General features: G+C 70.5%; 192 protein-coding genes, 5 tRNA genes and 2 riboswitches (1 of these 199 cut by a window edge). Of the genes, 63 read left to right on the top strand and 134 right to left on the bottom strand.

Annotated elements, in window-relative coordinates:
* The 11 genes from lepB (ACWD5F_RS34380) to proS form a co-directional block, all read right to left on the bottom strand.
* Positions 1-482: the 5' portion of a signal peptidase I gene (gene lepB / locus ACWD5F_RS34380; protein ID WP_451260251.1), read on the bottom strand. It extends 298 nt beyond the left edge of the window; only the first 482 of its 780 coding nucleotides appear in the window; its start codon is at positions 480-482; the stop codon falls past the left edge of the window.
* Between the two features lie 114 nt (positions 483-596).
* A complete protein-coding gene (lepB, locus tag ACWD5F_RS34375; RefSeq protein ID WP_451260250.1) occupies positions 597-1,607 on the bottom strand; it encodes a signal peptidase I in 1,011 nt (336 codons plus the stop codon).
* Entirely contained in the window at positions 1,495-2,601 is a 1,107-nt protein-coding gene (gene lepB / locus ACWD5F_RS34370) for a signal peptidase I (protein ID WP_451260249.1), read from the bottom strand. Before lepB (ACWD5F_RS34370) ends, lepB (ACWD5F_RS34375) begins: the two co-directional genes overlap by 113 nt.
* Positions 2,594-3,346, bottom strand: a complete 753-nt coding sequence (lepB, locus tag ACWD5F_RS34365; RefSeq protein ID WP_401722802.1) for a signal peptidase I — start codon at positions 3,344-3,346, stop codon at positions 2,594-2,596. Before lepB (ACWD5F_RS34365) ends, lepB (ACWD5F_RS34370) begins: the two co-directional genes overlap by 8 nt.
* Before the next feature lie 45 nt (positions 3,347-3,391).
* Positions 3,392-3,742 carry a 50S ribosomal protein L19 gene (gene rplS / locus ACWD5F_RS34360; protein WP_123997467.1) on the bottom strand — a complete coding sequence of 117 codons (351 nt, stop codon included), beginning with the start codon at positions 3,740-3,742 and terminating at the stop codon, positions 3,392-3,394.
* 132 nt (positions 3,743-3,874) lie between these two features.
* The gene (gene trmD / locus ACWD5F_RS34355; RefSeq protein WP_451260248.1) at positions 3,875-4,708 is read right to left on the bottom strand and encodes a tRNA (guanosine(37)-N1)-methyltransferase TrmD; all 834 of its coding nucleotides are present in this window, start codon (positions 4,706-4,708) and stop codon (positions 3,875-3,877) included.
* The gene (gene rimM, locus ACWD5F_RS34350) at positions 4,708-5,253 is read right to left on the bottom strand and encodes a ribosome maturation factor RimM (protein WP_451260247.1); all 546 of its coding nucleotides are present in this window, start codon (positions 5,251-5,253) and stop codon (positions 4,708-4,710) included. The genes trmD and rimM overlap by 1 nt, the downstream gene beginning before the upstream one ends.
* A 116-nt stretch (positions 5,254-5,369) precedes the next feature.
* On the bottom strand, positions 5,370-5,609 hold the full coding sequence (locus ACWD5F_RS34345; RefSeq protein WP_007384965.1) for an RNA-binding protein: 240 nt from the start codon (positions 5,607-5,609) through the stop codon (positions 5,370-5,372).
* A gap of 2 nt (positions 5,610-5,611) precedes the next feature.
* Positions 5,612-6,040, bottom strand: a complete 429-nt coding sequence (gene rpsP / locus ACWD5F_RS34340) for a 30S ribosomal protein S16 (RefSeq protein ID WP_401722793.1) — start codon at positions 6,038-6,040, stop codon at positions 5,612-5,614.
* Positions 6,041-6,314: 274 nt separating this feature from the next.
* Positions 6,315-6,917, bottom strand: a complete 603-nt coding sequence (locus ACWD5F_RS34335) for a hypothetical protein (RefSeq protein ID WP_123997471.1) — start codon at positions 6,915-6,917, stop codon at positions 6,315-6,317.
* 260 nt (positions 6,918-7,177) lie between these two features.
* The gene (proS, locus tag ACWD5F_RS34330) at positions 7,178-8,593 is read right to left on the bottom strand and encodes a proline--tRNA ligase (RefSeq protein ID WP_451260246.1); all 1,416 of its coding nucleotides are present in this window, start codon (positions 8,591-8,593) and stop codon (positions 7,178-7,180) included.
* A 200-nt stretch (positions 8,594-8,793) separates the two neighbouring features.
* Between proS and ACWD5F_RS34325 the strand changes: the two genes are divergently transcribed.
* Positions 8,794-9,648, top strand: a complete 855-nt coding sequence (locus ACWD5F_RS34325; RefSeq protein ID WP_451260245.1) for a methyltransferase domain-containing protein — start codon at positions 8,794-8,796, stop codon at positions 9,646-9,648.
* A gap of 6 nt (positions 9,649-9,654) precedes the next feature.
* On the opposite strand, the gene ftsH is transcribed toward ACWD5F_RS34325, so the two are convergent.
* The 6 genes from ftsH to nsdA all read right to left on the bottom strand — a co-directional run bounded on the left by ftsH (position 9,655) and on the right by nsdA (position 19,406).
* Positions 9,655-11,592: an ATP-dependent zinc metalloprotease FtsH gene (gene ftsH, locus ACWD5F_RS34320; protein WP_401722785.1), complete on the bottom strand. Its 1,938-nt coding sequence runs from the start codon at positions 11,590-11,592 to the stop codon at positions 9,655-9,657.
* A gap of 189 nt (positions 11,593-11,781) precedes the next feature.
* On the bottom strand, positions 11,782-13,323 hold the full coding sequence (gene ffh, locus ACWD5F_RS34315) for a signal recognition particle protein (protein WP_401722782.1): 1,542 nt from the start codon (positions 13,321-13,323) through the stop codon (positions 11,782-11,784).
* A 138-nt stretch (positions 13,324-13,461) separates the two neighbouring features.
* Positions 13,462-15,912 (bottom strand): [protein-PII] uridylyltransferase, encoded by a 2,451-nt coding sequence (locus ACWD5F_RS34310; protein WP_451260244.1) that lies wholly within the window; start codon positions 15,910-15,912, stop codon positions 13,462-13,464.
* 24 nt (positions 15,913-15,936) lie between these two features.
* The gene (locus ACWD5F_RS34305) at positions 15,937-16,275 is read right to left on the bottom strand and encodes a P-II family nitrogen regulator (RefSeq protein WP_123997477.1); all 339 of its coding nucleotides are present in this window, start codon (positions 16,273-16,275) and stop codon (positions 15,937-15,939) included.
* Positions 16,272-17,594 (bottom strand): ammonium transporter, encoded by a 1,323-nt coding sequence (locus ACWD5F_RS34300; RefSeq protein WP_401722776.1) that lies wholly within the window; start codon positions 17,592-17,594, stop codon positions 16,272-16,274. Before ACWD5F_RS34300 ends, ACWD5F_RS34305 begins: the two co-directional genes overlap by 4 nt.
* A 324-nt stretch (positions 17,595-17,918) precedes the next feature.
* A complete protein-coding gene (gene nsdA / locus ACWD5F_RS34295) occupies positions 17,919-19,406 on the bottom strand; it encodes a transcriptional repressor NsdA (protein ID WP_451260243.1) in 1,488 nt (495 codons plus the stop codon).
* Positions 19,407-19,861: 455 nt separating this feature from the next.
* Between nsdA and ACWD5F_RS34290 the strand changes: the two genes are divergently transcribed.
* On the top strand, positions 19,862-20,518 hold the full coding sequence (locus ACWD5F_RS34290; RefSeq protein ID WP_401722772.1) for a bifunctional DNA primase/polymerase: 657 nt from the start codon (positions 19,862-19,864) through the stop codon (positions 20,516-20,518).
* Positions 20,519-20,755: 237 nt separating this feature from the next.
* On the opposite strand, the gene ftsY is transcribed toward ACWD5F_RS34290, so the two are convergent.
* Entirely contained in the window at positions 20,756-21,967 is a 1,212-nt protein-coding gene (gene ftsY / locus ACWD5F_RS34285; protein WP_401722769.1) for a signal recognition particle-docking protein FtsY, read from the bottom strand.
* Positions 21,968-22,125: 158 nt separating this feature from the next.
* Here ftsY and ACWD5F_RS34280 point away from each other — a divergent pair, with 158 nt between their 5' ends.
* Positions 22,126-23,094: an LLM class flavin-dependent oxidoreductase gene (locus ACWD5F_RS34280; protein ID WP_401722767.1), complete on the top strand. Its 969-nt coding sequence runs from the start codon at positions 22,126-22,128 to the stop codon at positions 23,092-23,094.
* A gap of 6 nt (positions 23,095-23,100) precedes the next feature.
* Here the strand turns inward: ACWD5F_RS34280 and ACWD5F_RS34275 are convergent, their stop codons facing one another.
* The 4 genes from ACWD5F_RS34275 to ACWD5F_RS34260 form a co-directional block, all read right to left on the bottom strand.
* The gene (locus ACWD5F_RS34275) at positions 23,101-24,522 is read right to left on the bottom strand and encodes a sugar porter family MFS transporter (protein ID WP_451260242.1); all 1,422 of its coding nucleotides are present in this window, start codon (positions 24,520-24,522) and stop codon (positions 23,101-23,103) included.
* Positions 24,523-24,701: 179 nt separating this feature from the next.
* Complete coding sequence (gene smc / locus ACWD5F_RS34270; RefSeq protein WP_451260241.1) at positions 24,702-28,316, bottom strand: chromosome segregation protein SMC; 3,615 nt, start codon at positions 28,314-28,316, stop codon at positions 24,702-24,704.
* 215 nt (positions 28,317-28,531) lie between these two features.
* Entirely contained in the window at positions 28,532-28,735 is a 204-nt protein-coding gene (locus ACWD5F_RS34265; RefSeq protein WP_079659246.1) for a hypothetical protein, read from the bottom strand.
* Between the two features lie 378 nt (positions 28,736-29,113).
* On the bottom strand, positions 29,114-29,395 hold the full coding sequence (locus tag ACWD5F_RS34260) for an acylphosphatase (protein WP_123997486.1): 282 nt from the start codon (positions 29,393-29,395) through the stop codon (positions 29,114-29,116).
* Positions 29,396-29,605: 210 nt separating this feature from the next.
* Between ACWD5F_RS34260 and ACWD5F_RS34255 the strand changes: the two genes are divergently transcribed.
* A complete protein-coding gene (locus ACWD5F_RS34255; protein ID WP_451260240.1) occupies positions 29,606-30,718 on the top strand; it encodes a CAP domain-containing protein in 1,113 nt (370 codons plus the stop codon).
* 80 nt (positions 30,719-30,798) lie between these two features.
* The gene (locus ACWD5F_RS34250; protein WP_451260239.1) at positions 30,799-31,200 is read left to right on the top strand and encodes a winged helix-turn-helix transcriptional regulator; all 402 of its coding nucleotides are present in this window, start codon (positions 30,799-30,801) and stop codon (positions 31,198-31,200) included.
* On the opposite strand, the gene mutM is transcribed toward ACWD5F_RS34250, so the two are convergent.
* From mutM to recG, 8 genes are all read right to left on the bottom strand, one after another.
* Complete coding sequence (gene mutM / locus ACWD5F_RS34245; protein WP_451260238.1) at positions 31,173-32,033, bottom strand: bifunctional DNA-formamidopyrimidine glycosylase/DNA-(apurinic or apyrimidinic site) lyase; 861 nt, start codon at positions 32,031-32,033, stop codon at positions 31,173-31,175. The two genes, ACWD5F_RS34250 and mutM, sit on opposite strands and share 28 nt — an antisense overlap.
* Positions 32,034-32,118: 85 nt before the next feature.
* Positions 32,119-33,039, bottom strand: coding sequence for a ribonuclease III (gene rnc, locus ACWD5F_RS34240; RefSeq protein WP_451260237.1), 921 nt, complete (start codon positions 33,037-33,039; stop codon positions 32,119-32,121).
* Between the two features lie 7 nt (positions 33,040-33,046).
* Complete coding sequence (gene rpmF, locus ACWD5F_RS34235; protein WP_073491177.1) at positions 33,047-33,220, bottom strand: 50S ribosomal protein L32; 174 nt, start codon at positions 33,218-33,220, stop codon at positions 33,047-33,049.
* Between the two features lie 2 nt (positions 33,221-33,222).
* On the bottom strand, positions 33,223-33,876 hold the full coding sequence (locus ACWD5F_RS34230; protein ID WP_401722748.1) for a YceD family protein: 654 nt from the start codon (positions 33,874-33,876) through the stop codon (positions 33,223-33,225).
* A gap of 133 nt (positions 33,877-34,009) precedes the next feature.
* A complete protein-coding gene (locus ACWD5F_RS34225) occupies positions 34,010-35,071 on the bottom strand; it encodes a DivIVA domain-containing protein (protein ID WP_451260350.1) in 1,062 nt (353 codons plus the stop codon).
* 69 nt (positions 35,072-35,140) lie between these two features.
* Positions 35,141-35,620: a pantetheine-phosphate adenylyltransferase gene (gene coaD, locus ACWD5F_RS34220; RefSeq protein WP_280880318.1), complete on the bottom strand. Its 480-nt coding sequence runs from the start codon at positions 35,618-35,620 to the stop codon at positions 35,141-35,143.
* Positions 35,621-35,646: 26 nt separating this feature from the next.
* The gene (rsmD, locus tag ACWD5F_RS34215) at positions 35,647-36,234 is read right to left on the bottom strand and encodes a 16S rRNA (guanine(966)-N(2))-methyltransferase RsmD (protein ID WP_451260236.1); all 588 of its coding nucleotides are present in this window, start codon (positions 36,232-36,234) and stop codon (positions 35,647-35,649) included.
* Positions 36,235-36,314: 80 nt separating this feature from the next.
* Positions 36,315-38,552 (bottom strand): ATP-dependent DNA helicase RecG, encoded by a 2,238-nt coding sequence (gene recG / locus ACWD5F_RS34210; RefSeq protein ID WP_451260235.1) that lies wholly within the window; start codon positions 38,550-38,552, stop codon positions 36,315-36,317.
* A 169-nt stretch (positions 38,553-38,721) separates the two neighbouring features.
* On the opposite strand from recG, the gene ACWD5F_RS34205 reads away from it, so the two are divergent.
* On the top strand, positions 38,722-40,587 hold the full coding sequence (locus tag ACWD5F_RS34205) for an HSP90 family protein (RefSeq protein WP_451260234.1): 1,866 nt from the start codon (positions 38,722-38,724) through the stop codon (positions 40,585-40,587).
* Positions 40,587-43,535, top strand: coding sequence for a tetratricopeptide repeat protein (locus tag ACWD5F_RS34200; protein ID WP_451260233.1), 2,949 nt, complete (start codon positions 40,587-40,589; stop codon positions 43,533-43,535). The genes ACWD5F_RS34205 and ACWD5F_RS34200 overlap by 1 nt, the downstream gene beginning before the upstream one ends.
* A 144-nt stretch (positions 43,536-43,679) precedes the next feature.
* Here the strand turns inward: ACWD5F_RS34200 and ACWD5F_RS34195 are convergent, their stop codons facing one another.
* The gene (locus ACWD5F_RS34195) at positions 43,680-45,383 is read right to left on the bottom strand and encodes a DAK2 domain-containing protein (protein WP_451260232.1); all 1,704 of its coding nucleotides are present in this window, start codon (positions 45,381-45,383) and stop codon (positions 43,680-43,682) included.
* A 210-nt stretch (positions 45,384-45,593) separates the two neighbouring features.
* Between ACWD5F_RS34195 and rpmB the strand changes: the two genes are divergently transcribed.
* The 3 genes from rpmB to ACWD5F_RS34180 all read left to right on the top strand — a co-directional run bounded on the left by rpmB (position 45,594) and on the right by ACWD5F_RS34180 (position 50,339).
* Positions 45,594-45,779, top strand: coding sequence for a 50S ribosomal protein L28 (gene rpmB / locus ACWD5F_RS34190; protein ID WP_004924906.1), 186 nt, complete (start codon positions 45,594-45,596; stop codon positions 45,777-45,779).
* A gap of 143 nt (positions 45,780-45,922) precedes the next feature.
* Positions 45,923-49,000, top strand: a complete 3,078-nt coding sequence (locus ACWD5F_RS34185; RefSeq protein WP_451260231.1) for a BTAD domain-containing putative transcriptional regulator — start codon at positions 45,923-45,925, stop codon at positions 48,998-49,000.
* A 34-nt stretch (positions 49,001-49,034) separates the two neighbouring features.
* Entirely contained in the window at positions 49,035-50,339 is a 1,305-nt protein-coding gene (locus tag ACWD5F_RS34180) for an FAD-dependent monooxygenase (protein ID WP_451260230.1), read from the top strand.
* Here the strand turns inward: ACWD5F_RS34180 and thiD are convergent.
* Complete coding sequence (gene thiD, locus ACWD5F_RS34175) at positions 50,302-51,150, bottom strand: bifunctional hydroxymethylpyrimidine kinase/phosphomethylpyrimidine kinase (RefSeq protein WP_451260229.1); 849 nt, start codon at positions 51,148-51,150, stop codon at positions 50,302-50,304. The two genes, ACWD5F_RS34180 and thiD, sit on opposite strands and share 38 nt — an antisense overlap.
* Positions 51,147-52,112 (bottom strand): thiamine-phosphate kinase, encoded by a 966-nt coding sequence (locus tag ACWD5F_RS34170; protein ID WP_451260228.1) that lies wholly within the window; start codon positions 52,110-52,112, stop codon positions 51,147-51,149. The genes thiD and ACWD5F_RS34170 overlap by 4 nt, the downstream gene beginning before the upstream one ends.
* A gap of 206 nt (positions 52,113-52,318) precedes the next feature.
* Between ACWD5F_RS34170 and ACWD5F_RS34165 the strand changes: the two genes are divergently transcribed.
* Entirely contained in the window at positions 52,319-52,552 is a 234-nt protein-coding gene (locus ACWD5F_RS34165) for an Lrp/AsnC family transcriptional regulator (protein WP_003997603.1), read from the top strand.
* A gap of 20 nt (positions 52,553-52,572) precedes the next feature.
* Positions 52,573-53,064 carry a DUF3515 domain-containing protein gene (locus ACWD5F_RS34160; protein ID WP_401722725.1) on the top strand — a complete coding sequence of 164 codons (492 nt, stop codon included), beginning with the start codon at positions 52,573-52,575 and terminating at the stop codon, positions 53,062-53,064.
* A 12-nt stretch (positions 53,065-53,076) separates the two neighbouring features.
* Here the strand turns inward: ACWD5F_RS34160 and ACWD5F_RS34155 are convergent, their stop codons facing one another.
* Genes ACWD5F_RS34155 through ACWD5F_RS34145 form a run of 3 tightly spaced genes read right to left on the bottom strand, consistent with a single transcriptional unit; the run spans position 53,077 to position 56,194 of the window.
* The gene (locus ACWD5F_RS34155) at positions 53,077-54,234 is read right to left on the bottom strand and encodes a D-alanine--D-alanine ligase family protein (RefSeq protein WP_451260227.1); all 1,158 of its coding nucleotides are present in this window, start codon (positions 54,232-54,234) and stop codon (positions 53,077-53,079) included.
* 59 nt (positions 54,235-54,293) lie between these two features.
* Positions 54,294-55,304 carry an NAD(P)H-dependent glycerol-3-phosphate dehydrogenase gene (locus tag ACWD5F_RS34150; protein ID WP_451260226.1) on the bottom strand — a complete coding sequence of 337 codons (1,011 nt, stop codon included), beginning with the start codon at positions 55,302-55,304 and terminating at the stop codon, positions 54,294-54,296.
* On the bottom strand, positions 55,301-56,194 hold the full coding sequence (locus tag ACWD5F_RS34145; RefSeq protein WP_451260225.1) for a lysophospholipid acyltransferase family protein: 894 nt from the start codon (positions 56,192-56,194) through the stop codon (positions 55,301-55,303). Before ACWD5F_RS34145 ends, ACWD5F_RS34150 begins: the two co-directional genes overlap by 4 nt.
* Positions 56,195-56,349: 155 nt before the next feature.
* Here ACWD5F_RS34145 and cofC point away from each other — a divergent pair, with 155 nt between their 5' ends.
* Positions 56,350-56,988 (top strand): 2-phospho-L-lactate guanylyltransferase, encoded by a 639-nt coding sequence (gene cofC, locus ACWD5F_RS34140; RefSeq protein WP_451260224.1) that lies wholly within the window; start codon positions 56,350-56,352, stop codon positions 56,986-56,988.
* Positions 56,989-57,071: 83 nt separating this feature from the next.
* Positions 57,072-57,275, top strand: a complete 204-nt coding sequence (locus ACWD5F_RS34135) for a hypothetical protein (protein ID WP_123997504.1) — start codon at positions 57,072-57,074, stop codon at positions 57,273-57,275.
* 150 nt (positions 57,276-57,425) lie between these two features.
* Here ACWD5F_RS34135 and ACWD5F_RS34130 read toward each other — a convergent pair whose 3' ends face one another.
* The 4 genes from ACWD5F_RS34130 to leuC all read right to left on the bottom strand — a co-directional run bounded on the left by ACWD5F_RS34130 (position 57,426) and on the right by leuC (position 60,735).
* Positions 57,426-58,079 (bottom strand): HU family DNA-binding protein, encoded by a 654-nt coding sequence (locus ACWD5F_RS34130; RefSeq protein ID WP_401722711.1) that lies wholly within the window; start codon positions 58,077-58,079, stop codon positions 57,426-57,428.
* A gap of 137 nt (positions 58,080-58,216) precedes the next feature.
* Complete coding sequence (locus ACWD5F_RS34125) at positions 58,217-58,447, bottom strand: SCO5555 family protein (protein ID WP_123997506.1); 231 nt, start codon at positions 58,445-58,447, stop codon at positions 58,217-58,219.
* Between the two features lie 264 nt (positions 58,448-58,711).
* Positions 58,712-59,305 (bottom strand): 3-isopropylmalate dehydratase small subunit, encoded by a 594-nt coding sequence (leuD, locus tag ACWD5F_RS34120; RefSeq protein WP_450352696.1) that lies wholly within the window; start codon positions 59,303-59,305, stop codon positions 58,712-58,714.
* A gap of 5 nt (positions 59,306-59,310) precedes the next feature.
* Positions 59,311-60,735 carry a 3-isopropylmalate dehydratase large subunit gene (gene leuC, locus ACWD5F_RS34115; protein WP_401722706.1) on the bottom strand — a complete coding sequence of 475 codons (1,425 nt, stop codon included), beginning with the start codon at positions 60,733-60,735 and terminating at the stop codon, positions 59,311-59,313.
* A gap of 186 nt (positions 60,736-60,921) precedes the next feature.
* On the opposite strand from leuC, the gene ndgR reads away from it, so the two are divergent.
* A complete protein-coding gene (gene ndgR, locus ACWD5F_RS34110) occupies positions 60,922-61,638 on the top strand; it encodes an IclR family transcriptional regulator NdgR (RefSeq protein ID WP_123997509.1) in 717 nt (238 codons plus the stop codon).
* A gap of 196 nt (positions 61,639-61,834) precedes the next feature.
* Here ndgR and ACWD5F_RS34105 read toward each other — a convergent pair.
* From ACWD5F_RS34105 to ACWD5F_RS34060, 10 genes are all read right to left on the bottom strand, one after another.
* A tRNA-Glu gene (locus ACWD5F_RS34105) sits at positions 61,835-61,907 on the bottom strand.
* Positions 61,908-61,935: 28 nt separating this feature from the next.
* Positions 61,936-62,007: transfer RNA gene (locus ACWD5F_RS34100), tRNA-Gln, on the bottom strand.
* A 19-nt stretch (positions 62,008-62,026) separates the two neighbouring features.
* Positions 62,027-62,099 (bottom strand) — tRNA-Glu (locus ACWD5F_RS34095).
* Positions 62,100-62,161: 62 nt separating this feature from the next.
* Positions 62,162-62,234: transfer RNA gene (locus tag ACWD5F_RS34090), tRNA-Glu, on the bottom strand.
* 42 nt (positions 62,235-62,276) lie between these two features.
* Positions 62,277-62,348: transfer RNA gene (locus tag ACWD5F_RS34085), tRNA-Gln, on the bottom strand.
* 91 nt (positions 62,349-62,439) lie between these two features.
* Complete coding sequence (locus ACWD5F_RS34080; RefSeq protein ID WP_451260223.1) at positions 62,440-63,171, bottom strand: HAD family hydrolase; 732 nt, start codon at positions 63,169-63,171, stop codon at positions 62,440-62,442.
* Between the two features lie 22 nt (positions 63,172-63,193).
* A complete protein-coding gene (locus tag ACWD5F_RS34075; protein WP_451260222.1) occupies positions 63,194-63,694 on the bottom strand; it encodes a hypothetical protein in 501 nt (166 codons plus the stop codon).
* Positions 63,695-63,831: 137 nt separating this feature from the next.
* Positions 63,832-65,316 carry a glutamate--tRNA ligase gene (gltX, locus tag ACWD5F_RS34070; protein WP_451260221.1) on the bottom strand — a complete coding sequence of 495 codons (1,485 nt, stop codon included), beginning with the start codon at positions 65,314-65,316 and terminating at the stop codon, positions 63,832-63,834.
* On the bottom strand, positions 65,309-66,094 hold the full coding sequence (locus ACWD5F_RS34065; protein WP_451260220.1) for a fumarylacetoacetate hydrolase family protein: 786 nt from the start codon (positions 66,092-66,094) through the stop codon (positions 65,309-65,311). The genes gltX and ACWD5F_RS34065 overlap by 8 nt, the downstream gene beginning before the upstream one ends.
* Positions 66,095-66,228: 134 nt before the next feature.
* Positions 66,229-66,417: a hypothetical protein gene (locus tag ACWD5F_RS34060; RefSeq protein WP_451260219.1), complete on the bottom strand. Its 189-nt coding sequence runs from the start codon at positions 66,415-66,417 to the stop codon at positions 66,229-66,231.
* Positions 66,418-67,022: 605 nt separating this feature from the next.
* Here ACWD5F_RS34060 and ACWD5F_RS34055 point away from each other — a divergent pair.
* The 9 genes from ACWD5F_RS34055 (at position 67,023) to ACWD5F_RS34015 (ending at position 80,964) form a co-directional block, all read left to right on the top strand.
* Positions 67,023-70,928, top strand: a complete 3,906-nt coding sequence (locus tag ACWD5F_RS34055) for a sensor histidine kinase (RefSeq protein WP_451260218.1) — start codon at positions 67,023-67,025, stop codon at positions 70,926-70,928.
* A 9-nt stretch (positions 70,929-70,937) separates the two neighbouring features.
* Positions 70,938-71,351, top strand: a complete 414-nt coding sequence (locus ACWD5F_RS34050; RefSeq protein ID WP_030667329.1) for a roadblock/LC7 domain-containing protein — start codon at positions 70,938-70,940, stop codon at positions 71,349-71,351.
* Positions 71,352-71,462: 111 nt separating this feature from the next.
* Complete coding sequence (locus ACWD5F_RS34045; protein ID WP_016432454.1) at positions 71,463-71,858, top strand: DUF742 domain-containing protein; 396 nt, start codon at positions 71,463-71,465, stop codon at positions 71,856-71,858.
* A complete protein-coding gene (locus ACWD5F_RS34040; RefSeq protein WP_015657619.1) occupies positions 71,839-72,414 on the top strand; it encodes a GTP-binding protein in 576 nt (191 codons plus the stop codon). The genes ACWD5F_RS34045 and ACWD5F_RS34040 overlap by 20 nt, the downstream gene beginning before the upstream one ends.
* A 391-nt stretch (positions 72,415-72,805) precedes the next feature.
* Entirely contained in the window at positions 72,806-76,111 is a 3,306-nt protein-coding gene (locus tag ACWD5F_RS34035; RefSeq protein ID WP_451260217.1) for a nitrate- and nitrite sensing domain-containing protein, read from the top strand.
* A 10-nt stretch (positions 76,112-76,121) separates the two neighbouring features.
* Positions 76,122-76,535 carry a roadblock/LC7 domain-containing protein gene (locus tag ACWD5F_RS34030; RefSeq protein ID WP_005479603.1) on the top strand — a complete coding sequence of 138 codons (414 nt, stop codon included), beginning with the start codon at positions 76,122-76,124 and terminating at the stop codon, positions 76,533-76,535.
* 95 nt (positions 76,536-76,630) lie between these two features.
* Positions 76,631-77,212, top strand: a complete 582-nt coding sequence (locus ACWD5F_RS34025; protein ID WP_123997516.1) for a DUF742 domain-containing protein — start codon at positions 76,631-76,633, stop codon at positions 77,210-77,212.
* Positions 77,193-77,774 (top strand): GTP-binding protein, encoded by a 582-nt coding sequence (locus tag ACWD5F_RS34020; protein WP_026248371.1) that lies wholly within the window; start codon positions 77,193-77,195, stop codon positions 77,772-77,774. Before ACWD5F_RS34025 ends, ACWD5F_RS34020 begins: the two co-directional genes overlap by 20 nt.
* Positions 77,775-77,868: 94 nt before the next feature.
* Complete coding sequence (locus ACWD5F_RS34015) at positions 77,869-80,964, top strand: NACHT domain-containing protein (protein WP_451260216.1); 3,096 nt, start codon at positions 77,869-77,871, stop codon at positions 80,962-80,964.
* A 10-nt stretch (positions 80,965-80,974) separates the two neighbouring features.
* On the opposite strand, the gene ACWD5F_RS34010 is transcribed toward ACWD5F_RS34015, so the two are convergent.
* From ACWD5F_RS34010 to ACWD5F_RS34000, 3 genes are all read right to left on the bottom strand, one after another.
* Entirely contained in the window at positions 80,975-81,172 is a 198-nt protein-coding gene (locus tag ACWD5F_RS34010; RefSeq protein ID WP_451260215.1) for an acyl-CoA carboxylase subunit epsilon, read from the bottom strand.
* Positions 81,173-81,229: 57 nt separating this feature from the next.
* Positions 81,230-82,822 carry an acyl-CoA carboxylase subunit beta gene (locus ACWD5F_RS34005; RefSeq protein ID WP_451260214.1) on the bottom strand — a complete coding sequence of 531 codons (1,593 nt, stop codon included), beginning with the start codon at positions 82,820-82,822 and terminating at the stop codon, positions 81,230-81,232.
* Positions 82,823-82,976: 154 nt separating this feature from the next.
* Positions 82,977-85,223: a polysaccharide lyase 8 family protein gene (locus tag ACWD5F_RS34000; RefSeq protein WP_451260213.1), complete on the bottom strand. Its 2,247-nt coding sequence runs from the start codon at positions 85,221-85,223 to the stop codon at positions 82,977-82,979.
* Between the two features lie 158 nt (positions 85,224-85,381).
* Here ACWD5F_RS34000 and ACWD5F_RS33995 point away from each other — a divergent pair, with 158 nt between their 5' ends.
* Complete coding sequence (locus ACWD5F_RS33995) at positions 85,382-85,990, top strand: YceI family protein (protein ID WP_401722670.1); 609 nt, start codon at positions 85,382-85,384, stop codon at positions 85,988-85,990.
* Positions 85,991-86,054: 64 nt separating this feature from the next.
* On the opposite strand, the gene ACWD5F_RS33990 is transcribed toward ACWD5F_RS33995, so the two are convergent.
* The 3 genes from ACWD5F_RS33990 to ACWD5F_RS33980 are packed head-to-tail and all read right to left on the bottom strand — an operon-like array spanning position 86,055 to position 89,310.
* A complete protein-coding gene (locus ACWD5F_RS33990) occupies positions 86,055-86,801 on the bottom strand; it encodes an ABC transporter permease (RefSeq protein ID WP_451260212.1) in 747 nt (248 codons plus the stop codon).
* The gene (locus tag ACWD5F_RS33985; RefSeq protein WP_451260211.1) at positions 86,798-88,363 is read right to left on the bottom strand and encodes an ABC transporter permease subunit; all 1,566 of its coding nucleotides are present in this window, start codon (positions 88,361-88,363) and stop codon (positions 86,798-86,800) included. The genes ACWD5F_RS33990 and ACWD5F_RS33985 overlap by 4 nt, the downstream gene beginning before the upstream one ends.
* Complete coding sequence (locus ACWD5F_RS33980; RefSeq protein WP_451260210.1) at positions 88,360-89,310, bottom strand: ABC transporter ATP-binding protein; 951 nt, start codon at positions 89,308-89,310, stop codon at positions 88,360-88,362. The genes ACWD5F_RS33985 and ACWD5F_RS33980 overlap by 4 nt, the downstream gene beginning before the upstream one ends.
* A gap of 185 nt (positions 89,311-89,495) precedes the next feature.
* On the opposite strand from ACWD5F_RS33980, the gene ACWD5F_RS33975 reads away from it, so the two are divergent.
* On the top strand, positions 89,496-90,623 hold the full coding sequence (locus tag ACWD5F_RS33975) for a sensor histidine kinase (protein ID WP_451260349.1): 1,128 nt from the start codon (positions 89,496-89,498) through the stop codon (positions 90,621-90,623).
* Positions 90,620-91,279, top strand: coding sequence for a response regulator transcription factor (locus ACWD5F_RS33970; RefSeq protein ID WP_123997527.1), 660 nt, complete (start codon positions 90,620-90,622; stop codon positions 91,277-91,279). Before ACWD5F_RS33975 ends, ACWD5F_RS33970 begins: the two co-directional genes overlap by 4 nt.
* A gap of 6 nt (positions 91,280-91,285) precedes the next feature.
* Here the strand turns inward: ACWD5F_RS33970 and ACWD5F_RS33965 are convergent, their stop codons facing one another.
* From ACWD5F_RS33965 to ACWD5F_RS33955, 3 genes are all read right to left on the bottom strand, one after another.
* Positions 91,286-91,849 carry a hypothetical protein gene (locus ACWD5F_RS33965; RefSeq protein WP_451260209.1) on the bottom strand — a complete coding sequence of 188 codons (564 nt, stop codon included), beginning with the start codon at positions 91,847-91,849 and terminating at the stop codon, positions 91,286-91,288.
* A gap of 97 nt (positions 91,850-91,946) precedes the next feature.
* Positions 91,947-93,314, bottom strand: coding sequence for a hypothetical protein (locus tag ACWD5F_RS33960; RefSeq protein ID WP_451260208.1), 1,368 nt, complete (start codon positions 93,312-93,314; stop codon positions 91,947-91,949).
* A 60-nt stretch (positions 93,315-93,374) separates the two neighbouring features.
* Positions 93,375-96,389, bottom strand: a complete 3,015-nt coding sequence (locus ACWD5F_RS33955) for a glycoside hydrolase family 3 protein (RefSeq protein ID WP_451260207.1) — start codon at positions 96,387-96,389, stop codon at positions 93,375-93,377.
* A gap of 114 nt (positions 96,390-96,503) precedes the next feature.
* Between ACWD5F_RS33955 and ACWD5F_RS33950 the strand changes: the two genes are divergently transcribed.
* The gene (locus ACWD5F_RS33950) at positions 96,504-98,369 is read left to right on the top strand and encodes a ricin-type beta-trefoil lectin domain protein (protein ID WP_451260206.1); all 1,866 of its coding nucleotides are present in this window, start codon (positions 96,504-96,506) and stop codon (positions 98,367-98,369) included.
* Between the two features lie 38 nt (positions 98,370-98,407).
* Complete coding sequence (locus tag ACWD5F_RS33945; protein ID WP_451260205.1) at positions 98,408-98,896, top strand: hypothetical protein; 489 nt, start codon at positions 98,408-98,410, stop codon at positions 98,894-98,896.
* Between the two features lie 7 nt (positions 98,897-98,903).
* Here ACWD5F_RS33945 and cimA read toward each other — a convergent pair whose 3' ends face one another.
* From cimA to ureA, 7 genes are all read right to left on the bottom strand, one after another.
* A complete protein-coding gene (gene cimA, locus ACWD5F_RS33940) occupies positions 98,904-100,508 on the bottom strand; it encodes a citramalate synthase (RefSeq protein WP_451260204.1) in 1,605 nt (534 codons plus the stop codon).
* A gap of 312 nt (positions 100,509-100,820) precedes the next feature.
* Positions 100,821-102,071, bottom strand: coding sequence for a TolB family protein (locus ACWD5F_RS33935; protein WP_451260203.1), 1,251 nt, complete (start codon positions 102,069-102,071; stop codon positions 100,821-100,823).
* 47 nt (positions 102,072-102,118) lie between these two features.
* Positions 102,119-104,185, bottom strand: coding sequence for a TolB family protein (locus ACWD5F_RS33930; RefSeq protein WP_451260202.1), 2,067 nt, complete (start codon positions 104,183-104,185; stop codon positions 102,119-102,121).
* Between the two features lie 123 nt (positions 104,186-104,308).
* A complete protein-coding gene (locus ACWD5F_RS33925) occupies positions 104,309-104,908 on the bottom strand; it encodes a TetR/AcrR family transcriptional regulator (protein ID WP_451260201.1) in 600 nt (199 codons plus the stop codon).
* 25 nt (positions 104,909-104,933) lie between these two features.
* Positions 104,934-105,953, bottom strand: a complete 1,020-nt coding sequence (locus ACWD5F_RS33920; protein WP_451260200.1) for an agmatine deiminase family protein — start codon at positions 105,951-105,953, stop codon at positions 104,934-104,936.
* A gap of 49 nt (positions 105,954-106,002) precedes the next feature.
* Positions 106,003-107,688: an urease subunit alpha gene (locus ACWD5F_RS33915; RefSeq protein WP_451260199.1), complete on the bottom strand. Its 1,686-nt coding sequence runs from the start codon at positions 107,686-107,688 to the stop codon at positions 106,003-106,005.
* Entirely contained in the window at positions 107,685-108,365 is a 681-nt protein-coding gene (gene ureA, locus ACWD5F_RS33910; protein WP_451260198.1) for an urease subunit gamma, read from the bottom strand. The genes ACWD5F_RS33915 and ureA overlap by 4 nt, the downstream gene beginning before the upstream one ends.
* 138 nt (positions 108,366-108,503) lie before the next feature.
* Here ureA and ACWD5F_RS33905 point away from each other — a divergent pair, with 138 nt between their 5' ends.
* Positions 108,504-109,931, top strand: a complete 1,428-nt coding sequence (locus ACWD5F_RS33905; protein ID WP_451260197.1) for a cytosine permease — start codon at positions 108,504-108,506, stop codon at positions 109,929-109,931.
* Between the two features lie 6 nt (positions 109,932-109,937).
* Here the strand turns inward: ACWD5F_RS33905 and ACWD5F_RS33900 are convergent, their stop codons facing one another.
* Both ACWD5F_RS33900 and ACWD5F_RS33895 read right to left on the bottom strand, forming a co-directional pair.
* The gene (locus tag ACWD5F_RS33900) at positions 109,938-111,026 is read right to left on the bottom strand and encodes a branched-chain amino acid aminotransferase (RefSeq protein WP_401722620.1); all 1,089 of its coding nucleotides are present in this window, start codon (positions 111,024-111,026) and stop codon (positions 109,938-109,940) included.
* A gap of 263 nt (positions 111,027-111,289) precedes the next feature.
* Positions 111,290-112,333 carry a 3-isopropylmalate dehydrogenase gene (locus ACWD5F_RS33895; RefSeq protein ID WP_123997541.1) on the bottom strand — a complete coding sequence of 348 codons (1,044 nt, stop codon included), beginning with the start codon at positions 112,331-112,333 and terminating at the stop codon, positions 111,290-111,292.
* Between the two features lie 164 nt (positions 112,334-112,497).
* Between ACWD5F_RS33895 and ACWD5F_RS33890 the strand changes: the two genes are divergently transcribed.
* A complete protein-coding gene (locus ACWD5F_RS33890) occupies positions 112,498-114,084 on the top strand; it encodes a purple acid phosphatase family protein (protein WP_451260196.1) in 1,587 nt (528 codons plus the stop codon).
* Between the two features lie 79 nt (positions 114,085-114,163).
* Here ACWD5F_RS33890 and ACWD5F_RS33885 read toward each other — a convergent pair whose 3' ends face one another.
* Together ACWD5F_RS33885 and ACWD5F_RS33880 are read right to left on the bottom strand one after the other, a co-directional pair.
* A complete protein-coding gene (locus ACWD5F_RS33885; RefSeq protein ID WP_123997543.1) occupies positions 114,164-114,295 on the bottom strand; it encodes a hypothetical protein in 132 nt (43 codons plus the stop codon).
* Between the two features lie 245 nt (positions 114,296-114,540).
* Positions 114,541-115,452: a LysR family transcriptional regulator gene (locus ACWD5F_RS33880; RefSeq protein ID WP_451260195.1), complete on the bottom strand. Its 912-nt coding sequence runs from the start codon at positions 115,450-115,452 to the stop codon at positions 114,541-114,543.
* 101 nt (positions 115,453-115,553) lie between these two features.
* Here ACWD5F_RS33880 and ACWD5F_RS33875 point away from each other — a divergent pair, with 101 nt between their 5' ends.
* Complete coding sequence (locus ACWD5F_RS33875; RefSeq protein WP_451260194.1) at positions 115,554-116,543, top strand: NADP-dependent oxidoreductase; 990 nt, start codon at positions 115,554-115,556, stop codon at positions 116,541-116,543.
* 30 nt (positions 116,544-116,573) lie between these two features.
* On the opposite strand, the gene pruA is transcribed toward ACWD5F_RS33875, so the two are convergent.
* Together pruA and ACWD5F_RS33865 are read right to left on the bottom strand one after the other, a co-directional pair.
* Positions 116,574-118,205 carry an L-glutamate gamma-semialdehyde dehydrogenase gene (gene pruA / locus ACWD5F_RS33870; protein ID WP_451260193.1) on the bottom strand — a complete coding sequence of 544 codons (1,632 nt, stop codon included), beginning with the start codon at positions 118,203-118,205 and terminating at the stop codon, positions 116,574-116,576.
* Between the two features lie 38 nt (positions 118,206-118,243).
* Complete coding sequence (locus tag ACWD5F_RS33865) at positions 118,244-119,170, bottom strand: proline dehydrogenase family protein (protein WP_451260192.1); 927 nt, start codon at positions 119,168-119,170, stop codon at positions 118,244-118,246.
* Between the two features lie 140 nt (positions 119,171-119,310).
* On the opposite strand from ACWD5F_RS33865, the gene ACWD5F_RS33860 reads away from it, so the two are divergent.
* Positions 119,311-120,495, top strand: coding sequence for a PucR family transcriptional regulator (locus tag ACWD5F_RS33860; protein WP_451260191.1), 1,185 nt, complete (start codon positions 119,311-119,313; stop codon positions 120,493-120,495).
* Between the two features lie 2 nt (positions 120,496-120,497).
* Positions 120,498-121,169 (top strand): HAD family hydrolase, encoded by a 672-nt coding sequence (locus tag ACWD5F_RS33855; RefSeq protein WP_451260190.1) that lies wholly within the window; start codon positions 120,498-120,500, stop codon positions 121,167-121,169.
* Positions 121,170-121,178: 9 nt separating this feature from the next.
* On the opposite strand, the gene pdxR is transcribed toward ACWD5F_RS33855, so the two are convergent.
* The gene (pdxR, locus tag ACWD5F_RS33850) at positions 121,179-122,594 is read right to left on the bottom strand and encodes a MocR-like pyridoxine biosynthesis transcription factor PdxR (RefSeq protein WP_451260189.1); all 1,416 of its coding nucleotides are present in this window, start codon (positions 122,592-122,594) and stop codon (positions 121,179-121,181) included.
* Between the two features lie 47 nt (positions 122,595-122,641).
* On the opposite strand from pdxR, the gene ACWD5F_RS33845 reads away from it, so the two are divergent.
* Positions 122,642-123,901, top strand: a complete 1,260-nt coding sequence (locus ACWD5F_RS33845; protein ID WP_451260188.1) for an MFS transporter — start codon at positions 122,642-122,644, stop codon at positions 123,899-123,901.
* Here the strand turns inward: ACWD5F_RS33845 and ACWD5F_RS33840 are convergent.
* Positions 123,858-124,439, bottom strand: coding sequence for a TetR/AcrR family transcriptional regulator (locus ACWD5F_RS33840; protein WP_451260187.1), 582 nt, complete (start codon positions 124,437-124,439; stop codon positions 123,858-123,860). The two genes, ACWD5F_RS33845 and ACWD5F_RS33840, sit on opposite strands and share 44 nt — an antisense overlap.
* Positions 124,440-124,536: 97 nt before the next feature.
* Here ACWD5F_RS33840 and ACWD5F_RS33835 point away from each other — a divergent pair, with 97 nt between their 5' ends.
* Positions 124,537-126,042 carry an MFS transporter gene (locus ACWD5F_RS33835; protein WP_451260186.1) on the top strand — a complete coding sequence of 502 codons (1,506 nt, stop codon included), beginning with the start codon at positions 124,537-124,539 and terminating at the stop codon, positions 126,040-126,042.
* 119 nt (positions 126,043-126,161) lie between these two features.
* Here ACWD5F_RS33835 and serA read toward each other — a convergent pair whose 3' ends face one another.
* The 6 genes from serA to ACWD5F_RS33805 all read right to left on the bottom strand — a co-directional run bounded on the left by serA (position 126,162) and on the right by ACWD5F_RS33805 (position 136,193).
* A complete protein-coding gene (serA, locus tag ACWD5F_RS33830) occupies positions 126,162-127,751 on the bottom strand; it encodes a phosphoglycerate dehydrogenase (RefSeq protein WP_401722588.1) in 1,590 nt (529 codons plus the stop codon).
* 233 nt (positions 127,752-127,984) lie between these two features.
* On the bottom strand, positions 127,985-128,983 hold the full coding sequence (gene ilvC, locus ACWD5F_RS33825; protein ID WP_401722585.1) for a ketol-acid reductoisomerase: 999 nt from the start codon (positions 128,981-128,983) through the stop codon (positions 127,985-127,987).
* A gap of 109 nt (positions 128,984-129,092) precedes the next feature.
* On the bottom strand, positions 129,093-129,620 hold the full coding sequence (ilvN, locus tag ACWD5F_RS33820) for an acetolactate synthase small subunit (protein ID WP_123997556.1): 528 nt from the start codon (positions 129,618-129,620) through the stop codon (positions 129,093-129,095).
* A gap of 20 nt (positions 129,621-129,640) precedes the next feature.
* Positions 129,641-131,497 (bottom strand): acetolactate synthase large subunit, encoded by a 1,857-nt coding sequence (locus ACWD5F_RS33815; RefSeq protein ID WP_401722583.1) that lies wholly within the window; start codon positions 131,495-131,497, stop codon positions 129,641-129,643.
* A 238-nt stretch (positions 131,498-131,735) separates the two neighbouring features.
* On the bottom strand, positions 131,736-134,789 hold the full coding sequence (locus ACWD5F_RS33810; RefSeq protein ID WP_451260185.1) for a putative bifunctional diguanylate cyclase/phosphodiesterase: 3,054 nt from the start codon (positions 134,787-134,789) through the stop codon (positions 131,736-131,738).
* Positions 134,790-135,242: 453 nt separating this feature from the next.
* Positions 135,243-136,193 (bottom strand): 2-hydroxyacid dehydrogenase, encoded by a 951-nt coding sequence (locus ACWD5F_RS33805; RefSeq protein WP_451260184.1) that lies wholly within the window; start codon positions 136,191-136,193, stop codon positions 135,243-135,245.
* Positions 136,194-136,268: 75 nt separating this feature from the next.
* Here ACWD5F_RS33805 and ACWD5F_RS33800 point away from each other — a divergent pair, with 75 nt between their 5' ends.
* Positions 136,269-137,267, top strand: a complete 999-nt coding sequence (locus tag ACWD5F_RS33800) for an aldo/keto reductase (protein WP_451260183.1) — start codon at positions 136,269-136,271, stop codon at positions 137,265-137,267.
* Between the two features lie 123 nt (positions 137,268-137,390).
* Entirely contained in the window at positions 137,391-138,560 is a 1,170-nt protein-coding gene (locus ACWD5F_RS33795; protein ID WP_451260182.1) for a PQQ-dependent sugar dehydrogenase, read from the top strand.
* Between the two features lie 21 nt (positions 138,561-138,581).
* On the opposite strand, the gene ACWD5F_RS33790 is transcribed toward ACWD5F_RS33795, so the two are convergent.
* From ACWD5F_RS33790 to ACWD5F_RS33760, 7 genes are all read right to left on the bottom strand, one after another.
* Positions 138,582-138,842, bottom strand: coding sequence for a DUF6191 domain-containing protein (locus ACWD5F_RS33790; RefSeq protein ID WP_451260348.1), 261 nt, complete (start codon positions 138,840-138,842; stop codon positions 138,582-138,584).
* A 30-nt stretch (positions 138,843-138,872) separates the two neighbouring features.
* On the bottom strand, positions 138,873-142,007 hold the full coding sequence (locus ACWD5F_RS33785) for a helix-turn-helix transcriptional regulator (protein ID WP_451260347.1): 3,135 nt from the start codon (positions 142,005-142,007) through the stop codon (positions 138,873-138,875).
* Between the two features lie 185 nt (positions 142,008-142,192).
* The gene (locus tag ACWD5F_RS33780; protein ID WP_401722570.1) at positions 142,193-142,366 is read right to left on the bottom strand and encodes a hypothetical protein; all 174 of its coding nucleotides are present in this window, start codon (positions 142,364-142,366) and stop codon (positions 142,193-142,195) included.
* 197 nt (positions 142,367-142,563) lie between these two features.
* A complete protein-coding gene (locus ACWD5F_RS33775) occupies positions 142,564-143,190 on the bottom strand; it encodes a hypothetical protein (protein WP_401722569.1) in 627 nt (208 codons plus the stop codon).
* Positions 143,191-143,264: 74 nt separating this feature from the next.
* Entirely contained in the window at positions 143,265-143,834 is a 570-nt protein-coding gene (locus ACWD5F_RS33770; RefSeq protein WP_451260181.1) for a GNAT family N-acetyltransferase, read from the bottom strand.
* Entirely contained in the window at positions 143,812-146,055 is a 2,244-nt protein-coding gene (locus ACWD5F_RS33765; RefSeq protein WP_451260180.1) for an MMPL family transporter, read from the bottom strand. The genes ACWD5F_RS33770 and ACWD5F_RS33765 overlap by 23 nt, the downstream gene beginning before the upstream one ends.
* Before the next feature lie 193 nt (positions 146,056-146,248).
* The gene (locus ACWD5F_RS33760) at positions 146,249-146,551 is read right to left on the bottom strand and encodes a hypothetical protein (protein ID WP_451260179.1); all 303 of its coding nucleotides are present in this window, start codon (positions 146,549-146,551) and stop codon (positions 146,249-146,251) included.
* Between the two features lie 186 nt (positions 146,552-146,737).
* Between ACWD5F_RS33760 and ACWD5F_RS33755 the strand changes: the two genes are divergently transcribed.
* Positions 146,738-147,541: a methyltransferase domain-containing protein gene (locus ACWD5F_RS33755; protein WP_451260178.1), complete on the top strand. Its 804-nt coding sequence runs from the start codon at positions 146,738-146,740 to the stop codon at positions 147,539-147,541.
* 54 nt (positions 147,542-147,595) lie between these two features.
* Here the strand turns inward: ACWD5F_RS33755 and gatB are convergent, their stop codons facing one another.
* From gatB to ACWD5F_RS33710, 9 genes are all read right to left on the bottom strand, one after another.
* Positions 147,596-149,113 carry an Asp-tRNA(Asn)/Glu-tRNA(Gln) amidotransferase subunit GatB gene (gene gatB, locus ACWD5F_RS33750; protein ID WP_401722554.1) on the bottom strand — a complete coding sequence of 506 codons (1,518 nt, stop codon included), beginning with the start codon at positions 149,111-149,113 and terminating at the stop codon, positions 147,596-147,598.
* Positions 149,114-149,128: 15 nt separating this feature from the next.
* Entirely contained in the window at positions 149,129-149,362 is a 234-nt protein-coding gene (locus ACWD5F_RS33745) for a hypothetical protein (RefSeq protein WP_401723097.1), read from the bottom strand.
* A gap of 5 nt (positions 149,363-149,367) precedes the next feature.
* The gene (gene gatA / locus ACWD5F_RS33740) at positions 149,368-150,870 is read right to left on the bottom strand and encodes an Asp-tRNA(Asn)/Glu-tRNA(Gln) amidotransferase subunit GatA (RefSeq protein WP_451260177.1); all 1,503 of its coding nucleotides are present in this window, start codon (positions 150,868-150,870) and stop codon (positions 149,368-149,370) included.
* Positions 150,871-150,875: 5 nt separating this feature from the next.
* On the bottom strand, positions 150,876-151,172 hold the full coding sequence (gatC, locus tag ACWD5F_RS33735) for an Asp-tRNA(Asn)/Glu-tRNA(Gln) amidotransferase subunit GatC (RefSeq protein WP_018531282.1): 297 nt from the start codon (positions 151,170-151,172) through the stop codon (positions 150,876-150,878).
* Between the two features lie 238 nt (positions 151,173-151,410).
* Positions 151,411-153,645, bottom strand: coding sequence for a putative bifunctional diguanylate cyclase/phosphodiesterase (locus ACWD5F_RS33730; RefSeq protein WP_451260176.1), 2,235 nt, complete (start codon positions 153,643-153,645; stop codon positions 151,411-151,413).
* 259 nt (positions 153,646-153,904) lie between these two features.
* The gene (gene ligA / locus ACWD5F_RS33725; RefSeq protein WP_451260175.1) at positions 153,905-156,097 is read right to left on the bottom strand and encodes an NAD-dependent DNA ligase LigA; all 2,193 of its coding nucleotides are present in this window, start codon (positions 156,095-156,097) and stop codon (positions 153,905-153,907) included.
* A gap of 15 nt (positions 156,098-156,112) precedes the next feature.
* Positions 156,113-157,120, bottom strand: a complete 1,008-nt coding sequence (locus tag ACWD5F_RS33720) for a methionine synthase (RefSeq protein WP_451260174.1) — start codon at positions 157,118-157,120, stop codon at positions 156,113-156,115.
* 50 nt (positions 157,121-157,170) lie between these two features.
* A complete protein-coding gene (locus tag ACWD5F_RS33715) occupies positions 157,171-157,869 on the bottom strand; it encodes an SDR family oxidoreductase (RefSeq protein WP_451260173.1) in 699 nt (232 codons plus the stop codon).
* A 7-nt stretch (positions 157,870-157,876) separates the two neighbouring features.
* Positions 157,877-158,416 (bottom strand): LOG family protein, encoded by a 540-nt coding sequence (locus ACWD5F_RS33710; RefSeq protein WP_401722538.1) that lies wholly within the window; start codon positions 158,414-158,416, stop codon positions 157,877-157,879.
* A gap of 50 nt (positions 158,417-158,466) precedes the next feature.
* Here ACWD5F_RS33710 and ACWD5F_RS33705 point away from each other — a divergent pair, with 50 nt between their 5' ends.
* On the top strand, positions 158,467-158,793 hold the full coding sequence (locus ACWD5F_RS33705) for a DUF427 domain-containing protein (protein WP_451260172.1): 327 nt from the start codon (positions 158,467-158,469) through the stop codon (positions 158,791-158,793).
* Here the strand turns inward: ACWD5F_RS33705 and mnmA are convergent.
* Entirely contained in the window at positions 158,783-159,916 is a 1,134-nt protein-coding gene (gene mnmA / locus ACWD5F_RS33700) for a tRNA 2-thiouridine(34) synthase MnmA (protein ID WP_451260171.1), read from the bottom strand. The two genes, ACWD5F_RS33705 and mnmA, sit on opposite strands and share 11 nt — an antisense overlap.
* Before the next feature lie 60 nt (positions 159,917-159,976).
* Between mnmA and ACWD5F_RS33695 the strand changes: the two genes are divergently transcribed.
* Both ACWD5F_RS33695 and ACWD5F_RS33690 read left to right on the top strand, forming a co-directional pair.
* Entirely contained in the window at positions 159,977-160,630 is a 654-nt protein-coding gene (locus ACWD5F_RS33695) for an N-acetylmuramoyl-L-alanine amidase (protein WP_451260170.1), read from the top strand.
* 223 nt (positions 160,631-160,853) lie between these two features.
* Positions 160,854-162,431, top strand: a complete 1,578-nt coding sequence (locus tag ACWD5F_RS33690; RefSeq protein WP_451260169.1) for a multicopper oxidase family protein — start codon at positions 160,854-160,856, stop codon at positions 162,429-162,431.
* A 14-nt stretch (positions 162,432-162,445) separates the two neighbouring features.
* On the opposite strand, the gene ACWD5F_RS33685 is transcribed toward ACWD5F_RS33690, so the two are convergent.
* The 3 genes from ACWD5F_RS33685 to ACWD5F_RS33675 form a co-directional block, all read right to left on the bottom strand.
* A complete protein-coding gene (locus tag ACWD5F_RS33685; RefSeq protein ID WP_451260168.1) occupies positions 162,446-163,609 on the bottom strand; it encodes a cysteine desulfurase family protein in 1,164 nt (387 codons plus the stop codon).
* A 108-nt stretch (positions 163,610-163,717) separates the two neighbouring features.
* Positions 163,718-163,999 carry a DUF4190 domain-containing protein gene (locus ACWD5F_RS33680; RefSeq protein ID WP_451260167.1) on the bottom strand — a complete coding sequence of 94 codons (282 nt, stop codon included), beginning with the start codon at positions 163,997-163,999 and terminating at the stop codon, positions 163,718-163,720.
* A gap of 32 nt (positions 164,000-164,031) precedes the next feature.
* Positions 164,032-164,196 carry a hypothetical protein gene (locus ACWD5F_RS33675; RefSeq protein ID WP_401722521.1) on the bottom strand — a complete coding sequence of 55 codons (165 nt, stop codon included), beginning with the start codon at positions 164,194-164,196 and terminating at the stop codon, positions 164,032-164,034.
* Positions 164,197-164,339: 143 nt separating this feature from the next.
* On the opposite strand from ACWD5F_RS33675, the gene ACWD5F_RS33670 reads away from it, so the two are divergent.
* Complete coding sequence (locus tag ACWD5F_RS33670) at positions 164,340-164,972, top strand: TetR family transcriptional regulator (RefSeq protein ID WP_401722519.1); 633 nt, start codon at positions 164,340-164,342, stop codon at positions 164,970-164,972.
* Positions 164,973-165,073: 101 nt separating this feature from the next.
* On the opposite strand, the gene ACWD5F_RS33665 is transcribed toward ACWD5F_RS33670, so the two are convergent.
* Both ACWD5F_RS33665 and ACWD5F_RS33660 read right to left on the bottom strand, forming a co-directional pair.
* Complete coding sequence (locus ACWD5F_RS33665; RefSeq protein WP_451260166.1) at positions 165,074-165,457, bottom strand: hypothetical protein; 384 nt, start codon at positions 165,455-165,457, stop codon at positions 165,074-165,076.
* A 203-nt stretch (positions 165,458-165,660) separates the two neighbouring features.
* The gene (locus ACWD5F_RS33660) at positions 165,661-166,521 is read right to left on the bottom strand and encodes a thioesterase family protein (protein WP_451260165.1); all 861 of its coding nucleotides are present in this window, start codon (positions 166,519-166,521) and stop codon (positions 165,661-165,663) included.
* Positions 166,522-166,700: 179 nt separating this feature from the next.
* Between ACWD5F_RS33660 and ACWD5F_RS33655 the strand changes: the two genes are divergently transcribed.
* Positions 166,701-167,921, top strand: coding sequence for an alpha/beta hydrolase (locus tag ACWD5F_RS33655; RefSeq protein WP_451260164.1), 1,221 nt, complete (start codon positions 166,701-166,703; stop codon positions 167,919-167,921).
* On the opposite strand, the gene ACWD5F_RS33650 is transcribed toward ACWD5F_RS33655, so the two are convergent.
* From ACWD5F_RS33650 to ACWD5F_RS33605, 10 genes are all read right to left on the bottom strand, one after another.
* Positions 167,830-168,486: a trimeric intracellular cation channel family protein gene (locus ACWD5F_RS33650; protein WP_401722508.1), complete on the bottom strand. Its 657-nt coding sequence runs from the start codon at positions 168,484-168,486 to the stop codon at positions 167,830-167,832. The two genes, ACWD5F_RS33655 and ACWD5F_RS33650, sit on opposite strands and share 92 nt — an antisense overlap.
* 46 nt (positions 168,487-168,532) lie before the next feature.
* Positions 168,533-169,924, bottom strand: a complete 1,392-nt coding sequence (locus ACWD5F_RS33645) for a M1 family metallopeptidase (RefSeq protein ID WP_401722507.1) — start codon at positions 169,922-169,924, stop codon at positions 168,533-168,535.
* A gap of 97 nt (positions 169,925-170,021) precedes the next feature.
* Positions 170,022-171,308: an ABC transporter ATP-binding protein gene (locus ACWD5F_RS33640; protein ID WP_451260163.1), complete on the bottom strand. Its 1,287-nt coding sequence runs from the start codon at positions 171,306-171,308 to the stop codon at positions 170,022-170,024.
* Positions 171,309-171,322: 14 nt separating this feature from the next.
* The gene (locus ACWD5F_RS33635) at positions 171,323-172,420 is read right to left on the bottom strand and encodes an ABC transporter ATP-binding protein (RefSeq protein ID WP_401722502.1); all 1,098 of its coding nucleotides are present in this window, start codon (positions 172,418-172,420) and stop codon (positions 171,323-171,325) included.
* Positions 172,417-173,415: an ABC transporter permease gene (locus tag ACWD5F_RS33630; RefSeq protein WP_401722501.1), complete on the bottom strand. Its 999-nt coding sequence runs from the start codon at positions 173,413-173,415 to the stop codon at positions 172,417-172,419. Before ACWD5F_RS33630 ends, ACWD5F_RS33635 begins: the two co-directional genes overlap by 4 nt.
* Before the next feature lie 111 nt (positions 173,416-173,526).
* Positions 173,527-175,326 carry an ABC transporter substrate-binding protein gene (locus ACWD5F_RS33625; RefSeq protein ID WP_451260162.1) on the bottom strand — a complete coding sequence of 600 codons (1,800 nt, stop codon included), beginning with the start codon at positions 175,324-175,326 and terminating at the stop codon, positions 173,527-173,529.
* A gap of 70 nt (positions 175,327-175,396) precedes the next feature.
* Positions 175,397-176,404 carry an ABC transporter permease gene (locus tag ACWD5F_RS33620; protein WP_401722495.1) on the bottom strand — a complete coding sequence of 336 codons (1,008 nt, stop codon included), beginning with the start codon at positions 176,402-176,404 and terminating at the stop codon, positions 175,397-175,399.
* Between the two features lie 334 nt (positions 176,405-176,738).
* A complete protein-coding gene (locus tag ACWD5F_RS33615; RefSeq protein ID WP_401723094.1) occupies positions 176,739-177,494 on the bottom strand; it encodes an enhanced serine sensitivity protein SseB C-terminal domain-containing protein in 756 nt (251 codons plus the stop codon).
* Between the two features lie 184 nt (positions 177,495-177,678).
* A complete protein-coding gene (locus ACWD5F_RS33610) occupies positions 177,679-178,470 on the bottom strand; it encodes an enhanced serine sensitivity protein SseB (RefSeq protein ID WP_451260161.1) in 792 nt (263 codons plus the stop codon).
* Between the two features lie 265 nt (positions 178,471-178,735).
* A complete protein-coding gene (locus ACWD5F_RS33605; RefSeq protein WP_401723091.1) occupies positions 178,736-179,410 on the bottom strand; it encodes an AAA family ATPase in 675 nt (224 codons plus the stop codon).
* 148 nt (positions 179,411-179,558) lie between these two features.
* Positions 179,559-179,651: riboswitch (glycine riboswitch) on the top strand.
* Positions 179,652-179,762: riboswitch (glycine riboswitch) on the top strand.
* 37 nt (positions 179,763-179,799) lie between these two features.
* Here ACWD5F_RS33605 and gcvT point away from each other — a divergent pair.
* From gcvT to ACWD5F_RS33585, 4 genes are all read left to right on the top strand, one after another.
* On the top strand, positions 179,800-180,918 hold the full coding sequence (gene gcvT, locus ACWD5F_RS33600) for a glycine cleavage system aminomethyltransferase GcvT (protein ID WP_451260160.1): 1,119 nt from the start codon (positions 179,800-179,802) through the stop codon (positions 180,916-180,918).
* Between the two features lie 73 nt (positions 180,919-180,991).
* A complete protein-coding gene (gene gcvH, locus ACWD5F_RS33595; RefSeq protein WP_123997595.1) occupies positions 180,992-181,369 on the top strand; it encodes a glycine cleavage system protein GcvH in 378 nt (125 codons plus the stop codon).
* Between the two features lie 14 nt (positions 181,370-181,383).
* A complete protein-coding gene (gene glyA, locus ACWD5F_RS33590) occupies positions 181,384-182,643 on the top strand; it encodes a serine hydroxymethyltransferase (protein ID WP_451260159.1) in 1,260 nt (419 codons plus the stop codon).
* An 81-nt stretch (positions 182,644-182,724) separates the two neighbouring features.
* The gene (locus ACWD5F_RS33585; protein WP_451260158.1) at positions 182,725-184,092 is read left to right on the top strand and encodes an L-serine ammonia-lyase; all 1,368 of its coding nucleotides are present in this window, start codon (positions 182,725-182,727) and stop codon (positions 184,090-184,092) included.
* A gap of 58 nt (positions 184,093-184,150) precedes the next feature.
* Here ACWD5F_RS33585 and ACWD5F_RS33580 read toward each other — a convergent pair whose 3' ends face one another.
* From ACWD5F_RS33580 to ACWD5F_RS33570, 3 genes are all read right to left on the bottom strand, one after another.
* Entirely contained in the window at positions 184,151-185,173 is a 1,023-nt protein-coding gene (locus ACWD5F_RS33580; protein ID WP_451260157.1) for an LLM class flavin-dependent oxidoreductase, read from the bottom strand.
* A 203-nt stretch (positions 185,174-185,376) separates the two neighbouring features.
* Entirely contained in the window at positions 185,377-187,302 is a 1,926-nt protein-coding gene (locus ACWD5F_RS33575) for a family 2A encapsulin nanocompartment cargo protein cysteine desulfurase (protein WP_451260156.1), read from the bottom strand.
* A 2-nt stretch (positions 187,303-187,304) separates the two neighbouring features.
* Positions 187,305-188,243 (bottom strand): family 2A encapsulin nanocompartment shell protein, encoded by a 939-nt coding sequence (locus ACWD5F_RS33570; RefSeq protein WP_451260155.1) that lies wholly within the window; start codon positions 188,241-188,243, stop codon positions 187,305-187,307.
* A 180-nt stretch (positions 188,244-188,423) separates the two neighbouring features.
* Here ACWD5F_RS33570 and ACWD5F_RS33565 point away from each other — a divergent pair, with 180 nt between their 5' ends.
* Positions 188,424-189,326: a LysR family transcriptional regulator gene (locus ACWD5F_RS33565; RefSeq protein WP_451260154.1), complete on the top strand. Its 903-nt coding sequence runs from the start codon at positions 188,424-188,426 to the stop codon at positions 189,324-189,326.
* Between the two features lie 4 nt (positions 189,327-189,330).
* On the opposite strand, the gene ACWD5F_RS33560 is transcribed toward ACWD5F_RS33565, so the two are convergent.
* The gene (locus ACWD5F_RS33560) at positions 189,331-190,332 is read right to left on the bottom strand and encodes a hypothetical protein (RefSeq protein WP_451260153.1); all 1,002 of its coding nucleotides are present in this window, start codon (positions 190,330-190,332) and stop codon (positions 189,331-189,333) included.
* Positions 190,333-190,716: 384 nt separating this feature from the next.
* Here ACWD5F_RS33560 and ACWD5F_RS33555 point away from each other — a divergent pair, with 384 nt between their 5' ends.
* Complete coding sequence (locus ACWD5F_RS33555) at positions 190,717-191,076, top strand: STAS domain-containing protein (RefSeq protein WP_451260152.1); 360 nt, start codon at positions 190,717-190,719, stop codon at positions 191,074-191,076.
* A 68-nt stretch (positions 191,077-191,144) separates the two neighbouring features.
* Here the strand turns inward: ACWD5F_RS33555 and ACWD5F_RS33550 are convergent, their stop codons facing one another.
* The 4 genes from ACWD5F_RS33550 to ACWD5F_RS33535 form a co-directional block, all read right to left on the bottom strand.
* Positions 191,145-191,501, bottom strand: a complete 357-nt coding sequence (locus tag ACWD5F_RS33550) for a PRC-barrel domain-containing protein (protein ID WP_401722461.1) — start codon at positions 191,499-191,501, stop codon at positions 191,145-191,147.
* Positions 191,498-191,842 (bottom strand): ANTAR domain-containing protein, encoded by a 345-nt coding sequence (locus ACWD5F_RS33545; protein ID WP_451260151.1) that lies wholly within the window; start codon positions 191,840-191,842, stop codon positions 191,498-191,500. Before ACWD5F_RS33545 ends, ACWD5F_RS33550 begins: the two co-directional genes overlap by 4 nt.
* Before the next feature lie 130 nt (positions 191,843-191,972).
* Positions 191,973-192,839, bottom strand: coding sequence for a hypothetical protein (locus tag ACWD5F_RS33540; protein ID WP_451260150.1), 867 nt, complete (start codon positions 192,837-192,839; stop codon positions 191,973-191,975).
* A 120-nt stretch (positions 192,840-192,959) separates the two neighbouring features.
* A complete protein-coding gene (locus ACWD5F_RS33535) occupies positions 192,960-194,222 on the bottom strand; it encodes a cation:proton antiporter (RefSeq protein ID WP_451260149.1) in 1,263 nt (420 codons plus the stop codon).
* Between the two features lie 198 nt (positions 194,223-194,420).
* On the opposite strand from ACWD5F_RS33535, the gene ACWD5F_RS33530 reads away from it, so the two are divergent.
* Positions 194,421-194,978: a glycoside hydrolase family 25 protein gene (locus tag ACWD5F_RS33530; protein ID WP_451260148.1), complete on the top strand. Its 558-nt coding sequence runs from the start codon at positions 194,421-194,423 to the stop codon at positions 194,976-194,978.
* Between the two features lie 10 nt (positions 194,979-194,988).
* Here ACWD5F_RS33530 and ACWD5F_RS33525 read toward each other — a convergent pair whose 3' ends face one another.
* The 3 genes from ACWD5F_RS33525 to ACWD5F_RS33515 are packed head-to-tail and all read right to left on the bottom strand — an operon-like array spanning position 194,989 to position 197,037.
* Positions 194,989-195,798 (bottom strand): NADPH-dependent F420 reductase, encoded by an 810-nt coding sequence (locus ACWD5F_RS33525; protein WP_451260346.1) that lies wholly within the window; start codon positions 195,796-195,798, stop codon positions 194,989-194,991.
* Positions 195,799-195,825: 27 nt separating this feature from the next.
* Positions 195,826-196,038, bottom strand: coding sequence for an EF-hand domain-containing protein (locus ACWD5F_RS33520; protein ID WP_123997625.1), 213 nt, complete (start codon positions 196,036-196,038; stop codon positions 195,826-195,828).
* Between the two features lie 48 nt (positions 196,039-196,086).
* Positions 196,087-197,037 carry a helix-turn-helix domain-containing protein gene (locus ACWD5F_RS33515; protein ID WP_451260147.1) on the bottom strand — a complete coding sequence of 317 codons (951 nt, stop codon included), beginning with the start codon at positions 197,035-197,037 and terminating at the stop codon, positions 196,087-196,089.
* Between the two features lie 49 nt (positions 197,038-197,086).
* Between ACWD5F_RS33515 and ACWD5F_RS33510 the strand changes: the two genes are divergently transcribed.
* Positions 197,087-197,728 (top strand): GNAT family N-acetyltransferase, encoded by a 642-nt coding sequence (locus ACWD5F_RS33510; protein WP_451260146.1) that lies wholly within the window; start codon positions 197,087-197,089, stop codon positions 197,726-197,728.
* Between the two features lie 7 nt (positions 197,729-197,735).
* Here ACWD5F_RS33510 and ACWD5F_RS33505 read toward each other — a convergent pair whose 3' ends face one another.
* The 6 genes from ACWD5F_RS33505 to ACWD5F_RS33480 all read right to left on the bottom strand — a co-directional run bounded on the left by ACWD5F_RS33505 (position 197,736) and on the right by ACWD5F_RS33480 (position 204,068).
* Positions 197,736-198,950, bottom strand: coding sequence for a YVTN family beta-propeller repeat protein (locus tag ACWD5F_RS33505; protein WP_451260145.1), 1,215 nt, complete (start codon positions 198,948-198,950; stop codon positions 197,736-197,738).
* Complete coding sequence (locus ACWD5F_RS33500) at positions 198,950-199,702, bottom strand: polysaccharide deacetylase family protein (protein ID WP_401722434.1); 753 nt, start codon at positions 199,700-199,702, stop codon at positions 198,950-198,952. Before ACWD5F_RS33500 ends, ACWD5F_RS33505 begins: the two co-directional genes overlap by 1 nt.
* A 75-nt stretch (positions 199,703-199,777) precedes the next feature.
* Complete coding sequence (locus ACWD5F_RS33495) at positions 199,778-200,281, bottom strand: ATP-binding protein (protein ID WP_401722431.1); 504 nt, start codon at positions 200,279-200,281, stop codon at positions 199,778-199,780.
* A gap of 262 nt (positions 200,282-200,543) precedes the next feature.
* Positions 200,544-201,311: an enoyl-CoA hydratase/isomerase family protein gene (locus tag ACWD5F_RS33490; protein ID WP_451260144.1), complete on the bottom strand. Its 768-nt coding sequence runs from the start codon at positions 201,309-201,311 to the stop codon at positions 200,544-200,546.
* Between the two features lie 97 nt (positions 201,312-201,408).
* A complete protein-coding gene (locus tag ACWD5F_RS33485) occupies positions 201,409-202,656 on the bottom strand; it encodes a L,D-transpeptidase (protein ID WP_451260143.1) in 1,248 nt (415 codons plus the stop codon).
* A 179-nt stretch (positions 202,657-202,835) separates the two neighbouring features.
* The gene (locus ACWD5F_RS33480) at positions 202,836-204,068 is read right to left on the bottom strand and encodes an Ig-like domain-containing protein (protein ID WP_451260142.1); all 1,233 of its coding nucleotides are present in this window, start codon (positions 204,066-204,068) and stop codon (positions 202,836-202,838) included.
* Positions 204,069-204,219: 151 nt separating this feature from the next.
* Here ACWD5F_RS33480 and glgX point away from each other — a divergent pair, with 151 nt between their 5' ends.
* A complete protein-coding gene (glgX, locus tag ACWD5F_RS33475; protein ID WP_451260141.1) occupies positions 204,220-206,451 on the top strand; it encodes a glycogen debranching protein GlgX in 2,232 nt (743 codons plus the stop codon).
* Between the two features lie 84 nt (positions 206,452-206,535).
* Complete coding sequence (locus ACWD5F_RS33470) at positions 206,536-207,957, top strand: sulfatase family protein (RefSeq protein WP_451260140.1); 1,422 nt, start codon at positions 206,536-206,538, stop codon at positions 207,955-207,957.
* Positions 207,958-207,978: 21 nt separating this feature from the next.
* Here ACWD5F_RS33470 and ACWD5F_RS33465 read toward each other — a convergent pair whose 3' ends face one another.
* The 4 genes from ACWD5F_RS33465 to ACWD5F_RS33450 are packed head-to-tail and all read right to left on the bottom strand — an operon-like array spanning position 207,979 to position 211,559.
* Positions 207,979-208,644 carry a response regulator gene (locus ACWD5F_RS33465; RefSeq protein ID WP_451260139.1) on the bottom strand — a complete coding sequence of 222 codons (666 nt, stop codon included), beginning with the start codon at positions 208,642-208,644 and terminating at the stop codon, positions 207,979-207,981.
* On the bottom strand, positions 208,637-209,899 hold the full coding sequence (locus tag ACWD5F_RS33460; RefSeq protein ID WP_451260138.1) for a sensor histidine kinase: 1,263 nt from the start codon (positions 209,897-209,899) through the stop codon (positions 208,637-208,639). The genes ACWD5F_RS33465 and ACWD5F_RS33460 overlap by 8 nt, the downstream gene beginning before the upstream one ends.
* Positions 209,900-209,925: 26 nt before the next feature.
* Positions 209,926-210,660 (bottom strand): ABC transporter permease, encoded by a 735-nt coding sequence (locus ACWD5F_RS33455; RefSeq protein ID WP_451260137.1) that lies wholly within the window; start codon positions 210,658-210,660, stop codon positions 209,926-209,928.
* Complete coding sequence (locus ACWD5F_RS33450) at positions 210,657-211,559, bottom strand: ABC transporter ATP-binding protein (protein ID WP_401722408.1); 903 nt, start codon at positions 211,557-211,559, stop codon at positions 210,657-210,659. The genes ACWD5F_RS33455 and ACWD5F_RS33450 overlap by 4 nt, the downstream gene beginning before the upstream one ends.
* Positions 211,560-211,777: 218 nt before the next feature.
* On the opposite strand from ACWD5F_RS33450, the gene ACWD5F_RS33445 reads away from it, so the two are divergent.
* From ACWD5F_RS33445 to ACWD5F_RS33415, 7 genes are all read left to right on the top strand, one after another.
* Positions 211,778-213,595 (top strand): ABC transporter ATP-binding protein, encoded by a 1,818-nt coding sequence (locus tag ACWD5F_RS33445; RefSeq protein ID WP_451260136.1) that lies wholly within the window; start codon positions 211,778-211,780, stop codon positions 213,593-213,595.
* The gene (locus ACWD5F_RS33440; RefSeq protein WP_451260135.1) at positions 213,592-215,457 is read left to right on the top strand and encodes an ABC transporter ATP-binding protein; all 1,866 of its coding nucleotides are present in this window, start codon (positions 213,592-213,594) and stop codon (positions 215,455-215,457) included. The genes ACWD5F_RS33445 and ACWD5F_RS33440 overlap by 4 nt, the downstream gene beginning before the upstream one ends.
* Before the next feature lie 25 nt (positions 215,458-215,482).
* On the top strand, positions 215,483-217,267 hold the full coding sequence (locus tag ACWD5F_RS33435) for an ABC transporter ATP-binding protein (protein WP_451260134.1): 1,785 nt from the start codon (positions 215,483-215,485) through the stop codon (positions 217,265-217,267).
* On the top strand, positions 217,264-219,024 hold the full coding sequence (locus ACWD5F_RS33430; protein WP_451260133.1) for an ABC transporter ATP-binding protein: 1,761 nt from the start codon (positions 217,264-217,266) through the stop codon (positions 219,022-219,024). Before ACWD5F_RS33435 ends, ACWD5F_RS33430 begins: the two co-directional genes overlap by 4 nt.
* Before the next feature lie 329 nt (positions 219,025-219,353).
* Positions 219,354-221,405, top strand: a complete 2,052-nt coding sequence (locus ACWD5F_RS33425; protein WP_451260132.1) for a M4 family metallopeptidase — start codon at positions 219,354-219,356, stop codon at positions 221,403-221,405.
* A 307-nt stretch (positions 221,406-221,712) separates the two neighbouring features.
* Positions 221,713-223,377, top strand: coding sequence for a M4 family metallopeptidase (locus tag ACWD5F_RS33420; RefSeq protein ID WP_451260131.1), 1,665 nt, complete (start codon positions 221,713-221,715; stop codon positions 223,375-223,377).
* Positions 223,378-223,449: 72 nt separating this feature from the next.
* Entirely contained in the window at positions 223,450-223,968 is a 519-nt protein-coding gene (locus tag ACWD5F_RS33415) for a DUF1990 domain-containing protein (protein ID WP_451260130.1), read from the top strand.
* A gap of 43 nt (positions 223,969-224,011) precedes the next feature.
* On the opposite strand, the gene ACWD5F_RS33410 is transcribed toward ACWD5F_RS33415, so the two are convergent.
* Positions 224,012-226,630, bottom strand: a complete 2,619-nt coding sequence (locus ACWD5F_RS33410) for a glycosyltransferase family 1 protein (RefSeq protein WP_451260129.1) — start codon at positions 226,628-226,630, stop codon at positions 224,012-224,014.
* A 332-nt stretch (positions 226,631-226,962) separates the two neighbouring features.
* On the opposite strand from ACWD5F_RS33410, the gene ACWD5F_RS33405 reads away from it, so the two are divergent.
* Positions 226,963-228,177 (top strand): S8 family peptidase, encoded by a 1,215-nt coding sequence (locus tag ACWD5F_RS33405; RefSeq protein ID WP_451260128.1) that lies wholly within the window; start codon positions 226,963-226,965, stop codon positions 228,175-228,177.
* Positions 228,178-228,462: 285 nt separating this feature from the next.
* Positions 228,463-230,562 (top strand): alpha-1,4-glucan--maltose-1-phosphate maltosyltransferase, encoded by a 2,100-nt coding sequence (locus tag ACWD5F_RS33400; protein ID WP_451260127.1) that lies wholly within the window; start codon positions 228,463-228,465, stop codon positions 230,560-230,562.
* Positions 230,563-230,686 lie beyond the last annotated feature (124 nt).

Raw genomic sequence — 230,686 nt, 5'->3', positions numbered from 1 at the left:
CGCTCGTCGCCGAGCAGGAACAGCCGGCCCTCGGGGACGGTGACCGACGGGAAGTCCGTGATCTCGGCGAGGCTGCCCTTGGGCAGATACGGCTCGTCGATCTCCTTGCCGTTGACCGTCAGCTTGCCGTCCGTGCAGCAGGAGACCTTGTCGCCGCCGACCGCGACCACGCGCTTGACGACCGCCGAGCCCGTCACCCAGCTCTTGTCGTTGAAGACGACGACGTCGCCCCGGCGTATCTCGCCGCCGTCGACGCGCTGTGCCAGCACCCGGTCACCGGCGTCGATCGTCGGCGTCATCGAGCTGGTGGGCACGGTGTAGGGCCGGTAGACCACCGCTCCCCAGGCGAACCCTCCCAGGAACAGCACAATGCCCAGTGCGACCGCCAGTCCGGACAGTCGCTGTCCGGTCCGGCTGCCCACCGGGCCCGTGCCTGTGCCGCCGCTGTGCGGGGCCGTACGCGTCATGCTCTCGCCACCCATGGATCCGCACCCTACCCGGCGGTACCTGACCCGGTCAGCCCCTCAAGGGGACCGGGGTCACAGCTCCACGATGGCTTCACGAAGGGGCGGTACGAGCGCCCCCAGCGAGTCACCTCAGCGGGTCTCGGCGGGTGCGATCCGCCGCCGGCGCCACAGGGCCACCGGCACCAGCCCGGCGACGGCGATCGCGTCGGGCGCGTTCGTCAGGGCGCCGGAGGCCGAGGACTGGTCATTCAGGCCCGGCTGGTCGAAGGTGTCCGGGACCGGGAGGGTGTCCCAGCGGTTGATCGGCCAGGCGATGACGATGGCGCGGCCGACGACGTCCTTGACCGGGACCATGCCGTGGTGCGCGTCGTCCTGGTTGTAGCGGGAGTCACGGGAGTTCTGACGGTGGTCGCCCATCACCCAGAGGTAGCCCTTGGGGATCTTCACCGTGAACTGACCGCCCTGATCGTCCACACTGCACGGCGTGTTGCCGGCGTAGACGAACGAAGTGTCGTTCAGCGCCTTGCCGTTGACCTTCACCGGGCCCGTGCCCTTGCAGGAGACGGTGTCGCCGCCGACGCCGATCACGCGCTTGATGAGGTCCTTCTCCTCGGCGGACGGCATCAGGCCGATCCAGCTGAGGACCTTCTGCAGCGCGTTCGGGTCGGCCGTGGGCTCGCCCGCCAGCCAGTTGTCCGGGTCGTGGAAGACGACGACCTCGCCGCGCTCGGGCTCCGACCCGAACCACGGGGTGAGCTTGTCGACGAGGACGCGGTCGCCCTGCTGGAGGGTGTTCTGCATCGAGTCCGAGGGGATCGAGAACGCCTGCACCAGGAAGGTCTTGATCAGCAGCGCGAGTACGAGCGCGATGCCGATCAGGATCGGCAGCTCCTTCCAGAAGGAGCGGGGTTTCTTCGGTCCCGGCGTCGGTTCACCGGGACCCCGCCTCGGCGTCGGATCGCCCGGACCCTGGTCATCGGCCCGGGTCCGCTCACCGGACGCCGGGGCGTCACTGGTCGCCCCGGAGTCACTCCCGGGGGTCACGGCGCTGTCCGCGGCCGGGACAGCTGCATCCACGGGGCGTCCGCGGTGCTCCTCGCCGTCGTGTCCGGACCGTGCGCCAACCGCCACATCCCCCACGCCAACTCCTTACTCTGTGCCGCCGCCTGCCCCATGCGCGGCGCAGGCCCACCACTCCCATAACGAGCGGGAGTTCCGCAGGGGTCGGGAGTTGGATCGTTCCGTTCGGATCGTCGGAGGCAACCCTATGCGACAGCTGGGGAGCGGCGGTCGTCCCCGGCACCGAGTTGGAAACGGAGGCGAAAGTTTTAGGTTCGTTGAGGCTGGTCCAGTGCCCCATGGGCCAGGCGATGACCTTGGCGCGGCCCACCACGGAGTCCAGGGACACGGTTCCGCCGTAGTCGGTGTCCTGATGTGCCCGGGAATCGGCGGAGTTGGCGCGGTGGTCGCCCATCACCCACAGTCGCCCCTTGGGGACGGTGATGTCGAACTGCTGGATGGAGGGGGCGTTTCCGGGGTACAGGTAGTCGCTCTCGCTCAGGGGAACGCCGTTGACGGTGATCCGGCCTTGCGTGTCACAGCACTTGACGTTGTCGCCGCCGACGCCGACGACCCGCTTGATGAGGTCCTTCTCGTTGTCGGAGGGCAACAGGCCGATGAAGGTGAGCCCTTCCTTGACCTGCTTGATGACGATGGGGTCGCTCTTCTTGGTGGTGGTCTGTTCGTCGTCGAGCCAGCCGCCGGGGTCCTTGAAGACGACGACGTCCCCGCGCTTGGGCTCGGAGCCGAACCACGGGGTGAACTTGTCCACCAGGACACGGTCGCCGATCCGGATCGTCTGCTCCATGGAGCCGGACGGGATCACGAACGCCTGCACGAGGAAGGTCTTCAGGACCAGGGCTATGAGGACGGCGACGCCGACGAGGAGAGGTATCTCCTTGACCGCGCTGCGCCGTCGGCGGCGCTTGACCTTGCGCTGCAGCTTGCGCCGGTCGGCACGGGAACGGCCGTCGCCCGCGGGGGCGCTGGTGCGCCGGGAGCCGGTGGGAAGCAGGTTCTCGGTGCCGAAGGGGTTGCTGGGCACCGAGCCCCGTGGTCTGCCGCGGTTACCCATGCGCACCGTCCCCCTTCTCAGACGCGGTCGCCTCCGCGGCGGGCACGCGCGCATAAGCGCTCGGGCGGTGCAGACGGGTCCAGTGGGCGGTGGGCCAGACGATCCAGTCGGCGCGTCCGACGACGTCGGCCACGGGGATCATGCCGCCGCCGGGCGAGCCCAGATGGTCGCGGGAGTCACTGGAGTCGCTGCGGTGGTCGCCGAGGACGAAGAGGGTGCCGGCGGGCACGCGGACGTCGAAGGGAACCGTGGACGGGCCGTCGCCGGGGAACAGGAACGTCGACTCGTCGACCGACCGGCCGTTCACCTGGAGCCTCCCCTCCTTGTCGCAGCAGACCACGTGGTCTCCCCCCACACCCACTACCCGTTTGATGTAGTCACCGCTCCCGAAGTACCCGGTTCCGTCGAACACGACGACGTCACCGCGCCGCGGATCGGCACCAAAACGGTACGCCAACTTATTTACGAGAACGCGGTCGCCGATCCTCAATCCGTTTTCCATGGATCCGCTGGGAATCTGGAAGGGACGGACCACGAAAGAGTTGAGGAGCAGCAAAAACACCAGGCAGACCAGTGCGGTCAGGGTGATGAACCCACCGGGCAGCCAGTCGGTGATCCACGCCACCAACGCGAAGCGCGACCGGCCCTCCGAACCCTCTGTGTCCGAGATCTCCCCGGATGTCCCCGGGGAGTCGGAAGGGCTGGAGGAGCGGTCGCGCTCCGTCGACTGTGCTTCGGTGTCCATCGGAGCCAGATGTTATCCGGCCTCGATATGACGCCCGTAAGGCGCTCAGTTGTCGCGCTTCTCCTTGATCTTCGCGGCCTTGCCGCGGAGCTCGCGCAGGTAGTACAGCTTCGCGCGACGCACGTCACCGCGGGTGACGAGCTCGATCTTCTCGACGATCGGGGTGTGCACCGGGAAGGTGCGCTCGACGCCGACGGAGAAGGAGACCTTGCGGACCGTGAAGGTCTCGCGGACGCCGGCACCCTGGCGGCGGATCACCACACCCTTGAACTGCTGCACACGGGAGCGGTTGCCCTCGATGACGCGGACGTGCACGTTGACCGTGTCGCCCGGGCGGAAGGCGGGGATGTCGGTGCGCAGCGAGGCGCCGTCGACGATGTCGAGCAGGTTGGACATTTCATCTGCTTTCTTCGCTGATGCCACAGGTCATCACCGGTACTAGGTTCTCTGAAGGAGGTTGTGCGGGTCGGGGCGGGCGTCGTGTCCCCCTGTGGCAGGGGCGCACGCCGGACGACGCACAACAGCGGCCTATTCTTCCACGCCCTCCGGCCTGCGCCAAAATCGGCCGTGGGCCTCGCCCTCCGGGTCCGGGGCCCAGCCCAGGATGGAGAGCATCTCGCGGTCCTTCTTGTCGAAGGCCTTGGGCTCGCAGCGCTCGATGAGGTCGGGCCGGTGGGCGGCCGTACGCCTGAGCGCCTCGTCGCGGCGCCAGCGGGCGATCTTCCCGTGGTGCCCGCTGAGCAGCACGTCCGGGATGTCGCGGCCGCGCCACAGGGGCGGCTTGGTGTAGACGGGCCCCTCCAGGAGGTTCGCCATCGCGCCGGGCGCGAACGAGTCGTCCCGGTGGGACTCGGCGTTGCCCAGGACGCCGGGCAGCAGCCGGGCCACGGCCTCCGTGACGACCAGTACGGCGGCCTCGCCGCCGGCGAGCACATAGTCGCCGATGGACACCTCGTAGACCGGCATCCGGGTCGCGTACTCGTCGATCACCCGGCGGTCGATGCCCTCGTAGCGCGCGGGCGTGAAGATCAGCCAGGGGCGCTCGGAGAGCTCGACGGCGAGTTCCTGGGTGAAGGGGCGGCCGCTGGGGGTGGGGACGATGAGCGCGGGGGCGCGGGAGTCGCTCTCGTAGCCGTCGGCCAGGACCGAGTCCAGCGCGTCGCCCCAGGGCTCGGTCTTCATGACCATGCCGGGGCCGCCGCCGTAGGGGGTATCGTCGACGGTGTTGTGGCGGTCGTAGGTCCACTCACGCAGATCGTGCACATGGACGTTCAGCTGCCCACGCGCGCGTGCCTTGCCGACGAGGGAGACGTTCAGCGGTTCGAGGTACTCGGGGAAGATCGTGACGACGTCGAGCCGCATTACGCCTCCTCCTCCCTGGAGGACGCGATCTCGGCCCGGCCGTCGATCAGCCCGGGCGGCGGGTCGATGACCGCGCGCTGCTCCTCCAGGTCGATCTCGACGACGATCGACTCGACGAAGGGGATCATCACCTCGCTGCCGTCGGGCCGCTCGACGATGAAGAGGTCCTGGGAGGGCAGGTGCGAGATCTCGGTGATGCGGCCGATCTCGATGCCGTCCCGGGTGACCACGTCCAGGTCCATCAGCTGGTGGTCGTAGTACTCGTCCTCCTCCTCCGGCAGCTCCTCGGGATCGATCTCGGCGATCAGGAGGGTGTTGCGCAGGGCCTCGGCCGCGGAGCGGTCGTTGACACCCTCGAAGCGCAGGAGGAGCCGGCCGCTGTGGACGCGGCCGGTCTCGATGGTGAGCGGGCCGGTGGCGGCCGGGTCGGTGGCCAGGACGGCGCCGGGGGCGAGCCTGAGTTCCGGCTCGTCGGTGCGGACCTCGACGGTGACGTCGCCCTTGATGCCATGGGCGCGACCGATGCGGGCGACTACCAACTGCACTTCTCTGGATCTCCTGTCATGACGACGACGGGCCGGGGACGGCCCACTGGCCCTCCCCGGCCCGAGCCGGTGCTGCGTTTCGGCGTCGACGGACGTGGTGCACGCCCGTCAGTGCGTCAGCGGACGTGATCCACGTCGACGAGGTCGACGCGGACACCGCGACCGCCGATGGCGCCCACGACGGTACGCAGAGCGCGTGCGGTGCGGCCGTTGCGGCCGATCACCTTGCCGAGGTCGTCCGGGTGGACCCGGACCTCCAGCACACGCCCGCGGCGCAGGGTGCGCGAGGCGACCTGCACATCGTCAGGGTTGTCGACGATGCCCTTCACGAGGTGCTCGAGAGCCTCCTCGAGCATGCTCAGGCCTCGGTCGACTCGGACGAGGAGGACTCGGCCGGGGCCTCGTCCTTCTTGTCGGCCTTCTTCTTCTGGGTGATGGCCTCACCCTTGCCCTCGTCGTCGCCACCGAGGGCGTCGAACACCGGGCGCGCGGCCTTCGGCTCGGCCACGAGCAGCGGCGCCGGGGCCGGCAGGCCCTTGAACTTCTGCCAGTCGCCGGTCAGCTTGAGGATGGCGAGCACGGGCTCGGTCGGCTGCGCGCCGACACCCAGCCAGTACTGCGCGCGGTCCGTGTCGACCTCGATACGCGAGGGGTTCTGCACCGGGTGGTACAGACCGATCTCCTCGATGGCCCGGCCGTCACGGCGGGTACGGGAGTCGGCGACGACGATGCGGTAGTGAGGCGAACGGATCTTGCCCAGACGCTTCAGCTTGATCTTGACTGCCACGGGAGTGGGTTCTCCTGGTTTTGACGTGGTTGGGCACGGCGAGACGGCCGCGTGGGGTTGCGGTACCCGAGTGCCCGATGGACGCGTCAGCCGGAGGCGAGAGGGTTCCTGTGCGGCTGTCGAGTACAGCTAGCCATTGTGCCACACCCTGCGGGTCCCTTCGCCCCCGGGAGTGCGGGGGCATGCCTGAGGAACACCCGGCATGCCGGGTGCCCTCGGGCTGCGCACGCCACTACGCCGTCCCGAGTGCGGCCGCCACGAGCAGCCGCACCCGTCAGCCGGCCGCCGCGCCCACGACCTCCGGGATCCGGAACGGCTTCCCGCAGCCCCCGCAGACGATCGGCGCCTGGGCGAGGACGGACGGGACCACGCGCACGTTCCGGCCGCAGTCGCACACGGCCTTGACCCGCACGCCGCCCCCGGAGGAGCCGTGGCGGGCGGCCGGGCCGCGGAAGGAGCGGCCGGTGTCCGAGGACGTGGCCGCGGTGTGGGCCTTGAGGGCGCGCTGGAGCCGCTCGATGGTCGGGCGGTACCGGCGCTTGGCCTCGGGGTTGAGCGTGACCAGCGAGAAACCGCTGCTCGGGTGCGGCTCCTCCTGGTGGTCCAGGCCCAGTTCCTCGGCGATCGCGAGGAATCTCCGGTTGTGGTACCGGCCGGCACGGGACGTGTCGCGCACGCCGCGCGCGGCGGCGATGCCATGGACTGCCTCATGCAGCAGTCGCTCGAAGGAGAGCTCGTGCCCGCAGGCGGACGACGACTCTCCGATCAGGGACTCGGGCGCGGCCAGATCGGGCAGTTCGGGGTGGTACCGCTGAATGTCGGCCCACGCCTCTGCCAGCTCTGCGGCGAGAACAGGTGGTGTCTGTGTCGTGCTCACGTAATGACAACGAGCCGGAGTGCCCCTGTGTTCCTATTCCGGGCCATCCCAAATAATTTGCACGTACCCGTCAGTTGCCGCTGATGCGTCCGGACGAGGGCGGGTGCGCTGATCTGCGGAGAAGCCTCACAGCTCGTACCAAGCCGGTACGTAGTCTGACGTACGCACCAACGCGTAGATGATGTCCACACGTCGGTGCGACTGCGATCCGCGGATGCGCAAGGGGCGTTTCGGTCGCTCTCGCGACGGAGGGGCCCGCTCTAGTAAGCGCGCGCGACGACCGCGACGTTACCGGGCTGCTCGTCGCTCTCGGGCACCGACCCGTCCTCGGCGACCAGACACCGTACGGTCACGGCGTGCTCGGCCAGCCTGGCCTCGCCCTCCGTGCCCAGGTCCGCCCACGGGATGCGCGCCCAGCCACCGGCCCCGGCGACCTCCACGGCCTCCTCGACCGTCGCCACGTCGGAGGTGCGGGACTCCCGGCGCTCCCGCGACTGCGCGAGCAGCAGCGCCTGGTCCTCCGCGAACACCTTGGGCAGCAGTCCTACGAGGGAGTCGAGCGCCACCGGCTCCTTGCCACCGGGGATCCGGCGGGCCAGCATCGCGGTGCCGTTCTCCAGGTCACGGGGGCCGACCTCGATGCGCACGGGCACGCCCTTGAGCTCCCAGTCGACGGCGCGACGCCCGAACGGGACGTCCGTGCGGTCGTCGACGTGGACGCGTACGCCCGCCGCCTTCAGCTGATCGCCGATCTCGTGGACCTTGGCCAGAACCGCCTCGTCGCCCTTGATGGCGAGGACGACGGCCTGGGTCTGGGCGAGGTTGGGCGGGACGCGCAGGCCGTTGTCGTCGCCGTGCATCATCACCAGGGCGCCGATCATGCGGGTCGTGGAGCCCCAGGACGTCTGCCAGACGAGTTCCTGCTTGCCTTCCTTCGACAGGTACTGGGTGTTGAACGCCTTCGCGAAGGTCTGGCCCAGCTCGTGGCTGGTGGCCATCTGGAGGGCCTTGCCGTCGCCCATCATGCCTTCGAGGGTGAGGGTGTTGATGGCGCCGGCGAACCGCTCCTTGACGGTCTTGCGACCGGCCACGACGTCCATCGCGAGGACCTTCACCATGAAGTCCTCGTAGACCTGGCGGTGGATGTGCGCGGCGAAGTCGCGGGCGTCCTCGAAGGTCGCGTGCGCCGTGTGGCCCTCCTGCCAGAGGAACTCGGTCGTGCGCAGGAACAGGCGGGGCCGCAGCTCCCAACGGACCACGTTCGCCCACTGGTTGATCAACAGGGGCAGGTCGCGGTAGCTCTGGACCCACTTCGAGAAGTAGTCGTTGATGATCATCTCGGAGGTGGGGCGGACGACCGCGGGCTCCTCCAGCTCCTTGCCGCCGCCGTGGGTGACCACGGCCAGCTCGGGCGCGAAGCCCTCGACGTGGTCGGCCTCCCGGGCGAAGTAGGACTGCGGGATCAGCAGCGGGAAGTACGCGTTCTGCGTACCCGTCTCCTTGATCCGGGCGTCCATCTCGGCCTGCATCCGCTCCCACAGCCCGTACCCGTACGGTCGGATGACCATGGTGCCGCGCACCGGACCGTTGTCGGCCAGTTCGGCCTTGCTGATCAGATCCTGGTACCAGCGCGGAAAGTCGTCCGCCCGGGGCGTGAGTACGGGTGCCTTGGCCATGGCGAGATGGTACGGGTCCAAGTTGCCGGGATGTGAAATCTCGCCACAGACATACCGAAGCCACAAGCAGCACCCCACAAACCCTGGACGCGGCTCCTGGTGCGGAGTTACCTGGCAATGCGGGGGAAGTGCGCGCGAACGTCACGGGGGCAAAGGGATACGGGCACAGCGACAACTCTCGGCGGATTGGGGCGCTTTAGATGACACCTACGCTCGTGCGGCAGCACCATCCCCATGCGGACGAAACACCCCGCGTGGACCTGTGTGCACGCGCGCGTGACTGGTCCGAGATCCAGGAGCGGATGCTGGTACCGCTCTACGAGGCCGTCCACGAGCGAGTCGAAGTGGGCCCCGGCACCCGGCTGCTGGGCCTCGGCTGCGGCAGCGGCCTCGCCCTTCTGATGGCCGCCGCCTCGGGCGCGGCGGTCACCGGTGTCGACTCCTCCCCCGAACGACTCGCCCTCGCGCGCGAGCGGCTGTCCCCGGCGACCTGGGGCGCACGCACGCATGGGGACACCCGGATCGTCGACGGCACACCCGGGGACGCGGCCGACGCGGAGACGCCCGCGTACACCCTGGTGACCGCTTTCGAGCCCATCGGGTGTCTGGCGGGCGACTCGGAGGGACTCGGCGGGCAGTTGCGGGCGGCGACTCCGCTCGCCGAGCGCGGGGCGCCCGTGGTGCTGGCCGGCTGGGGTCCGCCGGAGCGCTGCGCCACGTCGTCCGTGTTGCGGGTGGCCACCAGACTGGCGGATCCGCTGCGCAGCGCGGGCAGTTGGCGCCCCGCCCTTCGCGACGACCTGGAGGAGGTCGCCCAGCGGGCGGGCCTCAGGCCGGACGGCTCGGGGCGGGTGTCGTGCCCGTTCGGGTACGCCGACATGGAGAGCGCCGTACGAGGGCTGCTGTCGACGGGGCTCTTCGACGCGGCGATCATCGCGACCGACCAGGCGCAGGTGGACAAGGAGTTGGCGGAGGCCCTGCATCCGTATCAGCGGCGGGACAGGACGGTGTGGATGCCGAACGTGTTCCGGTACCTGATCGCGCGGACGCCCTGAGGACGACTACGGCTCTTCCTTGAAGAGCCGTGTGACGCCCGCGATCCGATAGGCGTCCGTCTCCTCCAGCGTCTCGTTCTCCAGCAACGCCGCGGCGAGGTCGTCGAGTTGGCCCCGGTGGTCGCGCAGCTTGCGGCAGGCCTCCTCGTAGCACTCGTCGACGATGCGGCGCATCTCGTCGTCGATGACGTCGAGGGTCCGGGGCGCGGCGGCGAGGCCGTACGCCTGCTGGGCGTCGTTCGGGAGGGCCGAGAGCCGGCCCACCCGTTCGCTCATCCCCCACCGCGCGACCATGCCGCGCGCGAGGTTGGTGACCTGTTCGAGGTCGTTCTCGGCGCCGGTCGTGATCACCCCGTAGACGACCTGTTCCGCGGCCATGCCGCCGAGGGCGCCGATGATCCGGCCGCGCAGGTACTCCTCGGTGTACGCGTACTTGTCCGCGTCCGGTGTCGAGAGCGTGACGCCGAGGGCGCGGCCGCGCGGGACGATGGTGATCTTGCGGACGGGGTCGGCGCCGGGCTGGAGCATGCCGAGGAGGGCGTGGCCGCTCTCGTGGTACGCGGTGCGCCGGCGCTCCTCCTCGGGCATCACCAGCGGGCGTTCGGCGCCCAGTTGGACCTTCTCCAGGGCTTCCGAGAGGTCGGCCTGGGTGACCTGGTCCTGCTTGCGCTTGACGGCGAGGAGGGCGGCCTCGTTGGCGAGGTTGGCCAGTTCGGCGCCGGTCATGCCCGGGGTCGTACGGGCGACCTGGGCCAGGTCCACGCCGGGGGCGAGCGGGATCTGGCGGGTGTGGATCTCCAGGATCGCCTTGCGGCCGCCCCGGTCGGGCGGCGAGACCACGACCACCCGGTCGAAGCGGCCGGGGCGGGTGAGGGCCGGGTCCAGGACGTCGGCGCGGTTGGTGGCCGCGATGACGATGACGCCCTCCGAGCCGGAGAAGCCGTCCATCTCGGTGAGGATCTGGTTCAGGGTCTGTTCGCGCTCGTCGTGACCGCCCATCCCCGAACCGCCGCCGCGGGCCCGGCCGATGGTGTCGATCTCGTCGATGAAGATGATCGAGGGGGCCACCTTGCGGGCCTCCGCGAACAGTTCACGCACGCGTGAGGCGCCGACGCCGACGATCATCTCGATGAACTCGGAGGCCGAGGCCGAGAAGAACGGCACCCCCGCCTCCCCCGCGACCGCCCGCGCGAGCAGCGTCTTGCCGGTGCCGGGCGGGCCCGCGAGCAGCACGCCCCGGGGCATCTTGGCGCCCATCTTGCGGTACGCGTCGGGGTTCTTGAGGAAGTCGACGACGTCGTTCAGCTCGCCCTCGACCTCGTCGATGCCGGCCACGTCCTCGAAGGTGGTCCGCTGCTGGCCCGGCTCCAGCTCGACCGGCTTGGGCGGGGCCTTGCGGCCGAGCATGCCGCCCCCGCCGCCGAGTCCCGCGCTCATCCGCCGCGCGATGAAGATCCACAGGACGACCAGGAGCAGCATCGGGGCGAGCGAGATGAGCAGATTGGCCAGAAAGCTTCGGTGCTGTACGACCGGCTCCGCCGTGACCGTGACGTTGTGCTTGGTCAGGTCCTCCCAGAGCTGGTCGTCCGCGAAGGTCGGCCGCTCGGTGTTGAACTTGGTGTACTTGCCGTCGCCCTCGGGGTTGTCCTGGCCCTTCTTGAGCTGGCCCTGGATCGCGTCGCCCTTGGCGTAGATCTTGCTGACGTTCCCGGCGTCGACCTGCTTGCTGAACTCCGTGTACGAGATCGTCGGCTCGTCGCCCTCGTTGAAGAACGACAGGACCAGGTTGGCGATCAGGTAGACGACCAGCGCGGTCAGGATCAGGCTCCACCAGCCGCCGCGCATCTTCTTCCCGCCCGGCGACGGCTTCGGCGGCTCGTCCGGGGTGCCCTCGGTACGCCAGGGCTGATCGGGGGACTTGCGCGGCGGCGCGGGGTTGGTCATATCGGCAAGTTACGACACGGGCCAGGCGTCGGCACGCCCAGGATGCACCGAGGGCGCCCTTCCGGAGAGGGGCGCCCTCGGTGACGTGGAAGAGGGGTTGTCGGCCCATGAAGCTCCTGAGCCTAAGGAGCCCTCAGCCCGTGAACCTCGTAAGCCTCAGGAACCGTCAGCCCGTGAACCTCGTGAGCCTCAGCCCATGAACTTCTTGAACTCGTCCGGCAGCTCGAAGTCCTGCGGCGCCTGCTGGCCCGGCACGCCGCCCTGGGCACCGGCCGCGCGCCGGGCGGCCTCCTCCTGCTCCTGCTGCTTGCGCTTCATCGGGTTGCCGGAGCGCTGCTTGCCCTTGGCCTGCTTCGGCTGCTTCTTGCTGCGGCCGGGGCCGCCGCCCATGCCCGGCATACCCGGCATCCCGGGCATGCCGCCGCCCTGGGCCATGCGGGACATCATCTTGCGGGCCTCGAAGAACCGCTCGACGAGGTTCTTGACCGCGCTGACCTCGACGCCGGAGCCCTTGGCGATACGGGCGCGGCGGGAGCCGTTGATGATCGTCGCGTCCTGGCGCTCGGCCGGGGTCATCGACTTGATGATCGCGGCCGTGCGGTCGACGTCCCGCTCGTCCAGGTTGTTGATCTGGTCCTTGATCTGGCCCATGCCGGGCAGCATGCCGAGCAGCTTGGAGATGGAGCCCATCTTCCTGACCTGCTCCATCTGGGCCAGGAAGTCGTCCAGGGTGAAGTCCTGGCCCTTCTTGGACGCCAGCTTCGAGGCCATCTTCTCGGCCTCTTCCTGACTGAACGTCTTCTCCGCCTGCTCGATCAGGGTGAGCAGGTCACCCATGTCGAGGATGCGGGAGGCCATCCGGTCAGGGTGGAAGGCGTCGAAGTCCTCCAGCTTTTCGCCGTTCGACGCGAACATGATCGGCTTGCCGGTCACCGAGGCGATCGACAGGGCCGCACCACCGCGGGCGTCACCGTCGAGCTTGGAGAGCACCACGCCGTCGAAGCCGACGCCGTCCCGGAAGGACTCGGCGGTGTTGACCGCGTCCTGGCCGATCATCGCGTCGACGACGAAGAGGATCTCGTCGGGCGAGACCGCGTCGCGGATGTCCGCGGCCTGCTGCATCAGCTCCTGGTCGATACCCAGGCGGCCCGCGGTGTCCACGATCACGATGTCGTGGACCTTGGACTTGGCGAACTCGATGGAGTCCTTGGCGACCTTGACCGGGTCGCCCACGCCGTTGCCCGGCTCGGGCGCGTAGACCGCGATCCCGGCCCGCTCGGCGACGACGCTCAGCTGGTTCACGGCGTTCGGGCGCTGGAGGTCGGCGGCGACGAGCAGCGGCGAGTGCCCCTGGTCCTTGAGCCACTTGCCGAGCTTGCCCGCCAGGGTGGTCTTACCGGCACCCTGCAGACCCGCGAGCATGATCACGGTCGGCGGGTTCTTGGCGAACCGCAGCCGACGGGTCTCGCCGCCGAGGATCGTGACGAGTTCCTCGTTGACGATCTTCAGGACCTGCTGGGCCGGGTTCAGCGCCTTGTTCACCTCGGCGCCGAGGGCACGCTCCTTGACGTTCTTGATGAACGTCCGCACCACGGGCAGGGCCACGTCGGCTTCGAGGAGGGCGATGCGGATCTCACGCGCCGTGGCGTCGATGTCCGCTTCGCTCAAGCGCCCCTTGCCGCGCAAGTTCTTGAAGGTCGCTGAAAGGCGATCGGAGAGAGTATCGAACACGGCGGAGTCGGTCCTCGGAGTCGGGGGCAGTGTGGGCGTCTTCCAGGGTATCCGGCCGCGCAGGACAATCGCCCCCGCCTGCTGGGTTCAGCCGGCGGGGACGAGGCCGCGTGCTCCCCGCCTACGCGGACCGCGAGGTCACGCGCGCAGCATCTCCTCCAGTTTGCGCGCCACCGCCGCCGCTTCCTCGCCGGGCAGGGCGGCGCCCTCGGGCCCGGTCACGTAGAAGGCGTCGACCGCGTTCGCGCCCAGCGTGGAGACGTGCGCGCTGCGCATCAGGACGCCCGCGTCCTCCAGGGCCCGGCCGATCCGGAACAGCAGCCCGGGGGCGTCCTGGGCACGGACCTCGATCACGGTGGCGAAGCGGGAGGCGGCGGAGGCGACCGTCACACGGGCCGCCGGTGCCACCACGCCCCGGCGGCGCGGATAGGCCGCGTCCCGTTCGGCGAGACGGCCCGCGATGTCCAGGGAGCCGTCCAGCGCCCGGACCAGGTCGGCCCGCAGCCGCGCGGCCTGGGGCAGCGAGCCGTACTCGGCGGCAACGCGCCAGTTCAGCAGCAGCACGGAGCCCTCGACGCCGTCCGGCAGGTCCAGGGCGCGCAGTTCGGCGGTGCGCACGGTGAGCCGGTGCATCGCGAGCACGCCGGCCACCGAGGGCAGCACCCGGGGCTGGTCGGGCACGGCGATCAGCAGCTCCACGCCGAGCGGCTCGGGGTCCCCGGTCGGCTGGTCCTCCGTGGGCGGCTCGGTCTGGGCGCGCAGGGCGAGGACCGGGCTGCCGGTGGCGATCGCCTCGATGGCGAGCCGCTCCTGCTCGGCGGTGGGCGCGGCGGACTCGGGCTCTTCGGGGACGTCTCCGGCGAGCACGGCGGCGACCCGCTTCACCAGGTCGGCGACGAGGGAACCGCGCCAGGACGACCAGGCCGCGGGCCCGGTGGCCAGCGCGTCCGCCTCGGTCAGCGCGTGCAGCAGCTCCAGCGTGCTCTGCGTGCCGACCGCCTCGGCGACCGAGCGCACGGTGGCCGGGTCCTCCAGGTCGCGCCGGGTGGCGGTGTCGATGAGCAGGAGATGATGGCGTACGAGGGTGGAGAGCACCGTGACGTCCGCGCGGTCGAAGCCGATGCGGGCGGCGACGTCCTTGGCGATGATCTCGCCGGCCACCGAGTGGTCGCCCGGCCAGCCCTTGCCGATGTCGTGCAGCAGCGCGGAGACCAGCAGGAGGTCGGGGCGGCTGACCCGGCGGGTGAACTCGGAGGCGCGTACGGCGGTCTCGATCAGGTGCCGGTCGACGGTCCAGATGTGCACGGCGTTGCGCTGCGGCCGGCAGCGCACCCGCTCCCAGTCCGGCAGCAGCCGGGTGATGAGGCCCTCCGCCTCCAGCGCCTCCCAGACCTCGATGGTGGGCTGCCCGGAGCCGAGCAGGGTGACGAGCTGTTCGCGCGCCTCGGCGGGCCAGGGCGTGGGCAGCGGGCGCACGGTGGCCGCCAGACGCCGTACAGCGTGCAGGGACAGCGGCAGACCGGCCTGCGCGGCGGCGGCAGCGGCGCGCAGCGGCAGGACGGGGTCGCGCTCGGGGCGCGCGGCCCGAGCGAGCACCACCTCGCCGTCCTGCTCGACCACGCCCTCGGCGAGCGGGGAGCGTTCGGTGACGGGCTTGTTGCCGCCGCCGAGCATGGCGCGCAGCCGCGGCCGTACAGCGCGCGACCTGAGCACGCGCCCCACCTCGCGCCAGGTGACGTCACTGGCGTACGAGATGACCCGGGCCGCCTCGTACACCTGGCGCAGCAGGGTGTCGGCGTCGAGCAGGCCGAGTTCGGCGGCGACCTGGTCCTGCTCCTGGAGGGCGAGCCGGTCGGTGGCGCGGCCGGTGGCCAGGTGCAGGGCGTCGCGGACGTCGAGGAGCCGGCGCCGGGCGTCGTCGAGTCCCTCGCGCGGGGCGTCGGCCAGCCAGGAGGCGGCGACGGCACGCAGGGTGGTGGCGTCGCGCAGGCCGCCGCGGGCTTCCTTGAGGTCGGGTTCGAGGAGGTACTGCAGCTCGCCCTGGCGTTGGGCGCGCTCGGCGCAGAGTTCCTGGAGTTCGGGGAGGCGTTTGGGCGCCTGGTTGCGCCAGTCGGCGAGGACCGAGGTGCGCAGGGCGGCGGTGAGGCCGAGGTCGCCCGCGAGGTGGCGGGCGTCGAGGAGGCCGAGCTGGACCTTGAGGTCTTCGCCGGCGGTCTTGCGGGCCTCGGCCGGGGTGCGGACCGAGTGGTCCAGGGCGAGGCCGAGGTCCCAGACGGGGTACCAGATGCGGTCGGCCAGGGCGGCCACCGCGCCGGAGTCGGAGCCGTCGTGCAGGAGCAGCAGGTCCAGGTCGCTGCGTGGGGAGAGCTCGCCGCGGCCGTAGCCGCCGACGGCGACCAGGGAGACGCCCCGCAGGTCGGTGGCGCCGGCGGTGAAGAGCCCGGACAGCCAGTCGTCGGTCATTTCGGCCAGGGCGGCACGGCGCGGCGGCCCGGACCGCGCCCCCTCCTGGAGGAGGCGCAGCCGGGCCGCCGCGTAGCCGCTGGGTCCCGAATCCTCTGCTTCGTTGCGCACGTCCGTGCTCGACACCCAGCGACTCCTGTTCCTCTTCTTTTAGAGCGCGTCCGGTCCGCGCTCGCCGGTCCGGACGCGTACGGCCGTCTCGACCGGGAGGGACCAGACCTTGCCGTCACCGATCTTGCCGGTGCGGGCGGCCTTGACGATGACGTCGATCAGCTGCTCGGTGTCGTCGTCCTCGGCCAGTACCTCGATACGGATCTTCGGTACCAGGTCGACCGTGTACTCGGCACCGCGGTAGACCTCGGTGTGGCCCCGCTGACGACCGTAGCCGCTGGCCTCGGTGACCGTCAGGCCGTGGACTCCGAAGGCCTGGAGGGCTTCCTTGATCTCGTCGAGCCGGTGCGGCTTCACGACGGCGGTGATGAGCTTCATGCGTCCACCTTCTTCGTCTCCGCGGCGGCCAGCGCGCCGCTGCCGATGCCACCGCCGGCGCCGCTGAAGTCGTATGCGGTCTCGGCGTGCTCGGCCTGGTCGATGCCCGAGATCTCCTCGTCCTCGCTGACCCGCATACCGATGGTCTTGTCGATGAGGAACGCGAGGATCGCGGACGCGATCAGGGAGTAGGCCAGGACGGCGAAGACACCGGCGCACTGCTTCCAGAACTGGTCGAGGCCGCCGCCGTAGAAGAGGCCCTCGACGTCGGACTGGCCCTTGCCGCTGGCGAAGAAGCCGATGAGCAGGGAGCCGACGACACCGCCGACCATGTGGACGCCGACCACGTCGAGCGAGTCGTCGTAGTTGAAGCGGTACTTGAGGCCGACGGCCGCGGCGCAGGCGACACCGGCGATGACGCCGACCGCGATCGCGCCGAGCGGGCTGACCGCACCGCCGGACGGGGTGATGGCGACCAGACCGGCGACCGCGCCGGAGGCGGCGCCCAGGGTGGTGAACGCGCCGTGGCGGATCTTCTCGTAGGCGAGCCAGGCGAGCATGGCGGCGGCGGTGGCGATCTGCGTGTTGACGAACATCAGCGGGCCGACGCCGTCGTCGTTGCCGAGCCACGAGCCGGCGTTGAAGCCGAACCAGCCGAACCACAGGAGACCGGCGCCGAGCATGACCAGCGGGAGGCTGTGCGGGCGCATCGGGTCACGCTTGAAGCCGGTGCGCTTGCCGATGACGAGGATCACGCCGAGCGCCGCGGCACCCGCGTTGATGTGGACCGCCGTACCACCGGCGAAGTCGATCACACCGAGCTCGAAGGCCCAGCCGCCGGTGCCCCAGACCCAGTGCGCGACCGGGAAGTACACGATCGTCGCCCACAGCACGACGAAGAGCGACCAGGCGGTGAACTTCACGCGGTCGGCGATCGCGCCGCTTATCAGGGCCGGCGTGATGATCGCGAACATCATCTGGAAGACGGCGAAGACGAAGACCGGGATCGTGTACCCCGACCAGATGTCCATCTTGTCGATGCCGCTGAAGCCGACGAAGTCGGATTCCCAGCCGATCAGCGAGCCGTGGTCGGTTCCGAACGACATGGAGAAGCCGTAGAGCACCCACAGGATCGTGACGATCCCGATGCTGATGAAGCTCATCATCAGCATGTTGAGCGTGCTCTTGACGCGGACCATGCCTCCGTAGAAGAAGGCGAGGCCCGGGGTCATGATCAGCACCAGGGCGGAACAGATAAGCATGAAGCCTGTGTTGGCGGCAGACAACTTGTCTGCGGCAAGCGTGATGGCTGGTGCCATCGGCGTCTCCTCGTCGTTGGTACGGCCCCGTGCGGGCGAAGCCTGAGCGGTCATGAGGGGTGGGCCGGTTATGCGCCATGAGATTGGCGCAGCGCGGTTTCCGTCGAAGCCCCTCGATGTTTCGCTGCCGTGACGAAGGCGTCCTGCGTGTTACGCGTCGATGAACTGGCAGATGTTCGCCGGAGCGATCGTTATCGTGGCGCAACCTTCCGCGGAGGAAGGAAACCGGCCGCGGTCGGCCTTCCGATGACCTGGCATGGGGGAGCCGAGTCGGGCAGTTCGGGAGGGCCGGCCGCGGCCGGGGTTCTGGGGCTGCGCCGGTTCTCAGACCGCTTCGGCGGTCTCCGGCAGCTCGATGGCGAGCTTGTCGGTGAGGTCGATGACCTCGGCGAGGTCGCCGAAGTCGCGGACGGCCGTGTCGACCGTCTTTCGAATACGAGTGTTGACGCGCTCCGAGCGGACCTTCTTGGCTACGTGCATGGCTTCCTCGACCAGAACCGTGCTCCGCTCGGGCTCGCGCTGGAGCAGGTGCACGGTGGCCATGCCGATCAGGTTCAGTGCGTACGACCGCTGGTGCTCGCTGTCCTTGGCGAACAGGTCGACGGCCCGCCGCATCACGGGCTCGGCCAGCGAGGCGTAGGTGGGGCTGCGGCCGGCCACGTAGGCCAGGTCGCGGAAGGAGTGGCTGTTCTCGCCGTGCAGTTCGGCCTCGGAGAAGAAGCGGATCCAGTCGGACTCCGGCTCGTCCCAGTCGTGCACGTCGGCGAAGGTGTCCTCGGCCATCCGGACCGCCCGCTTGCACTTGCCGGGCTGCCCCATGTTGGCGTAGGCGCGGGCCTCCATCGCATACAGCATGGACTGGGTGCGCGGGCTCGCGCAGTCCCGGCTGCCGTACTGCGCGAGGTGGATCAGCTCCAGCGCGTCGTCGGGCCGGCCGAGGTGGATCATCTGGCGGCTCATGCTGGACAGGACGTACGAGCCGAGCGGTTTGTCGCCCGCCTCCTTGGCGGCGTGCAGGGCGAGGACGAAGTACTTCTGCGCGGTCGGCTGGAGCCCGACGTCGTACGACATCCAGCCGGCCAGCTCCGCCAGTTCGGCGGCGACCTTGAACAGCGTCCTGGTGGTGGAGTCGGGCTGGGGCTCCTGGAGCAGGTCCGTGACCTCGTGCAGCTGGCCGACGACCGCCTTGCGGCGCAGTCCGCCGCCGCACTGGGCGTCCCACTGGCGGAACATCACCGTGGTGGACTCCAGCAGCTCCAGCTCGGGCCGGGACAGCCGGCCGCCGCGCCGGCTCGCGGCGAGCGACTCGGCCTGGGCCGACTGGGGGGTGTGCTGCGAGGGCACCAGCCAGCGCTGCATCGGCTCGATGAGGGACGGGCCCGCGGACAGGGCCAGCGAGGTTCCGAGGAAGCCGCGCCGGGCCAGCATCAGGTCGCTGCGCGAGAACTCGCTGAGCAGGGCCACCGTCTGCGGGCCCGTCCAGGGCAGGTCGACACCGGTCGCGGAGGGTGACTGGCGGGCCGCGCGCAGGCCGAGGTCCTCGACGGAGACCACACAGCCGAAGCGCTCGGAGAACAGCTCGGACAGGATCCTGGGGATGGGTTCGCGGGGGTTCTCACCGTCCAGCCAGCGGCGCACGCGCGAAGTGTCCGTCGAGATGTGGTTGGCGCCCAACTGGCGTGCCCTGCGGTTGACTTGGCGGGCGAGCTCGCCCTTCGACCAGCCGCTGCGCACGAACCACGACGTGAGCAGCTCGTTGGGCAGCTTCTCCGTGCTGGTCGCGGTTGTCCCGCTTCCGCCGTTGCCGCTCACTGGAACGCCCCCATCCCTGAGACCACTTGTCGCTGAGTGCGCCAAGCCTTATCAGAATGCCGGTAAATACGGCCTTCCGTCTGCCGGTTGTCACCCTTCGAACGGAAAGCCGAGTTGCCTCCGGCATACCCACGAGTGCATGTGCCCCCAGGACCCGTGCACTCAAAGTAATCCTACGATCACCGCTCCAGCCATGGCGATCCCGGAAACGCCACCATTCGCCACCCCTTCGAATGAACCTACGGTCGCCCTCGCACGATTCACTTGACATAGGACGACCGGGAGTCGGCGGAGCGGTGCACTCAGGGGCGCGCACTGCCGAATTCACCACCTGGGGCACACCCGAGCGCCGCCTGGACCACGCGGCACAGGGAAGCGAGAAGCACGAGGGAACACAGAGTCACGTTCCGCATCCGCGTCGTAACCACCGACGCGTCGGACACGTTGGAGGGGGCATGGGCTTCACGATCGGCGGCATCCGGGAGATCCGCTCCGGCACGCGTCGGCGCGGCCGCTCCTTCGAGTGCACGGCCGTCGCCGAGTTCACCGGCCTGTGGGGCTGGGACGTGGTACGAGGCGCGCGGGCCGCGGGTGGCGCCTGCTCGTGCGGGCGCCGGGACTGTCCCGAACCGGGCGCGCATCCACTGGAGTTCGCGCCCCAGGTACCGGCCGGCGCCACGCTCGACGAAGTCACCAAGGCCTGGGCGGAGTTCCCGGGAGCGTCGGTCATGCTGGCCGTCGGCCGCGCCTTCGACGTCATCGAGGTGGCCGAACCCGCCGGGCGCCGCGCCCTGATCCGCCTGGAGCGCATGGGCCTGCCCGTCGGCCCGGTCGCCGCGACCCCCGAGGGCCGCGCCCACTTCTTCGTCGCCCCCGGCGCCGCCGCCGAACTCCCCGAGCTGCTCTACCGCATGGGCTGGGACGACCCCAGCTCGCTCGACCTGCGGGGCCTGGGCCCCGGCACGTACATCACGGCCCCGCCGTCCGACCGCGGCGGCCTCGGCCCGGTCCACTGGCTGCGCCCGCCGGCCCTGGACGCGGCGACCCGCCCCCCGCAGGCCCGCCTGCTGCTGGGCACCCTGGCGTACGTGGCCCACCGCTCGGGGGCGTAGGCCTCCGGCCAGGAGCAGGGGTCACAGCGCATCCGCGCCGTCCCGCCGACTCCTTCTCTTCACCGGTGGCGACCGCAACCATCAATTGAGGAACCACGACGGCGAGCACCCGATCCGCGAGAGCCGCGCCGGTTCAGGCGCAAAAAGGCGAAGCGCCCGTCCCTGACTGCATCTCGGGGGCGGGCGCTTCTTTGCCGTACGCATCGACTCACTGAAGCCGTATGCGGTGTGTGCGGGTCAGTCCCCGATAAGCGCATCCACGAACGCCTCCGGCTCGAAGGGCGCCAGGTCGTCCGCGCCCTCGCCCAGGCCGACCAGCTTGACCGGTACGCCCAGTTCGCGCTGGACGGCGATCACGATGCCGCCCTTGGCGGTGCCGTCGAGCTTGGTGAGGACGATGCCGGTGACGTCGACGACCTCGGCGAACACGCGGGCCTGGACGAGGCCGTTTTGCCCGGTCGTCGCGTCCAGGACGAGCAGCACCTCGTCCAGCGGCGCCTGCTTCTCGACGACCCGCTTCACCTTGCCGAGCTCGTCCATCAGGCCGGTCTTGGTGTGCAGTCGCCCGGCGGTGTCGATGAGGACGACGTCGGCCCCCATCTCCTTGCCCTCCTTGACCGCGTCGAAGGCGACGGAGGCGGGGTCGCCGCCCTCGGGCCCGCGCACGGTGTAGGCGCCGACCCGCTCGCCCCAGGTCTGCAACTGGTCGGCGGCGGCGGCCCGGAAGGTGTCGGCCGCGCCCAGCACGACGCTGTTGCCGTCGGCCACCAGGACCCGGGCGAGCTTGCCGGTGGTGGTGGTCTTGCCGGTGCCGTTGACCCCCACGACCATCACGATGCCGGGCTTGCGGTCCTCGGGCTCGGTCTTCACGACCCGGTCGACGTCGGTGCCGACCAGCTTGAGCAGCTCCTCGCGCAGCAGCGAGCGCAGCTCGTCGGGGGTGCGGGTGCCGAGCACCTTCACACGCGCCCGCAGGCCGTCGACCAGCTCCTGGGTGGGCTGCACGCCGACGTCGGCGGTGAGCAGGATGTCCTCGATCTCCTCCCAGGTGTCCTCGTCGAGGTGCTCGCGCGACAGCAGCGTGAGCAGCCCCTTGCCCAGGGCGTTCTGGGAGCGGGAGAGGCGCGAGCGCAGCCGGACGAGGCGTCCGGCGGTCGGCTCGGGGACCTCGATCTCCGGGGACGTGAGATCGGGGCCCGCGGGCGGCTCCTCGACGGCGACGGGCGCCGAGGACCCCGGCAGATCCACCTCCTCTATGGTCCGGCGCGGTTCGTCGCGCGGCGTCTCGGCCTCGTCGCCGACGTGCGGCTCGGCCGGCGGGGCGGTGATGTCGGGCACGGAGGTGGGCGGCGGGGGCAGCGGCTTCTTGCGCCGGCTGCCGACGACGAGCCCGCCGATCGCACCGAGCACGACCACGGCGATGACTACAGCAAGGATGACGGTTTCCATAACCCACCCAGTATCGGCCATGGGTCTTCGCCGTGCTCAGTGCCTGTACGGCCCGGACCGCCCACCGCACCGATCGTGACCTGAGGGCCCACGACTCTGGCTGTCTGACGCTCCGTCAGCTACCGTCCCCCGCACATCCGCCCGGCGAAGGGGATCCCATGCCCGTCACGGTCGTCCGTTTCAACCTCGTCGAACCCGACGCCACCCCCTCCTCCCTCGGCGCCCGCTACCGGGCGGCCGTGGAGATGGCCGCGTACGCGGACGAGCGCGGGGTCACCACCGTGCAGACGGAGGAGCACCACGGCGTCGCCAACAACTGGCTGCCCTCGCCGTTCGCCTTCGCGGCCACGGTGTTCGGCGCGACCCGCACGATCGCGGTCACCGTCTCCGCGATCATCGGCCCGCTGCACGACCCGCTCCGGCTGGCCGAGGACATCGCGGTGCTCGACCTGCTCAGCGGCGGCCGGCTGGTGACGGTCGCCGGCATCGGCTACCGGCCCGAGGAGTACGCCCAGTTCGACGTGGACTGGAAGCGCCGCGGCAAGCTCCAGGACGAACTCCTGGAGACCCTGCTCAAGGCCTGGACCGGCGAGGAGTTCGAGTACCGCGGCCGCACGGTACGGGTCACCCCGCGCCCGGCGACCGAGCCGCACCCGCTGCTCCTGGTGGGCGGCTCCTCGAAGGCCGCCGCCCGCCGCGCCGCCCGCCTGGGCCTGCCCTTCTTCCCCAGCGCGCACCTGCCGGAGCTGGAGGCCTACTACAAGGAACGGCTGGTCGAGTACGGCACCGAGGGCTGGACCATGATGCCGACCGCCGAGACGCCCCTGCTGCACATCGCCGAGGACCCCGACCGGGCCTGGGCCCAGTACGGCGAGCACTTCCTGCACGAGGCGCGGACGTACGCCTCCTGGCAGTCCGGCGAGATCCGGTCGGCGGTGAAGTCCGGGGCGACGGACGTCGACGGACTGCGCGCCGAGGGCGTGTACCGGATCCTCACGCCGGACGAGGTCGTCGAGCAGGGGCTCGACAACCTCGTACTGCATCCGCTGGCGGGCGGGATGCCGGTGGAGGAGGGATGGCGGAGTCTGCGGCTGTTCTGCGACGAGGTGCTGCCGCGGCTCGGCTGAGCCGGGTCAGCCCATCTCCTCCAGCTTCTTGCCCTTCGTCTCCTTGACGAACTTGAGGACGAACGGAATGGAGAGCGCGGCGAAGACCGTGTAGATCACGTAGGTCGCGGAGAGGTTCCAGTCGGCCAGGGACGGGAAGCTCGCGGTGATGGCCCAGTTGGCGATCCACTGCGCGGAGGCGGCGACACCGAGGGCCGCGGCGCGGATCCGGCTGGGGAACATCTCGCCGAGGAAGACCCAGACCACGACACCCCAGGACAGGGCGAAGAAGAGGACGAAGACGTGGGCCGCGATCAGCGCGGTCCAGCCCTGGGCGCTGGGCAGCTTGCCGTCGACGAGGTCGAAGGAGAAGGCCCAGGCCTCCAGCGCGAGGCCGACGACCATGCCGACCGAGCCGATGAGGGCCAGCGGCCTACGGCCGATGCGGTCCACGAAGATCATGGCGATCACGGTGCCGATGATGTTCACGATCGACGTGGTGAAGGAGTAGAAGAACGACTCCGTGGGGTCGACGCCGACCGACTGCCACAGCGTCGAGGAGTAGTAGAACGCGACGTTGATGCCGACGAGCTGCTGGAAGGCCGAGAGGCCGATGCCGACCCAGACGATCGGCTTGAAGAAGAAGCCGCCACCGCCGAGCAGGTCCTTGAAGGTCGACTTGTGCTCGCTCTTCATCGCGTGCTCGATCTCGGCGACGCGGGCGTCCAGGTCGATGTCGTCGCCCTCGACCTCACGCAGCACGGTGTGGGCGCGGTCGATCTTGCCGACGGAGATCAGGAAGCGCGGGGACTCGGGGATCGCGAAGGAGAGCAGGCCGTACAGGACGGCCGGGATCACCATGACGCCGAGCATGACCTGCCAGGCTTCCAGGCCCATGAGCTTGCCGCGCTGGTCGCCGTCGGCGGCGTTCAGCAGACCCCAGTTGACCAGCTGCGAGATCGCGATGCCGATGACGATCGCGGCCTGCTGGAAGGAGCCGAGCCGGCCGCGGTAGGCCGGCGGGGAGACCTCGGCGATGTAGGCGGGGCCGATCACGGAGGCCATACCGATGGCGAAGCCGCCGATGATCCGCCAGAAGGCGAGGTCCCAGAGCGCGAAGGGCAGCGCGGAGCCGACGGCGCTGATGGTGAACAGCACGGCGGAGATCTGCATACAGCGGATACGGCCGATGCGGTCGGCGATCCGGCCCGCGGTCGCCGCGCCGATGGCACAGCCGATCAGGGCGATGGCGATGACCTGCGCCAGGGCCGCGGAGCCGATGTCGTAGCGGTCCCGGATGGCCTCGACGGCGCCGTTGATCACGGAACTGTCGTAGCCGAACAGGAAACCGCCCATCGCGGCCGCCGCCGCGATGAAGATGACGTGCCCGAGATGCTCGGGGTGAGCCGGTCCGGCTCCTGACTTGGGGGCCTCAGCGGTGCTGGTCACGTGTACTCCTCGGGCCACCGGCAACACTGCCGAATGGGGACCATGCCAGATCGGTGGCATCTGCAAGTAAAAACGACGTTGCCGAGACTATGCCTTCAAGTTTCGAAGTCAATGGGCGATGAATGTGAGATATCAGCCCACCCGTGAGGGGTTTGTGTTCAAGATTTGAAGGAACGGCTTCAGCGCAGTCGCTGGCTGATGACCTTCGAGACCCCGTCGCCCTGCATGGAGACGCCGTACAGGGCATCGGCGACCTCCATCGTCCGCTTCTGGTGCGTGATCACGATGAGCTGTGACGCCTCCTGCAGCTCCTGCATGATCCGGATCAGTCGCTGGAGGTTGGTGTCGTCGAGGGCGGCCTCGACCTCGTCCATGACGTAGAAGGGGCTGGGTCGAGCTTTGAAGATCGACACCAGCAACGCTACGGCGGTGAGTGAGCGCTCGCCACCGGAGAGCAGGCTCAGCCGCTTGACCTTCTTGCCCGGCGGGCGGGCCTCCACGTCCACGCCCGTGGTCAGCATGTTGTCGGGATCGGTGAGGATCAACCGCCCCTCGCCCCCCGGGAACAGCCGGCTGAAGACGCCCTCGAACTGCAGGGCCGTGTCCCGGTATGCCTCGGTGAACACCTGCTCGACGCGCTCGTCGACCTCCTTCACCACCTGGAGCAGGTCGGCGCGGGTCTTCTTCAGGTCCTCGAGCTGCTCGCTGAGGAACTTGTGACGCTCCTCCAGCGCGGAGAACTCCTCCAGCGCGAGCGGATTCACCTTGCCGAGCTGCTGGTACGCCCGCTCGGCCGCCTTGAGCCGCTTCTCCTGCTCGGCCCGGTGAAAGGTCTTCGGCAAGTTGCGCGGATGCTCGGGGTCGTCCGGGAGCTCCTCGCCCTCGGCGGCGAGCGAGGGCGGTACGAGCTGGTGGGGGCCGTACTCCTCGACCAGCCCGGCCGGTTCGATGCCGAGCTCCTCCAGCGCCTTGGTCTCCAGCTGCTCGATCCGCATCCGCTTCTCGGCGCCGAGCACCTCGCCGCGGTGCACGGAGTCCGTCAGCTTGTCGAGCTCGCCCTTGAGGTCGCGGCCGGTGGTGCGGGCGACGGTCAGCTCCTGCTCGCGCCGCGCCTTGGCCGCGTCGGCGGCGGTCCGCTCCTGATCGGCCCGGCCGAGCGACACCTCCACGTGCAGGAGCAGCTGACGCGCACCGGAGGCGACGGCCTCGGCGACGGCGGCCTCGTGGCGCAGCCGGGCGCGGCGCTGCTCGGCACGCGCGCGGGCCTCGCGTTCGGCGCGGGCGGCGCGGTCGAGGGAGTCGGCGCGGCCGGCGAGCCCTTTCACCCGTTCTTCGTGCGTACGGACCTGGAGGCGGGCCTCCATCTCGGTCTGGCGGGCGTTGGCGCCGTCGGCGGCGAGACGGTCCCGTACGGAGGTGTCGGGTTCCTCCTCGACGGGCATCTCCTCGGCCACGGCGAGCCGTTCGGCGAGTTCTTCGGCGTCCTCGAGGGCCTTGTCTAGGGCGTCCTGTGCGCGGGCGGCTGCGGCGGTCGACCGTTCGGCCTCGCCGGCTGCTCCGCGGGCTTGGCCGGACAGGCGGCCCAGCTGTTGTGCGACGGCGGACTTCTCGCGGTCGGCGGCCCTGCGTCGCTCCCCCAGCGCCTCGACCTGGGCGGCGGCTTCTTTCCGTTGCTCGGCCGCGGCGTGCTGGGTCTCGGTCAACTCCTCGCAGCGGACTGCCAGGTCTTCCAGTTCGGCTGCTGCCTCGTCCACGGAGGCCTGTACTTCGAGGAGGCTGGGGGCGCCTGCGGAGCCGCCGTGGGCGAAGTGGGCGCCGAGCAGGTCGCCTTCGGCGGTGACGGCGGTCAACTCCGGGTGCCTGTAGACCAGTTCCTCGGCGTCCTCAAGGGTGCTGACCACGACGATGCGGTCGAGGAGGCGGCGGATGGCCGGCATGAGGTCGGAGGGGGCACGGACCAGTTCCGCCGCAGAGAGGGGGGTGTTCTGTGATGCGGCGGCTGCGGGTTCGTCGTGGCTGGTCGCGCCGTTCCCCGCGCCCCTTGGGGGCATAGGAGTTGACGTTGGCTCGTCAGGGCCCCCTGCCAGCAGCAACGCTGCCCTGCCGCCGTCCTGTTTGCGCAGCAGGCGGATCGCGTCCGCCGCCGACGACGGGGAGGTCACCGCGATCGCGTCCGCCGCCGCGCCGAACGCCGCCGCAAGCGCCACCTCGTAACCCGGTGTCACCGTGAGGAGTTCCGCCGCCGGGCCGAGCAGGCCCGTGAGGCGGTCCTTCGCGCCCAGCAGTATTCCGGTGCCGTCCTTGCGGCGCAGGCCCAGTGCGAGGGCCTCGTGGCGGGCCTGGGTCGCGGCGCGTTTGCGTTCCGCCGCCGTGGTCGCCTCGCGGGCTGCCGTCAGCGCCGATTCCGCCTCGGCCAGCCGCTGCTTGGCGGTGTTGTGCTGTTCGCCGAGTTCCGCGTCGTCGGCGTCCAGGCCGTCGACCTCCGCCTTGAGGGCCTCGTACTCCTCCTGGGCGGTGACGGCCCGTTCCTGGGCCTCGTCGCGGGCGGCGGCCAGGCGGTCGATCTCGGCCTGGGCGGAGGCGGCGCGCGAACGGGCCGCGTTGACCTGGCCGTTCAGCCGGGCGAGGCCCTCGCGGCGGTCGGCGATCGCACGGGCCACGTCCTTCAGGCGCCGTTCCTCCTGGATGAGCTCGCGCTCCAGGTCGGAGCGGTGCGCGACCGTGTCCTCCAGCGCGCGCTCGGCCGCCTCCAGGGCCGCTTCGAGCTCGGCCTCCTGCTCGCGGATCCGGGCTGCCTCGCGTTCCATGTCCTCGGGGTCGCGCCCGCGCCGCTCCTCCGGGGGCACCGAGGTGGCGCTCTTCACGCGCGCGTCGGCCAACGAGATCGTGCCGCGCACCCGCTCGGCGAGCTGCGAGAGTTCGTACCAGGTCTGCTGGGCACGCTGGAGCCGCGGGGTGAGCTGCCGGACCTCGTCCTCGAGGAGGGCTTCGCGCTGCTGGGCCTTCTTCAGCTCCGACTCGGCGGCTTCCTTGCGCTCCTTGAGCGCGGCTTCGTCGGCGACCTCGGTCTGCAGTGCGGAGCGCAGCCGTACGAGATCGTCGGCGAGCAGGCGCAGGCGGGCGTCGCGGAGGTCGGCCTGGATGACGGCGGCCCGGCGGGCGACGGCGGCCTGCCGGCCAAGTGGCTTGAGCTGGCGGCGCAGTTCGTCGGTGAGGTCCTGCACGCGCGCGAGGTTGGCCTGCATCGCGTCCAGCTTGCGCAGCGCCTTCTCCTTGCGCTTGCGGTGCTTGAGGACGCCGGCCGCCTCCTCGATGAAGGCGCGGCGGCCCATGGGATCGGCGTGCAGGACTGAGTCGAGCTGGCCCTGGCCGACGATGACGTGCATCTCGCGGCCGATGCCGGAGTCCGACAGGAGTTCCTGGATGTCGAGGAGGCGACACGTGTCGCCGTTGATCTGGTACTCGCTGCCGCCGTTGCGGAACATGATCCGCGTGATGGTGACTTCGGCGTACTCGATGGGCAGCGCGCCGTCGGAGTTGTCGATGGTCAGGGAGACCTCGGCGCGGCCCAAGGGCGGACGCCCCGTGGTGCCGGCGAAGATGACGTCCTCCATCTTGCCGCCGCGCAGCGACTTGGCGCCCTGTTCGCCCATGACCCAGCTGAGCGCGTCCACGACGTTGGACTTGCCCGAGCCGTTGGGTCCGACGACACACGTGATACCCGGCTCGAACCGGAGCGTGGTCGCCGAGGCGAACGACTTGAACCCTCGGAGGGTCAGGGCCTTGAGGTGCACGCCGCTGGACTCTACCTTCCGCCGCTATCTCACTCCATGAACGTCCGGTTCCCCGCGGTTTCGCTGTTGAACGTGCAGGGCACACCAAACGTTAAAGAGGGTGGAGGGCGACGGGGGAAAGAAAGAAGGGACGCCGAAGCGTCCCTTGCAAACTCTGACAACTTAGCGGCTGATGTGGGCCACCGAACCCCTGCTGTCGTGGTGCGATGCAGTGATCAGGTGAGCGCAGGCTCCGCCTGGCGTGCGTCGATGCTCTCGAGAAGCGAGTCGTGAGAAGCGGCAGCCGTCAGCGCGTCGTTCTCCGCCTGGATCCGTCCGAGCTCGGATTCCAGGTCCTGGACGCGCTGCTGGAGCCGTCGCATCTCGGCGAGGAGTCGCGGGTCGGAACCGCCGACGTAACCGAGAAGCGCCTTTGCCATGATGGATGGTCCTCCACACTGAGTGACCGACCGAAGCGGTGTGGGTCGTGAGGGAATCGCACCCGCAGTGCCTGGCACTGTTGAGATAGTGCTGCCGTTCTCCATGCCAAACAGCTAAGGTGCGCGGGGTTTTCAGCGTCTCACCAAAAAGTTTGACGGTCAACACGATCACGCCCTGTATTGACGGGCAACCCGCTGTCGGCGGCCTGAAGACGGCGGCGCCGCGACTCCTGCGGGGTCCTGAGGGCGTTCGATCATTCTTAGCTGCGGAGCCTCCCACGACACGGGGTTCTTGACAACCACCAGGCCATTTCTGCTCGGGGCAGCTGCCGGTGGCATGTCCCTCCGCTTCCGCCTGGGCCGCTTTACAGAACCGGCTCAACGGATGGCGAAGCCGTCGTATCCCCCACGGGGTGTGTCCCAGATCTCGGTGACACCGTCCACGCGCCCGGGCGTGTCGTCACCCTGGAGCCACCCCAGGAGCCCCTCGCACCCCTCACGGGGACCCTCGGCGACCACCTGAACCCGTCCGTCCGCCAAATTGAGAGCAAAACCACTCAGGGACCCGAGCTCCAGCGCCTTGGCCCGCGTGAACCAGCGGAAACCCACACCTTGGACCCGTCCCCGCACCCAGGCGACCAGCCGCACATCCTCGCTCATGAGTGCAACCTAACCGGCCAATGTCTCTCGGGGCACTCCCTCCTCTGGCGCCATGCGGTACCGTCCCCATCCAATGAATCTCATATGAAACTCACTCGATCGAGTGAGATCGCGTGAGTCGGGTCACAGCGAAGATTCCACGGCCCAGAGGTTCCGCGGATCCCGAGGTCCTATGGGTCCGCTCGACCGCAGAACGAGGAAGGCAAGGACATGGGACGCCACCGACGCTCCGCCGCCGGCCGCGCCGCCACGAGCCGCGCCACGGGGGTCACTACAAGGGACGGCTCGTACACGAGCGGCTACGACCCTCAGGAGTACTCGTACAGCTATGAAGGCCCGCAGTCCTACGGCGGTGGGGCCCCGGAGTCGTTCGGGACCGGCCCCGCCACGGACAGCGAGGCGCAGACCAGGGCGTCCGCGCGCAGCGCCGCCTACCTCTTCGCCAACGAGGACGACTTCGCCACGGTCTTCCCCGACGACGGGCGCTCGCCCGGCGGGGGCTCCGGGCGGGGCCGCTCGCACCGGCGGCGCAAGAAGACCGTGACGCCGGTGAAGTCCGGTCTGCTCGGGGTCTCGGCCGCGGTCGCCATCGGCACCGTCGCGGTCGCCACGGGCTCGATGCCCGGGCTCGAGAACTACAAGCTCGGCGGCGGGGGCGGCGGCGACAAGACGCAGGCCGTCGGTACGCCGAGCAACTCCGCGACCGAGCAGGGCGGCACGTCCGGCAGCGCGGAGAACCGGGACGACGGCTCCTCGACGAGCCGCGACTCCGACCGCGCGGCCTCGCCGAGCACGGTTCCCTCGACCTCGCCGTCGACGGCCGCGCCGACCAAGAAGCCGACCGAGAAGCCGGTGGAGACACCGAGCGAGAAGCCGACCACCACGCCTTCGGCGAAGGAGCCGGCCCCGCCGAAGGAGACCTCCTCCCCGATCACGGTCACCGCGGAGGCCGCGGCCGAGGCGCAGGTGCTCCAGCTGGTCAACGACGAGCGGAGCAAAGCCGGCTGCAGCCCGGTGGCCGCGAACAGCGCGCTGTCGGACCTGGCCACGGCCTTCAGCGACGCGATGGCCGCACAGGGCTTCTTCGACCACACCGACCCGAGCGGGGCCACTCCGTGGGACCGCGCGGCGGCACTGGGCATCACCGGCCTCGGCGGCGAGAACATCGCCCGCGGCCAGGCCGACGCGGCCGCGGTGATGGAGGCCTGGATGAACAGCCCCGGCCACAAGGCCAACATCCTGAACTGCGACTTCAAGACCCTGGGCGTCGGCGTGCACTTCGGCGAGGGCGGCCCCTGGTGGACGCAGGACTTCGGCTACTAGAGCCGATACGTGTCCCGGTGGACGCACATCGAAGGCAGCGCTAACTGACGGTTAGCGCTGCCTTCGAGTACGCTCACGGTATGGACATCACGCAGGAGCCCGCGGACGTACGGGACCTCCCGTTCAGCGTGTTCGCGAAGGCGTGCCCCTCGCGCACGACGCTGGAGCACGTCACGGGACGCTGGGGCGGACTGACCCTCGGGGCGCTGTACGAGGGCTCGCTGCGCTTCAACGAGCTGCGCCGACGCGTCGACGGCGTCAGCGAGAAGATGCTCTCCCAGACGCTGCACGCGCTGGAGCGCGACGGCCTGGTGCACCGCGAGGCCCAGCCGACCAACCCGCCCCGCGTGGACTACGAGCTGACCCCCCTCGGCCACGGGGTCGCCGAACGCCTCCTCGGCCTCATCCACTTCGTCGAGGGCAGCATGGACGACGTCCTCGCGGCCCGCGAGCGCTACGACGGGACGCGCGGCGCCCTCTGACACGTGGGGCAGAAGTAGCTGGACCGGTTCATCCACGGGCGCCGGCGCATCGGCGTACCGCACCTCCTGCACGGCAGACCTTCACGCCCGTACGCGTCCAGCGACCGGTCGAAGTAGCCGGACTCGCCGTTGACGTTGACGTAGAGGCTGTCGAAGCTGGTGCCGCCCACGGCGAGCGCCGCGTTCATCACATCCCTTACGTGGCCCAGGAGTTCGGCCGTGCGCGGGCGCGTGAAGCCGGCCGTGGGGCGCTCGTAGTGGACACGGGCGCGCCAAAGGGCCTCGTCCGCATAGATGTTGCCGACTCCGCTGATCAACGACTGGTCCAGCAGGGCCCGTTTGATGGTCGTGCGCTTGCGGCGCAGCGCCTGGTGGAACGCCTCGTCGTCGAACAGCGGGTCGAGGGGGTCACGGGCGATGTGCGCGATGACGTCGGGCAGTCCGTCGGGGGTGTTGTCGTGCAACGACAGTCCGCCGAAGGTGCGTTGGTCGACGAACCGGAGTTCCGTGGCAAGGTCGTCGGCGAAGCGGACGCGGATCCTGAGGTGCTTCTCGTCGGGTGCGGTGTCCGGCTGGACCAGGAGCTGGCCGCTCATGCCGAGGTGCGCCAGAACCGACTGGTGGGTGTCCTCCAGGGGCAGCCACAGGTACTTGCCGCGACGGCTGGGGACGCCCACGCGATGCCCCTTGAGGCGGTGCGTGAAGTCGTCGGCACCGGCGATGTGCCGGCGCACGGCACGCGGGTGCAGCACCTCGGCGTCGGCGACGACACGATGGGCGACCCATCGCTCCAGGCCGCGCCGGACGACCTCGACCTCGGGCAACTCGGGCATCGGGACTCCCGTACCGGAAAACCGCTGTGGATGAACCGAGCGCCCGGCCCACGGAGGGGACGGGCGCTCGGGATGGCGCTGTTCGTCAGGCGGAGACGGACGACGGGCCTTCCCCGTCCTCCTCGGCGGCTTCGCCGACTGCCGGTTCGGCAGCCTTCTCGGCCTCCTGCTCGGCAGCCTGTGCGGCCGCCAGCTCGGCAGCTTCCTCGGCGGCCTTCTCGACCGCCAACGTGGCTCGCTGGTCCGCGTCGGCCCTGATGGACCGCCATGCGGACTCGGCGGCCTGCTGCTCCGCCTCCTTCTTGCTGCGGCCGGTGCCGGTGCCGTACGAGACGCCTCCGACGCGGGCGGCAGCAGTGAAGGTCTTCTCGTGATCGGGGCCGGTCTCCGTGACCAGGTACTCGGGCACGCCGAGACTTTCGGTCGCGGTGAGCTCCTGGAGACTGGTCTTCCAGTCCAGGCCGGCTCCGAGGTTCGAGGACTTCTCGATGAGCGGATCGAACAGGCGATGCACCAGTTCGGAAGCCGCGTCGAGGCCTCGGTCGAGATAGACCGCGCCGATCACCGCTTCAAGGGTGTCGGCGAGGATGGACGCCTTGTCCCGGCCGCCCGTGCCCTCTTCACCCCGGCCGAGCCGGATGAAGGAACCCAGGTCGAGACCGCGACTGACCTCCGCCAGTGCACGAGAGTTGACCACCGCGGCCCGCAACTTGGCCAGTTGGCCTTCGGGCAGGTCGGGGTGGGTCGTGTACAGCGTGTCCGTGACCACGAGGCCGAGCACGGAGTCCCCGAGGAACTCCAGCCGTTCGTTGGTCGGCAGACCGCCGTTCTCGTACGCGTAGGAACGGTGGGTCAGCGCACGCACCAGAAGGGCGGACTCGAGCTGATAGCCGAGCCGCCCTTCCAGAAGCGTGTGGGACGAGGCCGTGTTGTCCGACTTTTTCCTGGCGGTTGGGTCCGCCTTGGCGTCATCCGCCTTCTTGGCAGTGGACACGGTGCCTCTCACCAGCCGCTCAGACCTCGAGGACCTGGCGCTTGTTGTAAGTGCCGCAAGACGGGCACGCGATGTGCTGCAGCTTGGGCTCGTGGCAGCGCTCGCACGCAACCAGGTTGGGGACCGCAGCCTTCCACTGCGACCGGCGGTGGCGCGTGTTGCTGCGCGACATCTTCCGCTTCGGAACAGCCACGGCTACTTCTCCTGCTTCTCGGCGGCACGGGCTGAACGAGGCTCGTCGCCGCTCATCTTGTCCTTCTCGCCGTCTTCGAGTGAACCGGCGAGTCCCTGCAGTGCCGCCCAACGGATGTCGACGGCGTCGTGGTGGTGGTCCGGGTCGTCCGTGAGCCGTTCTCCGCACTCGGAGCACAGGCCCAGACAGTCGTCCTGGCACACCGGCTGCATCGGCAGTGCGAGCACCACCGCATCCCGCAGCACGGGTTCGAGGTCGAACAGGCCGTCCTCGATGAAGAGTCTGTCCTCGTCTTCCTCGGCGTCGTCGACCGGCTCCGCCTTGGGGCGGCCCCGGTCATCGGCGTCGGGGTAGGAGAACATCTCCTGGAATTCCGCCACGAGCGCCAGCTCGAGCGGCTCCAGACACCTTACGCACTCCCCCTCGGCCTGTGCACGGGCGGTGCCTGTGACAAGCACCCCTTCCATGACCGACTCGAGGCGGAGGTCGAGCTCCACCGGGGCGCCTTCCGGCACTCCGATGACCCCCTGGAGACCGAGGTCCTTCGGGGCGTCGATCGTGCGGGACAGCCGCTGCAGCGCGCCGGGCCGCCGCCCGAGCTCGTGAGTGTCGAACACGAGCGGGTTGCGGTGGTCTAGGCGTGCGTTGGAGGTCATTCCTGCTTTCGATCTTCAGAACTCAGAGGGACGCCGCCCATCGGTGACTCCGGGCAGCGCAGATCGCGGACGTACACGCGACCGAAGAGCCAGGATACTGGACCTTTCGCTCTCGGCCCAATCCGGATGTCCGTTACTGGCCGCGACCCTGTTCATAGGCCCGCAGCTGCTCCGGAGTGATCATGCCGGTGTCGAAGAGGCTGGTCTCGTCCAGGGCGTAGGACTGCTGGTCCTGCTGCGCCTGCTGGGCCTGGTTCGGGTCGTACGCCTGCTGCTGGGCGTCGTAGCCCTGTCCCTGGTATGCGTAGGGGTCGGCCTGCTGCTGATAGCCGTACGCGTCCTGCTGGCCGTAGCCCTGCTGCTGGTACTGGCCGGCGTAGGGGTCGGCCTGCTGCTGGTAGCCGTACGCCGGCTGCGGCTCGGCGTAGCCCTGCTGCTGGGCGGGCTGCTGAGGCGCCGCCGCGGCGTTCTCCTGCTCGGTGAGGGCGGTGAGGTCGGCCAGGTAGTCGGCGTCGCTGGAGTGCTGGAAGGTCGTCTGGTCGTCGGCCAGGGCGCCGAGGTCGTCGGTGGCGATCCGGCCGTGCAGCTTCTGCCGGCCGCGGCCGACCGCCTCCAGGGTCTTGGCGAGCACCGCCTCGAAGGCGCCCAGCTTGACGTCCACGTAGGAGTCGGCGTCCTTGCGCAGGGTCTCCGGGTCGTGGCTGCGCTCGGGAGCGTCCTCGTCCTCGTAGCCCTGCTCGTCCAGGCCGGGGCCGGTGCCGAGCAGCTTCTCGCGGCCGCGGCCGACCGAGCCGAGGGTCTTGGTGAGGACGACCTCGAAGTTGGCGAGTTTGGAGTCGACGTAGTCGTCGGCCTCCGCGCGCACGTCCTCGGCCTCCTTGCGGGCCTCGTTGAGGATGCGGTCGGCCTCCGCCTGGGAGCGCCGGGCGATCTCGGTGTCGGAGATCAGGGAGCCACGCTGAACGTGCGCGTGCTGGATGATCTGCTCCGCCTCCTGGCGGGCCGACTCGACCATGTGGTCGCGGTCGCCGATCAGCTCCTGGGCCTGGGCGAGCGAGCCGGGCAGGGCCTGGCGCAACTCCTCGAGCTGCGCGAGCAGTTCGGCGCGGTTGACCACGCACGACGCCGACATGGGCATGGACCGGGCGCCCGAGACCGAGGCCACGATCTCGTCGAGCTTCTTCTGCACGTCCACCTGTACGTCCACCGGTGCTCGCCACTCTCTACAGCTGGGTTGGAGACGGACGGGAAGACTGTAGCCCCATCAGCCCTTGCGCAGGCGCTTGTCCAGAGCCTCCAGGACCAACGGCGGCACCAGGTGCGAGACATCACCGCCCCAGGTCGCCACCTCCTTGACCAGCGAGGAGGAGAGGAAGCTGTAGGTGGGGTTGGTCGGCACGAAGAGGGTCTCCACGCCGGACAGGCCGTTGTTCATCTGCGCCATCTGCAACTCGTAGTCGAAGTCGCTGACGGCGCGCAGTCCCTTGACGATCGCCGGGATGTCGCGCTGCTTGCAGAAGTCGACGAGGAGGCCGTGAAAAGCCTCGACGCGTACGTTGCCGTAGTCGGCGGTGACCTCGCGGATCAGGTCGATCCGCTCCTCGATCTCGAACAGGCCCTTCTTGGACTTGTTGATCATCACCGCGACGTAGACCTCGTCGTAGAGGCGGGAGGCGCGGGAGATGATGTCGAGGTGTCCATTGGTGATCGGGTCGAACGACCCGGGACAGACGGCACGGCGCACTTGTGGTCCCTCGCTCTCCGGTCCGGTCATCGTGCGTCTTCGCACGTAGAGGCGGCGCGACCGTACCAAAACGTCCCCTCGCCGTAGCGACGGGCCCTGATCGCTTCGAATCCGTCCGGCCACCGGAATTCGCCGCCTCTGGTGCTGCGCTCAACGGTGACCAGTGCGTCCGGCGCGAGCCAGCCCCCGGTGCGGAGTGTGAGGAGAATCTCCCGAAGATCGGCGTCCGTGACGGCGTACGGCGGGTCCAGGAAGACCAGGTCGTACGGGTCTGCCGGCGCCGGTGACTGGATGATCTGTTCGGCCTTGCCCGCGCGGACCTCTGCGCCGGGGAGACCGAGGTTCTTGACGTTCTCCTTGATGGTGCGGGCGGCTCTGGCGTCCGCCTCGACCAGGAGGGTGTGGCCGGCGCCACGAGACAGGGCTTCCAGGCCCACGGCGCCCGAGCCGGCGTAGAGATCAAGGACTCGTTCGCCCTCCAGGGGGGCGCCGAGGAGGGACTGCCAGGTCGAGAAGAGGCCTTCTTTGGCGCGGTCGGAGGTGGGGCGGGTACCGGTCCCTGGCGGGACGGCCAGGCGGCGTCCGCCGGCTTCGCCTGCGATCACGCGGGTCATCTTCGGTCCTTGGTCGTGGACGGCTTCAGGTTCAGTGTGGCTGGTCGCGCAGTTCCCCGCGCCCCTGGGGTGGTGTGCCTCTAGCCCTTTTCCAGGTACTGCTCCCTTTCCTCGTCCAGAAGGGCGTCCAGGGCCGTGCGCAGGCCTGGGTAGTCGGTCAGCTCGGGGTCGGCCTCCACGACCGCCGTCGCTTCCTCTCTCGCCTCGGCGATGATCTCCTCGTCCTCGATGACCGCCAGGACGCGCAGGCTGGTACGGGCGCCGGACTGAGCCTGGCCGAGGACGTCGCCTTCTCGGCGCTGTTCCAGGTCGATGCGGGAGAGTTCGAAGCCGTCGGTGGTGGAGGCGACCGCGGTCAGGCGCTGGCGGGCGGGGCTGGCCTCGGGCATCTCGGTGACCAGGAGGCAGAGGCCGGGGGCGGAGCCTCGGCCGACCCGGCCGCGGAGCTGGTGGAGCTGGGAGACGCCGAAGCGGTCGGCGTCCATGATCACCATCGCCGTGGCGTTCGGGACGTTCACGCCGACCTCGATGACCGTCGTGGCGACCAGGACGTCGGTGTCGCCCGCGGCGAAGCGGCGCATGACCGCGTCCTTGTCGTCGGGGTGCATCCGGCCGTGCAGGACCTCGACCGAGAGACCCTGGAGGGGGCCCTTGGCGAGCTGGTCGGCCACGTCCAGGACGGCCAGGGGCGGGCGCTTCTCGGCCTCGTCCTCGGGGGACTTCTTCTTGGCGGCCTTCTTCGGGTCGCCCTTTTCGTCGGCGTCATCACCGATGCGGGGGCAGACGACGTACGCCTGATGGCCGTTCTCCACCTCCTCGCGCACGCGCTCCCACGCGCGCGCCAGGAAGTGGGGTTTGTCGGCGGCCGGGACGACGTGGGTGGCGATGGGTGAGCGGCCGGCGGGGAGCTGGTCGAGGACCGAGGTCTCCAGGTCGCCGAAGACGGTCATGGCGACCGTGCGCGGGATGGGGGTGGCCGTCATGACGAGCAGGTGCGGGGGCTGCTTGCCCTTGCCGCGCAGGGCGTCGCGCTGCTCGACGCCGAAGCGGTGCTGTTCGTCCACCACGACCAGACCGAGGTCGTGGAACTGGACCTTGTCCTCGATCAACGCGTGCGTGCCGATCACGATGCCCGCCTCACCAGTGACGAGATCGAGCAGGGCCTGCCGGCGACCGGCCATACCCATGGACCCGGTGAGCAGCACCACCTTGGTGGCCGTCTCGGCACCGCCCAGCATGCCGCCCTCGGCCAACTCCCCCATCATCTCGACGATGGACCGATGATGCTGCTGAGCGAGCACCTCGGTGGGCGCGAGCATCGCGGCCTGTCCGCCTGCGTCGACGACGGCGAGCATGGCGCGGAGGGCCACCATCGTTTTCCCGCTTCCGACCTCCCCTTGCAGCAACCGGTGCATCGGGTGGTCCGTCGCCAGGTCGTCGAAGATCTCCTTCGAGACCTTCTGCTGGCCCTCGGTGAGGGTGAAGGGGAGGCGGTCGTCGAAGGACGTGAGGAGGCCGTCGGGGGACGGTTTGCGGGGGACCGCCGGGAGTTGGGCGTCGGCGTGGCGGCGGCGGGCGAGGGCCACCTGGAGGACGAAGGCCTCGTCCCACTTGAGGCGGGCGCGGGCGTCGGCGATGTCGGCCTGGGTGCGGGGGCGGTGGATCTTGAGGAGGGCCTCGGGCAGGGAGACCAGGCCGCGGCCCTCGCGCAGGGTGTCCGGGAGGGGGTCGATGGCCTCCTGGGCGCTGGGCAGCACCGTCTGGATCGCCTTGCCGATCTTCCAGGACTCCATCTTGGCGGTGGCGGGGTAGAGCGGGATGAGGGCGCCGGCCCAGGTCTCGACCGGTTCGTCGGCCTCGTCGGGGTCTCCGTGCAGCAACTCGTAGGCGGGGTGCGCCAGTTGAAGGCGGCGGTTGAAGACGGAGACCTTGCCCGCGAACATCGCGCGCGTGCCCGGCAGGAGGTCCTTGTGGGGCTTGTGCACGCCGTTGCCGAAGAAGACCAGTTGGATCCGGCCGCTGCCGTCGGTGATCGTGACTTCCAGGCGCTGGCCCTTGCCGCGCGGCGCCCTGGACGAGGCGAAGGTGTGCAGGCGGGCGTCGGCGACCTGGGCGACCACTGTCACGTGCTCGTCCATGGGGAGTTCGGCCAGGTGTGTGAGCTGGCCCCGCTCCTCGTATCTGCGCGGGTAGTGGTGCAGGAGGTCGCCTACGGTGTGCAGGCCGAGATGCTCGGCCATCACCTTCGCGGTGGCGGGGCCGAGCACCGATTTCAGTGGCTGGTGCAGCGGTTCTTTCAGTGCGGGCACGAGATCCATTGCACACCACGTCACTGACATTGCCGTATACGTCTGGGGAAACCCCTGGTCAGACGGCTCGTTCGGGCTCTAGGATGGCGCGCTCCGGCCATCCCCCGCGGTCACCACCCCAACCAGGGACCGCCCGACCCCGCGCCGTGCGTAAGTTCCCCCCAGCGGCGCTGTGACGATGGACTCCCAGACCTCACAGTCATCCCAGCCGTCCCAGCCACCTCATACGTTCCAGGTCGACCTGCGTGGCCTGGTGGACCTGCTCTCGCACCACCTCTACTCCAGCCCCAAGGTCTACCTCCGCGAGCTGCTGCAGAACGCGGTGGACGCCATCACCGCCCGGCGCGCGGAGCAGCCCGACGCCCCGGCGCGGGTACGGCTGTTCGCCGAGGCGGGCGTCCTGCGGGTCGAGGACACCGGTGTGGGGCTCACCGAGGCGGACGTGCACAACCTGCTCGCGACCATCGGGCGCAGTTCCAAGCGCGCCGAAGGGCTCGAAGCGGCCCGCTCCGACTTCCTCGGGCAGTTCGGCATCGGCCTGCTGGCCTGTTTCGTCGTCGCCGAGCGGATCCGGGTGGTCAGCCGCAGCGCGCGGACGCCGGGCGCGGCCCCCGTGGAGTGGACGGCGAGCGACGACGGTTCGTACACCGTGCGGACGCTGCCGCACGAGGCGCGGCCCGAACCGGGCACCACCGTGCACCTGGTGGCACGGGCGGGCGCCGCCGAGTGGCTCGCCCCCGCGCGCGTGCTCACGCTGGCCCGGGACTTCGGGGCGCTGCTGCCGTACGACGTCCGGGTCGGCGACGAGGCGGTCACCGATCTGCCGGCGCCCTGGGACCGCTCCTACCCCTCCCCCGCCAACCGCAGGGTGGCCCTGGCCCGGCACTGTCACGACCTGTTCGGCTTCACGCCGCTCGACTCGATCGAGCTGGCCGTGCCGCTGGCCGGCATCCGCGGGGTGGCGTACGTGCTGCCGTCGGCGGTGAGTCCGGCGCAGCGGGCGAGTCACCGGGTGCACCTGAAGGGCATGTTGCTGACCGAGCGGGCCGAACAGCTGCTGCCCGACTGGGCGTTCTTCGTGCGCTGCGTGCTGGACACGGACAGTCTGCGGCCCACGGCCTCGCGCGAGTCGCTGTACGAGGACGAGACGCTGGCGGCCGTTCGGGACGCGCTGGGCGAGCGGATCCGGTCCTGGCTGACGGGTCTGGCGGCCGGCGATCCGGAGCGGCTCTCGGCGTTCCTCTCGGTGCACCACCTGGGCGTGAAGTCGCTCGCGCGGCACGACAAGGAGATGCTGCGCACGATGCTGCCGTGGCTGCCCTTCGAGACGACCGACGGGCGGTTGTCGCTGGAGGAGTTCGCGCAGCGGCACCCGGTGGTGCACTTCACGCGCACGGTGGAGGAGTACCGGCAGGTCGCGCCGATCGCGTCCGCGCAGGGCGTCGGGGTCGTCAACGGCGGTTACACGTACGACAGCGAGCTGGTGGAGGCGCTGCCGTCGGTGCGGCCCGGGACCGTCGTCGCCGAGTTGGACGCGGACACCGTGACCGCGCACCTGGACACGGTCGACCCGGCGGAGGAGCTGGCCCTGTCCGGCTTCCTGGCGGCCGCGCGGGCCAAGCTCGACCCCTTGGGCTGTGACGTCGTCCTGCGCGCCTTCCACCCGCTGTCCGTGCCCGCGCTGCACCTGGACGACCGGGAGGCCCGGCACGAACAGGCCCGCGCGGCGGCCGAGGAGGGCGCCGACGACCTGTGGGCGGGCATCCTCGGCTCCCTGCGCGGCAGCACGCCACGGGCGCGTCTGGTGCTCAACCACCTCAACCCGCTGATCCGCAGGATCAGTTCGATCGGCGATCCCGAACTCGTCGGCACGGCCACGGAGTCGCTGTACGGACAGGCGCTCCTGATGGCCCAGCGTCCGCTGCGGCCGGCGGACACCGCGCTGCTGAACCGGTCGTTCATCGGCCTGCTGGAATGGGCCACCCATGGCGAAGCCGACCCCGGACCCGGCTCCGACTCCGACACCGCGGGGGGCGGTCACTGATGAGTGAGATCACCGATTTCGACTCGCTGCGCCAGGAGATGGCGGAGAACTCCGAACGGCCGGAGGGACCGGCCCGCAACGCGCGCGCGGAGCAACTGCTCGTCGAGGCCGAGAAGTTGAACATCCCGCTGGCCGTGATCGAGGCGCTCGGGCACCAGCTGAAGGTCTACAACTACAGCTCCGAGAAGGACAAGATGTTCGTCCCCTTCGCGCGTCTGCTGCGCATGTGGGACGAGCGGCCCGAGGACTTCGACGAGTACGAGACGCACTCGCTGCACTGGGTCTTCAAGTGGATGTCGTCCGGCATGCTCGACCAGCCGCACGTCCCGCTCGCCTCCATCGAGAAGTGGCTCGGCGAGATGGAGCACCGCTACCGGCTCGCCGGGCACTCCGAACGGGCGGTGCGCAGCGCCGAGTTCAGCGTGGCCGCGCACATCGGTGACATCCCGCGCGCGGAGCGGGCGTTCGACGCGTGGCTGGCGGCGGACCGGGACAGCATGGCCGACTGCCACGCGTGCGAGTTGCAGGGGCAGGGCTGGTGGCAGGCGGAGCGCGGCCGGGACGAGGCGGCGCTTGAGCTGCTGCGGCCGGTCCTGGAGGGCGAGTTCACCTGCGCCCACGAGCCGCACACCGCGCTGGCCTCCTCCCTGACTCCCCTGCTGCGCCTGGGCCGCACGGACGAGGCGCGCGCGAACCATCTGCGGGGCTTCCGGCTGGTGCGCTCCATGGAGAGCATGCGGGGCGCGTACGCGGACCACGTGGAGTTCTGCGCGCTGACCGGCAACGAGGCGCGCGGACTCGAGCTGCTCGCCGAGCGCCCGGCGTACTTCACGGACGCCGGACAGCCGCGCAGCAGGCTCGACTTCCTGTCGGTGGTGGCGCTCCTCATGGACCGGCTGGCGGAACTCGGTCTCGGCGAGCGGCAGGTGCCGGGACCGCCCGGCCGGACCTGGACCGCGCGCGAACTCGCCCCGCACGCACGCGCGGAGGCCCTCGCCCTCGCGGCCCGGTTCGATGAGCGCAACGGCACGCCGTACGTCAGCGAGCGGGCACGCACGCGTATGGAGCAACGGCCACTGGTGGACCGGCTGCCGCTCGGGGTACGCGCGACCCGCCCCGCGTCCGCGTCCGTGTCGCCGACCGCGGCGCCGGTCGCCGAGGCCGCCGCGGAACCGGACCTGTCCACCCTCCTGGCCGAGGCGCGGCGGCTGTCCGACACCCTCCGGCCGAACGCCGTCCCGGCCTGGGCGGCGGTCGCGCGGGCCGCCGAGGGCATCGAGCTGGACGCCCGCGACCGCGCGGAGATCGTCGACCACGAGGCGATGGACCGGGGCCCCGAGGGCGCCGAACTGTTCGAGCGGGCGGCCGAGTTGTACGCGGCGGCGGGCGACCCCGGCGAGGCCCTCGCGGCACGCGCGCGTGCGGCCTACATCCGCGCCCTGTCCGGCCGGGTCGACGAGGCCGTCACGGTGGTCACCGGCCTCTACGACGAGGTCCTCGCCCTCTACGCCGACGAGGCGACCGGCGTACGGCAGACGGCGTCCGTGCTGATGGGCCGGGCCCGGATCCTGATGCGGCGGGCCCATGAGGCGGGCGAGACGGGCGAGGGCGCCGACGAGACGATCCTCGGTGCCGCCGATGCCGCCGTGCGGGAGTTGCTCGCGCTGGTCGACGGGCGGGGCGAGGGCGATGTGCGGCTGGCGTCCCGGACCGCCGAGGGCCAGGCCATGCTGGCGGAACTGGCGCTTCAGAGCGGCGAGTTGGAGACGTCCGCGAAGCTGTTCGGGCAGGCCTCGGAGAGGTTCGTGGCGGCGGGGCTGCCGTGGTTCGCGGTGGAGTACGAGGCGCGGTTGGCCGGGCTTGCGCACCATCTGGGCGATGTCGCGGGGGCGGAGCGGGCGCTGCGGGCGGCGCTGGAGCACGGCGGGCCGCATCTGGAGGCGGTCGGGCGGGCCCAACTGCACCTCCAGCTCGGCGAGGTGCTCAGTGGCCGGGGAGAGCTTCAGGAGGCCGCCGAGCACTCCCTGGAGGCCGCGCACTGGGCCGACGAGGCGGGCGAGGGCCGGACCCTGGGCGCCCTGGCGCGGCACCAGCTCGGCGGGGTGCTGCTGCGTCGGCAGCGGTGGGCCGAGGCCGCGGAGGTACTGGAGTCGGCGCTGCCCGACCTGACCGCGGAGACGCACGGCGACGGCGCGATCGTCCAGACCCAGTGGTGGCTCGGCGACTGCCTGAGCGAGCTGGGCGAACACCGCGCGGCGGCAGAACGCCGGTTGCAGGCCGCCGAGATCGCCCGGCACTGGCCCGAGCAGCAGGACCACGCGACGCTGGCGCACCTCGCCGCCGAGTCCCTCGGCAACGCGGGACTGCCCGCCGAGGCGGACCAGGCGTACGCGCGCGCGGGCGACCTGTGGCAGTCGCTCGGCAACGTCCACGGACTGGTCCGCTCGCTGCGCGCCCGCGCGTGGCTCGCGCTGCGGGTGGAGGACGAGGACGGGAGGGCCGCGGCACGGGAGTTCATGGCGGCCGCGGTCCACGCCTGCGAGGACGCCCTGGGCGACGGCGTGGACGACGACACGGCGCGACTGCGGCTCGTCGCCGAACTCGGCCACACCCACCGCCAGTTCGGCGACCTGCTGGCCCGCTCCGCCGCCGAGGACGCCGACGACGAGGCGATCCGGGCGACGCTCGAGGCGGCCCTGGCCCAGGTCGCCGAGGCGATCGCGGTCTTCGTCCCGCTCGGCGACGGCGCCCTGGACAGCCGCACCGGCGCCGAACTGGCCGCCGGCTGGCTGGAGTCCGACCTCAGCCGCCCGACCCGCGCGGCGGCCCGCGCCCGTTCGGTCCTCTCGGCGTACGACGGCTCCACCGAGGAGGACCCGACGTCCCAGGCCCGGCGGGCGGAGGCGGAACAACTGCTTCAGGTGGTGCTGGAACAGGAGAACGGCTGACGCGCGCAGCACGGGCGAGCGGCCGCCACGGAGGGCGAGCGTGCCGCGTCATGGGCGGGAAGGTCGGGATTCCTGCCCGTCGCCCTGCTCAACAGGGCTGTTCGACACGGCAACTCCGCTCGGAGCCCTACCCCGCTCGGCGTCCTACTCCACGCCGATCAACAACAACGCCCCCTGCCGCCCACCCCGGTACACCACCGTGTCCACGGCCAAGTACCCCTCCCGCACGCGTGCTTCGAGGCGGGTGGTGACGGAGTCGGGGGCCTCGTCGCCGAGGACGAGGGTGACGAGTTCGCCGCCGGCCGAGAGCATGCGGTCGAGGACGGCCTCGGCGGTGGTGGTGACGTCCGAGCCGATGACGGCCACGTCGCCGTCGATGAGGCCGAGGACGTCACCGGCCTGGCAGATGCCGGCCATGGTCCAGGACTGGCGTTCGGCGACCGCGACCTCGGCGTACCGGGTCGCGCCGGCCGCCGACGTCATCGACACGACGTCCTCGTCGAAGCGCCGCTCCGGTTCGTGCACGGCGAGTGCCGCGATGCCCTGGACCGCGGAGCGGGTCGGGATCAGGGCCACCCGGATGCCCTCGGTGCGGGCCTGCTCGGCCGCCGCGGCGGCGGTGTGGCGCAGGTCGGCGTCGTTGGGCAGCAGCACCACTTCGCGCGCGTGGGCCCGCCGTACGGCCTCGACGAGTTCACCGCTCGCGGGCGGCTCCCCGGGCCGCGCGAGCACGATGGTCGCGCCGGCCTCGGTGTACAGCCCTGCCAGGCCCTCCCCCGGCACGACCGCGACCACGGCCCGCTGGGCGCGCTCCCGGGGCGGCCGCTCGGCACCCGTCGTATGGACGTCGCCGAGCCCGAAGTGAGTGATACGGATCCGGTACGGCCGCCCGGCCTCGACGCCCGCTTCGACGGCGGCGCCGGCGTCGTCCACGTGCACATGGACGTTCCACAGCCCGTCGCCGCCGACCACCACGAGCGAGTCCCCGAGGGCGTCCAGGCGGGTCCGCAGCCGGTTCACGGCGGTGTCCTCGGCCTCCAGGAGGTAGATCACCTCGTAGGCGGGGCCGCCTTTTTGGGGGGAGTCGGAAGCGGGGGCGCATTCCTCGACGGCCACGGAGTCGGAGGGAGCGCCCGTATCGGCCTCCACGCGTGCGTGCCCCCCGAAGACCACGATCGCCCCCGGCGTCTCCCCCGTGAACGTCTCCACCAGCGCGGCCAGCACCGCGACCAGCCCTCGTCCGCCGGCGTCCACCACCCCGGCCCGGCCGAGCACGGCCAGCTGTCCCGGGGTCTCGGCGAGTGCCGTGCGCGCCCCTTCGTAGGCGGCCCGCGCGACCGTCCCGCAGTCGCCCTCCGTCTCCTCGGCCGAGTCGGCGGCTGCGGAGGCGACCGACAGGACCGTGCCCTCCACGGGGTGTGCGACGGCCTGGCGGGCGGAGTCGGCGGCGTGCCGCAGGGCGAGGCGGAGACCGGAGCCGTCAGTGTGAGGCGTCTCACCGTCGGCGGCGAGCACCTGGGCCATGCCGCGCAGCAGCTGGGCGAGGATGGTCCCGGAGTTCCCCTGGGCGCCTATCAGCGCGCCGTGCGCCATCGCGTGCGTGGCGTCCGCGAGCGTCGGTTTCTCCGGTGCTCCGGGGCCCATCTCGTGCGCCGCGAACACCGCCTCCACCGCTGTGACCGCGGACTCCATGGTCAAGTAGAGGTTGGTGCCGGTGTCCCCGTCGGCCACGGGGAAGACATTGATCGCGTCGATCTCCTCGCGCGCGCGGCCCAGTGCCGTCAGCGCGAGACCGCACCAGGTGCGCACCGCGAGAGCATCGAAGAATGTCTGCGGCACCTGCGCCACCTGCGCCTCCCTGAGCTGCTGGACTGCAGGAAGCGTAGAGCAGCCGTGGTAGTTTCGTTCTACTGGCGCAGCCGTTGTATGCTGCTCCGGTTGCCCGATCCACATCGGGCCATTCCCCTGGCAGCGCCACCAAGATTCCTGATTTCAGGGATCTCGATCCCGGCATGCCGGGATCAACCGTAAGTGCATCTGAAGTCTTTGGAGTGACCCGTGGCTGCCAACTGCGACGTCTGCGGCAAGGGCCCGGGCTTCGGCAACAACATCTCGCACTCGCACCGCCGTACGCCCCGTCGCTGGAACCCGAACATCCAGCGCGTACGTACCGTGGTCGGTGGGACGCCGAAGCGCGTGAACGCCTGCACCTCGTGCATCAAGGCCGGCAAGGTCTCGCGCTGACGCACTGTTGAGCGCGTAGCCACTGCTGGTTCGCCGCACTGAGCCGGTCCACCTCGTGTGGACCGGCTTTTTGCTGTGCCCGTACCGCGGCCCGACCTCCGAAGCCCGCCCCGCGGGCCGGGTGAGCTGCCAGAATCCGAGGAATGCGCTTCGGGATCCTGGGCCCCCTGGACGTCCGCACCGACGACGGCACCCCCGTCGACCCCGGCGGCCCCCGCCCCCGCGCCCTGCTGACGCTCCTGCTCCTGGACGCAGGCCGCGCGGTCTCCACGCAGCGCCTCACAGACGGCCTGTACGGGGCCGAGCCGCCCTCCGGAGCCGCCAACGCCCTCCAGTCGCAGATATCCCGCCTGCGCAGGCGCCTGGCCCCGCACACGGACATCGAGGCGGTCCCGGCCGGCTACCGCATCACCGCCCCGCCGGATTCGGTCGACGCCCACCTCTTCGAACGCCTGTCCAGGGACGGGCGGTCCGCGCTCGCCGCCGGTGATCCCGCGCGGGCGGCGGCCCGGCTGCGCGAGGCGCTCGCGCTGTGGCGCGGTCCGGCGCTGGCCGACCTCCCGGACGCGCACGCCGAGGCCGCCCGGCTCGAAGAACTCAGGCTGGCCGCCGTACAGGACCGGATCGAGGCGGATCTCGCGCTCGGCGGCGGTCCCGAACTCGTACCGGAGCTGCGGGCGCTGCTGGCCGGATCACCGTTGGACGAGCGGCTGTACGGGCAGTTGATGCGGGCCCTGCACGCGGCCGGGCGGCCCGCGGAGGCGCTCGCGGTGTACGAGGAGGCCCGGCGCGCGCTCGCCGACGAGCTGGGCGCCGACCCCTCGCCCGACCTGTCCGCGCTGCACCTGGAGCTGCTCCGGGGCGGCGGCGCGGAACCGGCACGGCCCCGGCTGCCGGTCCAGCTCACCCGTTTCGTCGGCCGTGAGTACGAACTCGCCCGGATCTCCGCCCTCCTGGCCGACTCCCGTCTGGTCACGCTCACCGGACCCGGCGGCGCCGGCAAGACGCGGCTGGCGATCGAGGCCGCCGGCGCGCACGCCGAGGTCTGCTTCGTCGAGCTGGCACCGCTCACCGACGGCACGCGGATCCCGTACGCCGTCCTGACCGCGCTCGGCGTGCGCGAGGGCTTCCGTGGCCCCGCGACGGACAGCACGGACCGGCTGCTCGCCGCTCTGGAGGACCGCGCGGTCCTCCTGGTGCTCGACAACTGCGAGCACCTGGTGGCGGACGCGGCCCGGCTCACCGCGCTGCTCCTCGCGTCCTGCCCGGGCCTGCGCGTCCTCGCCACCAGCCGTGAGTCCCTCGGCATCACCGGCGAGATCCTGGTCCCGGTGCCACCGCTGGCGCCGGAACCGGCGGTACGGCTCTTCACGGACCGCGCGCGTGCCGTACGCCCCGGTTTCGAGGCCCACGCGCGCGTGCCGGACATCTGCGCGGCCCTCGACGGGCTGCCGCTCGCCATCGAGCTGGCGGCGGCCCGGCTGCGCACGCTGGACCCCGACGAACTGGCCGACCGCCTGGACGACCGGTTCCGGCTGCTGTCGCGCGGGGACCGCTCCAAGGCGCCCCGGCACCGCACCCTGCGGGCGGTGGTGGAGTGGAGCTGGGACCTGCTGGACGACGAGGAGCGGGAGCTGGCGCGACGGCTGACCGTGTTCTCCGGGGGCGCGACCCTGGCGGCGGTCGAGGCGGTGTGCGGGCTGCCGTATCCGGAGGATCTGCTGGCCTCCCTGGTCGAGAAGTCGTTCCTTGAGGTGTCCGACCTGGATGTGCCCGGTCTTGCGGTGTCCGGCTCCGAGGTGTCCGGCCCTGAGGTGTCCGAGGGGCGCTACCGGATGCTGGAGACGATCCGGGCCTTCGCCGCCGAGGAGTTGACCGACCAGGAGGAGCTGCGGGACGCGCACGCCGCGTACTTCCTGCGGCTGGCCGAGCGGGCGGAGCCGGAGTTGCGCGGCGGCGGTCAACTGCCCTGGCTGGCCCGGCTGACCGCCGACCACGGCAACCTGGACACGGCACTGCGCCACCTCGTACGGACCCGCCCCGAGGACGCCCTGCGCCTGATGGCACTCCTGTCCTGGTTCTGGCGGCTGCGCGGACTGCACGGCAGTCAGGTGGCGACGGCCCGCGAGCTGCTGGCCGCCGTGGGGGACGCGCCGCCGCCGGGCCTTGAGGAGGCGTACGTGCTGTGCGCGATCAACTCGCTCTCCGCAGACGGACATGGGGGCGGGAACGGGGACCGGTCCGACGAGATCGTCGCGCGCGTGGACGACGTTCTGGGCTCGTACGAGGGGCCGCTACGGCTGCCGTTCGTCCTCGTGCTGTGGTCGGTCGCCGCCGGTCCCCGGCCCGCCACCATGGACCGGGCTCTCGCGCTGGCGGGTGAGGACGCCTGGGCGCGTGCCCTGCTGGACGTGGGGCTGGGTTTCCGGGAGCAGTTCGAGGGGCGGGTGCGGGAGGCGGAGGAGCGTTTCGCCGGCGCGCTCGCCGGGTTCCGTGCGACCGGCGACCGTTGGGGCATGGCCAACTCCCTGGATCCGCTGGGGATGCGCGCCCACGCGCGCGGGGACTCGGCGCGGGCGCTGGAGCTCCTCGACGAGGGCCTGGGGTACGTGCGGGCGCTGGCCGCCCCCGAGGAGACCTCGGACCTGCTGCGCGGCCGTGCGACCGTGCTGCTGCACCAAGGTGATACGGCCGCCGCGGTCGCCCACTTCGAGCAGGCCCTCGCGCTGGCCCGTACCGCCGGCATGCCCGACAAGGTGGCGAGCGCCCGGCGCGGCCTCGGGGACGCGGCCCGGCTGTCCGGGGACACGGCACGCGCACGCGTGCACTACGAGAGCGCCCTGGAGGCATGCGCGGCCACCTGGTTCAGCGTCGGCGAGACCGTCCGCATCCTCATCGGCCTGGGCCGTACGGCCGCCGCCGGAGCCGACCCCGGTACGGCTCACGACTGGTTCCGGCAGGCCGCGGAGCTGGCCGCCGAAGGTCCGGGCGACCTCGAACTCGCCGACGCGGCCGAGGCGTTGGCGTCCGTCGCCGAGTCCCCTGAGCGGGCCGCGACACTGCTCGGCGCCGGCGCGGGCCTGCGGGGCGCCCGTCCCGAGGGCGACCGCGATGTCGTACGCACCGATCGCGACGTACGCGCGAAGCTGTCGCCCGGGGCGTACGAGCGGGCCTTCGAGGAGGGCCGGAGGCTGCGGTCAGCGGTGGTCAGCGAACGGTAGGCGGACGGTCAGCGGGCGCGCCGACGCTCTCCCCATGACGAACACACACGGCAAGACGACCGCACACGGCCGGACGAACGCAGACGGCCGGACGAACGCGGACAGCAAGGCGACCGCACCCGGCACGACGAGCGCACCCGACCTCGGTCACCTCACCGTCCTGGTCTCCGGTGCCAGCGTCGCCGGTCCCGCCCTCGCCCTGAACCTCGCCCGGTACGGCGCCCGCGTCACCGTCGTCGAGCGGGCGCCCGAGCCGCGCGGTGGCGGCTACGCGGTCGACTTCCGGGGCCACGTCCACCGGACCGTCCTGACCGCCATGGGCATCTGGGACGAGATCCACGCCCACCAGACCCACATGGGCCGCCAGACCGTCGTCGACGCGGACGGCAGCCCGCGCGTGGACCTGCCCGCCGAGATGATGAGCGGTGACGTGGAGATCTTCCGCGGCGAACTGGCGCGGATCATGTACGAGCGAACAAAAGATGACGTCGAATACGTCTTCGGCGACTCGGTCACCTCGCTCACCGAGACCCCCGAGGGCATGGACGTCACCTTCGAGCGGGGCGCGCCCCGGCGCTTCGACCTGGTCGTGGGCGCCGACGGCCTGCACTCCACCACCCGCCGTCTCGCCTTCGGCGACGAGTCCCGCTACCTGCGCTTCTCCGACCACTACGTGGCCGCCTTCGAGATCCCCAACCACCTGGGCCTGCACCGCACGGGCCTGCTCTACAGCGAACCCGGCCGGGCGGTCGACATCGGCAACTACGACGGCGATCCGGACCGCGCCGGCGCGCTGCTGGTCTTCCGCTCCGAGGAACTGTCGTACGACCGCCGGGACACCGCCGCGCAGAAGCGGATCCTGATGGACCGCTTCGCCGGGATGGGCTGGGAGACGCCCACCGTCCTCAAGGCCCTGGAGGACACCGACGAGCTGTACTTCGACGCGATCGCCCAGGTCCACGTCGACCGCCTCACCAAGGGGCGCGTGGCGCTGCTCGGGGACGCCGGGTACGGGGCGACCATGGGCGGCATGGGGACGGGCGTGGCGATCGTCGGCGCGTACGTCCTCGCCGGTGAACTCGCCCTCGCGGGCGGCGACTTCCGTACCGCCTTCGCCGAGTACGAGGCCCGGATCCGGGACTTCGCCAAGGGCTGCCAGAAGATCTCCGGGAACGCGGGCCCGTTCTTCGCCCCGGCGACCGAGCGGCGCATCCGCAGCCGGGACCGCATGTACCGGCTGCTCGGCTCGCGGCTGCTGGCCGGCTTCTTCAAGAAGCTCACGGAGAGGGCGGCCACCGACATCAAGCTGCGGGAGTACCCGGTCCCGTCCGCGGTCTGAGGGCCCAGCCGTGGTCCACGGGCCCGATCCCCGCGCCGAGCGCGAACCCGGCCGCGATCGCCCCGGTGACGTACTCCTTCGCGGCCTGCACCGCCTCCGGCACGGACTGCCCCTTCGCCAACTGCGACGCGATCGCCGAGGCGAGGGTGCAACCCGTGCCGTGCGTGTGCCGGTTGTCGTAGCGGGGCGCCCGCAGCCAGTGCTCCTCGGTGCCGTCGGTGAGCAGGTCCACGGCGTCGCCCGCCAGATGACCGCCCTTGATCAGCACCCATCGCGGCCCGTACGCCAGCACGGCGGCGGCGGCCTGCGGCAGCTGCTCCTCCGACTCGACGTGTACGCCCGTCAGTTGGGCCACCTCGTCCAGGTTCGGGGTCGCCACGGTGGCCACCGGCAGCAGCCGCTTCCGTACCGACTCCAGTGCGGTGGCCGCCAGCAGCGGGTCCCCGTGCTTGGAGACGCCCACCGGGTCGACGACGGCCGGCACGTCCGTCCCGCCGATCAACTCCGCGACGGCCTCGACGAGTTCGGCCGAGGCCAGCATCCCGGTCTTCACGGCCTGGACGCCGATGTCGTCCACGACACTGCGGTACTGCGCCCGCACCGCCTCCACCGGCAGCTCCCAAGCCCCTTGCACGCCGAGGGAGTTCTGCGCGGTGACCGCCGTGATGACGCTCATGCCGTGCACGCCGAGCGCGAGCATCGTCTTCAGATCGGCCTGGATCCCGGCCCCGCCACCGGAGTCGGAGCCGGCCACCGTGAGCACGTTGGGCTTCGTGAGCGCGTCGGGCTTCCTGGGCGCGTCGGGCCTCACGACTCGATGTCCCCGAAGTGGTCCCAGCCGCCCTTGCTGGTCCACGGCGCCCCGTCCACCGTCACCTGGGGCAGCGCCGAGGGGTTGAGCACCTCGCCGATGACCTTCCAGCGCGCCGGCAGCTTCACGTCCGGCGGGAAGGTCGCCACGATCGCGTGGTCCTCTCCCCCGGTCAGCACCCACTGCATCGGGTCGACCCCGACGGCCTGCCCGATGTCGTTCATCTGCGAGGGGATGTCGATCGCGCCGGAACGGATGTCGATCCGGACCTTGCTGGCCTCGGCGATGTGCCCGAGGTCGGCGATCAGGCCGTCGCTGACGTCGCACATCGCGGTCGCGCCGAGCGCGGCGGCGGCCGGGCCCGCGTGGTACGGCGGCTCGGGGCGCCGGTGCGCCTCCACGAAGGCGCGCGGCGAGCGGAAACCGCGGGAGAGCACCGCGAACCCGGCCGCGGACCAGCCCAGCCAGCCGGTCACCGCGACGAGGTCGCCGGGCTGGGCGCCGCCCCGGGTGACGGGCTCGTGGCCCCGCAGATCGCCGAGTGCCGTGATCGACACCATGATCGTGTCGCCTCGTACGACATCGCCGCCGACCACGGACGCGCCCGCCACCTGGCACTCGTCGCGCAGCCCGTCCATCAGCTCGCTCGGCCAGGTCACCGGCAGTTCGGCCGGGACGACGAGGCCGAGCAGCAGCGCGGTCGGCACGGCGCCCATGGCCGCGATGTCCGCGAGGTTCTGCGCGGCGGCCTTGCGGCCCACGTCGTACGCCGTGGACCAGTCCCGGCGGAAGTGCCGCCCCTCCAGGAGGATGTCGGTGGTGGCCACGACCCGTCGGTCGGGCGCGGTGACCACCGCGGCGTCGTCGCCGGGGCCGACCCGGACCGCCGGGGTGGTGGTGAGACGGGAGGTGAGCTCCCTGATGAGCCCGAACTCTCCCAGCTCACCAACAGTGCCCTTCATGTCCCTTGCTCCCCTTCTGTCCCTGTCCGTGCCCGGTCGCGCGTCATCAGTGTCCTCGATACGGTCGTAAGGACCGTCAACCTCTGTCGTGCCCGCGCCTCGGCACACGCTCCTCCCTCTCCGCGGGTCTCCCCGCGGTGAGCGGCGACGCGATACCGTGGCGTTCCTTTTCCCCACATGATCCTCGTGGCCGCCCTGGAGGTTCCGTGGTACAGGCGTACATCCTGATCCAGACGGAGGTCGGCAAAGCGTCGACCGTCGCCGAGACGATCAGCAAGATTCCTGGGGTGATCCAGGCCGAGGACGTGACAGGACCCTATGACGTGATCGTGCGTGCCCAGGCCGACACCGTGGACGACCTCGGCCGCATGGTGGTCGCGAAGGTCCAGCAGGTGGACGGCATCACCCGCACCCTGACCTGCCCGGTCGTGCATCTGTAGCCCCCGTCTACCCTTGGCCGGTGAACTTCTTCCGTCACCGGCACCGCACTGTCCTGGGGCCACCGGCCCTCGCCCTGCTGCTCGCCGCGACGGGCTGCTCCTCAGCAGACGACAGCCCGTCGGCGGCGGTTCCCTCGCCGGGTACGAAGGTCACGAAGCTGTGCCGGAAACTGGACAGTGCGCTGCCGTCGAAGGTCGACGGTCAGGCCCGCCGGGATCCCTCGCCCGCGTCCGCGCTGACCGCGGGGTGGGGGAACGCGGCGATCATACTGCGCTGCGGTGTCGAACGGCCCGCGAAGATGAGCGATCCGGAGGCCGACGGGGTGGAGGTGAACGGGGTCGGCTGGCTGCTGGAGAAGCAGGACGACGGATCGTTCCGTTTCACCACGACGCTGCGGACGGCGTACGTGGAGGTCACCATCCCGAAGAACCGCACGGGAAACGGCGTGGCACCGCTCGTCGATCTGGCCTCGGCAATAAAGAAGGCGATCCCCGAGGGGATCGCCGACTAGCCCAAGTCTCGATCAGCGCAGGCCCGTTGAGCGGCGCAGCGCCGCCTGCACCAAACGGTCCACCAGGTCCGGGTAGTTGATGCCGCTCGCCTGCCACATCTGCGGGTACATGGAGATCGGCGTGAAGCCGGGCAGCGTGTTGATCTCGTTGATGACGAACTCGCCGTCCTCGGTGAGGAAGAAGTCCGCGCGGACCAGCCCCTCGCAGGAGGCCGCCTCGAAGGCCTCCACCGCGAGCCGCTGCACCTCGGCGGTCTGCTCCGCCGTGAGCGGGGCGGGGACGATGCCCGGCGTGGAGTCGATGTACTTGGCCTCGAAGTCGTAGTAGGCGTGCGCGTCCGGCGGCGGGATCTCCGCGGGGACCGACGCCCGCGGCCCGTCCTCGAACTCCAGCACCCCGCACTCGATCTCGCGCCCGCGAAGCGCCGCCTCGACCAGGATCTTCGGGTCGTGGCGGTGAGCCTCGGCGATCGCGTCGTCGAGACCGGAGAGGTCGTCGACCTTGGTGATGCCGATCGAGGAACCCGCGCGCGCGGGCTTCACGAAGAGCGGCCAGCCGTGTTCCCCTGCGAAGTCGACGATCTTCTTGCGGGCGGCCGACTCGTCGCGCTCCCACTCGCGCGGCCGGATCACCACGTACGGGCCGACCTTGAGCCCGAAGGAGGTGAACACCCGCTTCATGTAGTCCTTGTCCTGGCCGACGGCCGAGGCGAGCACACCCGAACCGACGTAGGGGACACCGGAGAGCTCCAGCAGGCCCTGAAGGGTGCCGTCCTCGCCGTAGGGACCGTGCAGCACGGGGAAGACGACGTCGACCTCACCGAGCGCCTTGGGCACCGATCCCGGTTCGCTGTAGACGACTTCGCGGTTGGCGGGGTCGACGGGGAGCACCACGCCGCCCTCGCTGGACTCGGCGAGTTCCTCGACGTTGGGTGTACGGCGTTCGGTGATCGCCATGCGGTCCGGTTCGTCGGCGGTGAGCGCCCACCGGCCGTCCTGGGTGATGCCGATCGGCAGGACGTCGTACTTGCTCCGGTCGATGGCCCGCAGCACGGCGCCGGCGGTGACCACGGAGATCCCGTGCTCGGAGCTGCGACCGCCGAACACGACGGCCACACGCGGCTTGCGAGCAGGCTGCTCGGGGCTCTGGGAGAGGTTCTCGGTGCTCATATCGCGTTGAGAGTACCCGTTGGTAGTGGCTTGAGTCAGCGTCCGCAGGGCGGGGTCGCTCAGCGTCGTTCGGGCTTCGCGCTGCGCGACATCAGCTCCTTGACGGCGACCACGGGGGACTTGCCCTCGTGCACGATGGCGACGACCGTCTCGGTGATCGGCATGTCGACGCCGTGCCTGCGCGCCAGATCCAGCACGGACTCACAGGACTTGACGCCCTCGGCGGTCTGCTTGGTGACCGCGATGGTCTCCTGAAGGGTCATGCCCTTGCCGAGGTTGGTGCCGAAGGTGTGGTTGCGGGACAGCGGCGAGGAGCAGGTCGCCACCAGGTCTCCCAGGCCCGCGAGTCCGGAGAACGTCAGCGGGTCGGCGCCCAGCGCCATGCCGAGCCGGGTGGTCTCGGCGAGCCCGCGCGTGATGAGCGAGCCCTTGGCGTTGTCGCCCAGGCCCATGCCGTCCGCGATGCCGACGGCGAGCCCGATGACGTTCTTCACCGCGCCGCCCAACTCGCAGCCGACCACGTCGGTGTTGGTGTACGGGCGGAAGTACGGCGTGTGGCAGACGGCCTGGAGCCGCTGGGCCACGGCCTCGTCGGTGCAGGCGACCACGGCGGCGGCCGGCATGCGGGCGGCGATCTCCCGGGCCAGGTTGGGTCCGGTGACCACGGCGATGCGGTCCGCGCCGACCTTGGCGACGTCCTCGATGACCTCGCTCATCCGCATGGCGGAGCCGAGTTCGACGCCCTTCATGAGGGAGACGACGACCGTGTCCGGGGCGAGCAGGGGCGTCCACTCGGCGAGGTTGGCGCGCATCGACTGGGACGGCACCGACAGGATCGTGAAGTCCGCGCCGGCGGCGGCCTCCGCGGGGTCGGTGGTGGCCCGCAGGTTCTCCGGGAGTTCGACACCGGGGAAGTAGTCGGGGTTGGTCCGGGTGGAGTTGATGGCTTCGGCCACCTCCGCGCGACGCGCCCACAGGGTGACCTCGCACCCCGCGTCGGCCAGCACCATGCCGAACGCCGTTCCCCATGAACCGGCGCTGAACACCGCCGCCTTGACGGACTTGCTCACGCGCCCTGCCCCTCTTCCTGTGCGGCCTTCGCCTGTGTCACCGGTGCCTGTTCGGCGTTCGCCTCCAGAGCCTTGGTCTCTGCGGCGGTCTCCGCGGCCTTCGCCTCTTCGGCCTTTTCCCGTTCGGCCTTCGCGTGCGCCTGCGCCTGCCGGGTCTGCTCGGCGGTCCTGCGCCGCTGTTCGATCCGTTCCTGGCGCGGGTCGTAGGGGGTGTCGGGCGCCTTCGCGCCGCGGATGTCCTCCAGCAGGCCCGTGATGGCGGCCATGATGACCTCGGTCGCCTCCTTGAGGACGTCCGGGGACATCTCCTTGTCGTAGAAGGGAGACAGGTCCACGGGCGGGCCGGCGAGGACGTGCGAGGTCTTGCGCGGCAGGACGTGCAGCTTCTTGGCGTAGGGCGGCAGGAGTTCGTTGGCGCCCCACTGCGCGACGGGAATCACCGGGCACTTGGTCTGGAGGGCCACGCGCGCGGCGCCGGTCTTGCCGGTCATCGGCCACTGGTCGGGGTCCCGGGTGATGGTGCCCTCGGGGTAGAACGCGACGCATTCACCGCGCTCCACGGCGTCGATCGCGGCCCGGAAGGCGCTCAGCGCGTCAGTGGTCTCGCGGTAGACGGGGATCTGGCCGGTGCCGCGCATCATGGCGCCGACGAATCCCTTGTTGAAAAGACCGCTCTTCGCGAGGAATCGCGGAACGCGCCCGGTGTTGTACTGAAAGTGCGCGTACGCGAAGGGGTCGATGTGAGAATTGTGGTTCACCGCGGTGATAAATCCACCGTCGGCAGGAATGTGCTCCATTCCCCGCCAGTCCCGCTTGATCAGAACCACCAGCGGCGGTTTGGCGATCACCGCTGCGAGGCGGTACCAGAAGCCGATTCTGCGGCGGGACACGCGAACACCTTCCTCCAGGGCCCGGGGGGCCGCACAAGTGTCGCCCCAGGCCGTCGGTCTGTCGAGAACACCGTACGCCCCGACGGCGCGACCGCCAGATGGACCAGGTGACGGCTGAGTGACAATGGCCGCGACAAGAGAGGGACGAAACGCTCGTGCAGTGGACCTTGGTCATACCCCTGAAAGCCCTGGCTCAGGCCAAGAGCAGGCTCTCGGACACCGCGGCCGACACGCTGCGCCCCGGCCTCGCCCTGGCCTTCGCCCAGGACACCGTGGCAGCGGCCCTGGCGTGCCCCGCGGTCCGGGATGTGGCGGTCGTCACGGGCGACGCGCTGGCCGGCCGCGAGCTCGCCGCGCTGGGCGCGCGGATCGTCGCCGACGAGCCGCCGGGCGGCCTGAACAGCGCCCTGGCGCACGGCGCGTCCGTCATACGCGCCGAGCGCCCGGGAAGTCCCGTGGCGGCCCTCAACGCCGATCTCCCGGCACTGCGCCCCAGCGAATTGGCCCGGGTACTGGACGCGGCCGCCGAATTCCCCCGCGCCTTTCTCGCCGACGCGGCCGCAATCGGCACCACTCTGCTGGCCGCGGCACCGCACCGGGAATTGCTCCCGGCATTCGGCACGGAATCCCGCTCCCGCCACCGCATCTCCGGCGCGGTGGAGCTCCCCCTGGACGCGGTGGATTCGGTACGCCAGGACGTGGACACCGGCGACGACCTGCGCGCGGCACTGGCGCTGGGAGTGGGCCCCCGAACGGCGACGGTGGCCGCGCAGTTGCTGATTCCGGGGCAGTAGCCCGGCAGTCGTGCCGTCGGCCGTCGTGCCGTTGCCCGCCGACCGTCGTTCTCTCGCCGACCGCGGAGCACTAGGCTGCGGCCATGCAGGCGACCGCGTACACCTACGACCCCGAGACCCGTAGCGGGCAGGTGCTGCTCGACGACGGGACCCCGGTGCCTTTCGACGCGCCGGCGTTCGACGCGGGCGGTCTGCGGCTGTTGCGGGCCGGGCAGCGGGTGCGGATCGAGACCGAGGGCGCGGGCGAGGCCCGCCGCATCACGCTGGTGACGCTCCAGACCTTCTGAACCTTCCGAACGGCCCTGCGGAGCCTCAGGAGCCGAACGGCCCCTGCAGAGCCGCCAGAAGCCCTTCCTGCGACCCCCAGGACCTCTCAACGCGCCGCGGGCCGGACTCCGTTGCGGAGTCCGGCCCGGCGCGTGAGTGCCCGTGCGCCCTTACCTCTTGCGAGCGGTGGCCTTCTTGGCGGTGGTCGTGCGCGCCGCGGACTTCTTGGCGGGGGCCTTCTTGGCCGTCGCCTTCTTCGCCGGGGCCTTCTTGGCCGTCGCCTTCTTCGCGGTGGTCTTCTTCGCCGCGGCGGTCTTGGCAGTGGCCGAGGTCTTCTTGGCCGTGGCCTTCTTCGCGGTCGCCTTCTTGGCGGTGGCCGTGGTCTTCTTGGCCGTCGCCTTCTTCGCCGTCGTCTTCTTGGCGGCGGCGGACGCCCGCTTGGCGGGGGCGGCCTTCTTGGCCGCGGCCTTCTTGACCGTCGCGGAAGCTCCGCCGGTCAGGCTGCCCTTGGGCGCCTTCTTGACGGCGACGTCGTTCTTCGGGAGCTTCTTCGAGCCGCTCACCAGGTCCTTGAAGCCCTGGCCCGCACGGAAGCGCGGAACGGAGGTCTTCTTGACCCGAACCCGCTCGCCCGTCTGGGGGTTGCGGGCGTAGCGGGCCGGACGGTCGACCTTCTCGAACGAGCCGAACCCGGTGACCGAGACCCGGTCACCCGCGACGGTCGCACGGACGATCGCGTCCAGGACCGCGTCCACCGCCTCGGCGGCCTGCTGACGGCCACCGACCTTGTCGGCAATCGCTTCTACGAGCTGCGCCTTGTTCACGTCTTCCCCTTCGGAGACATTGCCAGAACGAAAGTGTTCAAGCTTTTTCGCACGTTAGGCAGATATATACCGCAAATCAAACACGAAACGGGCTTATCACCCTTGTGCCGCAACGGTTTCGACTGCCTGGGACGTGTTCAGCGTTCCTCTTCGGGGAATCGACCCTCGTCGAGGTCCGACCTGAACCGCTCCAGACGCCTTGCCGCGTCGGCGAGATCGTGCTTGGCCGCGGCCGTAATGACCAGCAGCTTCCGGGTCAGCGCCATCCGTACGCCCTCCGGGACTTGCAGTGAGCGCACCCTTGTGTGCGCTTCCTTGAGTTGGTCCGCGACTGCCGCATAGAGCTTGAGTTGGCCGTCGTGTTCCATGCACAGATTGTGCCATCTGGGGCGAGTTGTCGCCTGCGGGGGTCGCAACTGATGCCTCAAACGGCCTTCCGGGCGGTTGCGGAAGTCACGGTTACAACCCTCGGCTACCCCTGCAACGGCCTTAATAACATGGGAAGTTGAGCGCGACTGCGAACGCTCGCAGGGCCGTTCGGGTACAGACATGGCTGTACCCCCGATCGGGCTGATCGGGGGTACAGGAAGGGTCCGTGGTGGCCGAAACTCGTCAGGCTGCGGCCTGCTGGGTCAGACCGGAAGCGTCCGCGGCTTGTACGAGGGGCGCTTGGCCTCGTACGCGGAGATGTCGCCCTCGTTCTGGAGGGTGATGGAGATGTCGTCCAGCCCGTTTAGCAGCCGCCAGCGGGCGTTCTCGTCGAGTTCGAAGGCCGCGGTGATGCCCTCGGCGCGCACCTCGCGGGCCTCCAGGTCGACCGTGACCTCGGCCTGCGGGTCCTGCTCGGTGAGTTCCTGCAGCGCGTCCACGATCTTCTGCTCCAGAACCACCGTGAGCAGGCCGTTCTTGAGCGAGTTGCCGCGGAAGATGTCGGCGAAGCGGGAGGAGATGACGGCCTTGAAACCGTAGTTCTGCAGCGCCCACACGGCGTGCTCGCGGGAGGAGCCGGTGCCGAAGTCGGGTCCTGCCACCAGGACCGTCGCGCCCTTGCGCTCGGGGCGGTTGAGGATGAAGTTCGCGTCCTTGCGCCAGGCCTCGAAGAGTCCGTCCTCGAAACCGTCCCTGGTCACCTTCTTGAGCCAGTGAGCTGGGATGATCTGGTCGGTGTCGACGTTGGAGCGGCGCAGCGGAACGGCCCGGCCGGTGTGCGTGGTGAATGCTTCCATGGCTCTCAGACTCCAGCGGGCACGGGTGCGTCGGACAGGTCGGCGGGCGAGGCCAGATGGCCCAACACGGCGGTCGCGGCGGCGACCTGCGGCGAGACGAGGTGCGTACGACCGCCCTTGCCCTGCCTGCCCTCGAAGTTGCGGTTGGAGGTGGACGCGGAGCGCTCACCGGGCGCCAGCTGGTCGGGGTTCATGCCCAGACACATCGAGCAACCGGCGTGCCGCCATTCGGCACCGGCGTCCTTGAACACGACGTCCAGGCCCTCGGAGACGGCCTGGAGGCCGACCCGCGCGGAGCCCGGGACGACCAGCATCCGTACGCCGTCGGCGACTTTGCGGTCCTTGACGATCTCGGCGGCCGCCCGCAGGTCCTCGATACGGCCGTTGGTGCATGAACCTACGAAGACGGTGTCCACCTTGATGTCGCGCAGCGGCTGACCGGCCTCCAACCCCATGTATTCCAGGGCCTTTTCGGCGGCGAGGCGCTCCGAAGCGTCTTCGTACGAAGCAGGGTCGGGGACGGAGGCCGAAAGCGGCGCGCCCTGACCGGGGTTGGTGCCCCAGGTGACGAACGGCGCCAGCGAGGGCCCGTCGATGACGACCTCGGCGTCGAATTCCGCGTCCTCGTCGGTCTTCAGGGTCTTCCAGTACGCGACGGCCGCGTCCCAGTCCTCGCCCTCGGGCGCGTGGGCGCGGCCCTTGATGTACGCGAAGGTGGTCTCGTCGGGGGCGATCATGCCCGCGCGGGCGCCGGCCTCGATCGACATGTTGCAGATGGTCATCCGGGCCTCCATCGAGAGTTTCTCGATGGCCGAGCCGCGATATTCCAGGATGTAGCCCTGGCCGCCGCCGGTACCGATCTTCGCGATGATGGCGAGGATCAGGTCCTTGGCGGTGACGCCGTCGGGCAGTTCGCCGTCGACGGTGATGGCCATGGTCTTGGGGCGGGCCAGCGGCAGCGTCTGGGTGGCCAGCACATGCTCGACCTGCGAGGTGCCGATGCCGAACGCCAGCGCGCCGAACGCGCCGTGGGTGGAGGTGTGGGAGTCGCCGCAGACGACCGTCGTACCGGGCTGGGTCAGACCCAGCTGCGGGCCCACGACGTGGACGACACCCTGCTCGACGTCGCCGAGCGAGTGCAGGCGCACCCCGAACTCGGCGCAGTTCTTGCGCAGCGTCTCCAACTGGGCGCGGGAGACCGGGTCCGCGATGGGCTTGTCGATGTCGAGGGTCGGGGTGTTGTGGTCCTCGGTGGCGATGGTGAGGTCGAGCCGGCGCACGGGACGCCCCGCCTGCCGCAGTCCGTCGAAGGCCTGCGGGCTGGTCACTTCGTGCAGCAGGTGCAGATCGATGAAGAGGAGGTCGGGCTCGCCCTCGGCGCGCCGGACGACGTGGTCGTCCCAGACCTTCTCCGCGAGTGTCCTACCCATCGCTTTCCCTCCGGCCGGCCATGACGCGCCGGCCCAACTAGAGATCTGTGGAGGCGACGCCCGCGCCCCTGTACCCGGGCACCCGCCACCAGGCCCGTCGGTCTTCGGGCCGCCATGCATCCAGGGTTGCGCGTCTCACGGAAAAATGAACTTGCGTTTCACAGAGTGAGACGCGAGTATCGTTTCATGGACAACAGTAGCGGCGTGGGCGTTCTGGACAAGGCGGCCCTTGTCCTGAGCGCCCTGGAGTCCGGCCCGGCCACCCTCGCGGGGCTGGTCGCGGCCACCGGACTCGCACGACCAACGGCCCACCGACTGGCCGTGGCCCTGGAGCACCACCGCATGGTGGCACGTGACATGCAGGGCCGTTTCATTCTCGGCCCCCGGCTGGCGGAGTTGGCCGCGGCGGCGGGCGAGGACCGTCTGCTCGCGACCGCGGGCCCGGTCCTCACGCATCTGCGGGACATCACGGGCGAGAGCGCCCAGCTCTACCGCCGCCAGGGCGACATGCGCATCTGCGTCGCCGCCGCGGAACGCCTGTCCGGACTGCGGGACACGGTCCCGGTCGGTTCGACCCTCACGATGAAGGCCGGCTCCTCCGCCCAGATCCTCATGGCCTGGGAAGAGCCGGAGCGCCTGCACCGGGGCCTGCAAGGTGCCCGCTTCACGGCGACGGCCCTCTCGGGCGTACGACGCAGGGGCTGGGCCCAGTCCATCGGCGAGCGCGAGCCGGGAGTGGCGTCCGTCTCGGCCCCCGTCCGGGGCCCCTCCAACCGCGTGGTGGCCGCCGTCTCGGTCTCCGGCCCCATCGAGCGCTTGACCCGCCACCCCGGCCGCATGCACGCCCAAGCGGTCATCGACGCCGCAGGCCGCCTCTCAGAGGCCCTACGCCGCACCAGCTGACACCTCAGGGGGAACAGGGGTCGGCCTCAACGCCGCGGCAGACCCTGAATCCCCTGCACGTATCAGCAAGGGCACACTGGTCCAACCTCAGGGGCGCGGGGAACTGCGCGACCAGCCACACACAACGCGCACCCGCCGACAAACAGAAACGGCCCCCCACCTCGGCGTCTGCCAAGGCGAAGAGCCATCGTCCGCGTACCCCCGACCGGATTCGAACCGGCGCTACCGCCTTGAGAGGGCGGCGTGCTAGGCCGCTACACAACGGGGGCCTATTTTCTGCGTTTCCGCAGTTCAAAGCTGGTCTACCAGGACTCGAACCTAGAATGACGGTACCAGAAACCGTAGTGTTGCCAATTACACCATAGACCATTGTAATACAAGTAAAACGTACCCCCGACCGGATTCGAACCGGCGCTACCGCCTTGAGAGGGCGGCGTGCTAGGCCGCTACACAACGGGGGCCCTAGCGATCCTGCATCGAGGTCGGCGGGAGCTACCCGAACCATCCTCGCGGGAAGGATCTGTACCCCCGACCGGATTCGAACCGGCGCTACTGCCTTGAGAGGGCAGCGTGCTAGGCCGCTACACAACGGGGGCTTCGTGGAGCTGATCTCCACATGTGCAGATGAGCTCTGCGAGCTGGCCTACCTGGACTCGAACCAAGACTAACGGAACCAGAAACCGTCGTGCTGCCAATTACACCATAGGCCACTGGAACTCAAGCCCTTGCAGGGATCTTGTTCTAGTGTGCACCTTCGGTTTCCGGCCTTTCGACCCGCTCCCCGGCGGCGCAGGAAGAACATTACCTGAAGGTGGACGGGGCTCCAAAACGGGTATCCGAGCCGAGGATCATGGGGAGTTCGGCGAGGGAGGCGATCCGGTGCGGGCCCTCGGGGGCGTCGCCGCCGCTGTATACGCCGCCGCGGTCGATCCACACCGACAGCAGTCCGGCGTCCGCCGCACCGCGGCCGTCGATCTCCGGATGGTCCCCGACGTAGGCGACTTGGTCCGGGGTGAGTCCCAGGGCGTCGCAGGCGGCCAGGAAGGCGCCGGCCTCGGGCTTGGAGACGCCGAGTTCGGCGGCGCACAGGATGACCTCGAAGCGGTCGTGCACGCCGAGGGCGCGGAGTTTGCGGTCCTGGACGGTGATGCTGGAGTTGGAGAGCACCGCGTGCCGGTGGCTGGCCGCGAGGGCGTCCAGGACGGGCAGCACGTCCGGGAAGAGGGTCCAGGCGGCCTCGTAGTGCGTCAGGTAGCGCCGGAACCAGTCGTCCGCCTCGGCGTCGCTCAGGTCCTTGCCCAGGAACACCCGTACGCGGTCCCGGCGTTGGCCCTCGAAGGTCGTCTCCCCCGCCGAGAACCTCGCCCACTGCTGGTCGGTGATCTCCCGCCAGTGGGCGAGGCCCTGCTCGACGGTGCCGTACCCGTCGAGCAGGGCCTCGGCGGCGAGATGCGCGCCCATGCCGATCCGGTCCGCGCCCGTGTAGTCGAAAAGAGTGTCGTCGACGTCCCAGACCACGGCGCGAATGCTCATGATCCGACGGTAACGCAACCCGTCAGTCGTGGGCGCCCCACCAGACGAACCGCTCGATCGGGATCTGGTCCGTGACCTCGGCCGTGCTGCTGTAGATGGCCACGCCGTTGTCGGATGTGCGCAGTTGGTGCGCCCAGAGGTTCATGAGGCGGTTGTCGTCGCCGTTCCAGAACTGCTGGCCGCTGCCGCCGCACGGGCTCGTCCAGACAGCGTTGTTCTGGGACTTCCAGTCCGTGGTGAGGCAGTCGCCGTTGGCGTTGCTCACCAGCCGGCGGAAGGTGTAGCCGAAGCCGTCCTGCGTCGCCGAGCCCCAGTGCCAGTTGCGGGTGGAGAGCGCGTCGTTGCAGGTGTCCGACCAGACCTTGTCGGTCGTCGCCGAGGCGACCAGACAGTTGCCCTCGTAGTCGTTCATGTATGTCCAGTTGGCCGCGGACGCGTAGGACAGGGTGCCGCCGGCGGCCAGCAGCAGGGCGGTGACGCCCGCGGGGACGGCCAGTCTCAGGGAAGTTCTCCAGGATGACATGATCATGAGAATTGAGGCCGCTTACGACATCTCCGCGAACCGATCATGAACAGACCCCGTCGATCACCCGACGTCGGCATGGAGAAAAGCGGAAGGGCGGCGGCCGTATCGGTCACCGCCCTTCACGCGTGCGTGCGTTACGCGGCGAGCTTCGCCAGGGCCGCGTCGATGCGGGTCAGGGTCTTCTCCTTGCCCAGGATCTCCAGGGACTCGAAGAGGGGGAGGCCGATCGTGCGGCCGGTGACGGCCACGCGGACCGGGGCCTGGGCCTTGCCGAGCTTGAGGCCGTGGAGCTCACCGGCGGCCAGGACGGCCTCCTTGAGCGACTCGGGCGAGGTCCAGTCCGCGGACTCCAGCTTCTCGCGGGCCGTACGCAGAAGCGCGTCGGAGCCCTCCTTCATCGCCTTCGTCCAGGACGCCTCGTCCTCGACCGGCTCCGGAAGGAACAGGAAGTCGACGTTGTCCGTGATCTCCGACAGCACCTTCATGCGGGTCTGCGCGTGCGGGGCGACCGCCTGCCACTTGGCCTCGTCGAAGTCCTCGGGCGCCCAGGGGGCGAACGGGGCCTGCAGCCACGGGGCGCAGCGCTCGGTGAAGTCCTTCACGTCCAGGAGGCGGATGTGGTCGGCATTGATCGCCTCCGCCTTCTTGAGGTCGAAGCGGGCCGGGTTGGGGTTCACGTCGGCGATGTCGAAGGCCGCGACCATCTCGTCCATCGTGAAGACGTCCCGGTCGGCCGAGAGCGACCAGCCCAGCAGGGAGAGGTAGTTGAGCAGCCCCTCGGGCAGGAAGCCGCGCTCGCGGTAGAGGTTGAGGGACGACTCGGGGTCACGCTTGGAGAGCTTCTTGTTGCCCTCGCCCATCACGTACGGCAGGTGCCCGAAGGACGGGATCTGCCGGGCGATGCCCAGGTCGATCAGCGCCTTGTAGAGCGCGATCTGGCGCGGGGTGGAGGAGAGCAGGTCCTCGCCGCGCAGGACGTGGGTGATCTCCATCAGGGCGTCGTCGACCGGGTTGACGAGCGTGTACAGCGGGGCGCCGTTGGCTCGTACGATCCCGTAGTCCGGGACGTTCTCCGCGGTGAACGTCAGCTCGCCGCGGACCAGGTCCGTGAAGGTGATCGTCTCGTCGGGCATGCGGAAGCGGACGATCGGCGTACGGCCCTCGGCCACGTACGCTGCCTTCTGCTCGTCGGTCAGGTCGCGGCAGTGGCCGTCGTAGCCGGACGGCTTGCCGGCCGCGCGGGCGGCCTCGCGGCGGGCGTCCAGCTCCTCGGTGGAGCAGTAGCAGTAGTACGCGTGACCGGCGTCCTGGAGCTTGCGGGCGACATCCTTGTAGATGTCCATCCGCTGCGACTGGCGGTACGGCGCGTGCGGGCCGCCGACCTCGGGGCCCTCGTTCCAGTCGAAGCCCAACCAGCGCATCGCGTCGAGGAGTTGGCCGTAGGACTCCTCGGAGTCGCGGGCCGCGTCGGTGTCCTCGATGCGGAAGACCAGCGTGCCCTGGTGGTGGCGGGCGAACGCCCAGTTGAACAGGGCGGTGCGGACCAGGCCCACGTGGGGGTTACCGGTCGGCGAGGGGCAGAAACGGACGCGTACGGGGGAACCGGGTGCGCTAGCCACGCTTGACAACCTTGTTGGTGAGAGTGCCGATGCCTTCGATGGTGACGGCGACCTCGTCGCCGACGGTGAGCGGTCCGACGCCTGCCGGGGTGCCCGTGAGGATCACGTCGCCGGGAAGCAGCGTCATGGCCTCGGTGATGTTGACGATCAGATCCTCGATCGAGTGGATCATCTCGCTGGTACGGCCGAGTTGGCGCTGTGCGCCGTTGACCGTGAGCTGGACGGTCAGGTCGGACGCCGCCGCGAGGTCGAGGTCCGTCTCCACCCAGGGGCCCAGCGGGCAGGAGGTGTCGAAGCCCTTGGCCCGGGCCCACTGCTTCTCGCGCTTCTGGACGTCGCGCGCGGTGACGTCGTTCGCGCAGGTGTAGCCGAAGATCACGTCCTGGACGCGCTCGCGCGGGACCTCACGGCACAACCGGCCGATGACCACGGCCAGTTCGGCCTCGTGGTGCAGTTCCTCGGAGAAGGGCGGGTACTGGATCTCGTCGCCGGAGCCGATGACCGAGGTGGACGGCTTGAAGAAGGCGAAGGGGACGTCCGGGACCTCGTTGCCCAGTTCGCGCGCGTGCTCCGCGTAGTTGCGGCCGAAGGCCACGACCTTGCTGGGGAGCACCGGCGGCAGCAGCCGGACCTTGCTGAGCGGGACCTTCGTACCGGAGAGCTCGAAGTCCGTGAACGGGATGCCCTTGATGATGTCGAGGACGAGCTCGTCCGGCTTGTCGCCCTCTACCGCGCCGAAGGCGACGTTCCCGTCGATGGAGAATCTGGCGATGCGCACGGGATCCTGGCGCCCCTCACTGAGCCGGCTGGAGTCTGACGCTCCAGGCTAACGCGGTGAAGGGGGCCGGGCCGCGCGCATTGTGGCGCGCGGCCGGCCGTGCACTTCTGAATCACCCGTCCCCGCGCTGCGTACTAGTGCGCGAGGGCTGCCGTCTCGGGCAGTTCCATGAGGATCGTGCGACGGGGGTTGGCCGTGTTGGTGGGGAGGTCGACGGAGTGCTCCGGCTGCTCCAGGGTCTGCAGTTCCTCTGCGCCCTCGAGGTGCACCAGCGTCGTGCGCCGCGGGTTGGCTATCGTGCGGAACATCATCGTCGTCTTCACCGTTGTACGTGACCTTGTCGTGTACGGGCCCCCGGACCAGGGCCGATACGGGCTCTGGCGGGCGCAGTTGTCAAAGTGTTACGTCTTGTAAAGCGTCAGGCTAAACATGCAATTCCCACCGGAAGACGCCAGGACCCCCTGAACCCCGTGTGAGTTTGCTCACGGACCCCTGGGCAAACCGGTCAATTCAGGCCTGCAGCCGACCCCGACGAAAGGGACATTGGGCGCCTGAAGGCCTCATTCCGCTCCTGATCATGGCGACTGGGACACCCCCCTTACGTGGCCGACTCGCGGACATAAGTCCGTTATGCAGGAGATCACTTTCTACGTCCGGTGACTCGCCACTCACATGCTGTCACGTAGGTCACGGCATGGCCCACGGGCCTTGTTGGAGATCCGGCACTGTGCTGGAATTCCACGGACCGCCGCAGGATCGAGCCGGCGCACAGGGGGCGTGAACTCAGCGCCAGTGGCGGCGAGAGGGGGAACCAGCGCCGGTCACTCACGACCAAACATTGGGGCGCGCGTTCAGGGCGTTCCCCAACGCCGACACCGTGTCCTTCCGTTCACGCGGAGGGGTGCCTGGTCCAGAGGTTGCGACGCTAGTGCAGGGACGTTTCAAGAGGGATGGCAGTGCTTCGGCGGAGCCGGAGCCGCACGGCGGGGCTGGCCCCAAGGCTGGCAGCTCCTCGCCCCAGCACGCCCAGAACCCGGGCCCGGCCCCGTCAGGTGACGGCGGAGGCGCCGGGCGCCCTGGTGCGTCGACGACCGGAGGACCCGCGGGTACGCCCGCTCCACCGGCCAAACCGCCCAAGAGCCCGGCCGGCCCCGGACCGCGCGTAGCGCTGCGCAACTGGCGAATCTCCACCCGCCTGGTGTCGCTGCTCGCGCTGCCCGTGGTCGCGGCCACCTCGCTGGGCGCCCTGCGCATCAGCGACAACATGGACGACATCCAGCAGCTCGACAACATGAAGCTGCTGACGGACATGACCAAGCAGGCGACCGAGCTGGCCGCCGCGCTCCAGGAGGAGCGCGACCAGTCCGCCGGCCCGCTGGCGCACAGCTCGAAGTCGAGCGCGTACACGGTCAAGGGTGTCCGGGACAAGTCGGACCGGGCCGTCCAGAACTTCGTGGACGCGGCCGAGGAGATCGACACCTCCAGCAAGGACGGCAACCTCCAGGGCGTCCGCGAGAGCCTGGTCGGTGTGGTCAGCGACCTCGACCAGCTGGCGAAGATCCGCTCCACCGCCTACGAGGCCAAGGGCAACTCCACGCAGACCGTGGAGGCCTACCACCGCCTCATCACGCACCTGCTCGACCTCTCCCAGGACATGGCCGAGGCCACGAGCAACCCCGAGATGATCCAGCGCACGCGCGCCCTGTCGTCGTTCTCCTCCGCCAAGGAGTACGCGTCGATGCAGCGCGCGGTCCTGGCGGCCGCGCTGCCCGTCACCGACAACACCTTCGGCGACCTCTCGGACAACGACCGGCTCTACGCGCAGTCGGCCCTGCAGAGCCAGACCTCCGAACTGCGCAGCTTCAAGAGCATCTACGGCACCGAGGCCGCGGCCAACCTCCTCAAGCCCATCGAGGAGAACAACGCCACGATCAAGGCCACGGACACCTACGCGGGCCGCGCGCTGGCCAGCACCGACGGCCTCGACGACCTGCAGAAGCGGTCCTACCAGGACTGGGTGGACGACAGTTCCACCAAGATCGACCAGATGAAGAAGATCGAGCACACGCTCCTCGAGGACATGGAGCAGAAGGCCCGCCAGCTGCGCTCCGCCTCCGAGCGCGAGGCGATCATCTCCGGTGCGCTGATCCTGCTCGTGCTCGGTGTCTCCCTGGTCGGCGCCTTCGTCATCGCCCGGTCCATGATCCGCTCGCTGCGCAGGCTCCAGGAGACGGCCAACAAGGTCGCCCAGGACCGGCTGCCCGAGCTGGTCAAGCAGCTCTCCGAGTCGGACCCGCAGGACGTCGACACCTCCGTCGAGTCGGTCGGTGTGCACTCCCGGGACGAGATCGGCCAGGTGGCCGCGGCCTTCGACGACGTGCACCGCGAGGCGGTCCGCCTCGCCTCCGAGCAGGCCATGCTCCGAGGCAACGTCAACGCGATGTTCACCAACCTCTCGCGCCGTTCCCAGGGCCTCATCCAGCGTCAGCTCTCGCTCATCTCCGAACTGGAGTCGCGCGAGGCCGACCCGGACCAGCTCTCCTCGCTCTTCAAGCTCGACCACCTCGCGACCCGCATGCGCCGTAACGGTGAGAACCTCCTGGTCCTCGCCGGTGAAGAGCCCGGCCGCCGCTGGACCCGTCCGGTCCCGCTGGTCGACGTGCTCCGCGCCGCCGCCTCCGAGGTGGAGCAGTACGAGCGCATCGAACTGGCCTCCGTGCCGACCACCGAAGTGGCCGGCCGCGTGGTGAACGACCTCGTGCACCTCCTCGCAGAGCTGCTCGAGAACGCGACCTCCTTCTCCTCGCCGCAGACCAAGGTCAAGGTCACCGGTCACGCGCTGCCCGACGGCCGCGTCCTGATCGAGATCCACGACACCGGTATCGGCCTCTCCCCCGAGGACCTCGCGGCGATCAACGAGCGGCTCGCCTCGCCGCCCACCGTGGACGTCTCCGTCTCCCGCCGTATGGGTCTGTTCGTGGTCGGCCGTCTGTCGCAGCGCCACGGCATCCGCATCCAGCTGCGCCCGTCCGACTCCGGTGGTACGACCGCGCTGGTCATGCTGCCCGTCGATGTCGCCCAGGGCGGCAAGAAGACGCAGGGCAAGCCGGGTCAGGGTGTCGCCGGCGGTCCGGCCGCCGCGCAGGCCGCCGCCGGTATGGCCGCGGCCCGACGTCAGGCCGGTGCCGGTGCTCCGGCGGGCAGTGCCCTCGGCGCGGGTGCGCCGGGCGGTGGCGCCCTCGGTGCCGGTGCCCCCTCCGGTGGCCGGCTCGCCGCCGGTCAGGGTCCGCGGGCCGCGCTGCCCGGTGCGGGCCAGGGCGGCGGTCGTCCGGGTGGACCGGGCGGACAGCGTGGACCGCAGTCTCCCGGCGGTGCCCCCCAGGGCCGGCCCGCTCCCGCGGGTGCGGGCGCCGGGTTCGGTCAGGGACCGGGCTCGACGCAGGGCATGCAGTCCGTGGGTCAGGACAGCTTCGGCCAGGACAGCTTCGGCGGCGCCCGTGGTGCCGTACCGCCGCAGGCCGGGCGTGGGAACGCGCCCTCCGAGCAGGGACAGGGTGGTGGCGGCCGGCGTGGTCGTCAGCCGCTGCTGCCGGGCCGCGGTGGACCGCGGGCCGAGCTGCCGGGCGGCAACCCGCAGCAGCCCCGCACGCCGAGCTGGAGCGACGACAACGCGCAGCCGCCGGTGCCGCGGGCCTCGCTGGACACCCCGCGTGGCCATGACGAGACCTCCCGGATGCCGCGGATCGACGCGACGAGCGAGATGCCAGCGGTGCCGCGCTACGACGAGCGGCAGGGCCCGGCCTCCACCTCCGAGTTCGCGCGCCCCGACTTCGGTGCCAACGGCAACCCGCAGCAGACGGGCCAGTTCGCCCGTCCCGGCGCGGAATCGCCGCACCACACCGGGCAGTTCCCGCGTCCCGACCTCGACGCGCCGCAGCAGCAGGGTGCGAACGGCTCCCAGAACACGGGGCAGTTCGTCCGCTCCGACGTCTTCGGCAGCCCGAACCACGGACCGAACCAGCAGAACAACTCCAACAACCCGAACAACCCCGCCAACACGGGCCAGTTCGCCAGCCCCCAGGCCTACGACCCCGGTTCCACCGGGCAGTTCGCCGTGCCGGGCTACGACAACGGCTCCACCGGCCAGCACTCCCTGCCGGGCCGTCAGAACCCCGGTGGTACCGGGCAGTTCGAGCGTCCGCAGGCGAACGGCAACGGCGGCGACTACGGTCAGCCGCGGCAGCCCGCTCCGCCGCGGCCCCAGCAGCGTCCCACCCGTCCGGAGCCCGAGGCACTGCCCCCGGCCGGACCGGGCGACGGTCGTACCCCGCTGTACGACACGCTGGAGACCAACTGGTTCCACGGTCAGGGCCAGAACGGTCAGGGCGGGCAGAACGGCCAGAACGGGACCGGCTCCAACGGGGTCGTCCCGAACGGCCAGCAGAACGGTCAGCCGAGCGGTCGGCCGACCAGCAACGGGAACGGCTCCGCGCCGGTCCCCCAGCCGCAGGCTCCCGCGGCTCCCCCTCAGCGTCCCGCCCCGACTTCCTGGCGCACGTCTCCGAACGACGACCTCGTTCGACAGGCGGAGCGTGTACGGCAGCCGGCCGCGGGCGGCGTCACCACCTCCGGCCTGCCGCGCCGGGTGCCCCGGGCGAACCTGGTCCCGGGCACGGCTCAGCAGCAACAGCACCAAGCCGGTCCGCAGGTATCGCGTGCGCCTGATGACGTACGCGGCCGGCTGACCAATCTCCGTCGGGGCATCGCGCAGGGTCGGGCCAACACCGGCCAGACCGGCAGCTTCCCGAGCCCCACTCACCAGCAGGAGCGTTAGTTGAGCCAGATGAGCCAGGCGGCACAGAATCTCAACTGGTTGATCACCAACTTCGTGGACAACACCCCAGGTGTGTCCCACACCGTCGTCGTCTCCGCCGACGGACTCCTTCTGGCGATGTCGGAAGGCTTTCCGCGCGACCGTGCCGACCAGTTGGCGGCTGTCGCGTCCGGTCTCACCTCGTTGACGGCCGGGGCCTCCCGGATCTTCGAGGGAGGCGACGTGGCGCAGACGGTCGTCGAGATGGAACGCGGTTTTCTCTTCCTCATGTCCGTCTCGGACGGGTCGTCCCTGGCCGTGCTCGCACACCCCGACTGCGACATCGGCCTCGTCGGTTACGAGATGGCACTCCTGGTCGATCGCGCGGGCGCCGTGCTCACGCCCGATCTGCGCGCCGAACTACAAGGCAGTCTGCTCCACTGATCGGCCCCGGCACCACCTGTCTCACCAAATCACCGTCCGGCCGCCACAATCCCCCCACCGGCCTCGTCAGACGGCACGACTGACCGACTTGCTGTCCCGCCCGGAGGATTCATGACCCCGCCCACCGCCTCTCATGATCCGTACGCGGAGCCGTACGAGGATGAGGGCGACCAGCCGCTGGTACGTCCTTACGCGATGACCGGCGGCCGGACCCGGCCGCGCTATCAGCTCGCGATAGAAGCGCTGATCAGCACCACGGCCGACCCGGCAGCGCTCATGGGGCTGCTCCCGGAGCACCAGCGCATCTGCCACCTGTGCCGTGAGGTGAAGTCGGTCGCGGAGGTGTCGGCGCTCCTGGCCATGCCGCTGGGTGTGGCCCGGATCCTTGTCGCGGACCTGGCTGAGGCCGGGCTCGTCGCCATCCACCAGCCTGGTGGCGACGAGACGACCGGTGCGCCGGACGTGACCCTGCTCGAAAGGGTGCTCAGTGGACTTCGCAAGCTCTGACGGAGGGCGGGCAACCACCTCCGCGAAGATCGTGGTGGCGGGTGGCTTCGGCGTCGGCAAGACCACGTTCGTGGGCGCCGTCTCCGAGATCAACCCGCTGCGCACGGAGGCCGTCATGACGTCCGCGTCCGCGGGCATCGACGACCTCACCCACACCGGGGACAAGACCACCACCACGGTGGCCATGGACTTCGGCCGTATCACGCTCGACCAGGACCTGATCCTGTACCTGTTCGGTACGCCGGGTCAGGACCGCTTCTGGTTCATGTGGGACGACCTGGTGCGGGGTGCCATCGGCGCGGTGGTGCTCGTGGACACCCGGCGCCTGGCCGACTGCTTCCCGGCCGTGGACTACTTCGAGAACTCGGGTCTGCCGTTCGTCGTCGCCCTCAACGGCTTCGACGGGCACCAGCCCTACGCTCCCGAGGAGGTGCGCGAGGCCTTGCAGATCGGGCCCGACACCCCCATCATCACCACTGACGCCCGACACCGGTCCGATGCCAAGAGCGCGCTGATCACTCTGGTCGAGCACGCCCTGATGGCGCGGTTGCGGTAGCCGGCACCCAAGTCGGCAATGCTGTACGGCAGTTGTCGTAGATGTCCCGGAGCCGACTGTGGCCTTTGACACGGTCGGCCTCGGTGTTCATAACGTTTCGGCAGAGGAATCGGGTGGTACGGCCACGCGTCGTCGTCAGCCGGTGTCACTGTGCGCACGAAGGCCCCGTCTTTTGACGGGGCTCGTTCTTTATGACCGTTTTATCTGGGGCTTACATCACGTTGAAACCGTGCTTTCCGCTGTTTGGAAGAGCACTAGTGGTCGTGCTGGAATGCCTGAACTGCCCATTAGTGAGAGACGTACTCAGTAGTACTGCGTACTCATGGGTGAACTGGGCTCTGAGACACTGCGGCACACCGTTGGTGCCGACCGCCGGAAGGTTGTTGGTCGAGTGAGGCGAAGCAAGAACGGTCCCGAGCCGTCGGCACGGGGCAACTTCACCCCGCCGCCGCGCGGAGCGGCGCCCGCCCCTATGCCTGGTCCGGAGCCGACGGCCGCGCCTCCATCGAGCGGCGGCCGTTTCTCCCCCCGCAACTGGCGAGTGCCGACGCGGCTGAACGCGATCCTGCTCATACCCGTGCTGGTCGGCCTCGTCATGGGCGGCTTCCAGGTGAAGAGCTCGATCGACACCTGGCAGGACGCCGAGGACGCGTCGGACACCGCGCGTCTGGTGCGGGCCTCGCTGACCTATGGCGACGCTCTATACAACGAGCGCGACATCAGCGCGGCCCCGCTCCTCAAGGGCTCCTCGCAGAGCGCCGCCGACAAGGCCACCGTCAAGGCCGTACGCGCCAATACGGACAAGGCCGCCGACGCCTTCGACGAGGCGGCGCAGAACATGCCGCAGAAGGCCGGCCTGCTGCGCCGCCTCAGCCTGTTCCGGGCCCAGGAGCCCAAGCTTCAGGGCCTGCGCGCGGCGGCGTACACCTCCAAGCTCCCCGGTGTGCAGACCGAAGAGGGCTACATCAAGATCGCACACCCCTTGATGGAGTTCGCCAACGAGCTCGGTCTGGGCACCGGAAACATCACCAGCTACGGCCGTACCGTCTACGCGATCTCGCTGACGAAGGCCTCGCTGTCGCTGGAGCGCTCGATCGGCATGCACCTGCTGATCAACCCCGGCCCCTCGGCCGACTCGCTCGGCAAGCAGCGCCTGGCCCTCTCCTCGTACGCCTACCTCGAAGGCATCGCCATCGAGGAGTACGTCGGTGGCGGTACCGCCGCGGACGCGAAGAAGCTCGACGTCGCCACGGCGAAGATCAAGACCGAGGGTGCCGCGCTGGCGCAGAAGGCCGCCGCCGACGCGAAGGCCAAGGGCGAGACCTATGTGCCGCCGCCGTCCGACCCGACCAAGATGGTCACGGCGCTGGCGACCCTGCAGACGACCGACCCCAGCGCCCGTGCCGCCCTCGCCCAGGAGGGCACCACCGCCGAGAACTGGTGGGCGGTCAACACGCTCAAGTACAACGCCTACCGCCAGATCGAGTCGGACCTGGCCGACAAGGCGGTGAGCGAGGCCACCGACATCGCGGACAACGCCAAGCGTGACGCGCTGATCACCGGTGCCGCCGTCGTGGTCGCCCTGCTGCTGGCCTTCATCCTGGCCGGCGCGGTGGCCCGCCAGATGTCCCGCGCCATGCGCCAGCTGCGCAACGCCGCCTTCGGCATCGCCGAACAGCGGCTGCCGATGCTGGTCGACCAGCTCTCGCGCACCGACCCCGGCCGCGTCGACACCCGGGTCGCGCCGATCCCGATCACCACCAAGGACGAGATCGGCGAGGTCGCCCGGGCCTTCGACCAGGTCCACCGCGAGGCGGTCCGGCTCGCCTCCGAGCAGGCCCTGCTCCGCGGCAACATCAACGCGATCTTCACCAACCTCTCGCGCCGCAACCAGTCGCTGATCGAGGGCCAGCTGACCCTGATCACCGAGCTGGAGAACAACGAGGCCGACCCGGACCAGCTGGAGAACCTCTTCCGCCTGGACCACCTCGCGACCCGTATGCGCCGCAACGGCGAGAACCTCCTGGTCCTCGCCGGCGAGGAGCCCGGCCGCCGCTGGGACCAGCCGGTCCCGCTGGTCGACGTGCTGCGCGCCGCCTCCTCCGAGGTGGAGCAGTACGAGCGTGTCGAGCTGTCGGGCGTCCCGGAGGCCGAGATCCACGGCCGCGCGGTCACCGACCTCGTGCACCTGCTCGCCGAGCTGCTGGAGAACGCGACCACGTTCTCCTCGCCGCAGACCAAGGTCCGCGTCACCGCGACCCGTCTCCCCGACGGCCGCGTCATGATCGAGATCCACGACAAGGGCATCGGCCTCACCGCCGAGGACTTCGCGGACATCAACCACAAGCTGGCCAACCCGCCGACCGTGGACGCCGCGATCTCCCAGCGCATGGGGCTCTTCGTGGTCGGCCGGCTGTCCGACCGGCACGGCATCCGCGTCCAGCTCCGCCCCTCGGGCGAGCAGGCCGGCACCACCTCGCTGGTCATGCTGCCGGACGCGATCACCCACGGTGGTGGTGGCGAGCAGCAGCTGGACCGCGACGAGTTCACGGTCTCCCAGATCATCCCGGAGCAGAACTTCGGCGGCGAGGACTTCAACCTCGCCCCGCTGCGCACGGCGGCCGAACTCGGCTTCGACGACAGCCGCTACGCGGAGGTCCCGGACGACATACGGGAGCTGGACCCCGTAGGCCGCTCGCTGATGCGTGAGGAGCGCCGGGCGGCCCTGGAGGCCCAGGCGGGCCAGCAGCCCGGTCAGGAGTCCGCTGACGGCTCCATGTACCCCGACTCGTTCGACGCGCAGCCGGCGTACGACAACGGCCAGGGCGGCTACCCGGAGCAGACCGGGGCGTACGAGGTCGGTCCGGCGTACGAGGAGCCGCAGCAGGCCCCGTACGAGGAGCACCAGCAGCCGTCGTACGACGAGCCGTACTACGCGCCGAACGGCGGACTGCCGCAGAACGACACCTTCTCGCCCAACGGCGGTTACCCGGAGCCCTCTTATACGGAGCCGGTGCAGGACGAGCGGCCGGCCGAGCGGGCCGGAGCAGCTCCGGCGTTCGCGGCCTTCGAAGAGCGTCGCTACCAGGACGACTGGCCGCAGCAGGACGGTTACCAGAACGGGTACGCCGACCAGTACGCTCCCGAAGCGGAATCCCCGCAGGCCGCTGACGTGACCGAGCGCGACCACGTAGGCTTCGACCGTCCGGGACCGACTCCTTCCGTCGGCCACGACCTGACCGACGCCGGGCTTCCGCGCCGTGGCTCCATGGCGGGCGGGACGAACGGGTCGAACGGTGTGCGGCACGCGAGCCTGGAAGCGACGGCCCCCGCTCCGGCGACGGAGAGCGGTGCCCATGGGAACAACAACGGCAACACCAACGGCATCGGCAGCGGCGACAGTTGGCGCTCGGCGAACGACGCGCGCTGGCAGCAGGCCTCGGCGCTGAAGAAGCCCAAGGCAGGCGGAGTCACCTCCTCCGGTCTGCCCCGGCGGGTGCCCAAGGCCAACCTGGTCGAGGGCGCCGCCGAGAGCACTCCTCAGGGAGGCCCACAGGTCTCCCGTGCCCCGGAGGACGTCCGGGGCCGGCTGAGCAACCTGCGGCGAGGCGTCCAGCGCGGACGCAGCGCGGCGGGCAGCAGTGAAACGAACGGCCAGGGCTTCGGCTCTGACAGCACCTACAACCAGGAGCGTTAGTGTGAGCCCGATGAGCCAGGCGGCACAGAACCTGAACTGGTTGATCACCAACTTCGTGGACAACACCCCGGGGGTGTCCCACACGGTGGTGGTCTCCGCCGACGGCCTCCTTCTGGCGATGTCCGAAGGGTTTCCCCGCGACCGTGCCGATCAGCTCGCGGCCGTCGCCTCCGGTCTGACCTCGTTGACCGCCGGTGCCTCGCGCATCTTCGAAGGCGGCAGCGTGAACCAGACAGTTGTGGAGATGGAGCGGGGATTCCTCTTCATCATGTCCGTCTCCGACGGTTCATCGCTCGCGGTACTTGCACACCCTGAGGCGGACATCGGCCTCATTGGGTACGAGATGGCACTTCTGGTCGACCGTGCCGGTACGGTCCTGACCCCGGACCTTCGTGCGGAGCTTCAAGGCAGCCTGCTCAACTAACAGTCAGACGGTGCGTATTGGCGTCCCGGGGCCGTAAGGTTTCGGGACGCGGCTCCACAGGGATCGGGTGCCCGGCACAGTCGGAGGAGGAGAAAGTGGCAACACCCCCAGGCGGTTCTAATTCGGGCAACTGGTCGTACGGCCCTGCCCAGGGCCAGGGCGACGGTTCCCAGAACCCGAACCGTTACAACTTCCCCTCCGCGCCCAGCCACCGACGGCAGCAGCCGTACGCGCCCCAGGGACCCGGTCCCTCGCCGTACGACCAGCCGCCGGCGCCGCGTATCCAGCCCGTGCAGCCGCAGCGACGCTCCGAGCCGTCGCCCGCAGGGGCGGCGAACAACCCGTTGGTACGTCCGTACGCCATGACCGGCGGCCGGACGCGCCCGCGTTACCAGCTCGCCATCGAGGCGCTGGTGCACACCACCGCACAGCCGCACCAGATGCAGGGGCAGTTGCCCGAGCATCAGCGGATCTGCAATCTGTGCCGCGAGATCAAGTCGGTGGCCGAGATCTCGGCACTGCTGACCATCCCTCTCGGCGTGGCCAGGATCCTCGTCGCCGACTTGGCGGAGGCGGGCCTGGTCGCCATTCATCAGCCCGGCGGCGACGAGAACGCCGGCGGTCAGCCAGACGTGACACTGCTCGAAAGGGTGCTCAGTGGACTTCGCAAGCTCTAGCGGCGGTCCTTCCCGCTCCACCACCTCGGCGAAGATCGTGGTGGCGGGTGGCTTCGGCGTGGGCAAGACCACGTTCGTCGGGGCCGTCTCGGAGATCAACCCGCTGCGTACCGAGGCCGTGATGACGTCCGCGTCCGCGGGCATCGACGACCTCACCCACACCGGAGACAAGACGACCACCACGGTCGCCATGGACTTCGGGCGCATCACCCTGGACCAGGACCTCATCCTGTACCTGTTCGGCACCCCGGGACAGGACCGCTTCTGGTTCATGTGGGACGACCTGGTGCGTGGCGCGATCGGCGCGATCGTCCTTGTGGACACGCGCCGTCTCGCCGACTGCTTCCCGGCGGTGGACTACTTCGAGAACTCCGGTCTGCCGTTCGTGATCGCGCTCAACGGCTTCGACGGCAACCAGCCGTACAACCCGGACGAGGTCCGGGAGGCCCTGCAGATCGGCCCCGACACCCCGATCATCACGACGGACGCCCGCCACCGCGCGGACGCGAAGTCGGCGCTGATCACGCTCGTGGAGCACGCGTTGATGGCGCGCCTGCGGTAGCGATTCCGCTGTATCCGGCTCGTTCGGCTTGCGGCCCCCGTTCCTCCTGTGGGAGGAACGGGGGCCGTAGGTCGTTTGCGGGAGGGGTACGGGGATGAGCGCTGAGGCAGCTGCATTACGTCTGGGGACGACCGTGGCGAACACGGCGGCGCAGATGTGGCTCGGGGGCAAGCGGCGGGAGCAGGAACGCCGGCTGCCGATGGAGAAGCTGGTGCTGGTACGGGTGCCGGGGTTGCGGCAACAGCGCAGCGTGCGGCGCCAGTTCGAGGAGATGGCCGATGCCGTGGCCGCGCGGATCGAACCGTTCCTGGCCCAGGAGTTCCGCGGTCTCGACGAGAGCAGCCGGGAGGCCGCGCTCAACGGGGTGTGCGACACGTTCGCGCACGCCGACCTGTCGGACGAGGCGGTCCTGGCGGCCGACGCGCAGCCGGCCGAACTGATCCGCCGCATCACGGGATCGGTGAGCCCACCGGTCGGCCTGAACGAACCGGAGACACAACTCTACGAACTCCTCTTCAGCGAGTGCTGCGAGTACTACGTCAGCATCGTGCGGACCCTGCCGGTCTTCGAGGAGCGGACGCTGGCCGAACTCCTCGCCCGCACCAGCTCGTTGAGCGACGGCGTCGCCCGCGTCCTCGAACGGCTCCCCGACCGTTCACTGTTCGCCCCCGACGGCACCGATCAGGACCACGAGTTCCGCCGCTGGTACATGGAGCTGGTCAGCAACAACCTCGACGAGGTCGAGCTGTTCCGCCGCACGTCCGACCGTGCCGCGGCCCAGGTCCGGTTGTCGGTGGCGTACGTCAGCCTGCGCGCCACGGGGGACGACGGCACGCGGCGTAGGAGTGTCCGTGCGCTGCCGCTCAGGCCGGATCTCAGCGGCTGGGAGGAGTTCGGGACCGAGAGCTCCGGGATGCGGGTGGAATCGGCGCTGGGGGGCGCCTCACGCGTGCTCCTGCGCGGCGAGGCCGGCTCCGGCAAGACCACGCTGCTGCGCTGGCTGGCGATCACGGCGGCCCGCGGCGCCTTCACGGCCGAGCTCGCCGACTGGAACGGCCTGACACCCGTCTTCGTCAAGCTCCGCGAGTACAGCGGCCGTCCGCTCCCCAAGAAGCCGGAAGAGTTGCTGGACGGGGTCGCCGGGAACATCACCGGGATCATGCCCAAGGGCTGGGTGGAACGCCAGTTGCGGGACAACAAGGTCCTGCTGCTGGTGGACGGAGTCGACGAACTGCTCGGCTCGGAACGGCGATCGGTACGGGACTGGCTGCGCAAGCTGCTGGGCACCTACGCCGGCATCCGCGTGGTCGTGACGTCCCGTCCCACCGCCGCCGGGGCGGACTGGCTGCGCCGGGAGGACTTCACCGCGCTCCACCTGGACCGCATGACACCACCGGACCTGGCCGCGTTCGTACGGCAGTGGCATCAGGCCGTCCGCGAACTGGGCGACGAACTCCCCTGTGCGGTGGACGAGTTGCCGCGCTACGAACAGTCCCTGCTGAACAGCCTCAAGGACCGCGCGCATCTCCAGTCCCTGGCGGGCACGCCGCTGCTGGCGGCCATGCTCTGCGCTATGCACCTGAACAGGGGCAGCCAACTCCCCCGGGACCGCATGGAGTTGTACCGCAACGCCCTCCACACGCTGGTCCACGAACGCGACGCCGACCGGAACGTGCCGAGTGCGCTGGACAGCAAGCTCAGCCTCGGCGACAAGCTGGTCGTCCTGCGGGACCTGGCCTGGCGCCTCTCGGACAACAACCGCAGCGAGATCGCCCTGGACCAGGCCGCGGTCCACGTCTCCGCCAAGCTCTCGGCGATGCGGCACCTGGAGGTACAGGACGGCCACGGGGTCCTGGAACAGCTCCGGGACCGCTCCGGCATCCTCCGCTCCCCCGTCGAGGGCCGCCTCGACTTCGTCCACCGGACCTTTCAGGAGTACTTGGCCGCGGAGGAGGCGACGGAGGAAGACCGGATCGGCAACTTGGTCGGGCGGGCGCATCTGGACTTGTGGCGCGAGACGATCATCATGGCCGCGGGCCATGCCAACTCCCGTCAGCGGCAGGAGTTGTTGGACGGCATCTTGGACCGGGCGGAGGCGGAGCCTCGACATGCGCGGGTGCTGCGGTTGCTGGCGGCTTCTTGTCAGGAGACGTTGCCGACGGTCCCGGAGGGATTGGCGGGGCGACTGGATGGGGCGATGTCGGCGTTGCTGCCGGCTCGTCGGCCCACGGATCCGCCTGCGCTGGCGGCTGTGGGATCGAGCTTGTTGCGGCGGTTGCCGCGGTCACTGGGCGAGCTGACAGAGAAGTCAGCGGTACAAACGGTGCGGACCGTGGCGATGGTCGGGGGTGAGGAGGCGCTGGCGTTGATGGTGGGATACGCGGAGGACCGGCGCGACCTCGTCGTCGACGCAATCATCCAGGCTTGGGCGTACTTCGACGCGGACGCCTACGGCGAGCAGGTACTGGCCCGGCTGCCGTTGGCGGCACACCACGTGGATCTCACGCATTCACAGCAGTGGCGCGCTGCGACTCGGTTGAAGTCCATCAGGAAGCTGTCGATCCACTACCCGCTCCCGGCGCTCGCTGCGTTGGAACAACTCCCGCCCGTGACGAATCTGTCGGTGTACAACCTTCCTGGCTCCGGAGACCTCTCAGTGCTGACGGCTCACCCGCAGCTGCGATTGTTCACAATCTGGGGGCAAGGGAAGCTGGACGGACTCGGATCCGTGGAAAACCTGGGGAACCTCTTCTACCTGGCGCTCGGCCACGGGGGCACGGCCAGCCTCGGAAGTCTGCGTCTTGGGCCGATGATGGTTGCCTTGAGCCTCTTCGAGCTGAGCGGTGCCAGCAATCTGACCGCTTTGAGCGACTTCCCCTATGTCAGCAACCTGCTTCTGGCGACCATGCGCACATCTACGCCGCGCGGTTTGAGAAGCATCTCCGCCATGCCCGGGCTCCGTGAACTCCGCGTCAGCGACATGCACTTGACAGAGTGGCTGATGGTACGCGAACCCCTACCGACCAATCTGCGGGAGCTCAGACTGGATGATTGCGTCGTACCTGGAGACTCCCGCGCCTACCGCGACCTCAGTTCCCTCGACTCGCTGCACCTAGCGTCCTGCCGAACTCCCGACGGTGCCGCCGTTGAGGCCCTCGACCTCCCGGTCAAGGGCCTCACTATCAGCTGATGGGAAAGGCTCAGTGCCAGCTGTGCGGCGCCCTGAACCCACCCTCGCGCTCCAGCCGGCGCCAACCGGCCTTCGGCTTCGGGGAGGTGCTGTCGGACGGGTCCGTGGACGGCGCGGCGGCCGCGCGGGCCAGGAGGACGGCCGTGATGGCGGCGACTTCCTCGGGCTCGGCGTGGCCCTTCTCGACGCGGATGTCAGGCGTGGTCATAGGTCTCAGTCTCCGTGAGAGAGGTTTCCGCACGGGTAGCGCGGAGAGTCCGCTGGGTTACTGCGGGGGGTTGCCGTGCTTGCGGGACGGCAGGTCGGCGTGCTTGGTCTGCAGCATCGCGAGGGAGCGGACGAGGATCTCGCGGGTCTCGGTCGGGTCGATGACGTCGTCGACCAGGCCGCGCTCGGCCGCGTAGTACGGGTGCATCAGCTCGGACTTGTACTCCTTGACCATGCGGGCCCGCATGGCGTCGGGGTCCTCGGCCTCGGCGATCTGCCTGCGGAAGATGACGTTGGCGGCACCTTCGGCGCCCATCACCGCGATCTCGTTCGTCGGCCATGCGTAGGTGAGGTCGGCGCCGATGGACTGGCTGTCCATGACGATGTAGGCCCCGCCGTACGCCTTGCGCAGGATCAGCGAGATCCGGGGCACGGTCGCGTTGCAGTAGGCGTAAAGGAGCTTCGCGCCGTGGCGGATGATGCCGCCGTGCTCCTGGTCGACGCCGGGAAGGAAGCCCGGCACGTCCAGGAAGGTGACGATCGGGATATTGAAAGCGTCACACATCTGGACAAAGCGCGCAGCTTTTTCACTGGCCTCGATGTCCAGCACGCCCGCCAGGGTCTGCGGCTGGTTGGCGACGATGCCCACCACCTGACCGTCGAGGCGGGCCAGGGCGCAGATGATGTTGCGGGCCCAGCGCTCGTGGACCTCCAGGTACTCGCCGTCGTCGACGATCTCCTCGATGACTTTGGCCATGTCGTACGGACGGTTGCCGTCCGCCGGGACCAGGTCGAGCAGGACGTCGCTGCGGCGGTCCGCCGCGTCCGTGGAGTCGACGCGGGGCGGGTTCTCGCGGTTGTTCTGCGGGAGCAGCGACAGGAGGTAGCGCACCTCCGCGATGCACGTCTCCTCGTCGTCGTAGGCGAAGTGACAGACGCCGGAGGTCTCGGCGTGCACGTCGGCGCCGCCCAGACCGTTCTGCGTGATCTCCTCGCCGGTGACCGCCTTGACGACGTCCGGGCCCGTGATGAACATCTGGGACGTCTCGCGGACCATGAACACGAAGTCCGTCAGGGCGGGCGAGTACGCCGCGCCGCCCGCGCACGGGCCGAGCATCACCGAGATCTGCGGGATGACGCCGGAGGCCTTGGTGTTGCGCTGGAAGATGCCGCCGTAACCGGCGAGAGCGCTGACGCCCTCCTGGATACGGGCGCCGGCGCCGTCGTTGAGCGAGACCAGCGGGGCACCGGCCGCGATGGCCATGTCCATGATCTTGTGGATCTTCGTGGCGTGGGCCTCGCCCAGCGCGCCGCCGAAGATGCGGAAGTCATGGGCGTAGACGAAGACCGTACGGCCTTCCACCGTGCCCCAGCCGGTGATGACACCGTCCGAGTACGGCTTCTTGGCCTCCAGGCCGAAGCCGGTCGCCCGGTGCCGGCGCAGTTGCTCGACCTCCTGGAAGGTGCCCGGGTCCAGGAGCAGCTCGATGCGCTCGCGCGCCGTCAGCTTGCCCTTGGCGTGCTGCGCCTCGGTCGCCTTCTCGCTGGGGCCGGCCAGAGCCTGCGCACGGATCTCGTGCAGCTCGGCCACCCGCCCGCGCGCGTCCGTCGGCTCGCTCCCGGGAGAAACAGCATCATCCAAAACGGTCATGTAGCGACCTTACGAAGGAGAGCGAGGTAAGCGGGACGTCGACTCCGTACAGTCTCCGACCCGTTTTCCTGGTAGCACTGAACAGAACCTTGGCGGCATGCAGCCGTTCCGACTGCTCAGGGGGCTCCGGCCTTGTAGGGGTCGCACAAACCCGTCAGCTGAGAGTCACCTCACATTCATGCGTGGCGCATGCCATCCCCGGAGTGACGCGGAGGCGGAGCCGGCGGCCCGTGGCGAGGATGTCGACCGTGTCGTCGGCCCGCACGACCTCGCGTACGGGGTGGTGCCAGGTGATCTCCAGCGGCTCGCCGGTGCGGGGCGGCTCGCTCACGCAGAGGGTAGCGGTACGACCCCTGCGGCGGACCAGCACGCTCGCCCCCGCGGAGACGGTGAGCGGGCCCGCGGTGCCCGCCTGCCAGAAGTTCGCGGCCGTCAGTCCGAGGGAGTGGACCTGCACGGCCTGGCTCACACCGTCGTTGGCCAGGACCGACAGCCAGTGGTGGTCGGCGGCGCGGGCCTGGACCTTCCCGCGGGTCGCGCCCGGCATGAGGAGGTAGAGGTAGCGGGCGTCGACCGGGTCCGTGCCGTGGTCGAGCCAGAGGGTCTGCCAGCGGCGAGTGGCCCGCTCGGTCGTGCTCGTGGTGTTGATGTCGGACCAGGCCCCGGTCCGGTCCTCGCGCAGGCTCTTCAGCCCGCCCTCCTGGACCACCCAGCCGCCGTGCCCCTCCAGATGCGCCCAGCCCGGCCGCTGCACCAGCCGCGCGCTCCCGCCCTCCCCCAGGTTGCGGTTGTCCACCACCGTCTCGACCGGCACCCCGTCCGCACAGCTGATCCCGGTACCGAGGCAGATCACGGCGTCCGCGACGCAGAACCACGACTTGCGGGCCTCAAGCGTCGAGCCGAGCCCCTTGAGGTGCTGGCCGACGGCCGCGTACTCGCCGTCCGTCGTGCCGCCGACCCAGCGCACGTCGGGTCCGGGCGCGCCCCATTCGCCGCCGGCGCGGTCGGGCAGACGCTTGGTGGAGACGGTGGTGCCGGGCAGCCGGTACCAGTCGACCGTGGGCCAGAACCAGTCCGTGTACTGGTCGCTCGCGCCCGCCGCCCACCAGGAGACCATTCCGGCGCCGGTGTGCCAGCCGCGCGGGTTCTCGCCGTTGCCGCACTCGTAGTACGCGATGCGGTCGCTGGCCATCGCGAGGCTCACGGTGAACCCGGGACGGCGGTGTACGGCGCGGTCCATGGCCGGGAAGAGGCGGTGGCCGACGGGTTCGGCGACGGGCGCGAGCGGCCGGGCGGCGACCGCGTGCAGCCGCGCGAGATCCGCCACGTCGAACTGAGGAGCCGTCAGAATCGGTGTGACCGTGTCCCGTTGGACCCAGCCCTTGATCATGCCGTGCCACCGGTCGCGCTCGGCCGGGCTCGCCGCGTCGGCCAGCAGCGCGATCGCGGCGACGACGCCCTGTCCGTGGAAGTGGTCGCTGCGCATGACGTGCAGTTCGTCGTTCTTCAGGTAACCCCGGCTGATGGCACGGCCGTTGACGCCGTCCATGATCAACCCGTCGTGGATCAGGGGCGCGTAGGCGTGCTCGACGCTGTCGAGGACGACTTGGCGATCGGGATCCGTGACCTGCCACTCCGACCCGGCGAGCAGTGCGAAGAGGCGGCCCAGGCCGTCGAGCATGACCTGTCCGTACGTCCCCGAGTACGGCACCCGGGTGTGCTGCACGAACGAGCCGTCGGCGTACAGCCCGTCCCCCTTGGTGACGTACGGGAAGACCGGCGAGAGGGCGTCGCGGGCGAGGGCGATCCTGTCCGGCGCGCGGCCCAGGATGCCGCGCAGGGCGACCGAGCGGCACAGGTCGACGCGGTTGGCGCCGGTCGAGGTGCCGGAGTAGTCGGCGAGCAGGGCGTCCGGGATGAAGTGGTCGACTGCCGCGCAGGCGGCGGCGATTCGGGCGTCCGTGAGGTGGTCGTACAGGGCCGCGACGATGTCCAGGAGGAGCCGGGGGCTGCCGATCTGCCACTCCCACCAGTTGCCGTAGCGGGTGGTGCCGGGGTGGTAGACCGTGGCGGAGAGGTGGTCGAGGCCGCGCAGGACGTCCGCGAGGAGGTCGGGGTCGCCGGTCGAGCCGGTGCCCGGCTGGACGTAGGCCCGGGCCATCGTCTCCAGGCGGGCGTAGCTCTGGGTGATGCCGGACGGCGGGTCGAAGGGGCGGCCCGGCCAGAGGGAGACCGGGGTCGGGGCCATGGTCGCGCGGAAGGCGCGGGCCCGTTCGCCGGTGCCGGTGAGACGGGCGGCGTACGGTTCGACACCTGGGTCGTATCCGGTGCCGAGGGCGATGTCGAGCCAGCGCCGGCGGAGCACGTCATAGGGGTCGGAATCGGTCCGGTGCACGGTCATGCAGCACTCCTCTGGAAGTCCGGAATCCGCCAACGGAGTGTAATTCCATGAATACACGTGGATGATGTTGAAACCCGAACGGAATAGGTCTACGGTCTTCCGTGTTGGCATCGTTGAACATTCAACATCACCGCCTATCGTCCCCACAGGAGCACATCATGGGCATCTTCGGCCGCAAGGACAGCACCGAGACCGAGACCGCCGCGCCCTCCGCGGTCAACCCCGAGCTTGCCGCGCTGACCGGCGAGTACACGATCGACCCGGCGCACTCGACGCTCGGTTTCACGGCCCGTCACGCCATGGTCACCAACGTCAAGGGCAAATTCCTCGACTTCAACGGCACGCTGCACCTGGACGGCTCGGACCCGGCCAAGTCGACGGCCTCGATCGACGCCAAGATGGACAGCATCGACACCGGTTCCGCGGACCGTGACGGTCACCTGAAGAGCGCCGACTTCTTCAAGATCGAAGAATTCCCGACGATGACCTTCCGTTCTACCTCGGCCGAGTCCCTGGGTGGCGACGACTACCGCATCACGGGTGACCTGGAGATCCTCGGCACCACCAAGCCGCTCACCATCGACCTCGAGTTCAACGGTGCCGCGAAGGACCCGTTCGGCAACGAGCGCGTCGGTTTCGAGGGCAAGGCCGAGATCCTGCGCTCCGAGTGGGGCCTCACGTGGAACGCGGCGCTGGAGACCGGTGGCGTGCTCGTTTCCGACAAGATCAAGCTCAACTTCGACATCTCCGCGATCAAGAACGCGTGACCCCACGGGGATTCGGGCGGCGGAGTCGTAGTGCCGATCACTACGACTCCGCCGCCTTCGCTTTTCACGCGTCCCGGAATCGGAACAGCACGCACGCGAGGGCGAGCAGCGCCGCCGCGTACGCCGCCAACACGCCCAGGCCCGGCCAGGGGGCTATCGGCAGGTCCGCCAGGTGGCGGGTCGACTGGATGGAGAGGGCCGCCGGCATGGGGGCCCAGCGCTCCAGGCGGTGCTGCCACGTCGGGGACGGGATGATCGTGACCAGGAGCGGGACGACGTAGAGGATGCCCAGGCCCAGGGTGATCGCCGCTGACGTGTCGCGGAGCATGGTCGCCAGGGCCAGGCCCAGCAGCGCGACCAGGGCCAGGCAGAGGACCGAACCCAGGGTGGGGCGCAGGGCGGGGGCGTAGTCCGGGAGGAGTGCGTCGGCCAGCAGCGTCGACGCCAGGATGCCCAGCGCTCCCCCGGCCGCCGTCAGCAGCGCCAGCACCGTCGCCTTGGACGCGAGGACCCGCCAGCGCGTCGGCATCGCCGCGAGGGTCGTGCGGATCGTGCCCGTGCCGTACTCCGCGCCCATCGTCAGGACGCCCAGGATCAGACAGGCGGCCTGGCCCAGCCAGACTCCGGTGAGGCTGAGCTTCACCGTGTCCTCGTCGCAGGGGCCGCCCGGGCAGACGTCGGCGGCGACCGGGGCGATCGCGGCGGCGCCGATCGCGAGGGTGAGGGCGACGAGAGCCGCGAGCAGCCACCAAGTGCTGGGCAGGGTACGGAGTTTCGTCCACTCGGCATGGAGCGGGCGCAGCGCCTTCACGCGTCCCTCCTGCACACGGTCCAGGCCGCCAGGAGCAGGGCCGCCACGGTGTAAGCGGCCAGGACGGCGAAGCCGTTGCCGGGAGACAGTGGGTAACAGCCGCCTTCCGGAAGGCAGTTGTGCGCGGTGAAGTCGTACTTCTTGACGCCCTGCTGGACCGCGAAGGCCGCCGCCGGGGTCACCCGCAAGAGCCAGCGCGCGGCCGGGAGCGGGAAGGCGAAGGACAGGATCTGCGGGAGGATCACGAGCATGACGACCGTGGCGATCGCGCCCGCGCTGTTGCGGAGCACGACCCCGACCGCCAAGGCCAGTACGGCCACCAGGGAGAGCAGGGCGGCGCTGCCCACTACCGCGCGCAGGGCCGGGTTCTCCAGCAGGGGGTGGTCGGGGAAGGCCGGGGGGCCGAAGCCGTTGCCGCGCAGGGTGCTCTGGGCGAGCGAGTAGCCGATGGCGACGGCCGCCAGGCCCACCACGAAGGTCACCGCGCCGATCACCGTCGTCTTCGCCGCCAGCACCTTCAACCGGGCCGGCGTCGCCGTGAACGTCGTACGGATCATGCCCCGTTTGTATTCGCCGGTCACGAAGAGCGCGCCGAGGGCGATCATGAACAGGATGCCGACGAAGACGCCCTGGAAGCTCATCTGGACGATGTCCGGGCCGCCCTGGTCGGGGCCGATGTCTCCCTGGCCGGTGAGGGTGTAGGTGCCGTCCGTGACGGTGGTGGAGGAGTCCGGCCGGGCGTTGCGGGGGGCGGGGCCGGGGGCGGGCGCGTCGGGGGTGGGGGCGCCGACGTCCGTGCTGGTCCAGGCGGCCGTGGTCGAGGTGCCGTTCAGGGTCAGGTGGTCGTAGGTGGCGGTGGCGTGCGCCCCGCCGGTCGACTGGCTCGAACCGCCGAAGGAGCGGCGCACGTCCTGGTGGCCCGGAGTGGCCAGGACGAGGCCCACCTGCACGGTCTTCGGGAGGCCGGACAGGCTGACGTCCTTGATCTTCGTCCACTTGGCGCCGTCGGCGGACTCGTAGCCGGTGAGGCGGTCGCCGGTCCGCGTCAGGCGCAGCCAACGCGGCACCTCCGTCACCTCGGAGTCCGAACCGGCCGTGTCGTGGGTGAAGTTCCACTGCATGCGGACGCCGTGGCCGGGGGTGGCCAGGACGGCCCCGTACGAAGAGCCTTGTTCCAGGCTCGACTTGACGATGATCCCGGCCTTCGCCCAGGGCTCCACGCTTCTGCCGTCGGCGGTCTTCAGGCCGGTGACCCGGGCCGTGACGCTGCCGTCGCCGGTGAGCGGGCGGTGCGTGAAGCGGAAGGCGTCGGTGACCGATGTGCCGTCGGGGCCCTGGATGATGTCCGGTCCCCCGCTGGTCACGGAGCCGCTCGCGCTCAGTTGGGTGATCAGTACGGTGACCACGGCGGCGACCGCCAGGACGAACGGCCAGGCGCGGACCGTACGGAACTTGGTCCACTCGGCGAGCAGGAGGCGGGGGAAGCCTGCGCGGGTGGGATGCAGGTGGGAGCGGTAGGGGGTGGGCGTGGTCTCGGGCTCCGACGTCGTCCTCGTCGTCATCGGGTCACCTCGTCGGAGGTCCCCACGGAAGCGGACTCGGTCGTGAACTCGGCCTTGTCCCGGGTGAGTTCCATGTACGCCTCCTCCAAGGTCGCCCGGTGGGCGCCGATCTCGGCGAAGGGGACGCGGGCCGCGGTCAGGAGTTCCACCACGCGGGGTGCGGGCAGGCCGGTGACGATGAGGGTGTCGCGGTCGGTGACGGCGACCCGGCCGCCCTCGCGGGCGAGGAGTTCCATCGCCTCCGTACGGGCCTCGGTGCGCAGTCGGACGCGGTCGCCGGAGGCGGCGTGCAGGAGTTCGGAGACCGAGGTGTCGGCGATCAGGCGGCCCCGGCCGATGACCACCAAGTGGTCGGCGGTGTCCTCCAGTTCGCTCATCAGGTGGCTGGAGACGAGGATGGCGCGGCCCTCGGCGGCCAGTCGGCGCAGCAGGCGGCGGATCCACTGGATGCCCTCGGGGTCGAGGCCGTTGACCGGCTCGTCCAGGAGCAGGATCGGCGGGTCGCCGAGCAGGGCCGCCGCTATGCCGAGGCGCTGGCGCATGCCGAGGGAGTAGCCGCCGGCCCGGCGGCGGGCGGCGGACTCCAGGCCGACCTGGGCGAGGACGTCGTCCACGCGGCGGGTGGGCAGTCCGTGGGAGTGGGCGAGCCAGCGCAGGTGGTCGCGGCCCCGGCGGGCGGGGTGCAGGGCGGCGGCATCGAGGAGGGCGCCGACCTCCAGCAAGGGGGTGCGCAGGGCGTGGTAGGGCCGGCCCGCGATGAGGGCCTGGCCTTCGTCGGGGGCATCCAGGCCGAGGAGGGCCCGCAAAGTGGTCGACTTTCCGGCGCCGTTGGGGCCGACGAAGCCCGTGACCGTGCCGGGCTCGACGGTGAAGGAGAGGCCGTCGACCGCGAGGGTCCGGCCGAACCGTTTGCGCAGACCGCGGACTTCTATGGTTGCGTCGCTCATGGTGAGGGAGGCTAGGGGCGGCGGTGCGGGGGTGTCGTCACGCCGTGGAGGTCCCTCGCGTAGGGGATGCGCGGAGGAAGTGGCTCGGGACAATGGCGGACGTGGGTGAGAAGGCTTCGACCGCGGCAAGGGCACGCGGTGGCATCAGGACACGGATCGCCGGTGCGCAGCGGGCGCTGCCCGGCGTGGTGCCCACCGGGCTGCCCGCCGTCCTGCCCGCCGTGCTGACGGTGCTCGCCGTGGGCGAGGGCCTGATCCGCAGTGGTGATCCGCAGAGCAGCCTCGCCGTCGTGCTGCTGCTCGCGCTCGCCACGACCGGGCCGCTCTCCTTCGTCCTGGGGACCGGGCGGGGCAGCCGGGTCGCGGCCGCGCTCGCCGTGAGCGCCGCGTGCGTGCTCGCGCTGGTGCCGTTCCAGGCGCTCACCGTGGGCGCCGCCGTCGCCCAGTTGATCTGCGTGTACGTACTGGCGCGGACGGGGTGGCCGCTGGCGGCCGGACTGCTCGTGGTGCCGTACGTGGTCGTCGCGCTGTTCAGTCATGAGGACGCCACCCGGATCGTCGCCGTCCTGCTCGCCACGCTCGGGTCCGCGGCGGCGGCGACCGGCATCACGCATCACGTGCGCAGCACCGTGCTCGCGCACAGCGCGACCGAGCGGGCGTTCGCGGACACGCTCCTCGAACATGCCGCCCGGGGCGAACGAGCCCGTATCGCACGGGAGTTGCACGATGTCGTCGCCCATCACATCTCGATGATCGCCGTCCAGGCGGAGACCGGCCGGCTCACCACGCGCGGTCTGCCGCCGGAGGGTGCCGACCGTTTCCTGGCCATCGGGGACACCGCGCGCACCGCCCTGACGGAGATGCGGCGGCTGTTGGGGGTGTTGCGGGAGGACGCGGACACCGGCGTCCAGCGGGCCCCGCAGCCCGGGCTCGGCCAGCTCCTCGACCTGATCGACGCGTCACGGGACGCGGCCGGCGCGGCGACCCGGCTGATCGTCAGCGGGCCGGTCGGCGCGCTCGACCCGGGCGTCGAGGTCACGGCGTACCGGATCGTCCAGGAGGCGCTCACCAACGCCCGCCGGCATGCGCCGGGCGCCGCCGTGGACGTGGAACTGCGGTACGGAGAGGCGGAGTTGGCGCTGCGCGTGCGGGACAACGGGCCCGGGCCCGCGACCGACTCCCCCGGTCACGGCCTGCTCGGCATGCGCGAGCGCGCGGCGACCGTCGGGGGGACCCTGCGCACCGGGCCGGCTCCCGGCGGCGGGTTCCTGGTCGAGGCGCGGTTGCCGGTGCGGGCGGAGGCGCTCGCGTGAGCATTCGGATCGTCGTGGCCGACGACCACGAGATCGTCCGGGTCGGGTATGCCGGACTCCTCGCCACCCAGGCCGACTTCACGGTCGTCGGGACCGCCCCCGACGGCGCCGAGGCGGTGCGGGTGTGCCGGGAGCAGCTGCCCGACGTGGTCCTCATGGACGTACGCATGCCCGTCATGGACGGGATCCGGGCGACCGCGCAGCTTCAAGGCCCGGACGCGCCACGGGTGTTGGTGCTGACCACCTTCGACCTGGACGAGCACGTGTACGACGCGCTGACCGCGGGGGCGAGCGGGTTCCTGCTCAAGGACGTGACGGCGGAGCGGCTCTTCGACGCGGTGCGGGTCGTGGCGGCCGGAGAGGCCCTGCTCGCGCCCGCGATCACCCGGCGGCTGATCGCCGAGTTCGCGCGTCAGCGTCCCAGAACCGGCCCCGCGCACACGGCACTTGACGCTCTCACTCCGCGCGAGACCGACGTGCTGCGGCTGTTGGCCCAGGGGCTGTCCAACCCGGAGCTGGCCCTCCGCCTGCACGTCGGCGAGGAGACCGTGAAGACCCACGTCAGCCGCATCCTGTCCAAGCTGGGGCTGCGGGACCGTACGCAGGCGGTGGTGATGGCGTACGAGACGGGTCTTGTGGTGCCGGGGGTGGGGTGAGGCCGGTCAGACGGTGCCGCCGCAGGCGTGCCGTACGGCACGGTCGATGAGGTCGAACTGGACGGCGGTGGGCACGACTTGGACCCGGCCCTCGCCGCGCGCGTTGCGCAGGGTCACGAACAGCAGGGGCGTGCCGCGCGCCGGGTGGCGTACATGGCAGGTGCAGACGACGGCACGGGCGTACAGCACCCGCGTGTGACCGGGGCCGAGCACGGCGCCCGCTCCCGGGGTGACGTGCAGGACGAGATTGCCGTACCCCTCCGCCGTCCGCCCGAACGCGACCCGGGTGCTCGCCGACGCGCTCAGGGTGATGCCGAAGTCGGGGCTGTAGCCGACGGGGACCTCGACGTCCGTGATGCTGATGCTGGTGGCCGCGACCGGGTCGGGGGGTGGGGGCACAGGGCGGTGGGTGGAGACGTAGGCCAGGAGACCGCCGAGCAGGATCGTGCAGGTCGCGGCGGTGAGCGTCAGGCGGGTGCGGCGCGGCAGGCCGTGCCAGTGGTCGCTGATCCTCGGCCGGTCCGCGCCGAGGATCTCGACGACGTCGTCGTCCCCCGGTGGGGTCACCATGGCGTGAGCCTAGGGCGCCCGGCGGGCCGAACGGCATCGGCCGAACGGCTCGCTCCGCACCGGCACTTGGCCGTACGTCGACCCGTACCCGCGCCGGTCAGAACCCGCCGCCGAAGTCCCCTCCCCCGCCGAAGTCGCCGCCCCCGCCGTCCCCGAAGCCGCCGCTGAAGTCGCCGGAGTCGAAGTCGGCGCCGGAGACGTCGCCGCCGTCGTAGCCGCCGGTGGTGAAGTCGCCGTAGCCGGTGCCGTAGTCGGCCGCGTAGGACGGGGTGGCCATCATGCTGCCGAGCAGGGTGCCGACGAGGAGGCCGGGGAGCAGGCCGCCGCCGAAGTAGCCGCCCGCCCAGGGGCCGTAGGCCGGGCCCGCGTCCCAGTAGGGGCGGCGGCCGTAGTCGGTGTCGACCTCACGGATCGCCGGGTCGTGGCCGTCGGCGAGGCGGGCCCGGTCGGCGGCGCAGACGGGTACTTCGCGCGGGGCGCCGCCGGCCGGTGTCCAGAGGGCGTCGGCGACGGACGGGCCGTGGCGCGGGTCGAAGAAACAGGGCGGCCGGCGCTCGGGCAGCGGGCGGCCCTCGCGGCGGGCCGCGAGCTGGGCGAGCGAGAAGCGGCCGTCCTCCAGGGCCTCGGTGACCGGGCGTACGTCCTCCGGTTTCGTGGCCGCGGCCATGGCCGACTTCGCCTGCTCGTAGGCGTCGAGGGCGCGTTCGTAGTCCCCGCGCATGGCGTCGTCGGCGCCCGCCTCGGCGGGGTGGAAGTCGAGGCGGTCCAGTTCCTCGCCGAAGGCCGTGATGTCCTCGTCGACGACGACCCGCAGCCGCTCCAGGGCGGCGCGCTGTTCCTCGGCCTTGCGGCGGCGGCTCCGGCGGACCAGGGCGTACGCACCTCCGCCGCCGAGCACCACGACCGCGCCGACGCCGATCAGCGCACCGGTCGACACCCCGCCGCCGTCGGAGGAGGAACCCCAGCTCGCCGGGGCCGAGCCGCCCATGTTGGCGAGGGCGCGGTCGGTGAAGTCGGTCAGCTGGGTCCTGGCGTCGGTGTCGCCCTTCACACTGGTGACCAGGTTCGTCACCGCCGTGCGCGGCAGGACGGCGGAGTCGGCCTTGGCGTCGAAACGGTCGCCGAGGCGGATCGCGTACAGGCCGGTGACGCCGGTGTCGGTGCGCAGGTTCTGGAAGAGGTCCTGGGTCGGGTAGCCGGCCGGGAGGACCGCGACGAACAGCGGCTTGTCGGCGTCCTTGATCTGCTTGGCGAGGGCGTCGGCGTCGGCCGTGGACAGCTGCGCGGACGCGGCCGGGTCGACGTAGACGGGGCTCTTGCGCAGGGCCTCGGCGATCGTGCCGACGCCGGTCGCGGTGGTGGTGGCGGAGGCGGGCGCGGGGCCGATCGCCAGGATGGCCAGGGCGGTGATCATCAGGGCCAGGAGCAGCCCCGGGAGGCTTCGGGTCCGTGCGACGACCTTCATACGTCGACGCTACCCGAAGCCCCCCACGGCCCGCCGTTCATGCAGGTGACAGCTCTGCGGTCAGGCCGCCCGGTAGGCGGTGAGCAGCTTCTCCACCGCCTCTCCGTACTTCCCGGTGAGCGAGAGGTGGTCGGCGTCCGCGAACGGCTTCGCCGTCGCGGCCGTGACGTTCTGGCCGATCTTCTGCTGGACGATCAGCCGCGCCTTGTCGACGAGCGCGCGGCCCGCCTCGTCGGCTCCGTGCCGGTCGGCGAGCGCGGCGGCCACCGCGAGCGCCTTCAGCGTCGCCGTGCCACCGCCCGGGACCTTGGTCTTCGTGGTCAGGCCCCAGCCGTACGGGTACTGCGGGTCGTACGCCGTGTCGCCGACATTGATCGGCAGCTGGGCCTCCGACTTGGGCCAGGTGACCGGGAGTTGGCCGGTGAAGGCCCGCTTGCCGTAGAGGACGTCGGCCACGCCGTCGCCCTCGGTGCCCGGCAGCCAGGACGCCACCAGGGCGTCGATGTCACCGAGTTGGTCGCCGATCAGCTGCGGGCGCCCGGAGACGATCAGCACCGCGCACTTCATGGCCGCGCACACCTTGTCGACCGCTGCCTGGTCGGCCGGGGTGAGGGAGAGGTCGTTGCCGTTGCCGACGTCTCCGATGCCCTCGGCGTACGGGGTCTCGCCGACGACGACCACACCGACGTCATAGCCGCTGGTCGCGGCCGAGGCGTCCTTGGAGTACGTGACGTTCCCGCCGGCGTTCTTCATGCCCTGGAGGATCGTCGTGCCGGTGGTGTTGGTGCCGGAGGAGCCCTGCCAGGTGATGGTCCAGCCACCGGTCTGGTTGCCGAGGTCGTCGGCGTTCGAACCGGCCACGTAGACCTTCTGGTTCTTCTTCAGCGGCAGGACGTCACCCGCGTTCTTCAGCAGGACCTGCGACTCGGCCGCCGCCTGCCGGGCCACGGCCCGGTGCGAGGTCGAGCCGATCTTCGAGGCGTTGCTGGTGTCGGCGTAGGGGTGCTCGAAGAGGCCGAGCTTGAACTTCTGGGTGAGGATGCGCGATACGGCGTCGTCGATCCGCTTCTCGGTGACGGCACCGGCCTTGACCTGCGCGATCAGCGTCGTGGTGAAGTCCTTGTAGCTGTACGGGACCATCATCATGTCGACGCCCGCGTTGACCGAGGTGGAGACGTGGGCCGCGTAGTCACCCGGGAGTTGGTCGATGGCGTTCCAGTCGCTGATGACGAACCCGTCGAAGCCCATCCGGCCCTTGAGCACACCGTTGATCATGTCGGCGCGGGCGTGCATCTTCACCGGGCCCTGGCCGTCGCCGAGGATGTCGAGCGAGGAGTAGGACGGCATGACCGTGCCCACGCCCCGGTCCACGGCGGTCTGGTACGGCGACAGGTGGACGGCTTCCAGCTGCTGCCGGGTGACCTTGGTGACGCCCTGGTCGATGGTGTAGGAGCCGGTGGTGGAGGAGCCGTACTCGGTGCCGCCGTCGCCGACGAAGTGCTTGGCGGTGGCGAGGACCTTGTCGTCGTCCTTCAAGTCCTTGCCGTTGGCGGCTCCTTGGAGACCCTGGATGACCGTCTCCATGGACTTGACCAGTGCCGGGTCCTCACCGAAGGACTCGTAGGAGCGGCCCCAGCGTTCGTCGCGGGTGACGCAGAGGCAGGGGGCGAAGTCCCACGGGACGCCGGTGGCGCGGACCTCGGAAGCGGTCACCGAGCCCGTCTTCTGGGCGAGTCGGGGATCGCGGGTGGCGCCGATGCCGATGTTGTGCGGCATGACGGTGGCGCCGGCCAGGTTGTTGTGGCCGTGCACCGCGTCGACACCGTAGATCAGCGGGATCTGGAACCGGGTTGCCTGGGTGCGGAGTTGGAAGCCGTCGATCATCTTGGCCCAGGCCGCCGCGGTGTTGGGCGTGGGCGTCGAGCCACCGCCGGAGAGCAGCGAGCCGAGGTCGTAGGAGGCGATGTCCGAGGGCGTGCCCATCGCGCCGCGCTCGGCCTGGGTCATCTGACCGGCCTTCTCCTCGAGGGACATGCGGGAGACGAGGTCGGCGACGCGCTTCTTGATCGGCAGCTTGCTGTCCAGGTACGGCAGTCCGTGCGCGTCGACCACGACCTCGGGCTGCTCGGTCGGGGCCTTGGCGCCGGTGACCGTGAGCTTGAGCGGGATGGTCTCGGCGTTCTCGGCCGACTTGTCCTTGAGGGTGGGGACCTTGACGGTCTGCGTCGTGCCGGAGACGGTGCCGGCCGGGAAGGTGAGGGTGCCGGTGACCGGGGTGTAGTCCTTGCCGGGTTCGGCGGTGCCGGTCGCGGCGGTCTCGTAGGTGACGGTCACCGGGTCGTCGATCGGGGCGGAGCCGGTGGTGGCGACGGTGACCTTGACGGTCGCCGTGCGGCCCTCCTTGACCGGGTAGACGGCGGCGTCCGTGGTGACGTTCGCGCGCAGGGCCTGGTCGGCCTTGCCGTACAACTCGACGTCGTCCATGGCGAACTGCCCCGGAGCGCCGACGGGGAGGGTGAGGGCGTAGCCCCACATCTGGGTCAGGCCCAGGACGTGGTCGATGCCGCCGACGGGCTGGTAATCGGTTCGGTATACGAAATCGGTGAAGGGGATCTCGATCTGTCTCCAGCCGCTGAAGTCGTCCGTGAAGGACGTGGTCCACAACTCGGAGGCCTCGCCGTGGGCGCCGCCGTCCTTGAGCTCGAAGGCGATCTTCTTGGCATTGTTCTGGCCGTCCCACCAGAACCGGATGCCCTTGTGGGCGGACCAGTCGTGGGCGGGTTCGGCGGCGGCGAAGTCGTGGGTGAAGCCGCCGTAGCCGCTGATGTCGTAGGTCCCGGAGAGGACCTTGGCGCCCTCGGGGGCGTCGGCGCGGTCGGCGAACTGGAGGTGCGGCGGGTCGTCGTTGTCACTGCCCCAGGTGAAGATGCCGTCGGCGGGCTGGCTCGCGAACGGCACCTCCCCCTCGAAGCGGTCCACGGGCACCGGAGCGGGGTCGGCGGCGGCCTGGGAGACGGTCGGTGACAGCAGAGCGGTGAGCAAGGCGGCGGAGACGAGCAGAGCGGTTCTTGGCATAGACCATTCCTCGACTCTCTGGTTCACTCATGACTTAGATCACGCCGTGAGTTAACTAACGGCCCACACACCCGTCAAGACGTCACGTCAGACATTTCGGGAAGGGCGACCAGCATGAGGAGAACCCCCCGCGCGATCCGGCTGCTGTTGGCCGGTCTGCTCTCCACGGCCGGCATCACCGCGGCCACCGTCCCCGCACAAGCCGCAGGCGAACAGGTCACCGCCTATCTCACCACCACCGACGACGCCGGCGGCCGCCATGTCACCCGCGGCCTCCAGGCGCAGACGCCGTTCGCCTTCCAGTCCGGTTCGGGCGGCACCGGCGAGAACATCACCGTCGACGAGAACACCCGGTACCAGACCTTCACCGGCGGCGGCGCGTCCTTCACCGACACCGCGGCCTGGCTGATGAACAGCAGCGGGGCGCTGTCCGCGTCGACCCGGAACGCGACCATGACCAAGCTGTTCTCGCCGACGGGCGGCATCGGGCTGTCGTTCCTGCGCAACCCGATGGGCGCGTCCGACCTGGCGCGGTACGGCTACTCGTACGACGACGTGCCGGCCGGACAGACCGACCCGAACCTCAACTCCTTCTCGATCGCGCACGACCTCGCCGACGTCGTGCCGCTCACCAAGCAGGCGGTGAGTCTCAACCCCTCTTTGACTGTCATGGCCTCGCCATGGACGGCGCCGGCCTGGATGAAGGACAGCGGGTCGCTCAACGGCGGCTGGCTGAAGGCCGAGAACTACGGGGCGTACGCCAACTACTTCGTGAAGTACCTCCAGGCGTACAAGGCCCAGGGTGTCAACGTCTCGTACGTGACCGCGCAGAACGAGCCGACCTGTTGTTCGGGCTACCCGTCGATGAGCTGGAACGGGAGCGGGCTCGCGTACTTCACCAAGAGCGAGCTGCTGCCGAAGCTCCAGGCGGCGGGGCTGACGACCAAGGTCCTCGCGCACGACTGGAACTGGGACGTCTACGACTCCTACGCGGCGCCGACCGTCGACGACGCGGCGGTCCGTTCGCACCCGAACTTCGGCGGGATCGCCTGGCACGGGTACGGCGGTGACATCAACAAGCAGACCACCGTGCACAACCAGTACCCCACGCTGGACGCCTTCGGGACCGAGCACTCCGGTGGCACCTGGATCGCCAACCAGCAGCGCGAGGACATGAACAACATCATCGACTACACCCGCAACTGGGCGAAGTCGGTGACCAAGTGGTCGCTCGCCGTGGACCAGAACATGGGCCCGCACAACGGCGGTTGCGGCACCTGCACCGGCCTGATCACCGTGCACAACGGGGACGGCGCGAGCGGGACCGTCGACTACACCGTCGAGTACTACACGATGGGCCACCTGACGAAGTTCGTCCGGCCGGGCGCCCAGCGGATCGCTTCGACGGCGTCCACCAACGTGCCGAACGTGGCCTGGCGCAACCCCGACGGGTCCAAGGCGCTGATCGCCTACAACGACGGGTCCGCCGCCAAGACCGTGACCATCAACTGGGGCGGCCAGCACGCCACTTACTCCCTGCCGGGCAAGACGTCGGCGACGTTCACCTGGACGGGCACGCAGTCCGGGGGCGGCAGCCAGACCGGCGCCTTCGTCGGCCTGGCGAGCAAGTGCCTGGACGTGGCGGGCGGTTCGACCACCAACGGCACCGCCGTGCAGCTCTACGACTGCAACGGCTCGACGGCCCAGCAGTGGACCGTGGGGACCGACGGCTCGGTGCGCTCGCTCGGCAAGTGCCTGGACGTGACCTCCGCGTCGACGGCGGACGGGGCCAAGGTGCAGTTGTACGACTGCAACGGGACCGGTGCGCAACAGTGGTCGTACAACGCGACGACCGGTGATGTGGTGAACACGGCGGCGAACAAGTGCCTTGATGTGACCGGGAGTTCATCGACGAACGGGGCACGGGCACAGATCTGGACCTGCACGGGAGCCGCCAACCAGAAGTGGCATCTGCAGTAGGGCGGGATCATGTCCCGCCCTCACGGGGGGGGCGGGACATGAGACGTTCAGGGGTGGCCGTCGCGGGTGCGGTGGCCGGGTGTCTGTTGCTCAGCGGGTGCGGGGCGATCGACCTTCCGCTGGCCGCGGTGGGCGTGGACGCGACAGGGGCACCACAGGCTGTCCTGCGGCCGTGCGGTGACGACCTGATCCAGGGGCTCTCGCTCGTCGGCGCGCCGGCCGACACGGAGTCCGAACGGAACTACTCGGGCTGGCGGGTGCCCGGCAAGCGGCACGGCACCGACGCCGGGTTCCCGCTCTTCGCACCGCCGTCCGCGTGGCAGGCCCGTGCTGTGGGTCAGCAGCGGCTGGTGCCGGACTACACGTACGAACTCGCCTTCGGCAAGGCGGAGTACAACTACGAGTACACCGGCCGCGTCACCTTCCGCGCAGCGGATCTCGCCGCCCTCAAGCCCGGCCAGGTCTGGGCCGACGACAGGGCCATGAGCCTCGACGAGTTCGAGGAACTCGCCGAGGACTCCTGCTGAGGGCGGGCTACTCGGCGGGCTCCACGCCCGCGCGCAGCAGGCCGAAGGTGTAGGCGTCCTCAAGGGCCTGCCAGGACGCGGCGATCACGTTCTCCGCCACGCCCACCGTCGACCACTCGCCCGAGCCGTCGGTGGTGGAGATCAGGACCCGGGTGGTGGAGGACGTGCCGTGGACGCCCTCCAGGATGCGGACCTTGTAGTCGACCAGGTCGAGCTTGGCGAGCTGCGGGTAGAGCTTCTCGAGGGCCACGCGCAGGGCGCGGTCCAGGGCGTTGACCGGGCCGTTGCCCTCGGCGGTGGCGACGATGCGCTCGCCCTTGGCGTAGAGCTTGACGGTGGCCTCGTTGGCGTGGGAGCCGTCGGGGCGGTCCTCGACGATGGCCCGCCAGGACTCGACCTCGAAGTACTTGAGGGGACGGCCCTCGACCTCGCCGCGCAGGAGGAGTTCGAAGGAGGCGTCGGCGGCCTCGTAGGTGTAGCCCTTGAGTTCGCGCTCCTTCACGCGCTCCACGACCCGGCCGACCAGCGCGCGGTCGCCGCCGAGGTCCACGCCCAGTTCCTTGCCCTTGAGCTCGATGGAGGCGCGGCCCGCCATGTCGGAGACCAGCATCCGCATGGTGTTGCCGACCTGCTCGGGGTCGATGTGCTGGTACAGGTCCGGGTCGACCTTGATCGCGGAGGCGTGCAGTCCCGCCTTGTGCGCGAAGGCCGAGACGCCGACGTAGGGCTGGTGGGTGGAGGGCGTGAGGTTGACGACCTCGGCGATCGCGTGCGAGATACGGGTCATCTCGCGGAGCTTGCCGTCGGGCAGGACCTTCTTGCCGTACTTCAGCTCCAGGGCCGCCACCACCGGGAACAGGTTGGCGTTGCCGACCCGCTCGCCGTAGCCGTTCGCCGTGCACTGGACGTGGGTGGCGCCCGCGTCGACGGCGGCGAGGGTGTTGGCGACCGCGCAGCCGGTGTCGTCCTGGGTGTGGATGCCGAGCCGGGCGCCGGTGTCGGCGAGGACGGTGGCGACCACGGCCTGGATCTGGGCCGGGAGCATCCCGCCGTTGGTGTCGCACAGGATCACGACGGAGGCGCCGGCCTCCGCGGCGGTCCGTACGACCGCCTTCGCGTACTCCGGGTTGGCACGGTAGCCGTCGAAGAAGTGCTCGCAGTCGACGAAGACGCGGCGGCCCTGGTCCCTGAGGAAGGACACCGTGTCGCGGACCATCTCCAGGTTCTCGTCCAGCGTGGTGCGCAGCGCGAGCTCGACGTGCCGGTCGTGGGACTTGGCGACCAGCGTGATCACCTCGGCGCCGGAGTCCAGGAGCGCCTTGACCTGCGGGTCCTCGCTCGCCTTGCCGCCGGCCCGGCGGGTCGCGCCGAAGGCGACCAGCTCGGCGTGCTTGAAGTCGATCTCCTGCCGGGCGCGGGCGAAGAACTCGGTGTCCCGCGGGTTGGCGCCCGGCCAGCCGCCCTCGATGAAGCCGACCCCGAAGTCGTCCAGGTGACGGGCGATGGCCAGCTTGTCCGCGACGGTGAGGTTGATGCCCTCGCGCTGGGCGCCGTCGCGCAGGGTGGTGTCGAAGACGTGGAACGAGTCGTCGAGCTCGCTGGTTTCCGTCATGGTGTCAAGGCTCCTGTGTCGGATCTCGGTCTGTACCGGAATGACCGGCTCCACCGTCCTCCAATGATCCCTCGCGCTCCGCTCCCGGCTTGAGGTGGGCCAGAAAAGCGAAAAACCCCTCGCGGGTGCGAGAGGTCTGCGCGCGGGTCGAGAACGACGGTGTCCGCCCGTACCTGGTCGTACGTGGCGGTCACTGCGGACCGGCGCGCCTGCTGCCAATAATCATGGCGAACGAGAGCACGGAGGCAGTCTGGCACAGCCTCCGCGCTCCGCTCATGGGTGTCTCAGGATGCGGTCGATCACTTCAGGCCGTCACTTCAGATGACGTACGTAGACGTGCGTGGTGTCGTAGGTGTCGCCGGGCACCAGGTCGGTGGCCCAGCTGCTGAAGGCGACCGTGCGGCCGTGCCGGTCGATCACGGGGAAGGCCGTGCCCCCGTCGCTCGGGCCGGCCCCGGTCCTGGGGCTGGCGAGCACCGTGCGGCCGGTGCGCAGGTCGCGCACGTACGCCTGGTCCTGGGTGCTCCGGTTCCTCGAGACGTACACGAGGTGTCGGCTGTCGGCGCTGAGCTGCGGATAGGCGGTGGAGTCGGTCGGACCGGCGCCGTCGATGCGGCGCAGCTTGCCCGTCTCCAGGTCACTGACGAAGACGTTGTGCCCCTGGTTGGTGTCGTCCGACGTGAGCTGCGAGTCCAGCGAGTTGAACACCATGTACCGCCCGTCGGCACTGACCTGCGGGAACTCGGTCTGCGCGTCGGACACCCTGCCGTCCGGCGCCTTGTCGGCCTGGAACAGCTTCCCGCTCGGCACGTCCCGGACGTAGGCGTCGCTCCAGTCGCCGCTGGTGGGAAACGGGACGAAGAACTGGTAGCCGACCCGGCTGCCGTCCGCGCTGATCGACGGTCGGGTGGCGGCGGACTTCCAAACGCCCTCGCCCGGCACCTGGCTGATGCGGACCCGCTCACCGGTGGCGCGGTCGACGCGGTAGACCCGGCTCCATCGGTCGCCCTGCGGCCCTTCGTCGCTCGTGTGCAGGGCGATGAAGGCGACGTAGCGGCCGTCGGCGCTGATCGCGGGCGCGCTGATGGCGTTGTAGCCCGCGTCGACGGCGTCGTCCAACCGCGACAGAGCGCCTGTCTTCAGGTCCTTGATCCAGGTCTCGTTGTCGTCCGTGTCGTAGGTCGCGTTGGAAGTGAACGCCAGATACCGGCCGTTGGCGCTCAGACTGACGTCCAGGACATGGCCGCCCCACGGGCCGCCGTCCTCGGTGACGCTGGCCAGGCGGGTGGTGCCGGTCCTGAGGTCGCGTACGAAGGCGTCCTCGGTGCCGTTGGTGTCGCCCGCGACAAGGTTGTCGGCGCGGGAGACGAAGGCCACGTAGCGGCCGTCCGCGCTCAGACTCGGCTGGTCGGAGCCGCTGTTGCCGTCCGTGCCGTCGGGCGCCACGCTCACCTTCTCGGTGTGCGGGGCCCTGGGCGCGGCGCTCGCCGTGGTCCCGGTCGCCGCCACCGCGACGGTGACGGCGATGGCGGTGAGTGCGGCGAGCCGCTTGGTCCGGTGCATTGGTGTTCCCCCGTGAATGGTCGATTTCATTGCAGGTCGGTCGTTTCTTACTGGACTGTCCTCAGGAACACGTCCGACACCCCGTTGGTGTCCCCCTCCACCAGATCGGGTGACGCCGACTCGAACGCGACGACCGTGCCGTCGTAGTCGACGGACGGGTGCCGGGCCGGGAGGTCGTTGCGGCCGCCCCAGCGGTCCACGCTGATCAACTGAGCCTTGCCCGTGGGTAGTTCGCGCAGATATACGGCCCCGCCCCGGACGTACGCGAGATGCGTGCCGTCCCCGGCGAGCGAGGGCTGCGTGCCGCGGACCTTGGTCGTGGTCCCGGCGTCGAGGTCACGGACGTGGATGTCCCGGCCGTGCTGGAAGGCGACCTTGCGCCCGTCCGCGCTGATCGAGGGCGCCGACGCACCGGAGCCGGCCTTCTCCAGGGCGCCGGTGTCCAGGTCACGAACGTAGATCGCACCGCCCTGGTCGAAGGCGATGTACCGGCCGTCGTAGCTGATGGACGGATTGGTCGCCGCCTCGCCCGTGGGCGCGCTGACGACGTCGACGTCACCGCCGTTGAACTTGAAGCGGTAGACGCGGGGTTGGGGGTGCGGGTCGGCCTCGGTGGCGGGCAGCGTGGCGGCCCAGGTGACCCACTGGCAGGTGGGGTCGACCTGGGGGTGTCCCATCCAGGTGAAGCGGACGCCCTCGTGGGTCGCGATGCCGGTGAGTTTGCCGACCGAGCGGTTGCGGACGAAGACCTCGGGGCCGCCGTCGGTCGCGTGCGGTGCCAGGTAGCTCACCATGCGCCCGCTGGTGCAGGGCGTGCCGTCGGACGAGGGCTTCTGCGTACTGGAGTTGACCCCGGAGACCCCGCCCGGCGCGTTGACGAGCACGTCGTCGCCCGACGTGAAGGAGGCGACACGGCCGTCCGCCATCACCGGGTCGTGGGAGGCGACGGCGAGCTGCTGTCCGTCCCGTGTCGTGCTGATCCGTTCGGTGACGGACGGCATCGGGGCCGGATTCCTCGCGAGTTCGCCCGAGAAGACGAACACGTCCGACTCGTCGTTGGTGTCGCCCGCCACCAGGTGGGACGCGGTCGAGCTGAACGCCACCACCGCGCGCCCCTCGGCGGCCACGAGGTCGCCGGCCGTGACGGCGGTCCTCGGGAGGGCGGCCCCGCGCAGCCCCGTCCGCAGGTCGCGCACCCGTATCCCGTCCTCGCCCGCGACGACGGCGTAGCGGCCGTCCGCCGTGGCCGACCATGGATTCCCGTCGGCCACCCGTCGGTCCTTGCCGGTGCGCAGATCGTGGACGTACACACCGCCCTCGGCGTAGAGCAGGACACGGTTGCCGTCCGCGGTGATGCGGACCAGGAAGGCGGTGCCGAGGTTCTTGTCGACCTGGATCCGCTCGCCCGTCGCCCGGTCCTTGACGAACACGTCGTTCGGGTCCGTCTCGGAGTCGACGCGGACGCCGTACGCGACCCGCTCGCCGTCGCCGCTCACCGAGGCCCCGCCCTTGCCGCCCTCCTCGGCGGGGGAGATCAGCTCGTCCGTGCCGGTCGCGGTGTCTCGGACGTACAACAGCCGGGAGCTCTCCGAGCCGTTGCGGTTGCCGATGGTGTACGCGACATGCGTGCCGTCCGGGCTGATCGACTCGACGTGGCCCAACTCGTTGGAGCCGGGCGGGTCTTGGGGCCACAGCTTCTCCGTGCTGCCGGTGGCGCGGTCGTACAGGTAGGGCGCCAGGAACCGGGTGCCCGCGGAGAAGGCGACCCTGCTCCCGTCGGCGCTCAGCATGGGCGAGCCGTACGTGGTGCCGCTGCCGAGGTCGATCCTGGTGACCTCGCCGGTGTCCAGGTCCTTCTCCAGCAGGCACTCGGCGAAGCGCGCGCAGCCGAAGCTCGGCGCCTCGGACACGAACGCGACATGGCGGCCGTCGGCACTGATCGCGGGGTCGTTCGAGGCTCCGTCGGCCTGGCTCCCGTCGGCGCCCGTGCTCGCTCTCTCCGTGCTGGGCGGGTGCGGCGCGCGCGGCGCGGCGGTCGCTGCGGTCGGCGAGACGAGTGCGACCAGCAGCGTCACCCCCAAGCAGACGCCGGACACCCCTGCGGCTCTGGACATGGTTCCCCCTGAGATCCCCGTGGACGCTTCTCCCCCGGCCCTGCGCCGAGGGCTCTCTTCGAGGCAAACGCACCGCCCGCTACAGGGTCAATCGGTCGTATTGCGTACAACCAGGGCACAACCTCAGACGTCCGCGAGGAGGCCTTCGTCGAGGAACTCCCGTACATGGCCGAGAACTTGCGCCCGGTCCGTGCCGCGCAGTCCGATCGCCACATGGATGGAGAAGCCGTCGAGCAGGGCGCGCAGACGGGCGGCGAAACGGTCGGGGTCGACGCGGCGGAACTCGCCCCGCGAGACGCCCTCGGCGAGCAGCGCCACCAGGTCGCGGTGCCAGGCGCCCTCGATGGCGGCCTGCCGGTCGCGGGCCGCCTCGTCGGCGTTCTGCGAGCGGTTCCAGACCTCCAGCCACAGGGTCCAGTGCGGGTCGCGGTGGCCGTCGGGGACGTACAGGTCGACGTACGCGTCGAGGCGTTCGCGGACCGTGCCGGCGCCGACCAGCAGCCGGCCGCGCTCGGTGCCGAGGCGGCCCTCGCTCCACTCCAGGGTGCGCAGCAGGAGTTCGTCCTTGGAGCCGAAGTAGTAGAGGAGGTGGCCGCTGCTCATGCCGACCTCGCGGCCGAGCGCGGCCATGGTGAGCTGCTCCAGACCGCTTTCGGCGATCATGCCCATGGCTGCGGCGAGGACCTCCTCGCGCGGCGGCGCGATCTTCCGCGCACCGGCCATCGCCCGCCTCCCTCTCGCCGGGTCCTCAGACCCTCGGCTGCTGTTGCGTGATGCAGTGGATGCCTCCCCCACCCGAGAAGATCGTACGGGCGTCGACCAGGGTCACCGTCCGCTCGGGGAACAGCCGCCGGAAGATTCCGGCCGCAGTCTCGTCGCGCGGGTCGTCGAAGGCGCACAGCACCACGCCGTCGTTGCAGAGGTAGTGGTTGATGTACGAGTAGTCGGCCCAGTGCCCGTCGGCCTCCAGGACGGTGGGGGCGGGGACCTCGACGACCTCCAAGGGCCGGCCGCGGGCGTCGGTCTGCGCGTTCAGCAGGCCGATGATCTCCTTGCTCACCTCGTGGTCGGGGTGGGCCGGGTCCGGCTGGGAGTGCGCGACCACGACACCGGGGCGCGCGAAGGCGGCCACGATGTCGACATGGCCGAGCGTCCCGAAGCCGTACGGGGGATAGTCGCCGGTGAGGCCGCGCGGGAGCCAGATCGCCTTGGTGGTGCCGAGCTTCGCGTGGATCTCCGCCTCGACCTGCTCGCGCGTCCAGCCGGGGTTGCGGCCGGCGCCGAGCTGGACCGTCTCCGTGAGCAGGACCGTCCCCTCGCCGTCGACGTGGATCCCGCCACCTTCGTTGACGAGGGTGCTGCTCAGCGCCGGCGCCTCGGCCAGGTCCGCGACATGGCGGGCGATCTTCGCGTCGTGCTCCCAACGGGCCCACTCCTGGGCGCCCCAGCCGTTGAACGTCCAGTCCACGGCGGCCAGTTCACATCCGTCGGTGACGAAGGTGGGGCCGATGTCCCGCATCCACGCGTCGTCCAGCTCGCGCTCGACCAGCTCGACGTCCGGGCCGAGCAGCTCGCGCGCCGACTCGCCCTGCCCCGGCCCGTGCACCATCGTCACCGGCTCGAAGCGGCGCACGGCACGGGCCACGGACGCCCAGGCGGCGCGGGCGTCCGCCAGCTCCTCGTCGTTCGAGAACGTCGGGTTGGGCCCGGGCCAGGCCATCCAGGTGCGCTCGTGCGGGGCCCACTCGGGCGGCATACGGAAGCTCATCAGAAGTCCCAAGTCCTAGTGATCCGGAGGAAGTAGAAAGCGGTGTGTTCTAGAGGAAGTACAGGCGGTTGAGGGAGACGGACTCGGCCGGTTCGGAGCGGATCGGCTCGCCGTCGAGGGTGACCAGACCGGTGCGCTGGTCCACGTCGACCGCTCCGGTACGGGAGTTGAGGCGCAGGTCGGCCGGTCCGATGCCGCGCGTGCCTCGAACGGCCACGCGGCGGCGCCTCGTCGGCATCGAGTCGTTGCCCTGGTCGAGGGCGGCCTGGGCGACGAAGGCCACGGAGATGTCGGCGGGCGTGCTGCCGTGCGCGCCGAACTGCGGGCCCAGGACGAGGGGTTCGCAGGTGTCGGTGGCCGCGTTGGGGTCGCCGACCACGCCGTACGCCGGGAACCCGGACTTCAGGACGAGCTGCGGTTTCGCGCCGAAGTACTCGGGCCGCCACAGCACGATGTCCGCGAGCTTGCCGACCTCGATGGAGCCGACCTCGTGCGAAAGCCCGTGCGCGATGGCGGGGTTGATGGTCAGCTTGGCGATGTAGCGCAGGACGCGGTCGTTGTCGTGGTCCGCCTCCGGGAAACCGCCGAGCGCGCCGAACTCGGCCTTCATCTTCCCGGCCATCGCGAAGGTACGGCGGACGGTCTCGCCGGCCCGTCCCATGCCCTGCGCGTCCGACGAGGTGATGCCGATCGCGCCCAGGTCGTGCAGCACGTCCTCGGCGCCCATCGTCCCGGCGCGGATGCGGTCACGGGCCATCGCGGCGTCGCCGGGCAGGTCGGTCTTCAGGTCGTGGACGGAGACGATCATGCCGTAGTGCTCGGCGACCGCGTCCCGGCCGAAGGGCAGGGTGGGGTTGGTGGAGGAGCCGATGACGTTCGGAACGCCCGCCATCTTCAACACGTTCGGCACGTGTCCGCCGCCGCAGCCCTCGATGTGGAAGGCGTGGATCGTCCGGCCCTCCAGCACCCGCAGGGTGTCCTCGACCGACAGGCACTCGTTCAACCCGTCGCTGTGCAGGGCGACTTGGACGTCGTGCTCCTCGGCGACCCGCAACGCGGTGTCCAGCGCGCGGGTGTGGGCGCCCATGTCCTCGTGCACCTTGAAGCCGCTGGCCCCGCCCTCGGCCAGCGCCTCGATCAGCGGGGCGTCCGAGGACGACGAACCCCGGCCCAGGAACCCGATGTTGACCGGCCAGGCGTCGAAGGCGTTGAACGCGTGCCGCAGCGCCCACGGCGAGTTGACACCGACGCCCCACACCGGGCCGAACTCCTGCCCGATGATCGTCGTCACGCCGGACGCCAGCGAGGCCTCCATGATGCGCGGCGAGAGCAGATGGACGTGGGTGTCGACGGCGCCGGCGGTGGCGATCAGCCCCTCGCCGGACACGATCGAGGTACCCGTGCCGACCACGACATCGACCCCGTCGAGGGTGTCGGGGTTTCCGGCCCGCCCGATGGAACAGATCCGCCCTTCGCGGATCCCGATGGACACTTTCCGGATGCCCTGCACGGCGTCGATCACGACGACATTGCTGATGACCACATCGCAGGTGTCGCGCACGGCGGCGGCCTTGAGGTGCAGCCCGTCGCGCGCGGTCTTGCCGAAACCGGCCAGGAACTCGTCGCCGTAGCGCTGGGAGTCGGACTCGACGCGGATGGTCAGCCCCGAGTCGCCGAGGCGGACGCGGTCGCCGGCGCGGGGGCCGTGGGTGGCGGCGTACTCGTACGGATTCACTGCTCAACTCCCAGGTAGCCGCAGGCGATCGCCCGGCGCAGGGCCTCTTCCCTCGCGCCCGGCGCGTCCAGTGGTCCGTCGACGAGCCCGGCGAAGCCGATCGCGATCCGCTCGCCGCCGATCGGCAGCAGGCCGACCTCGATGCTCTCGCCGGGGCCGAAGCGGACGGACGATCCGGCCGGTACCGCGAGCCGCATGCCGTAGGCGGCGGCGCGGGGGAAGTCGAGGCGCGGGTTGGCCTCGAAGAAGTGGAAGTGGGAGGTGACGGAGACGGGCACGGTCGCGGTGTTGGTGACCGTGACCCGGGCGACGACCTCGGGCTCGGCGTGCTCGGGCCCCGGGAGCAGGGCGCCCGGGGCGTCCTCGGCCGCTCCCCCGCCGATCGGGTCCGAGACCACCGCGAGCCGCGAACCGTCGTCGAAGACGGCCTCGACATGCACCTCGGTGACGATGTCGGCGACGCCCGGCAGGACGTCGTCCGGCCCCAGGACCGACCGGGCGCGCTCGATGGCCTCGGCCAGCCGCCGCCCGTCCCGGGCCGCCTCGCACACCGTGTCCGCGATGAGCGCGGTGGCCTCCGGCACGTTGAGCCTGAGGCCGCGCGCCTTGCGGGCGCGGGCCAGTTCGGCGGCCGAGAACAGCAGCAGCCGGTCACGTTCCGTGGGAGTCAGTCTCACGGGGCGGCACCTCCTAGCCATTTAGAACAACACTCTAAACAGAAGATTCATGGAACGGAAAGATTGACGCACAAGCTTGGCACGGGTCACATTGAACGCCGCTCTAAAAAACTTGGCGGCCGTCGAAGGAGACCCACCATGCCGATAGAACAGCGCGGAGTCGACACCATCCCCGACGAGGAGCGCACCAGCGGCCCACGCGACCTTGTGTCGATCCTGCTCGGCTCCAATCTCTGCCTCGGCGTGATCATCTTCGGCTGGCTGCCGCCGTCCTTCGGGCTCGGCTGGTGGGCGTCGGTGAGCTCGATCGTGGCGGGCACGGTGGTCGGCACGCTGTTCACGGCCCCGCTGGCGCTGGTCTCGCTGCGCACGGCGACCAACCTGTCGACGTCGTCCGGCGCCCAGTTCGGGGTGCGGGGCCGGCTGGTCGGCTCGGTGTTCGGGCTGCTGCTCGCCCTCGGCTACACGGCGCTGACCGTGTGGATCGGCGGCGATGTGATGGTGGGCGTGCTGGGGCGGCTGTTCGGGCTGCCGGCGGGCGGTGGCTCGTACGCCGTCGTGTACGGGCTGCTCGCGGCGGCGACGGTGGCGGGCGCGGTGTACGGGTACCGGGTGCTGCTGGCCATGTCCCGGGTGCTGTCCATCGGCATGACGGCGCTGCTGGTCCTGGGCGTGTTCGCGTACGCCCCGCACTTCACGACCGGCGCGCTGCCGGAGGCGGGCGGCTATCTGCTGGGCGGGTTCTGGCCGACGTGGTGCCTGGCGACGGTGGCGGCGGGACTGTCCGGACCGATCGCGTTCATCACCCTGCTCGGGGACTACACGCGCTACATCTCCCCGGTCCGCCACACCTCACGCCGGGTCCTGCACGCGACCTGGCTCGGCCTGATCGCCGGCCTCCTGGTGCCCCAGCTCTTCGGCACGTTCACGGCGTTCGGCGCGCGGGCGGCCCTCGACTACGCGGGCCCGCTGGTGTCGGCGTCGCCCACCTGGTACCTGGTCCCGCTCCTGCTCGCCGCCTCCGCGGGCTCGGTCGGCAACGCGGGCCTGATGCTCTACTCCATGGGCCTCGACCTGGACGCGATCCTGCCCCGCGCCTCCCGCGCGCGGGCCACCTGCACGGTCGCCGTCGTCGCCACGGTGTGCGTCTTCGTCGGCCACTACGCCTGGAACGCCCAGTCCGCGATGACGTCCTTCGTCCTCCTGCTGACGGCGATCGGTACGCCATGGGCGGTGATCACCCTGATCGGCTTCGTCCGCTGCCGGGGCGTGTACGACGCGGACGCCCTCCAGGTCTTCAACCGCCGCTCGCGGGGCGGGATCTACTGGTACCGCGCGGGCTGGAACATCCCGGCCACGGTCTCCTGGGCGGTCGGCGCGGGCGTCGGCCTGCTCGCCGTGTCACTGCCGTCGTACGAGGGTCCGCTGCTGTCGCTGACGGGCGGGGTCGACTGCAGTTTCCTGCTGTCGGGGGCGGTCGGCGGGCTGACCTTCCTCCTGTTGCCGACGGGGGCCGTCACGGACACCGAGTCCGCGACGGCCCCCAAAGTGACCAGCCGGATCTAGCGGCGTCTAGCCGAGCTTGTGCATCCAGCCGTGCTTGTCCTCGTTGACGCCCCGCTGGATGCCCAGCAGTGCCTCGCGCAGGCGGGCCGTGACCGGGCCCGGGGTGCCGTCGCCGTGGGTCCAGGCGGCGTCCTTGGTCTTGGCGTGGCCGATGGGGGTGACGACCGCGGCCGTGCCGCAGGCGAAGACCTCGGTGAGGGCGCCGGAGGCCGCGTCCTCGCGCCACTGCTGGAGGGTGACCACGTCCTCCTCGGCGGTGTAGCCGAGGTCGCGGGCGACCTGGAGGAGGGAGTCGCGGGTGATGCCCTCCAGGATCGAGCCGGTCAGCGCGGGGGTGACGATGCGGTCGCCGTACACGAAGGCGATGTTCATGCTGCCGGACTCCTCGACCTTGGTGCGGGTCACCGCGTCGAGGTAGACGACCTGGTCGCAGCCGTTGCGGGCGGCCTCGGCCTGCGGGAGCAGGGAGGCCGCGTAGTTGCCGCCCGTCTTGGCGTCGCCGGTGCCGCCGGGGACGGCACGGACGTAGTCCTCGGAGACCCAGATGGTGACCGGCTTGACGCCCCCGGCGAAGTACGCGCCGGACGGGGAGGCGATCAGCATGAACAGGTACTCGTTAGCCGGGTGGACGCCGAGCGCGGCCTCCGTGGCGAACATGAACGGGCGCAGGTACAGCGACTCCTCGCCGCCGTGCGGCGGGACCCAGGCCGCGTCCTGCCCGAGCAGCACGTCCAGGGCCTCGATGAACAGTTCCTCGGGCAGCTCCGCCATGGCCATCCGGCGGGCGGAGTTCTGGAAGCGGCGGGCGTTGGCCTCGGGGCGGAAGACCGCGACCGAGCCGTCGGCCTGGCGGTAGGCCTTGAGACCCTCGAAGATCTCCTGGCCGTAGTGCAGGACGTGCGTGGAGGGGTCGATGGAGATCGGACCGTACGGAACCAGCTGGCCGTCGTGCCAGCCGCGGCCCTCGGTCCACTTGATCGTCACCATGTGATCGGTGAAGTGGCGGCCGAACCCGGGGTTCGCCAGAATCGCGTCCCGCTCGGCGGCGGAAAGTGGCGAGGCCGAGGGCTTGAGCTCGATCGTGGGCGTCGTCATGAGTAGGTGTCCTTCACCGGTTGTGTAGTGACGGGCCGCGCTCACGCCCGCTACTGCCAATGGCCAGTGTTAGGACGTCCGAGCATTCCCTCATACCGCGGCTCCGCGTTCGATTATCGCGCGCGGGCTGCCGTGGAAGAAAACGGCGTGAATGCGACCCAGGGGATGATGGTGGCACCCGGCGGGGACATAGCGAAAGCCGCCGGGTGCATATGCGACCCGGCGGCTTCGAAGACTGCGAGAGTTTCGAGTGACTCGGCGGGTCAGCCGGCTACTCGTACGGACAGCGCGTCGCCGATCTCGGACGTGCTGCGCGCGGGCTTGCCGGTGCGCTCGGCGAGGTCGGCGGCGACCGCCTCGTCGATGCGGGCGGCCTCGGCCTCGTAGCCGAGGTGACGCAGGAGCAGGGCGACGGACAGGACCGTGGCGCTGGGGTCGGCCTTGCCCTGGCCCGCGATGTCCGGGGCCGAGCCGTGCACGGGCTCGAACATCGAGGGGAACTCGCCGGACGGGTTGATGTTCCCGCTGGCGGCGACGCCGATGCCGCCGGAGACGGCCGCGGCGAGGTCGGTGATGATGTCGCCGAAGAGGTTGTCGGTGACGATCACGTCGAAGCGGGCCGGGTCGGTGACGAGGTAGATCGTCGCCGCGTCGACGTGGATGTAGTCCGTGGTGACTTCGGGGAACTCCTCGGCCACCTTGTTGAAAACGTTCGTCCACAGGTGACCCGCGAAGGTCAGCACGTTGTTCTTGTGGACCAGCGTGAGCTTCTTGCGCGGACGGGCCTGGGCGCGGGCGAACGCGTCCCGGACGACCCGCTCGACACCGAACGCCGTGTTCACGGAGACCTCGGTGGCGACCTCGTGCTCGGTGCCCTTGCGGATCGTGCCGCCGTTGCCCGTGTACGGACCCTCGGTGCCCTCGCGGACGACCACGAAGTCGATCTCCGGCTGGCCGGCGAGGGGGGTCGCCACACCCGGGAGCAGCTTGCTCGGCCGCAGGTTGACGTGGTGGTCGAAGGCGAACCGGAGCTTCAGCAGGAAGCCGCGCTCCAGGACACCGGACGGGACCGACGGGTCGCCGATGGCGCCGAGCAGGATCGCGTCGTGCTGCTTGAGGGAGTCCAGGTCGGCGTCGGTGAGGGTCTCACCGGTGGCGCGGTAGCGCTTGGCACCGAAGTCGTACTCCCGGGTCTCCAGCTTCACATCCTGCGGAAGGACGGCGGAGAGGACCTTCAGACCCTCGGCCACGACTTCCTGGCCGATGCCGTCCCCGGGGATCACTGCGAGATTGATGCTGCGAGACATGTCGGCACCCTACTCCTCGTCCCATGGGATGACATGAGGTGTCCGCGATACGGACAGCCCCAGGACGACTTCGGGCCGCCGGGGAGTGGGCGGGCGTCAGTCGTTCGACCTCCGTTCACCCTTACGCATGGCCCTCGTTGAGGTTCACTGGGAACTTCATCGACATGGAGACACCTGATGTCGGCATACCGGAGCAGCTCGCACGCCGGATGACCATGGCCGAGCAGTACGAGTACCTGCGCACCAAGCTGTCCCGGCGCCGCACGCTGGTGACCGCGGGCGCGGTGGCGGGCGGGTTGCTGACGGGGTGCGCGGGCACGGGATCCGACGGCAGGTCGACCGGCGGACGGACCAGCAGCCCCGGCGCCGCGAGCAGCCCCGCCACCTCGAAGATGTCCGGCGCGGTCGTCACCCCCTTCGGCCGCCACCTCGCCTTCGGCGCCGACCCCAAGTCGCAGATGCGCGTCTCCTGGCAGGTGCCGTTCGCGGTCAAGAAGCCGTACGTCCGCGTCGGGACCAGGCCGGACGACTTGGGCCGCAAAGTCACCGCCGAGATCCGCGACCTGCACACCCCGGGCCTGACCGGCGTCCGCTCCGCCCTGGAGCAGTACTACGTGCACGCGGCCCTGGACGGCCTGCGCCCCGGCACCACGTACTACTACGCCGTGGGCCACGAGGGCTTCGACCCGACCGCGCCTCAACACCGTTCGACCATCGGCGAGTTCCGCACGGCGCCGGCGAGCCCGGAGAAGTTCGTGTTCACGGCCTTCGGCGACCAGGGCGTCAGCCAGGCCGCGGCCACCGGCGACCACGCGATCCTGCGCCGCGAGCCCGCCTTCCATCTGCACGCCGGTGACATCTGCTACGCGGACACCAACGGCCGCGGCGAGAAGGCCGACGGCTACGACCCCGGCTACTGGGACCTGTTCCTCAAGCAGAACGAGTCGGTGGCGAGGACGGTGCCGTGGATGGTGACGACCGGCAACCACGACATGGAGGCCTGGTACTCGCCGGACGGCTACGGCGGACAGCTCGCCCGCTGGTCCCTCCCGGACAACGGCTTCGACCCGCGCAACTCGCCGGGCGTGTACGCGTTCACGTACGGCAACGTCGGCTTCGTGGCGCTGGACGCCAACGACGTGTCGTACGAGATCCCCGCCAACTTCGGCTACTCGCAGGGCAGGCAGACCAAGTGGCTGGACACGAAGCTGGGTGAGCTGCGGGCGGCGAAGGGCGTCGACTTCGTGGTCGTCTTCTTCCACCACTGCGCCTACTCGACCTCGGCCCACGCCTCGGACGGCGGGGTGCGCACGGAGTGGCTGCCGCTGTTCGAGAAGCACGAGGTGGACCTGGTGATCAACGGCCACAACCACGTCTACGAGCGCACGGACGCGGTCAAGGGCGACAAGGTCGGCCGGGCGGTGCCCATCGGTGCGTCGACCGATCCGACGAAGGACGGGATCGTCTACGTCACCGCGGGCGGCGGCGGCCGTGATCTGTACGGCTTCCCGTCGGGCGTGAAGGAGAGCTACGAGGGGCACGTCACGCGGCACGACTCGGTCGGCACCTTCCAGTGGACGAAGTCGCACGGCTCGGCCCAGGAGACCGTGGAGTGGTCGCGGGTGCGCTACCGCGGGTTCTCCTTCCTCTCGGTGGAGGCGGAGAGCGGCAGCAGGCCGGCCCTGAAGGTGTCGGCGCTCGCGCAGAGCGGCGAGCGCATCGATCACTTCGAGGTGCGGCGCGGGAGCTGACCCCGCGCCGCACCCCTTGCGGGCGGCTCCCGGCCTACGGGCGTGCGCTCAGGAGCGGCGCCCGGAAAATCGCGTCGGCTCAGTGGCCGGTCTCGCCGCCGTTGTCCCGGCGATCGAGGGCGCGCTGGAGCGCGGCGGCGGCGTTCTTGCGGTCGGACTCGCTCGTGCGGGACGTGTGACGGACTCGGCGGCGTGCGGTCGTCTCGGCCATGGGAAATCGACTCCTTCGACATCAACGGAGTGCGGAAATGGGGGGATTCGAGACGCCGGATGGGGCGGCGGAGCGACGGACCGCAGGGGTTGCCTGCACGGTGTCCGGCTCACGACCGCCATTCGCTTGATCGAGCGAGACGTTCGGCTCCTACAAAGTTAAGTGAGGAGGGCCGGTCTGTCTCCACAATTAGTCGGACTTCCTACTATCTGAGACGGCGTAATGGGTCGCACCACGCTGACCTGCTACTTCTTCCCCGCCCGCAGTTCGCGCACAAGGGCCCGGACCGCGGCCGTCGCCGCCAGTTCGGGAGTGGTCACATAGCCGACGGTCCGCGTCGGCCGCTCCGCCCCGAGATCGGTGACCGCGACCGACGGCGGCGCTCCGGTGAGCGAGAGCCTCGGCATGATGGCCATCCCGAACCCGCTGCCCACCATCGACAGCACCGCGCCGTCGTCCTCCGCGCGCACGCTCGCCGCCGGGATCCAGTCCTGCGCGGCCCACCACGCGCGCGTGTAGGAGGAGCAGTTCTCGGCCCAGTCGACCAGCGGCAGCGAGCGCGGCGCCGGATGACCGGCCGGGTGCACCAGCGCGTACGGCTCTTCCAGGAGTACGTCACCCACCAGCTCCGGCGGGATCGGCGAGCCGGTGCCGATGGTCGCGATGCCGAGATCGGCGCGGCCCTGGGCCACCTCACCGGCGGTGCCGGGGCCGACCTCGCGGACCACGCGCACGGTCGGCTCGATCGCCGGGTGCGCTGCGGTGAGCCGTTCCAGCACAGGCGGCAGGAGATGCAGGGCCGCGCTCCGGAAGGCGGCGATGCGCAGGGGCCCGCCGACGACGCCCGTCCCGAGACCCCTACCCGGTCCTGCCCCGAGCCCCCTGGTCTCGGCGACCATCACCTCCAGCAGCCGCAGGACGCGCCGCGCGTGCGCGACGGCCCGGGCCCCGGCGGGCGTGGGCCGGGCCCCGTGGCGCCCGCGCTCGAACAGCACGACCCCCAGCTTGCGTTCGATGCCGCGCACGGCGTGCGAGACGGCGGACTGGGTGCTCCCGAGCCGTGTCGCGCCGGCCGAGAAGCCGCCCTCGTCGGCCACGGCGACCAGCGTCCTCAGCTCCTGCGGCGCGAGATCGACCGTGCCGACCCTGCCCTCCATCCACGCCACCACCTGCCCCTATGCGAGCGGCTCATGGATCCGCCCGTCCCATGAACCCAACCCCCTGCCCACGCCGGCCATTCCTCCCTACGGTCGCCCTCATGACCGCGCTCACCGTGCACCAGATCGCCCGCCCCACCGGCTTCCCGACCCCCGACCACTTCCGTTTCACCGAGTCGCCCGTCCCCTCCCCCGCGCCCGGCACGGCCGTGGTCGAGAACCTCTACTGGTCGGTGGACCCCTACCACCGCGAAATGATGGACGGGGACTTCGAGTTGAACGCCCCGCTGGAGGGCCGCGCGCTGGGCCGGATCACCGCCTCGCGCGAACCGTCCCTGCCCGAGGGCGAGATCGTCTTCCACCGCAAGGGCTGGCGGACCCACTCGGTGGTCTCCCCGGCCGAGGTGAGACGGCTCCCCCGGCACGAAGGCGTGCCCCTCTCCGCGTACTTGAGCGTCCTCGGCGGCACGGGCCTGACGGCGTACGTGGGCCTCACCCGCATCGCGCGACTCCGCGCGGGCGACGACGTGTTCGTGTCCGCGGCGGCGGGCGGAGTCGGCACGGCGACAGGCCGCTTCGCACGACTGCTGGGCGCCGGCCGCCTGATCGGCAGCGCCGGCTCGACGGAGAAGGTGAACCACCTGACGGACCAGGTGGGTTACGACGCGGCCTTCGACTACCGCACCGCCCCCGTCGCCGAACTCCTCACCAAGGCGGCCCCGGACGGCATCGACCTCTTCGTCGACAACGTCGGCGGCGACCAACTGGGCGCGGCGATAGGCGCGTTGCGCGACCGAGGGCGGGTGGTGCGGATCGGCACGGTCGGCCAGTACAACACGCCGGACGCACCGCCCGTGCTGTTCAACCACGCCGACGTCGTGGAGAAGAGCCTGCGGATCGAGGGCTTCCTGGTGCGCGACCACCTGGACGCACAGCAGGAGTTGTACGACTTCGCCGTACCGCATCTGCGCAGCGGGGCACTGGCCCTGGACGAGACGGTGATCGACGGCTTCGAGCGGATCGTGGAGGCGTTCCTGCTGATGCTGCGGGGCGGCAACACGGGCAAGACATTGGTGCGGACCGGGTCCTGAGGACCCGGCCCGATCACGTGCGGGATGCGGTCAGCCCATGTGCGGGTAGCCGTAGTCGGTCGGCGCGACCAGCGTCTCCTTGATGGCGCGGGTCAGGGTCCAGCGCATCAGGTTCTGCGGGGCGCCGGCCTTGTCGTTGGTGCCGGAGGCGCGGCCGCCGCCGAAGGGCTGCTGGCCGACGACGGCGCCGGTGGACTTGTCGTTGATGTAGAAGTTGCCGGCCGCGTAGCGCAGCTTCTCCATCGTGTACGCGGCCGCCGCGCGGTCGTTGGAGATGACCGAGCCGGTCAGCGCGTAGTCGGAGACCGCCTCCATCTGGGTCAGCATCTCGTCGTAGTTCTCGTCCTCGTAGACGTGCACGGCGAGGAACGGGCCGAAGTACTCGGTGCGGAACACCTCGTTGTCGGGGTCACTGCACTCGACGACGGTCGGGCGGACGAAGTAGCCCACCGAGTCGTCGTACGAACCGCCCGCGACGATCGTGCAGTCGGGGTCCGCCTTCGCGCGGTCGATGGCCGCCTTGTTCTTGGCGAACGCGCGCTCGTCGATGACCGCGCCGACGAAGTTGGCGAGGTCGGTGACGTCACCCATGGTCAGGTAGTCGACCTCGGCCGCGAACTCCTCCTTGAAGCCGGAGTTCCAGATGGAGGCCGGGATGTAGGCGCGCGAGGTGGCGCTGCACTTCTGGCCCTGGTACTCGAAGGCGCCACGGGTCAGCGCCGTCTTCAACACGGCCCGGTCGGCGCTCGGGTGGGCGACGAGGAAGTCCTTGCCGCCGGTCTCGCCGACCAGGCGCGGGTAGGTGCGGTACTTCTCGATGTTGGTGCCGACCGTCTTCCACAGGTGCTGGAAGGTCTTGGTGGACCCGGTGAAGTGGATCGCGGCGAGGTCGCGGTGCTCAAGAGCGACCTTCGAGACCTCGATGCCGTCGCCGGTGACGAGGTTGATGACGCCCTTGGGCAGCCCCGCCTCCTCCAGCAACTGCAGGAGCAGCACGGCCGCGTGGGTCTGCGTCGGGGACGGCTTCCACACCACGACGTTGCCCATGAGGGCGGGCGCGGTCGGCAGGTTGCCCGCGATCGCCGTGAAGTTGAAGGGCGTGATCGCGTAGACGAAGCCTTCGAGCGGGCGGTGGTCGAGCCGGTTCCAGACGCCCGGGGAGTTGGCCGGGGGCTGCTCGGCGAGCAGGTCGCGGGCGTACTTGACGTTGAAGCGCCAGAAGTCGACGAGCTCGCAGGGACAGTCGATCTCGGCCTGCTGGGCGGTCTTGGACTGACCGAGCATGGTGGAGGCCGCGAGGGTCTCGCGCCAGGGGCCGGAGAGCAGTTCGGCGGCGCGCAGGATGATCGCGGCGCGGTCGTCGAAGGCCATCGCGCGCCAGGCGGGCGCGGCGGCGAGGGCCGCGTCGATCGCGTCCTGGGCGTCGTCCTGGGTGGCGTTGGCGTAAGTGCCAAGCCGGGCCTTGTGGTTGTGCGGCTGGACGACGTCGACGCGCTCGCCGCCGCCCATCCGCCGCTCGCCGCCGATGGTCATCGGCAGGTCGATCGGGTTCTCGGCCAGCTCCTTGAGCTTGGCCTCGAGACGGGCGCGCTCCGGCGAGCCGGGGGCGTAGCCGTGCACCGGCTCGTTGACGGGGGTGGGGACCTGGGTCACAGCGTCCATGAGATCCGTAACTCCTTGTACGTGAGCGGGTGTTCGGGTCAGCCCTTGGTGAGGGTGGATCGTGCGAAGAAGAGGAGGTTGGCGGGCTTCTCGGCGAGGCGCCGCATGAAGTAGCCGTACCAGTCGGTGCCGTAGGCGGTGTAGACGCGCATGCGGTGGCCCTCGGCGGCGAGGCGCAGGTGCTCGTCGCTCCTGATTCCGTACAGCATCTGGAACTCGTACTCGTCGAGCTTGCGGCCGGCGCGCCGGGCGAGTTCCTGGGCGATGGAGATGAGGCGCGGGTCGTGGGACCCGATCATCGGGTAGCCGGACCCCTCCATCAGGATCCGCAGGATCCGGACGTACGCCTTGTCGATCTCGTGTTTCTGCTGGTAGGCGACCTCGGCGGGCTCCTTGTAGGCGCCCTTCACCACCCGCACCCGGCTGCCGGCCTCGGCGAGGCGGCGGGCGTCGGTCTCGGTGCGGAAGAGGTAGGCCTGGATGACGCAGCCGGTCTGCGGGAAGTCCTTCCGCAGCTCTTCGTGGATCGCGAACATCGAGTCGAGGGTGGTGTGGTCCTCGGCGTCGAGCGTGACGGTCGTACCGATGGCGGCGGCGGCCTCGACGACGGGCCGGACGTTCGCGAGGGCGAGTTCGTGACCGCCTTCGAGGGCCTGCCCGAACATCGAGAGCTTGATGGACATCTCGGCCCGCGTACCCAGCTCCAGCTCCTTGAGCCGGTCGACGAGGGCCAGATAGGCGTCACGGGCGGCGGCGGCCTGCTCGGGGGTGGTGATGTCCTCGCCGACGACGTCCATCGTCAGCTCGAGACCCTTGTCGGTGAGGTCCTGGACGATCGGCACGATCTCGTCCACGGTCTCACCGGGGATGAAGCGGTCGACGACCTGCTTGGTCACCGGCGCGGCCGAGATCAGCCGACGCATCCGATCGCTGCGCGAGGCGGCGAGAATCACGGGACCCAGCACGGGGCACCTCCACAGAACCAGCAGACAGGACCACCGTGAAACCTAGGGACCCCTCCGATCGTCGGCCATCGACAGCTGTCACGCATCCGTGCCGCAGATCTCAGACAGATGTATGAAGGCAGCCGGGAATCGGCGCGGGAATGCGGGAGAATGCCCGGGTGACCACCGATTCCACCGGCGACTACCAAGAGCTGGTCGACGAGATCTCGGAGCTCCTCGGCGCCCCGGCGACCCTGGAGAACCGCGACTTCGAGCTGATCGCCTTCGGTGCGTACGACAGTGAGGGCGACCTCGACGCGTCCGCGCTGGACCCCGTACGCACCCGCTCGATCCTGACCCGGCGCTCCACGGCCACGGTCCGCACGTGGTTCGAGGGCTTCGGCATCACCCGCGCCACCGGCCCGGTCCGCATCCCGCGCACCCCCGAGGCGGGTGTCTATCGCGGGCGGATCTGCCTCCCCGTCCGCCACCGCGGTGTCGTCCTCGGCTACGTCTGGCTCCTGGAGGACGAGCCCGGACCCACCGAGGACCAACTGACGGCGGCCATGCGGGTGACCGGCCGCATCGGCGACCTCCTGGCCGACGAGGCACAGCACGGGGCCGACCTGACGCGGGAGCTGCGGGCGGTACTGACCGCGGAGCGCGGCTGGCAGCGGGACATGGCGGTGGCCGAACTGCGCACGGCCCTCGGCCCCCGGGCGAACGGCCCGCACACGGTGGTCTGCGTGGCCCCCTGGCCCTCACCGGACCCCTCCGACGCCCCGTCGGTCCGCACGATCCCGGGCGCGACAGCCCTCTGCACGGTCCCTTGGGGCACGACGACCCACGCCCTCGCGCTCCTGGTCCGCCTCCGCTCGACGGACACCCTCACTCCGGCCACGTCGGCGGCGGCGCGGTTGTTGGGGCCCGATGCGGTGGCCGCCGCCGGGGTCGCCGCCGGGCGGGTCGGGATCGCGGAGTTGGGGGCGGCCTGGCGGGAGGCCTCGGCGGCGGCACGGGCCGCGCTGGCGGAGCCGCGGTTCGGGCCGGTCGCCGAGTGGGCGCACATCGGCCCGTTCCGTCTGCTGACCTCGCTCCCCCCGGACTCCGCCCACGACCCGGCGGTCGCCCCCCTCCTCGCCCCCGCCCACCGCGAACTGGCCCGCACGGCGGAGATCTACCTCGACTGCGCGGGCCAGGCCGGCCGCACCGCGGCGGAGCTGGGCATCCACCGGCAGACGCTGTACTACCGGCTGTCGCGGGTGGAGCAGCTCACAGGCCTGGACCTGGACGACGGCGAGGACCGACTGCTGCTGCACATGGGGTTGAAGGGGGCACGGCTGTAGCCATGCCCCTGCTGATGCTCGACCTCGACAACACCCTGATCGACCGCGACGCCGCGTTCCGGGCCGCCGCCGGTGCCTTCCTCGCCGAGCACGCACTGCCCGCCACTGACCTCACCTGGCTGACGACCCTGGACGCGAGTGGTTACACGCCCCGCGAGGAGGTCGCCCGGGTCATGATCGAGCGATACGACGGAAGCGGCGGCTCCAGCGAATACGGCACCGAAGACCTCGGCGCAGCCGTCCACGCGCTGCTCGACGGGGGCGCCGCCGACCGCGTGACCCTCGCTGAGGCCACCCGTGACGCACTCCGCGAGGCCGTCTCGGCCGGCTGGACCTGCGTGATCGTCAGCAACGGCCGGGGCGCCCAGCAGGAGACGAAGATCCGCCGCACCGGACTCGACCGGCTCGTGCAGGGCTGGGTGATCTCCGAGGCGGTCGGCCACAAGAAGCCCGCACCGGAGATCTTCCACGCGGCGGCGGACTCCGTCGGGGCGTCCCTGAACGACGCCTGGATGATCGGAGACTCCGCACACGCCGACGTCCTCGGGGCATCGGGCGTGGGCGTTCCCAGCGTGTGGGTGTCGGGCGGGCGGTCATGGACGGAAGCGGCATACGGGCCCACGCGGATCGCGCCGGATACCGCGACCGCCGTCCGTCACCTGCTCGCCCGCTGACCCCGTCCGTCAACTGCTCGTCGGCTGAAACAGATCCGCCACCTCGGCGATCCCCTCCGCGATTCCACGATCCGTCACGTTGCCGAACCCCAGGACCAGTTGGGGTGGATCCGTCGCCCCCGAGGCCCGGCACGCGCTCATGCCGTACAGGCCGACTCCCCGCCCGCTGGCCCTGGTCACGACCGTCTCCTCGTCCGTGCCCGGCACGAGATGGGCCACGGCGTGGAAGCCCGCCGCGAGGCCCGACAGGCGTACCGCCGGGGCGTGTTGGGCGAGGGCGTCGACCAGGGCGGTGCGGCGGGTCGCGTACAGGGTGCGCATGCGGCGCAGATGACGGTCGTAGCGGCCGGACTCGATCAGGCGGGCGAGGGCGAGCTGGTCGAGGGTGGGTGAGCCGCGGTCGGCGATGTTCTTGAGGTCGGTGAGCGGTTCGGTGAGCGCGGGTGGGGACAGCAGCCAGCCGATGCGCAGGGCGGGGGCCAGGGACTTGCTCACCGTGCCGATGGAGATCACCCGGTCGGCCGCCAACCCCTGGAGGGCGCCGACGGGTTCGCGGTCGTAGCGGAACTCCGCGTCGTAGTCGTCCTCGATGACGTACGCGTCCCTGCGCGCGGCCCACTCGACCAGCTCGTGCCGGCGCTCCGGAGCGAGCACCACCCCCGTCGGCCACTGGTGCGCCGGCGTCACGATCACCGCGCGGGCGCCGGTCGCGTCCAACTCCCGTACGTCGAGGCCCGATTCGTCGACCGGTACGGGGACCGCCACCAACCCCGCCGCGTCCGCCGCCGCTCTCGCCGTGCCCGGACCACCCGGGTCCTCGTACGCCACGGCCCGTACGCCGGCCCGGGCCAGGACGCGCAGGGTCAGGGCGAGGCCCTGTGCGTAGCCGGAGCAGACGAGGGTGTGCGCGGGGTCGGCGGCGGCTCCGCGCACCCGGCGCAGATAGCCGGCCACGATCTCACGCAGGGCCGAACTCCCGCGCGGATCCCCGTAGTCGAGGTCCGCGACCGGCATGGCGCGGGCCGCCTCCCTGGTCGCCCAGAGCCAGTCCGAGACCGGGAAGGAGCCCAGGTCCGGGACGCCGTGGCGGAAGTCGGCGAGGGGGTGGGGGGCGGGATTCCGCGGCGGCGCCTCGGGGGTCTGCTTCACCTGCGCGCAGGCCGCCACGCGGGTGGCCGAGCCGACCCGGGTCACCAGGTAGCCCTCGGCCTGGAGTTGGGCGTAGCAGTCCTGCACGAGACCGCGGGACAGGCCCAGTTCGCGGGCGAGTTCACGGGAGGACGGGAGCCGTTCGCCGGCCTGGAGCCGGCCCGAGCGGATGGCGTCGCGCACCTGCCGTTCCAACTGCGCGCAGAGCCGCTCCCCGCCGTCCCGGTCGACGGCCAGGAGCAGCTCGGGCGACAAACCGGCCCACTGCACTGGCATGGAATTGGAGCTTACCGGCGATCCGGTCCCTCTCTAACGTCATTGGCATGACGACTTCGCCGAACACCCAGCCCGCGGCCTCGACGGACACCTCCCTCCCGAAGCCCGCCCGTCCGCCCCTGCTCAGCCGGGCCCTCCTCCTCCGCTTCGTCAGCATGATCGGCGCGAGTCTCAGCTTCTTCCTGCTGCTGTCGGTGGTCCCCGCCTACGCGGCCGAGGCGGGCGGCGGCGGTGCGGCGGGCCTGGCCACCGGCTCCCTGATGGCGGCCACGGTTCTCGGTGAACTGGTCACTCCCCGGCTCGTCGCCCGCTTCGGCTACCGGGTGACCCTTATGGCAGGGCTGTTCCTGCTCGGCGCCCCCGCCCTGGTGCTGACCGTCTCCGGGAACGTGGCCTGGATCGTGGCCGTGTGCCTCGTACGCGGACTCGGTTTCGCACTGACGATCGTCGCGGGCGGCGCCCTGACCGCCACGCTGATCCCGGCCGAACGCCGGGGCGAGGGGCTGGCGTTGGTGGGTGTGGTGTCCGGCGTGCCGTCGCTGATCGCGCTGCCCCTGGGCCTGTGGCTGGTCACGCACACGGGGTACGGGACCGTCGCCGTGCTCGGCGGTGCCGCGTCCCTCGCGGCGATCGTCTCCGTCCTCGGACTGCCGGACCGGCAGCCGAAGTCGGAGGAATCGGTGGGGGTGTTCCGGGGACTGCGCACGGGCGCCCTGCTCCGGCCCGTCATCGTCTTCGCGGCCACCGCCACGGCCACCGGAATCCTGGTCACCTTCCTGCCGTTGGCCGTCCCGTCGGCGTCGGCAGGAGTGGTCGCGGTGGCCCTGTTCGTACAGCCGGCGTCCTCGACCCTGTTCCGCTGGGTCGCGGGCCGCTACGGCGACCGGCACGGCAGCGCCCGGCTCGTCGTGCCCGGCCTGCTCCTGTCCGCCGCCGGTCTGCTGATCACCGCCGCGACCGGCAGCGCGATCGCCGTCGTCACGGGCGCCGCCGTCTTCGGAGCCGGCTTCGGCCTCGCCCAGAACGCCACCCTGACCCTGATGTACGCCCGCGTCTCCCCGTCGTCCTTCGGCACGGTCAGCGCGCTGTGGAACCTCGCCTACGACGGTGGCATGGGCGTCGGCGCCGCGGGCTTCGGCATCCTGGCGGGGGTCACCGGGTACCCCTGGGCGTTCGCCGTGACGGCACTGCTGATGCTGGGCGCGCTGGCGCCGGCCCTGCGCGACCGCCGGATCACCAGCACCCCCACCGCCGACGGCGCCGTTACCGCCGTACACCCTCCAGTACTTGACGCAGACCCTCGGTGAGCCTCTCGGCGTCCGGTGCGGTCTTCGGGTCGAAGGTCCACTGTGCGATGAGTCCCGTGATCAGGGTCATGTAGAAGCCGCCGAGGGAATCGGCGGTCTCGTCGGAGACCTCCGCCTCGGGCACGCTCGTCATCAGCGCGACCATGCCCCGCCCGCCCTCGCGCTGGGCCCGGGTCAACTGGTCGCGCACCTCGGGCATCTTGTCGCCCATGGTCATGACCTCCATGCCGAGCCGCCACATCGAACCGGGCCCGCTCATGGTGGAGACGATGTTCGAGAACACGGCCCGGAACCGCTCCAGCGAACCGGGCGGGCCCACCGGCTCCCCTCCGTCGGCCCCTTCGAAGCCGTCGGCCGCCCGCTCCACCAGCGCGAGGTAGGCCTGCGCGAGCAGGGCGTCCTTCGAGCCGTAGTGGTAGCCGATGGAGGCCAGGTTGGTCCCCGACTCCTTCACGATGTCGCGCGCCGTCGTCCGCGCGAACCCCTTCTCCAACAGGCAGCGCTTGGCGCCTTCGAGCAGATCCTCACGGTGTCCCATGCGGGCCAGGCTACCCCGGATCCATACAGCCGTCCTAGACGCGTGATTTATACAATCGTTCTAGACAAGCGTTTAATACGCTCGTACAGTTCCTGCCATGACAACGACTCCCGCGACTCCCGTACGTGCCGGCCGCCGTGAATGGACCGCGCTCGGCGTGCTGATGCTCCCGCTGCTGCTGGTCTCGATGGACGTCTCCGTCCTCTACTTCGCCATCCCCTCGATCAGCGCCGACCTCGAACCCAGCGGCACCCAGCAGCTGTGGATCTTCGACATCTACGCCTTCGTCCTGGCCGGCCTGCTGATGACGATGGGCTCGATCGGCGACCGCATAGGCCGCCGCAGGCTCCTGCTCATAGGCGCCGCCGCCTTCGGCACGGCTTCCCTGATCGCGGCCTACGCGAACAGCGCCGAGACCCTCATCGCCGCCCGCGCGGTCCTCGGCCTCGGCGGCGCGACCCTGATGCCGTCGACCATGGCGCTGATCCGCACGATGTTCACCGACTCCGGCCAGCGGGCGAAGGCGATCGGCCTGTGGTCCGGCGTGATGACGGCCGGCATCGCGCTCGGCTCGGTGCTCAGCGGCGTACTCGTCCAGTACTTCTGGTGGGGCTCGGTCTTCCTGATCAACCTGCCGGCCATGGCGCTGCTGCTGGTCATCGGCCCGTTCCTGCTCCCCGAGTCGAAGGACCCGAACCCCGGCCGTTTCGACTGGCCGAGCGTCCCCCTCTCGATGGCCGCCGTGCTCCCCGTCATCTACGGCCTCAAGGAGATCCCGTCCGAGGGCTGGCACGTCCAGTACGTCGCCTCGATCGTCGTAGGCCTTGTGTTCGCGGCCCTCTTCGTCCACCGCCAGCGCACCGCGGCCTCCCCGATGATCGACCGCGCACTGTTCCGCGGCCGTGGCTTCGCGCCCTCGGTCGGCCTCAACCTCGTCGCCTCGTTCGCGATGATGGGCTCGGCCTTCTTCACCACGCAGTACCTGCAGTCGGTGCTCGGCAAGAGCGCGATGGAGGCGGCCCTGTGGGCGCTGCTCCCCTCGGTGCCGATCGGCCTGGCGGCCCCGCTGGCCACGAGCCTCGTCCAGAAGGGCGTCAACCGCGCCTACGTCGTCACCGCGGGCTTCGTGATCGGCGCCGCCGGCTACGCCCTGCTGGCCCTCGCCGGCACCGACTCGCTCTGGCTCGTCCTGACCGCCTGCGGCGTGCTCGCCTCCGGCATCGTCATGGTCATCTCCCAGATCACCGACCTCGCGATGAGCAGCGCGCCGGTGGAGCGGGCGGGCTCGGCGTCCTCACTGATGGAGACGGGCGCGGAGTTCGGCGGCGCGCTCGGGATGGCGGTCCTCGGTTCGATCGGTACGGCCATCTACCGCCACGACATTCCGAGTTCGGCCCCGAGCGCGGCCCACGAGACGTTGGGCGGCGCGCTGGCCATCGCCGGCCGGCTGCCGGGGCACACGGGAGATGCCCTGGCGACGGCGGCCCGCGAGGCGTTCACCAACGGAATGCAGGGAGCCTCGATCGCGGGGGCGGTACTGCTGGCGGGGGCGGCGGTACTGGCGACGGGGGCGCTGCGAAGCATTCGCGTGGATGACAACTGAGGGGCACGCGGAACGCCGGACGGGCTGACCTTGGTCAGCCCGTCCGGCGTTTGAGGACGAGGCCCGTTCAGGGCCGAAGCGGGGGCCTGGGGGCGGCAGCCCCCAGACCGACGGTCACCTCAGACCAGGTTCACCGAGCGGGCGAACGTCGCGCCGATCTCGACCTCGACCTCCGCCAACACCCCGGCGGGAACCGTGTCGTCCACGGTCAGGATGGCCAACGCCTCGCCGCCCGCGACGGACCGCGAGACCTGCATGCCGGCGATGTTGATGCCGGACTCGCCGAAGATGCGCCCCACCGTGCCGACGACACCGGGACGGTCCTCGTACCGCAGGACGACCATGTGGTCGGCGAGCGCGAGGTCGACGTCGTACTCGCCGACGGCCACGATCTTCTGGAGGTTCTTCGGGCCGGCCAGCGTGCCGGAGACGGAGACCTCCTCGCCGCTGCCGAGGGTGCCGCGCACGACGACCACGTTGCGGTGGTCGGCCGACTCCGAGCTGGTCGTCAGCCGTACCTCGACGCCGCGCTCCTGCGCGAACAGCGGGGCGTTGACGTACGACACCGTCTCGTCGACGACGTCCTCGAAGACGCCCTTGAGCGCGGAGAGTTCGAGCACCTTGACGTCGTGCTGGGTGATCTCGCCGTAGACCTCGACGTCGAGGCGGACCGCGACCTCGCCGGCGAGCGCGGTGAAGATACGGCCCAGGCGCTCCGCGAGCGGCAGGCCCGGCTTGACGTCCTCGGCGATGACACCGCCCTGCACGTTGACCGCGTCCGGGACCAACTCACCGGCGAGGGCGAGCCGTACGGAACGCGCGACCGCGATACCGGCCTTCTCCTGCGCCTCGTCCGTGGAGGCGCCGAGGTGCGGGGTGGAGACGACCTGGTCGAACTCGAAGAGCGGGGAGTCCGTGCAGGGCTCCTTCGCGTACACGTCGAGGCCGGCGCCGGCGACCCGGCCCTCCTTGAGCGCCGAGTACAGCGCCTCCTCGTCGACGATCCCGCCGCGCGCGGCGTTGACGATGCGCACGCTCGGCTTGACCTTGCGCAGCGCCTCGTCGCCGATCAGGCCGACCGTCTCGGGGGTCTTGGGGAGGTGGACGGTGATGAAGTCGGAGACCTCGAGGAGCTCGTCCAGGGTCAGTACCTTGACGCCCATCTGCGCGGCCCGCGCGGGCTGGATGTAGGGGTCGTAGGCGACGACCTTCATCCCGAAGGCGGACATGCGCTGGGCGACGAGCGCGCCGATGCGGCCGAGGCCGACGACGCCGAGCGTCTTCTCGGCGAGCTCCACGCCCGTGTACTTGCTGCGCTTCCACTCGCCGTTCTTCAGCGCGGAGTTGGCCTGCGGGATGTGGCGGGCCGTGGCGAGGAGGAGACCGCAGGCGAGTTCGGCGGCGGTCACGATGTTGGAGGTCGGGGCGTTGACGACCATCACGCCGGCCTTGGTGGCGGCGGAGACGTCGACGTTGTCGAGGCCGACGCCGGCTCGTGCGACGACCTTCAGCTTGTGCGCCGCGGCGACCGCCTCGGCGTCCACCTTGGTGGCGGAGCGGATCAGAATGGCGTCGACGTCGGCGATGGCCGGGAGCAGTTCGGCTCGATCCGCTCCGTTGCAGTGCCGGATCTCGAAGTCAGGGCCGAGCGCGTCCACGGTCGCCGGCGACAGTTCTTCAGCGATGAGTACGACAGGTTTCGAGCTCACGTGAGTCCTCACAAGTCCATTGCGTGCGGACGGCCGTCCCGACGGCCGCAGGCGGTGGAGGTACTGACCGCGTTGGAGACGCACGACGCTGTGGGCCTGACGCGTATGTAGTACGGCAGTGTAGTGGCGCGGCGAACGGCGTCTTGCGCCTCTGCGGAAGGATCACCCGTCCGTGATCCGACGGGTTGGACAAAGGGGCCGGAGCGCTCGCTCCGGCCCCTCGGCCCCGAGGCCTACGCCTCTTCGTCGACCCAGCTCATCAGCTTGCGGAGCTGCTTGCCGGTGGTCTCCAGCAGGGACTCGGCGTCCTTCTGCTTGTACTCGTTGTACTTCTTCAGGCCACCGTGGTACTCCGCCATCCACTCACGGGCGAAGGTGCCGTCCTGGATCTCGGCGAGGACCTGCTTCATCGTGGCCTTGGTCTCGTCCGTGATGATCCGCGGGCCGGTGACGTAGTCGCCCCACTCGGCGGTCTCGGAGATCGACCAGCGCATCTTCTCCAGGCCGCCCTCGTACATGAGGTCGACGATCAGCTTCAGCTCGTGCAGGCACTCGAAGTACGCGATCTCGGGCTGGTAGCCGGCCTCGGTCAGCGTCTCGAAACCGGCCTTGACCAGCGCGGCCGTACCACCGCAGAGAACGGCCTGCTCACCGAACAGGTCGGTCTCGGTCTCCTCGGTGAAGGTCGTCTTGATGACGCCGGCGCGGGTGCCGCCGATGCCCTTGGCGTACGACAGCGCGAGCGCGAAGCCGTTGCCGGTCGCGTCCTGCTCGACGGCCGCGATACACGGAACGCCGCGGCCCTCCTCGTACTGACGGCGCACGAGGTGGCCCGGGCCCTTGGGCGCGACCATGCAGACGTCGACGCCGGCCGGGGGCTTGATGAAGTCGAAGCGGATGTTCAGGCCGTGGCCGAAGAACAGCGCGTCGCCGTCGTTCAGGTTCGGGGCGATGTGCTCCTCGTAGACCTGGGCCTGGATCGGGTCCGGGACGAGGATCATGATGACGTCGGCCCAGGCGGAGGCCTCGGTCGGGTTGAGCACGGTCAGACCCTGCTCCTCGGCCTTGGCCTTGGACTTGGAGCCCTCGTGCAGGCCGACTCGGACGTCGACACCCGAGTCGCGCAGCGACAGCGCGTGGGCGTGGCCCTGGCTGCCGTATCCGATGACCGCGACCTTGCGGCCCTGGATGATGGACAGGTCGGCGTCGGCGTCGTAGAACAGCTCGGCCACTTTGGGTTCTCTCCTTGAGTGCAGGTGTTGCGTCCCACCGTATGACGGCGGGCGTCATCGAAGTCCGGGGGTCTCGGAATGCGGGCGGCCGGGCCGCCCGCATTCGGCCTTACGCGGAGCGGTCCAGGGCGCGCAGCGAGCGGTCGGTGATGGAGCGCGCGCCCCGGCCGATCGCGATCGTGCCGGACTGGACCAGCTCCTTGATGCCGAACGGCTCCAGCATCTTGAGCATGGCGGACAGCTTCTCGTTGCTTCCGGTGGCCTCGATGGTGACGGCCTCCGGGGAGACGTCGACGGTCTTGGCGCGGAACAGCTGGACGATCTCGACGATCTGGGAGCGCGTCTCGTTGTCGGCGCGCACCTTCACCAGAACGAGTTCGCGCTGAACCGCGGAGCCCGGCTCCAGTTCGACGATCTTCAGCACGTTGACGAGCTTGTTGAGCTGCTTGGTGACCTGTTCGAGGGGGAGTTCCTCGATCACGTTCACCACGATCGTGATGCGGGAGATGTCGGGGTGCTCGGTGACACCGACGGCGAGCGAGTCGATGTTGAATCCGCGCCGGGAGAACAGGGCGGTGATCCGGGCGAGGACACCGGGCTTGTTCTCGACGAGGACGGAGAGGGTGTGCTTGCTCATGGGTCTGACTCGGCTCTCTCTCAGTCGTCTTCGTTGTCGCCGAAGTCGGGGCGGACGTCCCGGGCGAACATGACCTCGTCGTTGGAGGTGCCGGCCGCGACCATCGGCCACACCATCGCGTCCTCGTGGACGATGAAGTCGACGACGACCGGGCGGTCGTTGATCGAGTTCGCCTCCTCGATCACCTTGTCGAGGTCGTCCGGGGACTCGCAGCGGATCGCGTAACAGCCCATCGCCTCCGACAACTTGACGAAGTCGGGGACGCGCGTGCCGGCGCTCGGCTGCTTGCCGTCCGCGTCGGGACCGCTGTGCAGCACGGTGTTGGAGTAGCGCTGGTTGTAGAAGAGGGTCTGCCACTGGCGGACCATCCCGAGGGCGCCGTTGTTGATGATGGCGACCTTGATCGGGATGTTGTTCAGGGCGCAGGTGGTGAGTTCCTGATTGGTCATCTGGAAGCAGCCGTCGCCGTCGATCGCCCAGACCGTCTGGTCCGGCGCGCCGGCCTTGGCGCCCATCGCGGCCGGGACCGCGTAGCCCATCGTCCCGGCGCCACCGGAGTTGAGCCAGGTCGCGGGCTTCTCGTACTGGATGTAGTGCGCGGCCCACATCTGGTGCTGGCCGACGCCCGCCGCGAAGATCGTGCCCTCCGGGGCGAGTTGGCCGATGCGCTCGATGACCTGCTGCGGGGAGAGCGAGCCGTTGTCGGGCTGCTCGTAGCCGAGCGGGTAGGTCTCGCGCCAGCGGTTGAGGTCCTTCCACCAGGTGCTGTAGTCGCCGGTGTGGCCGTCGCTGTGCTCCTTCTGCACGGCCTGGACCAGGTCGGCGATGACCTCGCGGGCGTCCCCGACGATCGGCACGTCGGCGGCGCGGTTCTTGCCGATCTCGGCGGGGTCGATATCGGCGTGGACGATCTTCGCGTACGGGGCGAAGCTGTCCAGCTTGCCGGTGACGCGGTCGTCGAAGCGGGCTCCGAGGGCGACGATCAGGTCGGCCTTCTGCAACGCGGTGACGGCGGTGACCGCACCGTGCATGCCCGGCATTCCCACGTGCAGCGGGTGGCTGTCGGGGAATGCGCCGAGCGCCATCAGGGTGGTGGTGACGGGCGCTCCGGTGAGTTCTGCGAGGACCTTCAGCTCGGCGGTGGCGTGGGCCTTGATGACGCCGCCGCCGACGTAGAGGACGGGCCGCTTGGCGGCGGTGATCAGCTTGGCGGCCTCGCGGATCTGCTTGGCGTGCGGCTTGGTCACCGGGCGGTAGCCGGGCAGGTCCGTGGCGGGCGGCCAGCTGAAGGTGGTGCGGGCCTGGAGGGCGTCCTTGGCGATGTCGACCAGGACCGGGCCCGGGCGGCCGGTGGAGGCGATGTGGAAGGCCTCCGCGATCGTCCGCGGGATGTCCTCGGCCTTGGTGACCAGGAAGTTGTGCTTGGTGATCGGCATCGTGATGCCGACGATGTCCGCCTCCTGGAAGGCGTCCGTGCCGATCGCCTTGGACGCGACCTGGCCGGTGATCGCCACGAGCGGCACCGAGTCCATGTGCGCGTCCGCGATCGGGGTGACCAGGTTGGTGGCGCCGGGGCCCGAGGTGGCCATGCAGACGCCGACCTTGCCGGTGGCCTGCGCGTAGCCGGTGGCCGCGTGTCCGGCGCCCTGCTCGTGGCGGACCAGGACGTGACGGACCCTGGTGGAGTCCATCAGCGGGTCGTAGGCGGGAAGGATCGCACCGCCGGGAATGCCGAATACCGTGTCGGCCCCGACCTCCTCGAGAGAGCGGATGAGGGACTGCGCGCCCGTGACGTGCTCGGGTGCGGACTGGTGTCCTCCGGATCGGGGCCGCGGCTGCGGATGGTGGGCCCCGGTGGCCTGCTCGGTCATCGGCATTCTCTTCTCGATGCTGAGGGTTTTTGCGAGGTTTGTGCGGTGTTCAAGCGGTGTGCGACGGGCACTTGTGCAACAAAAAACCCCTCGTGCCGTAAGGCAAGCGAGGGGAGCGCGCCGGGAGTGGGTCGCTGGGAGTTCCGGGTCCGTCCGGAGGTCACCAGCTTCAGCCGACGCGCTTTCCAAGTACGAGAATTCGGGTGCGCATGGCACAGACCCTCCCCCCGGCACGCACCACGTGTCAAGCGGGTGGGACGGGAGTCTCATTATGTGAGCGCAGACCGCTCCCGCCTCCCAGAACGGCGGGCACACCTCCTGTGTACACCCCCGCTCCCCTGTCCATGGTCAGTTCACCTCCTGGGCGCCCGACGGGCTCTCGCAGGCCGCCCGCGAACGCGGGTTCGGCCGGACCGTGCGGTACCGGGTAGTGGCCCGAACCGAGCGCCCGGCGCAGCCGGTACTCGTCCAGCGGGCCGGAGAACGCCATGCCCTGTCCGTGCGTGCAGCCCATCGCGCGCAGCGCCACGACCTGCTCCGGCAGATCCACGCCGTCGGCCACGGACTGCAGCCCGAGGTCGCCGGCGATCCTGAGCAGCCCGCTGGTGATCTTGTGCAGCCGCGCGGACTCGACGACGCCCTCGACCAGACCGCGGTCGAGCTTGAGCACGTCGACGGGGAGCCTGCGCAGCGCCGTGATCGCCGCGTAGCCGCTGCCGAAGCCGTCCAGGGCGATCCGCACGCCGAGCCTGCGCAGCGCGCCCAGCCGCCGCTCCAGCTCGTCCAGGGAGACCAGCGGGTCGGTGTCCGACAGCTCGATCACCAGGGCCCCGGAGGGCAGGCCGTGCCGGGTCAGCAGGGCCTCTATCGTGCCCAGCGGCATCGACCGGTCCAGCAGGCGCCGGGCGCTCATCTTGACCCCCACGGGCACGGACAGGCCCGTGGCGGTGCGCTCGGCGGCCTGTTCGACCGCCTCCTCCAGGATCCAGCGGCCCAGCTCCTGCGTCTTGTCGCTGTCCTCGGCCACGCGCAGGAACTCGGCGGGGGTGAACAGCACCCCCTGGGAGGACCGCCAGCGCGCCTGGGCGCAGACCGACGTGATCCGGCCGTCCGCCAGGCTCACCACAGGCTGGTGCAGCAGGGCGAACTCGCCGTCGTGCAGCGCGGCCCGCAGGCGCGTGGCCAGCTCCGCCTTCCGTACGACGTCCTGCTGCATCTGGGGCGCGTACAGCTCGACGCGGCCCTTGCCGCCCGCCTTGGCGCGGTACATGGCGAGGTCGGCGTTGCGCAGCAACTCGCCCGCGCCGAGGCCCGGTTCGGCGAAGGCGACACCGATGGAGGCGGCGACCCGGACATCGTTGCCGTCGATGAGGTACGGCTGCGAGAGCGTGACCCTGAGGCGGTCGGCGAGCTCCAGGATGTGGCGCTCCCTGGCGGTACGGTCCCGGGAGCCGTCGCCGACGATCAGGGCCGCGAACTCGTCGCCGCCGAGCCGGGAGGCGGTGTCCCCGTGCCGGACGGCGTCCTGGAGTCTGCGGGCGGCCTGGACGAGCAGTTCGTCACCGGCCTGGTGGCCGATGGTGTCGTTGACGGCCTTGAAGCCGTCGAGGTCGATGAAGAGGACGGCCGTGCCGCGCAGTCCCGCGCCCCGGTCGGAGACGCGGCGGCCGGACAGCGCCTGCTGGACACGCTGGGTGAACAGGGCGCGGTTGGGCAGGTCGGTGAGCGGGTCGTGTTCGGCGTTGTGCTGCAACTGGGCCTGGAGGCGCACGCGTTCGGTGACGTCCCGGCTGTTGAAGATCAGGCCGCCCTGGTGGCGGTTGACCGTGGACTCGACGTTCAGCCAGCCCCCGTCGCCGGAGCGGAAGCGGCACTCGATGCGGGTGATGGGTTCCTCGGGCGGTCCCGCGGCGAGGAAGCGGCGCACCTCGTGCACCACGCAGCCCAGGTCCTCCGGGTGGATGAGATGCGCCAGTTCGGTGCCCACCAGTTCCTCGGCGGGCCGGCCGTAGACCCCGGCGGCGGCCGGGGAGACGTACCGCAGGATGCCGTTCGGTGCGGCGATCATGATGACGTCGCTGGAGCCCTGGACCAGGGAGCGGAAGTGGTTCTCCTTCTGGGCCAGTTCCTGGGTGAGGGTGATGTTGTCGAGCAGCATGATGCCCTGGCGCACCACGAGGGCGAGCACGACGGTGCCGCCGGTGAGGAGCACCACGCGGTCGACGCTGCGGCCGTTGAGGACGTTGTAGAGGATCCCCAACGTGCAGACGGCGGCGGCGAGATAGGGCGTGAGGGCGGCCAGCGAGCCGGCGATGGGCCGGGCGGCCGGATAGCGGCCGCTCTCGCCGCCCGGTGCGGGGGCGTGGTGCTGGTGGGTGCCACCGCGCGGTCCGGGGAGGTGTTCGTGCACCACGCGCGTGTGCCCGTCGCCGGCCCACCGGTCGCCGTCCGCCGGATGACGGGGGGTGGCCCAGGGGGCGTAGGCGAGCAGCAGGGAGCCGGCGAACCAGCCCGCGTCCAGGAGTTGGCCCGAGCGGTAGTTGTTGTGCAGCAGCGGTGAGGTGAACAGGGCGTCGCACATCACCGTCAGGGCGAGTGCGCCGATGGCGGTGTTCACCGCGGTGCGGTTGACCGACGAGCGCCTGAAGTGCAGCGCGAGCACCATGCTGACCAGGGCGATGTCCAGCAGTGGGTACGCGAGCGACAGCGCGGTGTGCGCGACGCTGGGTCCGTCGAACTTGGCGGCCTGGGCGAGTGCGAGGCTCCATGACAGGGTGAGCAGCGAGCCGCCGATCAGCCAGGCGTCGAGCCCCAGGCAGACCCAACCGGCCTTCGTCACGGGCCGCTTGGCGAGCACCAGCAGCCCCACGATGGCGGGCGGCGCGAAGCAGAGGAAGAAGAGATCGGCGAAGCTGGGCGTGGGCACCTGGCGGCCCAGGACCACCTCGTACCACCCCCAGACTCCGTTGCCCAGGGCCGCCATCGCCGAGGAGAGGGCGAACAGCAGCCAGGCGGGTCGAAAGCGGATACGGCGGCTGCGCGTGTGGACGAACAAGGACACGGCGGCCGTGCCCGCCGCGGCGCTCAGCCCGAAGTCGCCCATGATCAGGGCGAGTTGCTCCGAACCCCAGCCGAGCGCGGAACCGACGGCGTATCCCGCGCAGACCAGGGCCAGGACGAGTTGGTGGACCAGGCTGAGCCCGCCGACGGCCGGCGGACGAGGCAGCGGCGTCCCGGACGAAGGCTGTGCCCGCAGCGCTCCGTCGAGGGTGGTCGCGGAAGGCCGTGGCGAGCTCACCGGGCCCTCCCGGTCCGCGTCGCTCCCGGGTCCCGCGGGTCCCGGTGCGCTGGATGCGCATGCCTTCTGCGGCTGCTGCTGTGCCTGCGGTGGTGATGGCTGTGCCGGCAGCCGTGACTGCCATGGTGACCGCGTCTGCGCGCGGTGGCACGCCAGGGTCGCCGCCGGCGACCCCGCCGCGTCGGGTCGTTCGTCCATAGGCCGTGCATCGCCCGTCGCCCCCCTCACAGTCTCAATGTCCATCCCCGGCGCCGAACGGTGCACGGCGCAGCCCCTGTCGGGACGATACACCAGTCTCGTCACTCAGGGACATAGTTCCTCTACGCTCCGTGACGGCCAACGGAGTTGGATGCACCCACCGCATCCGGAAGGTTGCGGAGGGTACCGGAATCGGATTACGCGCCCGTTGCACCGGTCGCGCGGATGGCGCGCGCGACGCTCAACTCGTAGGGGTCACGCGCTGTTTGCGCCTGTCGTAAGGATCACGTTGCGCAGCGGCTCCCGGTTCACGAATCGGGTCAACTGGTCCACGAGCAGACGCTTGGCACGCGGCAGGAACGCGGACGTGGGACCGCCGACATGGGGGCTGATGAGCAGACCCGGAGCCCGCCACAACGGGTGCTCGCTCGGCAGGGGTTCGGGGTCGGTGACGTCGAGGGCCGCGGTGATGCGGCCGCTCTCCAGCTCGGCGAGCAGCGCCTTGGTGTCGACCACGGGGCCGCGGGAGACGTTCACCAGGAGCGCGCCGTCCTTCATGCGCGCGAGGAAGTCGGCGCCGGCCAGGTGACGGGTGCTCTCGGTGAGGGGCGTGATGAGGATGACGACGTCCGCCTCGGGCAGCAGCGCGGGCAGTTCGGTGAGCGGATGCACCGGTCCGCGCTCCGTGGTGCGCGCGGAGCGCGCGACGCGCGCCACCCGCGCGACCTCGAACGGAGTGAGCCGGTCCTCGATCGCGGAGCCGATCGATCCGTGCCCCACGATGAGCACGTTCCGGTCGGCGAGCGCCGGCCGGAACCCGCCGCGCCACTCCCCCCGGTCCATGCCGCGGACGAAGTCGGGCACCCCGCGCAGCGAGGCGAGGATCAGGGTGAGCGCCAGTTCCGCGGTGCTCGCCTCGTGCACCCCACGCGCGTTGCACACGCGCACGCCCGCGGGCAGGTGCTTCAGTCCCGGCTCCAGGGTGTCGATGCCGGCCGACAGCGTCTGCACGACCTCGACGGAGCTCAGCCCGGGCAGCGGACGCAGCAGGACCTCGGCGGGCTTCATGTAGGGGACGACGTAGTACGCGCACCCCGCCGGGTCCGCCGGGAAGTCTTCTTCGCCGTTCCAGAAGAGGTAGTTCGGGCCTTCGGGAAGGCCCTGAATCTGTTCCGGCGGGATGGGAAGCCACACGTCAGCAGTCATGTCAGGAGGCTATGTCAGGTGGCCGGAAGCGCAGAGGTTAGGTTGGGGGCTCGGCAGAGGGAGGGTCACGAGCAGGTGGAGCGCAGGACGATCGGCGCGGGGGCACTCGCGGTGGGGGCCGTGGGCCTTGGGTGCATGCCGATGAGCTGGGCCTACAGCGGGTCCCGGCAGCGGGGCGACGAGTCGGTCAGGGCGGTGCACCGGGCGTTGGACCTGGGCTCGACCCTGCTGGACACCGCGGACATGTACGGCCCGTTCACCAACGAGCTGCTGTTGGGGCGGGTGTTGCGGGAGCGGCGCGCGGAGGCCTTCGTGTCGACGAAGGTCGGCCTGCTCGTGGGCGAGCAGCACATCGTCGCCAACGGTCGCCCCGGGTACGTGAGACGGGCCTGCGACGCGTCGCTGCGCCGCCTCCAGACCGACGTGATCGACCTCTACCAGCTGCACCGGGCCGACCCGGAAGTTCCCGTCGAGGAGACGTGGGGCGCGATGGCGGACCTCGTACAGGCGGGCAAGGTAAGGGCGTTGGGCCTGTGCGCGGTGGGCGCGCGGGCCGGCCGCCGCTCGGGCACCGGCCTGCACGACACCACGCTCGGCCAACTGCGCCGCGTCCAGCAGGTGTTCCCGGTGAGCGCCGTCGAGGCGGAGCTGTCCGTGTGGTCGCCGGAGGCCCTCGACTCGCTGCTGCCGTGGTGCGAGGCGCGCGGGGTCGGCTTCCTGGCGGCGATGCCGCTCGGCAACGGTTTCCTGACCGGCACGCTCACTCCCGGCGAGGGCTTCGAGTCGGACGACGTCCGCGCCCGCCATCCCCGCTTCACCGCCGAGATGATGGCCGCCAACCAGCCGATCGTCGCCGGCCTGCGCCGGATAGCCGCCCGGCACGGCGACGCCGTCACCCCGGCCCAGGTGGCCCTGGCCTGGGTCCTGACCCGGGGCAGCCATGTCGTCCCGGTGCCGGGCACGAAGCGGGAGCGCTGGGCGACGGAGAACGCGACGGCGGCCGCCTTGCGCCTGACCTCGCAGGACCTGACCGAGGTGAAGGAGCTGCCCTCGGCGCAGGGGTCGTGGGAGTGAGAAGACCCTGCGGGATCGGGCCCGCCCCACTTCGTTCGTGCATCGCCTGACGGAGATCGGGAACCTGGGAGGCGCGGGCGGTGTAAGACAAGTAGAACCCGCCGCTTCGAAGGGACCGAGATCGTGCGACGACGAGTTGTGTCGGCCGTGCTGGCCGCGACCGCACTCCTGCTGAGCACCGGATGCTCCTCCGATGCGGACGGCGGAGGAACACCGGGCGACGGCGACAGTACGACGTCAGGGGGCACGACGGCCCGCTCCTCCCCGTCCCGGCAGGCCGCCGACCAGGCCCCGCCCGCCAAGGGCTCGGTCAAGGTGGTCAGGACGGTCGCCACCGGACTGAACAGCCCCTGGGGTCTCGCCCCGCTGCCCGAGGGCGACCTGCTCGTCTCCTCGCGGGACAAGGGGACGATCACGCGGGTGGACGAGGAGACCGGCAAGAAGACGGAGCTGGGCGAGGTCGCGGGCGTCTCCCCGGCCGGCGAGGGCGGCCTCCTCGGCATCGCGCTCTCCCCGGACTTCGCCTCGGACCACATGATCTACGCGTACTTCACCTCGGCCTCGGACAACCGCATCGTGCGCGTGCTGTACGACGAGAAGAAGCCAGCCGGCGAGCAGTTGGGCGCTCCGGACACGATCTTCAAGGGCATCCCCAAGGGCTATATCCACAACGGCGGCCGGATCGCCTTCGGCCCGGACAAGATGCTCTACGCGGGCACGGGCGAGAGCGGCGAGCGGGGTCTGTCCCAGGACAAGAAGTCCCTGGGCGGCAAGATCCTGCGCCTGACCCCGGAGGGCGACCCGGCCCCGGGCAACCCGTTCCCCAATTCACCGGTGTACTCCTACGGCCACCGCAATGTGCAGGGCCTCACCTGGGACTCCGAACAGCGGTTGTTCGCCTCGGAGTTCGGCCAGGACACCTGGGACGAGCTGAACGCGATCAAGCCGGGCGGCAATTACGGCTGGCCGGTCGCCGAGGGCAAGTCCGACGACGCGAAGTTCCAGAACCCGATAGCCCAGTGGCACACGGACGACGCCTCCCCCAGCGGCGCCGCCTGGGCGGAGGGCTCGATCTGGATGGCGGGTCTGAAGGGCCAGCGGCTGTGGCGCATCCCGCTGAAGGGCACGGAGGCCGCGGCGGACCCGCAGTCCTTCCTGGACGGCAAGTACGGCCGGCTGCGCACGGTGGTCTCGGCCGGCGGCGACAAGCTGTGGCTCACGACCAGCAACACGGACGGCCGGGGCGACCCGAAGTCGGGAGACGACCGGATTCTGGAACTGGAGGTGAGCTAGGGCAGGGCCCAGGACCGGGGGTCACTCCTCGGCGCCGCCCGCCTTCTCGGCGCCGCCCGTCTCCTCCGCGCTGCCCGTCTCCCCCGCATCTCGCTCCTCGCCGCCCGCGCCCGCCTCATCCGCCTCGTCCGGGTTCGGCCGCCGCACGACGACCTTCCCGGACGCGAGGTCTATCGGTCCGCGCCCGGGGTCGTTGTCGCCGACGTCCTCCCGGGACAGCTCCAGCCGTTTCTGCTCGTCATGGGTGTGCTTGCGCCCTGGTGCGAACAGTTCCTCGAACATGTTGAACACGGCGCCTCCGCTGCCGGTAGGTCACAGGGTCGAGCCCAGCGGGTCGGAGGGAAACAGCTCCAGCCGATGAGCCAGCGCCGCCGCCTCTCCCCTGCCTGAGACGCCCAGCTTGCCCAGTATGTTCGATACGTGGACGCTCGCCGTCTTCGGGGAGATGAAGAGCTCCTCGGCTATCTGCCGGTTGGTGCGGCCGGCCGACACCAGGCGCAGCACATCGCGCTCCCGGCTGGTGAGGCCCAGGGCCTCGACGGGGTCGGCGGGCCGCGGGCCCGGGAGGTGGTTCAGGGTGAGGCGGGCACGCTGGGCCAGCAGAGCGACGGCGTCGGCGAGCGGGCGGGCTCCGAGGTGGTCGGCGACGGCGTGGGCCAGGCGCAGCAGCTCCGTGGCGCGGTCGCGGTCGTCCCCACGATCACGTTCCTCGGTGCGGTCGCGTCCCCCCGCACGGTCGTGTCCCCCGGCACGGTCGTGTCCCTCCGCGCGGTCGCGTTCCTCGTCGGCGCCGGCCACGAGCAGGGCCTCGGCCAGGCGGTGCCGGGCGCGGGCGAGGTCGTAGGGGCGGTCGAGCCGTTCGAGTTCGGTGACCACCTCCGACCAGGTGTTCACGGTGTCGCGGCCCTCGGCGCGGGCGAGTTCGGCGCGTACCCACTTCTCGTGGGCGAGCCAGAGCGGGGAGTCGGTGGTGGCCGTCTTGGCGGTGTCGCGGAGCCGCTGGAGCACGGCGGCGCGGCCCTCGGCGGCGGCGGGCAGGGACCGGGCGTCGGCCTCGGCGGTGGCGGCGGCCAGGAGCAGCGGCCAGCCGTACTGCTGGGTGCCGGGCGGCATGCCGGAGTCCAGGGCGCGGACGAGTTCGGCGCGGGCGTCGCGGATGCGGCCCTCGGCGGCGGCCACGCCGATCTCGATGCGGGAGAGGAGGAGGGTGTGCTGGGGCATGGGGTCGTGCGTGCCCAAGTAGCCATGGGCGGCGGCCAGTTGGCGAGCGGCCTCGGGCAGGTCGCCCCGGCCGAGGGCGATATGGGCCAGGCAGACGGCGCCGCTGCCCTGGGGTTTGGCGTTGACCCCGACGCGCAGGGCGGACGCGGCGGCGTCGGTGGCCTCGTCCCAGCGGCCCAGGAGGTACAGGGCTTCGGAGAGGTTGGCCCATACCCAGGCCTCGGCGTCCAGCTGGCCGAACTTCCGGGTGTAGGCGAGGCCTTCCTCGAGGAGGGCCACGGCTTCCCGGGTACGGCCGACGGCGTCGAGTTCGGAGGGGAGGTTGACGTAGGCGCGGCCCGCGACATGGGCGACGCCTTCCGCCAGGGCCTGTTGCCTGACCTCCTCCATCTCGGCGAGGCCCGCCTCGACGGAGCCCGAGTCGACCATGAGGCCGCCGAGGGTGAGACGGGCGTTGAGCTCGATCTCGCGGGCGCCGACCATGCGCGCGTACTCGACGGCCCGCTCGGCGGCGACGAGGGCGTCGGGGCCGGGCTCGTGGAGCATGGACCAGTTGGCCGCGTTGGCGAGGACGTCGGCGTGCACCTCGGACGGCGGCAGACCGCGGACCAGGTCCTGGGCGGTGCCCAGTTCCTGCCAGCCGTCGCCGCGGGCCTGGGCCTGCACCAGCCGGGAGCGCTGCACCCAGAACCAGGCGGCGCGCAGCGGGTCGTCCTCGTCCTCCAGCAGGTGCAGCGCCCGCTTGGTGATCTTCAGGGCGCGTTCGCGTTCCCCGCAGAGCCGGCCGGCGACGGCGGCCTCGGCCATCAGGTCGAGGTAGCGCAGGGGTGTGGTGGCGGGGTCGCAGCCGCAGGGCGGATAGATCTCGGTGTAGTCGACGGGGCGCAGGTCGGCGCGGATGTCCGCGGGGGCGGTGTCCCACAGCTCCATCGCCCGTTCCAGGAGCCGCAGTTGCTCGCTGTAGGCGTGCCGGCGGCGGGCCTCGACGGAGGCGTCGAGGACGGCGGGCAGAGCCTTGGCGGCGTTGTGCGAGTGGTACCAGTAGCTGGCCAGGCGCATCACGCGTTCGTCGGCGGGGACGAGGGTGCGGTCGCCCTCCAGGGCTTCGGCGTAGCGGCGGTTGAGGCGGGAACGTTCGCCGGGCAGCAGGTCGTCGCCGACGGCCTCGCGGACCAGGGAGTGGCGGAAGCGGTAGCCGTCGCCGGCCGGGGTGGCGAGCAGGATGTTGGCGTTCACGGCGGATCGCAGGGCCTCGATGAGGTCGTCCTCGGCGAGCCCGGCGACGGCGGCGAGCAGCCGGTACTCGACGGTGGAGCCGCCCTCGGCGACGATCCGGGCGACCCGCTGGGCGCTCTCCGGCAGGCCTTCGACGCGGACCAGGAGCAGGTCGCGGAGGGTGTCGGTGAGGCCGGTGCAGCAGCCCTGGTGGGCGGCGACGGCGAGTTCCTCGACGAAGAAGGCGTTGCCGTCGGAGCGTTCGAAGATCTCGTCGACCAGGGCGGGGTCGGGTTCGGCGGCGCGGATGCCGGCGACCTGGCGGGCGACCTCGGCGCGGTTGAAGCGGCTCAGGTCCAGGCGGCGGACGGTGCGCAGCCGGTCGAGTTCGGCGAGCAGGGGGCGCAGCGGGTGCCGGCGGTGGATGTCGTCGGCGCGGTAGGTGGCCAGGACGACGAGGCGGCCGGTGCGCAGGGTGCGGAAGAGGTAGGCCAGGAGGTGGCGGGTGGAGGCGTCGGCCCAGTGCAGGTCCTCCAGGGCGACGACGACGGTGCGGTCGGCGGCGACGCGCTCCAGGACGCGGGCGGTGAGTTCGAAGAGGCGGGCCATGCCTTCCTCGTCGTGCCGGCCGGCGCCCTTGGCGGTGACCGCCTCGCCCAGTTCGGGCAGCAGCCGGTTCAGCTCCTCCTCTTGACCTGCGGCCGCGGCGGCGAGTTCGTCGGGCAGTTCGCGGCGCAGGGCGCGCAGGGCGGTGGAGAAGGGGGCGAAGGGCAGTCCGTCGGCGCCGATCTCGACGCAGCCGCCGAGCGCGACGACGGCTCCCCTGCGGCAGGCCGCGGTGGCGAACTCCTCGACCAGGCGCGTCTTTCCGACGCCGGCCTCCCCGCCGAGCAGCACGGCCTGCGGCTCGCCCGCGGCGGCACGGGTGAGCGCGTCGTTCAGCGCGTCCAGCTCTTCGCTGCGGCCGACGAACACCGGACTGACGGACTTGGTCTCCACGAGCCCGAGCATCGCACGGGGGTCCGACAACAGGGCACCTGTTTTCGGCGCGGGGGCAGGGGTACGCGCGGCAACGGCCTCCCGGAGAACGACGGCGTTCTCCGGGAGGCCGTTGGCCGAGGCTCGGCCGGCATCCCCTGGCCGGGGATCCCGAGGGCGGCCGTCCCCCGTGCGGCCGCCCTCGCCGGGCCCCGCGTTCACGCGGCGCGGGATCGTAGCCGACGGACGAGCGGGGTATGGCTCTCGTCCTCGGCGCGGGCCTCGCGGCGAGCGGCGCGACGGGCGCGGACCGCCTCGCGGACCAGGCGCTCGTGCTCGGCCTGGCGGAGCAGTTCGGTGGAGCGGGCCTGCTGGAGCTCGTACTCGTACATGGTGTGTCCCTTGATCGGAATCGGTGTCGGGCTTCGCTCTGTGCGATGCCTCTACCTTCGTCTCCAAGGGGGGTGCGCCACATCGGGAGAGTTCCGCATCTTCGGGGGCCCCAGGGGCCTTAGACGCGCAGGAGGGGCCTCAGGAACTCCGTAAGGTGCTTACGGATGTCCTAAGACCCCTCGGGACCTGCGGTGATTCAGCTCGCGGACGGCAGTCCCAGCAGGACGTCGGTGTACTTGAGGACCGCCAGGAGCAGTCCTACGACACCGATGACGACGCCCGCCCAGGAAACCGACTTGATCCACACCGGCTGCGGCTTGCCCGGGGCGCCGAACGCGGGGCGCACCAGCACCACGGCGCCGACGATCAGCGCGAGCAGCGCGAAGATGCCGGCCCACAGGGCGCTGGTCTTCCACGCGTCGCCGTACACCTCCTTGATCTGGGTGGCGACACTCGCCGTCGAGGAGGTGCCCAGCTGGCCCACGAGGGTCTCGCGCGCGGCGGCCACGGTGCCGATCCAGCCACCGGTCAGGGAGACCAGGCCGAGCACGGCGGACACGATCGCGCCCGCACCCTGGACGACGACACCGGAGGTCGACTCCTCCTCGGCGAGGACGATCTCGTCCAGCTCGTCGTCGTCCGTGAGGTCGGCGTCGTCCGCCTCGTCGCCGGACCCGATGATCTCCGTGGAGCCGACGATGTCCGTCGCCTCCCCGGGCTCGGTGGCCTCGTTGTTCTCGGCCTTGGTGACGTCGACCGCCTCCTTGTCGCGCTTGTCTTCGGTGGCCTCGTTGGCGGCCTCGTCAGCTGTCTTGATTCCCATGCCTCGCACCGTACGGACGCAGTCTGAGAAGTCTCTTAATGATCGTCAACGCTTCTTGACGATCATGGGGACCCCTATCGGTCGGCGGCACGCGCGCGTGCTTCACGCCACTCGGGGGCGAGGATCGACCACACCTCCAGGTCGTGCCGCACCCCACCATAGGGGTGCGCCTGCCGATGCACGCCATCGCGGGTCATTCCCAGGCGCCGGGCCACGTTCAGGCTGGGGGTGTTACCTGCCGCGGCGACCCATTCGACCCGGTGGATCCCCCGTTGTTCGACCGCGAAGTCGATCAGTACGCGCATCGCCCGGGTCACCAGGCCGCGCCCGGTGCCGGCGGGCTCCAGCCAGCAGCCGACCTCACAGTTGCCGTTCTCCGCGTCGAAGTTCAGGAAGAGCACCCCGCCGACCAGCTTCCCCTCCAGCCACAGGCCGTGCAGGGAACCGGTGTCCGCTGCGCGCATATCGGCGTACCGCTGGAGCATGGCCCGGGTGGAGTCGATGTCCGTCGCCTTCGAACCGAAGGCGATGAACTGTCCGATGAACTCCCGCCCGCGCTCCAGATGCGCGAGGAACTCCTCGGCGTGCCACGGCTCCAGGGGCCGCAGTTCCGCTCCGTCGTCACCCAGTGATGTCGCGTACATCGAGCTGATCCCCCTCCGCCAGTACGTCCGCCACCTCGGCGTCCGTTGCCGCGGCCAGCCTTTCATGGGCGGCGCGGCACTCGGGCGGCTCGATGCTGATGCGGGGCAGCCGGGCGTCGAGCCAGCTCGGCAGCCACCAGTTGGCGCCGCCCAGCAGGTGCATGAGGGCGGGCACCAGGAGGGTACGGAGCACGAAGGCGTCGAGGGCGACGGCGGCGGCGAGGGCGATGCCGAACATGGCGATCACGCGGTCGCCGCTGAGCACGAAGGCGAGGAAGACGGAGATCATGATGACCGCGGCGGAGTTGATCACCCGGCTGGTCTCGGCGAGCCCGACGCGCACGGCCCGCCGGTTGTCGCCGGTCTCCAGCCACTCCTCGTACATCCGGCTGACGAGGAAGACCTGGTAGTCCATGGAGAGTCCGAAGAGGACGGACACCATGATCACGGGGAGGAAGGGCTCGATCGGTCCGGCCCGGCCCAGGCCCAGCAGTTCGCTCCCCCAGCCCCACTGGAAGATCGCGACGACGACACCGAAGGCGGCGGCGACCGCGGCCACGTTCATCGCGGCGGCCTTCGCGGGGATGCCGAGGGAGCGGAAGGCGAGCAGCAGCAGGAGGCAGCCCAGGCCGATGACGACGCCGACGAAGAGGGGCAGCTTGCCGACGATGACCTCCGCGAAGTCGTCGTAGCTCGCGGTGACTCCGCCGACGTGGATGTCGAGCGAGGTGCCGGTCTCGGCGCGCGGCAGCACCTCGGTGCGCAGCCGGTCGACGAGGTCGCTGGTCCGCTGCGACTGGGGCGCGGAGTCCGGGACGATCGTGAAGTACCCGGTGTCGCCGCCCGAGTTGTACGTCACCGGGGTCACCGAGGCGACGCCCTCGGTGGTGCGGACGGTGGCGTCGAGGTTGTCGAGGGTGAGCTTGTCCTCGGCGCCGTCGACACGAGTCACCAGCGTGAGCGGGCCGTTGACGCCGGGACCGAAGCCGTCGGCGAGGAGGTCGTAGGCCTGGCGCGTGGTCGACGACTTGGCGTCGTTGCCCTGGTCGGAGGTGCCCAGATGGAGGGAGAGGGTGGGCAGCGCGAGGACGGTCATGACGGCCAGCGCGATCGCGCCGAGCAGCTTGGGGTGGCGCTCCACGAAGGCCGACCAGCGGGCGGCGAGCCCGGTCGGCAGTTCGGGCTGGGGTCCGTGCTCGGTCAGCCGGCGCCGCTCGCGCCGGCTGAGGGCGCGCATCCCGATGAAGGACAGCAGCGCGGGCAGCAGGGTGACGGAGGCGGCGACCGTCAGGACGACGGTCAACGAGGCGGCGATCGCCACCCCGTTGAGGAAGCTCAGCCGCAGGATCAGCATCCCGAGCAGGGCTATGCAAACGGTGGCACCCGCGAAGACCACGGCCCGTCCGGTGGTGGTCACGGCGTTGACGGCCGCCTCGGCGACGGTGAGCCCGCGTTTCAGCCCGCGCCGGTGCCGGGTGACGATGAACAGGGCGTAGTCGATGCCGACGCCGAGCCCGATGAGCATGCCGAGCATGGGCGCGAAGTCGGCGACGGTCATGCCGTGTCCGAGCAGCACGATCGCGGCGTACGCGGTGCCGACCCCGACCAGCGCGGTCGCGATCGGCAGCAGCGAGGCGGCGAGGGAGCCGAAGGCGAGGAACAGCACGAGGGCGGCGACGACCACGCCGACCACCTCGGCCAGGTGTCCGCCGGCCGACTCGGTGAGCGCGACCGCGCTGCCGCCCAGCTCCACCTGGAGCCCGTCGGTCTCGGCGGACCTGGCGGTGTGGACGACGGCCGCGGCCCGGGCGCTGTCGATGTCCTCGGCGCGGTCGGCGAAGGTGACCGTGGCGTACGCGGTGTGCCCGTCCGCGCTGATCCGGGCGGCGCCCTGGTCGCCGTAGGGACCGGCCACCGAGGCGACTCCGGGCAGGTCCGCGATCGCGTCCAGGGTCTCGGTCATGGTCTGTTCGACGTCGGCGGCGCGGACGGTGCCGGACGAGGTGTGCCAGACGACGGTGTCGCTGTCGCCGCCGAGGTCCGGGAACCCCTCGCGCAGCAGTTCGGTGGCGCGGCCCGACTCGGTGCCGGGAGCCTCGTAGTCGTTCGAGTACGCGGAGCCCGCGACGGCGGCGGCCGCGGTGACCCCGCCGAAGGCCAGGAGCCACAGCAGGACGGCGACGAGTCGGTGCCGAACACACCAGCGTGCAAGGGCTGCCACGAACATGCTCCCGGGGGACGATTTATGGATCTTTGACCGGGAAGAAGTCGTTCAGTACATGAACAGCCCGCAAAGAACGCATGAGCAATGCGTTGCCCACTCTCGCAGCCGGAAAAGATCGTTCCGGCCGTTCGTGCGTTTATTCACAGGAGTGGGAGCCAGATCACAGGACAGTAACGACGACTCTGTCACCTCAGTCGAACTGGTCCCCCAGCGCCATCACCATCGCCCCGACGACCAGCAGCCACAGCGCCCGTCTGGTGCGGCCCCGGGCGCCCAGGACCGAGGCGAGCGCACAGACCGCGGCCCCGAAGGCGTAGGCGGCCGGCACGACCGACGGCGCGGATCCGGTGACGCGGAGCACCGCGGCGGCGAGCCCGGCCAGGGCGAGCAGCACCCCGGTCCCGGTCGCCGTCCAGCGGGCCCGGCGCGCGTCCCCGGCCGGATCCACGACGTCGTCGACGTCAGGTATCTCGGAATCGGCGCGTGCGTCCATGGCGGGCGAGCGTAGCGCGTCCTCCTGAGAAAGCGGCTGCGCGCCGGCCTCGGCTCCTGCTAGCTTCCGCTGGTCAGACGTCACCGGCCCCACGCCGACGACCAGAGCGGGTGCATTTTTTGAAGGTTCGATCGAGCTCCTACGCATCGCCTTCCACTACGAAGATCACAAGGAGCCCGTTCAACGATGTCCGACACCACTGCCGGGACCTCGAACGACCCACTCGCTGACCGTCTGGCCCACCCGCGCTACCCGCGCAGCGGCCACTACGACGCCCGCTGGACCGTCGAGAACCAGATGGGCCCCCACGCCCTGTGGCTGCTGGAATGGCTGGCCCCCGCCCTGGGCCTGGACGCCCTGCGCCCCTGCGCGCGCGTCCTCGACCTGGGCTGCGGGCGCGCCATGACCTCCGTCTTCCTCGCCCGCGAGTACGACGTCCAGGTCACCGCCGCCGACCTGTGGGTGGCCCCCGACGACAACGCCCGCCGCATCGCCGAGGCCGGCTTCGCGGACCGGGTGCTGCCGCTCCGCGTCGAGGCGCACGATCTGCCGTTCAGCGAGGGCAGTTTCGACGCGATCGTGTCCGTCGACGCGTACCAGTACTTCGGCACGAACGACCTCTATCTGCCCACGCTGACCCGGCTGTTGAAGCCCGGCGGACGGATCGGGATCGTCGTACCCTCGCTGCGCGAGGAGATCGAGGGCGCCGAGCCGCCCGAGCATCTCAAGGCGCACTGGGACCCGGGCTTCTGGTCGTTCCACACCCCGGCCTGGTGGCGGCGCCACTGGACGCGCAGCGGGGCCGTCGAGGTGGAGACGGCCGACTGGCTGGAGGACGGCTGGCGCGACTGGCTGCTGTGGAGCGAGGTGTGCGCGCAGGAGAGTCCGTACGAGCACATGGCGCGGATGGCCCGTGAGTCCGTGGATCTGGTGAAGGCCGACCAGGGTCAACTCCTCGGCTTCACCAGGGTCGTGGGTCGCCGCGTATGACGTGAACGGCCCCGGAGACGTGATCTCCGGGGCCGTTCACGGCGTACTGGGGACTCAGCCTTCGCTGACGCCCAACTGCTCCAGGATCAGTTCCTTCACGCGGGCCGCGTCGGCCTGACCGCGGGTCGCCTTCATGACCGCGCCGACCAGGGCGCCGGCCGCGGCCACCTTGCCACCGCGGATCTTGTCGGCGACGCCCGGGTTGCCGGCGATCGCCTCCTGGACCGCGGTGGTGAGGGCGCCGTCGTCCGAGACGACCTTCAGGCCGCGCTTGTCGACGACCTCGTCCGGGGTACCCTCGCCCGCGAGGACGCCTTCGATGACCTGGCGGGCCAACTTGTCGTTCAGATCACCGGAGTTCACCAGCGCGGTGACCCGGGCGACCTGCTCCGGCGTGATGGCCAGCTCGTCGATCGACGTGCCCGACTCGTTGGCGCTGCGCGCCAGTTCGCCCATCCACCACTTGCGCGCGGAGGCCGCGTCGGCACCGGCGTCGATCGTGGCGACGATCGGGTCCAGCGCACCGGCGTTGATGATGGACTGCATGTCGAAGGCCGAGATGCCCCACTCGGCGAGCAGCCGGTTGCGGCGGGCCAGCGGCAGTTCGGGCAGTCCGGCGCGGATCTCCTCGACCCACTCGCGGGAGGGGGCCACCGGCACCAGGTCCGGCTCGGGGAAGTACCGGTAGTCCTCGGCCTCCTCCTTCACGCGGCCCGAGGTTGTGGACCCGGTGTCCTCGTGGAAGTGCCGGGTCTCCTGGATGATCGTCCCGCCCGAGTTCAGTACGGCGGCGTGCCGCTGGATCTCGAACCGGGCCGCCCGCTCCACGGAGCGAAGGGAGTTGACGTTCTTCGTCTCACTCCGCGTACCGAACTTCTCGCGGCCGTGCGGGCGCAGCGACAGGTTCACGTCGCAGCGCATCTGGCCCTGCTCCATGCGGGCCTCGGAGACACCGAGCGCCTTGATCAGCTCACGCAGCTCGGCGACGTACGCCTTCGCGACCTCGGGGGCACGCTCGCCGGCGCCCTCGATCGGCTTGGTGACGATCTCGATGAGGGGGATGCCGGCGCGGTTGTAGTCGAGCAGCGAGTGCGAGGCGCCGTGGATACGGCCCGTCGCGCCGCCGACGTGCAGCGACTTGCCGGTGTCCTCCTCCATGTGGGCGCGCTCGATCTCCACGCGGAAGGTCTCGCCGTCCTCCAACTGCACGTCGAGGTAGCCGTTGAAGGCGATCGGCTCGTCGTACTGGGAGGTCTGGAAGTTCTTCGGCATGTCCGGATAGAAGTAGTTCTTCCGGGCGAAGCGGCACCACTCGGCGATCTCGCAGTTCAGCGCGAGACCGATCTTGACCGCCGACTCGATGCCGATCGCGTTGACGACCGGGAGCGCGCCGGGCAGGCCGAGGCAGGTGGGGCAGGTCTGCGAGTTGGGCTCGGCGCCCAGCTCGGTCGAACACCCGCAGAACATCTTGGTCTTGGTGCCGAGTTCGACATGGACCTCAAGGCCCATGACGGGGTCGTACGTCGCCAGGGCGTCCTCGTACGACACCAGCTCGTCGGTCGTGGTGGTCACGGTGAAACTTCCCTCTCAGCCCAGCAGGACGTCGTCGTCGCCCAGCCGCTTCAGCTCGCGGTACAGGATGGCGAGGCCGGTGACGATGGCGGCGGCGGATACGGCGGCGTCGACGAGCCTCAGGAAGTCGCCGTCCTCGCGGGCGAGCTTGGCCTGCTTGGCGACGCTGAGCGCACCGAAGGCGGTGCTCGCGAACGACACGTACACGCCCGTCTTCGACTTCTTGAAGTTCTTGGCCTTCTTTGCCATGGCACTCACAGCGACGGAGCCTCCTCGATCAGCGGGTGACCCCACCTTTCCACGAAGGCGGCCTCGACGGCGGCGCCGACCTTGTAAAGCCGGTCGTCCTTCAGCGCCGGGGCGATGATCTGGAGCCCGACCGGGAGGTTGTCCTCCGGGGCGAGACCGCAGGGCAGCGACATGGCCGCGTTGCCCGCGAGGTTGGTCGGGATGGTGCACAGGTCCGCGAGGTACATCGCCATCGGGTCGTCGGCACGCTCGCCGATCGCGAAGGCGGTGGTCGGCGTCGTGGGCGAGACGATCACGTCGACCTGCTCGAAGGCCTTCTCGAAGTCCCGCGTGATGAGCGTGCGGACCTTCTGGGCGGAGCCGTAGTAGGCGTCGTAGTAGCCGCTCGACAGCGCGTACGTGCCGAGCATGATGCGCCGCTTCACCTCGGGCCCGAAGCCGGCCTCACGGGTGAGGGAGGTGACCTCCTCGGCCGAGTGGGTGCCGTCGTCGCCCACGCGCGCGCCGTAGCGCAGACCGTCGAAGCGGGCGAGGTTGGAGGAGCACTCGGAGGGTGCGATGAGGTAGTACGCCGACAGGGCGAGGTCGAAGGACGGGCAGTCCAGCTCGACGATCTCGGCGCCCAGTTCCTTGAGGAGGGCGACCGACTCGTCGAAGCGCTGGAGGACACCGGCCTGGTAGCCCTCGCCGCGGAACTGCTTGACGACGCCGACGCGCATGCCCTCGACGCTGCCGTTGCGGGCGGCCTCGACGACCGGCGGGACCGGGGCGTCGATCGAGGTGGAGTCGAGCGGGTCGTGTCCGGCGATGACCTCGTGCAGGAGCGCCGCGTCCAGGACCGTACGGGCGCAGGGCCCGCCCTGGTCGAGGGAGGACGAGAACGCGACCATGCCGTAGCGGGAGACCGCCCCGTACGTGGGCTTCACGCCGACCGTGCCGGTGACGGAGGCCGGCTGGCGGATGGAGCCGCCGGTGTCGGTGCCGATCGCGAGGGGCGCCTGGAAGGAGGCGAGCGCGGCGGACGAGCCACCGCCGGAGCCGCCGGGGATCTTGGTCAGGTCCCAGGGGTTGCCGGTCGGGCCGTAGGCACTGTTCTCGGTGGAGGACCCCATGGCGAACTCGTCCATGTTGGTCTTGCCGAGGATGACGACGTCGGCGGCCTTCAGCCGCTTGGTGACCGTCGCGTCGTACGGCGGGATCCAGCCTTCGAGGATCTTGGAGCCGACGGTCGTCGGGATGCCCTCGGTGGTGAAGATGTCCTTGAGCGCGAGCGGTACGCCGGCCAACGGGCCGAGCTGCTCGCCCCTGGCCCGCTTCGCGTCGACGGCACGGGCCTGCGCGAGGGCGCCCTCGCGGTCGACGTGCAGGAAGGCGTGCACCTTCGCGTCGACCTCCTCGATGCGGGCGAGGTGGGCCTCGGTGACCTCGACGGCGGTGAGCACGCCGGACGCGATGTTCGCGGCGGTCTCGGCGGCGGTCAGCCGGATGATGCTGCTGTGGTCCGTCATGGTGATTAGTCCTCCCCCAGGATCTGCGGCACCTTGAAACGCTGCTGCTCCTGGGCCGGGGCGCCGGAGAGCGCCTGCTCGGGGGTGAGCGAGGGACGGACCTCGTCCGCGCGCATGACGTTCGTCAGCGGCAGCGGGTGGGAGGTCGGCGGTACGTCTTGGTCGGCGACCTCGCTGACGCGGGCGACCGCGCCGATGATGTCGTCCAGCTGTCCCGCGAAGTGGTCGAGCTCTTCGGGCTTCAGCTCCAGACGCGCCAGCCGGGCGAGGTGGGCGACCTCCTCGCGCGTGATGCCAGGCATGCGGCGTTCCTCTGGGGTGAGTACGGTTTGCTTTGCCGCCAATCCTATGGGGCGGCGCGCTCTGCCGTTAAACGGATTCCCCGGCGCCGGGTTTGGGGCGCATCAGGGGGTGCGTGGATGGGTTGAATTGGCGAGTGCGGGTTCGTCCGGGCTGGTCGCGCAGTTCCCCGCGCCCCTTTCGGGGCGTCGCCGCACAGGTCGCTCGGTCCGCTGCCGGACGAGCCGACGCCGGCCGTCGTCACTCGTCCGACGCCGCCGCGGGGAGCGCTGCCCTCGGCCTCTGCCAGCCGCGGGACCCTCGGGCCAGCAGCCACGCCGTGGTCTCCTCCGACGGCATCGCCGCCGCCACCAGCCAGCCCTGTACGGCGTCGCAGCCCAGGTCGCGCAGGCGTTCCCAGGTCTCGTCGTCCTCGACGCCCTCGGCGACGACAAGGAGGCCGAGGGAGTGCGCGAGGTCGACCGTGCAGCGCACGATCTCCGCGTCCTCGGTGTCGTAGGCGAGGCGGGCCACGAAGGAACGGTCGATCTTCAGTTCGCTCACCGGGAGCCGGCGCAGATGCACCAGCGAGGAGTAGCCGGTGCCGAAGTCGTCCAGCGACATCTTGACGCCGTGCCCGGTCAGTCCGGCGAGGGTGTCGGCGGCGCGCTGCGGGTCCTCGAGGAGGACGTGTTCGGTTATCTCCAGCTGGAGCGAGCCCGCCGGGACCCCGTGCCGGGCCAGGCGTGCGGCGACCGAGCCCGCGAATCCGGGCGTGTGGACGTCACGCGGCGAGACGTTGACCGCCACCGGCACGAACAGGCCCTGCGCCCGCCACCTGGCCACCTGCGCGAGCGCCGTGTCCAGTACGTACTCCGTGAGATGGGGCATCAGCCCCGAGGACTCGGCGATCGCTATGAACTCGTCCGGCGGGACCTTGCCGCGCTCGGGATGCACCCAGCGGACGAGCGCCTCCAGGCCGGCCACCTGACCGTCGAAGCGGACCTTGGGCTGGTAGTGCAGCTGCACCTCGTGGGCGTCCAGGGCGCGGCGCAGATCGCCCAGCAGCCCGAGCCGGTCCGGGGTGTTGGAGTCCCGCTTGGACTCGTAGACCTCGACGCCCGTACGGTCCCGCTTCGCCTGGTACATCGCCACGTCCGCCCGCCGCAGGAGCCCCTCGGCGTCCAGCGCGTGGTCGGGGAAGACGGCGACGCCCGCGCTGGCCTCCAGGACGAGGGTGAGCCCGTCGAGGTCGAGCGGGGAGGAGAGGGCGGCGACCAGGTTGCGGGCGACCCGGGTCGCGGAGGTCGTGGAGTCGGCGACCGGCAGGAGGACGGCGAACTCGTCGCCGCCGAGCCGGGCGGCCTCGGCGCCGCGGGGCAGCGCCACCCGCAGCCGGTCCGCTATCTGCAACAGCAGCCGGTCACCGGCGAGATGGCCAAGGGTGTCGTTGACGGACCGGAAGCGGTCCAGGTCGATGAGCATCAGGGCGGCGCGGGCGCCGATGCGCTCGGCGTCGTCCAGCGCGGTCCAGATGCGCTCCAGGAGCCACTGGCGGTTGGGCAGCCCGGTCAGCGGGTCGCGCAGCTGCTCCTCGGCCCGGGCGCGGGCTATCCACAGGGTGGAGTCGAGGGCGATCAGCGGAATGGCGAACAGCGGCAGCAGCACCGGCTGGGCGGCGGCGACCACGCAGACCAGCGGGGCGATGCCGAGCAACGCGATCACGACCAGGCCCTGTCTGACCAGGGCGGTGCGGGCGACGGTGGGCAGTCCGCCGCGGTGCGGGGCGTGCAGGTACCAGAGCAGGGCTCGGGTGACGAGGAGGTAGGCGGCGGCGACCAGCACCACTTGGGGGGCGGCGTAGACCGTCCAGTGCTCCGGGTTCCAGGGCCGCTCGACCGACGGCACCCGTCCGAAGGCGCCCAGCACGAGCGCGCCGGCGCCGATGCCGAGGATGTCCACCGCGCCGTGCAGCACGCCTTGGCGCCAGCGGTTGCGCCGGGCTATGCCGACCAGCACGACGACGGTGAGGCTGACCATGCCGGCCGGCACCCAGCCGTACAGCAGCAGCACGGCGAGGGTCAGGGCGGCGCCCGAGCCGGTGCCGCCCCACCAGCGGGCGCGGCCGAGCATGACCAGGTGGCCGACGATGATGCCGGTCAGCACGGCCAGGGCCCAGCCGACGGTGCCGGACGGGAAGAGCGCGTGGTCGTCGGTGAAGGCCCGGTAGAAGCCGGCGCCGAGGACGAAGGCGGCGGCCGCGACGACCGCCGCGGGCAGCGCGGGCCAGGACAGTTGGCGTTCGGCTTCGGCGTCCTGCAGTGCGGAGGAGTGGCCGGGACCGCGTCCGTCGGGCACGGTGAACTGTCCGCCGGCCCGCCCTTCCACGCCGGGACGCGCCGAGGACCGTCCGCCCAGGCGGCTCCCCCGCCAGACGCCGCTGGTCAGGCGTCGGCGCAGCCGTGAGTCCGGGGCGGCGCTCTCGGTCGGTTCCATTCCCGTCCCTCTCACAGCCGGCGGTGCCCACGCCACGCGGTCCACTGTCCGACATCCGTCAGTGGATCCGCGTCGGAAAACCCTTCCCCTTGCTCACCAGGAGCACGAGGTTGCCCCGACCGCAGCTGGGCACGGCAGGCGCACATCTCAACAGTAGGCCGCAGAAGGCTTCCACGGGCAGCGGTCGACCACGGTTGCCCGAATGCGACCCGGCCACCCGTATGCATCTGGTATGCGCCGATCGGGTGGCCTTCAACCGCTACTCCTCTGTGGGAAGCGCGACTTCGGCCGCCGCTTCGGGTCCCTGTTCCAGCAGGACGGTGAAGCCGTCCTCGTTCAGAACGGGGACCTTCAGCTGCATCGCCTTGTCGTACTTCGAACCAGGATTGTCACCCACAACCACGAAAGCCGTCTTCTTCGAAACAGAACCGGTCACTTTCGCTCCGCGTTCTTGCAGGGCCTCCTTGGCGCCGTCCCGGGTGAAGTGATCGAGGGTGCCGGTGACGACAACGGTCAGTCCTTCGAGCGGACGCGGCCCCTCGTCCTCGTCGGAGACCTCGTCCTCCATGCGGACGCCGGCCGCCCTCCACTTGCGGAGGATCTCCTGGTGCCAGTCCTCGGCGAACCACTCCTTGAGCGAGGCGGCGATGATCGGGCCGACGCCGTCGGTGTCCGACAACTCCTTCTCGGTGGCCTGCTCGATGCGGTCGATCGAGCGGAAGCTGCGCGCCAGCGCCTCGGCGGCGACCGGGCCGACGTGCCGGATCGACAGACCGGTGAGGACGCGGGCGAGCGGGCTCTCCTTGGCCGCCGCGATGGTCTGCAGCATCGCGAGGGCGTTCTTCTTCGGCTCGCCCTGCTGGTTGGCGAAGACCGTGGCGATCTTCTCCTCGCCGGTCTTCGGGTCCCGCTTGGGCAGCCCGCTGTCCTGGTCGAGGACGTACGCCTTGATGGGCAGCAACTGCTCGATGGTGAGGTCGAACAGGTCGCCCTCGTTGCCCATCGGCGGGTCGGCCGGCTCCAGCGGGTTGGTGAGGGCGGCCGCGGCCACGTACCCGAAGTGATCGATGTCGAGCGCTTTTCGACCGGCGAGGTAGAAGACCCGCTCGCGCAACTGGGCGGGGCAGGCACGGGCGTTCGGGCAGCGGAGGTCGATGTCGCCCTCCTTCATCGGCCGCAGTGCCGTACCGCACTCGGGGCACTCGGCCGGCATCACGAACTCCCGCTCGCTGCCGTCGCGCAGGTCGACGACCGGGCCGAGGATCTCCGGGATGACCTCACCGGCCTTGCGCAGCACCACCGTGTCGCCGATCAGGACGCCCTTGGCCTTGACCACGTCCTGGTTGTGCAGGGTGGCGAACTCGACCTCCGAGCCGGCCACCGTCACCGGCTCGACCTGGGCGTAGGGCGTCACCCGGCCCGTACGGCCCACGCCGACACGGATGTTGATGAGCTTGGTGTTGACCTCTTCGGGCGCGTACTTGTACGCGATCGCCCAGCGCGGCGCGCGCGAGGTCGAGCCGAGGCGGCCCTGGAGCGGGATCTCGTCGAGCTTGACGACCACACCGTCGATCTCGTGCTCGACGGAGTGCCGGTTCTCGCCGTAGTACTCGATGAACTCCCGTACGCCGTCGAGGCCTTCGACCACCTTGTTGTGCGGGGAGGTGGGCAGGCCCCAGGTCTTGAGCAGGTCGTAGGCCTGGGAGAGGCGGGTGAGGCCGTCGAAGCCCTCCAGCACGCCGATGCCGTGGACGACCATGTGCAGGGGGCGGGTGGCCGTGACGCGCGGGTCCTTCTGGCGCAGCGAACCGGCCGCCGCGTTGCGGGGGTTGGCGAAGGGCTTGTCGCCGGCCTCGACCAGGCGGGCGTTGAGCTCCTCGAACTTCTCCATCGGGAAGTAGACCTCGCCGCGGATCTCCACCACGTCCGGCACCCGGTCGCCGTGCAGCCGGTCCGGGATCTCGGCGATGGTGCGGACGTTGGGCGTGATGTCCTCGCCCGTGCGCCCGTCCCCGCGGGTCGCCGCGCGCGTGAGGCGGCCGTGCTCGTAGGTGAGGTTGACGGCGAGGCCGTCGACCTTCAGTTCGCACAGCAGGTGGTAGGCGGTCGTGCCGACGTCCTTGGCGACGCGCTCGGCCCAGGCCGCCAACTCCTCCTCGCTGAAGGCGTTGTCGAGGGAGAGCATCCGGGAGCGGTGCACGACCGACGTGAACTCGGTCTCGTAGGCCCCCGCGACCTTCTGCGTCGGCGAGTCCGGCGTCCGCAGCTCCGGGTACTCCTCCTCCAACGCCTCCAGGGAGCGCAGGAGTTTGTCGAACTCCGCGTCGCTGACGACCGGGGCGTCGTTCACGTAGTACCGGAAGCGGTGCTCCTCGATCTGCTCAGCGAGTTGCGCGTGCTTCTCCCGTGCCTGTGCGGGCACCGTCGTCTCCGCTTGCTTGTCGCCGGCCACCGTGTTGTCCTCCCGTTACTCAGGGTTGTCCGCGAGGGATCTCGCCGCCTGGACGCAGTGGGCGAGCGCCTTGCGCGCGTACTCCGGGGAAGCGCCCGCGAGTCCGCACGCCGGGGTCACAGTGACCGCCTCCGCGAGAAGCCCCGGCGACAGCCCCAGCCTGCGCCACAACGTCCTGACACCCATGACGCTACCGGCCGGGTCCGACAATCGGGCGTCCGTGCCGGGCACGACACCGGCGAAGAGCCGGGCGCCCGCTTCCACCGCCTCGCCGATCACGTCGTCGTCACGCTCGGTGAGGAGCGAGAGGTCGAAGGAGACGGCCGCCGCGCCCGCCCGGCGCAGCAGGGCGAACGGGACGTCGGGGGCGCAGGAGTGGACCACGACGGGTCCGTCCGCGTGCACGCCGACGACATCGCGGAGGGTGGCCTCGACGAGCTGGCGGTCCACGGCCCGGTGGGTGCGGTAGCCGCTGGCGGACCGCACCTGGCCGCGCAGGACGGCGGTGATCGAGGGTTCGTCGAGCTGGAGGGTCACCTGGGCGCCGGGGATGCGGCGCCCGACCTCCCCCAGGTGTGCCCGCAGGCCCTCGGCGAGCGAGGCGGCGAGGTCGCGGCAGGCGCCGGGATCGGAGAGCACGGCCTCGCCGTTGCGCAGCTCCAGCGCGGCGGCCAGCGTCCACGGGCCGACGGCCTGCACCTTCAGCGGACCCTCGTACCCCTGGGTGAACTCCTCCAGGGCGTCGAGGTCTTCGCCGAGCCAGGACTGGGCGCGCTTGGTGTCCCGGCCCGGCCGGTCCCCGAGCCGCCAGCCGCTGGGCTCCACGCGCGCGTACAGCTCGACGAGCAGGCCCGCGGTCCGCCCGATCATGTCGGCGCCGGGGCCGCGGGCGGGCAGCTCGGCGAGGAACGGGAAGTCGTCCAGGGAACCGGTGACGGTCTTGGCGGCCTCGCGCGCGTCCTCGCCGGGCATCGAACCGACGCCGGTGGCCGCACCGAACATGAACTGGCTGTTTTGACTCACCTGCGAAGACTACGGAATCCGGGCGGGCCCACGGAATCGGTCGGCAGAGGTCAGTGCCCCGGCCGTACCGTCAGGTCGTTGATCTCCGCGTCCCTGGGCAGGTCGAGCGCCGTCAGGATGGTCGTCGCGACCGACTCCGGGTCGATCCACTGCGACGCGTCGTACTCCTTGCCCTCCTGCTGGTGCACCTTGGCCTGCATCGGGCTCGCCGTGCGGCCCGGGTAGACGGAGGTGACGCGGACGCCGTTGCCGTGCTCCTCGTGCCGCAGCGAGTCGGCGAGGGCCTTGAGGCCGTGCTTGGAGGCGGCGTACGCGGACCAGTCGGCGCTCGCCCGCAGTCCCGCGCCGGAGTTGACGAAGAGCACCTGGCCGCGGGCGGCGCGGAGTTGGGGCAGGAAGTGGCGGGTCAGTTCGGCGGGCGCGACGAGGTTGACGTTGAGCTGGTGGCGCCAGGACTTGGGGGTGAGGTCGCCGACCGGGCCCAGGTCGACCACGCCGGCGATGTGCAGCAGCGAGTCCACGCGGTCCGGCAGCGACTGGTGCGAGAAGGCCCAGGACAGCTTGTCGGGGTCGGCCAGATCGCCGACGAGCGTCCGTGCGCCGGGGAACTCCGCCGCCAGTTCCTTCGCCCGGCCGGCGTCGCGCGCTTGCAGCACGAGGTCGTCCCCGCGCGCGTGGAGGCGGCGGGCGACGGCCGCGCCGATGCCGGAGCCCGCTCCGGTGATCACATGGGTAGCCATGCCCGCCATGCTCGCATCACCGCGTGCCGGCCGACTCCTCCAGGTAGGCGAGCGCGCCCACGGGCTCCTCGGCGAAGAACACCAGGTCGGTCAGGGGCAGCGGCAGGAAGCCCTCGGTCTCCATGCGGCGGAACTGTTCCTTCAGGCCGTCGTAGAAGCCCGCGGTGTTGAGCAGCACGACCGGCTTGTCGGTGTGGCCGTGCTTCTTCAGCTCCAGGATCTCGGTGGCCTCGTCGAGCGTTCCGGTGCCGCCCACCATGATCACCACGGCGTCGGCCTTCTCCAGGAGCAGCCTCTTGCGCTCGGCGAGGTCCTTCGCGATCACCATCTCGTCGGCGCCGGGGTGCACCATCGCCGCCAGGAAGTCGACGGAGACGCCGACGAGCCGTCCGCCGGCCTCCTTCACCCCGTCGGCGACCACCTTCATCAGACCGGTGTCCGAACCGCCCCACACGAGCGTGTGACCGCCCTTGCCCAGCAGTTCCGCGAACTCGCGCGCGGGGCGCGTGTAGCGGTCGTCGAGGTCGGCGGCGGAGAGGAAGACGCAGATTCGCATGAAGCAAGGGTAGGCGGGAACAACCCGGCCCCCGCCGCTGTCATCCCTGTATGGCTACTGGACACACGATCACCATCGAGAAGAGCGACCAGCGCGTGCGCGTGGTGCACGGCGATCTGATTCTGGCCGAGAGCGACCGGCCCCTCGTCCTGCACGAGACCGGCTCCCCGGTGCGCTACTACATCCCCGCCGAGGACGTCCGGCTCGATCTCCTCACGCCCTCCGCATCGCACACCGTGTGCCCCTTCAAGGGCACCGCCTCCTACTGGTCCCTGCCGGACGCGCCGGACCTGGTGTGGGCCTACCCCGACCCCAAGTCCGACGTCGCCGAGATCAAGGACCACCTCTGCTTCTACGACGTCGAGGTCATCGGCTGACGCCCGCGGCCTCCGCCGTCCGGACGGTCGACGCGATGGTCGCGGAGCCGACGACGCGGGTGCCGTCGTACAGGACGATCGCCTGGCCCGGGGCGACGCCGCGGACCGGCTCCCTGAAGGTGACCTCCAGGGAGCCGTCGACGAGTTCGGCGTCGACCTCGGTCTCGCCGCCGTGGGCGCGGAGCTGGGCCGTGTAGGTGCCGGGTCCGGTCGGTGCGGTGCCGCACCAGCGGGGCCTGATCGCGGTGAGTGCGCTGACGTCGAGGGCGGCGGCCGGGCCGACCGTCACCGTGTTGTCCACCGGCGAGATGTCCAGGACGTAGCGCGGCTTGCCGTCGGGGGCCGGGGTGCCGATGCGCAGGCCCTTGCGCTGGCCGATGGTGAAGCCGAACGCGCCCTCGTGCGAGCCGACGACCGCGCCGGACTCGTCGACGATGTCGCCCTCGGCCTTGCCCAGGCGGTTCGCGAGGAAGCCCTGGGTGTCGCCGTCGGCGATGAAGCAGATGTCGTGCGAGTCGGGCTTCTTGGCGACCGCGAGGCCGCGGCGCTCGGCCTCGGCGCGGATCTCGTCCTTGGTCGTGAGGGTGTCGCCCAGCGGGAAGAGCGCGTGCGCCAACTGCCGGTCGTCCAGCACCCCGAGGACGTACGACTGGTCCTTGGCCATGTCGGAGGCGCGGTGCAGCTCGCGCGTGCCGTCCGCGCCCACGAGCACCTTGGCGTAGTGGCCGGTGCAGACGGCGTCGAAGCCGAGGGCGAGCGCCTTGTCGAGGAGGGCGGCGAACTTGATCTTCTCGTTGCAGCGCAGACACGGGTTCGGGGTGCGCCCCGCCTCGTACTCGGCGACGAAGTCCTCGACGACGTCCTCGCGGAAGCGGTCGGCGAGGTCCCAGACGTAGAACGGGATGCCGATGACGTCGGCGGCACGGCGGGCGTCGCGCGAGTCCTCGATGGTGCAACAGCCCCGCGCGCCCGTGCGGAACGATTGCGGGTTCGCGGAGAGCGCGAGGTGGACGCCGGTCACGTCGTGGCCGGCTTCGGCGGCGCGGGCGGCGGCGACGGCGGAGTCCACGCCGCCGGACATGGCGGCCAGGACACGGAGGGGGCGCTGCGGGATGTCAGTCATAGCCCTTCAAGGGTAAGGGGCCGCGGGAACCGGAGCCCGCGAGTATCCGTTGTGGATCACATGGGGGCGAGCGAGAGCGACAAGGACCGGCGCATCGGGCGGCGGGCGCTGCTGATCGGCGGGGCCGCGGCGGCCGTCGGCACGGCCGTGCTGGCCCGCGGTGAGCTGGCTCACCTGTGGTGGCGGCTGCCCGGGGTCCGGAAGCCGCGCGTCGAGGGCGCGGTGGACTTCAGGGGCGCGCTGTGGGTGGCGGCCTCGTCGGGGAACTTCCGGTGGGCGGACCGGCCGGACGACTACGCGATAGACCGGGTGATCATCCATGTCACCCAGGGCAGTTACGCGAGCGCGGTCAAGGTCTTCCAGGACCCGGCCCACCAGGCCGCGGCCCACTACATCGTCCGCAAGGACGGTGACGTCACGCAGATGATCCGCGAGCTGGACGTGGCGTACCACGCGGGCAACAGGGAGTTCAACGAACGCAGTGTGGGCATCGAGCACGAGGGCTTCGTGGACCGCCCGCAGGACTTCACGGACGCGATGTACGCGGCCTCCGCGCGCCTGACGGCGAACATCTGCAAGCGGTACGGGATACCCGTCGACCGGGAGCACGTCATCGGGCACGTGGAGGTGCCGGGGACGGACCACACGGACCCGGGGACCCACTGGGACTGGGACCGTTACATGGGGCTCGTGCGACGGGCCGAACAGGCCTGACCTCGGGTTCCGTCAGTGATGCAATCGTGATGTTGTGCGTGGCCTCCGCGCTTCATGTGTCCGTTGCGTCCCGCCTCCGCGCCGCGAGCTGCGCCGCATCAACTTGGCCTTTCCTCAAGGGAGTTGACGGGGAGTTCTTGATCACGGCTGTCGCACAGGCTGCGCGGCTGCCCCCTAAGTTCGCCCCAGTTCTTACACAGCCCTTAGGTCAAACATCCCCGCCATGACTGACTCCACAGAGCCCGGCACCGGCACGGGCCGAAGCGACAAGGGCGTCCACCGCAAGGCGGGCCAGACCAAGACCGAGCACACCAGGACGAGTAGGGGCAGGGGCGGCAAGGGCGTCCACCGCCGCAAGTTCCTCGGCGGCATGGCGGGCGCTGCGGGCCTCGCGGCGGTCGCGGCGGCCGGCACGACCTTCTCGCTGCTGACCGACGCGAAGGGGAACAAGGCGGGCGCGGCCACCAGCACCGCGACCCTGACCGTCCCGGACCTCCTGGAAGGCACCACCGCCGACAGCACCACCACCTTCACCCTGGAGGCCAAGACCGGCACGCACGAGGTGATCTCGGGGGTCACCAGCACCACGATGGGCTACAACCAGGACTTCCTGGGCCCCACCCTGAAGTGGACCAACGGCAACGCGGTCGTCCTCAACATCACCAACAACATCGGTGAGGACACGACGGTCCACTTCCACGGCGCCCACGTGCCGCCGAAGATGGACGGCGGCCCGCAGGTCGCCTTCGCGGACGGCGAGACCTGGTCGCCCTCGTTCACGGTCAAGGACCCAGCGACCACGCTCTGGTACCACCCGCACGCGCTGGGCACCACCGCCAAGCAGGCCGTGCACGGCCTGGCCGGGATGATCATCGTCGAGGACTCCACGGACGCGTCCGCCGCGCTGCCCAGCGACTACGGCGTCGACGACGTCCCGCTCATCTTCCAGTCCCTCGCCGTGGACACCGACGGGGACATCAAGTACGACGCGGCCGGCTACCGGCTGAGCACCACCGCGTTCCCCCTCCTGCTCAACGGGACCAACGTGGACGACACCACGCTCACCTTCACCGCCACCAAGACGCGGACCCGGTTCCGCGCCCTGAACGCCTCGCCGTCCGACATCATCACGATCCAGCGCAGCGACGGCGGCACCCTCACGCAGATCAGCACCGACCAGGGCTACCTGACCGCGGCCACCGAGGTGACCACGATCCGCCTGGTGGCCGGCGCCCGTGCCGAGTTCGTCATGGACCTCTCCGCAGACGCCACCCTCCAGGCCGTGGTCACCACCGGCTGGATCCGCGGCGGCAGCGGCACCTACGACGTCCTCGCGGTGACGGCGAGCGGCACCGACACCCCGGACGACCTGCCCAGCGCCCTCAACACGATCGAGCGGTACGACACCAGCGACTTCACCGCCCGGACGATCACGCTGGGCCAGAACGGCGCCACCATGCTGATCAACGGGTCGGCGGGCACGACCATGGCCGCGATGGCGATGATCAGTACGACGGTCGGCGCGAAGGAGATCTGGACGATCCAGAACGCCACCCAGTTGGAACACTCGTTCCACCTGCACGACGTGCCGTATCAGCTGATCTCCGTCAACGGCGAGGATCCCACCGGGGTCCAACTGGGCTGGTACGACACCTACGAGGTGGTCGGCGGCGGCAGCATCGAGATCGCCATGGAGTTCACGGACTTCTCCGACGACACCTATATGTACATGCTCCACTGCCATCTCCTCCAGCACGAGGACGAGGGCATGATGGCCTCCCTCATGGTGACGGAGAGCTAACGGGAGCAGTCCTGTCAGGTCAGTCCGGCGGCGCGGGCCCGCTCCACCGCCGGGCCGATCGCCTTGGCCACCGCCTCCACGTCGGCCTCCGTGGAGGTGTGGCCGAGGGAGAAGCGCAGGGTGCCGCGGGCCAGGTCCGGGTCTGTGCCGGTGGCCAGCAGGACGTGGCTGGGCTGGGCGACGCCCGCGGTGCAGGCCGAGCCGGTGGAGCACTCGATGCCCTGGGCGTCCAGCAGCAGAAGCAGGGAGTCGCCCTCGCAACCGGGGAACGTGAAGTGGGCGTTGGCCGGCAGCCGGTCCTGCGGGTCACCCCCGAGGATCGCGTCCGGGACCGCCGTACGCACCGCCTCGACCAGGCTGTCGCGCAGGGCGCCGATCTCCCGCGTGAACCACTCGCGCTGCTCGGCGGCGAGGCGTCCCGCGACCGCGAAGGAGGCGATCGCCGGGACGTCGAGGGTGCCCGAGCGGACATGGCGCTCCTGGCCGCCGCCGTGCAGGACGGGTACGGGGGTGTACTCGCGGCCCAGGAGCAGCGCGCCGATGCCGTACGGGCCGCCGATCTTGTGGCCCGAGACCGTCATCGCGGCGAGTCCGGAGGCGGCGAAGTCGACCGGCACCTGGCCGAAGGCCTGGACCGCGTCGGAGTGCAGCGGGACCCCGAACTCCTGTGCCGCCTCGGCCAGTTCACGGACCGGCGAGACGGTGCCGATCTCGTTGTTGGCCCACATCACGGTGGCCAGGGCCACGTCGTCGGGGTTGCGGGCGATCGCCTCGCGCAGGGCCTCGGGGTGGACGCGGCCGTAGGAGTCGACCGGCAGGTACTCGACGGTGGCGCCCTCGTGCTCGCCGAGCCAGTGGACGGCGTCCAGGACGGCGTGGTGCTCGACGGGGCTGGCCAGGACGCGGGTGCGGGCCGGGTCGGCGTCGCGGCGGGCCCAGTACAGGCCCTTCACCGCGAGGTTGTCGGCCTCGGTGCCGCCGGAGGTGAACACCACCTCGCTGGGGCGGGCGCCGAGCGATTCGGCGAGCGCCTCGCGGGCTTCCTCGACCGAGCGGCGGGCCTTGCGGCCGGAAGCGTGGAGGGAGGAGGCGTTGCCCGTGATGCTCAGGTGGGCCGTCATCGCCTCTACTGCCTCGGGAAGCATCGGGGTGGTCGCGGCGTGGTCGAGGTATGCCATGGTGAAGACGATTCTACGGGGGGCTCCGCCGTGGAACCGAGGGGCACCGCGGTCGACTCGACCGGTGGGTAACTGCGGCCGTGCGGGGCACGCTTGTCCGAACCCTGCTCACAGGCTCCAGGAGATCGTGTTCGAGACCGCCATCGTGAGGGCGAGGACCGCCAGGTCCGCCACACCGAGGGCCAGACCCAGGTAGGCGCGTCCCTTGCGGGCCGTGCCGCGCCACAGGGACACGAGGGCCAGGACGATCGCGATCGGACCCAGGAACAGGTTCAGGACGAGGAGGCCGAGAAGGCCGAGGATGAAGGACGCGACGGCCATGCCGTCGGCGTCGCGGGCGGCGGTGCGCGGGGTGGTGGTACGGCCGTCGGCCGGTGCGGTGAGTTGCATCGTGCTCAGCTCCTGGAAGTCGGTACGGACGGTCAGTTGGCCGAGGTGTGACGCCGGCCGTGGCGCTCGCGGAGCGCGAAGATGCCCAGCCAGACGGCGATGCCGGCGGCCACGGCGGCGGACAGGGCCAGCGGTGCGTGGGCCACGGTGCCGAGCACGACACCGAGCAGCATGAGTGCGGCGACGAGGAACAGCATGGGACGGATCCCCCTCCGAGACACCCGGGGGCGTCTCTCGTTACGTTTCGGTGAACGGTTGTAGTAACACTTGTTCACTGACTACAGAGTCTAGCGCTCCCGGCGACTTTTCAATTCCGGAGAACGGTTGTTAACTGGATGACATGAGTCACACCCTCGGCATCCGGCAGGCCCAGAAGCAGAAGACCCGGCAGGCGCTCCTGGACGCGGCGCTCGCCCTGCTGGCGGAGCAGAGCCTGAGCAGCCTGGGCCTGCGCGAGGTCACCCGGGCCGTCGGTGTCGCCCCGACCGCCTTCTACCGGCACTTCCGCTCCACCGCCGACCTCGGTGTGGCCTTGGTCGAGGAGGCGCTCGGCAGCCTGCACCCGATGGTCCGGGCGACGGTCTCCACGGCCGGCGACAGCGACGAACGCATCGTGCGCGCCGTCGAGTTGATCGCCGCGTACGTGGCCGCGCACCCCGCCCACGTCCGGTTCGTCGCCCGTGAGCGGCACGGCGGGGTCCAGCCGGTGCGCGAGGCCATCCGGGACCAACTGGCCCGGTTCGCCGAAGAGGTGAAGGCCGAGATCGCCAAGGACCCGGAGGCGGCGGGCTGGAGCGACGACGACCTGCTCATGCTGGCCAACCTGTATGTCGACCAGATGCTGATCACGGCCTGTCTGTTCCTGGAGGCACTGGAGTCCCCGGACGCCTCGAAGGAGCTGGAGCAGGCCACCCAGATCGTGACCCGCCGGCTGCGGCTGATCAACGTCGGCCGCATGCACTGGCTGGACTGAGCACCGCCTCCACCCCCGCCCTGGCCCCGATCCCGGGTCAACGCACAGGAGCGGCACCCCCGTTCACCGGGAGTGCCGCTCCTGTCGTACGACCGCTCGGGTCAGCTCTTCGTGGCCTGCGGGCTCGGCGCACCACTCGGCGCACCGCTGGGCACGGCACCGCCGCCCGCTCCGCCGCCGCAGCCGCCCCGGCCGCCTCCGCCGGGGCCGCCGCCCTGACCGCCGCCGGGCGCTCCGCTCGGCATGCCGGAGGGGTTGGCCGACGGGTTGCGCGACGGATTGCGCGACGGGTTGCCGGAGGGCGCTCCGCTCGGGCGGCCCGACGCGTTGCCGGTCGGCGCGCCCGAGGGCCGCTGACAGGACTGCTGCTGACCGGAGTTGCCGCTGTTCGAGGACGACGACGAGTCACTCGAACCGCAGGCCGCCAGGGCGAAGGGCGAGAGCGCCAGCAGAGCCACTGCCGGGACGAGACGCACACGGTTCATGAGAAACAACTCCAAGGAAGATGAGGGAGTCCTGAGGCGGGAACTCAATCAACGGCGCTTAGGCCTTCCTTGGGGCCGCACTGTCCTCGACCTGTCAATCAGGTAAAAAGGATCTCAACTCACGCCACTGACCTGCCACTTCACGCATCGGCGCGCGCTACTCGCTGGTACAAGCCCGTGACAGAAGCGGTCCGCGGAGCCCCTCAGCCGAGCTTGACCCGGGCGAGTTGGCGGGACTGGGCGACCAACCGGTCGGCGCTGTCCCAGACCTCGGCGTCCTCCTCCAGGAAGCCGCCGGCGAGGTTGCGGGTGGTGATGGAGACGCGCAGCGGGCCGGGGGCCGGGCGGCAGCGGACGTGGACGGTCAGCTCGACGGTCGGGACCCAGCCGGACAGACCGATCTCGAAGGCCGTGGGCGGCAGCGCGTCCACCGCGAGCAGGAGGGAGAACGGGTCGGGGTCCCGGCCGTCGGCGAGCCCGAACCAGGACCGCATCTCGCCCTTGCCGGAGGGCGCGCCGAGCGCCCAGCCCAGGGTGGCGGGGTCCAGCTTGAGCATCAGCCGGTCGGCGATGGCCGAGGTTTCGGCGGCCGGGGCCGGGCCGTCCTCGGGGCCGAAGCAGTGCTCCATCGGCGGGAATGCGGGCGGCTCGGCCGCCGTACGGACGTCGTCGGGCAGCGCGTCCAGGTCGCCGTAGGAGGCGAGGACGCGGATGCGCTCGACCTCGCGGCCCTCGTCGTCGTACTGGAAGAGGGAGGCCTGGCCGGTGGAGAGGGTGCGGCCGGTGCGGACGAGGTCCGTGCGGACGACCGCGGGGCCCGGCCGGGAGGCGGTCAGGTAGTGCGCCGAGATCGTGAACGGGTCGCTGTGCGGCAGGGCGTCCGCGAGCGTGCGGCCGAGGACGGCCAGCAGATAGCCGCCGTTGAGGGCGCCGAACACCGTCCAGCCGGCGGAGAGGTCGACGTCGTAGACACCGGGCGCGCGCCGGGTCGGGGCGGTGGCCCGGTCGAACTCGCTGTCGCCGACCGTGGCCCGGACGGCCTGCGCAGAAGCTGCTTCAGACATGCCTGAACCGTACAACGAGAGACTACTAAGCGGTAGCTTTTTGCTCGCCCTGCCCCCTCCCCCGTCTCCCCTCCCCACCCCGTCGCCTCTGAGCCATCACGGTGAGAGAGAGGCAATTTCCTGGTAAGTGTCCGTACTCGTCCGTAAACCGGGGTCACGGCCTCGGCCTCTATAGGGGCATGAGCCTTACCGGGACCGCGTTCCTCTACACGCTGATCGTGCTGTCCGTCGTCGCCGTCGTCCTTCCGCTCGCGCTGTGGTCGCGGCTGCGCGGGCCACGGGTCCTGCGTGCCGCCGCGCGCGTCCTGATGGTGCTGTTCGCCCAGGGCACGGCGGTCGCCCTGGTGTTCACGCTGGTCAACAACGAGAACAACCTGTACGACAACTGGGCCGACCTGCTCGGCACGGGCGACCATGTGCAGCAGGCCGCGAACCTCGGTGCCGACGGCACGGGCGGCATCTCGCTGACCCGGCTGCCCAGGGTGGTGCAGCGGTTCACGCCCCTGTCCGACGGCGTCCGCGAGACCCAGCTCAAGGGCCGGGTGTCGGGCGTGAACGCCGAGGTCTACGTCTGGCTGCCGCCGCAGTACGACAAGCCCGCCTACCGCCACCGCCGGTTCCCCGTGGTCGAGTTGCTACCGGGCTACCCCGGCTCGGCGAAGGCCTGGTTCGGATCCCTGCACGCCGAGAAGCAGCTCGCGCCGCTGATGCGGGACGGCAGGGTGGCGCCCTTCATCCTGGTCGCCCCGCGCACCAACCTGCTGGCCGGCGTGGACACCGGCTGCGCCAACATCACGGGCACGGTGAACGCCGACACCTGGCTCAGCGTCGACGTGCCGAAGATGGTGACGGACAACTTCCGGGCCGCTCCCGCTCCGGCTGACTGGGCGGTCGCCGGGTACTCCGCGGGCGGTCACTGCGCGGCCAAGCTCGCCATCGCCCACCCCGACCGCTACCGGGCGGCGGTCAGCATGTCCGGCTACAACGACCCGATCGGCGAACGCAATTCGCTGGCCGCGCAGAACCCGCGGCTGCGGATCGCCAACAACCCGTACCTGCTGCTGCGCGGGGCCCGTACCCCGCCCCGGGTCGCGCTCTACATCTCCGGTCAGCCGCACGACGGTTACGAGGCCGGTGTGGCCCTCGAACAGATCGCGAAGGCCCCGACGACCGTGCACGTGGTGTACATCCCGAAGAGCGCGGGCGGGCACACCATGGCGCTGTGGCGGCCGCAGGTGGTCCCGGCGTTCCGCTGGCTGACCGAGGAACTGGGCCTGGGCAACGGCCTCGGGACCGGCCGGGGAACCGCTACTCCTCGCTCACCGTCGAACGCCGGTTCCACGCACGCGGCGCTCGCCAGTGGTACTTCATCGCGAGCAGGCGCAGGGCGAAGGCGGTGACGACCGCGAGCCCGCTGGTGTACGGGTTGAGGGCGTCGTAGCGGATGCACAGGACGACGATGGCGGCGCCGACGATCGCCGGGACCGCGTACAGGTCGCGGTCCCAGCGCAGCAGCGAGGGCGTCTCGTTGGCGAGCACGTCACGCAGCACACCGCCGCCGACCGCGGTGGCCAGGCCCAGGGCCGCCGACGCGGTGAGGTTGAGCCCGTAGTCGTACGCCTTGGTCGTGCCCGTCACACAGAACAGGCCGAGTCCCGCCGCGTCGAAGGTGTTCACGCCGAGCTGGATGCGCTCCACATGGGGGTGGAGGAAGAAGACGAGGAGCGCGGCGAAGAGCGGTGTGGTGAAGTACCCGAGGTCCGTGAACGCGGCCGGGGGCACCGCCCCGATGATCACGTCCCGGAAGATCCCTCCGCCCAGCGCGGTGACCTCGGCGAGCACGGCGATGCCGAAGACGTCGAAGTTCTTGCGGACCGCGAGCAGCGCGCCGGAGATGGCGAACACGAAGATGCCGACGAGGTCGAGCGTGTGCTGGACGGAGGGGCTGAAGAGTTGCTGAAGCACCCCACATTCTTACCTGCCGCGGGGTGCTTCCCTTTCGATGCAAGGGTTACAGGGAGGGTTTCCCTGGGGTGAACAGCCAGGTCTGGAACAGGTCGTCGAGCTGCTGCCCGCTGACCTTCTCGGCGAGCCTGATGAAGTCGGCCGTGTTCGCGTTGCCGTAGCGGTGCAGCTTCGTCCAGGCCGGCAGCAGCTTGAAGAAGGCGGTGTCACCGATGCGTTCGCGCAGCACCTGGAGGGTCATCGCGCCGCGCTGGTAGACCGCGGACGCGAACATGGTGTCGCGCTGCGGGTCGCCGACGACGGTCTGCCAGAAGGCGTTGCCGGCGGGGCGGGAGTTGTAGCCGGCCAGGAACGAGTCGTGCGCGGTGCGGGTGCCCTGGTGCTCGGCCCACAGCCACTGGGCGTAGGTGGCGAAGCCCTCGTTGAGCCAGATGTCCTTCCACTGCGCCACGCTCACCGAGTCGCCGAACCACTGGTGAGCCAGCTCGTGCACGATCGTCGTCTCGCTGCGCACCGCGGAGTAGACCGGCTTGGACTGCACCTCCAGCGAGAACCCCGCCTCCGGCATGTCGTCGACGATCGCGCCGGTCTCCTCGAAGGGATAGGGCCCGAAGACCTGCGACCAGTAGTCGGTGGCGGCGGCGGTGACGGCGTACACGTCGACGCTGTTGCCGTTGGCGAGCACCGGGTCGATGGCCACGTAGATCGGGATGCCGCCCGGGGTCCGGCCGGTCTTCACGTCGAACTTCCCGATCGTCGCCGTCGCGAGATAGGTCGCCATCGGCTTCGACTCGCGCCAGTGGGTGTACGTCGAGGCGCCCTTGTCGTACGTCGACACCAGCCGGCCGTTGGAGACGCCGGTCAGGCCCTTGGGGGCCTTGATGCGGATGTCGTAGGTGGCCTTGTCCGAGGGGTGGTCGCTGGAGGGGAACCAGGTGGAGGCGGCGTTGGGTTCGCAGGCGACGAAGACGCCGTCGGTGGTCTTCATCCACCCGTAGTCGGAGCCGAACACGATGGGTCCGCTGAGGGGTTCGGGAACCCCGCCGTAAGTGACGGTGACCTTGAAGTCGCGGCCCTTGCGCAGGGACTGGCGCGGGGTGACGCGCAGTTCGTCGCCGTCGCGCGTGAACTGGGCGCGTCTGCCGTTCACTTCGACTCTCGTGACCTCCAGCTTCTGGAGGTCCAGGTCGAAGGAGGAGAGGTTCTCGGTGGCACGGGCGGTGAGGGTCGTACGACCGTCGAGGCGGTCGGTGTCCGGGTTGTACGCCACGCCGAGGTCGTAGTGGCGGGCGTCGAAGCCGCCGTTGCCCAGGTCCGGGAAGTAGGGGTCACCTATGCCGGCCGCGCCGGGGCTTGGGGCGGGGGCGGCGGCTATGACAAGGAAAGAGGCCGCCGCGGTAGCGAGGGCCCCTAAACGTGCCGAACGGGAGAGATTCATCTGTCGTCCCTTGCGAGCGTGTGCCGATAAGTCGGACACGGACGACTCTGAACTCTCCCGTTCGGGCATGTACATGACTTTGCCAACTCGTCATGCGCTACTTGTCGGTTGACTCCTGGCTCTCGCCCGAAGACGCCGCCGGTGCCTCGGTGGACCCGGCAGGCTCGACGGTCTCGACCGGCTCGGAGGACTCCGCCGCGCCGGCCGCCTCAGCGGCCTCCGCGATCTCCTCGACCTCGGCCGCCACCGCCGCCGACGTCTCCGCCGACTCCGCCAGCACCTCGTCGGCGACCAGCTCGGCCGCCTCCTTGGCCACGGTCAGCAGCACCGTGTCCTGCGGGGCCTGGTCCTCGAAGTTCTCCGGGTGGTGGCAGGCGACCTGCTGGCCGGGCTTCAGCTCGACGAGCACCGGCTCGGTCGTCTTGCAGATCTCCGTCGCCTTCCAGCACCGGGTGTGGAACCGGCAGCCACTGGGCGGGGAGATCGGCGAGGGCACGTCGCCCTTGAGCAGGATGCGGTCGCTCTTGGTGTTCTTGCGCCGCGGGTCCGGGATCGGCACCGCGGACATGAGCGCCTTGGTGTACGGGTGCATCGGCGCCCGGTACAGCGACTCGCGGTCGGCCAGCTCCACGATCTTGCCGAGGTACATCACCGCGATCCGGTCCGAGACGTGCCGGACCACCGAGAGGTCGTGCGCGATGATCACGTACGTCAGGCCGAGCTCCTGCTGGAGGTCGTCCAGCAGGTTGACGACCTGGGCCTGGATCGACACGTCCAGCGCGGAGACCGGCTCGTCCGCCACGACCAGCTTCGGCTTCAGGGCGAGCGCGCGGGCGATGCCGATGCGCTGGCGCTGACCGCCGGAGAACTCGTGCGGATAGCGGTTGTAGTGCTCGGGGTTGAGGCCCACGACCGACAGCAGCCGCTGGACCTCCGCCTTGACCCCGCCCGGAGGCGTGACGCCCTGGAGCTTGAAGGGGGCGCTGATGATCGTGCCGATGGTGTGGCGCGGGTTCAGCGAGGAGTACGGGTCCTGGAAGATCATCTGCACATCGCGGCGCAGCGGACGCATGCCGCCCACCCCGAGGTGCGTGATGTCCTTGCCCTCGAACTCGACCTTGCCGCCGGTCGGCTCCAGCAGCCGGGTGATCAGCCGGCCCATCGTCGACTTGCCGCAGCCCGACTCGCCCACGACGCCCAGCGTCTCACCCGACTTGACCTCGAAGTCGAGGCCGTCGACCGCGTGCACGGCGCCGACCTGCCGCTGGAGCAGGCCTTTTTTGATCGGGAAGTGTTTCTGGAGCCCGGTCACCTTCAGCAGGGTCTCGCCGGGGGCGGCGTCCTTGGTGAGGGTGGCACCTTCGCTCGGCGCAGGAATGGTCACCGCTTTGTCCTCGCTCACAGCTTCGGCGCAATCTCTTCGGTCCAGATCCGCTCCCGCTGCTCCTGCGTCATGTGGCAGGCGGCCCAGTGCTGGCTGCCGACCTCGGTCAGCTCGGGGCGGACCGTGCGGGTGACGTTGTCCTTGGGGACGTCCGCGTACGGGCAGCGCGGGTTGAAGGCGCAGCCGGACGGGATGTTGATCAGCGAGGGCGGGGAACCCTTGACCGGGATCAGGCGCTCCTGCTGCTCACGGTCCAACCGCGGCATCGAGCCCAGCAGGCCCCAGGTGTAGGGGTGGCGGGGCTCGTAGAACACCTTCTCGGCCGGTCCGCGCTCGATGCACCGGCCGCCGTACATCACCAGGATGTCGTCGGCCAGCTCGGCGACGACGCCCAGGTCGTGCGTGATGATGATGACCGCGGAGCCGAACTCCGTCTGCAGGTCCCGGATCAGGTCGAGGATCTGCGCCTGGACGGTCACGTCCAGGGCGGTCGTCGGCTCGTCCGCGATGAGCAGCTCGGGGTTGTTGACCAGCGACATCGCGATCATCGCGCGCTGACGCATACCGCCGGAGAACTCGTGCGGGTAGCTGTCGATCCGCTTGTCGGGCTGCGGGATGCCGACCCGGTCGAGCATCTCGACCGCGCGCTTCTTCGCGACCTTCTTGGAGACGTCGTGGTGGATCCGGTACGCCTCCACGATCTGCTGGCCGATCGTGTAGTACGGGTGCAGCGCGGACAGCGGGTCCTGGAAGATCATCGCCATCTCGCGACCGCGCAGCTTGCGCACGTGGTCGGGGTCGGCGGAGAGCAGCTCGGTGCCGTCCAGCCAGATCTCGCCGGAGATCTGCGCCTTGCGCTTGCCGTACTGGCCGGCGGTGTGCAGGCCCATGATGCCGAGCGAGGTCACCGACTTGCCGGAGCCGGACTCGCCCACGATGCCGAGGGTCTTGCCCTTCTCCAGCGTGAAGCTCAGTCCGTCGACGGACTTGACCAGGCCGTCGTCGGTCGGGAAGTGCACCTTGAGGTCACGCACCTCCAGGAAGGAGGTCGGCGCGGCGGAGGCTGCGGTGGGCTCACCCAGGGCTGCTCCGCTCTTGCTCAGTTCGGTCATGTCAGCCTCACTCGGGGGTCGATCACGGCGTACAGGATGTCCACCACGAGGTTGGCGAGCAGCACGGCGAGAGAAGTGATCAGGGTGACGCCCAGGATGATGGGCAGGTCCTGGTTCTTGATGGCGTCGAGCACCGCGCGGCCGAGGCCGGGCAGGTTGAACGTCGACTCCGTCAGGATGGCGCCGCCGATGAGGGCGCCGAGGTCCATGCCGAGCATGGTCAGGATCGGGGTCATCGTGGAGCGCATGGCGTGCTTGCCGATGACGACCTGTTCCTTGAGGCCCTTCGCCCGTGCGGTGCGGATGTAGTCCTCGCCGAGGATCTCCAGCATGGTGGCGCGGGTGATCCGGGCGTACATCGCCGCGTACAGGAAGGCGAGGGTGATCCAGGGCAGGATCATGCCGCCGAACCAGCCGCTGAAGCTCTGGTCCAGGGGCACGTACTGCGCGTCGATCCATTTCAGCCCGAAGGCGAAGATCGCCAGGCTGAGCAGACCGGTGAAGTAGATGGGGAGGGAGACGCCCGCCAGCGCGACGACCATCGCGCCACGGTCCCAGATGGTGCCCCGCTTGAGCGCGGAGAGCACACCCGCCGAGACACCGATGACCAGCCACAGCACGGCGGCACCGAGCGCCAGTCCCAGGGTCACCGGGAAGCGGTCGGTGAGCACCGGCCAGACGGCCTGCTCGCTGCGGAAGGAGTAGCCGAAGCAGGGCGCGGCGCAGTGCGTGACGTCGCCGCCGCCGGAGTAGGTGCGACCGGCGAAGATGCCCTTGAAGAACTCCCAGACCTGGGAGTAGATCGGGTCGCTCAGGCCCAGCTTCTGCCGGACGGCCTCGACCGCAGCCGGGTCGGCCTGCTTGCCCACGAAGCTCGAGGCGATGTCCACGCCCGCCCACTTGGGGACGAGGAAGAAGATGCCGAAGACCACCATCACGATGACCACGAGCATCACAGCGGCGGCGAACAGCCGCCTGATCAGGTAAGCGAGCACAGCTTACGGCCCGCCGCGGGGCCGCGGGCCACCGGAGGTCATCCGATGGCCCGCGACCACGCCGCGCCGGCCTTCACCTGCCTTTCGTGCCGTTCGGCGGGTGTGCCGGGATTACTTCGCGGACTTCAGACCGAGGTTCACGAAGTCGTACATGCCGCTGTAGTTGTCCGACGTGTAGACGTTCGCGAGGTTGTCACCACGCCAGTTGATGAACTTCTCGAAGGTGAAGGGCAGGTAGTACGCGCCCTCCATGACCTTGTGGTTGATCTCGGTCGAGATGGTGGTCTTGCCCGCCTCGTCCAGCGTCGTGACGTACTTGTCGAACAGACCGTCGATGGTCTTGTCGTCGATCAGGGCGAAGTTGTTGTTGCCGCTCTCCGCGATGTACTTGCTGTCCCACAGCGGGAGACCGAAGCCCTGGACGGTCGGGAAGTCCGGACCCCAGCCCATGATGATGATGCCGTAGCCCTTCTTCTTCACGTTCGAGGGGCTACCGATGATGCCGGTGGTCTGCGAGCCGTCGAACTGGTCGATCTGGGCGTTGATGCCGATCTTCTTCAGCGACGCCTGGAGCGACTGGGCCGTGGCGACCTCGACCGGCTTGTTGTTGCGCACCGCGATGGTGGTGGAGAAGCCGTTCGGCTTGCCGCACGCCTTCAGAGCCGCCTTGGCCTCTTCGACGTTGCCGTTCTTGTTCGCACCGGAGATCTTGTACGGGTCGTACTTCTGGCCCTCGGAGCCCGGGACGGACGGCGGGAGCATGTTGGTGCCGATGTCACCACCGGCGACCGGGCCACCACGGGCGGTCTGCAGCGAGACGTGGTCCGCACCGAGGATGACGGCCTTGCGGCACTCGGCGTTGTCGAACGGCTTCACGCTCTGCGGGAAGGTCGCGTAGCGGATGTAACCCGAGACCGGGTTGTCCAGGTTGGCCTTGTGCTCCTTCAGGGCGGTGGTGCGGCCCTGCGGGGACATGCCGGTCTGGTTGATGTCCAGGTCCAGGTCACCGTTGAGCAGACGCTGGTCCAGCTGGTTGGCGTCCGAGAAGAACTGAACGGTGATCTTGTCCGGGTACGCCTTGCGGATCGGGTCCGAGGACTGCTTCCACTCGGTGTTGCGCACCAGCGTCAGGCTCTTGCCGGGGCTGTAGGACTCGAACTTGTACGGGCCCGAGGAGAACGGCTTGAGGCCGTACTTGGACTTGGTGTCCTTGTCCTGGCGGACCGGGGAGGCCGAGACCAGACCCAGCACCTCCTGGAAGTCCGAGTTGGCCTTCGGCAGGTGGAACTCGATGGTCTTGTCGTCCGGGGTGGTGATGGACTTCAGACCGAGCTTGTCCTTGGACGTGTCCTTGTAGGGACCCTTGTACTCGCCGTCGGGGTCGAGGAAGTCCTTGAGGTACGTCGGGCCGCCGGACAGCACGTCCTGCGCCCAGACACGCTCGATGCCGTACTTCACGTCCTTGGACGTGATCGGCTTGCCGTCCTCCCACGTGATGCCGTCACGCAGGGTGTACGTGTACGTCTTGCCGTCGTCCGAGACCTTGGCGAGACCGGTGGCGAGGTCCGGGGTGAGCTCGGCGCCGGCCTTGCCCGGCTCCGTCTTGCCCGTGACCAGCTGGCGGCTGTAGTAGCGCGCGAAGTTCCACATGAAGCCGTAGTAGCCACGCGTGGTGTCCCACGAGTCGGCGTCCTGGGCACCACCGAACCGCAGCGTGCCGCCCTTCTTGGCCAGAGAGGCCTGGGCGACCTTGTTGTTGGCCGCGTCGAAGCCGGCCGCGCCGGTCTTCGAACCGCCGCCGCCGTTGTCGTCGCTGCCGCCGCCGCACGCCGCCGTGGCCAGCAGTGCGGCGACCGCAGCAGCGGCGGCAAATGCCTTCTTACGCCGCCCTGAGGTGCGTTGGGTAGTCACGATCTCGGATCCTCCGGATTAGATGAGAGACCCCGTGTTGGTGCCACGGGACGATTGGGGTACGGCTCTTTCAGCGGGACGCCTTCGGGTCCAGCGCGTCACGCACGCCGTCGCCGAACAGGTTGAAGGCAAGGACGGTGATGAAGATCGCCACACCCGGGACCACCATGTACATGGGGTCCGACTCGTAGTAGTCGATGGCGCTCGACAGCATCTGTCCCCAGGACGACGTGGGCGGCTTGACGCCCACGCCCAGGAAGCTGAGAGCAGCCTCGGTGAGGATGTTGGTGGGGATCATCATCGTCGTGTACACGATGATCGGCGCCACGAGGTTGGGCAGCAGTTCCTTGAACAGGATGTAGAACCGCCCGGCGCCCAGCGATCGGGCGGCCTCGACGTACTCGCGCTCACGCATCGAGAGGGTCTGGCCGCGCACCACGCGTCCGATGTAGGGCCAGCCGAAGAAGCCGATGACCAGGATCATCACGAAGACGCGCACGTTGGACCCGGAGAGGCCCAGCAGTTCGTTCGGCATCACGGAGACCAGGGCGATCGTGAAGAGCAGCTGCGGGAAGGCCAGCAGGCCGTCCATCACGCGGCTGACGAGCGAGTCCACCCAGCCGCCGAAGAAGCCCGCCAGGATGCCCAGGACGGTGCCCAGGACGACCGCGACGACGGCGGACAGGAAGCCCACCAGGAGCGAGACGCGGGCGCCGTAGAGGATGCGGGCGAGGATGTCGCGGCCGTTGACCGGCTCGACGCCCAGCAGGTGCTCGCCGCTGATGCCGCCCAGGGATCCCTTGGGGGTGCCGAACAGCGGGTCGATCAGGTTCTCGTGGTAGGCGTCCGGGTCCTGCCCCAGCAGGTTGGTGATCACCGGCGCGAGCAGGGCGACCACGATGAGGACGACCACCACGATGCCGCCTGTCAGGGCGAGCTTGTCCCGCTTCAGGCGCTCCCAGGCGATCCGGCCCAGGGAACGTCCCTGAACGGTCTTGGCGCCGGCGGCTGCGACCGCGGCTTCCTCGGCCGCACTCGGGGCCGCTTCCGCGGTCGGCTCGTGCAATGGTGCCGTCATCTGGCAGGGACCCCTCTCAACCGGCGGTAGCCGGCCCGCACTTGCCGCTGTAGCGGCGTGATCAGTCCGTCGTACTCGGGGCACAAAGAGCCCCTGGTGCGGGAGTCTTCAACGCTTTGGCGATCTGTTGCCAGACTTGACGGGGAAAGGATGCGTAAACGTGATGAGGTCAGAGGGGTTCCGTTATCCGGACAGCGGGTAACGGGGGTCGGACGCGGACGAATCCGGACATTCAGTAAGCGGACGGATCTTCCGCCGCTATCTACGCGCGCAGACCCACCACTTCTCCGGTCCGGACCAGCGCGTGCGCCGGTCTGGACCAGTGCGCGCCCGCTCAGTATCCGCCAGGTGCCGGTGGATAGCCGTACCCGGCCGCGGGGGCCTGGGCCGGAGCCGCGTGCGCCTCACGGTCGTAGAAGGGCCGGGCGCCGGCCCGCATCCACATCGCGACCGGGTCGTCCTCGTCCGACATCGCCACGGTCGACACCGGCAGGCCCTCGGGGACCGCGCCGATCGACTGCTGCATCATCGCCCGCACCGCGTCCACCGCGGGCGGCGAGGTGTCGTACACGTCGAGACCGATGGCCAGATACGGCGCCCCGAGCGCCGGCTGCACCCAGGCGCGGCGCAGCGCGCGGACGGCCGGGGTGCGGTGCGCGTTGTGCGCGAGCAGGGCGTAGAACTGCGGGATCTCGATGCCGGGTTCCGACAGCCGCAGCGGGCCCGCGGGCTGGCGCTCCAGGCCGGTGGCGATCCGGCGCAGATCCAGCCACGGGATGCCGACACCGCCGCCGGGGGCGTGCGGGTTGAGCCAGAGGCCGAAGTGGTCGGGATAGAGCGTGCGGGCCACGTCGACCCCGTCGACGACCTCGTACGAGCGGTTCCAGCCGCTGGCGGACAGCTCCTGGGCGGAGGTGACGCACGGGGCGTAGCCGTGGCCCTCGACCTCCATGTTTCCGTACTGGGCGTCCGGGGAGCCGGACTGGCCGTGCCACAGGAGCATCCAGACCTGGCCCGCACCGGGGGTCGCGAGGGCGCGGAGCAGGGCCTCGTAGGCGTCGTAGCGCCCTGGCGTGACCTGGCGCAGCATGTGCTCCACGCTGCCGCTGAGGCTCGCGCTCACGTGTCTTACCGCCCCTTCGAGATGTGCCCCGCGTGTCTGTGACAGCTTAAGCGCCCATGAGCTCGGGGCTTGTTGTCCGTCGGCGAGTGCGGGTCCGTCGTGGTTGATCGCGCAGTTCCCCGCGCCCCTAGGTTGGTTGACCCTGCGGCGTTCAGAAGTTCCGTTGGTAGAACGGCCTGACCTGTTGCCTCATCCACGTCGCCACCGGGTCGTCCGTGACGTCCAGGAGGACCAGGTTGACCGGCCACTGGGGTGGGGACTTGGTCAGGGCTCGGCCCAGGGCCTCCAGGGGGACGGCTCGTAGGTCGCCCTCCCATTCGGAGAGTTCGACGCCCACGAACATCACCGGGTCCGCCGTCTCGATCGCGGCGAGGCAGCGGCGGGCCGTTTGGATCACGGGAGTTGTCTCGAACTCGGCGGAGGCGGCGGCGAGGAAGTCGACCGGGTCGTCCTGCCAGTCCGGTTCGAAGAGGCGGACGCGGCCGCCGGAGGTGGGGCCGTCGAGGAGGGTGCGGCCGATGCGGCACAGCTCGGCGACGGCGGCCGGCGGGAGCGGGATCCCGACCATGCCGTCCGGGTTCACGGCGATGCCGACCTGCGGGGGCAGACCGCGGGCGAACTCGACGGCGGGCGCGATCGTGTACGACAGATGCGCGCCGACGACATGCCGGAACTGCTCCTCGGAGCTGAAGACCGGGACGTAGGCCTGGCCCTCGATCTCCAGCGTGGGCAGGTCCAGCGGGCCGCTGTGCGGGCCGCCGCCGCTGGGCAGCGGGATCCAGAGGAAGCTGCGGCTGAGCACCTCGACGATCCGGCCGCCCGCCATGGGCACGCCGAGGGACGCCGACAGCACCTCCTCCAGCTCGTTGCCGGGCCATCCGCCGTGCGGATGGGGGTGCGCCTGCATGGGAAACTCCGCGGGGAGATCCGCTGGGAAGTCCATCTGTCCGACCGCCTGCTGTGAAGTACCGCTGTGGCAGCAAAGGCTAACGGGTACGGGGCCCCTGGCGGTGGGCTCGTGCGGCCGATCTCGCCCGGCGCACCGTCCGCGGAACGCACGGGCCGGGACGACGGCCGGACCGGAGGGTCCCGGCGCGAGACCGGTCCGGGCACCGCCCGCCGCGGGCCACTGCCGCCTCGGCACGGCTCGACGAGCGCGGCGGCCCCGAGGCGGCGCGGCTCGACGGCGGCCCATCGGCGGCGGCACCTCAGCCCGTGAATCCGATCCTGCGCAGCACGTCCGCCGCGTCCCGGTCCAGGAGCACCGCCGAGCCGACGCCCTCGGGCAGGTCGCCGCGCTCCACGGAGCGGATCAGCCGGCCGGCCGCCGTGCGGTGGCGCAGGAAGGCGTAGCGGGAGACACCCCGGCCGCGGTCGCGCTGGCCCGCCAGGGCGGTGCGCGGGGGCACGTCGAGCAGGACCAGGTGCAGGATGCCGCCGCGGCGCCGGGCCTCGCGGGCCAGCCAGCCGCGCACCCAGGCCTGGGTGCCGCAGTCGTGCACGACGACGCCGGCGCCGGCGCGCAGGGCGCGGCCGAGACCGGCGTAGTGGGCGAGGCGGACCAGGGGGCGGTAGACGGCGTACGGCAGGAAGCGGGACGCCCGGGTGTCCCAGCGGTCGCGGGCGTCCTGGGAGTCGATGCGGATGCCCTTGACCGCGCGCCGCATCAGCGTGGACTTGCCGCTGCCGGGCAGGCCGGTGATCACCACCAGGTCGCGGGGGCCGAAGAGCAGGGCGTGCGGGCTGCGGCCCGAGCGGTCGCGCAGGTCGCGGACGACCGGGGCCGGCCGCTCGGCGCAGCGCTCGCGGGCGGGTGCCGGGGCCTGCTGGGGCAGCGCGACGGCCGAGGTCGCCGCGTACGCCGTGGTCCTTGTCACCGTGATCGTCCTCCCTGCCGGGTCAGGAAAGCTTCTCCCCACCGAATGTAAAGAGAAGGTAATCCACGGTGTCTCCCGGTTCCGTTCGGTTCCGGCCACAAGCCTGTTACAGAGCCTGTGCGATGATGTGCGCGCCAACTGCATACCGGCCGTTTGAATCCGCGCGGGAGAGTCCCCGGTCACCTGGGGCGCCGAAGGAGCAAGTCCCTCCCTTGAATCTCTCAGGCCCCGTTACCGCGCGGGCGAGGCACATCTGAAAAGCGGGTCCCCGGTGTTGCCGGTGGCCCCACCCAAGGTGCAAGTCATGTCCCGTGCGGTCATGACGAACCTCTCAGGTTCCGATGACAGATGGGGAGGAACGACCTCGCCGTCATGCCTTGGGAGACTCACGTCCGATGAGCAGCACCGAACCCCGTCACACCGCGCTCGATGCCCTGCATCGCTCGCTGGGCGCGACCATGACCGACTTCGCCGGCTGGGACATGCCGTTGCGCTACGGCTCCGAGCGCGACGAGCACCTCGCCGTACGCACGAAGGCCGGGCTCTTCGACCTCTCCCACATGGGTGAGATCACCGTCACCGGCCCGGAGGCGGACCGGCTCCTGAACTTCGCCCTCGTCGGCAACATCGCCTCCGTCGGCGTCGGCCGCGCCCGCTACACCATGATCTGCCGGGCCGACGGCGGCATCCTGGACGACCTGATCGTCTACCGCCTCGCGGAGACCGAGTTCATGGTCGTCGCCAACGCCTCCAACGCCCAGGTCGTGCTCGACGCGCTGACGGAACGTTCGGCCGGATTCGACGCCGAGGTGCGCGACGACCGGGACGCCTACGCGCTGATCGCCGTCCAGGGGCCGGAGTCCCCCGGCATCCTCAAGTCCCTCACGGACGCCGACCTCGACGGCCTGAAGTACTACGCCGGTCTGCCCGGCACGGTCGCCGGTGTCCCCGCCCTCATCGCCCGCACCGGCTACACCGGCGAGGACGGCTTCGAGCTGTTCGTGAAGCCGGAGCACGCGGTCGAGCTGTGGCAGGCGCTGACCAAGGCGGGCGAGGGCGTCGGCCTGATCCCCTGCGGTCTGTCCTGCCGGGACACGCTGCGCCTGGAGGCGGGCATGCCGCTGTACGGGCATGAGCTGAGCGCCTCGCTCACCCCCTTCGACGCCGGGCTCGGCCGGGTGGTGAAGTTCGAGAAGGAGGGCGACTTCGTGGGGCGCCAGGCGCTGCGCGAGGCCCTCGAGAACCTCAACCACGACGCGCCGCGCGTCCTGGTCGGCCTGGTCGCCGAGGGCCGACGGGTGCCGCGTGCCGGTTACCCGGTCGTCGCCGACGGCCAGGTGATCGGCGAGGTCACCTCCGGCGCCCCCTCCCCCACGCTGGGGAAGCCGATCGCGATGGCCTACGTCGACGCGGCCCACGCGGCGCCCGGCACGGCCGGGGTCGGCGTGGACATCCGGGGCAGCCACGAGCCGTACGAGGTCGTGGCGCTGCCGTTCTACAAGCGCCGGAAGTAACACTTTCCGCAGTGCTCCCCCGCACCTCTTCACCCTTCACCCACACTCCCCCGCGTACAGGAGAATCCAGGCCATGAGCAATCCCCAGCAGCTGCGCTACAGCAAGGAGCACGAGTGGCTGTCGGCCGCCGTGGACGGCGTCGCGACGGTCGGCATCACCGAGTTCGCGGCCAACGCGCTCGGTGACGTCGTCTACGCCCAGCTCCCTGACGTCGGCTCCGAGGTGACCGCGGGCGAGACCTGCGGCGAGCTGGAGTCGACCAAGTCGGTCAGCGACCTGTACTCGCCGGTCAGCGGCGAGGTCACCGAGATCAACGAGGACGTGGTGAACGACCCGTCGCTGGTGAACTCGGCCCCCTTCGAGGGCGGTTGGCTCTTCAAGGTCCGCTACACCGAGGAGCCCGCCGACCTGCTGTCGGCCGACGAGTACGCCGCCGAGACGGCCGGCTGAGGGGTCACAGACGCATGTCCGCACTGAACACGCCCCTGCACGAGCTGGACCCGGACGTCGCCGCCGCGGTCGACGCCGAACTGCACCGCCAGCAGTCCACGCTGGAGATGATCGCCTCCGAGAACTTCGCGCCCGTCGCGGTCATGGAGGCCCAGGGCTCGGTCCTCACCAACAAGTACGCCGAGGGCTACCCGGGCCGCCGCTACTACGGCGGCTGCGAGCACGTCGACGTGGTCGAGCAGATCGCGATCGACCGGGTCAAGGACCTGTTCGGCGCCGAGTACGCCAACGTGCAGCCGCACTCGGGTGCCTCCGCCAACCAGGCCGCCCTGTTCGCGCTGGCCCAGCCCGGCGACACCATCCTCGGGCTCGACCTGGCGCACGGCGGCCATCTCACCCACGGGATGCGGCTGAACTTCTCCGGCAAGCAGTTCGACGTGGTCGCCTACCACGTGGACTCCACGACCGGTCTGGTCGACATGGCCGAGCTGGAGAAGCTCGCCAAGGAGCACCGGCCCAAGGTGATCATCGCGGGCTGGTCGGCGTACCCGCGCGAGCTGGACTTCGCGGAGTTCCGCCGGATCGCCGACGAGGTCGAGGCGTATCTCTGGGTCGACATGGCGCACTTCGCGGGCCTGGTGGCCGCGGGTCTGCACCCGAACCCGGTCCCGTACGCGGACGTCGTCACCTCCACCACCCACAAGACCCTCGGCGGTCCGCGCGGCGGGATCATCCTGGCGAAGAAGGAGTTCGCGAAGAAGCTGAACTCCTCCGTCTTCCCGGGCTTCCAGGGCGGTCCCCTGGAGCACGTGATCGCGGCCAAGGCGGTCTCCTTCAAGGTCGCCGCGAGCGAGGAGTTCAAGGAGCGCCAGCGGCGTACGGTGGAGGGTGCCCGGCTGCTCGCCGAGCGCCTCACCGCGGCCGACGCGCGCGAGGCCGGGGTGAACGTCCTGTCCGGCGGCACCGACGTGCACCTGGTCCTGGTCGACCTGCGGGAGTCCGCCCTCGACGGGCAGCAGGCCGAGGACCGACTTCACGAGGTCGGCATCACGGTCAACCGCAACGCCGTCCCGAACGACCCGCGGCCGCCCATGGTGACCTCGGGTCTGCGCATCGGTACGCCGGCCCTGGCCACCCGCGGCTTCACGGCCGAGGACTTCGCCGAGGTCGCGGACGTGATCGCGCAGGCGCTCAAGCCCGTGTACGACGCCGAGGCGCTCAAGGCGCGCGTGACCGCGCTCGCCGCGAAACACCCGCTGTACCCCGGGCTGTAGTCGGCCCCTCGGGGCACCGCGCACACTGGAAGGTGAGCGCGGTGCCCCACCCCGCACCACCAAGCGTTCTGAGGAGTTCCCGTGGCCATCTCGGTCTTCGACCTGTTCTCGATCGGCATCGGCCCGTCCAGCTCCCACACGGTGGGCCCGATGCGCGCGGCCCGCATGTTCGCGCGCCGGCTGCGCAACGAGGAGCTGCTGGAGTCCGTCGCGTCGGTCCGCGCCGAGCTGTACGGCTCGCTCGGCGCCACCGGGCACGGGCACGGCACGCCCAAGGCGGTGCTGCTCGGTCTGGAGGGCGCCTCACCACGGACGGTGGACGTGGAGGGGGCGGACGAGCGGGTCGAGGCGATCAAGGCGGCGGGGCGGATCCGGCTCCTCGACGAGCACGAGATCCCGTTCTCCTTCGACGACGAACTGGTCCTGCACCGCCGTAAGACCCTGCCCTACCACGCCAACGGCATGACCCTGTGGGCGTTCGACTCCAAGGGCGCCGAGCTGCTGTCGAAGACGTACTACTCGGTGGGCGGCGGCTTCGTCGTCGACGAGGACGCGGTGGGCGCGGACCGGATCAAGCTGGACGACACGGTCCTCAAGTACCCCTTCCGCACGGGCGACGAGCTGCTGCGCCTGACGAAGGAGACGGGCCTGTCGATCTCCGCCCTGATGCTGGAGAACGAGCGCGCCTGGCGCACCGAGGAGGAGATCCGCGCGGGGCTCCTCGACATCTGGCGGGTGATGCAGGCGTGCGTCTCACGCGGCATGGCCCGCGAGGGCATCCTGCCGGGCGGCCTGAAGGTCCGCCGCCGGGCCGCCATGTCGGCCCGCCAACTGCGCGCCGAAGGCGACCCGTTGGCGCACGCGATGGAGTGGATCACGCTCTACGCGATGGCCGTGAACGAGGAGAACGCGGCGGGCGGCCGGGTCGTGACCGCCCCGACCAACGGCGCCGCCGGCATCATCCCGGCCGTCCTGCACTACTACATCAACTTCGTGCCCGGCGCCGACGAGGACGGCGTGGTGCGCTTCCTGCTCGCGGCCGGCGCGATCGGCATGCTCTTCAAGGAGAACGCCTCCATCTCCGGCGCCGAGGTCGGCTGCCAGGGCGAGGTCGGCTCCGCCTGCTCGATGGCGGCCGGCGCCCTGGCCGAGGTCCTCGGCTGCTCCCCCGAACAGGTCGAGAACGCGGCCGAGATCGGCATGGAGCACAACCTCGGCCTCACCTGCGACCCCGTCGGGGGCCTCGTCCAGATCCCCTGCATCGAACGCAACGGCATGGCCGCGGTGAAGGCGGTCACGGCGGCGCGGATGGCGATGCGGGGGGACGGCTCGCACAAGGTCTCCCTCGACAAGGTCATCAAGACCATGAAGGAGACCGGGGCGGACATGAGCGTGAAGTACAAGGAGACGGCCCGGGGTGGGCTCGCGGTGAACATCATCGAGTGCTGAGGCGTCGAGGCCGCCGAGCCGCACAGCGCCCGCCCCGCGCGCAGGGCGGGCAGGACATTCAGCGCCAGCCCAGCTCCGGTGCCACCTGGGTCAGGATGCTCTCCAGCACATGGGCGTTGTAGTCGACCCCGAGCTGGTTCGGGACGGTGAGCAGGAGGGTGTCCGCGGCCTGGATGGCCTCGTCCTCCTGGAGCTGCTTCACCAGCACGTCCGGCTCGGCGGCGTACGAGCGGCCGAAGATCGCCCGGGTCTTGTCGTCGATCATGCCGACCTGGTCCCGCGAGTTGCGGTCGCGGCCGAAGTAGGCCCGGTCCATGTCGTCGGTGAGGGCGAAGATGCTGCGGCTGACGGACACCCGCGGTTCCCGCGTGTGGCCCGCCTCCTTGTACGCCTCGCGGTACGCCTCGATCTGCTTGCGCTGCTGGACGTGCAGCGGCTCGCCCGTCTCGTCGTCCTTCAGCGTGGAGCTCTGCAGGTTCATCCCCAGCTTCGCGGCCCAGACGGCGGTCGCGTTCGAGCTGGAGCCCCACCAGATCCGCTCGCGCAGCCCCTCGGAGTACGGCTCGACGCGCAGGAGTCCCGGCGGGTTGGGGAACATGGGCCGCGGGTTCGGCTGCGCGAAGCCCTCGCCCTCGATCACCTTGAGGAACGCCTCGGCATGCCGGCGGGCCATGTCCGCGCCGGTCTCCCCCTCCTCGGGGGCGTAGCCGAAGTAGCGCCAGCCGTCGATCACCTGCTCCGGTGAGCCACGGCTGATGCCGAGCTGGAGTCGGCCGCCGGAGATCAGGTCGGCCGCGCCCGCGTTCTCCGCCATGTACAGCGGGTTCTCGTAGCGCATGTCGATCACGCCGGTGCCGATCTCGATCTTCGAGGTCCGCGCGCCGATGGCCGAGAGCAGCGGGAACGGGCTGCCCGCCTGCTGCGCGAAGTGGTGCACGCGGAAGTACGCGCCGTCCACGCCCAGCTCCTCGGCGGCGACCGCCAGATCGATGGACTGGTGCAGGAAGTCGGCGCCGGACCGCGTCTGGGAATGCGGACTCGGCGACCAGTGACCGAACGAGAGGAAACCTATCTTTTTCACGCAGGCCAAAGCGTCCGGTGGCCCCGTTTGATTCCCCCACCAGGACGACGGTGCGGCGGCCGTCGGGGAGGCGGGGGCTGAGGGTGAACCGGAGGGGCCAAGGACCCAAAACGTTTTGCCCCCCACAGAAGCGGCACGCACGCTGCCCGGACGGGATCCCGTCCGGGCAGCGTGGCATCGGTGACTCGACGTGGTGGCCCCGGCTAGTGGTGACCGCCGCGTCGGCCCGCCAGCCGGTGGACCGCCGTGATCAGCGTGTCCACCTCCTCGTGCGTGTTGTAGAAGGCGAACGACGGACGGACCGTGGCCTCCAGCCCGTACCGGCGCAGGATCGGCTGCGCGCAGTGGTGGCCCGAACGCACCGCGATTCCCTCCTCGTTGAGGGCGGTGCCGACCTCGGCGGGCTCGTAGCCGTCCAGGACGAAGGACGCGATGCTCGCCTTGTTCGGGGCCGTGCCGATCAGCCGGAGTCCGGGCACCCCGCGCAGGCCCTCGGTGGCGTGTTCGAGCAGGGTGTGCTCGTAGGCGGCGATGTTCGGCAGGCCGATGCGCTCGACGTAGTCGATGGCCGCGGCGAGCCCCACCGCGTCCGCGATGTTGCCGGTGCCGGCCTCGAAGCGGCCCGGCGGAGGCTGGTAGCTGGACTTCTCGAAAGTGACGTCGGTGATCATGTTGCCGCCGCCCTCCCACGGAGGCATGTCCTCGAGGACCTCGCGCTTGGCGTAGAGCACACCGATCCCCGTCGGCCCGAACAGCTTGTGCCCGGAGAAGACCAGGAAGTCCGCGTCCAGCGCCGTGACGTCGATCGGCAGGTGCGGGACGGACTGCGCCGCGTCGACGAGGACCCGTGCGCCGGCCCGGTGCGCACTCTCGATGATCTGCTCGACCGGTACGACGGTGCCGAGCGCGTTGGAGAGCTGGGTGACCGACACCAGCTTGGTGCGGTCGGACAGCAGCGCGGTGTACTCGTCGAGCAGCACCTGTCCGTCGTCGTCGACCGGGATCACCTTGATCACCGCGCCGGTCTGCTGCGCGATCATCTGCCAGGGCACGATGTTGGCGTGGTGCTCCAGGTGGGAGAGCACGATCTCGTCGCCCGCGCGGAGGTTCTTGGGCCCCCACGCCTTGGCGACCAGGTTGATCGCCTCGGTGGTGCCCCGGACGAACACGATCTCCTTGGCGGAGCCCGCCCCGACGAACCGGGCGACGGTGTTCCTGGCGCCCTCGTACGCGTCCGTCGCGCGGGCCGCCAACTCGTGTGCCGCACGGTGGATGTTGGAGTTCTCCCGCGAGTAGAACTCGACCAGCCGGTCCAGCACCGCCTGCGGTTTCTGCGTGGTCGCGGCGTTGTCCAGCCAGATCAGCGGACGCCCGTTGACCAGCTCGGACAGGATCGGGAAGTCCCGCCGCACCGCGTGCACGTCGAACGCCGGGTGCGGGTCGACCGGCAGCCCCTCCGGTGCGCCGGGTGCGTCGGGCACGCCCGGTACGCCGGGTTCCCGGAGGAAGTAGTACGGCGTCGCCGTGGCCGTCGGCGCCGCGGACTCGAAGAGGGGCGGCAGGGGCGGCAGCCCCAGGTGCCCGAAGCCGGGCAGCTCCGGCGGCTGGGCGGGGAAGCCGGGTGCCTCGGTGAGGAAGTAGTACGGCCCGGAGGGAGCGGGGGCCACGGGTGGGGCCGGCACCTCCGGGGTGGGGCCGGCGAGGCCGGGCGCGGTCGCCGCGAACGTGGCCGGGGCGCTGGTCGGGGGCGGCCCGGAAGGCGGGCTCATTCCGGCGGTCGGCGCCGGAGGGGGCGGGTCCGCGGCCGGCAGGCCGGTGGGCGCGGGCCACTCCGATCGGACCGGCAGACCGGTCGGCGTCGGCCATTGCGTCGGGGCCGGCGCGCTGTGCGGGGGGCCCGAAGGCCCTTGCGCGTGACCGTCGGGGAGCGGAGCCGGGTGGCCGTCGATGGCCGGGGTCGGGTGGCCGTCGAGGGCCGGGGATCCCGTGTCCGTACCCAGGTCGGCGCCCGTGTCCGTCGGCTGCCCGGGGAGGGCTCGGAAGAACTCCCCGGCCAGCCTGCTCAGCGTCTCCTCGTCCGGCAGCCACGCCGGGGCGGATCCGTTATCGGTGGGTGAGGGCGTGGTCATGGCTACAGGTAACTCGGGGCGTAGTCATGGAACTTGTCCACCTCGACGTCGTCGAGCACCGCGAGCGCGTCCTCGGTGAGCACCGCGAGAGAGCAGTACAGGGAGATCAGATAGGAGGCGATGGCGCTGCGGTCGATCTGCATGAAGCGGACCGAGAGACCCATCCCCTGCTCTCCCGAGAGCCCGGGCTGGAAGAGTCCGACCACTCCCTGGCGCGACTCACCGGTGCGCAGCAGCAGGAACTTCGTCTTCCCGTTCTCCAGCGGGACCTTGTCGGAGGGGATGATCGGCAGTCCGCGCCAGGTCAGGAACTGCGAGCCGAACATGCTCACCGTGGCCGGCGGCACACCGCGCCGGGTGCACTCCCTGCCGAACGCGGCGATGCCCTCCGGGTGGGTGAGGAAGAAGGCCGGCTGCTTCCACACCTTGGTGATGAGGGCGTCCAGGTCGTCCGGCGTCGGCGGCCCGGCCATCGTGGAGATCCGCTGCCCGTCGGCGACACTGGCCAGCATCCCGTAGTCCGGGCTGTTGATCAGCTCGCCCTCCTGGTGCTCCTTCACCGCCTCGATGGTCAGCCGCAGCTGCTGCGCGGTCTGGTTGTGCGGGCTGGAGTACAGGTCGGCGATCCGGGTGTGCAGGTCGAGGACCGTCTGGACGGCCTTGAGCCGGTACTCCCGGGGCTCCGGCGAGTAGTCGACGAAGGTGTCGGGCAGCGGGGACTCGTCGTAGTTGTCGCACTCGATCTGCACCGACTCGGGGTGAACGACCCTGTTCACCCGGTAGATGCCGGCCTCGACCGGGACCCAGGACATCAGGTGCACCAGCCAGCGAGGCGTGATGGAGGACATCTGCGGAACGGTCTTGGTGGCGTTCGCCAGGGTCCGCGCCGCGCGGTCGCCCACCGACATCGATCGCGACGGCGAGCTCACAGCCTTGGCCATGGAGCGTCTCCTTTCCGTGTTCCGCGCCCGAGGGCCGGGCACGAATGGGGGTGAGAACGCCGACAGGACGTGCGCGGTCGAACTCACTCGCACCAACTATCGATTCACCCTCGCAGTGGCCCCGGTAGCGGTCCAATGCGTGTTTTCGAGGCTTTCATCGACGCGGGCTATCATTCGCGCATGATCGACCTGAGTCGGCTGCGTGTGCTGGTCGCCGTCGCCCGTGAGGGGTCGATCACGGCGGCCGCGGAGTCGCTGCACTACGCCCAGCCGTCGGTCAGCCATCAGCTCGCCAAGCTCGAGGCCGAGGTCGGCGTGCCGCTGTTGCAGCGGATGGGGCGCGGTATCCGGCTCACCGACGCCGGCCGGCTCCTGGTGGACCGCGCCGAGTCGATCCTCGCGCAGGTCGAGTCGGTGCACGCCGAACTGGACGAGCTGGCCGGACTGCGCACCGGCCGGGTCCGGCTGGCCGCCTTCCCCTCGGCCCTGGCCACGCTGGTGCCGCTCGCGGCGGCCCGTATCTCCGCCGAGCATCCCGGCATCGAGCTCATCCTGCGCGAGGCCGAACCGCCGGACGCGCTCAGCGCCCTGCGCAACAACGACGTCGACGTGGCGCTGATCTTCGAACACGGCGACCCGCCCGCACGCGACCGCCGCGACACGACCATGACACCGCTGCTCGAAGAGCCGTTGTACATGGTCACGCCGGCCGACCGCTCCTGGGACGGGCCCCGCGCGGAGCTGGCCACCTATACGGGAACCCGCTGGATCGCCGGGTGCGAGCGCTGCCGCGAGCATCTCGTCGCGTCCTGCGGACGGGCCGGGTTCACGCCGGTCGTGGAGTTCGAGACCGATGACTACGTCGCCGTACAGGCGCTCGTCGCGGCCGGTCTCGGCGTGAGCCTGCTGCCCGGCCTGACCCTGCTCGCCAACCGGCACCCCGGGGTCAGACTCGACCGGATCGCCGGCATGCGCAGACACGTGGTGGCCGCGGTGCACGGCAAACCACCGGCCTCGCAACCCGCGCAGGTCCTCCTCGACGCCCTCAACGCGACGCTCTCCGAACCGGAATGGCCGGCCTGACGACTCAGCGATGGACGCGCAGGACGTCCTCGTCGTGGGGGTCGACGCTCACGTGATACCCGGCCGCGGTCAGGGTCTGCGTCCAGCGGCCCGGCTCCGTGGCGGGGTCGAGGGCTTCCGGCGCCCCGGGTTCGCCGGGCTCGTCCGGCTCGTCGGCCTCGCAGAAGTACACCTCGGACGGTTCGCCGTCCCGGCCCGCGTCGACGACGAAGCCGTCGTCCCAGCGGTCGTGCTCGCGGTGGCCGGCCAGGCGCAGCAGATCGCGGATCGCGTCGGCGGGTGTCGCGTCGGCGGGTGTCCCGGCGGCGGCTCGACCGGGGGTGTGCAGCAGGGACCGGCCGGCCTCGGCCGCCTTCAGGATCACTCTGGTGTCCAACTCCCGGAAGTCGGGGTCGAGGGCGCGCAGGGCCCGGGTCGAGCGCGTGCCGAGTCCCGGCAGGATCGTGCCCTGGAGGTCGCAGACGTACCCCGCCCAGCCGTTGACCTGGACCGTCGCCGGGTCCGCGACTCTCAGGAAGTTGCCGGCGACGGCGAGTTCGGCGCGGAGGCCGCCGTGGAACTCGGTCAGGTGCTGGTCGGTCAGCACGACCTCGGCACGGGCGTCCCCCTTGATGACGGTGCGGCCGTGGTTGTAGACGCCGGCGAGGGTCTGCGTCACGTCGAGGTCCCCCTCGACCAGGATCTCGCTGCCGGCCGTGACGAAATTCTTGGCCCGTACGTCGCCGCGCACCAGGAGGAACGGGCCGAAGTCCCACTCCCAGTTGGTGATCCAGTCGGTGACGGTGAGGTCCCCGTCGACCACCACGCCCAGGAACATGTCCGGTCGGGTCTTCGCCAGCCCGGACCAGGAGTCGAGGTGGGAGAAGTCGAGCGGCAGTTTCTCCAGGGTGGTGTCCCCGTCGAGGAGGACGACCTCGGCGTCGGCGTTCGCTCCGAGGTGGAACAGGGCCCGGACGCCGAACCGCTCGTCGGCCTCGTCCAGCGGAACCGCCCTCATGTGCCGCACGTCGTCGTTCCCTTCATGGAATCCGGTCCTGCCCGGACAGGCGGATCATGCGCTGTTCAGGAACGGTAGACCAGCCCCGGCCGGGGGTCGGCGGGCGAGAGGTCGCGGTGGCCGTCGGCCAGGACGACCGGGGCGTGACGGTTTCGGGCGGACCGACCCCGGTCCGCGGGACCGGTTGAGGACTAAGGTGAAGTGCGGACGTCCCAGACCCTGGCGGTTCGTCGTACATCGACACAGATGGTCCGGGAGCGGATGTTCCGTCCGTGGCCCGGCGCATCCCCGGAAGGAATCGGACGGGTCCGCCGACCTGTGCCACAGGCTGTCGGCCCGGCTCTCGTTCCGCCTCCACGTCCGTTCCCGGATGGTCCTCCGAACCGAGGCGTCATGCCCTTCCCGCAGCTCACCGTCCACCGCCATGACCGTAGGCAGCGGGCCCTGATCACCCTGGCCGGTGAGATCGACCTGACATCGGCCCCGCTGGTGCGCGCGGCACTCGCGCAATGTCTGCGCGAGGGTGTCCGCACCATCGACGTCGACCTCACCGCCACCTCGTTCTGCGACTGCAGCGGCCTCAACGTCTTCCTGTACGCCGCGCAAGGGGTCACCGCGGCGGGCGGGACCCTGCGACTGCACCACCCGCCACCCACACTCGGCCTGATCCTCTGCCTCACCGGCTCCGGATTCCTGCTCCTCGGCGAGGAGTTCGGCCCACCGACGTCCGTCCTCGCGGGCGACGTGCGGTGACCCGGCGGGAGGCGCTCGCGCACGACGCCCGCGGGGGTGGGACCAGGAGTCCCGCTCGGTAACTCCGTTCAGCGGCGCGCCAGTTGGCGTTCGCCCGCCGCGCCGGGCTGGTAGGACAGGCCGTAGTGCTTGAAGATCGCTTCCTCCGCCTCGGCAGGCAGCACGTCGTCGGTGCCGATCGACGGGGCCTGCTTCACCAGCGCTCGGGCGTAGCCGACCCGGACGTAGTCGGGCCCGACGGTCGCGTCGGCCAGCGGGACGAAGATCAGCCGGTGCCGGGTGGGCAGGCCGATCCGTACCGTGGCCATGGCCGGTTCGTCGGTCCTGGTGCTCACGTACACGGCCTCCAGCACGCCGATCTTGTGCGACTCCTCGTCCACGACATCCCGGTCGCGCCACTCTCTGACATCGGCTGCGTGAATCATGGTGTTCCCCTTCCGGACGGTTCCTGGGCGGGTACCCGCTCGCACCCTCGGTCCTCCGCGTAGAGCCGCCGCAGCGCACGCCGCAGGCCCCGCCGCATCAGGCGCGGGAGCGGCTCGCCCTCCCAGGCGGCGACCAGGGCCACGGCCACGTCCTGCAGGTCGGTATTGCACTGCCGTGCGACGTCCGCGAGCAGGTTCCTGGCCGGTACGCGGCCGCAGGGGGCCAGGGCCATCACCATGCCGCAGGCCATGTCGACGTCCTGGCCCGCCCGGTCGTCCGCCGCCGAGGGCTCGGCCCGCGATCCCCACCAGCTCTTGGGAAGCATGGCTGTGCGCTGCACGTCATCCACCTCTCGCGTCGTCCGGCCGTCGGCCGCGCGGTTCGCGACCCTCTCGGTCGCGGCGCCCCTGTCTTTCCCGGTACCCCCTGAAATCGGAACCACCGCCCCGGACCGGTCTCGGTCCGCCGCCTCACGGGGCGGTCACGTCGGAACTGCTCAGCGCACCGTCGCCCGACGGTACGGACGACGCCGAGGTCTCGGGGGTGGGGCTGGACTCGGGACTGGAACCCTCGCCGGCCCCGGAACCGGATTCGGAGTCCGAACCGGAGTCGGACCCGGTCTCCGGCGTCGCGCTCGCGTCCGGCACCGCCGAGCGGCCGGGCTGCGGCGTCATACCGCCGGAGGTACCCGGGGTGAGGCTCGGCCCGGGCGTGGGGTGGGAGTCGCCGGCCGAGCCGCCGCCCACCGACGTGCCCTTGCCCGGCTCGCCCTTGACCACGGCCGACACCGGCTTGCCCGCGATCAGCTCCACCGCGGTCACGGTGACCATCGCCAGCGCGAACACCAGGCCCGTGGCCAGGGCGTACTTCTTCCAGCCGAAGTTCTTCCAGGCGAAGGCGTCGCGCCGGGAGCCGCCCCGATAAGTGGTGACCGTCTCGCCCTCGGGGGCCGCGAAGGACGGTTCCGCGCCGGCGGCCGGGGCGCCCGGCGGTGCCGCGAACGCCGCCCGGGCGTCCGCGCGCACCTGCGCCCGCTCCTCGGTCGGCGTTCTCGGCACCCCCACCAGCGGCACCCGGTTGCGGATCTCCTCCCCCGTCCGCCGGAAGGCGTGCTGGAAGACCGCCGCGCCGGTGGTGGCGCTGGTACTGACCACGGCGGCGCCGATGATCGTCCCGGTCACCCCCAACAGGGAGGCCAGGAACGCCCCCACCACGGTCGCGAGCGCACTCGCCGCCACCTGCACGGCGGTCAGGTCGAGCACCTTGCGCTTCGGCTCGTGCCCCTCGCCCTCCCTTTCCCCTGTTGCCTCTTTCTCTTCTTCCTTGCGATTCCCCACCGATGTCCCTCAACGTCCCTTGACAGCAATGCAGCCAAGGGGACGACTGCCCCTTCGGTGGTGTTTAACCTGCGACCAGAGTCACAACCCGTGCCATCTCGGCCACAGTTGACACTCTGTCTACACATACGGGCGCTCGGTGCGCCTTCGGATCATGTCGTCCGCGGTCGCGCGCAGGGCGAGCCGGCGCGGGTAGACGGCCTCCAGGAGCGGCCCCGTCATCGCGGTGGTCAGCAGGGCCATCACCACCATCAGCGAGTACAACCGCTCGTCCAGGATGCCGAGTTGGCGGCCGACACTGAGGATGATCAGCTCGGTGAGGCCGCGGGTGTTCATCAGGACGGCGAGGGCCGAGGAGATACGGCGGTCGAGGCCGACGGCGAAGGCGCCCGCGTACGCGCCGACGAGCTTGCCGCCCGTCGCCACCAGCAGGATCAGCGCCAGTTGGCCGAGGTCGGACCAGCCGAGCCCGGACAGGTCGACCTGAAGACCGGCGACCAGGAAGAAGACCGGGAGCAGCAGCACGTTGTTGACCAGGCCGACCCGCTCGCGCAGGTCGGCACGGAGCCGCTCCGAGCCCGCGCGCGGGACGACGGCCCCGAAGAGGAACGCGCCGAAGATGAAGTGCAGCCCCATCCACTCGGTGGCCGCCCCCGAAAGCAGCAGCCCGGCGAACACCGTCGCGAGCAGCACCGCGGCCGGCGGCGCGGTCGCCGCCGGCCGGGTCAACAGCCGCCCGAGCAGCCGTCGTACGGGATGGAGCATGAGCAGCAGGTACGGCAGGAAGAGCAGCGCCCGCTCGGGGTGGCCGCCCGGTGCGACGACCGCCACCACCACGGCGAGCAGCGACCAGGCCAGGACGTCGGCGACGGCCGCGCAGCACAGGGCGAGTGCGCCGAGCGGGGTGCGGTGCAGGTCCCGGTCGGTGAGGATCCGCGCCAGGACCGGGAACGCGGTGATGGACATGGCGACGCCCATGAAGAGGACGAATCCCGTGTGGTTGTCGGTCGGGTGGCTGTCCAGCAGATAGGCGCCGAGTGCCATGCCCAGGCCGCACGGCAGCAGGAGCGAGGCCAGCGAGACCGAGGCGGCGATCCGGCCGGTGCCGCGGACCAGGGTGCGGTCGAACTCGAGGCCGACCAGGAACATGAAGACGGCGACGCCGACATCGGCCAGCGCGGTCAGGAACGGCCTGATGTCGGCGGGCAGCAGCGCGTCGGTCAGGGCGCCGCCGAACAGGGTCGGGCCGAGGAGGATGCCGGCCAGGATCTCGCCGATCACCGGAGGCTGGCCGAATCTGCGGGCCAACTGCCCCAGCAGCCCTGCCGAGATGATGACGACGGCCAGACCGGTCAGCAGGGCGGTCGCTTGGGAGGAGGTCATGGCGGAGCGAGCTCCTTAGGCCGGGGGCCACGACGCCGACGGGCGTTCAGCCGCCCACCCATTCGACCGGGCGCTCCGGCCCGGACACCAGCCCGCACCGTACGAAGCTGTCGATATAACGGATCTGCATAGCGGCCACCCGGTCTGTGGGGCATCATCAACTTCCGTCCCCCCATTCACACTTCAGGGAGCCCCCACATGCTCCGCGGCATAGATGTCAGCGCGTACCAGTCCGCCACCTACGACACGGACGGCCTCTCCTTCGTCTTCATCAAGGCCACGGAGGGCCGCAGTTACGTCAACCCGAGGCTCTCCGCCCAGACCACGCACGCCCGCGAGGCAGGTCTGGTCGCCGGCTTCTACCACTTCCTGTGGCCCGGCAACCTCACCGCCCAGGCCGAGTACTTCGTCAAGCACGCCCCGGAGAAGGCCGGCGACATCCTCGCCGTCGACTGGGAACGCAACGGCGAGGGCACCCACGCGAGCAACGCGGAGAAGGACAGCTTCATCCGCAAGGTGAAGGAACTGCGGCCCCACAACCGGGTCCTGCTCTACTGCAACCGCGATTTCTGGCTGAACGTCGACACCACGTCCTACGCCGGTGACGGTCTCTGGATCGCGGACTACGTCACCGCCGCCAAGCCCCGAATCAAGGCCAAGTGGCGCTTCCACCAGTACACCAGCGACCCGGTCGACAAGGACGTGGCCGACTTCGCCGACAAGGCCGCGCTGAAGGCGTGGGCGAAGGTCGGCTGACCGCCGTCGCTCAGCTCCGGAAGTCGGCCGGGCGCTCCGGGCTCGCCTCGGCCAGTGCCTTGGTGACCGCCTCGATGTCTCCGCGCAGGCCGTAGACCGGGGTGCCCGGCTGCTGGTGCCAGGAGTCGTCGAGGCCGCCCGCGTCGACGGTGTCGAAGCCGATTTCGTCGATCAGTGCCCGGATCTTCGCCTTGGCCGCCTCGTCGTCGCCGGCGACCGGGAGCGCGAGGCGGTCGGGGTCGCCGGCCGGGCGGTGCCGGTCCAGGATGTCGGCGGCGTAGGTGCCGTTGAAGGCCTTCACGACCGGGCCGCCGACGTGGCGTTCCGTCCAGCGGCTCTCGGTCAGGCCGTCGTCCTCGATCTCGGCGATCCGGCCGTCGCGGCCGGGGTAGTAGTTGCCGGTGTCGAGGACGACATGCCCGTCGGCCGCCCCGTCCAGCACTCCGGCCGGCAGCTTCGGTACGCCCTTCAGCGGGATCGTCACGACGACGATCTCGGCGCCGCGGGCGGCCTCCTCGACGGGGACCGGGGTCGCGCCGGTCTCCTCGGCCAGCGTCGTGAGGGTCTGCGGGCCACGGGAGTTGGCCACGGAGACGTCGTGCCCGAGGGCGGCCAGCCGCCGGGTGAGGTTGCCGCCGATGTTGCCCGCTCCGATGATGCCGATCTTCATGACATGCCCTTCCGCAGTTGATGCACATGCATACGTCTGGGTGGCATCAACCCCGTGGCTCCCGGTGCTATTCCGCCGGCTGCGGCGAACGGGTGACGGCGGCCCATGACGAGGGGGCCGGTCCGCAACCGGACCGGCCCCCTCGTTCAGGTCACGCGCTCAGGTCGCGCGCCCGGGTCACTTGTTCAGGTGCGCCCAGAACTCGTCGAAGGACAGGACCTTGTCACCGTTCAGGTCACGGCTCTTGATGATCACCTCGGCGACCGACTCGGTGACGTTCCAGTCACCTCCCTGAGCGAGGGCGGTCTTGAACTCGGCGGCGGTGATGAACCCGTCACCGTCCGTGTCGATCCGCTGGAAATGCTTGCGTGCTTCCTCGATGTCCGCCACCGGATCCGCCCCTTCGTAACGCGCTACTGCTTGTTGACGCAGGCCAGATTAACCGGCCGCGCGAGCCCGCAGTGCGGCGACCACCCACGCGAACTCCTCCCGGTGCGCCGCCGCGGGCGTCCCGCCCTTCACCGTGGACAGCAACTCCCGGTACCGGGCGAGCCGGTCGTTGGACACCGACTCCATCCGTTCCAGTACGACGGCCGGGTCGCCGCCGTCCCCCAGCACCTCCCGCAGGATCCCCTCGGCCTCCGGCGACTCGGGGGCGATGCCCCGCGCCCTGGCCTCCGCGCCCAGCTGCACCAGCCGCATGGGGAACCACGTGGACCGCCCGCGGACGGCGACCCGGTCCTGGTCCGACGCGTTGAACTCCATCACCTGCCGCATCTGCGCCCGGAACTCCGGGTCCTGGACCATCTCGGCCAGCTCCACCCAGGCGTCCACCTGCTCGGGGGTCGGATCGTCCGGCAGATCCACCGCGATGGAGCGCATCCGCTCCTCGATGGCCGGATCCACCTGGTCGAGCCCGTGGAACAGCTCGTCCACGAAGTCCTCCATGATCCGCCTCCGCTCGGCCGCCGACAGCCGTGCCAGCTTGTTCATCAGGGTCATCTCCTCTGCGGTCGAACCGCGTCGCGCCACGGACGACAGCACCGCACGGGTCACCTTCAGGGACCGGATCTGCGCGTCCAGCGCCAGCACATGCGCCGCCGCGACCTCCGCGACCGTCGTCTCACCGGCCAGCACCTTGCGCACGTCGTCCAGACCGAGGCCCAACTCGCGCAGCGTGCGGATCAGTTCGAGACGGGCGGCGCACTCGGCGTCGTAGAGCCGGTAGCCGCCGGCGGAGCGGGTCACCGGGGTGAGCACGCCCTCGTCCGACCAGTAGCGGATGGTGCGCACGGTGAGTCCGGTGGCTCTGGCCAGTTCTCCGATGGTGAGAAGTCCGGTGCCGTCGTACGGGGGGTCTGGGGGGTCTCCCCCCGGTTGGAACAGCATGTCTGGGAGTCTGGGCCTTCCAGTGGGTGGAGACTCAAGGAGCGCGGCGATGGAGACCTTGCGGGACATTCTCGACTCGGCGGCCCGTGGTGTCTTCCCGCCGGCGGACGGCGGTACGACGGTGGTGCCCCAGGCGTCCGAGCGGGACGCGGGCGTGCTCGCCTTCACCGCGCACGCGGTGGTCTTCACGGACGAGGACCCGCGCTGGGTCCGCGACACCCTGGCCGCCGTGGCGTGCGACGCGCTCGCGGCACCGATGAACCCGCGCTTCCTGACCGCGCTCCTGGAGCGGACGGGCCGGACGGCCGAGACCATCGACGCGATGCTCGTCGGCTCCCCGCTGCCCGGCGAACCACCGCTCCCGCTGACGGAGATCACCGACGGCGACCATCCGCGCATCGTGTACGCCCGTGGCCGGCGCGACGACGTGCGCGCGTGGACGGCGGAGGGCGGGGTCCTGGTCATGGGGCGCGGGATCGCCGGCCGCCTCGAGGTCTCGGTCGAGGTGGACGATGCGGTACGACACCGGGGGCTGGGGCGGCAGTTGGTGACCGCCGCCCGTCATCTCGTCACGGAGCCGTTGTGGGCGCAGGTCGCACCGGGGAACGCCCGCAGCATGCGGGCGTTCCTGGCGGCCGGTTATCTGCCGGTCGGCGCGGAGGCGCTGTTGCTGCCCGCCCGCCGCAACTGACCTTGCCTCAGCGGAAGATGCCGGTGTGGCCGAGCGAGTAGCGGCCCGGTTGCGGGTAGACGGCGAGGCCGTGCGGGCCGCTGCCGACCTTGACGCGGGCCAGTTGGTGGCCGGTGCGGGTGTCGACGGCGTACACCTCGGAGTTGTAACGGCCGGACAGCCACAGGACTTTGCCGTCGGCCGAGACGCCGCCCATGTCGGGGCTGCCGCCGTCGGGCAGGTGCCACTTCTTGGTGAGCTTGTTCTCGGTGAAGTCGAAGATGGAGATGGTGCCCTCGCCGCGGTTGGAGACGTACATCTCGCGCGAGTCCCGGCTGACGTAGAGGCCGTGGCAGCCCTTGCCGGTGTGCAGGAAGGACGGTTTGCCGAACGTGTCGCCGTCCAGGACCCACATGCCGTCGGCCATCATGTCGGCGATGTAGAACTTCCGGCCGTCCGGGGCGATCTTGACGTCCTGCGGCATCGCGCCGTCGAAGGGTAGTTTCTGTTGCCCGACGACCTTCATCTTCTCGGTGTCGACCTTGAGGAGTTCGCCGCTGAACTCGCAGGAGACGATGAAGTAGCGGCCGTCCAGGGAGAAGTCGGCGTGGTTGACGCCGTAGCAGCTGACCGGGACGGTCTTCATGCGCTTCATGGTGTGCGCGTCGCGGAAGACGAGTTCGCGGTCGAGGGAGGCCATGACGACGGCGTACTTGCCGTTCGGCGTGAAGTAGAGGTTGTACGGGTCGTGCACGTCGACCGTCTTGCCGGCTTTTCCGGTCTTCGGGTCGATGGGGGTGAGGGTGTTGCCCCGGTCGTTGTTGACCCACAGCGTCTTCAAGTCCCAGGAGGGCACGACGTGTTGGGGCTGGGCGCCGACCGGGATGGTCTCGACGACCTTGTACGTCTTGGGGTCGATGACGGAGACCGTGTTGGAGTTGGTGTTGGGGACGTAGACGCGGGACGGGAAGTCCTTGACCACCGGGGAGAGTCTGCCTGGGCGGTCAGCCGCGTAGACGTCCTTCGGGTCGAGGACCGGTGGCATGCCGGGCAGTCCCTGGACGACGTCCTTCTTCGCCGCCTTGGCGGGCGGGAGCGCGGCCTTGGTGCCGAGGGCCTCGTTCTCGTGACCGCGGGTGCCGGTGCCGCAGGCGGCGAGGCCGACGAGCGCGGCGGCGACGAGAAGGGTGCGGGTGAGGTGGGTCCGGGTGGTCGGAGTGCGGGTGATCGCGGTGCGGTGCATCAGCTGAACAGCTCCGTCGTGGTCACCGCGGTCAGGCCGCGGCGGTCGAGTTCTTCCAGTACGGCGGGGAGGGCGGCGACGGTGTCCGGGTAGCCGAAGTGCAGGCTCACCACGGAGCCGGCGCGGACCTCGCCGAGGACCTGGCGGGTGACGGCGGCTGCGCCGGGCCGCGTGTAGTCGAGCGAGTCGACGTCGTAGGACAGGACGTGCGGGTAGCCGGCGCGAGCGGCGAGGCGGGTGACCTGGGGCGAGGCGCGGGGTGCGCGGGAGGGGCGGAACCAGGTGCCGATCGATCCCGTGAGGCGCTTGAGGCGGTCTGCGCAGGCGGTGATCTCGGCGAGGGCGTCGGCCTCCGACATGGCGTTGATGTCGAGGTGGCGCTGGGTGTGGTTGCCGAGGTCGTGGCCGCCGTCGAGGATGCGGCGGGCCAGGTCGGGGTGGGCGTCCAGCCAGGTGCCGACGGCCAGCACGGTGACGTGGGCGCCGTGCCGTTCGGCCTCGGTGAGCAGGCTGCGGGCGATGGCGGGGTCGCCCTGGCCGTGGAAGGTGAGGGCGACGCGGGGGTGGGTGCGGGGGCCGTGGGTGAGCTGGGCGGGGAGGCCGGGGTAGTGGCGAGGGGTGGGAGCGGGTGCGGGCTTGGCGTGCGTGGAGGTGGGGGCGGGGTGGGCGACGGCGCCGGTTGCTGCGCAGCCTGTGGTGAACGCGCCTGCGGCGAGGAGGCGGAGGGCCGTCCGGCGGTTGGTCGGGGTCACCGGACCATTTAAGGGCGACGGGACGGGAAAACCGCCCATTTACCCGGTTGGCACCCTTTACGGGTCGCCCCTCGGTCAGCGGTCCGCGACCCTCATCTCGAACCAGGTCGTCTTGCCGCGGGGCAGCAGGTCGACCCCCCAGCGGTCGGAGAGTTTGTCGACCAGGAACAGTCCGCGGCCGCTGATGTCCGTTTCCTGGACCGGCATCAGGCAGGGGAGGCCTCGTGACGGGTCGCGGATCTCGACGCGGATCCAGCCTCGGCGGCGGCGCATGCGGAGGCCGAAGACCCGGGCGCCGGTGTGGCGGACGGCGTTGCCGACGAGTTCGGAGACCAGGAGGACCGCGTCCTCCGTCAGCTTCGGGGTGAGTCCCCATTGGCGCAGGACGACCACCTGGGCCAGGCGGCGCGCCGTCGCGGCGGACTCGGGACGGGACGGCAGGGGGACCTCGGCCTCGGTCGGGTTTCCGAACAACTCCAGCGCCTTCAGCGCCCGTTCGTCCTCGACCGCGGGCGACCAACGCGCCGCGGTCGCACGGCCGTTTCCCCGCGGCTGTTCCATGCCCTCCAGCCCCGCCATGACCCCATCATGGCCGCCGGGCCCGTCCTCCGGGGCCGTTCCGCTGGAATACGCCCCCCGGAATCCACCGCTCCGATTAGGGCGTTCGGCATATGTCACAGGCAGTTCGGGTGTCTTGACGGCCCGTCTGATCTGCGGTGACGGCTCTGCTGGAGGCAATCGACGGACTCCCTCGACAAGACAGATTTAAGGTTGCATTAAGGCTCCCATAAACCGCCCCATCGAGGGACCCGAATCAGACACCGCGTCAATTGCAAGGGGTTCAGAGGAACTTTGCCTTGCCGGGACCCTCCTCCACGAAGCTCCGCATCCCCCGCTCCCGGTCCTCCGTGGCGAACAGGCCCGCGAACCAGTTCCGTTCGACCGCGAGCCCGGTCTCGATGTCCGTCTCCAGGCCGGTGTCGATCGACTCCTTCGCGGCACGCAGCGCGAGCGCGGGGCCCTGCGCCAGCTTCGCCGCCCACGTGTGCGCGGCGGTGTACACCTCGTCGGCCGGCACCACCCGGTCCACCAGACCCAGCGTCAACGCCTCGTCCGCCTTGACCATGCGGCCCGTGAAGATCAGGTCCTTCGCCCTGGACGGGCCGATCAGCCGGGCCAGGCGCTGGGTGCCGCCCGCGCCCGGGATCAGACCGAGCAGGATCTCGGGCTGGCCGAGCTTGGCGTTGTCGGCGCAGATCCGGAAGTCCGCGCAGAGCGCGAGCTCGCAGCCGCCGCCCAGCGCGTACCCCGTCACCGCCGCGACCACCGGCTTGGGGATCCGGGCCACCGCCGTGAACGAGTCCTGGAGCGCACGCGCCCGCAGGATCATCCCGGTGTGGTCCATGTTCTGCATCTCCTTGATGTCCGCCCCGGCCGCGAACACCTTCTCCCCGCCGTAGATCACCACGGCCCGTACGTCCTCGCGCCGGGTCGCCTCCTCCGCCAGTTCCTTGAGGCGGTCCTGCGTGGCGACGTCCAGCGCGTTCATCGGCGGGCGGTCGAGACGGATCGTGCCGACGCCCTCGGCGACTTCGAGATTCACGGTCATGCCAGCAGGTTAACCGGCGCTAACGACAAGGGGCCCGGTGCTGTGGGTCACAGCACCGGGCCCCGAACGTCTCCGGAGGAACGTCTCTAGGAGAGCGTCACGACGTCCACTTCGCCCACGACATGTTCCAGCCGTTGAGCCCGTTGTCGGGCGCCACGGTCGCGTCGTTGGAGTTCTTCACGACCACGACGTCACCGAGGATCGAGTGGTTGAAGAACCACGCGGCCGACACGGTCTTGCTCCAGCCGCCCTTGACGTCCTGGAGGCCGATGCAGCCGTGGCTGGCGTTGTAGTTGCCGAAGGCGCCGCCGCCCCAGTAGTTGCCGTGGATGAAGGTGCCGGAGTCGGTCAGCCGGGTGGCGTGCGGGACGTCCTTGATGTCGTACTCGCCGCCGTAGCCGACCGTCTCGCCGTTCATCCGGGTCACTTCGAGCTTCTGGCTCATGACCATCTGGCCGTTCCAGGTGTCGTAGCCGGGCTTGCCGGTGGTGACCGGGATGGTCTTGATGGTCCTGCCGTCCTGCGTGACCTTCATCGTGTGCTTCTTGGCGTCCACGACGGAGACCTGGTTGCGGCCGATGGTGAACTTGACCGTCTTGGACTGCTTGCCGTAGACGCCCGACCGGCCCTCGACGCCGTCGAGGTCGAGCTTGACGGTGACCTTGGTGCCGGACTTCCAGTACTTCTCGGGACGGAAGTCGAGGCGGTCGTTGCCGAACCAGTGGCCCTCGACGTCGACGGCCGGCGAGGTCGTGATGGTGATCGCCTTCTTCACGTCCTCCGGGTTGGTGATGCCCCGGGTGAAGCGGACCGAGAACGGCATCCCGACGCCGACGGTGGAGCCGTCCTCGGGCGTGAAGTTGCCGATGAAGGTGTTCGCCGGGGTCAGCGTCGTGAAACTGGAGTCCTCGGCGGCGACCCGGCCCTTGGCGTCCTTGGCGACCGCGTGCACCGAGTACTTGGTGGCCGCGGCCAGGTGCGTGGAGGGCGTCCAACTCGCCCCGCCGGCAGCGATCTTGCCGGATATCTCGGTGCCCTTGGCGTCCTTGACCTCGACCTGCGTCAACGTGCCCTTGCTGGCGCTGATCTTCAGAGCGCCACTGGTGTCGACGGACTTCGCGCCGTCCTTCGGGGCGATCGCGACGACCGCCTCCGACTGCTTGGTCTCCGCGGTGCTCGCCGCGTCCTTGCCCTTGCTGTCCCCCGACCCCGAACCGGAGTCCGATCCTCCTCCGCCACACGCGGTGAGAGTCACCAGCAGCACTCCAAGAACCAGCGCCGGCAGTTTTCTGCTCCCACGTCCGCGTGCGTCAACCGACGCCCCCGATATCGGCCGCACGTTCAACTCGTTCTCCCCTCGCCGGGCCTGGTCAGGCCCGCACCCCGGCGCGTCCGACGCGCACATTGGCGCATATTAACTGCAAGGTTTTGGGGAAGTTGTGAGCCGAAGGTCACCGTTCAGTAGCAACATCGCCCTTCGCCCGCTTCCCCGACGCGCTCCCCCCGTCCCGGCCCCTCACCGGGTCACTTGAGCGCACTGCCCGCTTTCCACTCCTTCCAACCCATGTTCCACCCTCCGAGCCCGTTGTCGGGAGCGACCTTTTTGTCATCGCTGTGGACGACCTCGACGACGTCCCCGATCAGGCTGCGGTCGAAGAACCAGCCCGCGGGGGTGTCGGAGCCGCCGCCCTTCACGTCCCTGAGCCCCACGCACCCGTGGCTGACGTTGACGCGTCCGGGAGCGCTGGGCGCCCAGTAGTTGCCGTGCAGGAAGGTGCCGGAGTCGGTCAGGCGCATGGCGTGCGGGACGTCGGGGATGTCGTACTCGCCACCGAAGCCGACCGTGCGGCTGTTCATGCGGGTCACGTCGAGCATCTCGGTCACCACCATCTTGCCGTTGTAGGTGGTGGTCTTCGGCGCCCCGGCCGTGATGGGCACGGTGGCCAGCAGCTCGCCGTCCCGCCGCACCTGCATGGTGTGCCGGGCCGCGTCGACCAGCGAGACCTGGCTGCGGCCGACGGTGAAGGAGAACGTCTTGTACTGGAGCCCGTAGACCCCGCTCGCGCCCTCGACGTCACGCAGCCGCAGGGAGACCGTGACCCGGGTGCCGGGCTTCCAGTACTTCTCGGGGCGGAAGTCGAGACGGTCCTTGCCGAACCAGTGCGGGCGGATCTCGGTGGCCGGACGGGAGGTGACGTGGACGGCGCGCTCGACGGCGGCACGGTCGTCGATCTCCCGGTTGAACTCCAGGGAGACGATCATGCCGGTGCCGACCGTGGAGCGGTTCTCGGGGGTGACGTACCCGATGAAGCGCTCGTCGGGGACGTACGTGGTGAAGGTGGTGTGCCGGGCCGAGCGGCGGCCGTGGCCGTCCAGGGCGACCGCGTCGACCGTGTACTTGGCGGCAAGGGCGAGCCTGGGTTCGTCGGGTTCCCAGCGCAGGCCGTCGTCGGAGATGTGCCCGGCGACCTCCGACTCCTGCGCGTCCTGCGCCTTGACGACCCGCACCGACTCCAGGCGCCCGCTGGGCACCCGTACGCGAAGGGTCTCCTCGGGGGTCACGCCCTTGCTCGCGTCGTCCGGGGAGACGCGGATGACGTCCTCGGGAGCGGGTGCCTTGCCGAAGGCCCCGCCGATGTCGATGCCGCCGTCGGGGTCCGCGGAGCAGCCGGCGGCTCCGGCCAGCAGTCCTGCCCAGGTCAGTAGGGCGGCCAGCGCGGCCCCCGCGCGCCGTGCGCGCCCGTGTGCATGCCTCACGGCGTGACAACGACAGGGGTCGCCAAGGGAAACGTGAGTGCGACGCAAGCTCTGGGCAGAACAGTGGGGAGGACGACAGGAGAGGGCACGTCCGGTCGGGACGCCGTACGCCCCTTTCCCTGTCGTCCCACGAGCCGTGGGAGGCTGACAGGTGTCCAGCGCAGCCGAGCAGGAGGCGGTGGCAGCGGAGCTCACAGCTCCGGCCGCCGTGGTGAACGGGTCCCGGCGCAGGACGCCGGGCGTACCCGTGCGGCCCGGTGCGCCGATGCCGTTGGGAGCCCGGTACCGGGTCGGTCCCGACGGGGTGGCGGGCACCAACTTCGCGCTGTGGGCGGGCGGGGCGGAGGCCGTCGAGCTGTGTCTGTTCGACGAGTCGGGCAAGGAGACCCGGGCCCGGCTGACCGAGCTGACGCACGAGATCTGGCACGGCTTCGTGCCGGGCGTGCTGCCCGGGCAGCGCTACGGCTATCGGGTGCACGGCCGCTGGGACCCGTGGACCGGCGGCCGCTGGAACCCGGCGAAGCTGCTCCTGGACCCGTACGCCCGCGCGGTGGACGGCGACTTCGGCCTGCCGCCGGAGGTGTACGGGCATGTCCGCGACTGGCCGCAGCAGCAGGTCGCCGACACCGTCCGCGACGACCGCGACTCGGCGCCGTTCGTCCCCAAGGGAGTCGTCGTCCACGACGACGACGAGTGGGAGGACGACCGCCGCCCCAAGACCCCGTGGGCCGACTCCGTCATCTACGAACTCCACGTGCGCGGCTTCACCGCCCTGCACCCGGAGATACCGGAGGAACTCCGCGGCACCTACGCGGGGTTGGCGCATCCGGCGGCGATCGAGCACCTGGTGAAGCTGGGCGTGACGGCGGTGGAGCTGCTGCCGGTGCACCAGTTCGCGCACGAGGACCACCTGCTGCGCCGCGGCCTGAAGAACTACTGGGGCTACAACTCCATCGGCTACTTCGCCCCGCACGCCGGATACGCGGCCTCCGGTACGACGGGACAGCAGGTCGGCGAGTTCAAGCGGATGGTCCGCGCGCTGCACGCGGCCGGTATCGAGGTCATCCTCGACGTCGTCTACAACCACACGGCCGAGGCGGGCGAACGCGGCCCCACCCTCTCCCTCAAGGGCATCGACAACCGCGGCTACTACCACCTCCAGTCCGACGCCCGCCGCTACGCCGACTACACCGGCTGCGGCAACACCCTCCACGTCGTCCAGCCGCACGTGCTGCGCCTCATCACCGATTCCCTGCGCTACTGGGTGACCGAGATGGGCGTCGACGGCTTCCGCTTCGACCTCGCGGCGGCGCTGGCCCGCTCGATGCACGACGTCGACATGCTCTCCCCGTTTCTCGCGGTCATCGCGCAGGACCCGGTGCTGCGGCGCGTGAAGCTGATCGCCGAGCCGTGGGACGTGGGGTCCGGGGGCTATCAGGTGGGCGCGTTCCCGCCGCTGTGGACGGAGTGGAACGACCGCTACCGCAACGCCGTACGGGACTTCTGGCGCGGCGCGCTGCCCGACGTACGGGATCTCGGCTACCGCCTGTCGGGCTCCAGCGACCTGTACGCGTGGGGCGGCCGACGGCCGTACGCGTCGGTCAACTTCGTGACCGCGCACGACGGTTTCACCCTGCGGGACCTGGTCTCCTACGAGCGCAAGCACAACGAGGCCAACGGCGAGGGCAATCGGGACGGCACCGACGACAACCGGTCCTGGAACTGCGGCACCGAGGGCGAGAGCGACGACGAGCGCGTACGGGCGCTGCGGCGACGGCAGTTGCGGAACCTGCTGACCACGCTGCTGCTGTCGACGGGCGTGCCGATGCTGGTCGCGGGCGACGAACTGGGGCGCACCCAGCGGGGCAACAACAACGCGTACTGCCAGGACAACGAGATCAGCTGGATCGACTGGAGCCTGCTGGACGACCCCGGCTGGCGAGCCCTGACCGACCTCACCGCCCGCTTGATCGACCTGCGCCACCGGCACCCGGTGCTGCGCCGCCGCGCCTTCTTCTCCGGCCGCGCGCACTCGGTGGACGGCCTGCGGGACCTGGCCTGGTTCACGGCCCGCGGCACGGAGATGACGGAACGGGACTGGTACGCGCCCGCCGCCACGCTCGGCATGTACCTCTCCGGGCGGGACATCCCCGGCCGGGACGAACGCGGCGACCCGATCATCGACGACAGCTTCCTCGCCGTCCTGCACGCCGGCGACCGTCCGGCGACCTTCGTGCTGCCGGGCTCGCCGTGGGCGGAGCGGTACGAGGTGGTCGTCGACACGTCGAAGGAGGAACAGGGGGAGGCACCGGGAGTGGTGCACCGGGCGGGGGCGGCGATCACGGTGCCGGCGCGGTCGGTGTTGCTGCTGAGGGTGGGGTGAGGGTCCGATGAGGTTCGTTTCAGGCCCATGAACTCCGGGCCGGATTCCTGGCCAAGGTCCGGAGCCGCTGATCGACTGGAACGCATGCCTCAGATATCCCGTCGCGCCTTCGGTGGTCTTGTCGGCGGCGGTGCCGTGACCGCCGTCGGCGGTGTGCCGACCGTCGCCGCAGCCGCCGATTCCACTGAAGCCGCCCCCGCCGAACAGCCGTTCAAGGCCCGCCCCGGAGCCTCCGGCAAGCGTCCCAACCTCCTGGTCATCCTCGGCGACGACCTCGGCTGGGCCGACCTCTCCTCCTACGGCGCCCCGCACATCAAGACGCCGAACCTGGACCGGCTGGCCCGGCAGGGGGTGCGGTTCACGGATGCCTACTCCGGCTCGGCGACCTGCTCGCCGACCCGCTTCAGCCTCTACACCGGGCGCTATCCGGGCCGTACGCCGGGCGGCCTTGCCGAGCCGATCGCCAACAAGACGCAGGGGCTCGACCCCCACCACCCCACCCTGGCCTCGCTGGTGAAGAAGGCCGGCTACGCCACCGCCCTCATCGGCAAGTGGCACTGCGGCTGGCTGCCCGACTACAGCCCCACCAAGTCGGGTTGGGACGAGTTCTTCGGCAATCACGGGGGCGTCCTCGAGTACTTCTCCAAGCTGGGGCAGCTCGGCGACTACGACCTCTACGAGGGCGACGCGACCTACAAGGACCTGCGCTACTACACCGAGGTCCTGACCGAGCGGGCGGTGGAGTACGTCGGCCGCGACCACGACCGGCCGTGGCTGCTGAACCTCAACTTCACCACCCCGCACTGGCCCTGGCTCGCGGAGGGCGACGAGGAGACCGGCGCCGAGATCGCGGCGAGGATCCGGGCCGCGAAGAACCAGGCCGAGGTCTCCAACGCGCTCAACCACTACGACGGCGGGTCGGTCGCCAAGTACACGGAGATGGTGCAGAGCCTCGACGCGGCCGTGGGCGAGGTGCTCACCGCGCTGCGCCGGTCGGGGCAGGAGGAGAACACGCTGGTGTACTTCGCCAGCGACAACGGCGGTGAGCGCTGGTCGTACCTGTGGCCGTTGAGCGGCGAGAAGTTCGTGCTCCAGGAGGGCGGCATCCGGGTGCCGACCATCGTGCGCTGGCCGCACCGGATCGACGGCAACCAGGTCAGCCACGAGCCGAACTTCTCCCCCGACTGGACCGCGACCTTCCTGGAGCTGGCCGGCGCCCGGCCCGACCCGGCGTATCCGCTCGACGGGACCTCCTTCGCCGGCTACCTGCTGCACGGCGAACGGCTCCCGGAACGCGACCTGTTCTGGCGGGTGCGGGCCAACCGGGCGCTGCGGCGCGGCGACTGGAAGTACTACCAGGACGCCGACGGCGACGACCACCTCTACGACCTCGGCACCGACGTGCGCGAACAGGCCGATCTCGCCCCCGACAAGCCGGAGTTGCTCGCCGAGCTGAAGGCGGCCTGGGAGAAGACAGCCTCCGGCCTGCTCCCCTACCCGAACTAGCCGAATCAGCCGAGGTCCGAACTAGCCGAGGATCCCGCGCTCGTACGCCGTCGCCACCGCCGCCGCGCGGTCGTTCACGCCCAACTTGCCGTACAGGTGGGTGAGATGGGTCTTCACGGTCGCCTCGCTGATGAAGAGTTCGCGGGCGATCTCGCGGTTGGAGGTGCCCTTGGCGACCAGGGCCAGGACCTCGCGTTCGCGGGTGGAGAGGGGTTCGTTGCCGGGCGCCTTGGGGGTGCGGACCGCGGAGACCAGGCGGGAGGCGACGGCGGGCGACAGGACCGTACGGCCTGCCGCCGCCGCGCGGACGGCGGTGAACAGTTCGTCGCGCGGGGCGTCCTTGAGGAGGTAGCCCGTCGCGCCCGCCTCGATCGCGGGCAGGGTGTCGGAGTCGGTGTCGTACGTCGTCAGGACGAGCACCTTCGCGCGGGCGCAGCGGCGGGTCAGTTCGCGGATCGCGTCGACCCCCGCGCCGCCCGGCATGCGCAGGTCCATCAGGATCACGTCCGGGTCGAGGGCGGCGGCCCGCTCCACGGCCTCGACGCCGTCGGCGGCCTCGCCCAGCACGCGGAAGCCGGGCGCGGACTCGAACATGCCGCGCAGACCGTCCCGTACGACGGGATGGTCGTCGACGATCAGCACGGAGATCTGGTGCTCGGCAGGGGAGATCAGGGGTTCGTCACTCATGGCGGACCAACGGTACGCGAGCCGACAGGGCCGTGCCGTGCCCCGGTTCGGTCTCGATCGTGAGCGTGCCGGCGATGCGTTCGGCGCGGGCCCGCATGCCGTCGAGGCCGAAGCCGCCGGTGCGGGTGCGTTCGGGCAGGGCGAGGGGGTCGAAGCCCCGGCCGTCGTCGCGGATGTCGAGGATGACCTCGTAGCCCAGGAAGGTGAGGGTCACGCCGACGCGGGCGGCACCCGCGTGCCGGGCCGCGTTCGACAGCGCCTCCTGGGCGATGCGCAGCAGGGTCGCCGAGACCTCGTCGTGGAGGTGCTCGGCGGTGCCCGCGACGGTGAACTCGGCGCGGACGCCGGTGCGTTCGCCCCACTCGGCGACCGTGTTCTTCAGCGCCTCGGGCAGTCCGTGGTTCTCCAGGGCCATGGGCGCGAGGTTCTGCACGGAGCGGCGGGCCTCGCCGAGGCTGTGCCGGGCGAGCGTGGAGGCGCGGTCGAGGTGGGTGCGGGCGGTCGTCAGGTCCGGTGCGTTGGCCACGACCTGGAGCTGGGCGATGATGCCGGTCAGGCCCTGGGCGATGGTGTCGTGGATCTCGGCGGCCAGCCGGCGGCGCTCGTCGGCGACCCCGGCCTCCCTTGCCTGGAGCAGGAGTTGGGCGTGCAGGGCGGCGTTCTCGTCGAGGGCCTGTTGCAGGGCGGTGTTGGTGCGTTCGAGTTCGGTGATGGTCTCGTTGCGCTCGTGGGAGCGCTGGGTCTCCTGCTCCTGCAGATGCGCGATCACCATCTGAAGGCCGGAGTTGGCGACCACGAGCGCGGGGAAGAGGATCCACTGGACCCCGCTCTCGAACGGCAGCCCGCCGGCCTGCGCACCGGCCACGGTGACCGCGTTCGCGAGCAGTCCGAGCCGTTGCCACCGGCCCGGGAGCAGTTCGTCGGCGTCCATGAAGCCGGAGGCGGCGTAGAAGGCGAAGAACGGGTTGATCCAGGTGAGGACGAAGGCGATGGCCCAGCGGACGACGTAGTACGCCGTCCCTGTCGGGGAGGGGACACGGCCACGGCCCGGACGGCGGGAGCGGGTGCCGTGCCACCACAGCTGGAGGACGACCGCGGCACCGACCAGGGACCAGCCGAGGTACCAGTCGACGGAGCGGTCGTCCAGGCCGGAGGCGGCGACCGCGAGGACGACACTGATCCCGAGCAGACCGTACGGCCCCCATGTGTGCAGCTGCTCCCAGCGCCGCTCGATCTGCCGGTCCTTCGTGGTCATCTCCCCAGTCTGCACGGCCGCCTCCCCTACTCCCAGCGGAACCAGCGCGAGGCGCCGGCCGTCAGGAGCACGGTCCAGGCGACCAGCACGCCCAGGTGCGTCCAGCCCGGCCAGTTCCCCGCCGCCGCCCGGTTCAGGGCCTCGGCGGCGGCGCCGAAGGGCGTGTAGCCCACGACCCGGGCGAGGGTGTCCGGCATGGCCTGCACGGGGATCCACACGCCCGCGCAGAACATCATCGGGAAGAACACCGCGGAGCCGATGGCGCCCGCGATCTTCGTCGTGCGGGACAGCGCCGAGACCACCGCGCCCAGCGCGAGCGCAGCCAGGATCGCGAGGACCAGGGCGAGCAGGTAGCCGAAGGCCTGCTGGGGCAGCCGTACGTCGAAGGCGAGCCGGCCGACGACCAGCGCGAGCAGGGCGGAGACCAGGGCAGCCCCGCCGTAGACCAGCATCTGCGCGGAGAGCAGGGCGGACGGGCGGACCGGGGTGGCGGACATGCGGCGCAGGATGCCGCGCTCGCGGTAGCCGGTGAGGTTCTGCGGCATCGACTGGAGCGCGCCGACGATCATGCCGAGCAGGACGGCGACCGGGACGTACACGTCGACCGTGCGCAGACCGCCCAGGTCCGCCTGGTGGTGGCGGAAGGACGGGATGGAACCCAGGATCACCAGGAGCAGGGTCGGGAAGAACAGGATCCAGAAGAGGGCGCCGGGTTCGCGGCGGAAAAGGCGCACCTCGGTGCGCAGGACGGCGGTGTTCATGCGGAGACCTCCGTCAGGTCCAGGAAGGCGTCGTCCAACGTGGCGTCGGACACGCGGAGTTGGTGGGCGGTGATGTGCCGGCGGGCGAGCAGGGTGATGACCGCGTTGACGGTCTCGTCGGTGCCGGACAGCGTGACCCGGCTGTCCTTGTACTCGACCGACACGAGCGCGGGCAGCGCGTTCAGGTCACCCTCGTCCAGCGGCGCGGAGGGCGTGAAGCTGATGACGGTGGAGCCGGCCGAGCGGCGGATCAGGCCGTCCGGAGTGTCCAGGGCGGCCACCCGCCCCTGGTCGATCACGGCGATCCGGTCGCACAGGCGCTGCGCCTCTTCCATGAAGTGCGTGACGAGCAGGACGGTGACCCCGCCCGCGCGCACGTCCTCGATGAGCTGCCAGGTGTCGCGGCGGGCCCGCGGGTCCAGCCCTGTGGTGAGTTCGTCGAGGACGACGATCCGGGGGTTGCCGATGAGCGCGAGCGCGATGAACAGGCGCTGCTTCTGGCCGCCGGAGAGCTTCGCGAAGCGGGTGGTGAGCTTCGCGGTCAGGCCGAGGCGTTCGGCGAGCGGGCCCCAGTCCAGCGGGCTCGGGTAGAAGGAGGCGTACAGCTCCAGGGCCTCGCGCACGGTGAGCTTGGCCTGGAGTTCGCTCTCCTGGAGCTGGGCGCCGAGAACACGGGCGACCTGCTCGTGGTCGGCGATCGGGTCGAGGCCGGTGACGCGGACGCGGCCGGCGTCGGGGACGCGCAGTCCCTCGACGCACTCGACGGTGGTGGTCTTGCCGGCGCCGTTGGGGCCGAGGATCCCGAAGATCTCGCCCTCCTCGACGGCGAAGGAGACGCCGTCGACGACGGGCCGGCCCCCGTAGGACTTGCGCAGTTCGGTGACTTCGATGACGGACATGGCTTCAGCGTCCCGGGGAGCGGGCATCCGCCACATCGCCCGTCGCGCTCGAAGGGACATCAACCGATCGGTTGATGGCGGCCTCCTACCGGCCGGCTCCCCGCCCTCCACGGTCCTGTACGGCTCCTCGAACGCGCAGGTCGTAGGTCCAGCGGCCGATCAGGGTCCGGCCAAAACTCGCTGGGCGTTGTCAGTGCCGATCCGTAGGCTCACTGACGATGGCCACTACACGTTCGACCACCGAGGAAGGCACGGCGACCGGGGAGCGGTCCACCGTGCGCACGCTGCTGCGTCTTTGGCCCTACGTCCGGCCCGTGCGGGCGCGGCTGTTCACCGCCGCGTTCGTCGCCGTGCTGGCCTCCTGTACGGGGCTCGTGATCCCGCTGGTGCTGAAGTGGATGGTCGACGGGCCGGTCGCCGACCGGGATCCGGCCGGGGTGTGGCTGGGGGCGCTGTACCTGCTGCTGCTGGGGCTGGCGGAGGCGCTGCTGTTCGGGCTGCGACGGTGGATGGTGGCGAGACCGCTGTCGCACGTCGAGGCGGAGATGCGGGCGGACCTGTACGGACATCTTCAGCGGCTGCCGGTCGCCTTCCACGACCGGTGGGCCTCGGGCCAGTTGCTGTCCCGGGGCACCACGGACCTGATGCTGCTGCGCATGTTCCTCGCCTTCCCGCTGACCTTCCTGCTGGTCAACGGGGTGACGATCCTGGTCGGCGTGATCATCATGCTGCTCCAGGACTGGACGCTGGGGCTGGTGATCCTGGGTCCCGCGATCCCGGTGATCGTCACCTGTGTGGTCTTCGAGAAGCGGTACTCGCTGGTGGCGCGGCGCGCGCAGGACCAGGTCGGCGATCTGACGACGGTCGTCGAGGAGAGCGTGCTCGGCATCCGCATCATCAAGGGGTTCGGCCGGCACCGCAGCCAGGCCCTGGCGTTCCGGAAGCTGTCGCACACCCTGCGCGGCACCGAGTTGAGCAAGGCGCGGCTGCTGGCCGCCATCTGGGGTGTCATCGTGACGCTGCCCGAGATGGCGATCGGCGCGGCCCTGGTCCTGGGCACCGTCCAGGTCGCCGACGGCGATCTGTCGGCGGGCACCCTGGTCGGCTTCCTCTCGACGGCCCTCGCGCTGCGCTGGCCGGTGGACTCCATCGGCTTCCTGCTGGCGATGAGCCAGGAGGCGGCGACGGCCACGGAGCGGTACTTCGAGGTGATGGACGAACTGCCGGAGGAGCAGCGGGCGTTCGGCTCGGAGCAGCCGGCCGAGGGCCCGGACGGCGAGCGCGAGCGCGGGATCCGGTTCCGTGGGGTCCGGTTTCGATACCCCGACGCCCAGCCCGGGTCCGCGCCCGTGCTGGACCGGATAGACCTGCACATCCGTCCCGGCGAGTCCATGGCACTGGTCGGGTCCACCGGCAGCGGCAAGACGACGCTGACCGCGCTCGTGCCGCGGCTGCACGAGGTCACCGAGGGGCACATCACCCTGGACGGCGAGGACATCACCGCCATGTCCAGGGCGGAGTTGCGCTCCCGGGTCGCCGTCGCCTTCGAGGAGCCGACGCTGTTCTCGGCGAGCATCGGGGACAACGTGCTCATGGGCGCCGACGACGAGGCGGGCGCGGCCGAGCTGAACCGCGCGCTCTCGGTCGCCCAGGCCGACTTCGCGCACGCGCTCCCGCAGGGCACCGACACGCAGGTCGGCGAGCAGGGCCTGAGTCTGTCGGGCGGTCAGCGGCAACGCCTGGCGCTGGCGCGGGCGGTGGTCGGCAGACCCGGGTTCCTGGTCCTGGACGACCCGCTGTCCGCGCTGGACGTGCACACAGAAGCCGCCGTCGAGGCCGCGCTGCGGGAGGTCCTCGCGGACACCACCGCGCTCATCGTGGCCCACCGCCCCTCCACGGTCCTGCTCGCCGACCGGGTCGCCCTGCTCTCCGGCGGCCGGATCACCGCCGTCGGCACGCATCAGGAACTGCTGCGCACGAACGCCGAGTACGCCCACCTCATGTCCGGGACCGACGAAGCGGAGGACGACCGATGACGGCTCCGACCACCTCCTCCTCCGTCCCGGCGGCGGACGACGAACCGGACCTGCCCCGCCCCAAGGGCGCCGGCGACCCCTTCGACCGCGACGTGCTGCCCACTCCCCCGGGCGCCACCTCGATCCTGCTGCGCTCCCTGCTCGCCCCCATGAAGGCTCGCGTCGCCTTCACCAGCTTCCTGCTGCTCGTCCAGCAGGCGGCCGTCCAGGCGGGCCCGCTGCTGGTGGCGTACGCGATCGACAGCGCGGTGCCGGCGTTCCGGCGCGCCGACCACGGACCGCTGATCGCGGTGGCCGTGGCCTATCTGCTGTGCGCGCTGATCTCCGGCGGACTGCAGTACGCGTTCATCGTCGCCTCGGCCCGCGTCAACCAGGACGTGCTGCTCGACCTGCGCGGCCGCATCTTCCGGCACGCGCAGGCGCTCAGCATCGACTTCCACGAGCGCTACACCTCGGGCCGGCTGATCTCCCGCTCCACCACCGACGTCGAGTCCCTGCGCGAGCTGCTGAACGAGGGCCTCCAGGAACTGATCACGGTCATCCTGTCCTTCGTCTACATCTCGGCGATGCTGCTCTGGCTGGACCTCGGCGTCGGCGCGCTCGCGGTGGCGTCCTTCGTGCCGCTGTACCTGCTGGTCCGCGTCTACCAGCGGCGCGCGGTCCGCGTGTACCGGCTGCGGTCCACCGCGATCGCGGCCGTGATCGTCAAGTTCGTCGAGACGATGAACGGCATCCGGCCGGTCCGCGCCTTCCGCCGCGAGGCCGCCAACGACACCGACTTCCGGGTGCTGAACCGCCGGCACGAGCGCTCGAACGGCGACGCGCTCCTGGAGATGGCCCGGTACGTCGTCGGCTCCCGCCTGGTCGCCAACACGGCGGTCGCGGGCATCGTCCTGTGGGGCGCCTACCGGGTGGCGAGCGGCTCCCTCGAACTGGGCGTGCTGGCGGCCGCGGTGCTGTACCTGCGCCGCCTGTACGACCCGATCGACCGGCTCGGCATGTTCCTCAACTCCTACCAGTCGGCGGCGGCCTCCCTGGAGAAGATCGCCGGGCTGCTGGCGCAGACGCCGTCCGTGCCGGAGCCCGCCTCGCCCGTCGAACTGCCGGCCCTGGAGAGCGAACACCCGGGCCGCGAGGTCGTCTTCGACGGTGTCCGCTTCGGCTACCGCACCGGCGGCGAGGTCCTGCCGGCCTTCGACCTGACCCTCCCGGCCGGGCAGACGGTCGCCGTCGTCGGCACCACCGGCGCCGGCAAGTCCACCCTGGCCAAGCTGCTCGCCCGCTTCTACGACCCGTCCGCGGGACAGGTTCTGCTGGACGGCGTCGACCTGCGCGAGCTGGCCGTGCCCGAACTGCGGCGCGGGGTGGTGATGGTGACGCAGGAGGCGTTCCTGTTCTCCGGCACGGTCGCCGAGAACATCGCCATCGGCCGCCCCGACGCGAGCCGCGAACAGATCGAGCGGGCCGCGAAGGCGATCGGCGCGCACGACTTCATCGAGGCGCTGCCCGACGGCTACGACACGGACGTACGCAAGAGGGGCGGTCGCATCTCCGCCGGTCAGCGCCAACTCGTCGCGTTCGCGCGGGCGTTGCTCGCCGACCCGGCCGTGCTGATCCTGGACGAGGCGACCAGCTCCCTCGACGTCCCCGGCGAACGGGCCGTGCAGCGCGCGATGTCGACGGTCCTTCAAGGCCGCACGGCCGTCGTCATCGCGCACCGCCTGTCGACCGTGGAGATCGCCGACCGGGTCCTGGTCATGGAGCACGGCCGGATCGTCGAGGACGGCAGCCCGGCCGAACTCGTCGCGGGCACGGGCCGGTTCGCGGATCTGCACCGGGCGTGGCGGGACAGTCTGGCGTGACAGTGGTCGAAGGGGCCGGGGACGGATGATCGACGCGTACGAGGATCCGGGCGAACCCGACCGCAGGGGCGGTGGCCACTTCCTGTGGTGGCTGGTGCGCTGCCAGCCCGGCATGTCGCTCGCCGGGGCGGTGCTGAGCAGCACGTGGATGGTGCTGCTCGCGGCCACGCCGTATCTGCTGTCCCGGGCCATCGACGAGGGACTGGTGCCCGGCGACCATCCGGCCCTGGTGGGCTGGACGGGGGCCCTCCTCGGGGTCGGGGCGTTCAACGCCTGGCTGGGTCTCATGCGGCACCGCACGATGACGCGGGTGCGGATGGACGCCAACTTCCGCACGGTGAAGGTGGTCGTCGACCAGGCGGTCCGCCTAGGCGCCGCGCTGCCCCGCCGGGTGGGGGCCGGGGAGGTCGTCACGATCGGCGTGGGTGACGTCCAGACGATCAGCACGTCGCTGACGGCGGTCGGACCGGGGGTCGGTGCGGTCGTCGCCTATCTGGCGGTCGCCGGATTCCTGCTGTCCGTCTCGGAGTTGATCGCCGCGGTCGTCCTGCTCGGCATGCCGCTGATCGTCCTGATCGTCGGCCCGTTGCTCGCCCGCCTCCAGGGCGCGGAGACCGAGTACCGGGACCGGCAGGGCATCCTGACGGCCCGTATCGCCGACCTCGCCGGCGGCCTGCGCGTCCTCAACGGCCTGGGCGGCAAAGGCTTGTTCGCGGACGCCTTCCGCACCGACTCCCAGCACCTGCGCCGCCAGGGCTACCGCGTCGGCGCGGTGACCAGCTGGGTCCAGGCGCTCGGCGTCGGCATGCCGACCCTTTTCCTCGCCGTGGTGACCTGGCTGGCGGCCCGCCTCGCCGCCCAAGGGGACATCAGCATCGGCGAGTTGGTGTCGGTGTACGGCTATGTGGCCGTGCTGGTGGCGCCGGTGGGGTTCTGGGTGGAGTGCGGCTACCAGATCAGCCGCGGCCTGGTCTCGGCCCGCCGAGTGGTCCGCTTCCTGCGCCTGGACCCCATGGAAGACACCGGCACCCGAGACGCCCCCGCGGAACCGTCGACCCTGCACGACCCGGAGTCCGGCGTCCGCATCCGCCCGGGCCACTTCACGGCCTTGGCAGGCGCCCGCCCGTCCGACGCGACGGAAGTGATCGACCGCCTGGGCCGCTACGCCCCATCGAGAGCAACCTGGGGAGACATCCCCCTGGACCAGATCGCCCTCCCCCAGATCAGACAGCACATCCTGGTCGCGGACCACGACTCCACCCTGTTCACAGGCGCCCTGCACGACCTGATCGGCGGTGCCTCTATGCCCCTTAGGGGCGCGGGGAACTGCGCGACCAGCCACATCAAACCCGCACCCGCCGAACAACAAGACCAGGCACCCCCTGCTGCGCACATCATGCAGGCCATCCACACAGCGGTAGCCGACGACATCCTCCACGCCCTCCCCGACGGCCTCGACTCCCACATCAACGCCCAGGCCACCAACCTCTCCGGCGGCCAACGCCAACGCATCAGACTCGTACGGGCCTTGCTGGCCAACCCCGAGATCCTGCTCGCCGTAGAACCGACATCGGCCCTGGACGCCCACACAGAAGCACGCGTGGCAGAACGCCTGAAGCGGGACCGCCAAGGCCGTACGACAGCGGTCACCACCACGTCCCCCCTCGTACTGGACCACGCAGACACCGTGTACTACCTGGTGGACGGCAAGGTCGCGGCCACCGGAACCCACCACACCCTCCTGGCCGAGGACCCCGGCTACCGAGCCCTCGTGGCAAGGGACGCAGACGCCCAGGAGACCGTCGGATGACAACAGGCCAACTCCCCGTCGCCGAACCGGCAGACGTACGCCGAGCCATCGGACGCCTGGTCCGCGGCGACCCAAAAGCCTTCACCGCCGTCCTCGCCCTCAACGCCCTCGCGGCAGCCGCCGGCCTCGTCGGCCCCTGGCTGGTCGGCCGCATCGTCGACGACGTCCGCGCCGGCGACGGGGTACACGCCGTGGACCGCCTGGCCGTGTGGATCCTGCTCTGCGCCGTCGCCCAACTCCTGCTGGCCCGCTGGGCACGCTACGTGGGACACCGCTTCGGCGAACGCGTCCTCGCCCGCGTCCGCGAGGAGTTCGTCGACCGCGCGCTCGCCCTGCCCGCGGCGGTCGTGGATCGGGCCGGCACCGGAGATCTGACGGCGCGCGGCACCGCGGACGTGGCGACGGTCGGCACGACACTGCGCGACGCCGGGCCCGAACTGCTCATCAACGGCGCGCAGGCGCTGTTCCTGATCGGCGCGGTGTTCGTGATCGACCCGCTGCTCGGCCTGTGCGGACTGCTCGGTCTGGTCAGCACGTGGGTCGCGCTGCGCTGGTATCTGCGCCGTGCCCGCGACGGTTACCTCGCCGAGGGCGCGGCCACCTCGGACGTCGCCGAGATCCTCGCGGCCACGGCGTCCGGGGCGCGCACGGTCGAGGCGCTGCGGCTGGAGAAGCGCCGGATCGCGGCGAGCCGGGACGCGCTGGAGGTCTCCCGGCGCACCCGGATGTACACGCTGTTCCTGCGCTCGGTGTTCTTCCCGTCGGTGGACGTCTCCTACCTGATCCCGGTGGTCACGGTCCTGCTGGTCGGCGGGGTGCTGCACGGGCAGGGCACGCTGAGCCTGGGCGCGGTGGTGACGGCAGCCCTGTATCTGCAACGGCTGAGCAACCCGCTCGACGAGATCCTGATGCGGATCGAGCAACTGCAGAGCGGTGGCGCCTCGTTCGCCCGCGTGGAGGGCCTGGCGAAGGCTCCGCGGGCGGTGCCGGCCGACTCCCCGGCCCCGTCCGGCGACCGTATCGACGTGACGGGGGTGCGGTACGCCTACGAGCGCGGCGGCGAGGTGCTGCGCGGGGTCGACCTGACCGTGCGGCCGGGCGAGCGGCTGGCGGTGGTCGGGCCGTCCGGTGCCGGGAAGACCACGCTGAGCCGGCTGCTCGCGGGCGTCGAGGCGCCGACGGAGGGCACGGTGACGGTGGGCGGGGTGCCGGTGGTCGGCCTGGACCCGGAGCAGCTGCGCCGCCAGGTGGTCCTGGTCACCCAGGAGCACCACGTGTTCCTGGGCACGGTCCGGGACAACCTGCTGATCGCCGAACCGGCCGCCACGGACGAGGAGTTGTGGGCGGCCCTCGCGGCGGTCGGCGCCGACGACTGGGTGCGGGAGCTGCCCGACGGTCTGAACACGGTGCTGGGCGAGGGTGGTTGCCGTACCGACGGCTCGCAGGCGCAGCAACTCGCCCTGGCCCGGGTCGTCCTGGCCGACCCGCACACGCTGATCCTCGACGAGGCGACGGCGTTGCTGGATCCGACCACGGCCCGGCACACCGAGCGCGCCCTGGCCGCCGTACTCGAAGGCCGTACGGTCATCGCGATCGCGCACCGGCTGCACACCGCGCACGACGCGGACCGGGTGGCGGTGATGGAGGACGGCCTGCTGACCGAACTCGGCACGCACGACGAGCTGGTGACGGGGGACGGGGCGTACGCGGCGCTGTGGCGGACCTGGCACGGTGACATCGGCGCTGGCGGCGGGTAGGTGCGGCCGACCGGCACTGACTCACCGGTCAGCGGACAGCGGCTCCCCGGACCGACCGGACAACGGCTCCGTATAACGAACATGAACTACCGAACAACGGACGATTTCCGGCCAACCTTCTGACGCGCCCCTGACAGAAACCGCACTCCCCTGGCACGCTTCCCACGGCCGCTCCACAGCAACCCCACAGGCAGCACGAACCAGTGCCGTCTCGTCGAGCGGCCGCCTGCACCTGGTTCCGCGTTTGGCCCAGTTCTGCCCGGACGGTCGACCCATCGTCCGGATCTCCCCTGGCCGTGCGACCCGCGGCCACGCAGAAGGAGTCAGTGTTGAGAAGCAGTTCCTCTCGCAGACGCACCTCCCACACAGCACAGCGCCCCACGGCGCACCGTCGCGTCGCCGCCGTCGCTCTGGCCGGCGTGACCGCCCTGCTCGCCGCGGCCGTCCAGTCGGGCGCCGCCTCCGCCGCCCCGGCCCCGGCGCCCTCGGCGTCCAAGGCCCACGCGGCCGTCAAGCTCACCCCCGCCCAGCGCGCGGAGTTGATACGCGCGGCCGACACGGCCGGTGCGGCGACCGCCAAGGACATCGGTCTCGGCGCCAAGGAGACCCTCGTCCCGCGTGACGTCGTCAAGGACGCCGACGGCACTCTGCACACCCGCTACGAGCGCACCTACGCGGGCCTGCCGGTGCTCGGCGGCGACCTCGTCGTCGACACCGCCAAGTCGGGCGCCACCCAGCGCGTCATCAAGGCGACGAACGCGACCATCAAGGTCTCCGACGTCACCCCGGACATCACCAGAGCCGCCGCCGAGAAGCAGGCCGTCACCCGCGCCAAGGCGCTGGGCGGCACCAAGGCGAGCGCCGACGCGGCACCGCGCAAGGTGATCTGGGCGGCGAGCGGCACCCCGGTCCTGGCGTACGAGACGGTCGTCGGCGGTCTCCAGGAGGACGGCACGCCGAACCAGCTGCACGTCATCACCGACGCGGCCACCGGCAAGAAGCTCTTCGAGTACCAGGCCATCAAGAACGGCACCGGCAACACGCAGTACAGCGGCACGGTCACGCTGACCACGACCCAGTCCGGGTCGAACTACACGCTGACCGACGGCGCGCGCGGCGGCCACAAGACGTACAACCTCAACCGGGGCACGTCCGGCACCGGCACGCTGTTCTCCCAGACCACCGACACCTGGGGCAACGGCACCACGTCGAACACTGCGACCGCGGGCGCCGACGCGCACTACGGGGCCGCGGAGACCTGGGACTTCTACAAGAACACCTTCGGTCGCAGCGGCATCAAGAACAACGGCGTCGGCGCGTACTCCCGCGTCCACTACGGCAACGCGTACGTGAACGCGTTCTGGGACGACGGCTGCTTCTGCATGACGTACGGCGACGGCTCGGGCAACGCCCGTCCGCTGACCTCGCTGGACGTGGCCGGCCACGAGATGAGCCACGGTGTCACCTCCAACACCGCGGGCCTCGTCTACAGCGGCGAGTCCGGCGGCCTGAACGAGGCGACCTCCGACATCTTCGGCACCGGCGTGGAGTTCTACGCCAACAACGCCTCCGACGTCGGTGACTACCTCATCGGCGAGAAGATCAACATCAACGGCAACGGGACCCCGCTGCGCTACCAGGACAAGCCGAGCAAGGACGGCGCGTCCAAGGACAGTTGGTACTCGGGGATCGGCTCGATCGACGTCCACTACTCCTCGGGCCCCGCCAACCACTTCTTCTACCTGCTGAGCGAGGGCAGCGGCGCCAAGGTCATCAACGGCGTCAGCTACGACTCGCCCACCTCGGACGGCCTTCCGGTCACCGGCATCGGCCGGGACAAGGCGCTGCAGATCTGGTACCGGGCGCTGACCACGAAGTTCACGTCCACCACCAACTACGCGGCGGCCCGCACCGGGACGCTCGCGGCGGCGGGTGAGCTGTACGGCACCACGAGCACCGAGTACAAGGCGGTGCAGGACGCGTGGGCGGCCGTCGCGGTCGGTGCGCGCTCCGGTGGCGGCGGCGGTGGCGGCACCTCGTTCGAGAACACGGCCGACGTGTCGATTCCGGACAACGGGGCGGCCGTCACGTCGTCGATCACCGTGTCCGGGCGGACGGGCAACGCCCCGTCGAACCTCTCGGTTTCGGTCGACATCGTGCACACCTGGCGCGGTGACCTGGTGCTCGACCTGGTCGCCCCGGACGGGTCGACGTACCGCCTGAAGAACTCCAGCGCCAACGACTCGGCGGACAACGTGCAGGCGACCTACACGGTCAACGCGTCCTCCGAAGTCGCCAACGGGGTCTGGAAGTTGAAGGCGCAGGACGTGGCGGCGCAGGACACCGGCTACATCAACAGCTGGAGCCTCACCTTCCCGTAGGCCGCACGGTCCGACCGGTCCCCGCGGGGGCCCGACGTCAGGGCGCCGCCCCGGTGGTTCGATCCACCGGGGCGGCGCCTTCTTTTTGCCACGCCTATACCGACCGCTGGTTGGCCTTTTATCGAGGTCAAGTCCGTTTACATTCCAGCAATGTTCACCCGGCAGTCGATTTTCAGCCAACATCACTTCGGGGTCCTGACATGTACGCGCCCCCGATGTCACTCTTCCTCACAACCGCCGCACAACTTCACAGCAACCCGGCCGGGCGCCCCACGCCGGCCGGACTCCCCCACCACAAGGAGCTTGTGTGACCCCCCTCTACGCGCGTCACAAGCGCACCACGCTCGCCATTGCCACCGCCGTCGCCGCCGGAGCGCTGCTCAGCACCGGTCTGGCCGCCGGCACGGCCTCCGCCCAGACCCCGGCGGACGCCACCGGCACGGCACAGCTCGCCGCCGCGCCCACCTCGCTGACGGCAGCCGCCCGCACCTCGCTCCTGCAGAAGGCGCAGGCCGACGTCACCGAGACGGCGCAGCAGATAGGCCTCGGCACCAAGGAGAAGCTGGTCGCCAAGGACGTCGTCAAGGACGCCGACGGCACCGTCCACACCCGCTACGAGCGCACCTACGCGGGCCTGCCGGTCCTCGGCGGCGACCTCGTGGTGCACACCTCCCCGACCGGCAAGGCCGAGGGTGTCACCAAGGCGGTCAAGGCGACCATCAAGGTGGCCTCGGTCACGCCGAAGATCACCACCGCCAAGGCCGAGAAGCAGGCGCTGACCGCCGCCAAGGCCGCCGGTTCGGACAAGACCGCGGCCGACGGTGCCAGAAAGGTCATCTGGGCCGGTGACGGCACCCCCGTCCTCGCCTACGAGACGATCGTCGGCGGCCTCCAGGACGACGGCACCCCGAACCAGCTGCACGTCATCACCGACGCGGCCACCGGCAAGAAGCTCTTCGAGTACCAGGGCATCGAGAACGCCACCGGCACCGGCAAGACGCTGTACTCGGGCACCGTCAGCCTCACCACCACGCTGTCGGGCACGACGTACTCGCTGACCGACGCCTCGCGCGGCAACCACAAGACGTACAACCTGAAGCACGGGACGTCCGGCACCGGCACCCTGTTCTCGCAGACCACCAACACGTGGGGCACCGGCACCGCCTCCAGCTCCACCACGGACGTGACCGCCGCCGCGGACGCCGCCTACGGTGCGCAGGAGACGTGGGACTTCTACAAGTCCACCTTCGGCCGCAGCGGCATCAAGAACAACGGCGTCGGCGCCTACTCCCGCGTGCACTACGGCAGTTCGTACGTGAACGCGTTCTGGGACGACAGCTGCTTCTGCATGACCTACGGCGACGGCTCGGGCAACACCCACCCGCTGACCTCGCTGGACGTGGCGGGTCACGAGATGAGCCACGGCGTCACCGCCAACACCGCGGGCCTCAACTACAGCGGTGAGTCCGGCGGGTTGAACGAGGCGACCTCCGACATCTTCGGCACGGGCGTCGAGTTCTACGCCGGCAACGCCTCCGACGTCGGTGACTACCTCATCGGCGAGAAGATCAACATCAACGGCGACGGCACGCCGCTGCGCTACATGGACAAGCCGAGCAAGGACGGCGGCTCGGCGGACTCCTGGTCCTCCACCGTCGGCAACAAGGACGTCCACTACTCGTCCGGCGTCGCGAACCACTTCTTCTACCTCCTCTCGGAGGGCAGTGGCGCCAAGACGATCAACGGTGTCAGCTACAACTCGCCGACGTCGAACGGCTCCACGGTCACCGGCATCGGCCGCGCCAAGGCGCTGCAGATCTGGTACAAGGCGCTGACGACGTACTTCACGTCGACGACGAACTACAAGGCGGCCCGCACCGGCACGCTCTCCGCGGCGGCCGCGCTGTACGGCTCCGGCAGCACCGAGTACAACGCGGTGGCGGCGGCCTGGTCCGCGGTCAACGTGAGCTGACCCGAGGGGGGTTGGCACGGGGCGGTACCCGGGACGAAGGCATTCCCGGGTACCGCCCTACCCTTGGTTCCCATGCCTCTGACGGACTTCACGTACGACGACGTCGGCGCCACCCGGCGCGTCGGTTTCTGCCCTCCCGGCTTCCGCTCCCTGCATGTCCGCACTCGCCTCGGCGAGGGCGAGAAGGTCTTCCAACGGGCCTCCGAGGCGGTCCTGACCTGGGAGATGCACCGCACGATGGGCGTGGGCATGGACACCACCGCCGAGCGCGCGGCCCCCGACGTCGAGGTCACGGTCACCCTCGCCGGCATGATCAAGGCCCCGTGCCGGGTGGTCTACACGGTCGACGAACCCCGCCGCGCCGGCTGGGCCTACGGCACCCTGGCCGGCCATCCGGAGTGCGGCGAAGAACTCTTCCTGGTCGACCGCACCGGTGACGGCACGGTCTGGCTCACCGTCTCCGCCTTCAGCCGGGGCGCCAAGTGGTACGCCCGGGCGGGCGGCCCGGCGGCGCGCGGCCTGCAGAACGCGTACGCGCGGCGCTGCGGGAAGGTGCTCCAGCAGCTGTGCGCGCCGTTCGACGCGGCGTGAGCGACGGCCGCCAGGACCGCCGCTCACCGTGGGACGCGGGCCGCTACCTGAGCAGCACCCCCGCCCCCTCCACCGCTTCCTCCGAAGGCACCGCGACCAGGCCCAACTCCGCGCCGGAGGCCAGGAGTCGGTGGGTCGGCAGGATGCGGACGGTGTAGCCGTAGGGCCCGGTGCGGTCCAGGGCGAGGGGGCCTTCGTAGACCCACTTGCCCTCCGCGTCCGGTCCGCCCGCCGGTTTCAGGGGGACCGTCGCCGCGTCGGTGATGCGGTCCTCGGGGTCGACGCGCCCGGAGACGGCCTGGACGTCGACGTCCTCGGGGCCGAGGTCGCCTAGGCCGACACGGACGCGCAGTCCGAGGGTGGTGCCCAACTCCGCCGTGGGTGTGGCGGCGGACGTCTCCACGTGGTCGACGGTGACCGCGTGCCAGCCGGCCCGCACCCGGGCCTTCCATGCGGCGAGTTCACGGGCCGAGGCCGGATCCATCGCGCGGTGGGCGTCGGCGGCCGGGGTGTAGAGGCGTTCGACGTACTCCCGGACCATGCGCCCCGCCAGCACCTTCGGGCCGAGCAGGGTCAGGGTCTGCCGGACCATCTCGATCCAGCGGTCGGGCAGGCCGTGCTCCCCACGCTCGTAGAAACGCGGTGTCACCCGCTGCTCCAGCAGGTCGTAGAGCGCGGCGGCCTCGATGTCGTCCCGGTGGTCGGGGTCGGTCCCCGCGCCGTCCGCCGTCGGGATCGCCCAGCCGAAGTCGGGCTGGAACCACTCGTCCCACCAGCCGTCCAGGACCGAGAGGTTGAGGCAGCCGTTGAGCGCGGCCTTCATGCCGGAGGTGCCGCAGGCCTCCAGCGGGCGCAGCGGGTTGTTGAGCCAGATGTCGCAGCCGGGGTAGAGCTTCTGCGCCATCGCCATGCCGTAGTCGGGCAGGAACACGATCCGGTGCCGCACCCGCGGATCGTCCGCGAACCGCACCAGCTCCTGCACCAGCCGCTTCCCGCCGTCGTCCGCCGGATGCGCCTTGCCCGCCACCACGATCTGGATCGGCCGCTCGGGATGCAGCAGCAGGTCCATCAGCCGGTCCCGGTCCCGCAGCATCAGCGTCAGCCGCTTGTACGAGGGGACGCGCCGCGCGAACCCGATGGTGAGGACGTCCGGGTCCAGGACCCCGTCGATCCACCCCAACTCGGCGGTCCCCGCCCCGCGTTGGCGCCAGGAGGCGCGCAGCCGCTCGCGCACCTCGTCCACCAGGTGCTCGCGCAGCACCCGACGCAGCTCCCAGATGTCCTGGTCGCCGATGTCGGCGACCGCGTCCCAGCGGTCCGAGCCGCCGACGGTCATGGCGTCCTGGGTGCGCTGCGGGCCGATCTGCCGGGCACCGAGCCGGAACACCTCCGGCGCGACCCAGGTCGGCGCGTGCACCCCGTTGGTCACGGAGGTGATCGGCACCTCCTCGGGGTCGAACCCCGGCCAGAGCCCGGAGAACATCTCCCGGCTGACCTGCCCGTGCAGCAGCGACACACCGTTGGCGCGCTGCCCGAGCCGCAGCCCCATCACGGCCATGTTGAAGAGATTGGGCTCGCCACCGGGATAGGTCTCCATGCCCAGTCCCAGGATCCGGCCCACGTCGATGCGCGGGAGTTCGGCGTCGGGGCCGAAGTGCCGGGCGACGAGCTCACGGTCGAAGCGGTCGATGCCGGCCGGCACGGGGGTGTGCGTGGTGAACACGGTCCCGGCCCGCACCGCCTCCAGCGCGGCGTCGAAGTCCAGCCCCTGGTCGCCGAGTTCGGCGATCCGCTCCAGACCGAGGAACCCGGCGTGCCCCTCGTTGGTGTGGAAGACCTCGGGCTCGGCGTGACCGGTCAGCCGGCAGTAGGTCCGTACCGCCCGCACACCCCCTATGCCGAGCAGCATCTCCTGGAGCAGCCGGTGCTCGCTGCCGCCGCCGTAGAGCACGTCGGTCACGCCGCGTTCGCCGAGGGCGTTCTCCTCGACGTCCGAGTCGAGCATCAGCAGCGGGACCCGGCCGACCTGGGCCAGCCAGATCCGGGCCCGCAGCCGGTTGCCGCCGGGCAGCGCGAGGGAGACCTGCGCGGGCGTGCCGTCGGCCTCCTTGAGCAGCGCCACCGGCAGTTCGTTCGGGTCGAGCACCGGGTACGTCTCCTGCTGCCAGCCGTCCCGGGACAGGGACTGCCGGAAGTAGCCGTGCCGGTACAGCAGGCCGACCCCGATCAACGGCACCCCGAGATCGCTGGCCGCCTTCAGATGGTCGCCGGCCAGGATGCCGAGGCCGCCCGAGTACTGCGGCAGCGCGGCCGTCACCCCGAACTCGGGCGAGAAGTAGGCGATGGCGGCGGGCAGCCCACCGGGCTGCGCCTGGTACCAGCGCTCACCGGTCACGTACTCGTCGAGGTCACCGGCGACCTCGGTCAGCCGGCGCAGGAACCCATGGTCCTCCGCCAGCTCCGCGAGCCGCGTCGGGGAGACACTGCCGAGCAGCCGTACGGGATCACCGTCCGAGGCCGCCCAGCGCTCGGGGTCGACGGACTGGAACAGGTCGCGTGTCTCGGCGTGCCAGGACCAGCGCAGATTGCGGGCCAGATCACTCAGGGGCCGGAGGGGGTCGGGGAGAACGGGACGGACGGTGAATCGACGGATCGCCTTCACATTCCACCTCAGCGCAGATCGCTGTGCGGACGCACGGCGGTGTGCGTCTCGACGTCATTGACGACGGTAATGGTTACCCCGGCGTCCGTGTGGCGGACCCTTCCGGATCAAGCGTGCCGGTCCAGGTCGATCACTCATCGACCGAAAATGAGCGCAACCTTCCGCCATCATCCTGTTCACCCCATAACCGATATGGCCGATTCCGCCCCCATAGGCGTCCTTGTGGGCCTTCGCACCGCACGAGAGGCTCCAAGTGGCGTGCCGCCCGGCCGCCGGGTGCGCCCGGCGTTCCGTGCTCGCCGCACGCCGAATCGAGGAGGGGAACTCGAATCATGGCAAGGACGCGCACATGGCGTCTGCGCTGGGCGGGGGGCCTGACCGCGGTGAGCTGTGCCGCCGCGCTCTCGGCCGTCACACTGCCCGCGCACGCCGTTCCGCAGGGGCGGATACTCGGCGCCGGGGAGGCCGGTTCGGTCAGCGGGAGCTACCTGGTGACGCTCAGGGGGGACACGAAGGCCCCGTCGGCCGCCGGCCAGGACATCGCCGAGCAGTACGGGGCGAGAATAAGCCACACCTACGGCACGGTCCTCAACGGCTACGCGATCAAGGCGACCGAGAGACAGGCGCGACGGCTCGCGGCCGACTCCGGGGTCGCCTCGGTCGTCCAGGACACCCGGATCTCGCTCGACCGCACGCCGGGCGCCCCGCAGTCCGACCCGCCGTCCTGGGGCCTGGACCGGATCGACCAGCCCGCCCTGCCGCTGGACAGGGGCTACAGCGCGCCCGCCGCCGGGGGCAACGGCGTCACGGTGTACGTCATCGACACCGGCATCCGCGTCACGCACAAGGACTTCGGCGGGCGCGCGAGCTACGGCTGGGACTTCGTCGGAGACGACCGCACGGCGAACGACGGCAACGGACACGGCACCCACGTCGCCGGGACCATCGCCGGCGCGACCTACGGCGTGGCCAAGAAGGCCGAGGTCGTCGCCGTACGCGTCCTCGACAACGCCGGCGCCGGCACCACCGCCCAGGTCATCGCGGGCATCGACTGGGTCACCCGGCACGCCCGCAAGCCCGCGGTCGCCAACCTCAGCCTCGGCGGCTACCGCAACGCCCAGCTGGACGCGGCCGTACGCACCTCCATCGCCTCCGGTGTCACGTACACCGTCGCCGCCGGCAACGGCGGGCAGCCGGCCTCCGGCTACTCCCCCGCCGACGTGAAGGAGGCCGTCACCGTCGGCGCCACCGACCGGGCGGACGCACGGGCGGGCTTCTCCAACTACGGGTCCGCCGTGGACCTGTTCGCCCCGGGCGTCTCGATCACGTCGGCGTCCATCGCGAGCGACACCGGCCGGGCCACCTTCTCCGGTACGTCGATGGCGACCCCCCATGCCGCGGGCGCCGCCGCGCTCTATCTGGCCGCCCATCGCAGGGCGTCTCCGGCCCAGGTGTCCAAAGCCCTGGTCAAACTTGCGGTGGCCGGAAAGGTCTCCGGACGGGGTCCCGGATCACCGGACGAACTTCTCCAGGTGCCGCCCTCGTAGTGGCAAAGTCCCCTGCTGGTCCTGGCAGAGTCCCGATATCGGCCCCGTTCCCCTCGAACGGGGCCGGTCTTGTGTGTAGACATACGGCTGAGTAGTTAACAAAGTGCCGGATTGCTCACTCGCTTAGGGTGGGAAGGCTCCCCCAGGTACACCCCCAGCACGCTCGCCCGATACCTCTCAGCGGTACACCAGCGGTACATCCCAGCGCGTTCCACCGGAACACCACGCAGGACCCACCTCCCCACAGCCATCCGCCCACCCACGTTGACGCGGACAGGAGCGGTCATGCCCGCCACGCACCACTCGTCAGCACCCCCGACGCCCAGCACCGCCCCAGCCCCTGTACCCCCCACCGACACCGTCCCGCCGACCCCGGAGCCACCCTCCGCGGGCGCCGCGACCGGTATCGGGCGTATCCCCGTCCTCGACGTCGGCCCCGTGATCCAGCACGGACGCCGCCCCGCCAAGGCCGTGACCGGCGAGTCGTTCCAGGTCTCGGCGACCGTGTTCCGCGAGGGCCACGACGCCGTGGCCGCCAATGCCGTCCTCACCGACCCCGACGGCCGCCCGGGCCCGTGGACGCCGATGCGCGAACTCGCCCCGGGCACCGACCGCTGGGGCGCCACCGTCACCCCCGACGCGCCGGGCCACTGGACCTACACCGTGGAGGCGTGGAGCGACCCCGTCACGACCTGGCGGCACCACGCCCGCATCAAGATCCCGGCCGGCATGGACACGGAACTGGTCCTGGAGGAGGGCGCGCGGCTGTACGAGCGGGCCGCCGCCGACCCCGACGTCCCCGCCGACGGGCGCAAGGTGCTCCTGGCCGCCGTCACCGCCCTGCGCGACGAGAACCGCCCGGCGGCCTCCCGGTTGGCGGCGGGGTTGACGCCGGAGGTGGACGCGGTCCTGGCCGGGCATCCGCTGCGGGAGTTCGTCACCGCCTCCGACCCGCTGCCGTTGCTGGTGGAGCGGGAGCGGGCCCTGTACGGCGCCTGGTACGAGTTCTTCCCGCGCTCGGAGGGCACGCCCGAGCAGCCCCACGGCACCTTCCGCACGGCGGCCCGGCGGCTGCCGGCGATCGCGGCGATGGGCTTCGACGTGCTCTACCTCCCGCCGATCCATCCGATCGGGACGACGTTCCGCAAGGGCCGCAACAACACCCTCTCCGCCGGTCCGGAGGACGTGGGGGTGCCGTGGGCGATCGGCTCGCCGGAGGGCGGGCACGACGCCGTCAACCCGCAGTTGGGCACGATCGAGGACTTCGCCTGGTTCGTGCAGGAAGCGAACCGCCTGGGCCTGGAGATCGCCCTGGACTTCGCCCTCCAGTGCTCCCCCGACCACCCCTGGGTGCAGAAACACCCCGAGTGGTTCCACCACCGGCCGGACGGGACGATCGCGTACGCGGAGAACCCGCCCAAGAAGTACCAGGACATCTACCCGATCGCCTTCGACGCCGACCTCGACGGCCTGGTCGCGGAGACCCTGCGCGTGCTGCGGTTGTGGATGGGTCATGGGGTGCGGATCTTCCGGGTGGACAATCCGCACACCAAGCCGGTGATGTTCTGGGAGCGGGTGATCGGGGAGATCAACGCCTCGGACCCGGATGTGATCTTCCTGGCGGAGGCGTTCACCCGGCCGGCGATGATGCGCACGCTCGCGCAGACCGGTTTCCAGCAGTCGTACACGTACTTCACGTGGCGCAACACGAAGGCGGAGCTGACGGAGTATCTGACCGAGCTGTCCACGGAGACGGCGGCCTACATGCGGCCGAATTTCTTCGTCAACACCCCGGACATCCTGCACGAGTTCCTGCAAGAGGGCGGGCGTCCGGCGTTCGAATTGCGGGCGGTGCTGGCCGCGACGCTGGCGCCGGCGTGGGGGGTGTACAGCGGGTACGAGCTGTGTGAGCGGGTGCCGTTGCGGGCGGGCAGTGAGGAATACCTCGACTCGGAGAAGTACCAGCTCAAGCCCCGCGACTGGAAAGCCGCGGCCCGCGAGGGACGCACCCTCGCCCCTCTGATCACACGACTCAACACGATCCGCCGCGCGAGCCCGGCTCTTCAGCAGCTGCGCGATCTGCACTTCCATCACGTGGATCAGGACGCGGTGATCGCGTATTCGAAACGGAGCGGCTCGAACACGGTTCTGGTGGTCGTCAACCTCGACCCCCACCACACCCAGGAGGCCACGGTCTCGTTGGACATGCCGCAACTCGGCCTGGATTGGCACGAGTCGGCGCCGGTGCGTGACGAACTCACCGGCGAGACCTATCACTGGGGCAGGACCAACTATGTGCGCCTCGAACCGGGCCGTCGGCCCGCGCACGTCTTCACCGTCCTGCGACCGTCCACCCCGCAGATCGGAGGGTCACCCACAATATGATCGTCAACGAGCCCGTTCAGGACACCTTCGAGGACACGCCCGCCAAGGACCGGGACCCGGATTGGTTCAAGCGCGCGGTCTTCTACGAGGTCCTGGTGCGCTCCTTCCAGGACAGCAACGGCGA

It is taken from the genome of Streptomyces sp. NPDC002499, assembly GCF_053595415.1.
Note: the sequence above shows the minus strand (reverse complement) of the source record. Positions and strands in the feature narration are given on the sequence as shown.

Bases quoted from the DNA above. Each gene is read 5' to 3' on its own strand.
- ACWD5F_RS33790 (WP_451260348.1), bottom strand. From the start codon at position 138,842: ATGTTCGAGGAACTGTTCGCACCAGGGCGCAAGCACACCCATGACGAG.
- ACWD5F_RS33880 (WP_451260195.1), bottom strand. From the start codon at position 115,452: ATGGAGGGCAGGGTCGGCACGGTCGATCTCGCGCCGCAGGAGCTGAGG.
- ACWD5F_RS33925 (WP_451260201.1), bottom strand. From the start codon at position 104,908: ATGGCCGGTGCGCGGAAGATCGCGCCGCCGCGCGAGGAGGTCCTCGCC.
- ACWD5F_RS33690 (WP_451260169.1), top strand. From the start codon at position 160,854: ATGACTGACTCCACAGAGCCCGGCACCGGCACGGGCCGAAGCGACAAG.
- ACWD5F_RS34345 (WP_007384965.1), bottom strand. From the start codon at position 5,609: ATGCTCGAGGAGGCTCTCGAGCACCTCGTGAAGGGCATCGTCGACAAC.
- ACWD5F_RS33490 (WP_451260144.1), bottom strand. From the start codon at position 201,311: ATGACCGTGAATCTCGAAGTCGCCGAGGGCGTCGGCACGATCCGTCTC.
- ACWD5F_RS33675 (WP_401722521.1), bottom strand. From the start codon at position 164,196: ATGCTGTTCCTCGTCGCCGCACTCATGCTGCTCGGTGTCGTGCTCGGC.
- ACWD5F_RS33615 (WP_401723094.1), bottom strand. From the start codon at position 177,494: ATGCTGCGCCAGGTCACGCCAGGGCGCTACGACGCCTACGAGGCCCTG.
- ACWD5F_RS33555 (WP_451260152.1), top strand. From the start codon at position 190,717: ATGCCCTTCCCGCAGCTCACCGTCCACCGCCATGACCGTAGGCAGCGG.
- ACWD5F_RS33840 (WP_451260187.1), bottom strand. From the start codon at position 124,439: ATGGGACACCGTGAGGATCTGCTCGAAGGCGCCAAGCGCTGCCTGTTG.
- ACWD5F_RS33905 (WP_451260197.1), top strand. From the start codon at position 108,504: ATGCCGATAGAACAGCGCGGAGTCGACACCATCCCCGACGAGGAGCGC.
- ACWD5F_RS33695 (WP_451260170.1), top strand. From the start codon at position 159,977: ATGGGGGCGAGCGAGAGCGACAAGGACCGGCGCATCGGGCGGCGGGCG.
- ACWD5F_RS33995 (WP_401722670.1), top strand. From the start codon at position 85,382: ATGGGCATCTTCGGCCGCAAGGACAGCACCGAGACCGAGACCGCCGCG.
- ACWD5F_RS34010 (WP_451260215.1), bottom strand. From the start codon at position 81,172: ATGACCACGCCTGACATCCGCGTCGAGAAGGGCCACGCCGAGCCCGAG.
- ACWD5F_RS34050 (WP_030667329.1), top strand. From the start codon at position 70,938: ATGAGCCAGGCGGCACAGAATCTCAACTGGTTGATCACCAACTTCGTG.
- mnmA (WP_451260171.1), bottom strand. From the start codon at position 159,916: ATGACTGACATCCCGCAGCGCCCCCTCCGTGTCCTGGCCGCCATGTCC.
- ACWD5F_RS33875 (WP_451260194.1), top strand. From the start codon at position 115,554: ATGACCGCGCTCACCGTGCACCAGATCGCCCGCCCCACCGGCTTCCCG.
- ACWD5F_RS34205 (WP_451260234.1), top strand. From the start codon at position 38,722: ATGGACTCCCAGACCTCACAGTCATCCCAGCCGTCCCAGCCACCTCAT.
- ACWD5F_RS34125 (WP_123997506.1), bottom strand. From the start codon at position 58,447: ATGGAACACGACGGCCAACTCAAGCTCTATGCGGCAGTCGCGGACCAA.
- ACWD5F_RS33730 (WP_451260176.1), bottom strand. From the start codon at position 153,645: ATGGAACCGACCGAGAGCGCCGCCCCGGACTCACGGCTGCGCCGACGC.
- ACWD5F_RS33655 (WP_451260164.1), top strand. From the start codon at position 166,701: ATGAGCCTTACCGGGACCGCGTTCCTCTACACGCTGATCGTGCTGTCC.
- ACWD5F_RS33470 (WP_451260140.1), top strand. From the start codon at position 206,536: ATGCCTCAGATATCCCGTCGCGCCTTCGGTGGTCTTGTCGGCGGCGGT.
- lepB (WP_401722802.1), bottom strand. From the start codon at position 3,346: ATGGACACCGAAGCACAGTCGACGGAGCGCGACCGCTCCTCCAGCCCT.
- ACWD5F_RS34080 (WP_451260223.1), bottom strand. From the start codon at position 63,171: ATGAGCATTCGCGCCGTGGTCTGGGACGTCGACGACACTCTTTTCGAC.
- ftsH (WP_401722785.1), bottom strand. From the start codon at position 11,592: ATGACCAACCCCGCGCCGCCGCGCAAGTCCCCCGATCAGCCCTGGCGT.
- ACWD5F_RS33665 (WP_451260166.1), bottom strand. From the start codon at position 165,457: ATGAACCGTGTGCGTCTCGTCCCGGCAGTGGCTCTGCTGGCGCTCTCG.
- ACWD5F_RS33570 (WP_451260155.1), bottom strand. From the start codon at position 188,243: ATGGCCAAGGCTGTGAGCTCGCCGTCGCGATCGATGTCGGTGGGCGAC.
- ACWD5F_RS33680 (WP_451260167.1), bottom strand. From the start codon at position 163,999: ATGCAACTCACCGCACCGGCCGACGGCCGTACCACCACCCCGCGCACC.
- leuC (WP_401722706.1), bottom strand. From the start codon at position 60,735: ATGGGTAGGACACTCGCGGAGAAGGTCTGGGACGACCACGTCGTCCGG.
- ACWD5F_RS33770 (WP_451260181.1), bottom strand. From the start codon at position 143,834: ATGTACGCGACATCACTGGGTGACGACGGAGCGGAACTGCGGCCCCTG.
- ACWD5F_RS33645 (WP_401722507.1), bottom strand. From the start codon at position 169,924: ATGAATCTCTCCCGTTCGGCACGTTTAGGGGCCCTCGCTACCGCGGCG.
- ACWD5F_RS33855 (WP_451260190.1), top strand. From the start codon at position 120,498: ATGCCCCTGCTGATGCTCGACCTCGACAACACCCTGATCGACCGCGAC.
- ACWD5F_RS33760 (WP_451260179.1), bottom strand. From the start codon at position 146,551: ATGGACGCACGCGCCGATTCCGAGATACCTGACGTCGACGACGTCGTG.
- rsmD (WP_451260236.1), bottom strand. From the start codon at position 36,234: ATGACCCGCGTGATCGCAGGCGAAGCCGGCGGACGCCGCCTGGCCGTC.
- ACWD5F_RS34250 (WP_451260239.1), top strand. From the start codon at position 30,799: ATGGACATCACGCAGGAGCCCGCGGACGTACGGGACCTCCCGTTCAGC.
- ACWD5F_RS33510 (WP_451260146.1), top strand. From the start codon at position 197,087: ATGGAGACCTTGCGGGACATTCTCGACTCGGCGGCCCGTGGTGTCTTC.
- recG (WP_451260235.1), bottom strand. From the start codon at position 38,552: ATGGATCTCGTGCCCGCACTGAAAGAACCGCTGCACCAGCCACTGAAA.
- ACWD5F_RS34280 (WP_401722767.1), top strand. From the start codon at position 22,126: ATGCCCGTCACGGTCGTCCGTTTCAACCTCGTCGAACCCGACGCCACC.
- glyA (WP_451260159.1), top strand. From the start codon at position 181,384: ATGTCCGCACTGAACACGCCCCTGCACGAGCTGGACCCGGACGTCGCC.
- ACWD5F_RS33710 (WP_401722538.1), bottom strand. From the start codon at position 158,416: ATGCGAATCTGCGTCTTCCTCTCCGCCGCCGACCTCGACGACCGCTAC.
- ACWD5F_RS33930 (WP_451260202.1), bottom strand. From the start codon at position 104,185: ATGTCCAGAGCCGCAGGGGTGTCCGGCGTCTGCTTGGGGGTGACGCTG.
- ACWD5F_RS33920 (WP_451260200.1), bottom strand. From the start codon at position 105,953: ATGAGCTTCCGTATGCCGCCCGAGTGGGCCCCGCACGAGCGCACCTGG.
- ACWD5F_RS34180 (WP_451260230.1), top strand. From the start codon at position 49,035: ATGACGAACACACACGGCAAGACGACCGCACACGGCCGGACGAACGCA.
- ACWD5F_RS33715 (WP_451260173.1), bottom strand. From the start codon at position 157,869: ATGGCGGGCATGGCTACCCATGTGATCACCGGAGCGGGCTCCGGCATC.
- ACWD5F_RS33535 (WP_451260149.1), bottom strand. From the start codon at position 194,222: ATGACCTCCTCCCAAGCGACCGCCCTGCTGACCGGTCTGGCCGTCGTC.
- rplS (WP_123997467.1), bottom strand. From the start codon at position 3,742: ATGTCCAACCTGCTCGACATCGTCGACGGCGCCTCGCTGCGCACCGAC.
- ACWD5F_RS33495 (WP_401722431.1), bottom strand. From the start codon at position 200,281: ATGGCGGGGCTGGAGGGCATGGAACAGCCGCGGGGAAACGGCCGTGCG.
- ACWD5F_RS33465 (WP_451260139.1), bottom strand. From the start codon at position 208,644: ATGAGTGACGAACCCCTGATCTCCCCTGCCGAGCACCAGATCTCCGTG.
- ACWD5F_RS33575 (WP_451260156.1), bottom strand. From the start codon at position 187,302: ATGACCACGCCCTCACCCACCGATAACGGATCCGCCCCGGCGTGGCTG.
- ACWD5F_RS33635 (WP_401722502.1), bottom strand. From the start codon at position 172,420: ATGACCGAACTGAGCAAGAGCGGAGCAGCCCTGGGTGAGCCCACCGCA.
- ACWD5F_RS34305 (WP_123997477.1), bottom strand. From the start codon at position 16,275: ATGAAGCTCATCACCGCCGTCGTGAAGCCGCACCGGCTCGACGAGATC.
- ACWD5F_RS34200 (WP_451260233.1), top strand. From the start codon at position 40,587: ATGAGTGAGATCACCGATTTCGACTCGCTGCGCCAGGAGATGGCGGAG.
- ACWD5F_RS33430 (WP_451260133.1), top strand. From the start codon at position 217,264: ATGACAACAGGCCAACTCCCCGTCGCCGAACCGGCAGACGTACGCCGA.
- ACWD5F_RS33935 (WP_451260203.1), bottom strand. From the start codon at position 102,071: ATGCACCGGACCAAGCGGCTCGCCGCACTCACCGCCATCGCCGTCACC.
- ACWD5F_RS33705 (WP_451260172.1), top strand. From the start codon at position 158,467: ATGGCTACTGGACACACGATCACCATCGAGAAGAGCGACCAGCGCGTG.
- ACWD5F_RS33895 (WP_123997541.1), bottom strand. From the start codon at position 112,333: ATGTCTCGCAGCATCAATCTCGCAGTGATCCCCGGGGACGGCATCGGC.
- ACWD5F_RS33460 (WP_451260138.1), bottom strand. From the start codon at position 209,899: ATGACCACGAAGGACCGGCAGATCGAGCGGCGCTGGGAGCAGCTGCAC.
- ACWD5F_RS34030 (WP_005479603.1), top strand. From the start codon at position 76,122: ATGAGCCAGGCGGCACAGAACCTGAACTGGTTGATCACCAACTTCGTG.
- ACWD5F_RS33835 (WP_451260186.1), top strand. From the start codon at position 124,537: ATGACAACGACTCCCGCGACTCCCGTACGTGCCGGCCGCCGTGAATGG.
- ACWD5F_RS33885 (WP_123997543.1), bottom strand. From the start codon at position 114,295: ATGGCCGAGACGACCGCACGCCGCCGAGTCCGTCACACGTCCCGCACG.
- ACWD5F_RS33755 (WP_451260178.1), top strand. From the start codon at position 146,738: ATGTCCGACACCACTGCCGGGACCTCGAACGACCCACTCGCTGACCGT.
- proS (WP_451260246.1), bottom strand. From the start codon at position 8,593: ATGGCCAAGGCACCCGTACTCACGCCCCGGGCGGACGACTTTCCGCGC.
- ACWD5F_RS33515 (WP_451260147.1), bottom strand. From the start codon at position 197,037: ATGCTGTTCCAACCGGGGGGAGACCCCCCAGACCCCCCGTACGACGGC.
- ACWD5F_RS34170 (WP_451260228.1), bottom strand. From the start codon at position 52,112: ATGAAGGGCACTGTTGGTGAGCTGGGAGAGTTCGGGCTCATCAGGGAG.
- ACWD5F_RS33985 (WP_451260211.1), bottom strand. From the start codon at position 88,363: ATGACGACGAGGACGACGTCGGAGCCCGAGACCACGCCCACCCCCTAC.
- ACWD5F_RS33550 (WP_401722461.1), bottom strand. From the start codon at position 191,501: ATGATTCACGCAGCCGATGTCAGAGAGTGGCGCGACCGGGATGTCGTG.
- ACWD5F_RS33745 (WP_401723097.1), bottom strand. From the start codon at position 149,362: ATGGCAAAGAAGGCCAAGAACTTCAAGAAGTCGAAGACGGGCGTGTAC.
- ACWD5F_RS33505 (WP_451260145.1), bottom strand. From the start codon at position 198,950: ATGCACCGCACCGCGATCACCCGCACTCCGACCACCCGGACCCACCTC.
- ACWD5F_RS34185 (WP_451260231.1), top strand. From the start codon at position 45,923: ATGCGCTTCGGGATCCTGGGCCCCCTGGACGTCCGCACCGACGACGGC.
- ACWD5F_RS33610 (WP_451260161.1), bottom strand. From the start codon at position 178,470: ATGGACTTCCCAGCGGATCTCCCCGCGGAGTTTCCCATGCAGGCGCAC.
- pdxR (WP_451260189.1), bottom strand. From the start codon at position 122,594: ATGCCAGTGCAGTGGGCCGGTTTGTCGCCCGAGCTGCTCCTGGCCGTC.
- ACWD5F_RS33565 (WP_451260154.1), top strand. From the start codon at position 188,424: ATGATCGACCTGAGTCGGCTGCGTGTGCTGGTCGCCGTCGCCCGTGAG.
- ACWD5F_RS34265 (WP_079659246.1), bottom strand. From the start codon at position 28,735: ATGGCAAAGGCGCTTCTCGGTTACGTCGGCGGTTCCGACCCGCGACTC.
- trmD (WP_451260248.1), bottom strand. From the start codon at position 4,708: ATGCGGCTCGACGTCGTCACGATCTTCCCCGAGTACCTCGAACCGCTG.
- ACWD5F_RS34300 (WP_401722776.1), bottom strand. From the start codon at position 17,594: ATGGCACCAGCCATCACGCTTGCCGCAGACAAGTTGTCTGCCGCCAAC.
- ACWD5F_RS33945 (WP_451260205.1), top strand. From the start codon at position 98,408: ATGAGACGTTCAGGGGTGGCCGTCGCGGGTGCGGTGGCCGGGTGTCTG.
- ACWD5F_RS34135 (WP_123997504.1), top strand. From the start codon at position 57,072: ATGCAGGCGACCGCGTACACCTACGACCCCGAGACCCGTAGCGGGCAG.
- ACWD5F_RS33450 (WP_401722408.1), bottom strand. From the start codon at position 211,559: ATGTCCGTCATCGAAGTCACCGAACTGCGCAAGTCCTACGGGGGCCGG.
- ACWD5F_RS33445 (WP_451260136.1), top strand. From the start codon at position 211,778: ATGGCCACTACACGTTCGACCACCGAGGAAGGCACGGCGACCGGGGAG.
- ACWD5F_RS33455 (WP_451260137.1), bottom strand. From the start codon at position 210,660: ATGAACACCGCCGTCCTGCGCACCGAGGTGCGCCTTTTCCGCCGCGAA.
- ACWD5F_RS33620 (WP_401722495.1), bottom strand. From the start codon at position 176,404: ATGACGGCACCATTGCACGAGCCGACCGCGGAAGCGGCCCCGAGTGCG.
- ACWD5F_RS33980 (WP_451260210.1), bottom strand. From the start codon at position 89,310: ATGAGCGACGCAACCATAGAAGTCCGCGGTCTGCGCAAACGGTTCGGC.
- gcvT (WP_451260160.1), top strand. From the start codon at position 179,800: ATGAGCAGCACCGAACCCCGTCACACCGCGCTCGATGCCCTGCATCGC.
- ACWD5F_RS33405 (WP_451260128.1), top strand. From the start codon at position 226,963: ATGGCAAGGACGCGCACATGGCGTCTGCGCTGGGCGGGGGGCCTGACC.
- ACWD5F_RS34000 (WP_451260213.1), bottom strand. From the start codon at position 85,223: ATGACCGTGCACCGGACCGATTCCGACCCCTATGACGTGCTCCGCCGG.
- ACWD5F_RS33530 (WP_451260148.1), top strand. From the start codon at position 194,421: ATGCTCCGCGGCATAGATGTCAGCGCGTACCAGTCCGCCACCTACGAC.
- ACWD5F_RS34260 (WP_123997486.1), bottom strand. From the start codon at position 29,395: ATGAGCGAGGATGTGCGGCTGGTCGCCTGGGTGCGGGGACGGGTCCAA.
- ACWD5F_RS33670 (WP_401722519.1), top strand. From the start codon at position 164,340: ATGAGTCACACCCTCGGCATCCGGCAGGCCCAGAAGCAGAAGACCCGG.
- ACWD5F_RS34290 (WP_401722772.1), top strand. From the start codon at position 19,862: ATGGGCTTCACGATCGGCGGCATCCGGGAGATCCGCTCCGGCACGCGT.
- ACWD5F_RS33845 (WP_451260188.1), top strand. From the start codon at position 122,642: ATGACGACTTCGCCGAACACCCAGCCCGCGGCCTCGACGGACACCTCC.
- ACWD5F_RS34325 (WP_451260245.1), top strand. From the start codon at position 8,794: ATGACACCTACGCTCGTGCGGCAGCACCATCCCCATGCGGACGAAACA.
- ACWD5F_RS34075 (WP_451260222.1), bottom strand. From the start codon at position 63,694: ATGTCATCCTGGAGAACTTCCCTGAGACTGGCCGTCCCCGCGGGCGTC.
- mutM (WP_451260238.1), bottom strand. From the start codon at position 32,033: ATGCCCGAGTTGCCCGAGGTCGAGGTCGTCCGGCGCGGCCTGGAGCGA.
- ACWD5F_RS34015 (WP_451260216.1), top strand. From the start codon at position 77,869: ATGAGCGCTGAGGCAGCTGCATTACGTCTGGGGACGACCGTGGCGAAC.
- ACWD5F_RS34155 (WP_451260227.1), bottom strand. From the start codon at position 54,234: ATGAGCACCGAGAACCTCTCCCAGAGCCCCGAGCAGCCTGCTCGCAAG.
- ACWD5F_RS34005 (WP_451260214.1), bottom strand. From the start codon at position 82,822: ATGACCGTTTTGGATGATGCTGTTTCTCCCGGGAGCGAGCCGACGGAC.
- pruA (WP_451260193.1), bottom strand. From the start codon at position 118,205: ATGGACGCTGTGACCCAGGTCCCCACCCCCGTCAACGAGCCGGTGCAC.
- ACWD5F_RS33900 (WP_401722620.1), bottom strand. From the start codon at position 111,026: ATGACGACGCCCACGATCGAGCTCAAGCCCTCGGCCTCGCCACTTTCC.
- leuD (WP_450352696.1), bottom strand. From the start codon at position 59,305: ATGGAAGCATTCACCACGCACACCGGCCGGGCCGTTCCGCTGCGCCGC.
- ACWD5F_RS33660 (WP_451260165.1), bottom strand. From the start codon at position 166,521: ATGTCTGAAGCAGCTTCTGCGCAGGCCGTCCGGGCCACGGTCGGCGAC.
- ACWD5F_RS34045 (WP_016432454.1), top strand. From the start codon at position 71,463: ATGACCCCGCCCACCGCCTCTCATGATCCGTACGCGGAGCCGTACGAG.
- ACWD5F_RS34230 (WP_401722748.1), bottom strand. From the start codon at position 33,876: ATGACCTCCAACGCACGCCTAGACCACCGCAACCCGCTCGTGTTCGAC.
- ACWD5F_RS33960 (WP_451260208.1), bottom strand. From the start codon at position 93,314: ATGAAGGTCGTCGCACGGACCCGAAGCCTCCCGGGGCTGCTCCTGGCC.
- ACWD5F_RS33815 (WP_401722583.1), bottom strand. From the start codon at position 131,497: ATGCCGATGACCGAGCAGGCCACCGGGGCCCACCATCCGCAGCCGCGG.
- gatC (WP_018531282.1), bottom strand. From the start codon at position 151,172: ATGCCTGGCATCACGCGCGAGGAGGTCGCCCACCTCGCCCGGCTGGCG.
- ACWD5F_RS33860 (WP_451260191.1), top strand. From the start codon at position 119,311: ATGCGGGAGAATGCCCGGGTGACCACCGATTCCACCGGCGACTACCAA.
- ACWD5F_RS33685 (WP_451260168.1), bottom strand. From the start codon at position 163,609: ATGGCATACCTCGACCACGCCGCGACCACCCCGATGCTTCCCGAGGCA.
- ACWD5F_RS33965 (WP_451260209.1), bottom strand. From the start codon at position 91,849: ATGGTGACCCCACCGGGGGACGACGACGTCGTCGAGATCCTCGGCGCG.
- ACWD5F_RS33435 (WP_451260134.1), top strand. From the start codon at position 215,483: ATGATCGACGCGTACGAGGATCCGGGCGAACCCGACCGCAGGGGCGGT.
- gatA (WP_451260177.1), bottom strand. From the start codon at position 150,870: ATGACGGACCACAGCAGCATCATCCGGCTGACCGCCGCCGAGACCGCC.
- ACWD5F_RS33785 (WP_451260347.1), bottom strand. From the start codon at position 142,007: ATGCTCGGGCTCGTGGAGACCAAGTCCGTCAGTCCGGTGTTCGTCGGC.
- ACWD5F_RS33440 (WP_451260135.1), top strand. From the start codon at position 213,592: ATGACGGCTCCGACCACCTCCTCCTCCGTCCCGGCGGCGGACGACGAA.
- ftsY (WP_401722769.1), bottom strand. From the start codon at position 21,967: ATGGAAACCGTCATCCTTGCTGTAGTCATCGCCGTGGTCGTGCTCGGT.
- gcvH (WP_123997595.1), top strand. From the start codon at position 180,992: ATGAGCAATCCCCAGCAGCTGCGCTACAGCAAGGAGCACGAGTGGCTG.
- ACWD5F_RS33950 (WP_451260206.1), top strand. From the start codon at position 96,504: ATGAGGAGAACCCCCCGCGCGATCCGGCTGCTGTTGGCCGGTCTGCTC.
- ACWD5F_RS33805 (WP_451260184.1), bottom strand. From the start codon at position 136,193: ATGACTGCTGACGTGTGGCTTCCCATCCCGCCGGAACAGATTCAGGGC.
- ACWD5F_RS33415 (WP_451260130.1), top strand. From the start codon at position 223,450: ATGCCTCTGACGGACTTCACGTACGACGACGTCGGCGCCACCCGGCGC.
- ndgR (WP_123997509.1), top strand. From the start codon at position 60,922: ATGGACAACAGTAGCGGCGTGGGCGTTCTGGACAAGGCGGCCCTTGTC.
- ACWD5F_RS33400 (WP_451260127.1), top strand. From the start codon at position 228,463: ATGCCCGCCACGCACCACTCGTCAGCACCCCCGACGCCCAGCACCGCC.
- cimA (WP_451260204.1), bottom strand. From the start codon at position 100,508: ATGACGGAAACCAGCGAGCTCGACGACTCGTTCCACGTCTTCGACACC.
- ACWD5F_RS33780 (WP_401722570.1), bottom strand. From the start codon at position 142,366: ATGTACGAGTACGAGCTCCAGCAGGCCCGCTCCACCGAACTGCTCCGC.
- ACWD5F_RS33890 (WP_451260196.1), top strand. From the start codon at position 112,498: ATGGAGACACCTGATGTCGGCATACCGGAGCAGCTCGCACGCCGGATG.
- ACWD5F_RS33955 (WP_451260207.1), bottom strand. From the start codon at position 96,389: ATGCCAAGAACCGCTCTGCTCGTCTCCGCCGCCTTGCTCACCGCTCTG.
- ACWD5F_RS33775 (WP_401722569.1), bottom strand. From the start codon at position 143,190: ATGGGAATCAAGACAGCTGACGAGGCCGCCAACGAGGCCACCGAAGAC.
- ACWD5F_RS34255 (WP_451260240.1), top strand. From the start codon at position 29,606: ATGGGACGCCACCGACGCTCCGCCGCCGGCCGCGCCGCCACGAGCCGC.
- lepB (WP_451260249.1), bottom strand. From the start codon at position 2,601: ATGGGTAACCGCGGCAGACCACGGGGCTCGGTGCCCAGCAACCCCTTC.
- ilvN (WP_123997556.1), bottom strand. From the start codon at position 129,620: ATGAGCAAGCACACCCTCTCCGTCCTCGTCGAGAACAAGCCCGGTGTC.